This is a genomic window from Pseudomonas sp. Z5-35 (genome assembly GCF_051131945.1).
In the GTDB taxonomy this organism is placed as follows: domain Bacteria; phylum Pseudomonadota; class Gammaproteobacteria; order Pseudomonadales; family Pseudomonadaceae; genus Aquipseudomonas; species Aquipseudomonas marvdashtae.
The window spans coordinates 4,765,389-4,996,074 of record NZ_CP071640.1 but is presented as its reverse complement, the minus strand read 5'-3'; the positions used below and the strand labels follow the sequence as shown (position 1 = coordinate 4,996,074).

General features: G+C 61.2%; 198 protein-coding genes, 2 tRNA genes, 1 pseudogene and 1 riboswitch (2 of these 202 only partly in view). Of the genes and pseudogenes, 99 read left to right on the top strand and 102 right to left on the bottom strand.

All coding sequences use genetic code 11. The annotated features are described in order from the left end of the window. A protein-coding gene (gene hldE / locus J3P95_RS22905) for a bifunctional D-glycero-beta-D-manno-heptose-7-phosphate kinase/D-glycero-beta-D-manno-heptose 1-phosphate adenylyltransferase HldE (protein ID WP_434558939.1) crosses the window boundary here: on the top strand, window positions 1–795 show its 3' portion. 627 nt of this gene lie to the left of the window's left edge; only the last 795 of its 1,422 coding nucleotides appear in the window; the start codon falls outside the window, past its left edge; the stop codon is at window positions 793–795. 210 nt (window positions 796–1,005) lie between these two features. Continuing rightward, a complete protein-coding gene (locus J3P95_RS22900) occupies window positions 1,006–1,812 on the top strand; it encodes a hypothetical protein (RefSeq protein WP_434558937.1) in 807 nt (268 codons plus the stop codon). 1 nt (window position 1,813) lies between these two features. On the opposite strand, the gene J3P95_RS22895 is transcribed toward J3P95_RS22900, so the two are convergent. The 4 genes from J3P95_RS22895 to J3P95_RS22880 all read right to left on the bottom strand — a co-directional run bounded on the left by J3P95_RS22895 (window position 1,814) and on the right by J3P95_RS22880 (window position 5,241). After that, window positions 1,814–2,779 carry a metal ABC transporter ATPase gene (locus J3P95_RS22895; protein WP_434558935.1) on the bottom strand — a complete coding sequence of 322 codons (966 nt, stop codon included), beginning with the start codon at window positions 2,777–2,779 and terminating at the stop codon, window positions 1,814–1,816. Window positions 2,780–2,813: 34 nt separating this feature from the next. Further along, the gene (locus J3P95_RS22890; protein WP_434579561.1) at window positions 2,814–3,626 is read right to left on the bottom strand and encodes an aldo/keto reductase; all 813 of its coding nucleotides are present in this window, start codon (window positions 3,624–3,626) and stop codon (window positions 2,814–2,816) included. Beyond that, entirely contained in the window at window positions 3,623–4,798 is a 1,176-nt protein-coding gene (locus J3P95_RS22885; protein WP_434579562.1) for an NAD(P)/FAD-dependent oxidoreductase, read from the bottom strand. The genes J3P95_RS22890 and J3P95_RS22885 overlap by 4 nt, the downstream gene beginning before the upstream one ends. A 110-nt stretch (window positions 4,799–4,908) precedes the next feature. Beyond that, the gene (locus J3P95_RS22880; protein ID WP_186611848.1) at window positions 4,909–5,241 is read right to left on the bottom strand and encodes a DMT family transporter; all 333 of its coding nucleotides are present in this window, start codon (window positions 5,239–5,241) and stop codon (window positions 4,909–4,911) included. Between the two features lie 101 nt (window positions 5,242–5,342). On the opposite strand from J3P95_RS22880, the gene J3P95_RS22875 reads away from it, so the two are divergent. Both J3P95_RS22875 and waaA read left to right on the top strand, forming a co-directional pair. After that, the gene (locus J3P95_RS22875; RefSeq protein ID WP_434579563.1) at window positions 5,343–6,233 is read left to right on the top strand and encodes a LysR family transcriptional regulator; all 891 of its coding nucleotides are present in this window, start codon (window positions 5,343–5,345) and stop codon (window positions 6,231–6,233) included. A gap of 22 nt (window positions 6,234–6,255) precedes the next feature. Further along, complete coding sequence (gene waaA, locus J3P95_RS22870; protein WP_434579564.1) at window positions 6,256–7,530, top strand: lipid IV(A) 3-deoxy-D-manno-octulosonic acid transferase; 1,275 nt, start codon at window positions 6,256–6,258, stop codon at window positions 7,528–7,530. Between the two features lie 155 nt (window positions 7,531–7,685). On the opposite strand, the gene J3P95_RS22865 is transcribed toward waaA, so the two are convergent. Next, window positions 7,686–9,125, bottom strand: coding sequence for a TolC family outer membrane protein (locus J3P95_RS22865; protein WP_434579565.1), 1,440 nt, complete (start codon window positions 9,123–9,125; stop codon window positions 7,686–7,688). 172 nt (window positions 9,126–9,297) lie between these two features. Then, a riboswitch (TPP riboswitch) is annotated at window positions 9,298–9,403 on the top strand. 174 nt (window positions 9,404–9,577) lie between these two features. Here J3P95_RS22865 and thiC point away from each other — a divergent pair. After that, the gene (gene thiC / locus J3P95_RS22860) at window positions 9,578–11,467 is read left to right on the top strand and encodes a phosphomethylpyrimidine synthase ThiC (protein ID WP_434579566.1); all 1,890 of its coding nucleotides are present in this window, start codon (window positions 9,578–9,580) and stop codon (window positions 11,465–11,467) included. Here thiC and J3P95_RS22855 read toward each other — a convergent pair. Then, complete coding sequence (locus J3P95_RS22855) at window positions 11,430–11,735, bottom strand: hypothetical protein (protein WP_434579567.1); 306 nt, start codon at window positions 11,733–11,735, stop codon at window positions 11,430–11,432. The genes thiC and J3P95_RS22855 overlap by 38 nt on opposite strands. Window positions 11,736–11,759: 24 nt before the next feature. Here J3P95_RS22855 and cytX point away from each other — a divergent pair, with 24 nt between their 5' ends. Beyond that, complete coding sequence (cytX, locus tag J3P95_RS22850) at window positions 11,760–13,040, top strand: putative hydroxymethylpyrimidine transporter CytX (RefSeq protein WP_434579568.1); 1,281 nt, start codon at window positions 11,760–11,762, stop codon at window positions 13,038–13,040. Here the strand turns inward: cytX and J3P95_RS22845 are convergent. Further along, window positions 13,009–13,755 carry a DUF3298 domain-containing protein gene (locus J3P95_RS22845; RefSeq protein ID WP_434558919.1) on the bottom strand — a complete coding sequence of 249 codons (747 nt, stop codon included), beginning with the start codon at window positions 13,753–13,755 and terminating at the stop codon, window positions 13,009–13,011. The two genes, cytX and J3P95_RS22845, sit on opposite strands and share 32 nt — an antisense overlap. Window positions 13,756–13,970: 215 nt before the next feature. Between J3P95_RS22845 and J3P95_RS22840 the strand changes: the two genes are divergently transcribed. The 10 genes from J3P95_RS22840 to J3P95_RS22795 all read left to right on the top strand — a co-directional run bounded on the left by J3P95_RS22840 (window position 13,971) and on the right by J3P95_RS22795 (window position 24,783). After that, complete coding sequence (locus tag J3P95_RS22840; RefSeq protein ID WP_434558917.1) at window positions 13,971–14,588, top strand: NUDIX domain-containing protein; 618 nt, start codon at window positions 13,971–13,973, stop codon at window positions 14,586–14,588. Next, on the top strand, window positions 14,579–15,031 hold the full coding sequence (locus J3P95_RS22835) for a DUF1249 domain-containing protein (protein ID WP_003186471.1): 453 nt from the start codon (window positions 14,579–14,581) through the stop codon (window positions 15,029–15,031). Before J3P95_RS22840 ends, J3P95_RS22835 begins: the two co-directional genes overlap by 10 nt. A 99-nt stretch (window positions 15,032–15,130) precedes the next feature. Beyond that, on the top strand, window positions 15,131–15,946 hold the full coding sequence (cpdA, locus tag J3P95_RS22830; protein ID WP_434579569.1) for a 3',5'-cyclic-AMP phosphodiesterase: 816 nt from the start codon (window positions 15,131–15,133) through the stop codon (window positions 15,944–15,946). 759 nt (window positions 15,947–16,705) lie between these two features. Then, the gene (locus J3P95_RS22825) at window positions 16,706–17,038 is read left to right on the top strand and encodes a DUF6124 family protein (RefSeq protein ID WP_434558913.1); all 333 of its coding nucleotides are present in this window, start codon (window positions 16,706–16,708) and stop codon (window positions 17,036–17,038) included. 528 nt (window positions 17,039–17,566) lie between these two features. After that, the gene (locus tag J3P95_RS22820; RefSeq protein ID WP_434579570.1) at window positions 17,567–18,175 is read left to right on the top strand and encodes a YqiA/YcfP family alpha/beta fold hydrolase; all 609 of its coding nucleotides are present in this window, start codon (window positions 17,567–17,569) and stop codon (window positions 18,173–18,175) included. Window positions 18,176–18,216: 41 nt separating this feature from the next. Further along, window positions 18,217–20,121 carry a DNA topoisomerase IV subunit B gene (parE, locus tag J3P95_RS22815; RefSeq protein WP_434579571.1) on the top strand — a complete coding sequence of 635 codons (1,905 nt, stop codon included), beginning with the start codon at window positions 18,217–18,219 and terminating at the stop codon, window positions 20,119–20,121. Then, on the top strand, window positions 20,121–21,107 hold the full coding sequence (locus tag J3P95_RS22810) for an esterase-like activity of phytase family protein (RefSeq protein WP_434558907.1): 987 nt from the start codon (window positions 20,121–20,123) through the stop codon (window positions 21,105–21,107). Before parE ends, J3P95_RS22810 begins: the two co-directional genes overlap by 1 nt. Then, the gene (locus J3P95_RS22805) at window positions 21,104–21,625 is read left to right on the top strand and encodes a retropepsin-like aspartic protease family protein (RefSeq protein WP_186645264.1); all 522 of its coding nucleotides are present in this window, start codon (window positions 21,104–21,106) and stop codon (window positions 21,623–21,625) included. Before J3P95_RS22810 ends, J3P95_RS22805 begins: the two co-directional genes overlap by 4 nt. A 10-nt stretch (window positions 21,626–21,635) precedes the next feature. Continuing rightward, entirely contained in the window at window positions 21,636–23,900 is a 2,265-nt protein-coding gene (gene parC / locus J3P95_RS22800) for a DNA topoisomerase IV subunit A (protein ID WP_434558905.1), read from the top strand. Between the two features lie 178 nt (window positions 23,901–24,078). Beyond that, a complete protein-coding gene (locus J3P95_RS22795; protein WP_434558903.1) occupies window positions 24,079–24,783 on the top strand; it encodes a PqiC family protein in 705 nt (234 codons plus the stop codon). Window positions 24,784–24,895: 112 nt separating this feature from the next. Here the strand turns inward: J3P95_RS22795 and J3P95_RS22790 are convergent, their stop codons facing one another. Further along, on the bottom strand, window positions 24,896–26,413 hold the full coding sequence (locus J3P95_RS22790) for an AhpA/YtjB family protein (protein ID WP_434579572.1): 1,518 nt from the start codon (window positions 26,411–26,413) through the stop codon (window positions 24,896–24,898). A gap of 133 nt (window positions 26,414–26,546) precedes the next feature. On the opposite strand from J3P95_RS22790, the gene serB reads away from it, so the two are divergent. Further along, the gene (gene serB / locus J3P95_RS22785; RefSeq protein ID WP_186638451.1) at window positions 26,547–27,761 is read left to right on the top strand and encodes a phosphoserine phosphatase SerB; all 1,215 of its coding nucleotides are present in this window, start codon (window positions 26,547–26,549) and stop codon (window positions 27,759–27,761) included. A gap of 75 nt (window positions 27,762–27,836) precedes the next feature. Here the strand turns inward: serB and J3P95_RS22780 are convergent, their stop codons facing one another. The 4 genes from J3P95_RS22780 to J3P95_RS22765 all read right to left on the bottom strand — a co-directional run bounded on the left by J3P95_RS22780 (window position 27,837) and on the right by J3P95_RS22765 (window position 33,004). Beyond that, window positions 27,837–29,600 carry a molecular chaperone gene (locus J3P95_RS22780; protein ID WP_434626160.1) on the bottom strand — a complete coding sequence of 588 codons (1,764 nt, stop codon included), beginning with the start codon at window positions 29,598–29,600 and terminating at the stop codon, window positions 27,837–27,839. Window positions 29,601–29,727: 127 nt separating this feature from the next. Continuing rightward, window positions 29,728–30,588: an archaetidylserine decarboxylase gene (gene asd / locus J3P95_RS22775; protein WP_434579574.1), complete on the bottom strand. Its 861-nt coding sequence runs from the start codon at window positions 30,586–30,588 to the stop codon at window positions 29,728–29,730. A 19-nt stretch (window positions 30,589–30,607) separates the two neighbouring features. Continuing rightward, window positions 30,608–31,423, bottom strand: coding sequence for a rhodanese-like domain-containing protein (locus J3P95_RS22770; protein WP_434558895.1), 816 nt, complete (start codon window positions 31,421–31,423; stop codon window positions 30,608–30,610). A gap of 42 nt (window positions 31,424–31,465) precedes the next feature. Next, entirely contained in the window at window positions 31,466–33,004 is a 1,539-nt protein-coding gene (locus J3P95_RS22765; protein WP_434579575.1) for an HDOD domain-containing protein, read from the bottom strand. A 167-nt stretch (window positions 33,005–33,171) separates the two neighbouring features. Between J3P95_RS22765 and motA the strand changes: the two genes are divergently transcribed. Then, the gene (gene motA, locus J3P95_RS22760) at window positions 33,172–34,023 is read left to right on the top strand and encodes a flagellar motor stator protein MotA (protein WP_434558891.1); all 852 of its coding nucleotides are present in this window, start codon (window positions 33,172–33,174) and stop codon (window positions 34,021–34,023) included. 3 nt (window positions 34,024–34,026) lie between these two features. Further along, window positions 34,027–35,073, top strand: coding sequence for a flagellar motor protein MotB (motB, locus tag J3P95_RS22755; RefSeq protein ID WP_434579576.1), 1,047 nt, complete (start codon window positions 34,027–34,029; stop codon window positions 35,071–35,073). A gap of 219 nt (window positions 35,074–35,292) precedes the next feature. On the opposite strand, the gene rsgA is transcribed toward motB, so the two are convergent. After that, a complete protein-coding gene (rsgA, locus tag J3P95_RS22750; protein WP_434558887.1) occupies window positions 35,293–36,324 on the bottom strand; it encodes a small ribosomal subunit biogenesis GTPase RsgA in 1,032 nt (343 codons plus the stop codon). A 109-nt stretch (window positions 36,325–36,433) separates the two neighbouring features. Here rsgA and orn point away from each other — a divergent pair, with 109 nt between their 5' ends. Together orn and J3P95_RS22740 are read left to right on the top strand one after the other, a co-directional pair. After that, window positions 36,434–36,976, top strand: a complete 543-nt coding sequence (gene orn / locus J3P95_RS22745; RefSeq protein WP_434579577.1) for an oligoribonuclease — start codon at window positions 36,434–36,436, stop codon at window positions 36,974–36,976. A gap of 119 nt (window positions 36,977–37,095) precedes the next feature. Further along, a complete protein-coding gene (locus J3P95_RS22740) occupies window positions 37,096–37,710 on the top strand; it encodes a TRIC cation channel family protein (RefSeq protein WP_186615643.1) in 615 nt (204 codons plus the stop codon). On the opposite strand, the gene queG is transcribed toward J3P95_RS22740, so the two are convergent. Further along, window positions 37,692–38,771, bottom strand: a complete 1,080-nt coding sequence (queG, locus tag J3P95_RS22735; RefSeq protein ID WP_434579578.1) for a tRNA epoxyqueuosine(34) reductase QueG — start codon at window positions 38,769–38,771, stop codon at window positions 37,692–37,694. The two genes, J3P95_RS22740 and queG, sit on opposite strands and share 19 nt — an antisense overlap. A 63-nt stretch (window positions 38,772–38,834) precedes the next feature. Between queG and J3P95_RS22730 the strand changes: the two genes are divergently transcribed. From J3P95_RS22730 to J3P95_RS22675, 12 genes are all read left to right on the top strand, one after another. Further along, window positions 38,835–40,334, top strand: a complete 1,500-nt coding sequence (locus J3P95_RS22730) for an NAD(P)H-hydrate dehydratase (protein ID WP_434579579.1) — start codon at window positions 38,835–38,837, stop codon at window positions 40,332–40,334. Further along, a complete protein-coding gene (gene tsaE / locus J3P95_RS22725; RefSeq protein ID WP_434579580.1) occupies window positions 40,322–40,789 on the top strand; it encodes a tRNA (adenosine(37)-N6)-threonylcarbamoyltransferase complex ATPase subunit type 1 TsaE in 468 nt (155 codons plus the stop codon). The genes J3P95_RS22730 and tsaE overlap by 13 nt, the downstream gene beginning before the upstream one ends. A 3-nt stretch (window positions 40,790–40,792) precedes the next feature. Next, a complete protein-coding gene (locus J3P95_RS22720) occupies window positions 40,793–42,223 on the top strand; it encodes an N-acetylmuramoyl-L-alanine amidase (RefSeq protein WP_434558879.1) in 1,431 nt (476 codons plus the stop codon). After that, on the top strand, window positions 42,220–44,133 hold the full coding sequence (gene mutL, locus J3P95_RS22715; protein ID WP_434558877.1) for a DNA mismatch repair endonuclease MutL: 1,914 nt from the start codon (window positions 42,220–42,222) through the stop codon (window positions 44,131–44,133). The genes J3P95_RS22720 and mutL overlap by 4 nt, the downstream gene beginning before the upstream one ends. Next, window positions 44,133–45,104, top strand: coding sequence for a tRNA (adenosine(37)-N6)-dimethylallyltransferase MiaA (miaA, locus tag J3P95_RS22710; protein WP_434579581.1), 972 nt, complete (start codon window positions 44,133–44,135; stop codon window positions 45,102–45,104). Before mutL ends, miaA begins: the two co-directional genes overlap by 1 nt. Window positions 45,105–45,195: 91 nt before the next feature. After that, complete coding sequence (hfq, locus tag J3P95_RS22705) at window positions 45,196–45,456, top strand: RNA chaperone Hfq (RefSeq protein ID WP_003186419.1); 261 nt, start codon at window positions 45,196–45,198, stop codon at window positions 45,454–45,456. A 12-nt stretch (window positions 45,457–45,468) separates the two neighbouring features. Continuing rightward, a complete protein-coding gene (hflX, locus tag J3P95_RS22700) occupies window positions 45,469–46,770 on the top strand; it encodes a ribosome rescue GTPase HflX (RefSeq protein WP_434558873.1) in 1,302 nt (433 codons plus the stop codon). An 85-nt stretch (window positions 46,771–46,855) separates the two neighbouring features. Next, a complete protein-coding gene (hflK, locus tag J3P95_RS22695) occupies window positions 46,856–48,028 on the top strand; it encodes an FtsH protease activity modulator HflK (protein WP_186615632.1) in 1,173 nt (390 codons plus the stop codon). Then, window positions 48,028–48,897 carry a protease modulator HflC gene (gene hflC, locus J3P95_RS22690; protein WP_018610083.1) on the top strand — a complete coding sequence of 290 codons (870 nt, stop codon included), beginning with the start codon at window positions 48,028–48,030 and terminating at the stop codon, window positions 48,895–48,897. The genes hflK and hflC overlap by 1 nt, the downstream gene beginning before the upstream one ends. A gap of 320 nt (window positions 48,898–49,217) precedes the next feature. Then, window positions 49,218–50,405 carry an ATP phosphoribosyltransferase regulatory subunit gene (locus J3P95_RS22685; protein ID WP_434579582.1) on the top strand — a complete coding sequence of 396 codons (1,188 nt, stop codon included), beginning with the start codon at window positions 49,218–49,220 and terminating at the stop codon, window positions 50,403–50,405. A 55-nt stretch (window positions 50,406–50,460) separates the two neighbouring features. Next, window positions 50,461–51,753 (top strand): adenylosuccinate synthase, encoded by a 1,293-nt coding sequence (locus J3P95_RS22680; RefSeq protein WP_039592540.1) that lies wholly within the window; start codon window positions 50,461–50,463, stop codon window positions 51,751–51,753. A gap of 150 nt (window positions 51,754–51,903) precedes the next feature. Continuing rightward, window positions 51,904–53,838 carry a methyl-accepting chemotaxis protein gene (locus J3P95_RS22675; protein ID WP_434579583.1) on the top strand — a complete coding sequence of 645 codons (1,935 nt, stop codon included), beginning with the start codon at window positions 51,904–51,906 and terminating at the stop codon, window positions 53,836–53,838. An 82-nt stretch (window positions 53,839–53,920) separates the two neighbouring features. On the opposite strand, the gene J3P95_RS22670 is transcribed toward J3P95_RS22675, so the two are convergent. The 4 genes from J3P95_RS22670 to J3P95_RS22655 all read right to left on the bottom strand — a co-directional run bounded on the left by J3P95_RS22670 (window position 53,921) and on the right by J3P95_RS22655 (window position 57,037). Further along, window positions 53,921–55,474: an ABC transporter permease gene (locus J3P95_RS22670; RefSeq protein ID WP_434579584.1), complete on the bottom strand. Its 1,554-nt coding sequence runs from the start codon at window positions 55,472–55,474 to the stop codon at window positions 53,921–53,923. Next, entirely contained in the window at window positions 55,474–56,484 is a 1,011-nt protein-coding gene (locus J3P95_RS22665; RefSeq protein ID WP_434579585.1) for an extracellular solute-binding protein, read from the bottom strand. The genes J3P95_RS22670 and J3P95_RS22665 overlap by 1 nt, the downstream gene beginning before the upstream one ends. A 202-nt stretch (window positions 56,485–56,686) precedes the next feature. Then, a tRNA-Leu gene (locus J3P95_RS22660) sits at window positions 56,687–56,773 on the bottom strand. Window positions 56,774–56,950: 177 nt separating this feature from the next. Beyond that, window positions 56,951–57,037: transfer RNA gene (locus J3P95_RS22655), tRNA-Leu, on the bottom strand. Window positions 57,038–57,262: 225 nt separating this feature from the next. Here J3P95_RS22655 and rnr point away from each other — a divergent pair. The 13 genes from rnr to J3P95_RS22590 all read left to right on the top strand — a co-directional run bounded on the left by rnr (window position 57,263) and on the right by J3P95_RS22590 (window position 75,657). Further along, complete coding sequence (gene rnr / locus J3P95_RS22650) at window positions 57,263–59,881, top strand: ribonuclease R (protein ID WP_434579586.1); 2,619 nt, start codon at window positions 57,263–57,265, stop codon at window positions 59,879–59,881. Then, window positions 59,878–60,642, top strand: coding sequence for a 23S rRNA (guanosine(2251)-2'-O)-methyltransferase RlmB (rlmB, locus tag J3P95_RS22645; RefSeq protein ID WP_434579587.1), 765 nt, complete (start codon window positions 59,878–59,880; stop codon window positions 60,640–60,642). Before rnr ends, rlmB begins: the two co-directional genes overlap by 4 nt. A gap of 226 nt (window positions 60,643–60,868) precedes the next feature. Further along, window positions 60,869–61,297, top strand: a complete 429-nt coding sequence (gene rpsF / locus J3P95_RS22640) for a 30S ribosomal protein S6 (RefSeq protein ID WP_025211554.1) — start codon at window positions 60,869–60,871, stop codon at window positions 61,295–61,297. Window positions 61,298–61,325: 28 nt separating this feature from the next. Continuing rightward, a complete protein-coding gene (gene rpsR / locus J3P95_RS22635; protein ID WP_002551829.1) occupies window positions 61,326–61,556 on the top strand; it encodes a 30S ribosomal protein S18 in 231 nt (76 codons plus the stop codon). A gap of 36 nt (window positions 61,557–61,592) precedes the next feature. Next, window positions 61,593–62,486: a hypothetical protein gene (locus tag J3P95_RS22630; RefSeq protein ID WP_186610740.1), complete on the top strand. Its 894-nt coding sequence runs from the start codon at window positions 61,593–61,595 to the stop codon at window positions 62,484–62,486. An 18-nt stretch (window positions 62,487–62,504) separates the two neighbouring features. Beyond that, a complete protein-coding gene (gene rplI, locus J3P95_RS22625; RefSeq protein ID WP_003186385.1) occupies window positions 62,505–62,951 on the top strand; it encodes a 50S ribosomal protein L9 in 447 nt (148 codons plus the stop codon). Window positions 62,952–63,068: 117 nt separating this feature from the next. Further along, a complete protein-coding gene (gene dnaB / locus J3P95_RS22620; RefSeq protein ID WP_014336312.1) occupies window positions 63,069–64,466 on the top strand; it encodes a replicative DNA helicase in 1,398 nt (465 codons plus the stop codon). Between the two features lie 115 nt (window positions 64,467–64,581). Continuing rightward, window positions 64,582–66,882, top strand: coding sequence for a YgiQ family radical SAM protein (locus tag J3P95_RS22615; protein ID WP_434558861.1), 2,301 nt, complete (start codon window positions 64,582–64,584; stop codon window positions 66,880–66,882). 346 nt (window positions 66,883–67,228) lie between these two features. Next, the gene (locus J3P95_RS22610) at window positions 67,229–68,146 is read left to right on the top strand and encodes an NAD synthetase (RefSeq protein ID WP_434558859.1); all 918 of its coding nucleotides are present in this window, start codon (window positions 67,229–67,231) and stop codon (window positions 68,144–68,146) included. Then, window positions 68,143–68,601, top strand: a complete 459-nt coding sequence (locus tag J3P95_RS22605) for a hypothetical protein (protein ID WP_434579588.1) — start codon at window positions 68,143–68,145, stop codon at window positions 68,599–68,601. The genes J3P95_RS22610 and J3P95_RS22605 overlap by 4 nt, the downstream gene beginning before the upstream one ends. Before the next feature lie 175 nt (window positions 68,602–68,776). Beyond that, on the top strand, window positions 68,777–72,070 hold the full coding sequence (locus J3P95_RS22600) for a DUF2126 domain-containing protein (protein WP_434579589.1): 3,294 nt from the start codon (window positions 68,777–68,779) through the stop codon (window positions 72,068–72,070). A 207-nt stretch (window positions 72,071–72,277) separates the two neighbouring features. Next, window positions 72,278–74,764 carry a circularly permuted type 2 ATP-grasp protein gene (locus tag J3P95_RS22595; protein ID WP_434558853.1) on the top strand — a complete coding sequence of 829 codons (2,487 nt, stop codon included), beginning with the start codon at window positions 72,278–72,280 and terminating at the stop codon, window positions 74,762–74,764. Beyond that, window positions 74,764–75,657 (top strand): transglutaminase family protein, encoded by an 894-nt coding sequence (locus tag J3P95_RS22590; protein WP_434558851.1) that lies wholly within the window; start codon window positions 74,764–74,766, stop codon window positions 75,655–75,657. Before J3P95_RS22595 ends, J3P95_RS22590 begins: the two co-directional genes overlap by 1 nt. Before the next feature lie 186 nt (window positions 75,658–75,843). On the opposite strand, the gene J3P95_RS22585 is transcribed toward J3P95_RS22590, so the two are convergent. Together J3P95_RS22585 and J3P95_RS22580 are read right to left on the bottom strand one after the other, a co-directional pair. Then, the gene (locus tag J3P95_RS22585; RefSeq protein WP_186610748.1) at window positions 75,844–76,035 is read right to left on the bottom strand and encodes a hypothetical protein; all 192 of its coding nucleotides are present in this window, start codon (window positions 76,033–76,035) and stop codon (window positions 75,844–75,846) included. Between the two features lie 68 nt (window positions 76,036–76,103). Then, window positions 76,104–76,325 carry an LOG family protein gene (locus J3P95_RS22580; RefSeq protein WP_434626714.1) on the bottom strand — a complete coding sequence of 74 codons (222 nt, stop codon included), beginning with the start codon at window positions 76,323–76,325 and terminating at the stop codon, window positions 76,104–76,106. Window positions 76,326–76,619: 294 nt separating this feature from the next. Here J3P95_RS22580 and azu point away from each other — a divergent pair, with 294 nt between their 5' ends. After that, window positions 76,620–77,066, top strand: coding sequence for an azurin (gene azu / locus J3P95_RS22575; protein WP_434558849.1), 447 nt, complete (start codon window positions 76,620–76,622; stop codon window positions 77,064–77,066). 82 nt (window positions 77,067–77,148) lie between these two features. Here the strand turns inward: azu and nadE are convergent, their stop codons facing one another. From nadE to J3P95_RS22560, 3 genes are all read right to left on the bottom strand, one after another. Then, entirely contained in the window at window positions 77,149–77,976 is an 828-nt protein-coding gene (nadE, locus tag J3P95_RS22570) for an ammonia-dependent NAD(+) synthetase (protein ID WP_434579590.1), read from the bottom strand. A gap of 25 nt (window positions 77,977–78,001) precedes the next feature. Beyond that, complete coding sequence (pncB, locus tag J3P95_RS22565) at window positions 78,002–79,207, bottom strand: nicotinate phosphoribosyltransferase (protein ID WP_434558845.1); 1,206 nt, start codon at window positions 79,205–79,207, stop codon at window positions 78,002–78,004. Between the two features lie 246 nt (window positions 79,208–79,453). Next, window positions 79,454–80,362: a LysR family transcriptional regulator gene (locus tag J3P95_RS22560; RefSeq protein WP_434558843.1), complete on the bottom strand. Its 909-nt coding sequence runs from the start codon at window positions 80,360–80,362 to the stop codon at window positions 79,454–79,456. 177 nt (window positions 80,363–80,539) lie between these two features. On the opposite strand from J3P95_RS22560, the gene amaB reads away from it, so the two are divergent. The 8 genes from amaB (at window position 80,540) to J3P95_RS22520 (ending at window position 90,362) form a co-directional block, all read left to right on the top strand. Further along, entirely contained in the window at window positions 80,540–82,030 is a 1,491-nt protein-coding gene (gene amaB, locus J3P95_RS22555) for an L-piperidine-6-carboxylate dehydrogenase (RefSeq protein ID WP_434579591.1), read from the top strand. A 92-nt stretch (window positions 82,031–82,122) separates the two neighbouring features. Beyond that, on the top strand, window positions 82,123–83,406 hold the full coding sequence (gene amaA / locus J3P95_RS22550; protein ID WP_434579592.1) for an L-pipecolate oxidase: 1,284 nt from the start codon (window positions 82,123–82,125) through the stop codon (window positions 83,404–83,406). A 370-nt stretch (window positions 83,407–83,776) separates the two neighbouring features. Next, complete coding sequence (locus tag J3P95_RS22545) at window positions 83,777–84,913, top strand: ABC transporter substrate-binding protein (RefSeq protein ID WP_434579593.1); 1,137 nt, start codon at window positions 83,777–83,779, stop codon at window positions 84,911–84,913. A gap of 160 nt (window positions 84,914–85,073) precedes the next feature. Next, window positions 85,074–85,988, top strand: a complete 915-nt coding sequence (locus tag J3P95_RS22540; protein WP_434558835.1) for an ABC transporter permease subunit — start codon at window positions 85,074–85,076, stop codon at window positions 85,986–85,988. A gap of 2 nt (window positions 85,989–85,990) precedes the next feature. Beyond that, on the top strand, window positions 85,991–87,271 hold the full coding sequence (gene livM, locus J3P95_RS22535) for a high-affinity branched-chain amino acid ABC transporter permease LivM (protein WP_186610757.1): 1,281 nt from the start codon (window positions 85,991–85,993) through the stop codon (window positions 87,269–87,271). Continuing rightward, window positions 87,268–88,140 (top strand): ABC transporter ATP-binding protein, encoded by an 873-nt coding sequence (locus J3P95_RS22530; protein WP_186610758.1) that lies wholly within the window; start codon window positions 87,268–87,270, stop codon window positions 88,138–88,140. Before livM ends, J3P95_RS22530 begins: the two co-directional genes overlap by 4 nt. Continuing rightward, a complete protein-coding gene (locus tag J3P95_RS22525; protein ID WP_186638545.1) occupies window positions 88,137–88,853 on the top strand; it encodes an ABC transporter ATP-binding protein in 717 nt (238 codons plus the stop codon). The genes J3P95_RS22530 and J3P95_RS22525 overlap by 4 nt, the downstream gene beginning before the upstream one ends. A gap of 744 nt (window positions 88,854–89,597) precedes the next feature. Next, window positions 89,598–90,362 carry an SDR family oxidoreductase gene (locus J3P95_RS22520; protein ID WP_434558831.1) on the top strand — a complete coding sequence of 255 codons (765 nt, stop codon included), beginning with the start codon at window positions 89,598–89,600 and terminating at the stop codon, window positions 90,360–90,362. A 139-nt stretch (window positions 90,363–90,501) separates the two neighbouring features. On the opposite strand, the gene J3P95_RS22515 is transcribed toward J3P95_RS22520, so the two are convergent. The 9 genes and pseudogenes from J3P95_RS22515 to J3P95_RS22475 form a co-directional block, all read right to left on the bottom strand. After that, window positions 90,502–91,635 carry an AGE family epimerase/isomerase gene (locus J3P95_RS22515; protein WP_434579594.1) on the bottom strand — a complete coding sequence of 378 codons (1,134 nt, stop codon included), beginning with the start codon at window positions 91,633–91,635 and terminating at the stop codon, window positions 90,502–90,504. A 134-nt stretch (window positions 91,636–91,769) separates the two neighbouring features. Continuing rightward, window positions 91,770–92,342, bottom strand: coding sequence for a HupE/UreJ family protein (locus J3P95_RS22510; RefSeq protein ID WP_434579595.1), 573 nt, complete (start codon window positions 92,340–92,342; stop codon window positions 91,770–91,772). 32 nt (window positions 92,343–92,374) lie between these two features. Then, window positions 92,375–92,989, bottom strand: a complete 615-nt coding sequence (ureG, locus tag J3P95_RS22505; RefSeq protein WP_186638549.1) for an urease accessory protein UreG — start codon at window positions 92,987–92,989, stop codon at window positions 92,375–92,377. A gap of 9 nt (window positions 92,990–92,998) precedes the next feature. After that, window positions 92,999–93,703: an urease accessory protein UreF gene (locus J3P95_RS22500; protein WP_434579596.1), complete on the bottom strand. Its 705-nt coding sequence runs from the start codon at window positions 93,701–93,703 to the stop codon at window positions 92,999–93,001. Beyond that, the gene (gene ureE, locus J3P95_RS22495) at window positions 93,700–94,200 is read right to left on the bottom strand and encodes an urease accessory protein UreE (protein ID WP_434558824.1); all 501 of its coding nucleotides are present in this window, start codon (window positions 94,198–94,200) and stop codon (window positions 93,700–93,702) included. The genes J3P95_RS22500 and ureE overlap by 4 nt, the downstream gene beginning before the upstream one ends. Window positions 94,201–94,461: 261 nt before the next feature. Beyond that, window positions 94,462–94,545, bottom strand: a pseudogene (locus J3P95_RS22490) (TetR family transcriptional regulator); the annotation flags it as partial. Between the two features lie 27 nt (window positions 94,546–94,572). Continuing rightward, window positions 94,573–94,956, bottom strand: coding sequence for a DUF6124 family protein (locus tag J3P95_RS22485; protein ID WP_434579597.1), 384 nt, complete (start codon window positions 94,954–94,956; stop codon window positions 94,573–94,575). 473 nt (window positions 94,957–95,429) lie between these two features. After that, window positions 95,430–96,062 carry a TetR family transcriptional regulator gene (locus tag J3P95_RS22480; RefSeq protein ID WP_186610767.1) on the bottom strand — a complete coding sequence of 211 codons (633 nt, stop codon included), beginning with the start codon at window positions 96,060–96,062 and terminating at the stop codon, window positions 95,430–95,432. A gap of 156 nt (window positions 96,063–96,218) precedes the next feature. Beyond that, the gene (locus J3P95_RS22475) at window positions 96,219–96,635 is read right to left on the bottom strand and encodes a hypothetical protein (RefSeq protein WP_434579598.1); all 417 of its coding nucleotides are present in this window, start codon (window positions 96,633–96,635) and stop codon (window positions 96,219–96,221) included. 388 nt (window positions 96,636–97,023) lie between these two features. Here J3P95_RS22475 and J3P95_RS22470 point away from each other — a divergent pair, with 388 nt between their 5' ends. Then, window positions 97,024–99,099, top strand: coding sequence for an AsmA family protein (locus J3P95_RS22470; RefSeq protein ID WP_434579599.1), 2,076 nt, complete (start codon window positions 97,024–97,026; stop codon window positions 99,097–99,099). Window positions 99,100–99,102: 3 nt separating this feature from the next. On the opposite strand, the gene J3P95_RS22465 is transcribed toward J3P95_RS22470, so the two are convergent. Both J3P95_RS22465 and J3P95_RS22460 read right to left on the bottom strand, forming a co-directional pair. Further along, the gene (locus tag J3P95_RS22465; RefSeq protein WP_186610770.1) at window positions 99,103–99,633 is read right to left on the bottom strand and encodes a ferritin-like domain-containing protein; all 531 of its coding nucleotides are present in this window, start codon (window positions 99,631–99,633) and stop codon (window positions 99,103–99,105) included. Between the two features lie 56 nt (window positions 99,634–99,689). Further along, window positions 99,690–100,631 (bottom strand): LysR substrate-binding domain-containing protein, encoded by a 942-nt coding sequence (locus J3P95_RS22460; protein WP_434558821.1) that lies wholly within the window; start codon window positions 100,629–100,631, stop codon window positions 99,690–99,692. Window positions 100,632–100,759: 128 nt separating this feature from the next. On the opposite strand from J3P95_RS22460, the gene J3P95_RS22455 reads away from it, so the two are divergent. The 4 genes from J3P95_RS22455 (at window position 100,760) to J3P95_RS22440 (ending at window position 103,978) form a co-directional block, all read left to right on the top strand. Then, on the top strand, window positions 100,760–101,398 hold the full coding sequence (locus tag J3P95_RS22455; protein ID WP_434579600.1) for an FMN-dependent NADH-azoreductase: 639 nt from the start codon (window positions 100,760–100,762) through the stop codon (window positions 101,396–101,398). A 112-nt stretch (window positions 101,399–101,510) separates the two neighbouring features. Continuing rightward, window positions 101,511–102,401 (top strand): alpha/beta fold hydrolase, encoded by an 891-nt coding sequence (locus tag J3P95_RS22450; protein ID WP_434579601.1) that lies wholly within the window; start codon window positions 101,511–101,513, stop codon window positions 102,399–102,401. Window positions 102,402–102,529: 128 nt separating this feature from the next. Further along, a complete protein-coding gene (locus J3P95_RS22445) occupies window positions 102,530–102,826 on the top strand; it encodes a PsiF family protein (RefSeq protein ID WP_434558818.1) in 297 nt (98 codons plus the stop codon). A 138-nt stretch (window positions 102,827–102,964) separates the two neighbouring features. Then, complete coding sequence (locus tag J3P95_RS22440) at window positions 102,965–103,978, top strand: AI-2E family transporter (RefSeq protein WP_186610775.1); 1,014 nt, start codon at window positions 102,965–102,967, stop codon at window positions 103,976–103,978. A gap of 104 nt (window positions 103,979–104,082) precedes the next feature. On the opposite strand, the gene J3P95_RS22435 is transcribed toward J3P95_RS22440, so the two are convergent. After that, the gene (locus J3P95_RS22435; protein ID WP_434558817.1) at window positions 104,083–105,348 is read right to left on the bottom strand and encodes an Hsp70 family protein; all 1,266 of its coding nucleotides are present in this window, start codon (window positions 105,346–105,348) and stop codon (window positions 104,083–104,085) included. Window positions 105,349–105,640: 292 nt separating this feature from the next. On the opposite strand from J3P95_RS22435, the gene J3P95_RS22430 reads away from it, so the two are divergent. The 3 genes from J3P95_RS22430 to J3P95_RS22420 all read left to right on the top strand — a co-directional run bounded on the left by J3P95_RS22430 (window position 105,641) and on the right by J3P95_RS22420 (window position 112,259). Further along, entirely contained in the window at window positions 105,641–106,582 is a 942-nt protein-coding gene (locus tag J3P95_RS22430; RefSeq protein WP_434558816.1) for a DnaJ C-terminal domain-containing protein, read from the top strand. Between the two features lie 221 nt (window positions 106,583–106,803). Next, the gene (locus J3P95_RS22425; protein WP_434558815.1) at window positions 106,804–107,103 is read left to right on the top strand and encodes a chaperone modulator CbpM; all 300 of its coding nucleotides are present in this window, start codon (window positions 106,804–106,806) and stop codon (window positions 107,101–107,103) included. A 122-nt stretch (window positions 107,104–107,225) separates the two neighbouring features. Beyond that, window positions 107,226–112,259, top strand: coding sequence for an NEL-type E3 ubiquitin ligase domain-containing protein (locus J3P95_RS22420; RefSeq protein ID WP_434579602.1), 5,034 nt, complete (start codon window positions 107,226–107,228; stop codon window positions 112,257–112,259). 195 nt (window positions 112,260–112,454) lie between these two features. On the opposite strand, the gene ureC is transcribed toward J3P95_RS22420, so the two are convergent. The 11 genes from ureC to urtA form a co-directional block, all read right to left on the bottom strand. Continuing rightward, window positions 112,455–114,155, bottom strand: coding sequence for an urease subunit alpha (ureC, locus tag J3P95_RS22415; RefSeq protein ID WP_434579603.1), 1,701 nt, complete (start codon window positions 114,153–114,155; stop codon window positions 112,455–112,457). Window positions 114,156–114,281: 126 nt separating this feature from the next. Then, window positions 114,282–114,587, bottom strand: a complete 306-nt coding sequence (locus J3P95_RS22410) for an urease subunit beta (RefSeq protein WP_434579605.1) — start codon at window positions 114,585–114,587, stop codon at window positions 114,282–114,284. Then, complete coding sequence (locus tag J3P95_RS22405) at window positions 114,584–115,117, bottom strand: GNAT family N-acetyltransferase (RefSeq protein ID WP_434558811.1); 534 nt, start codon at window positions 115,115–115,117, stop codon at window positions 114,584–114,586. Before J3P95_RS22405 ends, J3P95_RS22410 begins: the two co-directional genes overlap by 4 nt. 5 nt (window positions 115,118–115,122) lie before the next feature. Next, window positions 115,123–115,656, bottom strand: coding sequence for a GNAT family N-acetyltransferase (locus J3P95_RS22400; protein ID WP_434558810.1), 534 nt, complete (start codon window positions 115,654–115,656; stop codon window positions 115,123–115,125). 9 nt (window positions 115,657–115,665) lie between these two features. Beyond that, complete coding sequence (locus tag J3P95_RS22395; protein ID WP_434558809.1) at window positions 115,666–115,968, bottom strand: urease subunit gamma; 303 nt, start codon at window positions 115,966–115,968, stop codon at window positions 115,666–115,668. A 64-nt stretch (window positions 115,969–116,032) separates the two neighbouring features. Next, window positions 116,033–116,875: an urease accessory protein UreD gene (locus J3P95_RS22390; protein WP_434579608.1), complete on the bottom strand. Its 843-nt coding sequence runs from the start codon at window positions 116,873–116,875 to the stop codon at window positions 116,033–116,035. 30 nt (window positions 116,876–116,905) lie between these two features. After that, a complete protein-coding gene (gene urtE / locus J3P95_RS22385) occupies window positions 116,906–117,604 on the bottom strand; it encodes an urea ABC transporter ATP-binding subunit UrtE (RefSeq protein ID WP_434579610.1) in 699 nt (232 codons plus the stop codon). Window positions 117,605–117,719: 115 nt separating this feature from the next. After that, window positions 117,720–118,580 (bottom strand): urea ABC transporter ATP-binding protein UrtD, encoded by an 861-nt coding sequence (gene urtD / locus J3P95_RS22380; RefSeq protein WP_434581147.1) that lies wholly within the window; start codon window positions 118,578–118,580, stop codon window positions 117,720–117,722. Further along, the gene (urtC, locus tag J3P95_RS22375) at window positions 118,580–119,656 is read right to left on the bottom strand and encodes an urea ABC transporter permease subunit UrtC (RefSeq protein WP_434579612.1); all 1,077 of its coding nucleotides are present in this window, start codon (window positions 119,654–119,656) and stop codon (window positions 118,580–118,582) included. Before urtC ends, urtD begins: the two co-directional genes overlap by 1 nt. Further along, window positions 119,656–121,158, bottom strand: coding sequence for an urea ABC transporter permease subunit UrtB (gene urtB, locus J3P95_RS22370; RefSeq protein WP_434579614.1), 1,503 nt, complete (start codon window positions 121,156–121,158; stop codon window positions 119,656–119,658). Before urtB ends, urtC begins: the two co-directional genes overlap by 1 nt. A 69-nt stretch (window positions 121,159–121,227) precedes the next feature. Then, complete coding sequence (gene urtA / locus J3P95_RS22365; protein WP_434579616.1) at window positions 121,228–122,493, bottom strand: urea ABC transporter substrate-binding protein; 1,266 nt, start codon at window positions 122,491–122,493, stop codon at window positions 121,228–121,230. Window positions 122,494–122,766: 273 nt separating this feature from the next. Between urtA and J3P95_RS22360 the strand changes: the two genes are divergently transcribed. Further along, on the top strand, window positions 122,767–124,302 hold the full coding sequence (locus J3P95_RS22360; protein WP_434579617.1) for a class I SAM-dependent methyltransferase: 1,536 nt from the start codon (window positions 122,767–122,769) through the stop codon (window positions 124,300–124,302). On the opposite strand, the gene J3P95_RS22355 is transcribed toward J3P95_RS22360, so the two are convergent. From J3P95_RS22355 to cbiE, 12 genes are all read right to left on the bottom strand, one after another. Then, window positions 124,277–125,287 (bottom strand): FecCD family ABC transporter permease, encoded by a 1,011-nt coding sequence (locus J3P95_RS22355; protein WP_434558802.1) that lies wholly within the window; start codon window positions 125,285–125,287, stop codon window positions 124,277–124,279. The two genes, J3P95_RS22360 and J3P95_RS22355, sit on opposite strands and share 26 nt — an antisense overlap. Then, window positions 125,284–126,231, bottom strand: a complete 948-nt coding sequence (locus J3P95_RS22350) for an ABC transporter substrate-binding protein (protein ID WP_434579619.1) — start codon at window positions 126,229–126,231, stop codon at window positions 125,284–125,286. Before J3P95_RS22350 ends, J3P95_RS22355 begins: the two co-directional genes overlap by 4 nt. After that, window positions 126,228–127,016 carry an ABC transporter ATP-binding protein gene (locus J3P95_RS22345; RefSeq protein WP_434579621.1) on the bottom strand — a complete coding sequence of 263 codons (789 nt, stop codon included), beginning with the start codon at window positions 127,014–127,016 and terminating at the stop codon, window positions 126,228–126,230. The genes J3P95_RS22350 and J3P95_RS22345 overlap by 4 nt, the downstream gene beginning before the upstream one ends. Before the next feature lie 101 nt (window positions 127,017–127,117). Next, the gene (locus tag J3P95_RS22340) at window positions 127,118–128,497 is read right to left on the bottom strand and encodes a PepSY-associated TM helix domain-containing protein (protein WP_434579623.1); all 1,380 of its coding nucleotides are present in this window, start codon (window positions 128,495–128,497) and stop codon (window positions 127,118–127,120) included. Between the two features lie 185 nt (window positions 128,498–128,682). After that, window positions 128,683–129,105: a DUF2946 domain-containing protein gene (locus J3P95_RS22335; RefSeq protein ID WP_434579624.1), complete on the bottom strand. Its 423-nt coding sequence runs from the start codon at window positions 129,103–129,105 to the stop codon at window positions 128,683–128,685. A gap of 12 nt (window positions 129,106–129,117) precedes the next feature. Further along, on the bottom strand, window positions 129,118–129,597 hold the full coding sequence (locus J3P95_RS22330) for a copper chaperone PCu(A)C (protein WP_434579625.1): 480 nt from the start codon (window positions 129,595–129,597) through the stop codon (window positions 129,118–129,120). Window positions 129,598–129,643: 46 nt separating this feature from the next. Continuing rightward, the gene (locus J3P95_RS22325) at window positions 129,644–130,042 is read right to left on the bottom strand and encodes a DUF2946 domain-containing protein (protein WP_434579626.1); all 399 of its coding nucleotides are present in this window, start codon (window positions 130,040–130,042) and stop codon (window positions 129,644–129,646) included. A gap of 169 nt (window positions 130,043–130,211) precedes the next feature. Beyond that, window positions 130,212–130,502 carry an addiction module antidote protein gene (locus J3P95_RS22320; RefSeq protein ID WP_024617344.1) on the bottom strand — a complete coding sequence of 97 codons (291 nt, stop codon included), beginning with the start codon at window positions 130,500–130,502 and terminating at the stop codon, window positions 130,212–130,214. A 3-nt stretch (window positions 130,503–130,505) separates the two neighbouring features. Continuing rightward, window positions 130,506–130,808: a type II toxin-antitoxin system RelE/ParE family toxin gene (locus tag J3P95_RS22315; protein ID WP_434558795.1), complete on the bottom strand. Its 303-nt coding sequence runs from the start codon at window positions 130,806–130,808 to the stop codon at window positions 130,506–130,508. 192 nt (window positions 130,809–131,000) lie between these two features. Continuing rightward, on the bottom strand, window positions 131,001–131,729 hold the full coding sequence (locus tag J3P95_RS22310) for a cobalt-precorrin-6A reductase (RefSeq protein WP_434581149.1): 729 nt from the start codon (window positions 131,727–131,729) through the stop codon (window positions 131,001–131,003). An 11-nt stretch (window positions 131,730–131,740) separates the two neighbouring features. Next, the gene (locus tag J3P95_RS22305; RefSeq protein ID WP_434579628.1) at window positions 131,741–132,838 is read right to left on the bottom strand and encodes a cobalt-precorrin-5B (C(1))-methyltransferase; all 1,098 of its coding nucleotides are present in this window, start codon (window positions 132,836–132,838) and stop codon (window positions 131,741–131,743) included. Further along, window positions 132,831–134,042, bottom strand: coding sequence for a precorrin-6y C5,15-methyltransferase (decarboxylating) subunit CbiE (cbiE, locus tag J3P95_RS22300; RefSeq protein WP_434579630.1), 1,212 nt, complete (start codon window positions 134,040–134,042; stop codon window positions 132,831–132,833). The genes J3P95_RS22305 and cbiE overlap by 8 nt, the downstream gene beginning before the upstream one ends. Window positions 134,043–134,252: 210 nt before the next feature. On the opposite strand from cbiE, the gene cobG reads away from it, so the two are divergent. The 5 genes from cobG to J3P95_RS22275 all read left to right on the top strand — a co-directional run bounded on the left by cobG (window position 134,253) and on the right by J3P95_RS22275 (window position 146,089). Beyond that, window positions 134,253–135,572, top strand: a complete 1,320-nt coding sequence (gene cobG, locus J3P95_RS22295) for a precorrin-3B synthase (RefSeq protein WP_434579632.1) — start codon at window positions 134,253–134,255, stop codon at window positions 135,570–135,572. Then, a complete protein-coding gene (locus J3P95_RS22290) occupies window positions 135,565–136,191 on the top strand; it encodes a precorrin-8X methylmutase (protein WP_434579633.1) in 627 nt (208 codons plus the stop codon). The genes cobG and J3P95_RS22290 overlap by 8 nt, the downstream gene beginning before the upstream one ends. Then, the gene (locus tag J3P95_RS22285) at window positions 136,191–136,922 is read left to right on the top strand and encodes a precorrin-2 C(20)-methyltransferase (protein ID WP_434563937.1); all 732 of its coding nucleotides are present in this window, start codon (window positions 136,191–136,193) and stop codon (window positions 136,920–136,922) included. The genes J3P95_RS22290 and J3P95_RS22285 overlap by 1 nt, the downstream gene beginning before the upstream one ends. Then, entirely contained in the window at window positions 136,919–138,616 is a 1,698-nt protein-coding gene (gene cobJ, locus J3P95_RS22280; RefSeq protein WP_434558790.1) for a precorrin-3B C(17)-methyltransferase, read from the top strand. The genes J3P95_RS22285 and cobJ overlap by 4 nt, the downstream gene beginning before the upstream one ends. 420 nt (window positions 138,617–139,036) lie before the next feature. Next, window positions 139,037–146,089 carry a TcdA/TcdB pore-forming domain-containing protein gene (locus J3P95_RS22275; protein WP_434626143.1) on the top strand — a complete coding sequence of 2,351 codons (7,053 nt, stop codon included), beginning with the start codon at window positions 139,037–139,039 and terminating at the stop codon, window positions 146,087–146,089. Between the two features lie 74 nt (window positions 146,090–146,163). On the opposite strand, the gene J3P95_RS22270 is transcribed toward J3P95_RS22275, so the two are convergent. Next, a complete protein-coding gene (locus tag J3P95_RS22270) occupies window positions 146,164–146,811 on the bottom strand; it encodes a hypothetical protein (protein ID WP_434558788.1) in 648 nt (215 codons plus the stop codon). A 212-nt stretch (window positions 146,812–147,023) separates the two neighbouring features. Between J3P95_RS22270 and J3P95_RS22265 the strand changes: the two genes are divergently transcribed. Next, entirely contained in the window at window positions 147,024–147,848 is an 825-nt protein-coding gene (locus tag J3P95_RS22265) for a hypothetical protein (protein ID WP_434579637.1), read from the top strand. Window positions 147,849–147,855: 7 nt separating this feature from the next. On the opposite strand, the gene J3P95_RS22260 is transcribed toward J3P95_RS22265, so the two are convergent. The 8 genes from J3P95_RS22260 to prmA all read right to left on the bottom strand — a co-directional run bounded on the left by J3P95_RS22260 (window position 147,856) and on the right by prmA (window position 158,186). Next, window positions 147,856–148,452: a MarC family protein gene (locus J3P95_RS22260; protein ID WP_434558786.1), complete on the bottom strand. Its 597-nt coding sequence runs from the start codon at window positions 148,450–148,452 to the stop codon at window positions 147,856–147,858. A 62-nt stretch (window positions 148,453–148,514) separates the two neighbouring features. Continuing rightward, entirely contained in the window at window positions 148,515–151,289 is a 2,775-nt protein-coding gene (locus tag J3P95_RS22255; protein WP_434579639.1) for a response regulator, read from the bottom strand. Window positions 151,290–151,387: 98 nt separating this feature from the next. Continuing rightward, window positions 151,388–152,683 (bottom strand): phosphoribosylamine--glycine ligase, encoded by a 1,296-nt coding sequence (purD, locus tag J3P95_RS22250; RefSeq protein WP_434579640.1) that lies wholly within the window; start codon window positions 152,681–152,683, stop codon window positions 151,388–151,390. A gap of 169 nt (window positions 152,684–152,852) precedes the next feature. Then, window positions 152,853–154,460, bottom strand: coding sequence for a bifunctional phosphoribosylaminoimidazolecarboxamide formyltransferase/IMP cyclohydrolase (gene purH / locus J3P95_RS22245; protein WP_434579642.1), 1,608 nt, complete (start codon window positions 154,458–154,460; stop codon window positions 152,853–152,855). 83 nt (window positions 154,461–154,543) lie between these two features. Then, window positions 154,544–154,864: a DNA-binding transcriptional regulator Fis gene (gene fis, locus J3P95_RS22240; protein WP_186610807.1), complete on the bottom strand. Its 321-nt coding sequence runs from the start codon at window positions 154,862–154,864 to the stop codon at window positions 154,544–154,546. Beyond that, a complete protein-coding gene (gene dusB, locus J3P95_RS22235; RefSeq protein ID WP_434558782.1) occupies window positions 154,861–155,868 on the bottom strand; it encodes a tRNA dihydrouridine synthase DusB in 1,008 nt (335 codons plus the stop codon). The genes fis and dusB overlap by 4 nt, the downstream gene beginning before the upstream one ends. A gap of 185 nt (window positions 155,869–156,053) precedes the next feature. Then, window positions 156,054–157,277 carry a DUF3426 domain-containing protein gene (locus tag J3P95_RS22230; RefSeq protein ID WP_434558781.1) on the bottom strand — a complete coding sequence of 408 codons (1,224 nt, stop codon included), beginning with the start codon at window positions 157,275–157,277 and terminating at the stop codon, window positions 156,054–156,056. 30 nt (window positions 157,278–157,307) lie between these two features. Continuing rightward, the gene (gene prmA / locus J3P95_RS22225; RefSeq protein ID WP_434558780.1) at window positions 157,308–158,186 is read right to left on the bottom strand and encodes a 50S ribosomal protein L11 methyltransferase; all 879 of its coding nucleotides are present in this window, start codon (window positions 158,184–158,186) and stop codon (window positions 157,308–157,310) included. Window positions 158,187–158,379: 193 nt separating this feature from the next. Here prmA and J3P95_RS22220 point away from each other — a divergent pair, with 193 nt between their 5' ends. After that, window positions 158,380–162,366 (top strand): type III effector 1, encoded by a 3,987-nt coding sequence (locus tag J3P95_RS22220; protein WP_434626140.1) that lies wholly within the window; start codon window positions 158,380–158,382, stop codon window positions 162,364–162,366. A gap of 83 nt (window positions 162,367–162,449) precedes the next feature. Here the strand turns inward: J3P95_RS22220 and accC are convergent, their stop codons facing one another. The 5 genes from accC to J3P95_RS22195 all read right to left on the bottom strand — a co-directional run bounded on the left by accC (window position 162,450) and on the right by J3P95_RS22195 (window position 168,619). Beyond that, entirely contained in the window at window positions 162,450–163,805 is a 1,356-nt protein-coding gene (accC, locus tag J3P95_RS22215) for an acetyl-CoA carboxylase biotin carboxylase subunit (protein WP_434558778.1), read from the bottom strand. A gap of 17 nt (window positions 163,806–163,822) precedes the next feature. Continuing rightward, window positions 163,823–164,284 carry an acetyl-CoA carboxylase biotin carboxyl carrier protein gene (gene accB, locus J3P95_RS22210; RefSeq protein WP_434558777.1) on the bottom strand — a complete coding sequence of 154 codons (462 nt, stop codon included), beginning with the start codon at window positions 164,282–164,284 and terminating at the stop codon, window positions 163,823–163,825. Window positions 164,285–164,332: 48 nt separating this feature from the next. Further along, window positions 164,333–164,785 (bottom strand): type II 3-dehydroquinate dehydratase, encoded by a 453-nt coding sequence (gene aroQ, locus J3P95_RS22205; protein WP_018605716.1) that lies wholly within the window; start codon window positions 164,783–164,785, stop codon window positions 164,333–164,335. A gap of 164 nt (window positions 164,786–164,949) precedes the next feature. Beyond that, entirely contained in the window at window positions 164,950–165,993 is a 1,044-nt protein-coding gene (locus J3P95_RS22200; RefSeq protein WP_434626711.1) for a methyl-accepting chemotaxis protein, read from the bottom strand. Window positions 165,994–166,948: 955 nt separating this feature from the next. Then, on the bottom strand, window positions 166,949–168,619 hold the full coding sequence (locus tag J3P95_RS22195) for a diguanylate cyclase (protein ID WP_434579650.1): 1,671 nt from the start codon (window positions 168,617–168,619) through the stop codon (window positions 166,949–166,951). Window positions 168,620–169,037: 418 nt separating this feature from the next. Here J3P95_RS22195 and J3P95_RS22190 point away from each other — a divergent pair, with 418 nt between their 5' ends. The 5 genes from J3P95_RS22190 (at window position 169,038) to J3P95_RS22170 (ending at window position 174,341) form a co-directional block, all read left to right on the top strand. Continuing rightward, window positions 169,038–170,105: a DUF2333 family protein gene (locus J3P95_RS22190; protein ID WP_434558775.1), complete on the top strand. Its 1,068-nt coding sequence runs from the start codon at window positions 169,038–169,040 to the stop codon at window positions 170,103–170,105. A 3-nt stretch (window positions 170,106–170,108) separates the two neighbouring features. Beyond that, entirely contained in the window at window positions 170,109–170,666 is a 558-nt protein-coding gene (locus J3P95_RS22185) for an NUDIX hydrolase (protein WP_434579652.1), read from the top strand. 171 nt (window positions 170,667–170,837) lie between these two features. Further along, window positions 170,838–171,209: a translation initiation factor Sui1 gene (locus J3P95_RS22180; protein ID WP_434579654.1), complete on the top strand. Its 372-nt coding sequence runs from the start codon at window positions 170,838–170,840 to the stop codon at window positions 171,207–171,209. A 209-nt stretch (window positions 171,210–171,418) separates the two neighbouring features. Next, window positions 171,419–173,332 carry an arginine decarboxylase gene (gene speA, locus J3P95_RS22175; protein WP_434558772.1) on the top strand — a complete coding sequence of 638 codons (1,914 nt, stop codon included), beginning with the start codon at window positions 171,419–171,421 and terminating at the stop codon, window positions 173,330–173,332. A 58-nt stretch (window positions 173,333–173,390) separates the two neighbouring features. Next, window positions 173,391–174,341 carry a S66 peptidase family protein gene (locus tag J3P95_RS22170; RefSeq protein WP_434579656.1) on the top strand — a complete coding sequence of 317 codons (951 nt, stop codon included), beginning with the start codon at window positions 173,391–173,393 and terminating at the stop codon, window positions 174,339–174,341. 91 nt (window positions 174,342–174,432) lie between these two features. Here J3P95_RS22170 and J3P95_RS22165 read toward each other — a convergent pair whose 3' ends face one another. The 5 genes from J3P95_RS22165 to leuS all read right to left on the bottom strand — a co-directional run bounded on the left by J3P95_RS22165 (window position 174,433) and on the right by leuS (window position 180,648). After that, window positions 174,433–175,755, bottom strand: coding sequence for a lytic murein transglycosylase (locus J3P95_RS22165; protein ID WP_434558770.1), 1,323 nt, complete (start codon window positions 175,753–175,755; stop codon window positions 174,433–174,435). A 72-nt stretch (window positions 175,756–175,827) separates the two neighbouring features. Next, window positions 175,828–175,992 (bottom strand): alternative ribosome rescue factor ArfA, encoded by a 165-nt coding sequence (arfA, locus tag J3P95_RS22160; RefSeq protein WP_047229500.1) that lies wholly within the window; start codon window positions 175,990–175,992, stop codon window positions 175,828–175,830. A gap of 265 nt (window positions 175,993–176,257) precedes the next feature. Beyond that, entirely contained in the window at window positions 176,258–177,295 is a 1,038-nt protein-coding gene (gene holA, locus J3P95_RS22155; RefSeq protein ID WP_434558769.1) for a DNA polymerase III subunit delta, read from the bottom strand. A 51-nt stretch (window positions 177,296–177,346) separates the two neighbouring features. Further along, the gene (lptE, locus tag J3P95_RS22150) at window positions 177,347–177,952 is read right to left on the bottom strand and encodes an LPS assembly lipoprotein LptE (protein ID WP_434558768.1); all 606 of its coding nucleotides are present in this window, start codon (window positions 177,950–177,952) and stop codon (window positions 177,347–177,349) included. An 89-nt stretch (window positions 177,953–178,041) separates the two neighbouring features. Further along, window positions 178,042–180,648, bottom strand: a complete 2,607-nt coding sequence (gene leuS, locus J3P95_RS22145) for a leucine--tRNA ligase (RefSeq protein ID WP_434579658.1) — start codon at window positions 180,646–180,648, stop codon at window positions 178,042–178,044. Window positions 180,649–180,941: 293 nt separating this feature from the next. On the opposite strand from leuS, the gene J3P95_RS22140 reads away from it, so the two are divergent. Further along, complete coding sequence (locus tag J3P95_RS22140) at window positions 180,942–181,262, top strand: hypothetical protein (protein WP_434579659.1); 321 nt, start codon at window positions 180,942–180,944, stop codon at window positions 181,260–181,262. Window positions 181,263–181,364: 102 nt separating this feature from the next. Next, entirely contained in the window at window positions 181,365–182,126 is a 762-nt protein-coding gene (locus tag J3P95_RS22135; protein WP_434558765.1) for a YdcF family protein, read from the top strand. A gap of 69 nt (window positions 182,127–182,195) precedes the next feature. Here the strand turns inward: J3P95_RS22135 and lnt are convergent, their stop codons facing one another. The 5 genes from lnt to miaB form a co-directional block, all read right to left on the bottom strand. Next, window positions 182,196–183,719, bottom strand: coding sequence for an apolipoprotein N-acyltransferase (lnt, locus tag J3P95_RS22130; RefSeq protein WP_434579661.1), 1,524 nt, complete (start codon window positions 183,717–183,719; stop codon window positions 182,196–182,198). Window positions 183,720–183,746: 27 nt separating this feature from the next. Further along, window positions 183,747–184,586 (bottom strand): HlyC/CorC family transporter, encoded by an 840-nt coding sequence (locus J3P95_RS22125; RefSeq protein WP_186610826.1) that lies wholly within the window; start codon window positions 184,584–184,586, stop codon window positions 183,747–183,749. Window positions 184,587–184,626: 40 nt separating this feature from the next. Further along, the gene (gene ybeY, locus J3P95_RS22120; protein WP_434558763.1) at window positions 184,627–185,085 is read right to left on the bottom strand and encodes an rRNA maturation RNase YbeY; all 459 of its coding nucleotides are present in this window, start codon (window positions 185,083–185,085) and stop codon (window positions 184,627–184,629) included. Beyond that, window positions 185,078–186,088, bottom strand: coding sequence for a PhoH family protein (locus tag J3P95_RS22115; RefSeq protein WP_434558762.1), 1,011 nt, complete (start codon window positions 186,086–186,088; stop codon window positions 185,078–185,080). Before J3P95_RS22115 ends, ybeY begins: the two co-directional genes overlap by 8 nt. A gap of 124 nt (window positions 186,089–186,212) precedes the next feature. Continuing rightward, window positions 186,213–187,541 carry a tRNA (N6-isopentenyl adenosine(37)-C2)-methylthiotransferase MiaB gene (miaB, locus tag J3P95_RS22110; protein WP_434558761.1) on the bottom strand — a complete coding sequence of 443 codons (1,329 nt, stop codon included), beginning with the start codon at window positions 187,539–187,541 and terminating at the stop codon, window positions 186,213–186,215. A gap of 132 nt (window positions 187,542–187,673) precedes the next feature. On the opposite strand from miaB, the gene J3P95_RS22105 reads away from it, so the two are divergent. Then, a complete protein-coding gene (locus J3P95_RS22105; protein WP_003185742.1) occupies window positions 187,674–188,003 on the top strand; it encodes a DUF1820 family protein in 330 nt (109 codons plus the stop codon). A 39-nt stretch (window positions 188,004–188,042) separates the two neighbouring features. On the opposite strand, the gene J3P95_RS22100 is transcribed toward J3P95_RS22105, so the two are convergent. From J3P95_RS22100 to J3P95_RS22085, 4 genes are all read right to left on the bottom strand, one after another. Continuing rightward, a complete protein-coding gene (locus J3P95_RS22100) occupies window positions 188,043–188,597 on the bottom strand; it encodes a tetratricopeptide repeat protein (RefSeq protein ID WP_434558760.1) in 555 nt (184 codons plus the stop codon). Window positions 188,598–188,814: 217 nt separating this feature from the next. Then, complete coding sequence (gene hemL, locus J3P95_RS22095) at window positions 188,815–190,098, bottom strand: glutamate-1-semialdehyde 2,1-aminomutase (RefSeq protein ID WP_186638667.1); 1,284 nt, start codon at window positions 190,096–190,098, stop codon at window positions 188,815–188,817. 26 nt (window positions 190,099–190,124) lie between these two features. Next, entirely contained in the window at window positions 190,125–190,751 is a 627-nt protein-coding gene (gene thiE, locus J3P95_RS22090; protein ID WP_434558759.1) for a thiamine phosphate synthase, read from the bottom strand. Between the two features lie 15 nt (window positions 190,752–190,766). After that, window positions 190,767–191,564: a hydroxymethylpyrimidine/phosphomethylpyrimidine kinase gene (locus J3P95_RS22085; RefSeq protein ID WP_434558758.1), complete on the bottom strand. Its 798-nt coding sequence runs from the start codon at window positions 191,562–191,564 to the stop codon at window positions 190,767–190,769. Between the two features lie 324 nt (window positions 191,565–191,888). On the opposite strand from J3P95_RS22085, the gene J3P95_RS22080 reads away from it, so the two are divergent. The 4 genes from J3P95_RS22080 to J3P95_RS22065 all read left to right on the top strand — a co-directional run bounded on the left by J3P95_RS22080 (window position 191,889) and on the right by J3P95_RS22065 (window position 198,286). Beyond that, window positions 191,889–194,273: a 7TM diverse intracellular signaling domain-containing protein gene (locus J3P95_RS22080; protein ID WP_434558757.1), complete on the top strand. Its 2,385-nt coding sequence runs from the start codon at window positions 191,889–191,891 to the stop codon at window positions 194,271–194,273. 75 nt (window positions 194,274–194,348) lie between these two features. Further along, on the top strand, window positions 194,349–195,998 hold the full coding sequence (locus J3P95_RS22075) for an acyl-CoA dehydrogenase family protein (protein WP_434558756.1): 1,650 nt from the start codon (window positions 194,349–194,351) through the stop codon (window positions 195,996–195,998). Between the two features lie 72 nt (window positions 195,999–196,070). Further along, window positions 196,071–197,570: an AMP nucleosidase gene (gene amn / locus J3P95_RS22070; protein ID WP_434558755.1), complete on the top strand. Its 1,500-nt coding sequence runs from the start codon at window positions 196,071–196,073 to the stop codon at window positions 197,568–197,570. A gap of 149 nt (window positions 197,571–197,719) precedes the next feature. Continuing rightward, entirely contained in the window at window positions 197,720–198,286 is a 567-nt protein-coding gene (locus J3P95_RS22065) for a pseudouridine synthase (RefSeq protein WP_186638756.1), read from the top strand. Here J3P95_RS22065 and J3P95_RS22060 read toward each other — a convergent pair. From J3P95_RS22060 to J3P95_RS22050, 3 genes are all read right to left on the bottom strand, one after another. Next, entirely contained in the window at window positions 198,281–198,490 is a 210-nt protein-coding gene (locus J3P95_RS22060; protein ID WP_039594082.1) for a DUF2788 domain-containing protein, read from the bottom strand. The two genes, J3P95_RS22065 and J3P95_RS22060, sit on opposite strands and share 6 nt — an antisense overlap. A gap of 119 nt (window positions 198,491–198,609) precedes the next feature. Next, window positions 198,610–199,089 (bottom strand): Lrp/AsnC family transcriptional regulator, encoded by a 480-nt coding sequence (locus J3P95_RS22055; RefSeq protein ID WP_135847313.1) that lies wholly within the window; start codon window positions 199,087–199,089, stop codon window positions 198,610–198,612. Between the two features lie 337 nt (window positions 199,090–199,426). Then, window positions 199,427–200,209 carry a hypothetical protein gene (locus J3P95_RS22050; RefSeq protein WP_434581153.1) on the bottom strand — a complete coding sequence of 261 codons (783 nt, stop codon included), beginning with the start codon at window positions 200,207–200,209 and terminating at the stop codon, window positions 199,427–199,429. Window positions 200,210–200,493: 284 nt separating this feature from the next. Between J3P95_RS22050 and J3P95_RS22045 the strand changes: the two genes are divergently transcribed. Continuing rightward, a complete protein-coding gene (locus tag J3P95_RS22045) occupies window positions 200,494–201,492 on the top strand; it encodes a DUF6515 family protein (protein ID WP_434579666.1) in 999 nt (332 codons plus the stop codon). Window positions 201,493–201,552: 60 nt separating this feature from the next. On the opposite strand, the gene J3P95_RS22040 is transcribed toward J3P95_RS22045, so the two are convergent. Beyond that, entirely contained in the window at window positions 201,553–202,446 is an 894-nt protein-coding gene (locus J3P95_RS22040; protein ID WP_434579668.1) for a cation diffusion facilitator family transporter, read from the bottom strand. Between the two features lie 26 nt (window positions 202,447–202,472). Then, window positions 202,473–202,892, bottom strand: a complete 420-nt coding sequence (locus tag J3P95_RS22035; protein WP_434558752.1) for a polyribonucleotide nucleotidyltransferase — start codon at window positions 202,890–202,892, stop codon at window positions 202,473–202,475. A 95-nt stretch (window positions 202,893–202,987) separates the two neighbouring features. On the opposite strand from J3P95_RS22035, the gene hrpB reads away from it, so the two are divergent. The 3 genes from hrpB to J3P95_RS22020 all read left to right on the top strand — a co-directional run bounded on the left by hrpB (window position 202,988) and on the right by J3P95_RS22020 (window position 207,941). Next, window positions 202,988–205,504 (top strand): ATP-dependent helicase HrpB, encoded by a 2,517-nt coding sequence (hrpB, locus tag J3P95_RS22030; RefSeq protein WP_434579670.1) that lies wholly within the window; start codon window positions 202,988–202,990, stop codon window positions 205,502–205,504. Window positions 205,505–205,594: 90 nt separating this feature from the next. After that, the gene (locus J3P95_RS22025; protein WP_434579671.1) at window positions 205,595–206,605 is read left to right on the top strand and encodes a LacI family DNA-binding transcriptional regulator; all 1,011 of its coding nucleotides are present in this window, start codon (window positions 205,595–205,597) and stop codon (window positions 206,603–206,605) included. Window positions 206,606–206,780: 175 nt separating this feature from the next. Beyond that, window positions 206,781–207,941 carry an L-talarate/galactarate dehydratase gene (locus J3P95_RS22020; RefSeq protein WP_434558749.1) on the top strand — a complete coding sequence of 387 codons (1,161 nt, stop codon included), beginning with the start codon at window positions 206,781–206,783 and terminating at the stop codon, window positions 207,939–207,941. A gap of 101 nt (window positions 207,942–208,042) precedes the next feature. On the opposite strand, the gene J3P95_RS22015 is transcribed toward J3P95_RS22020, so the two are convergent. Both J3P95_RS22015 and J3P95_RS22010 read right to left on the bottom strand, forming a co-directional pair. Beyond that, a complete protein-coding gene (locus J3P95_RS22015) occupies window positions 208,043–209,122 on the bottom strand; it encodes an endonuclease/exonuclease/phosphatase family protein (protein ID WP_434579673.1) in 1,080 nt (359 codons plus the stop codon). After that, on the bottom strand, window positions 209,119–209,778 hold the full coding sequence (locus J3P95_RS22010) for a YciC family protein (RefSeq protein ID WP_434579675.1): 660 nt from the start codon (window positions 209,776–209,778) through the stop codon (window positions 209,119–209,121). Before J3P95_RS22010 ends, J3P95_RS22015 begins: the two co-directional genes overlap by 4 nt. A gap of 177 nt (window positions 209,779–209,955) precedes the next feature. Between J3P95_RS22010 and J3P95_RS22005 the strand changes: the two genes are divergently transcribed. The 5 genes from J3P95_RS22005 to J3P95_RS21985 all read left to right on the top strand — a co-directional run bounded on the left by J3P95_RS22005 (window position 209,956) and on the right by J3P95_RS21985 (window position 214,389). Further along, complete coding sequence (locus J3P95_RS22005) at window positions 209,956–210,711, top strand: DUF2076 domain-containing protein (protein ID WP_434579677.1); 756 nt, start codon at window positions 209,956–209,958, stop codon at window positions 210,709–210,711. Between the two features lie 128 nt (window positions 210,712–210,839). Then, on the top strand, window positions 210,840–211,319 hold the full coding sequence (locus J3P95_RS22000) for an NYN domain-containing protein (RefSeq protein WP_030140338.1): 480 nt from the start codon (window positions 210,840–210,842) through the stop codon (window positions 211,317–211,319). 21 nt (window positions 211,320–211,340) lie between these two features. Then, window positions 211,341–211,952 (top strand): 3'-5' exonuclease, encoded by a 612-nt coding sequence (locus tag J3P95_RS21995; RefSeq protein WP_434579678.1) that lies wholly within the window; start codon window positions 211,341–211,343, stop codon window positions 211,950–211,952. A 138-nt stretch (window positions 211,953–212,090) separates the two neighbouring features. Further along, complete coding sequence (gene yedA, locus J3P95_RS21990; RefSeq protein ID WP_434558744.1) at window positions 212,091–212,993, top strand: drug/metabolite exporter YedA; 903 nt, start codon at window positions 212,091–212,093, stop codon at window positions 212,991–212,993. Between the two features lie 58 nt (window positions 212,994–213,051). Beyond that, entirely contained in the window at window positions 213,052–214,389 is a 1,338-nt protein-coding gene (locus tag J3P95_RS21985) for a DEAD/DEAH box helicase (RefSeq protein ID WP_434558743.1), read from the top strand. A gap of 147 nt (window positions 214,390–214,536) precedes the next feature. Here the strand turns inward: J3P95_RS21985 and J3P95_RS21980 are convergent, their stop codons facing one another. Both J3P95_RS21980 and J3P95_RS21975 read right to left on the bottom strand, forming a co-directional pair. Continuing rightward, window positions 214,537–215,784, bottom strand: coding sequence for a TIGR03862 family flavoprotein (locus J3P95_RS21980; protein WP_434558742.1), 1,248 nt, complete (start codon window positions 215,782–215,784; stop codon window positions 214,537–214,539). A gap of 186 nt (window positions 215,785–215,970) precedes the next feature. Further along, window positions 215,971–216,891: a histone deacetylase family protein gene (locus tag J3P95_RS21975; RefSeq protein WP_434558741.1), complete on the bottom strand. Its 921-nt coding sequence runs from the start codon at window positions 216,889–216,891 to the stop codon at window positions 215,971–215,973. Window positions 216,892–216,964: 73 nt separating this feature from the next. Here J3P95_RS21975 and J3P95_RS21970 point away from each other — a divergent pair, with 73 nt between their 5' ends. The 3 genes from J3P95_RS21970 (at window position 216,965) to J3P95_RS21960 (ending at window position 219,096) form a co-directional block, all read left to right on the top strand. Further along, window positions 216,965–217,534 carry a GNAT family N-acetyltransferase gene (locus J3P95_RS21970; RefSeq protein WP_434579679.1) on the top strand — a complete coding sequence of 190 codons (570 nt, stop codon included), beginning with the start codon at window positions 216,965–216,967 and terminating at the stop codon, window positions 217,532–217,534. Window positions 217,535–217,639: 105 nt separating this feature from the next. Further along, window positions 217,640–218,509, top strand: coding sequence for an acyl-CoA thioesterase II (gene tesB / locus J3P95_RS21965; protein ID WP_024780306.1), 870 nt, complete (start codon window positions 217,640–217,642; stop codon window positions 218,507–218,509). Then, window positions 218,506–219,096 carry an HAD family hydrolase gene (locus tag J3P95_RS21960; RefSeq protein WP_434558739.1) on the top strand — a complete coding sequence of 197 codons (591 nt, stop codon included), beginning with the start codon at window positions 218,506–218,508 and terminating at the stop codon, window positions 219,094–219,096. Before tesB ends, J3P95_RS21960 begins: the two co-directional genes overlap by 4 nt. A 36-nt stretch (window positions 219,097–219,132) precedes the next feature. Here J3P95_RS21960 and J3P95_RS21955 read toward each other — a convergent pair whose 3' ends face one another. Next, a complete protein-coding gene (locus J3P95_RS21955; RefSeq protein ID WP_434579682.1) occupies window positions 219,133–220,077 on the bottom strand; it encodes an alpha/beta hydrolase in 945 nt (314 codons plus the stop codon). Beyond that, on the bottom strand, window positions 220,077–220,964 hold the full coding sequence (gene ypfJ / locus J3P95_RS21950) for a KPN_02809 family neutral zinc metallopeptidase (RefSeq protein ID WP_434558737.1): 888 nt from the start codon (window positions 220,962–220,964) through the stop codon (window positions 220,077–220,079). The genes J3P95_RS21955 and ypfJ overlap by 1 nt, the downstream gene beginning before the upstream one ends. Before the next feature lie 250 nt (window positions 220,965–221,214). On the opposite strand from ypfJ, the gene J3P95_RS21945 reads away from it, so the two are divergent. Continuing rightward, window positions 221,215–222,093, top strand: a complete 879-nt coding sequence (locus J3P95_RS21945; RefSeq protein ID WP_434558736.1) for a DMT family transporter — start codon at window positions 221,215–221,217, stop codon at window positions 222,091–222,093. Window positions 222,094–222,168: 75 nt separating this feature from the next. On the opposite strand, the gene J3P95_RS21940 is transcribed toward J3P95_RS21945, so the two are convergent. Next, window positions 222,169–223,506, bottom strand: coding sequence for an MFS transporter (locus J3P95_RS21940; protein ID WP_434558735.1), 1,338 nt, complete (start codon window positions 223,504–223,506; stop codon window positions 222,169–222,171). 269 nt (window positions 223,507–223,775) lie between these two features. Here J3P95_RS21940 and quiC point away from each other — a divergent pair, with 269 nt between their 5' ends. Together quiC and J3P95_RS21930 are read left to right on the top strand one after the other, a co-directional pair. Continuing rightward, window positions 223,776–225,674, top strand: coding sequence for a 3-dehydroshikimate dehydratase QuiC (quiC, locus tag J3P95_RS21935; protein WP_434579685.1), 1,899 nt, complete (start codon window positions 223,776–223,778; stop codon window positions 225,672–225,674). 102 nt (window positions 225,675–225,776) lie between these two features. Further along, entirely contained in the window at window positions 225,777–226,454 is a 678-nt protein-coding gene (locus tag J3P95_RS21930) for a TetR/AcrR family transcriptional regulator (RefSeq protein ID WP_434558733.1), read from the top strand. 34 nt (window positions 226,455–226,488) lie between these two features. Here the strand turns inward: J3P95_RS21930 and J3P95_RS21925 are convergent, their stop codons facing one another. The 4 genes from J3P95_RS21925 to J3P95_RS21910 form a co-directional block, all read right to left on the bottom strand. After that, window positions 226,489–227,340, bottom strand: a complete 852-nt coding sequence (locus tag J3P95_RS21925; RefSeq protein ID WP_434558732.1) for a shikimate dehydrogenase — start codon at window positions 227,338–227,340, stop codon at window positions 226,489–226,491. 5 nt (window positions 227,341–227,345) lie between these two features. Further along, window positions 227,346–227,786 (bottom strand): type II 3-dehydroquinate dehydratase, encoded by a 441-nt coding sequence (aroQ, locus tag J3P95_RS21920; RefSeq protein ID WP_434579687.1) that lies wholly within the window; start codon window positions 227,784–227,786, stop codon window positions 227,346–227,348. A 198-nt stretch (window positions 227,787–227,984) separates the two neighbouring features. Further along, window positions 227,985–229,064, bottom strand: coding sequence for a tRNA (uridine(54)-C5)-methyltransferase TrmA (gene trmA / locus J3P95_RS21915; protein ID WP_434558730.1), 1,080 nt, complete (start codon window positions 229,062–229,064; stop codon window positions 227,985–227,987). Continuing rightward, window positions 229,061–230,356, bottom strand: a complete 1,296-nt coding sequence (locus J3P95_RS21910; protein ID WP_434558729.1) for an NCS2 family permease — start codon at window positions 230,354–230,356, stop codon at window positions 229,061–229,063. Before J3P95_RS21910 ends, trmA begins: the two co-directional genes overlap by 4 nt. A 205-nt stretch (window positions 230,357–230,561) precedes the next feature. Between J3P95_RS21910 and J3P95_RS21905 the strand changes: the two genes are divergently transcribed. Further along, window positions 230,562–230,686 carry the 5' portion of a DUF4879 domain-containing protein gene (locus J3P95_RS21905; protein ID WP_434558728.1) on the top strand. 334 nt of this gene lie beyond the right edge of the window, so only the first 125 of its 459 coding nucleotides appear in the window; the start codon lies at window positions 230,562–230,564; its stop codon lies beyond the right edge, outside the window.

Here is a 230,686-nt window from a genome sequence, read left to right as displayed (position 1 = left end):
GAGCTGGTGAGTAAAGGCGCCCAGCTGATGCATGACCTGGATCTCGGAGCGCTGCTGGTCACCCGTGGCGAGCACGGCATGACCCTGCTGCGTCCTGATCATCCAGCCTTGCACCTGCCGGCCCGCGCCCGTGAAGTGTTCGACGTGACAGGTGCCGGTGATACGGTGATCTCCACCCTGGCCGCAGCGATTGCCGCCGGCGAAGAGCTGCCCCATGCGGTCGCCCTGGCCAACCTGGCGGCGGGTATTGTCGTAGGCAAGCTGGGTACGGCGGCCATCAGTGCGCCGGAGCTGCGTCGCGCCATTCAACGCGAAGAAGGCTCCGAGCGCGGTGTGCTGGGCCTGGAGCAACTGTTGCTGGCCGTCGACGATGCTCGTGCCCACAACGAAAGAATCGTCTTCACCAATGGTTGCTTCGACATTCTGCACGCCGGTCATGTGACCTACCTAGAGCAAGCCAGGGCCCAGGGCGATCGCCTGATCGTCGCGGTCAATGACGACGCGTCGGTGAGCCGCCTCAAAGGGCCAGGCCGGCCGATCAACAGCGTTGATCGACGCATGGCGGTCCTGGCCGGCCTTGGCGCGGTGGACTGGGTCATCAGTTTCAGCGAAGGCACGCCGGAAAGTCTGCTTCGCCAGGTCAAGCCTGATGTGTTGGTCAAGGGTGGCGATTATGGCGTCGACCAAGTTGTGGGCGCCGACATCGTTGCGGCCTATGGCGGCGCGGTGAAAGTGCTGGGGCTGGTGGAAAACAGCTCGACGACAGCAATCGTCGAAAAGATTCGTGGCCGGTGATGTCTTTAGCTGAGGCTTTTGGAAAGCGCGGTATGGCACGCACCTTTCCCGTCGCCTGGCCCGCTCGTGAGCATTGTTTCGTTCGTTAGGCAGTAACCCACTTGCGAGCGTCATGTTGTCGGTAGTGAACGTACAGTTGCGTTGAAGAGGTCCGGCAACCTAGCGTGTTATTGCTGGCGCGAATTATTTATCAGGGTAGGGGCGGGACGCGTGTTGAAAGTTGCGCTGGCATTTTTTGGTATCCCAAGGAATTCGGAAGTCTGTTTCCCGTCCATTGAAAAAAATGTTCTTGCACAAATCCCAGCCGGGAGCGAAGTGCAGTGTTTTTACCATTTGTACAAAATCGATGAAGTTCACAATCCGCGCTCCGGTGAACAAGGCAAACTGGATGCGGACAACTATTCGCCGTTCAGTACGATGATGGGTCGACTCGATTCTATCGAGGGTGTTCTGGAACGGTGGGACTTTGAGAGGGTCAAGGCGCTTGGTGATACATGGGGGGATCAGCATGTGTCGCTCAGAAACCTGATTTATCAACTCAACTCCCTTAACAGCGTCACGGCTATGATGGAGCCGTTTGATCCGGATTTCGTCGTGTTCGTACGCCCCGACATCTTCTTCCACACGGCGCTTCCAAGCTATGTGTTTGCTCGCCCCGAAGCTCGCAGGTTGAATGCCTATATTCCGGACTGGCAATGGTGGAACGGCCTGAATGACCGATTTTCGATCTGCGGGCGTGACGCCTACCGTGCCTATGGCTCGCGGATCGAGCGTATTTTCGATTTTTGTGAGATGACCGGCAGAAAGTTGCATTCCGAACGGTTACTCAAATTTGCGCTGCAGCAGGCGCATATCAAGGTCTTCACCCTGCCAACCACGGCATCACGCGTACGGATCAATGGCGATTTTGCGGAAGAGTCGTTCTCCTCCAAACGCGGCATGGGCAAGCGCGAGAATCGTTACTTTCGTCTGTACGCGCAGTGGCGGACCTACCTCGATAAGCGCTCTTCCATCTGACCTATTTGTGTAACGTCTCACGAACCATGCGCATCAAGCCCATGGTTTTCTTGTGCAAGTCTTTGAAGCCTTGGCGATGTGGAGCCGGAGCCTTCAGGCCTTGTTTGACAAGCCAGTCTTTCCAGCGGATGCGTTCGTCGCGTACCACCCAGCCCTCTTGGCTGGCGAAGCTCTCAGCCAAGTGCAAACCTCGGGTGCTGGCTGCTACCAGTCGATCGCGTTTAAGCGTATAGAGCTCACCGATCGGCTTTCCGTCTTCGAGCGGCATCAGGTAAAGGTCGGGACGCTTGCGGTCCAGGCGCGCCACCAGTTGATCGCCTTCCAGACGTTCATCGACATGAAACAGGCTCAGGGATTTGGCTTCCTTGGGCACGTCCAGGCGCAAGTCATAAATCAGCTGCAGCGATGCCGTGGGCAAATGCACGTAGGCCCTCGGGCGTTCGATCAATTGCAGATTGGCACAACGCACTGGGCGGGCCGAACCGGAGAGCGGAGCCAGGCGAAACGGCAAGGCTTCACGGTAATGCAGGGCGCTTGAATACGGCGCGGGCAACCAAGTGTCGTTGAAACGTCCGCCGAGCCAGCCCTCAGGGGTTTCCAGCAGGCATTCTTCGGCAATTTCGTTGATGGCGGTAAGCAGCGGCAGGTTCAATTCATGGGCCGGGACGTAACCAGAAATCAACTTGAGGACCACATCGCCGCGATCCTGGCGGCGTTGACGCACGAGCACCCAATAATCGCGATTTTGCCAATGCAGGGTCAGGCGCACCGAGACGCCGAGGTTCGCCAGCTCCAGGGAAAAGCGCTCGGCGTCGTCCACCGTGACGGGTTTGCGGCGTTGCAAGGTCTGGGCGAAGTTGAGCGGCATCCCCACGCTCTGGTACGTCAGGCCTTCAGGCGTTGCTTCGACGAAAAGGGGCAGGGTCTTGAAGTTGCTCGGGTTCTTTCTGATGAGCGTACGCGGCATGTCGGCTCCTTCCTTATGGCCGCGCGAGGCGGCTTCAGTTTTGACGCAGGACGCGGGCTACGGTCGCGACGTTATGGGCCAGGTGCAGCGGATCAATCGTGCCGACAATAGCACTGGCAACCCCTGGGTGCTCAAACAACAGTTCGAAGCTCGCACGAACCGGGTCCTCCCCGGGGCTCAGGCAGACATGACCGCTGGCTAGGGCTTTTTTCACCAGGATCGCCTTGCCGTGCTCGCTGGCGTAGTCAATGACAGCCTTTTCGCTTCGTTCGTTCAGATTGTAGGTGACCATCGCGCAGTCGCCTTGCTCCAACGCTTTCAAACCACCGTCCACGGTCTTGCCGGAGAACCCGTAGCCGCCGATCTTGCCCTCGCGCTTGAGCGCCGCCAGGGTTGGGTAGACTTCGCTGTCATCGAGGATCGCCAGGTCATTGCCGTCCGAGTGCACCAGCACGAGATCGATATACTCAGTTTCCAGGCGCTTGAGGCTGCGCTCTACCGAGAACCGCGTATGGGCAGCGCTGAAGTCATGGTGCGATTGGCCGTCGCTGAACTCTTCGCCGACCTTGCTGACGATCACCCAGTCGTGACGCTGGCCGCGCAGCAGCGGCCCAAGACGTTCTTCGCTGCGGCCATAGGCCGGCGCGGTATCGATCAGATTGATACCAAGGTCGCGCGCCAGCTTGAGCAACATGCCCGCTTCGCTGTCATCCGGGATTCGGAAGCCATTTGGGTATTTGACGCCTTGGTCGCGTCCGAGCTTGACCGTGCCCAGGCCCAGGGGCGAAACCATCGGGCCGTTATGGCCCAGCGGACGACGCAGGTCGTGCAGTGTCGGTTGGCTCATGGCAGCAATTGCTCCCACGCGGGTATGCCCATCGGGGGCTTTGGCAGCTCCGGGAGCGGGGCGGGGTGGCTGGGTTGGATGCCATCGCGTTGCAGCGCGGTAATCACCCGATCAGCGAAATCCGGGGCCAGGGCCAGCTTGGTCGGCCAGCCCACCAGCAGGCGATCCTGTTCGGCGAGAAAGGCGTTGTCGGGTCGGGTCAGGCCCGATTGCAGCGGTTCGGCGCGGTCGACCCGCAATGTTGCCCATTGCGCGGTGCTGAGGTCTATCCACGGCAGCAACTGGCCGAGTTCTTTCTGGGCCACGGCAATCTGCGCGGCGGGCTCGCGGGCGACGGCATCGCCTTCAGCGAGATCGCCACCCAAGTACCAGACCCACTGGCCATCGGCGGCCGGATGGGTGGTCACGGTGACGCGCGGCTTCGGTCCGCCGCCCAGGCAATGGGCATAAAGCGGCTTGAGGCCCGGCCCCTTGGCCAAGACCATGTGCAGCGGTCGGGTTTGCATGGCTGGCTGGTCAAGGCCAAGGGCGGCGAGCAGGTTGGCGGTGCCACCGCCAGCGCTAAGCACGATGCGTTGGGCGCGGATCTCGCGATCATCGACCTTCAGGCCGACCCACTGGCTTTCGTTGCGCAACGGCTCGATGTGCTGTCCGGCCAGCAGGCTGTCGCCGGCCAACTCCGCCAGGCGAGCGATCAGGCTGGGGACATCCACCACCAGCTCGGCCAGGCGATAGACCTTGCCCTTGAAGCGCTTGTCCTGCAGGGCTGGCGGCAGTTGCTCGCCCTTGACCTGGTCGACGCGTCCGCGCACGGCCTTGCTGGCGAAGAAACTGGTGAGGTTGCCGGCCAAGGTGCCGGGGGACCAGAGGTAATGGGCGTCGGACAACAAACGCACGCCGGACAGGTCCAGCTCACCGTCCCCCTTCAAGGCCTCGCGCCAACGCAGTGGCATGTCGGCGATGGCTTCCGAGGCGCCGGTCAGGGCTCCGTGCAGTGCGTACTTCGCGCCGCCATGGATGATACCCTGGGATTTGACGCTCTGCCCGCCGCCGAGGCTGGCGCTTTCCACCAGCACGGTTGAAAACCCCAGGCGGCGCAAGCGCGCGTTCAGCCAGAGGCCGGCGACTCCGGCGCCGACAATCAGGACGTCGGTGGAAATAACGGATGGCATGCAGCGACCTCGGAGGGAATGAAGCGGCAAGTTTCAAGCTTCAAGCTGCAAGTTACAAGCGAGAGGGTATCGCTTCTGCTTGCAGCTCAAGGCTTGGAGCTTGTACTGCTTCAGTGCCCTGCAGTCTTGGAAAACAGCTGGATCACCACCACTCCCAACACAATCAACGCCATCCCCAGAATGGCCGGCACGTCCAGTTTCTGCCCATAGATGAACAGCGCCGCGACGCTGACCATGACGATGCCCATCCCGGCCCAGACTGCGTAGGCCACGCCCACCGGTACGGTGCGTACCACCAGCGTCAGCATCCAGAACGCGATGCCGTAACCGGCGACGACCAGCAGCAAGGGCAGCGGGGTGCTCAGGCCTTTGACCGCTTTCATTGAAACGGTGGCGATCACTTCGGCGCAAATGGCGATGGCCAGGTAGTAGTAGGCGTTCATAGGCTGTCCTCTTTGACTGTTACGTGTTTCGTTGCGGCCATTCTAGAGATCGCGCAGATGCGGTAAAGTCATTACCTATCTGAGATAGAGATAGGTCGACCATGAACGTTCAATGGAATCTTGAGCAGCTGCGGTTGTTCGTCGAGGTCGCCGAGAAGCGCTCGTTTTCCGCCGTGGCTCGGGACCAGCGCAAAGCCCAGTCGGCCATCAGCAGCGCAATTGCCTTGTTGGAGGTCGACTTGGGGGTGAGCCTGTTCGAGCGCAGCAGTGGCCGCCAGCCCAGGCTTACCAATGCTGGCGAGGCGCTGCTGGAAGAGGCCAGGGAAGTTTTGCGCCAGTGTGAACGCCTGAATGGTCGTGCCCTGGCTCTGATGCGCGGACAGGAAGCGTCGCTGCGCCTGGCCCAGGACGAGGCCATGCCCTATCAGCCGGTGATCGATAGCCTGGCGGCACTCGCCAAGCAATTCCCTACGCTCGAAGTGCAACTGGCCAGCGCCGCCCAAGGCGATGTGGCGCGCAAACTGGTGGAACGTCGCGCCGATCTTGGCTTGCTGTTCTATCACGACCAGATCCCCGAGGCGCTGGAACGCCGGGTACTGGGCAGCGTCGAGATGGTCACCGTATGCGGAAGGAATCATCCACTGGCGCACCACGCTTATGTCACCTGCCGGGAAATGGCCCGGCACCGCCAGTTGTTGATGGCGACCCAGTCGAGCGTCTATCCGGGCAGTGAGCAGGCCAGCCCGCAGGTCTGGCGAGCCGACAGCTTTTATGTGCTGGCCGAATGGCTGAGGTGTGGCCTGGGCTGGGCGTGGTTGCCACAACATGTGGTGCAATACCCGGCCTACCTGGGGGAGATGGTCGAACTCAGCAGCGAATGGACCCCGCCGGCGTTGGTGGTGGAACTGGTCTGGCGCCGCGACGAACCCTTGGGACCGGCGGCCCGTTGGCTGGCGGAACGTTTTGCCGTGCAGTTGCAGGCGATCGGCTGAAAAACCGATAAACTCCGCCGCCATGAACAGAACTCTCTATAGCGCATTGTTTTATCTGGGGCTGCCACTGGTAGCGATTCGGCTCTGGCTGCGGGCGCGCAAGGCGCCGGCGTATGCCCTACGCATCGGCGAGCGCTTCGCTTGGGGCTTGCCGGCGATGAGGCCTGGCGGCATTTGGGTCCACGCGGTGTCGGTGGGCGAGAGCATTGCCGCCGCGCCGATGATCCGCGCCTTGCTGCAACGTTATCCCCAGCTGCCGATCACCGTGACGTGCATGACGCCCACCGGTTCGGAGCGGATCCAGGCGCTGTTCGCCGATGAACCGCGGCTCCAGCACTGTTACCTGCCTTATGATCTGCCTTGCGCGGCCAAGCGTTTTCTCGACCAGGTTCGCCCGAAACTGGCGGTGATCATGGAAACCGAGCTGTGGCCCAACCACATTCACCAATGCGCCAGGCGCGGCATCCCCGTGGCGTTGGCCAACGCACGGCTGTCGGAGCGATCGGCGCGCGGCTATGCACGTTTCCCCAAGCTGACCCGGCCGATGCTTGTTGAAATGAGCCTCTTCGCCGTGCAGACCGAAGCCGAGGCCGAGCGGTTTCGCCAGTTGGGCGCCCGTACGGACACCGTCGAGGTGACCGGTTCCATCAAATTCGACCTGACCATCGACCCGCAACTGCTGGAAAGCGCCAGTACCTTGCGCCAGCAATGGCAAGCGGTAGATCGCCCGGTGTGGATCGCCGCCAGCACTCACGAGGGTGAGGATGAAGTGGTGCTCGACGCTCACCGGCGGTTGCTGGCCAGTTATCCCGATGCGTTGTTGATCCTGGTGCCGCGGCACCCGGAACGGTTCGATTCGGTGGTGCAGTTGTGTGAGTGCGAAGGATTTGCCACGGTCCGGCGTTCCAGCGCCCAACCGGTCACCGCGCAAACCTCGGTGCTGCTGGGCGACACCATGGGCGAACTGCTGTTTCTCTACGCGTTGGCCGACAGCGCTTTTGTCGGCGGCAGCCTGGTGCCCAACGGCGGGCACAATCTGCTCGAACCGGCGGCGCTGGCAAAACCGGTGCTCAGTGGACCGCACCTGTTCAATTTTCTTGAAATCGCCGCGCAACTGCGTACGGCCGGGGCGTTGCAGGAAGTCGATGATGCCGAAAGCCTGGCCCTGGCGGTACAGCGTCTGTTCGAACTGCCCCGCGACGCCCAGCGCATGGCCGAGGCTGGGCTGAAAGTGATGCGCAGCAACCAGGGCGCGTTGCAGCGTTTGCTGGATGGGTTGGGGCGGTTGGTGGGTTGAGCTTTTGTGGCGAGGGAGCTTGCTCCCGCTCGGCTGCGAAGCAGCCGCAAATCGGCGCTACAGTTCTGGCTGGCAGAACGCGGTGACGGGTTCTGGGCCTGCTTCGCAGGCCAGCGGGAGCAAGCTCCCTCGCCACGGGATTCGTCGCAGGTGTGTTACTGCGCCGGCCGAGCGCGCAATTGTTGGGCGGCGGCCTGGGCCAGGTCCGGCGGCAAAAAGTCCTTGTCCGGGTTGTAGTCGGGCTTGAGGTAGCGTGACAGGGCCTGCAGGTCTTCCGGGCTCAAGGTGCCGGCGGCCTGCTTGAGACGCAGGTTATCCAGGATGTAGTCATACCGGGCGTTGTTGTAGTTGCGCACCGAGGTGTACAGCTGACGCTGGGCATCCAGCACATCGACGATGTTGCGGGTGCCGACCTGGTAGCCGATTTCCGTGGCTTCCACCGCGCTCTGGTTGGAAATGATCGACTGGCGCCGGGCCTGGACCTGCTCCACATCGGTATTCACCGCACGGTGCAGGTTACGGGTGTTCTCCACCACCTGCCGGCGCAGGCCTTCGCGCTGCTGCTCGGTCTGGGTGAGTTGCGAGTAGGACTCGCGCACCTGGGAGCTGGTCAACCCGCCGCTGTAGATCGGAATGCTCAATTGCAGGGCCAGTGTGCGCTGTTCGACGTCGCCGCTATATGACCGACCTAATGCGTTCGGGTTGCTGAAGCCCAGGGCGTCGTTGTCACCTTTTTCGTACCTCGCCACCGCATCCAGCGTCGGCGCATGCCCGGCTTTGCGTTGGCGCAAGGTGTCTTCGGCGGCCGTCACAGCATAGTTGCTGGCCAACAGGTTCAGGTTTTGCTTGGCGGCGGTGTCGACCCAGGCCTTGGCGTCATTGGGCGCCGGCGGCAGGATCGGCAGGGTGTGGACGACGCCCTGGAGCGAGTTGTACTGGCGATTGGTCAAGGTGATCAGCGCTTCGAACGCATCGTCGACCTGGCGCTGCGCCAGGATCCGGTTGGCGCGTGCCGTGTCGTAGCTGGCCTGGGATTGCAGCACATCGGTCTTGTCCGACAGCCCGACGTCGAAGCGTTCGTTGGATTGGTCGAGCTGGCGCTTGAACGCCGCTTCCTCGGCCTTGGTCGAGGCCAGGTTGTCCTGGCTGCGCAGCACATTGAAATAGCTTTCGGCGCTTTGCAGGATCAGGTTTTGTTCGGTCGCCGACAATTGCAGCGAGGCTTGTTCGTTCACCGATTTCGCGGCTTGGAACTGGAACCAGCGGTCGGCACGAAACAGCGGTTGCGAGAGGGTGGCCTGATATGAGCGGGCGCTGCGATTGGCTACCGCCGCAGGCTGGTCGATATCGGTGCGCACGTTGGCGACTTCAGCTCCGCCGGACAGATTGGGCAGCAACCCGGCGCGGGCCTGGGGCACCACTTCCTTCTGGGCGCCATACTGGGCGCGGGCAGCGGCCAGGTCGGCGTTGTTGTCCACCGCTTCCTGATACACGCTTACCAGGTCGGTTTTGGTGGTTAAAGGCGCTTCGGCGGCCCAGGCCATTGCGTTGGACGCACAAGACACGGCCAGGGCCAGTGAAAGTTTGCGCAGCATGAGGCTATCCCTAGTTCGTAAAATGAGAATTCACAATGAGAGTGCGCTATTAAGCCGCGCGGCGTAGCGAGTGTAGTTGCGCCTGGGCACGGCAACAATCCTGTATATACGCCATTCATCACGCCTTTTGCCCTGGCGATGGCGTTCTCTCGTGGTTGTGTCTAGACTGGTCACGTTCTTGTCGGGGTGCCTTGCTATGAGGCTGAGATCGAATAATTTCGGATCCCGTTGAACCTGATCAGGTTAGCGCCTGCGTAGGGAACAAGATTTCTCGTCACCCGGCGAGTCCTCTTGTGCTTCGTCCGGGATGTTGTTCGATATCGACTTTCGATCCTCGAACATGCTCGAGCAGCAAGCACAGCGTCCGCACTTTCGTGCAAGGACGCGTCCATTCGTTACAGGTTCGCTCCGACAAAAATCCACTGCCTGGATGTGTGTCTGGAGAGCCCGTGATGACGATAAAACCAAAAAACGCGACCAACCTCAGTGAATCGGCCCAGGTCGATCAGCAATCGGTCCAACCGTTTACCCGCTCGCAAAAAGTCTACGTCCAGGGCAGTCGCCCGGATATTCGCGTGCCCATGCGCGAAATCAGCCTCGACGTGACCCCGACCGACTTCGGCGGCGAAATCAACGCGCCGGTGGTGGTATACGACACCTCGGGGCCCTATACCGACCCGAACGTAATCATTGACGTACGCAAGGGCTTGGCCGATGTGCGTTCGTCGTGGATCGAAGCCCGTGGCGACACCGAGCGCCTGGCCGGCCTGAGCTCCAACTTCGGCCAGGAACGCCTGGCCGACCCCGAACTGACCAAACTGCGCTTCGCCCACGTGAACAACCCGCGTCGCGCCAAGCCAGGTGCCAACGTCAGCCAGATGCACTATGCGCGCAAAGGCATCATCACCGCCGAGATGGAATACGTCGCCATCCGCGAAAACATGAAGCTGGAAGTGGCCCGTGCCGCCGGCCTGCTGGACCAGCAACACGCCGGCCACAGCTTCGGCGCCAGCGTGCCGAAAGTCATCACCCCGGAATTCGTGCGCGATGAAATCGCCCGTGGCCGCGCGATCATCCCGGCCAACATCAACCACACTGAATTGGAACCGATGATCATCGGCCGTAACTTCCTGGTGAAGATCAACGGCAACATCGGCAACAGCGCGCTGGGTTCGTCCATCGAAGAAGAAGTGGCGAAGCTGACCTGGGGCATCCGCTGGGGTTCGGACACGGTCATGGACCTGTCCACCGGCAAGCACATCCATGAAACCCGCGAGTGGATCATCCGCAACTCGCCCGTGCCGATCGGCACCGTGCCGATCTACCAAGCCCTGGAAAAAGTCGGCGGGGCCGCCGAAGACCTGACCTGGGAGCTGTTTCGCGACACGCTCATCGAACAGGCCGAGCAGGGCGTCGACTACTTCACCATCCACGCCGGCGTGCTGTTGCGCTATGTGCCGCTGACCGCCAAACGGGTGACCGGTATCGTGTCCCGTGGCGGCTCGATCATGGCCAAGTGGTGCCTGGCGCATCACAAGGAAAACTTCCTCTACACCCACTTCGAAGACATCTGCGAAATCATGAAGGCCTACGACGTCAGCTTCTCGCTGGGCGATGGCCTGCGTCCGGGCTCGATTGCCGACGCCAACGACGCAGCGCAATTCGGCGAGCTGGAAACCCTCGGCGAGCTGACCAAGATCGCCTGGAAGCACGACGTGCAATGCATGATCGAAGGCCCCGGCCACGTGCCGATGCAGTTGATCAAGGAGAACATGGACAAGCAGCTCGAGTGCTGCGACGAGGCGCCGTTCTACACCCTCGGCCCGCTGACCACCGACATCGCGCCGGGCTACGACCACATCACCTCCGGTATCGGCGCGGCGATGATCGGCTGGTTCGGTTGCGCCATGCTTTGCTACGTCACGCCCAAGGAACACCTCGGCTTGCCGAACAAGGATGACGTCAAGACCGGGATCATCACCTACAAGATCGCCGCGCATGCTGCCGATCTCGCGAAAGGCCATCCCGGCGCGCAGATCCGCGACAACGCCTTGAGCAAGGCGCGTTTCGAGTTCCGCTGGGAAGACCAGTTCAACCTCGGCCTGGACCCGGACACCGCCCGTTCGTACCACGACGAAACCCTGCCGAAGGACTCGGCCAAGGTGGCGCATTTCTGCTCGATGTGCGGGCCGAAATTCTGCTCGATGAAAATCACCCAGGAAGTGCGCGAGTACGCGGCCAACCAGCGCATTGAAGCGGTGGATGTCGATGTCGCCCAGGGCCTGGCGGAGCAGGCTGAGCGGTTCAAGCAGGAAGGTAGTCAGCTTTATAAGAAAGTTTAAGCGGCAAGCTCCAAGCGGCAAGCTGCAAGTTAGAAGCAAAAGCGCGACCTGCTTTTTCTTGAGGCTTGCAGCTTGTAACCCTTTTTAAGCGGCAAGCTCCAAGCGGCAAGCTGCAAGTTAGAAGCAAAAGCGCGACCTGCTTTTTCTTGAGGCTTGCAGCTTGCAGCTTGTAACCCTTTTTAAGCGGCAAGCTCCAAGCGGCAAGCTGCAAGTTAGAAGCAAAAGCGCGATCTGCTTTTTCTTGAGGCTTGCAGCTTGAAGCTTGCAACCCGTTCTCACCGAGATCCTTCTCTTGAACACCTATTCCCCCGACATCGCGGTCCCCACCGACAAACGCGTCTTCGGCGCCCGCGATCTGTTTTCCCTGTGGTTCTCCCTCGGTATCGGCCTGATGGTCTTGCAGGTCGGCGCCTTGCTCGCGCCGGGCCTGGGCCTGAGTGGTTCGTTGCTGGCGATATTCCTCGGTACGCTGGTGGGCGTCCTGTTGCTGGCGGCGGTCGGGGTGATCGGCAGTGACACCGGCCTGTCGGCCATGGCCGCCCTCAAGCTGAGCCTGGGTGGCAAGGGTGCGAGCGTGCCGGCGGTGTTGAACCTGTTGCAACTGATCGGTTGGGGCTCGTTCGAAATCATTGTCATGCGCGACGCCGCCAGCCTGCTCGGCGCCCGGGCCTTCAGCGAAGGCAGCCTGGGCTCGAACCCGCTGCTGTGGACGCTGTTTTTCGGCGCCCTGGCGACCCTGCTTGCCGTCAGCGGGCCGCTGACCTTTGTGCGCAAGGTCCTGCGTAAATGGGGCATCTGGCTGCTGTTGGCCGCGTGCATCTGGCTGACTTGGAACCTGTTCGCCAAGGCTGACCTGGCGGCACTCTGGGCCCAGGCGGGCGACGGCTCGATGCCGCTGGCGGTGGGGTTCGACATCGCCATTGCGATGCCGCTGTCTTGGTTGCCGCTGATCGCCGACTACTCGCGCTTCGGCAAACGCGCCAAGAATGTCTTCGGCGGTACGGCCGTGGGCTTCTTCATCGGTAACTTCTGGCTGATGAGCCTGGGCGTCGCCTACACTCTGGCATTCGCGCCGAGCGGCGAAGTCAACGCATTGCTGCTGGCCCTGGCCGGCGCCGGACTGGGCATCCCACTGCTGCTGATTCTGTTGGACGAGTCGGAAAACGCCTTCGCCGACATCCACTCGGCGGCGGTGTCCAGCGGCATGCTGTCAGGGTTGAAGGTCGAGCACCTGGCCTTGGCGATTGGCGTCATCTGCACCTTGATCGCCTGCTTCGCGCCGTTGGCGCAGTACCAGAACTTCCTGTTGCTGATCGGCTCGGTGTTCGCGCCATTGTTCGGCGTGGTGTTGGTGGATCACTTCATCCTGCGTAAACGCAGCAGCCAAGTGGGATCAGCCGCGTTGCGCTGGCCGGCATTGTTGGCTTGGCTGGGTGGGGTGAGCACGTATCACTTGCTGGCCAATTTCTATCCGGACATTGGCGCGACCCTGCCGTCGTTGATCCTGGCAGGGTTGCTGCAACTGCTGTTGGGTCGGGCTTTCAACTACGGCCGGGAAACAGCTCGGGCTTGAGGATGCCGTTGAGGCGTGGATAGGCGATCTTCAACTCGATGTGGCCCAGGGCGTACGGCGCGATGGTGCTCACTTCGTACTTGAGGATCACCCCGCCGTAGGTCAGCGCGATGTGTGGGGTTTTCTGGAAGGACCACTGCTTGAGGAACTCGGGTTCCTGATCCAGCTTGGTGCTGATCAGCCAACTGTTGTGGGCGACCTGGGCGGCTTTCCAGAACGCTTCTTCCTGGCCCGGCAGCAGCATGTCCGACAGCGTCAGCACTTTGTGTTGCGGGCGCGAATAGTTGATGAAGCCGCGCCCCGGTGTGCCGTGCGCACCGCCGGTGTCCAGGTAGCTGGACAGTTCGATGATCACCAGGCCGTCATGTTGCTCGCGTACCTTGGCCTGCAAATAGCTGCTGTTGCGCGGTGCGGCGGTGCGCAAAAACTGTTCGCGATAGGCCGCCAGCGTCGGCGCTGCCGGAGCGTCCGGTGAGGTGCGGGTCATTTGCAGCAAGCGTTTCTCGATGATGCTGTCCAGCGCGGGCTCGGCGGGAAAGCGCAAGGTGTCGATATTGACCAGCGGGCAGTCGGCACTGGCGCAGCCAGGCTGCAGCTGCTCCGACGCATCGCGAGTGGTCTCCAGCGGTGCGCGGTAATTGGGCTGGAACAGGCTTTGGCAAGCGCCCAGGGTCAGGGCAATGGCGGCCAGCGAAGCAATCTTGAAAAGCGACATGGGCGTCCTTCGTGAAACAGGGAAAAGGCAAAAAGTTACCCGCTTCGACTGTCAGCAGGGCAATCAGTTCGCCACTAAGCTCATTAGAGTTGTTTCACCTCCTGCCGTCTATCTCGATGAATGGAAAGGGGCTGCATCAAACGGTACGGGCGCGTTAGGATGGCGCGAAGCCGAGGCTGGAACCTCGCACCGATCCACTGTAAACGAGGACTGTCATGACTGATTTTGCCAATGCCACACCGAGCGCGGTGGACATCGTCAAGCGCGAGAGCTGCTTCAAGGGTTTCTACAAACTTGACCGCGTGCACCTGCGCCACGAGTTGTTCGCCGGTGGCATGAGCCGTGAAATCAGCCGAGAACTGTTCGTTCGCCATGACGCAGTGTGCGTATTGCCCTATGACCCGCAACGCGACGAAGTGGTGCTGATCGAACAGTTTCGCGTAGGCGCCGTGGGCAAGACTGACAACCCTTGGCTGGTGGAACTGGTGGCAGGCCTGATCGACAAGGATGAGCAGCCGGAAGAAGTTGCTCATCGCGAAGCTGAGGAGGAAGCTGGGCTTGTCTTCGCTGCGCTCTGGCCGATGACCAAATATTTTCCCTCGCCGGGTGGCAGCGATGAGTTCGTGCACCTTTACCTGGGGCGTTGCGACAGCGCTGGGGCAGGCGGCCTGCATGGACTGGAGGATGAAGGCGAAGATATCCGCGTAAAGACCTGGGCTTTCGAAGACGCGCTGCAAGCAGTGCGCGACGGACGTATCTGCAACGCGGCCAGCATCATTGCCTTGCAATGGTTGGCCTTGAACCGCGATGAAGTGAGGGGGCTATGGTCCTGAACAAGCTGCGCGATCGTTATCGCGTCGATCTGGTGGGGTTGCAGGCCGCTTGCGAGGCCAACTATGCCCGCCTGATGCGCTTGTTGCCGGACATGCGCAACGACCCGGCGCCGCGCCGAATCGCCGTGACCCACGGCGACCAGATGCTCGGCGTGCTGGCCCTGGAAGTGCTGCAGACCTGTCCCTACACCACCACGTTGCAAGTGCGTCAGGAACACAGCCTGCCCTGGTTGCCAGTGCCGCAACTGGAAGTGCAGGTCTATCACGATGCGCGCATGGCCGAAGTCGTCAGCGCCGAACATGCACGACGCTTTCGTGGCATCTATCCTTATCCCAATGCGTCAATGCACCAGCCGGACGAAAAAGCCCAGTTGAACCTGTTCCTGGGTGAGTGGCTGAGTCATTGCCTGGCGCTGGGCCACGAGTTCGAAGTCGTTCGGTAGTTGTGAACCGGTTCCGGTTCGCGGATTTCCCCTTTCGATCATCCCCCAGCATAATTGCCGCTTCATGCAACGGCGTGATTGCGCCTGGGAGAGAGCGATTTGCCGAGCGTATCCAGCTTGACCACTGCCGATGCGGCGCTGCTGGTCCAACTGTCCGACAGCCATTTGTTCGCCGAGGCTAATGCCTCGTTGCTGGGCATGAATACCCGCGACAGCCTGCGCGAGGTCGTCGACCTGGTGCTCAGGCAGCAGCCGGACATCGACTTGATGCTTGCCACTGGTGATTTGTCCCAGGACGGTACGCTGGAGTCCTACGCGGCGTTTCGGCAGCTGACTGCGCGAATCGATGCGCCGGCGCGGTGGATTCCGGGCAACCATGATGAGCCACGGGTGATGCTTGAGGCGGCGGTCAAGAGCACGTTGCTCGATCCGGTGGTGGACATTGGCAATTGGCGGGTGACGATGCTCGATTCGGCCGTGCCAGGTTCGGTGCCGGGGTTTTTGGCCGAGGAGCAGTTGATTCTGTTGGCCAATGCGCTGAGCGAGGCGCCGGAGCGGCATCATCTGGTGTGCCTGCATCATCATCCTGTTTCGATTGGCTGTGCTTGGATGGAGCCGATCGGGTTGCGTAATCCTGAGGCGTTGTTTGCGGTGTTGGATCGGTTTCCGCAGGTGCGGGCGGTGTTGTGGGGGCATGTGCATCAGGAGATCGACCGGGTGCGCGAGGGGGTTCGGTTGTTGGCTTCGCCTTCGACGTGTATTCAGTTTGAGCCGGGGAGTGAGGATTTCGCGGTGGGCTCGCAGGCGCCGGGGTATCGGTGGTTGCGGTTGTTGCCGGATGGGCGGTTGGAGACGGGGGTTGAGCGGGTGGTTGGGTTTGCGTTTACTCCGGACTATGGGTCTAACGGGTACTGAGTTTTTGTGTACATATTCATTGCTGCGGTAACGGCTGCTTAGGGTTCCGCCCTTACGGGTACATATCCATTGCTGCGGTAGCGGCCGCTTATGGTTCCGCTTTTACAGCGGGTCACTTTCGAAAGGCACGAAAGTAACCAAAGTGCCTTTGCCCCACCACTCGGTGCCTCGCTTAGGCTCGGCATGCCCTCACTCCGGCATTGCTCCGTGGGCCCGCCGCGAAGGGCCATCCATGGCCCAGCGCGGCTATCCCGGCATCCATGCCGGGATGCCCACTGCGCAATGCCTGCGTTCGGCCATCGTGGTTAACGGGGCGCCGAGATCAACGTCCACCGCGAGGCGGCCTTAGGGCCGACCTGGTTTTTGGGGGAGTGTTCCTTCATTGAGGTTGTTTGCGATGGCTGACAGCCGAACAAGCTTTGTGGGAATGGTCGGACACACTTTCTGATTCAGGTAGATTTTTCCGACGAGTTCTGGCGGTTGCCGGGTGGGAAGGGTTGTCGCTAGTCTTTTCCTGTCGCTGCAAATTCAGCGGCCGGGCCTGGAAACCCGATAAGTGAGGGTGCAACAGCGCGTCACATGAGATACTGCATCGCTTTTTTGCGTGTGCAGTTCTGCGTTATGGCGGCTGTGCGCGGGAGACTTTCGAGTCTGCCGGGTTTTGCTCCTTCACTCCGGTTTTTCCAGCCCGCGCATAGCTGCCACCCTCTCGCCTGGAAACGGGAGATGGCGGTTCCACTACGTTAGAGGAGCTGCATCATGTTCAAAGCCACACCCAATCCCCCTGAAACCGATCCCCAAGAACTCGATGAAGCCGCCAAACGCGCCATCGACCACTATCTTGACCCCAAACCTCAAGCCAAAAAGAAACAGCCCACAGGCCAACTGTTCACTGTAGTGGACGGCGTCGACACCGAAAGCCTGCTGGCCAACCTCAGCGAAACCCTGGCTTCAGCCGATGCGATGGTCAGCGACCTAGCCTTCGACCTGAAAGGCTCGCGACGCCATGTTGCCCTTGGCATTCAGCAACTGATCGAGCTGGGCGCTTTGTTGGCGAATCGGATGCTGGACGACGTCAATATAAAACCCTGACCACACCGCACACCGCGCACAGTAGCGAGAACGCTCGCTCTCACAGGAGAAACGCAATCCCACTAAAACCAGGTCGGCTATAAGGCCGCCTCGCGGTGGACGTTGATCTCGGCGCCCCATTAACCACGCTGGCCGAACGCAGGTATTGCGCAGTGGGCATCCCGGCATGGATGCCGGGATAGCCGCGCTGGACCATGGATGGTCCTTCGCGGCGGGCCCACGGAGCAATGCCGGAGTGAGGGCACACCGAGCCTAGGCGAGGTGCCGAGTGGTGGGGCAAAGGCACTTTGGTTACTTTCGTGCCTTTCGAAAGTGACTCGCCGTAAGGGCGAAACCATAAGCCGCCGTTACCGCAGCAATGGATATGTACCCGGTCCGTAAGAGATACGCCGGCCCTGAGGGCGCCCAGCGGGGATAAATCCCCTCGCCACAGGGTTTCGTGTTTATCCCAATGCCAGTCATATCATCCCCAAACCACGTCAAACTCCCTGTAAACTCCGGCCTTTGCCCAACACCCAGGAGTCGGCAATGTCGGGTTCGATCCTTTATATCCACGGCTTCAACAGCGCCCCAGCGTCAACCAAGGCCAGCCAGTTGACGCAAGTGATGGCACGTCTGGGCCTAAGCGACCAACTGCAGGTGCCCGCCTTGCACCACCACCCCCGCCAGGCCATCGGTCAGCTGGAGCAGGCGATTACAGAACTGGGGCGCCCGCTGCTGGTCGGCAGCTCGCTCGGCGGCTACTATGCGACTCACTTGGCCGAACGCCACGGCCTCAAGGCCCTGTTGGTCAATCCTGCCGTGAGCCCGCATCGGATGTTCGACGGCTACCTGGGCAAGCAGAAGAATTTATACACCGACGAAACCTGGGAATTGACCCACGACCACGTGACGGCCCTGGCCGAGCTGGAAGTGCCGGCGCCCCGGGATCCGCAGCGGTTTCAGGTATGGTTGCAAACCGGTGACGAAACGCTGGATTATCGCCACGCCCAGCAGTATTACCGCGCCTGTGCCTTGCGCATCCAGGCCGGCGGCGATCACAGTTTCCAAGGCTTTGCCCGGCAGTTGCCGGCACTGTTGAGTTTTGCCGGTATTGGCGCCGATTTGTACCAGGCGATCGACTTCACGTCGCTGTGAGCCATCGCCCCTTTTTCATTGAACACTGACGACGAGACCCCATGGCCACTCCCAGCGCTAGCTCTTATAACGCAGACGCCATCGAAGTCCTCTCGGGCCTCGACCCGGTGCGCAAGCGCCCCGGCATGTACACCGACACCAGTCGGCCGAACCACCTCGCCCAGGAAGTCATCGACAACAGCGTCGACGAAGCCTTGGCCGGGCATGCGAAGTCGGTGCAGGTCTTCCTGCATGCCGATCACTCCCTGGAAGTCAGCGACGACGGTCGCGGCATGCCGGTGGACATTCACCCTGAAGAAGGCGTGTCGGGCGTCGAGCTGATCCTCACCAAGCTCCACGCCGGCGGCAAGTTTTCCAACAAGAACTACCAGTTCTCCGGCGGTTTGCACGGGGTGGGTATTTCCGTGGTCAACGCCTTGTCGACCCAGGTGCGGGTGCGGGTCAAGCGTGACGGCAATGAATACCAGATGACGTTCGCCGACGGCTACAAGGCCACCGAGCTGGAAGTGGTAGGCACTGTCGGTAAGCGCAACACCGGGACCAGCGTGTATTTCGCTCCGGACCCGAAGTATTTCGATTCACCGAAGTTTTCTGTCAGCCGCCTCAAGCATGTGCTCAAGGCCAAGGCGGTATTGTGCCCGGGGCTGCTGGTCAGTTTCGAGGACAAGGCCACCGGCGAGAAAGTCGAATGGCATTACGAAGACGGCCTGCGCTCCTACTTGGTGGACGCGGTCAGCGGTTTCGAGCGCCTGCCCGACGAGCCGTTCTGCGGCAGTCTGGCCGGTAACAAGGAGGCGGTGGACTGGGCGCTGTTGTGGCTGCCTGAAGGCGGCGAAAGCGTTCAGGAAAGCTACGTCAACCTGATCCCTACGGCTCAGGGCGGTACTCATGTCAACGGGCTGCGCCAAGGCCTGCTCGACGCCATGCGCGAATTCTGCGAGTTCCGCAACCTGCTGCCCCGCGGTGTGAAGCTGGCGCCGGAAGACGTCTGGGAACGCATCGCCTTTGTCCTGTCGATGAAGATGCAGGAACCGCAATTTTCCGGCCAGACCAAGGAACGCCTGTCGTCCCGCGAGGCGGCGGCGTTTGTCTCCGGCGTGGTCAAGGATGCGTTCAGCCTGTGGCTCAACGCCAACCCTGAGACCGGCCTGGCCCTGGCGGAGCTGGCGATCAACAACGCCGGCCGTCGTCTCAAGGCCAGCAAGAAGGTCGAGCGCAAGCGCATCACCCAAGGGCCGGCATTGCCGGGCAAGCTCGCCGATTGCGCCGGGCAGGACCCGATGCGTTCCGAGCTGTTCCTGGTGGAAGGTGACTCCGCCGGCGGTTCGGCCAAGCAGGCGCGGGACAAGGAGTTCCAGGCGATTCTGCCGCTGCGGGGCAAGATCCTCAACACCTGGGAAGTGGACGGCAGCGAAGTGCTGGCCAGCCAGGAAGTGCATAACATCGCGGTGGCCATCGGTGTCGATCCGGGCGCCGCAGACATGAGCCAGTTGCGCTACGGCAAGATCTGTATCCTCGCCGACGCCGACTCCGACGGCCTGCACATCGCCACTTTGCTGTGTGCGTTGTTCGTCCAGCACTTCCGTCCGCTGGTGGACGCCGGTCATGTCTATGTGGCGATGCCTCCGCTGTATCGCATCGACCTGGGCAAGGAAATCTACTACGCCTTGGACGAAGCCGAGCGCGACGGCATCCTCGATCGCCTGGTGGCCGAGAAGAAACGTGGCAAACCGCAGGTCACCCGATTCAAGGGCCTGGGCGAGATGAACCCGCCGCAGCTGCGTGAAACCACCATGGACCCGAACACCCGCCGTCTGGTGCAGTTGACCTTGGATGATTTCGAGGCGACCTCGGAAATGATGGATATGTTGCTGGCGAAGAAACGCGCCGGCGATCGCAAATCCTGGCTCGAATCCAAAGGGGACCTGGCCGAGGTCCTGGCCTGATGCGCAACGGGTTCGCCCTGGCGCTTTTGCTGTGGACGGGGGTGGTAGTTGCAGGGCCCGTGCCGGAATTGAAGCTGCTGTCCGAGCACGCCGTCGATGGCCTGCGCGGCGGCAACCTGTCCGGGCTTGCGCTGTGCGGCAGCGAGATGTGGACCGTGTCCGATCGCGACGATGACCAAATCTACCGCCTCAAACCCGACGATGCGTCGGTTTGGCAGGCTGAAGCGGTGGCTATCGAAGTGCCGCAGGTGCCGGACAGCGGTTTGCCCTTGGGCTTGAGCTCGCGGACGTGGGCGGCGTCGTTTCTGCGCGGTGGCGAGCTGGATTTCGAAGGCATCAGCTGCGACAACGCTGGCAATCGCTACGTGGTCAGCGAGTCCCATGCCGCCGTGCTGCTCGTTCCGCCAACCGGGGCGGCGTCCTGGCTGAAAATCGCCCCGACCTTGATCCGTCAGGCCCGGGGCAGCGGTATGCTATTGCATTTCAACGCGCTGTTAGAAGGCCTGGCCGTGAGCCCCGCCGGCGACCAGCTATGGCTGGCGGCCGAACGCGAGCGTCGGGGGCTGTTATTGATCAAGCGTCAGCAGACAGTATGGGATTGCGATGGCAATTGTGTGTTGCTGAGCGAAGCGGGAAAGCAAATGCAGCCCGAGCAGTTTTCCAAGCCGAAGGCGGTGTCGCGGGATTTCGCCGATCTGTCATTGTTCGACGGCAAGCTGTTTACCCTGGAGCGAAACGCCTATCAGGTCTGCCGGCGTGACCCGCAGACCGCCAAGGTCGAGCGCTGCTGGTCATTCGCCGCCGAGGCGCTGAAGGGTGAGCGTCTTTATCCACAGCCCTTCGGCCTGGCCGAAGCGCTGGTAGTGGACGCAGGTGGCGTGTGGATCGGCCTGGATAACAATAATGGCAAGCGCGCCGACGGCGAAACGCGGCCGATCGTCTGGCGTTTTGCCGCGCCGACGGGTGGCTGGAGCGCCACGCCATGAGCCAGCAACCGCCGGGCAAGCGCGCCGGCCGGGTGCTGATGATCGTGGCTTGGTGCGCGGCGCTGTTTCTGGCGACGCGGTTTTTCGCCCAGTGGGAGCAGCGCGAGCACAATCCCAACACCGAGGTGTATTCGCAAAAGGGCGAAGGATTTATCGAGGTGAAGCTGGTCGGCAATAAACAGGGGCATTTTGTCGCCAGCGGCCAGATCAACGGCCAGCCGGTGGATTTCATGCTCGACACCGGGGCCACCGATGTGGCGGTCCCGCAGGAACTGGCCGAGCGGCTGAAGCTGGAAAAAGGTTTTGGCGTGACATTGAGCACCGCCAACGGATTGAGCGAAGGTTATCGCACCCGCATCGACCGGCTGCAATTGGGTGACATCGTCTTGCGCGATGTCCGCGCCCTGGTGGCGCCAGGCCTGGGTGGCACGCAGGTGCTACTGGGCATGAGCGCCCTGAACAAACTTGAATTTACCCAGCGCGACGGCACCATGCTGTTGCGCCAGACAACGAACTGATGAGGCCCGCATGAGCGACATTCTTGCAGACAGCTTAGACGGCGTAGAACGCCGGTCGCTGGCTGACTTCACCGAAAATGCCTACCTCAATTACTCCATGTACGTGATCATGGACCGCGCCTTGCCGCACATCGGCGACGGTCTCAAGCCGGTTCAGCGACGGATCATCTACGCCATGAGCGAGTTGGGGCTGGACGCTGACTCCAAGCACAAGAAGTCGGCGCGGACCGTCGGTGACGTGCTCGGTAAATTCCACCCCCACGGCGATTCGGCTTGCTACGAAGCCATGGTGCTGATGGCCCAGCCGTTCAGCTATCGCTACACGTTGGTGGACGGGCAGGGTAACTGGGGTGCGCCGGACGATCCCAAGTCCTTCGCGGCCATGCGTTATACCGAGGCGCGGCTGTCGCGCTATTCCGAGGTGCTGCTCAGCGAACTGGGCCAGGGCACCGCGGATTGGGGGCCGAACTTCGACGGAACCCTCGACGAACCCTTGGTTTTGCCGGCACGTTTGCCGAACATCCTTCTCAATGGCACGACTGGCATCGCCGTGGGCATGGCCACCGATGTGCCGCCGCACAACCTGCGGGAGGTGGCCACGGCCTGCGTGCGCCTGTTGGACGAGCCAAAAGCCACCGTGGAGCAGCTCTGCGAGCATATCCAAGGCCCGGACTACCCGACCGAAGCGGAAATCATCACTCCCCGCGCCGATCTGCTGAAAATCTACGAGACCGGCCGTGGTTCGGTGCGCATGCGTGCTGTTTATCACATCGAAGACGGCGACATCATTGTCACGTCGCTGCCCCATCAGGTTTCCGGGGCCAAGGTGATGGAGCAGATTGCCGCGATGATGCAGGCGAAGCCATCGAAGGCGCCGCAAGTTGCTGACCTGCGTGACGAGTCCGACCACGAGAACCCGTGTCGCCTGGTGATTATTCCGGTCAATAGCCGGGTCGACCACGACGCGCTGATGCAGCACCTGTTCGCCAGCACTGACCTGGAGTCCAGCTACCGGGTCAACATCAACATCATCGGCCTGGACGGCAAGCCACAGCTGAAAAACCTGCGGGCATTGCTGGTGGAATGGCTGGAATTCCGGGTCAAGACCGTGCGCCGGCGCTTGCAATTTCGCCTGGACAAAGTCGAGCGCCGCTTGCACCTGTTGGATGGTTTGCTGATTGCCTACCTCAACCTGGATGAAGTGATCCACATTATCCGTACCGAGGAGCACCCCAAGGCCAGCCTGATCGAGCGTTTCGCCCTGAGCGAAATCCAGGCCGACTACATTCTCGATACCCGACTGCGGCAGTTGGCGCGCCTGGAAGAAATGAAGCTGCGGGCCGAGCAGGATGAATTGCTCAAGGAACAGGCCAAGCTGCAAGCCCTGCTGGGCAGCGAAGCCAAGCTCAAGAAACTGGTACGCACCGAACTGCTCAAGGACGCCGAAACCTACGGTGACGACCGCCGCTCGCCTATCGTCGAGCGCGCCGAAGCCAAGGCACTGACCGAACATGATCTGTTGCCGAACGAGAAAGTGACGGTTGTGCTGTCGGAAAAAGGTTGGGTGCGCTCCGCCAAGGGGCACGATATTGACGCTGCCGGGCTTTCCTACAAGGCTGGAGATGGTTTCAAGGCCTTGGCGCCTGGGCGCTCAAACCAGTTTGCGGTGTTCATCGATTCAACCGGGCGCAGTTATTCGGTGCCGGCCCATACCTTGCCTTCGGCTCGCGGCCAGGGCGAACCGCTTACCGGACGATTAACTCCACCGCCGGGTGCAACTTTTGAATGCGTGCTGATGCCTGATGATGACGGGCTATACGTTATCGCGTCGGACGCCGGTTACGGGTTCGTCGTCAAGGGTGAGGACCTGCAAGCCAAGAACAAGGCGGGCAAGGCGCTGTTGAGCCTGCCGAACAACGCCAAGGTCATTGCGCCGCGTCTGGTCTGCGACCGCGAGAACAATTGGCTGGCCTCGGTGACGACCGAGGGGCGGTTGCTGGTGTTCAAGATCAGCGACCTGCCACAGCTGGGGAAAGGCAAAGGCAACAAGATTATCGGTATTTCCGGCGAACGGGTGGCGAGTCGCGAGGAATATGTCACGGATATTGCAGTGATTCCCGAGGGTGCCACGCTTGTGCTTCAGGCAGGAAAGCGGACGCTATCTTTGAAGGCGGACGATCTTGAGCATTACAAGGGTGAACGCGGTCGGCGGGGCAACAAGCTTCCGAGGGGTTTTCAGCGGGTGGATGCGCTGCTCGTCGAAAACCTCAATTAAGCGTACTAGAGGGCTCGGTCTGCGATTAAAACCCGCAGATCGGTACTTTGGCGCTGGAGTCGGGACGCATATTCACGGATGATAGGCCCTTTCAAGCGCCGGCGTGGCCGAGCGTTCTTCATAATGACCGAGTATTTTTCACTGTGGTAAGCCTTGTGGCCGCCACCTGGACGAGACGATGACTGCTCTGCGCCTTCCTATTTTTTGGCTCGCCGGCCTGCTTGGCCTGGCGGGCTGCAGCATCAATCAACCGGTGTCGCTGTACCAACTGGACAGCGGTACTCCGGCCATGCCTGCGCAAAGCGCGGGCATGGCCGTATTGCTCGGCCCGGTGCTGATTGCCGATTACCTTCAGCGTGAAACCCTGTTGCAACGCCAGCCAGACGGCAGCCTGCAGGCCGCCACGGACGGACGCTGGGCTGGCAGCTTGTCTTCCGACATCGATCAGTTGTTGCTGCGCCAGATTGCGGGCCATTTGGACAGTCAGCGCGTAGTGCTGGCCCCCGCCACCCAGGGATTCTCCCCAGATGTTCAGGTCCTGCTGTCGATTACCCGGCTGGACTCAGGCGAATCCCAGCCCGCGGTCCTCGATGCCCAGTGGCGACTGATCGACCGTCGCGGCAAGGTTCGCGAAAACCGCATTGTTCATCTGCAAGAACCGCACGTGGGCTCCACTGCTGCGCAGGTCCAGGCACAAGGCGTGCTCTTGCAGCGCCTGGCCGAGCAGTTGTCCGTGTCGCTCAAGCCGCTGGCCAACCAGCCGCCTATCGCAGAGGTCCCACGCAAGGCTGCTCCCGCCCCAGCAAAACCGGTAGAAAAGGAAAAGGACAAGATTCCCATGGCCTTGCCGATTCGTACGGACATGGAAGTGTTCAGGTTCTGATAGCCGGACCGGATACAGCACAAAGCCCGCATTGATGCGGGCTTTGTCGTTTATATAAAAAGCCTGCGGACGATCACTCGTTCGCGGGCTTCGTTATTTCAGATGCCGAGGCTCAGGCCTGGCGCTCATGCATTCGCGCCAGTTGCCGCTCCAGCATCGATGGATAAGGCTCCATCAATCGCTCTACACAGCAAGCGCCTTCGGGGCTGGCGATGGGGCGGATACGCGCGCGTTGACGGATCAGGGCGTCGTCGTTGATCTTGCGCTCCACCAGCAGCAGGTTGCGGCTGTGTTGGGAGAGGGCCAGTGCGTCCTGGGCTGTTTCGGTCAACAGCAAGTCGATCTGGCTCAGGCCGAACAGGCTGTCGCCGAGGGTCAGGCCTAGTTGCAACTGCAGGGTGATGCCACTGTCGGCAACCTCGATCTGCAACTGATGACCCAATGCCCGCAACAATTCACCGCAGCAGATGGCATTGGTCAGGTAGTCGTCGCCGCTGTCCTCGGTGTGGAACAGCATCAGTGTGCTGCCGTCGTTCAGGGTGTGCAGTTCGCCCTGATAAAGCGATGCCGCCTGGTCGAGGCAGTCGCGATAACGTTCGAGCAGTTCCTTCAGGCGGGCCTGGGGCAGGCGTCGCAATTGATCCTGGGCGCCCAGTTGAACGGCTAGTACGGCGCTGTGCTGTGGCAGGTTCGAGGCGACAGGGCGGGCGATCGGTTGAGGCGCGCCGGCGACCGTTTCGTCTCGCAAGTCGGCGAAGGCATCGTCGTCTTCATCGTCTTCAACCGTACGCACCACATGACGCGGCACAGGGCGGGAAGCAGGCATCGGCGCACTTTCGTCAAAGCCAGGGTCGCGCAGGTTGCGCACTTCAAATCCCGGCTCGGCATCGTCCTCATCGATGTAGTCGACGTCTTCGGGCTCCGGCACGGGCTCAGGCTCCGGCGCGAAACTGGCGTGGAGTTGCCGGGCCAGGTCGCCAATTTCGTCCTGGCGCTGGGTGGCGGGTGTGTGTTCATCGATGTCCCGCAGCCAGACGCGCAATTGCAGAAGCGGCGTAGAGATATGCCGTCCCAGGCGCAGGCTCAAGGCCAGTGCCAGTGCCAACAATATCGCGCTGAGAATGCCCATGCTCTGCAGGCTGATGGTCATCGGCTGCTGGAACTGATCCATGTCCAGGCTGATGCGCAGTTGCCCGGCGGTCACGTCCTGGAACGTGATCTTGCTCTGGTACATGCCACCGGTTTCACCCAGCAAGCCCGGCTTGGGACGCTGGCCGGCCTCCGCCAGGATGCGGTTGTCCACGCTATAGATGGCAGCGTGGGCGACCAGTTTGTTCTTGGTCAGGTTGTTGAGCAGCACGTTGAGGCTGAGGATGTCGTTGGACACCAGCAACTCGGTGGCGGACGTGGCGGTCTGGGTGGTCAGGCTTTCGCCCAGGGCATCCGCCTGCTCGTGCATGGCCTGCTTGAACTGCAAACCCATCACGCAGGCATAGATGACCAGGGCCAGGGCGACCAGGATCACGTTATGGCTGGCAATGCGTAATGCAATCGGCACGCGGCGATGGCGCAGTGCACGGAAGATCAGCAGAAAAAAATTGTCGGTTTTGACTGGCGTGGGCCGGTTCACTGAGCTCGGCTCTTTGTCCGTGAAATTGACGCGCAGTATAGCGATAGCCCCATGACCGGCAAAGCACTGGCGGTGCCCGATGGTCACTGAATGTGGGTAGAATGCGGTTTTTTTCCACCTGCGGGGGTGCGCCTTGCGCGAAATCGTCCTGATAAACATCACTGGCAGCGACCGTCCGGGTCTTACTGCGGCCATTACCGGCGTTCTGGCCCAGGGTGGTGTGAACATTCTCGACATTGGTCAGGCAGTGATCCACGACACGCTGTCGTTCGGCATCCTGGTTGAAATCCCGGACACCGAGCAGGGCAAGTCGGTGCTCAAGGACATCCTGTTTACCGCCTACAAGCTTGACCAGCAGGTGCGTTTCACCCCGGTATCGGAAGCCGATTACCAAAACTGGGTAGCCGGGCAGGGCAAAAAACGGCACATCGTGACGCTGTTGACTCGCAAAGTCACCGCCGAGCAATTGCAGCGCGTCAGTTCGATCACGGCGAAATATGGCCTGAACATCGACCACATCGACCGGCTGTCCGGGCGCATGCCGCTCGATACCCCGGCCGACCAAGGCAAGGGCTGCATCGAGTTTTCCGTGCGCGGCGAACCTGCCGATCCCCAGGCGTTGCGTGCTGAATTCCTCAGCGTGGCCCAGGAGCTGAACGTCGACATCGCGTTCCAGGAAGATTCGCTGTTTCGCCGTAACCGCCGCCTGGCGGTGTTCGACATGGACTCGACGCTGATCGAAGCCGAAGTGATCGACGAGTTGGCCAAGGCTGCCGGCGTCGGCGACAAGGTGTCGGCCATCACTGAGCGGGCCATGGCCGGCGAGCTGGATTTCCGGGCCAGCTTCAAGGAGCGCCTGGCGCTGCTGCAAGGCCTGGATGTGAGCGTGCTGGATTCCATCGGCGCTTCCCTGCGCCTGACCGAGGGAGCCGAAACCCTGTTCGCCGAACTCAAGCGCCTGGGCTACAAGACCGCGATTCTGTCGGGCGGCTTCACGTATTTCGCCAAGCAGTTGCAGGCCAAGCTCGGTATCGACTACGTGTTCGCCAACGAGCTGGAAGTGGTGGACGGCAAGGTGACCGGCGTGGCGGTCGAGCCGATCGTCGATGCCCAGCGCAAGGCGGATCTGCTGCGGGAACTGGCCGCCAAGGAAGGCCTGCGCCTGGAGCAGACCATCGCCGTAGGTGACGGAGCCAACGATCTGCCGATGCTGGCCATCGCCGGCCTCGGCGTGGCGTTCCGGGCCAAGCCGCTGGTCAAGCAGTCGGCCAGGCAGGCGATTTCAACCTTGGGGTTGGATGGGGTGTTGTATCTGCTGGGCTTCAGGGATCGTGACGGGCAGGTTTGAACCCTGCATCATTTTCCAGGGCATACGCTCTTGTGGCGAGGGAGCAAGCTCCCTCGCCGCGGGATCAGTCGTTTTCTAGAGTGACTTCCACAGCGAATCAAAATCGCCTTCCTTGTCACTGCCATCCCCACCAGTGCCTGAGTCTTCAGGGTGATAAGCAAACTGATTGAAGCTGTGAGTGCTGGTCACGCGCCGGTCCAGCGAGGCCCGCCTTTCCTGTCCGTTGGCATTGATCAATACCTGTTGGCCCTCTTGGAAGGGTAGGCGCGGAGCGATCATGGTGGGCGGCAGGTCGATCGCGCTGATTTCCGGCAGTAGCAATCCCCGCAGGTAATGTCCCTGGTCGCTCTGTTCGCGGAGCAGTTGCAGGCCGCAAGGCTGGGCGTGGGGCGCGACCAGCTCGATGCCCATCTGCATGGCGCCATTGCGTACCTGGCGGATCCAGCGCACCACGGCGATGCTCCAGGTCTGGTCGTTGGCGTCACGAATGCCGATCATCTCCCCGGCCTGCAATTGTTCCGGCACCTCTTTCGGCCAGCCAAGGCAGTAACCGCCCGGGCTGTGGTTGATGATTGGCAGGTCATAAGTTGGAAAGTGATGCTGATTGTCGGAGCTGGTACTGTCGTCATCGGCCGGATTGACCGGGTACTCGATTTCTTCGTAGGGCAGCAGCTCGCTGTCACCGGCTGGTGCGGCGTCGAAGGCCTGGCTCCAAGTGTCGTTTTTCCTGGTCGTCGAGGGCTCGAACCGGGCCTTGCGTGTCGCTGGATTCTTTAGGATTTCGCTGAAGGAGCGCTCCCCTCCAAGGTAGTAGTGCAGCGCGCTCATGCCCACGCACAACGTCAGTGTTCCGTTGCCCTCGGTGCGCTGGAAGCCGCGCTCGGCGGCCTCGCCCCAGGCGGCTTGCAGGTGGTGCAGGGTGTCGGCACTCATGCCGGCGGGCACTGGCAGCGATGATTCGACAGGCTGCGCCAGATGGGCGGTGATCGCGCGTACCAACGGTTCAAGTTCGAAACCCAGCAGGCCAGGTTGCTGCTCGGCGCGAAATTTGGAGCGATACCGCGGTCCGACATCCAGTTGCGGTGCGACGGCGAAAAGGCTGGTGGCGGCGCTGGCGAGCGGGTCCAGCTTGACCCACTGGCTCCACGATTCCAAGACCTCGGCCAGTCGCGCGATCTGGCTCTGGCGCAACTGATTGCTGCGCGAGGCGCCTAGCAGCAGGGCGACGACGTAGGTCTGCTCGGCGCTCAACTGATGAACCTGGCTGGCCAGCTCATCGCTGACGCTCAGGTGCTGCAGCTTGTGCTGGCAGGCGATCCGGTACAGCTGGTGCAAATCAAGCCAAAGCCCCTCGGGTACCGGGCTGTACAGCTGGCTGGCGCGCAACAGGTTGCCGTCGAGGGCATGTAGCGCCCGTTGCACTGCGGTGCCGAGCAGGCGCGCCCGATCCTTGCTGAACTTGGGTGAGAGGCGTACGACTATTTGCTTGTAACCCATCGCCAGATGGGTTTGCAGGGCCTGGCACAGGTTGACGATCTTGCGCGAGCGGTCGTCCAGCACAATGGCCTGCTGCAGGAAGTGTCGCTCCAGGTGCTTGCAAACGTAATAAACCTCGGGCCGCAGCAGTTCGAGCAGTTGCAGGCGATTGTCGCTGGGGGTGAGCAGCTGGTTCAGCTCGCCGAGCGCCTGATACAACAGGCGGGCGGTTTCGCCGATGTTGGCCTTGGGCAGGTTGGCAATCCAACGCTTGAGGTCGCGAGGCGTGGCATCGCAAAAGGACAGGCGCGACTGGGTCGGTGTCGAAACACGCAGTAGCTGGAGAGGGCTGGTCTCATTCATGCCGTGGGCAGGCTCCGGCGGGAAATGAAGGGGATGTTTCCAACTCTAGCAGTTATGGGCGAAAAGGCGCGTCCGATGTCGGGTGCCAAGTGGGAGCGACAGGCCTCGCCCCCACCTGGCCGATGAATCAGGCTTTGGGCAGCGCCAAGCCTTGGCCCATCTGCACCGGCGAGCCGGCTACCAGGTCTTCGGTCCACTTCACTTGATCCGGCCCGAACAGCACGATAGCGGTCGAACCCAGTTTGAAGCGGCCCAGCTCGGCGCCTTTTTCCAGATGAATCGGCGCACGGGCGGCTTCGTCGTAACGGAAGGTCTTGAGTTCGCGCTTGGGCGGTGTCACCAGGCCGGCCCAGACCGTCTCGATGGACGCCACGATCATTGCACCCACCAGCACCACGGCCATCGGGCCGCGTTCGGTGTCGAAAATGCAGGCGACGCGCTCGTTACGGGCAAACAGTTCCGGAACGTGTTCGGCAGTGGTCTGGTTGACCGAGAAGATTCGGCCGGGGATGTAGACCATTTCCCGCAAAGTGCCGGCCAGCGGCATGTGCACGCGGTGATAATCCTTGGGCGACAGGTAGATGGTAGCGAAATCGCCGCCCATGAACGGCGCCGCGTTGGCCGCCTCACCGCCCAGCAGCTCCAGCACACTGAAGCTGTGGCCCTTGGCCTGGAACACCCGGCCATGCTCGATCGGGCCGAGCTGGCTAACGGCGCCATCGGCAGGGCTGAGAATCGCGCCGGGGGTTTCGTCCAGAGGGCGCGCGCCCTCTTTCAGAGCGCGAGTAAAGAAGGCATTGAAGTGCTCGTAAGCCGTCAGGTCTTCCACCAGCGCCTGGGACATGTCCACCTGGTAGCGCTTGGCGAACCAGGCCGTGAAGGCATTCTTGAACCAGTGCACTCGGCACTCGGCGATGCAGCCGGCCAGCCGTGACAGTAAATGGTGCGGCAGCAGGTACTGGGAGAGGATGAACAAGCGGTTTTTCATTAAGTGTCCTTAAAAATCTTCAAAGCTCGATAGGGGTGTCAGGGCGGTTGCCCCATTCGCCCCAGGAACCGGCATAGCCTTTGACTCGCGGATAACCGAGCGCCTTGGCCACCAGATAGGTGAAGCCAGAGCGGTGGTGAGTCTGGCAGTGGGTGATGACTTCTTTGTCAGGCGTAATGCCCAGTTGTTCGAGTATTTGTGGCATGTCCTTGCGGATACGCAGGTTGCGCGCCGGGTCCATGCCTGCGGTCCATTCAAAGTTGACTGCTCCAGGGATGTGTCCGCCCCTGGCCGCAACGACTTTTTCGCCGGAATATTCGAGCGGGCCGCGTGCATCCCAGATTGCCAGGTCGCTGGCGCCCAGGCGGCTTTGCAAATATTCGCGGGTAGCGGTGGGGGCTTCGTGCAGGGTCAGGCTTACCGAGCCCGCGACTGTCGCCGGGACTTCAGCGGAGACTGGCAGGCCCTCGTCCAGCCAGGACAGCACACCGCCATCGAGGTAGTGGTAGTTCGAGTGGCCGATCACGTCCAGCAGCCAGATAAAACGTCCGGCCCAGCCGCCGCCTTCGTCGTCGTACACCACGTAGACCGCACCGGGGGTGTGTCCAAGTTCACCGAACAGCGCCTCAAGGTCCGCTTTGGCCGGCAACAGGCCTGGCGCCGGGGGTTGGCCAAGCTGGGTGCGCTTGGGGTCGACGAAATACGCGCCAGGAATATGCCCGGTGCTGTAGCGGGCGGCGCTGGTCAGGTCCACCAGAATCAGGTTCGGAGTGTCGAGGCGCGGGAGCAGTTCGCTCGGCTCGATGACCAAAGGCAAGCCAGAGAAGTCAGGCATGTGAGGCCTCCTGGGGCGCAAAGGGAAAGGATTGTAGCAAGTTCAGCGACCACGGTTGGTAAAGGTATGCAGCGCCCTTTCGATGCATTGCGAGGTTTTGCCGAAGGCCTGTACGGTCACGTCCGAGAACGGCCCGCCACCCTGGTCCACCGCGACCAGCATGATCACCCGGCCGTTGCAGGTCAGTGAGCGCAACAGCAAGTGCTCGCCCTTGAACAGGCTGCGCAGGCCCGGCGGCAGCAAAGCCCAATACTGGGCATTGTTCTCCGGGTTCAGGCGAACCTGGGCCTGCTGGGCCAGCAGTCGCTGCAGGACCTTGCTCTGGCTGATGGAGAAACTCATCGCCGCCGCCTCTTTGGGCAGGCCGGCGGTCTGATGCACGCGCACACTGGTCTGGCTGCGGTCGGCCATCAAGATCATTACCCGGCGCATTCCGCACGCCACCAGAGCGTTGCGGGCCGAGGTCGTCAGATGCATGGCATTGCTGAAGGGGCTGGGTTCCACCAACAGCGCGGCGCATTGCTTGCGCCATTGGGTCAGGTCTTCGGCGCTGGGCGGCGCGGCCGGGAGCAAGCCCGGGTGGACGCGGCGGCTGCCCAAGGGCCAGATCAACGCCACGGCCGGATGCCAGAGGTCTGGCAGGGTGTTTTGGCGGGCGCTGGTGACAGCTTGTTGATGAAGCTGCTGCTGGAGCTCGTCCATTGGCATTTGCAGATACAGGCTTGTGAGGTACTGCCAACGAGCGCTAGACGGGCTGTCCCAAGCCTGTTGCGCCGCCAGCGCCAGGCCGTTGGCCAGCAACACGGTATTGGCGGGCTGGTTAAGCCAGCGCCGCAGGGTTGGGTCGTCGTCGAGCCGATTCTGCTGGCGTAGCGGGTGATCGCTGTCGCGCGCAATGCGCAGCACTTTTATTAGTTCGCGGCGCTCGTTGAGCAGCAGGCGATAGCCCTGCATCACCCACGCCGGCAGGCGCCACCGTTCTACCAGCGCCAGGCAGATTTGCAACAGGCCGACGCCGAACAGCTCGCGCTCGACCTGATCGGCCGGTTGGCCTTTATGGATCACCCGCAACTCCCACTCACCCAGCAGCCGCGGGTGAGTCAGCGCCAATGGCCAGAGCGGCGAGAGAAACAACAGGCTGCCCCAATGAATGTCCTGCCACAGCCGAGCCAGGCGGTTGGCAAAAAAACCGTTGGCCTGCTGCGTGGCGTGCTGGCTGATCAATTGCAGTTGGCGCAGGGCTACAGGAATCTGATGCTCCGGCAACGAGGGCAGGCGGGCAAGCAACTCTTCGGTGCGCTTGAGACCCAGGCGGTTGATCGCCACTTCGAGATTTTCCGCCGGTTCCGCCAGGGTGCCGTGGGTGTGATGGTTAGCCTCGCGGATGACACTCAGGGCCAGCGCGGGGCTGCCCTGCATCAATTCGGCGATGTCGCGTAGCGAGCGGCGGCTGTCGGCAATAGCCTTGCAGACCAGGTCATGACTGGCCTGGGGCACCGGCAAGTGGACGCCTTCGAGCAGCTTTACCCAGCCTTCGAGCGTGGCGGGTCGCGGAGTTGGAACCTTCGTTTCGTTAGCCATGACTAGACGCGATCTTCACATGAGGTATCAACGCCCGGAACGGGGCAAAATTGGCTTTTCGCCAGAACTGGCTATAGTCTGGCGCAGTTTCGCCGATAAGTAGAAGAAGAGATTTTTCAGCTTCCGAATGTGACCTTGAACCCGACTTAAATAAGTACTTTCTACCTATGGCTAAAATTATCGGCATCATTGTCGTGTTCGCGAGCGTGCTCGGCGGATACGTGCTCTCCCATGGCAAGATCGCAGCCCTGGTCCAACCTTTCGAGGTATTGATCATTGGCGGTGCGGCCCTTGGCGCTTTCCTGCAGGCCAACCCTGGCTATATGACCATGCACGTGCTCAAGAAATCCTTGAGCATGTTCGGCTCGCGTTTCAGCCACACCTTCTACCTGGAAGTGCTGGGGCTGGTTTACGAGATCCTCAACAAAAGCCGCCGTGAAGGCATGATGGCGATTGAAGGCGATATCGAAGATGCCGCCTCCAGCCCGATTTTCGCCAAGTACCCCACCGTTCTGAAGGATGAGCGCATGACCGCGTTCATCTGTGATTACCTGCGCATCATGTCGTCCGGCAACATGGCGCCCCATGAGCTCGAAGGCCTGTTCGACATGGAGCTGTATAGCCTCAAGGAAGATCTGGAGCATCCATCGCACGCGGTCAACGGCATCGCCGACGGCATGCCCGGTTTCGGTATCGTCGCGGCGGTATTGGGTATCGTGGTGACCATGGCGTCCCTGGGAGAGGGCGACCAGGCGTCCATCGGCCTGCACGTAGGTGCGGCGCTGGTAGGTACGTTCTTCGGTATTCTGGCCGCCTATGGCTTCTTCGGCCCGCTGGCCCATTCCCTGGCCCACGACGCCAAGGAAGAGCTCAATGTCTACGAGGCCATCAAGGCCTCGCTCGTGGCCTCCGCCTCGGGCATGCCGCCATCCCTGGCGGTGGAGTTCGGTCGCAAGGTCCTGTACCCGGCGCATCGTCCAAGCTTCGCCGAGCTGGAACAAGCGGTTCGCGGTCGCTAAGCAATGGAAAATAATCAGCCGATCATCGTTAAGCGCATCAAACGCATTGCCGGCGGACACCATGGTGGTGCCTGGAAAATCGCCTTTGCCGACTTCGCGACGGCGATGATGGCGTTCTTCCTGGTGCTGTGGCTGCTGTCCACCGCGACCCCGGAACAGAAGATCGCCATCGCCGGGTACTTCAAGGATCCGGTCGGTTTTTCCGAGAGCGGCACGCCGTACATCATCGATCTGGGCGGCTCGCCCGTCCTCGCGCCGGAAAATACGCTCAACCCCGAGGTCAAGTCGCAGCCTCAGCCCGACAAGGCGACTGTCGACGCCAATGAGGCCGAAGGCATGGCCGAGCAGGTCGAGCGGGAGCGCCTGGAGTTGCTGCTGCAAGAATTGCAGAACAAGGTCGAAGAGAACCCGGAACTGCAGAAATTCAAGGACCAAATCCTCTTCGAGATTACCCCGAACGGCCTGCGCATCCAGATCATGGACGCCGATAACCGGCCGATGTTCGACTCGGGCAGCGCGCGGCTGAAACCGTATTTCGAAGACATCCTGCTGGCCATGGCCGACACCATCAAAGCGGTGCCGAACAAGATCAGTATCAGCGGTCACACCGATGCCAAGCCTTTTGTCGGCAAAGGCGACTTTGGTAACTGGGAGCTGTCGGCCAACCGGGCCAACGCAGCGCGGCGCGCCCTGGTGGCGGGCAGCTACCCGGACGAGCAAGTGGCGCGGGTCGTCGGTTACGCGTCCTCGGCGCTGTTCGATCGCAAGGAACCGTTCAACCCGGTCAACCGGCGTATTGATATCGTGGTGTTGACCAAGAAGGCGCAGAAAGCCATCGAAGGTTCGCAGACCGACGATCCGGCGCCAGACCCAGCTCAAAGCGAAGGCGCGCCGGGTGAAGTGCCCACTGCACCCGTGACGCCTGGCGCAGCGGCTGATCCGAACGCGCTGCCAGCGGACCAGCAGCCGGTGCAGGCCCATGAGTTGCGCGAGCGCCTGAACCTGTTCGACGACGCCGCGCCGAAACCGGCGGAACCGCCAGCGCAGTGACCCAATAAAAAAGCCGACATCATTGTCGGCTTTTTGTTGGGCTACCTTTCACTCGAGGCTTGCTTGCTTTTGTGGCGAGGGAGCTTGCTCCCGCTCGGCTGCGCAGCAGTCGCAAGGCCGGACAACTCGGTCTGGCTGGAGACTGTGGGGCCTGCTTCGCAGTCCAGCGGGAGCAAGCTCCCTCGCCACAAGAGTGATCGGCTTGATATTGCGTGCCGTTCAGTAACTGCTTTCCGGCAGGCTGGCGATGATCGAGCGGTAGCTGTTCATCCGCTGCTGATGCACGCGACCTTCTTCCAACGCCTTGAGCAGGGCGCAACCGGGCTCGCGGTCGTGCTTGCAATCACGGAAGCGGCAGGTGCCGATCAGCTCGTTGAACTCGATGAACCCGGCCTCGACATCGCTCCGGCTGACATGCCCCAGGCCGAATTCACGGATACCCGGCGAGTCGATCAACTCACCGCCACCGGGGAAGTGGAACAGCCGCGCGGTGGTGGTGGTGTGGGTGCCTTGGCCGGACAGCTCGGACAACGGCCCGACGCGGGTCTCGACGTCCGGCAGCAAGCTGTTGACCAGCGAAGACTTGCCGACGCCGGACTGGCCGACGAACACGCTGATGCGCCCATCCAGTTGCTGCTGAAGTTGCTCCATGCCATTGCCGTGATGAGCCGAGACTTCCAGCACCGGGTAACCCAGGTCCCGATAGACCGACAGCAGCGCATTGAGCGCCGGGGCATTGTGTTCGTCGATCAGGTCGAACTTGTTGAGCAACAGCAACGGACGGATGCCGGCGTGCTCGGCTGCCACCAGGTAGCGGTCGATCAGGTTGGCATGAGGCTCGGGCAGCGGGGCGAACACGATGACGATCATGTCGACGTTGGCGGCCACCGGCTTGAGTTGGCCTCGGCTGTCCGGACGGCACAGCTCGGTGTGGCGCGGCAATTGCGCGACGATTACGCCGATGCCCTGGTTGCCGGCGCGCCAGACGACCTGGTCGCCGGTCACCAGCGCCGGCAGGTTGGCGCGCAAGTGGCAACGGAAAACCTGGCCGGCCAATTCGCCTTCCTTGGCCTCGACCTCGACCTGCACACCGAAGTGCGCGATCACCAGCCCGGTCTGTTCCGGGCCCAGGTCGCCGCCTTCCAAGGCTTCGACAGCGCTGGATTCGCGTTTGGCGGCGCGGGCGGCGCGCTCACCCTGGATCTTTTCGATGCGCCAGTTCTGGCGACGATTGAGTTGGCGTTTGGCCATGGGTGTTCCGTATGAAGAAATGCAGCGAATAGGGTAAAACGGCGGCGAGTTTAGCACGCCCCGGGGGCTGCCTAGGCTAAACTGCGCAGCTACGCCGAGGAGCTTTCCCATGCAAAACCCGCAAAACCTCATCTGGATCGACCTGGAAATGACCGGTCTGAACCCGGACACCGACGTCATCATCGAAATGGCCACCATCGTCACCGACAGCGATCTCAACACCTTGGCCGAAGGCCCGGTAATCGCTATCCATCACAGCGATGAGATCCTGGCCGGCATGGACGAGTGGAACACCCGCCAGCACGGTGGTTCGGGCCTGACCCAGCGGGTGCGCGACAGCAAGATCAGCATGGCCGAGGCGGAAGCCCAGACCATCGCCTTCCTCGAGCAATGGGTGCCGAGGGGCAAATCGCCGATCTGCGGCAACAGCATCTGTCAGGACCGGCGCTTCCTGTATACCCACATGAAATCGTTGGAAAACTATTTCCACTATCGCAACCTGGACGTCTCGACCCTCAAGGAGCTGGCCGCCCGCTGGGCCCCCGAGGTCCGCGACAGCTTCCAGAAAGGCAGCACGCACCTGGCCCTGGATGACATTCGCGAGTCCATTGCCGAGTTGCAGCATTACCGCAAGCATTTCATCAAGTTCTGATCAGGTACGCAGTGCGCTCTTGTGGTGAGGGGATTTATCTGTGTTGGACAGGTAGGCGCTGCCCTCTTTTGGTGCCAGCCCAAACTGGCTAGACTGCGCGCCTTCCTGCAAGGACCGCCATCATGCTGCTGATGCTGTATCTGATCGCCATAACCGCCGAAGCCATGACCGGCGCGCTGTCTGCCGGGCGACGGGGCATGGACTGGTTCGGCGTGGTGTTGATCGCCTGCATCACGGCGCTGGGTGGCGGCTCTGTGCGGGACGTGCTGCTAGGGCACTACCCGCTGACCTGGGTCAAGCATCCGGAATATCTGGTGCTGACCACCGCGGCCGCCATGCTGACGGTATTCCTGGCGCGCTGGATGCGTCACTTGCGCTCACTGTTCCTGGTGCTCGACGCCGTGGGCCTGGTGGCGTTCACCTTGATTGGCTGCATGACCGCGCTGGAGATGGGGCACGGCATGTTGGTGGCGTCGGTCAGCGGCGTAATAACAGGAGTGTTCGGCGGCATCCTCCGGGACATTTTCTGCAACGATATCCCGCTGATCTTCCGCCGTGAGCTTTATGCCAGCGTCTCGTTTGCCGCCGCGTGGTGCTATTTGTTATGCGTCTTCCTGCAACTGCCCAGCGAACAGTCGATCCTCATCACGCTGTTTGGCGGTTTCCTGCTGCGGCTCCTGGCAATCCGCTTCCACTGGGAAATGCCCAAGTTCGTCTATAACGACGAAGTCTGACGCTCGGCGTGCTGGCGCAACGCCCATTCCACATGTTCCTGCACCAAGGCTGACGGATAGCCCCGTCGCGCCTTCAACGCTTCCATTACCGGTATCGTCGTAGGCGCGTTCCCGAGCCCCACCGCCAGGTTGCGCAGCCAGCGTTCGTAACCGGCGCGGCGCAGTGGCGAACCCTCGGTGCTGCTGAGGAACTTGTCCTCGTCCCACATGAACAACTCGGCCAGTTCGGCATTGTCCAGGTTGTGACGGGGCTTGAAGTCGCCTTCATCCGACGGCCGGGCGAAGCGGTTCCACGGGCAGACGATCTGGCAGTCGTCACAGCCGAACACCCGATTGCCGATCAACGGCCGCAGGTCCTCCGGGATGGCATTTTTCAGCTCGATAGTGAGGTAGGAAATACACCGCCGTGCATCCAGTATGTAAGGACCGATGAATGCGTTGGTAGGACAGATATCCAGGCAGGCGGTACATTTTCCGCAATGTTCGCTGGCGTGGGGCGGGTCCACTGGCAGCGGGAGATCGACGAACAGTTCGCTCAGGAAGAAATAGCTGCCGGCTTTGCGGTTCAGCACCAGGGTGTTTTTGCCGATCCAACCCAGCCCGGCCTGTTCGGCGATGGCTTTTTCCAGCACCGGCGCGCTATCGACGAACGCGCGATAGCCAAAGGGGCCAATGGCCGCCTGGATTTTTTCTGCCAGTTGCTGCACGCGTTTACGGATCAATTTGTGGTAATCGCGGCCCAACGCATAACGCGAGACGTAGGCTTTTTCCGGTTGGGCAAGCCGTTGCGCCATTTGCGTGTCGCCTGGCAGGTAATCCATGCGCAGGGACACCACGCGCAAGGTGCCGGGCACCAATTCTTCTGGATGCGAGCGCTTGCTGCCGTGGGCGCCCATGTAGTCCATTTCGCCATGGTAACCGGCCTCGAGCCAGCGTTGCAGGTGCTGTTCATGCTCGGCGAGGTCCAGGCCGCTGATGCCGACCTGCTGGAAACCCAGCTCGCGGCCCCAGTCCTTGATGGATTGGGCGAGAGTGGCAAGATCGGTGGGAATGGCAGGCATGAGGCGAGAGAAACCGGAGCTGAGATGCGTATAATTCTGCCAGACATCGGAGCCCGAAGACGCATGCCGCAGACTAAAGATGATTTTCCCGACGCGCTGTACAGTGCCGCGCAGGTCCGGGCCCTCGACGGACAACTGATCGCGGCGGGTACCAGCGGCTTCGAATTGATGCAGCGCGCCGCCCGTGCCACCTGGCGAGCCATTGTCCGGCGTTGGCCCGAGGCCAGCGAGCTGACCGTGCTGGCCGGCCATGGCAACAACGCCGGCGATGGCTATCTGGTCGCGACCCTGGCCCGGCGCGCCGGCTGGTCGGTCCGAGTGCTGGCGGTGGGCGAGCCCCGGCGTTTGCTTGGTGATGCCGCCAATGCCCACGCCGAAGCCGTGGCGGTTGGTGTGCCAGTAGAGCCCTGGACGGACGAATGCGAGTTGCGGGGTGTATTGCTCGACGCACTGCTCGGCACGGGGCTGAGTGGCGATGTGCGCGAGCCTTATATGCGGGCCATCGATACCATCAATGTCAGTGGCCTGCCGGTCGCTGCTGTGGATATCCCCTCGGGATTGTGTGCCGATACCGGTCGAGTGCTGGGCACTGCAGTGACCGCTGACCTGACCGTGACTTTCATCGGCCTGAAGCTCGGCCTGTTCACGGGTGATGCAGCGGACCGGGTCGGCGAGTTGTTTTTCAATGACTTGCACGCGAACCCGGACATCGTTGAATCGGCGCCGGTCGATGCTCGATTGCTCCTGCCGCGCAATCTGCCACGTCTGACGCCTCGCGCGCCCACCTCCCACAAAGGCAAGTTCGGTCATGTGTTGTTGATCGGCGGCGACCGGGGCTTCGGCGGCGCGATCCAGATGAGCGCCGAAAGCGCCCTGCGCTGCGGCGCGGGCATGATTTCCATGGCGACGCGCAGCGAGCATGTGACCTGCGTCCTGGCGCGTTTGCCGGAAGTCATGGTGCAAGGCACCCATTCGGCGAACCAGCTGATGGGCTTACTCAAGCAGGCCAGCGTGCTGGTGGTCGGGCCGGGCCTGGGCCAGGCCGCTTGGGGGCGCAGCCTGCTCTCGGCGGCGGCCAATGCGCCGTTGCCGCAGGTTTGGGATGCCGATGCGCTGAACCTGTTGAGCAGTGGCGCGGTCAGCCTGCCCGGGCATTGCGTCATCACCCCACACCCGGGCGAGGCGGCGCGATTGCTGGGGATCTCCACCGTCCAGGTGCAGGCCGATCGTCCGGCCGCCGCCCATGCGTTGAGCAAAAAATATACAGCCACCGTGATCCTCAAGGGCGCCGGCAGCCTGATTGCCAGCCCGGACGGTCGCCTGGCCGTTTGCCGCCAGGGTCATCCGGCCATGGCCACGGCTGGCCTGGGAGATGTATTGGCCGGCGTGGTCGGCGCCTTGCTGGCCCAGGGCCTGGAAGGCTTCGACGCGGCCTGCCTGGCGGTCTGGTTGCACGCCAACGCCGGTGCGCAAGCCGGTCAACTGGGGCGGGGATTGGTGGCGACCGACCTGATTCCGGTCATTCGTCAGTTATTGGAGGAGCATTCACCGTGTCTGAAGTAACCCTGTACGTGGCGGACGAACAAGCCATGACACAATTGGGCGCCCGCATCGCGCAGATCACCGCCGGCCACGGTCTGATTTTTCTTGAAGGCGACCTCGGGGCGGGGAAAACCACCTTGTCCCGTGGCATCATCCGCGGTCTCGGCCACGTCGGGTCAGTCAAGAGCCCGACGTTTACCTTGGTCGAGCCCTACGAAATCGGTGACATCCGCGCCTTCCATTTCGACCTGTATCGGCTGGTGGACCCCGAAGAATTGGAGTTCCTCGGCATCCGTGATTATTTCGAAGACGACGCCTTGTGCCTGATCGAATGGCCCCACAAGGGTGCAGGCTTTTTGCCAAAGCCTGACCTGACCATTACCATTGGCGCGCAGAATGGCGGGCGTTCGGTGAAACTGTCTCCGCAGGGCTCGCGTGGCGAGTCGTGGTGTGCCGCTTTGGCATTGGAAAACTAATTGATGATGGGGTTTGGTATGCGCTTTCGCGCGGTGGTTGCTGTCGTAGGACTGTTGCTTACGGCACTGGCCGTCGATGCTGTGGCTGAGACAAAGGTCAACAGCGTTCGCCTTTGGCGGGCGCCGGACAATACAAGGTTGGTGTTCGACCTGACAGGCCCGGTGCAACACAGCGTATTCACCCTGACCGCGCCGGATCGCCTGGTGATCGACATCAATGGGGCGTCCCTCGGCGCGCCGTTGAACGTGCCCACCGCCAATACGCCGATTACCGCGATGCGCTCGGCCCAGCGTACGCCGACCGACCTGCGGGTGGTCATCGACCTGAAACAGGCCGTGACGCCCAAGAGTTTCACCCTCGCGCCTAACGCCCAGTACGGCAACCGGTTGGTGGTGGATCTGTTCGATAACCCGGCGGACGCCGCGCCAGCACCACCGCCACCGACGAAAGTCGCCACGGTGCCTGCCGTTCCGGTGACGCCGACCGAGCCTGCGCTCAAGCTCCCGCCAGCGCCTGCTGGCAAGCGCGACATCATTGTCGTGATCGACGCCGGCCACGGTGGCGAGGACCCGGGCGCCTCGGGTTCGCGTGGGCAGCGTGAAAAAGACGTGGTGCTCTCGATCGCCCGCGAATTGCAGCGCCAGATCAATGGCATGAAAGGTTTTCGCGCCGAACTGACCCGCACCGGCGACTATTTCATCCCCTTGCGCGGCCGCACGGAAATCGCCCGCAAGAAAGGCGCCGACCTGTTTGTCTCGATCCACGCCGACGCCGCGCCTTCGAAAGCCGCATTCGGGGCCTCGGTGTTTGCCCTGTCCGACCGCGGCGCAACTTCTGAGACTGCTCGCTGGCTGGCCGACAGCGAAAACCGCTCCGACCTGATTGGCGGTGCGGGCAATGTCAGCCTCGACGACAAGGACCGGATGCTCGCGGGTGTGTTGCTCGACTTGTCGATGACCGCCTCGTTGACCTCCAGCCTGAACGTCGGCCAGAAGGTCCTGAGCAATATCGGGCGCGTCACGCCGCTGCACAAGCAGCGCGTCGAACAGGCTGGGTTCATGGTGCTCAAGTCGCCGGACATCCCGTCGATCCTGGTGGAGACCGGGTTCATCTCCAACGCCAACGAAGCCTCCAAACTGTCGTCTGCGAGCCATCAGCAGGCCCTGGCCCGATCCATCAGCAGCGGCGTGCGGCAGTTCTTCCAGCAGAATCCGCCGCCGGGCACCTACATCGCCTGGCTGCGCGACTCCGGCAAGATCGCCCAAGGCCCGCGGGATCACCGGGTCAATCCTGGCGAAACCCTGGCCATGATTGCCGTGCGTTACCAGGTGTCGCCCGCCACCTTGCGCAGCGCCAACAATCTCAAGAGTGACGAGCTCAAGATCGGCCAGACCCTGACCATTCCGGGCAATGAAGTGGCGGCCAAGCAATGAGTGACGAAGTGATCGGCAGCACCGCCCGCATCGAACTGCTCAGTCCTAGGCTGGCGAACCAGATTGCCGCCGGCGAGGTGGTCGAACGCCCGGCCTCGGTCATCAAGGAGCTGCTGGAAAACAGCCTCGACTCCGGGGCCAAGCGCATCGATGTCGATGTCGAGCAGGGCGGCGTCAAGTTGCTGCGGGTACGCGATGACGGTGGCGGCATTCCTTGCGACGATTTGCCGCTGGCCCTGGCCCGCCACGCCACCAGCAAGATTCGCGACCTCGAAGACCTGGAACGGGTCATGAGCCTGGGGTTTCGTGGCGAGGCCCTGGCCTCCATCAGCTCCGTGTCGCGCCTGACCCTCACCTCTCGCACCCGCGACGCCGAGCAGGCCTGGCAGGTCGAGACCGAAGGCCGCGACATGGCCTCTCGCGTCCAGCCCGCCGCCCATCCGGTGGGCACGTCGGTGGAAGTGCGCGACCTGTTCTTCAATACCCCGGCCCGGCGCAAGTTTCTCAAGGCCGAGAAGACTGAATTCGACCACCTGCAGGAAGTCATCAAGCGCCTGGCCCTGGCGCGTTTTGACGTGGCGTTCCACCTGCGCCACAACGGCAAGACCATCCTCAGCCTGCACGAGGCTCACGATGACGCGGCCCGCGCCCGACGTGTCGGCGCGGTGTGCGGTGCGGGTTTCCTGGAACAGGCATTGCCTATCGAGGTGGAGCGCAATGGCCTGCACCTGTGGGGCTGGGTCGGGTTGCCGACGTTCTCCCGCAGCCAGGCGGACTTGCAGTATTTCTACGTGAATGGCCGTGCGGTGCGCGACAAACTGGTGGCCCACGCGGTGCGCCAGGCGTATCGCGATGTGTTGTTCAACGGACGGCATCCGACTTTTGTATTGTTTTTCGAGGTCGACCCTTCGGTGGTGGACGTCAACGTCCATCCGACCAAGCACGAAGTGCGTTTCCGTGATGGACGCATGGTCCACGATTTCCTCTACGGCACCTTGCACCGGGCGCTGGGCGACGTGCGTCCGGAAGATCAACTCGCGGCGCCTGCGGCAGTGGCGGGCATGGTCCGGCCAACGGGGCTGGATGCTGGCGAATTCGGGCCTCAGGGCGAGATGCGCCTGGCCGCTAATGCGCTGCTGGAGCAACCCCAGCCACAGCCGAGCTACAACACGGCCGGCAACGGTGCCGGCAGCGGCTATCAGTATCAGTACACCCCGCGCCCGCAATCGAACGTGCCGGCAGCCGAGGCACAGGCGGCCTATCGCGAGTTCTTCAAGCCCTTGCCGGAAGCCGGCGCTGCGGCGCTGCCCGACGGCCAGGGCGACATCCCGCCACTGGGCTATGCCCTCGCGCAGCTCAAAGGCATTTACATCCTTTCGGAAAATGCCCAAGGCCTGGTCCTGGTAGACATGCACGCCGCCCATGAGCGGATCATGTACGAGCGGCTGAAAATCGCCATGGCCAGCGAAGGCCTGAGCGGGCAACCGCTGTTGGTGCCCGAATCCCTGGCGGTCAGCCAGCGCGAAGCCGATTGCGCCGAAGAGCATGTGGCCTGGTTCCAGCGCCTGGGCTTCGAGTTGCAGCGGCTGGGGCCGGAAACCCTGGCGATCCGGCAGATCCCGGCCTTGTTGAAGCAGGCCGAGGCCAATCGGCTGGTCAGCGACGTGCTGGCGGACCTGATGGAGTACGGCACCAGTGATCGGATCCAGGCGCACCTGAACGAATTGCTCGGCACCATGGCCTGCCACGGCGCGATCCGCGCCAACCGGCGCTTGGCCCTGCCGGAAATGAACGGCCTGCTGCGGGACATGGAAAACACCGAACGCAGCGGCCAATGCAACCATGGCCGGCCGACCTGGACCCAGCTGGGCCTGGATGACCTGGATAAACTGTTCTTGCGCGGTCGTTGATGAACCAGCTCCCTCCCGCGATTTTCTTGATGGGGCCGACGGCCGCTGGCAAGACCGACCTGGCCATTGAACTGACCAAAGTCCTGCCCTGCGAGTTGATCAGCGTCGATTCGGCGTTGGTCTACCGCGGCATGGATATCGGCACCGCCAAGCCGTCAAAAGAACTGCTGGCCGAATTTCCCCATCGCCTGATCGACATCCTGGACCCGGTCGAAGCCTACTCGGCGGCCGATTTCCGTCGCGATGCGTTCCAGGCCATGGCCGACATCACCGCGCGGGGCAAGATCCCGCTGCTGGTGGGCGGCACCATGCTGTATTACAAGGCCCTGGTCGAGGGGCTGGCGGACATGCCGGCGGCCGACCCGCAAGTGCGCGCGCAGATCGAAGAAGAAGCCGCGCGCCTTGGCTGGCAAGCCCTCCATGAGCAATTGGCGGTCATCGACCCGGAATCGGCGGCGCGTATTCACCCCAATGACCCGCAGCGGCTGAGCCGGGCCCTGGAGGTTTATCGGGTCAGCGGCCAGAGCATGACGGCTCTCAGGCAGCGACAATCTACGCAAAGTACTGAAGCAGCCGCTTCGGGACTGCAACAATTGCCCTATACTGTCGCAAATCTGGCCATCGCTCCGGCGGACCGGCAAGTGCTGCATCGGCGAATTGAACAAAGATTCACATTGATGCTGGAACAGGGATTCATAGACGAGGTCGTAGCCCTGCGTGAGCGAAGTGACCTGCATGCCGGGTTGCCGTCTATACGTGCGGTAGGTTATCGACAAGTCTGGGACTACCTGGACGGCAAGCTGACGTCAGCCGAGATGCGCGAGCGCGGAATTATCGCCACGCGCCAATTGGCAAAGCGTCAGTTCACCTGGCTGCGCAGCTGGACTGACTTGCATTGGCTCGACAGCCTTGATTGCGACAATCTGCCACGCGCCTTGAAATACCTTGGGACCATCTCCATATTGAGCTGAGTCCTTGCAATTGCCGTCTATCCTTGGGGGTGTGACGGCCCAAGCCATCTGATTCCGATTTTTATAATTGATCCTTAAAGGAGTGCGGCACATGTCAAAAGGGCATTCGCTACAAGACCCTTACTTGAACACTTTACGTAAAGAAAAAGTTGGGGTGTCCATCTATCTGGTCAACGGGATCAAACTGCAAGGCACGATCGAGTCTTTCGACCAGTTCGTCATCCTGCTGAAGAACACCGTCAGCCAAATGGTCTACAAACACGCTATCTCGACAGTAGTACCGGTTCGCCCGATTCGTCTGCCTAGTGCAACCGAATCCGAAGGCGGTGACGCTGAACCGGGTAACGCTTGATAGGAGCCTCCTTTGTTCTTTGAGCGCCACGGTGGTGGTGAGCGGACTATTCTCGTTCACTTGGAAGGACAGGACCCTGAGGCGCGCGAAGATCCGCAGGAGTTTCAGGAATTGGCAATTTCGGCCGGAGCCGAGACCGTCGCGTTTGTCAACGTGCCGCGTCATCGGCCAACCGCCAAGTTCCTGGTCGGCAGTGGCAAGGTCGAGGAGTTGCGCGACCTGGTCAAGGCCGAGCACATCGATCTGGTGATTTTCAATCACATCCTTACGCCCAGTCAGGAGCGCAACCTCGAACGTGTCTTCGAGTGCCGCGTAATCGACCGCACAGGGCTGATTCTCGACATCTTCGCCCAACGCGCACGTACCCATGAAGGCAAGCTCCAGGTCGAACTGGCCCAGCTTGAACACATGAGTACGCGGCTGGTCCGCGGCTGGACTCACCTTGAGCGCCAGAAAGGCGGGATCGGCCTCCGTGGTCCGGGTGAAACCCAGCTGGAAACCGACCGGCGCCTGTTGCGGGTTCGCCTGCGCCAGATCAAGGGGCGGTTGGAAAAAGTCCGCAGCCAGCGCGAGCAGTCGCGTCGTGGTCGCAAGCGGGCGGACATCCCGACGGTTTCACTGGTGGGTTATACCAACGCCGGCAAATCGACCTTGTTCAACAACGTCACTCAATCCGACGTCTACGCCGCCGACCAGTTGTTTGCCACGCTCGACCCGACCTTGCGCCGGCTCGACCTGGCTGACCTCGGGCCGATCGTGCTGGCCGACACCGTGGGCTTCATCCGTCACCTGCCGCATAAACTCGTCGAGGCTTTCCGGGCTACGCTCGAAGAGTCGAGCAACTCCGACCTGCTGCTGCACGTGATCGATGCCGCCGAGCCGGACCGGATGCTGCAGATCGAGCAGGTAATGATCGTGCTGGGCGAGATCGGGGCCCAGGACTTGCCGATCCTCGAGGTATACAACAAACTCGATTTGCTCGAGGGCGTGGAGCCGCAGATCCAGCGTGATGCCGACGGCAAGCCGCAACGGGTCTGGCTGTCAGCTCGTGATGGCAGTGGCCTGGACCTGCTCAAGCAGGCCGTGGCGGAGCTGCTGGGCGATGACTTGTTCGTCGGCACCCTGAAGCTGCCGCAGCGTTTTGCCCGGCTGCGTGCCCAGTTCTTCGAGTTGGGCGCGGTGCAGAAAGAAGAACATGATGAAGATGGCGTCTGCCTGCTGGCCGTTCGCCTGCCTCGGGCGGAACTGAACCGGTTGGTCAGTCGTGAAGGGCTGCAACCGATGGAATTCATCGAGCAACACACTTTGCAATAAAAGCCTGAGAAAGCTGTGTCAGGCATTCTGTAGCATTGGCCGGCGCGCCGTGGGCGCGTCTTTGCTTTATCAGATGGAGAGCGCTATGGCTTGGAATGAGCCGGGTGGCAACTCGAATAACCAGGATCCCTGGGGCGGCAAGCGTCGTAACAACGGCGACCGCAAGGGACCACCGGATCTCGACGAGGCCTTCCGCAAGCTGCAGGAAAGCCTGAACGGTTTGTTCGGTGGTGGTAAGAAACGCGGTGACGATGGCGGCAGCCGTCCGGGCAAGAGTGGAGGTTTCGGCCTGCTCGGCATCGGTCTTGTCGTGCTCGCGGCTGTCTGGCTGTACAGCGCGGTCTATGTCGTGGACGAGCAGGAGCAGGCCGTGGTGCTGCGCTTTGGCAAGTACTACGAAACCGTAGGCCCGGGCCTGAACATCTACTTCCCACCGATCGATCAGAAGTACATGGAGAACGTCACGCGTGAGCGTGCCTACACCAAGCAGGGCCAGATGCTGACCGAAGACGAGAACATCGTCGAGGTGCCGCTGACCGTGCAGTACAAGATCACCAACCTGCAGGACTTCGTGCTGAACGTCGACCAGCCGGAGATCAGCCTGCAGCACGCGACCGAAAGTGCCTTGCGCCACGTGGTGGGTTCCACTGCCATGGACCAGGTGCTGACTGAAGGTCGTGAACTGATGGCCAGCGAAATCAAGGAACGCCTGCAGCGCTTCCTCGACACCTATCGCACCGGTATCACCGTTACCCAGGTCAACGTGCAGAGCGCAGCGGCACCGCGTGAAGTCCAGGAAGCCTTCGACGACGTGATCCGTGCCCGTGAAGACGAGCAGCGTTCGCGCAACCAGGCTGAAACCTATGCCAATGGCGTCGTGCCGGAAGCCCGTGGTCAGGCCCAGCGCATCATCGAGGATGCCAACGGTTATCGCGACGAAGTGGTCTCCCGCGCCAAGGGTGAGGCTGATCGCTTCACCAAACTGGTAGCCGAATATCGCAAGGCCCCTGAAGTGACCCGCCAGCGTCTGTACCTGGACACCATGCAGGAAGTCTTCAGCAACACCAGCAAGGTCCTCGTGACCGGCAACAAGAACGGCCAGAGCAATCTGCTGTACTTGCCGTTGGACAAGATGGTCGAGAGCGGTCGCAACACCAGCACGCCGCCGACCAGCGCGGCAGCCGCCAGCAATGAAGCCAATGCACGCGCGGCGGCGGATCTGCAGCAACAGCAAGCACGTACCAGGGAGAGTCGCTGATGAGCAATAAATCGCTGATCGCCCTTATTGTCGGTGTCGTCGTGGCGATCGCTGCCTGGAACTGCTTCTACATCGTGGCTCAGACCGAGCGGGCGGTGTTGCTGCAATTCGGTCGCGTGGTCCAGGCTGATGTTCAGCCGGGGCTGCATGTGAAAGTGCCTTACGTCAACAAGGTGCGCAAGTTCGACGCTCGCCTGATGACGTTGGATGCACCGACGCAGCGTTTCCTGACGTTGGAAAAGAAAGCGGTGATGGTCGACGCCTACGCCAAGTGGCGCGTGAAGGATGCCGAGCGTTTCTACACCGCGACCTCCGGCCTCAAGCAGATCGCCGACGAGCGTCTGTCACGTCGTCTGGAATCGGGCCTGCGGGACCAGTTCGGTAAGCGCACCCTGCACGAAGTGGTGTCCGGTGAGCGTGATGCGCTCATGGCTGACATCACCCGTTCGCTGAACGCGATGGCGGAAAAAGAGCTGGGTATCGAAGTCGTCGATGTCCGGGTCAAGGCCATCGACCTGCCGAAGGAAGTGAACCGCAGCGTGTTCGAGCGCATGAGCACCGAGCGTGAGCGTGAAGCTCGCGAGCACCGCGCCAAGGGTAACGAGCTGGCGGAAGGCATCCGTGCCGACGCCGATCGCCAACGCCGCGTGCTACTGGCAGAAGCCTATCGTGAATCGGAAGAGGTCCGTGGTGATGGTGATGCCCAGGCCGCTTCGATCTACTCCAAGGCTTATGGTCAGGATCAGGAGTTCTACGCGTTCTACCGTAGCCTGCGTGCCTACCGTGAAAGCTTCGCGAACAAATCCGACGTCTTGGTCCTCGACCCAAGCAGTGACTTCTTCCACTACCTGGAAAAGTCCAAGCCTTGATGCGACGTTGACCTGAAGCACTCCGCCCGGCGGCTAAAACGTCGGGCGGGGTGATCCTTTCGGAAAACGTGTGTATGATGCGGCAGCCGGGAAATTCCCGGCTTTTTTGCGTCTGCACGTTTGATTGCGGTTATAGGTGCAGGCGTCGGGTTGAACGACTCGACAGGTTTTTCGAGGAAAGTGCTTGGCGAGGCCGATCCAGGGCCATTCGTCACGTCGCCCTTGCGCGTGGTTTGCGGATCTTCGCATGGCGCCGGCATTTTCTGCTTCACTCAAGGCCAGCCTGAGGCTGGCCGCCCGGACCATAGGGGAATGGCGTAATGGCAACGGTAGACCGCTGGCTGCTGCCAGATGGCATCGAAGAAGTACTGCCGCCGGAAGCTGCGCGTATTGAAGTTGCGCGTCGGCAGGTGTTGGATCTGTTCCAGAGCTGGGGTTACGAATTCGTCGTTACCCCGCATATCGAGTACCTGGAATCCCTGCTGACCGGCGCGGGCCAGGACCTGGACCTGCGCACCTTCAAGGTTATCGATCCTCAATCGGGCAGGCAGATGGGCTTTCGTGCCGACATCACGCCGCAAGTGGCGCGCATCGACGCCCACACCCTGCGCCGCGAAGGCCCCAGCCGGCTGTGCTACGCCGGCAGTGTCCTGCATGCCCAGCCGCGTGCCTTGTCGTCTTCGCGCAGTCCTATCCAGCTGGGCGCCGAGCTGTATGGCGACGCCAGCCCGAGCAGTGACGTAGAAGTCATCAGCCTGATGTTGGCTATGCTGCAACTGGCTGACGTGCCGGATGTCCACATGGACCTCGGGCATGTCGGCATCTATCGTGGCCTGGCCCGTGCGGCCGGTTTGTCCGGCGAAGTGGAGCAGCAGTTGTTCGACGCGCTGCAGCGCAAGGCCATCGACGAAGTTGTCAGCCTGACCGAAGGCCTGCCGACCGAGTTGTCCGGCATGTTGCGTGCGTTGGTGGATCTGTGCGGCGGCCGTGAAGTGTTGGCTGCGGCCCGTGAACGCTTGGCCCGTGCTCCGGCGCCGGTGTTGGCGGCACTGGACGATTTGCTGGCGATTGCCGATCGTTTGTCGGTGCGCTTCCCCGAGTTGCCGCTGTATTTCGACCTGGGCGAGTTGCGCGGTTATCACTACCACACCGGCGTGGTGTTCGCCGTGTTCGTGCCGGGTGTTGGCCAGTCCATCGCCCAGGGCGGTCGCTACGACGACATCGGTGCTGACTTTGGTCGCGCCCGTCCGGCGACCGGTTTTTCTACCGATTTGAAAACCCTGGTGACCCTGGGGCGTGCTGAAATCGAGCTACCGTCTGGCGGTATCTGGATGCCTGACAGTACGGATGCGGCACTCTGGCAGACGGTCTGCCAGTTGCGCAGTGAGGGGCAGCGTGTTGTCCAGGCCTTGCCTGGGCAACCTTTGGCCGCCGCCCGTGAAGCGGACTGCGACCGGCAATTGATTCAGCAGAACGGGCTTTGGCAAGTATTGCCGCTGGCTTCTTGAGTTTTCCTGCCGGCCATCAGCCGGCACCAAGTTTGCGCGAATGAGGACAAGTGTTATGGGTAAGAATGTCGTAGTCCTGGGCACCCAGTGGGGTGATGAGGGCAAAGGCAAGATCGTTGATCTGCTGACCGAACATGCTGCCGCCGTAGTGCGCTACCAAGGTGGCCACAACGCTGGTCACACGTTGGTGATCGACGGTGAGAAAACCGTCCTGCACCTGATCCCGTCGGGCGTATTGCGCGAAGGTGTGCAGTGCCTGATCGGCAACGGCGTGGTGGTTGCGCCCGACGCCCTGCTGCGGGAAATCATCAAGCTGGAAGAGAAGGGCGTGCCGGTGCGCGAGCGCCTGCGTATCAGCCCGTCCTGCCCGCTGATCCTGTCCTATCACGTTGCGCTGGACCAGGCCCGTGAAAAGGCGCGTGGCGAGCTGAAGATCGGCACCACCGGTCGCGGCATCGGCCCGGCCTACGAAGACAAGGTCGCCCGTCGCGGCCTGCGCATCGGTGATCTGTTCCACCGCGAGCGTTTCGCCGCCAAGCTGGGCGAGTTGCTGGACTACCACAACTTTGTCCTGGTCAACTATTACAAAGAGCCGGCCATCGACTTCCAGAAGACCCTGGACGAGTGCATGGAGTACGCCGAGCTGCTCAAGCCGATGATGCTCGACGTCACCGCCGAGCTGCACGAGTTGCGCCGCGCCGGCAAGGACATCATGTTCGAAGGCGCCCAGGGCTCGTTGCTGGACATCGACCACGGCACCTACCCGTACGTCACCAGCTCCAACACCACCGCGGGCGGCATCGCCACCGGTTCGGGTTTTGGCCCGATGTACCTGGACTACATCCTGGGCATCACCAAGGCCTACACCACGCGCGTCGGCTCGGGTCCGTTCCCGACTGAGCTGTTCGACGATGTCGGTGCCTTCCTGGCCAAGCGCGGCCATGAGTTCGGCGCTACCACCGGTCGCGCCCGTCGTTGCGGCTGGTTCGATGCCGTCATCCTGCGTCGCGCCATCGACGTCAACAGCATCTCGGGCCTGTGCCTGACCAAGCTGGACGTACTGGACGGGCTGGAAACCATCAATATCTGCGTGGGCTACAAGAACCAGGACGGCGCTGTCATCGACGCACCGACCGACGCCGACAGCTACATCGGCCTCGAGCCGGTGTATGAGCAGATGCCAGGCTGGACCGAATCGACCGTAGGCGCCAAGACCTTGGAAGAGCTGCCTGTAGCGGCTCGCAACTACATCAAGCGTGTCGAAGAGTTGGTCGGTGCGCCGATCGACATTATTTCGACGGGGCCGGACCGTAACGAAACCATCGTTCTGCGTCATCCATTCGGCTGATAAGCCGTTGATGTAAAACACAAAGGACCCTCGTTAGGGTCCTTTGTCGTTTCTGCCGTCCGCGCGGCACGACACTTGCTATGCAACTCCATTACCGGCACATCTATACGAGTGCTATCAAATTAATGGCGTTAGTAGAGGGATTCTCCTGTGTCGGCCGTTCTCTCACTGTTACAAAGCCGTCTGCTGCGGCCCGTGTTCGTTACTCTCGGTATCGCCCTTTTGGTGCAAGTGCTGGTCGCCGTTGCGCTGACCCGAAGCACGGTCACCGCGCTGGAGGCCGATCTAAACGCTCGGCTGGGGGGCGACAGTCAAAAATTGTCTGGTGAACTGGAGCAGGCCGGGCGTGAAGTCACCTCAAGCCTGGACAGCTTGTCGGCCAGCACCCGGCAACGCCTTACCGCCGGTTTGTCCACGCGATTGAAAGACGAGCAGGCGCAATTGCGCACGACGCTGGAGAAAAGCCTCAAGGAGTCCGCCAATGATATGGCGCAGCTTCTTGCTTCGGTCGCTCCCCGCGCCATGTGGGACAGCGACGTGCCGACCCTGTCTGAATTCGCCCGCCGGGCGCAGCGCAATCCCAACGTGCTGTTTGTCATTTATGACGACGCCGCCGGTGAACACCTTACGCGCTACCTGAACCGCGAGAACCCGATCAACAAGGCCTTGCTGGAAAAGGGCAAGGGCGAGCGAGCGCTGGACAAAGTGCTGGATGCGGCGAAGAACGATCCGTCCGTGTATTACCTCGAAGCTTCGATCAACCCCAACGGCGTGGAAATCGGCAAGGTATTGATGGGTGTGTCGACGGCCTCCGTCGAGACCGATCTGAAGGCCCTCGACCAACGCTTTGCTGCGTTGATTGCCAGCAGCGACCAACTGGTGGGCGACAGCCTCAAGGGAGCCGCTGCCGACAGCGCCGCCGCCATGCGCGGCCGCCTGGGTTCGGCGCAGGCTACCGCTACGCAAATGCAGACCAACACCGCCGCTACCGTGCAAGAGGCCGCAGGAACCTTGCGCTGGCGTATCGGCCTGGGCCTGGCGCTGGTGGGCTTTGGCGTGCTGGTGTTGCTGGCTGTGGTCCTGGGGCGCCGGGTGGTCAATCGCTTGAAGTTATTGATTGCTGCGATGAACGACCTGGCGGCGGGTGAGGGCGACCTGACCAAGCGTGTGCAGATCAACAGCAAGGACGAAATCGGCGACATGGCTTCGGCGGTCAATCGCTTCGTCGACAAGTTGCAACCGATCGTCCGCGAAGCCGGGGACGTGGCCCAGCGCACTGGCCAGGAAATTGGCGCGATGACCTTGCGCAACTCCGGTGCCGACAAGGCCGCGGGGATGCAGCGTGATGAAGTGGCCGAGAGCCTGCGGGCGCTGTCGCAAATGGCCGACGAAGCGCAGTCGGAAAGCCATGCAATGCAGGCGGCCTTGCAGCAGGTGGTGGAGATTCGCAAGGCTACCGACGAAAACACCCGTACCTCGGCCAAGGTGGGTGGTTTGATCGAGGCGTTGGCCGGGCAGGTCGACACCGGGGCGAAAGTCATTGAGCGGCTGGCCCAGCAGAGCGAGCAGATCGAAGTGGTGCTGACCGTGATTCATGGTATCGCCGAGCAAACCAACCTACTGGCCTTGAACGCCGCCATCGAGGCGGCGCGGGCCGGGGAAACCGGACGTGGGTTCGCGGTGGTGGCGGATGAGGTGCGGGCGCTGGCGAGCAAGACCCAGAGTTCGACCGGCGACATCCAGGCCCATATCGTGGCCTTGCAACAGGGTGCGCGTGAAGCAGTGGCTGCGATTGGCCAGGCCGGGCGCCAGGCCAGCGAGGGTTTGTTGGTGCTGCGTGACAGCGCGCGGTTGCAGCAGTCGGTGCAGGCCTCCGTCGAGCAGGTCCATGCGGCCATCGGCCTGGCGACCCAGGCAGCGGCGCATCAAGCCCAAGGCGCGCAAGCGGTGCGCAGCCGAGTGGAAACCATTCATGTCCAGGCCGAAAAAGCCGCCCAGGCCGTGGTCGAGACCACTGCCAGCGGCAAGGTGCTGGACAGCTTGGCGGCGCAGTTGAAAGCGAGCCTGGGGCAGTTCAGAGCTTGATCGAAAAGCCTGCCCTGGCCTTTCGCAGGCAAGCTCGCCCACAGGGTTGTCTTGTGGCGCGAGCTTGCTTGCGATGGCCGTTTCAGCGGCTCAGATACATCCGCGTCGTCAGCAGATAAACCGGCAGCCCCGACACCAGGATCAATAGCGCCGCATAAGGCGCAGCTGCTGCGAACTCAACATTTGAGGTATGTGCCCATACGGCTGTTGCCAAGGTGTTGAGCCCGGTGGGGCTGAGCAGCAGCGTGGCGGTCAACTCTTTCATCGCATCCAGGAACACCAGCGCGAACGCCGCACCCAGCGCCGGGAAGATGATCGGCAGGGTCACGCGACAGAACGCGCTGAACGACGAAGCTCCCAATGTTCGCGCGGCCTCTTCCAGCTGCGGCGCAGCCTTGTTCAGCGCGGTACGCACCGGCGCTTGGGCCAGCGGCAGGAACAGCAGCGCATAGGCAATCAGCAGCAGACCTGAAGTCTGGTACAGCGCCGGTACATAATGCAGGGCGAAATACACCAGGCTCAGGGCGATCACCAGCCCTGGCAGGGCGTGCAGCAAGTAGGGCAGGCGTTCGGCCCATAGCGCCAGGCGACCCTTATGACGTACCACGAGCAGGCCGACCGGCACCGCCAGTATCAGGCAGAGCGCAGCGCCGCCAAGTGAAAGCGCCAGCGATGACAGCAGCGCCTCGCCGATTTCGGCCACCGGAAATGCGGCGGAAGTACCCACCGCCAGCCAGTACGCCAACATCCCCAGCGGAATACCGCTGCCAATGACCGTCAATGCCAGGCAATACAACTGACCGGGTACTGCCCAGGCGCCGAGTCGCACTTGCTCGGGCTGTCGCGCCGCGCCCTGTCCGGTGCGCACATGACGGCCCCTACCGCGCACTCGCAACTCCAGCCACAGCAGGACCAGGCACAGCGCCAACAACACGGCCGACAGCATGGCGGCATTGGCGTTACTGAATTCCAGCTCGAATTGCTGATAAATCGCTGTGGTAAAGGTCTGCAGGCCGATGATCGACAGCGCGCCGAACTCCACCAGCATGTGCAGGGCAATCAGCAATGAGCCAGCCAGCAGCGAAGGCCAGAGCAGCGGCAAGGTGACGCGAAAGAACACGCCCCAGCGATTCTGCCCCAAGGTGCGCGCGGACTCTTCGAGGGAGGGGTCGAGGTTGCGCAGGGTTGCTGCCACGGGAAGAAAGATCAGCGGGTATTTGGACAGGGTCATCACCAGGATCGCCCCGCCCAGTCCCTCGAATTGGGCGCTGAGGGAGACCCAGGTGAAGCTGCTGACAAACGCTGGCACCGCGAACGGCAGGCACAGAATGACGCCCCAGGCCCGGCGGCCCGGCAGGTTGCTGCGCTCCAGCAGCCAGGCCAGGGACAGGCCGATGACGCCGCAGGCCAGCGTGACGCCGATCATCAGCGCCAGGGTATTGCGCAGCAGGCCGAACACGTACGGTCGCCATAGCAGATGCAGCGCCTCGGTCCAGCCGGCTTGCCAGGCTTTTGCGGTGACGTACAGCAGCGGCAGAGCACTCAGCAGCACCAGCAGCAAGACGGGAAGCAGCAACCCAATCGACGGGCGCTTGCGTCGTGGAACGTAATTGCCGGCAGTCAGCGAAGGCGTCATCAGTTCAGGCCGACTTCACGTTCCAGCTCCAGTGCCTCTTCGGCGTTGCCAAGGTCGGCCGGGGTGACTTTCGGTGGTTCGAGCTCATTGAAAGGCTTGAGGCCGCGATCCGACGTCATGCCCTTGTGCAGCGGGTATTCGGCGGACGTCTGGGTGATCACGCGCTGGCCTTCTTCACTGGCCATGTAGGCGAGCAATTGTTGGGCTTCCTTGGGGTGTTTGCTGGATTTGAGCGCAGCTGCGCTGGAGACGGTGACCAGGCCGCCGGCGTCGCCGCCAGTGAAATAGTGCAGTCTGGAGTCGAGCTGGCCTTTTTCCCGCTGCAGGGCGAACCAGTAGTAATTGTTCACTAGCACGGTTGCCACTTCGCCGTTCTCCACGGCCTTGAGGACAACCATGTTGTTGCTGTAGACCTTGCCGAACGCGCGCAGCCCGGTGAGCCATTCTTCGGCTGCTTCCTTGCCATGCAATTTGATAATGGCGACGGCTTGTTCCTGGAACGCACCGCTGGTCGGTACGAAGCCGACCTTGCCCTGCCATTGCGGCTGGGCGAAATCGAGGACGGTTTTCGGCAGGTCTTTTTCGTCGATCAGCTTGGGGTTGTAGGCGACCACGCGCACGCGGGCGGTCACGCCCATCCAGGCGCCATCGCGGGCCACATAGTCCTTGGGCAGTACGTTGAGGGTCGCGTCGTCGATCTTCGCCAACAAGCCTTGCTCGCCGAGTTTGTTCAGCGGCGGCGATTCTTCGGTGTAGATCACATCGGCTGGGGAGCGCTCACCTTCTTCGACCACTTGGCTGGCGAGCTGGTTGCTGCTGCCCTTGCGCACGTTGACGTGGATACCGGTCTTGGCTTCGAAGGCCTTGGCCAGTTCGTCGCCGACTTCTTTGTGCTGGCCGTTGTAGAGGGTCAGCTCCACTTTGTTGGCGGCTTCGGTGAGGGGCGTGGCGAGGGTCAGGCTGAGCAGGGTGAAGGCCAGGGTGCGGCGCAGGGTGGTTCGAAACATCATTCGCGGGGTTCCTCACTGTCGTGTAGCAAAAACTTGTAACAATGATAAACGATATTGTTTCTCATGTGCGTCTTGACGATAAGTGGGGAGTCTGGTTTGTCTGGCAGATTGTCAGGGAGGGGGGGCGCTAAGCCCGGAAACGCAAAAACCCGCTTTCGCGGGTTTTTGAGAGGCTCAAGGCTAGAAACCTTGAAGCTTGAATTGGTGCCCAGAAGAAGACTCGAACTTCCACGACCTTGCGGTCACCAGCACCTGAAGCTGGCGTGTCTACCAATTTCACCATCTGGGCAGCATCTTCAGCGTTGCCGCTGTTGATGTGGCGCACTATACGGAGCGCGTTTTGATCTGTAAACCCCTGTTTTTGTTTTGATAATTGCCAAAACGGAAAGCCAGTGGGGCGAAACGCAAAAACCCGCTTTCGCGGGTTTTTGAGAGGCTCAAGGCACGAAACCTCGAAGCTTTGAATTGGTGCCCAGAAGAAGACTCGAACTTCCACGACCTTGCGGTCACCAGCACCTGAAGCTGGCGTGTCTACCAATTTCACCATCTGGGCAGTATCGACAACATGTGTTGTCGTCGATGGCGCGCACTATACGGAGCGTGTTTTTAACTGTAAACCCCTGCGAGCAAAAAAACCGTTAAATTTCACGAGCGGTGCGATCCGGGGCTTTAAAGGTCGGTCAAAAGACTTTAGAAAAGGCATCTGACGCTTGAAATTTCCCGTTTCATTACGCCTATGCCAAACTAACCCGCATATAGACAAGGTGAAAACTCTCTAATGGCCGATTGGCAGTCCCTCGATCCCGAGGCCGCTCGTGAAGCGGAAAAATATGAAAACCCTATTCCTAGCCGCGAACTGATCCTGGCGCACCTCGCCGATCGGGGGTCGCCTGCTAGCCGCGAGCAACTGGTCGAAGAGTTCGGCCTGACCACCGAGGATCAGCTCGAAGCCCTGCGCCGCCGTCTGCGTGCCATGGAGCGCGATGCTCAACTGATCTATACCCGGCGTGGCACCTATGCCCCGGTCGACAAGCTCGATTTGATCCTGGGCCGCATCGCTGGCCACCGTGATGGCTTCGGCTTCCTGATTCCGGACGATGGCAGCGACGATCTGTTCATGAGTCCGGCGCAGATGCGCCTGGTGTTCGATGGTGACCGTGCACTGGCCCGCGTATCCGGCCTGGACCGTCGTGGGCGCCGCGAAGGCGTGATCGTTGAAGTGGTGTCCCGCGCCCACGAAACAGTCGTCGGCCGCTATTTCGAAGAAGGCGGTATCGGTTTTGTCATTCCGGACAACCCGAAAATCCAGCAGGAAGTCCTGGTCACTCCGGGCCGCAACGCCAACGCTCAGGTCGGTCAGTTCGTCGAAGTAAAGATTACCCACTGGCCGACCCCGCGCTTCCAGCCTCAAGGCGATATCGTGGAAGTGGTCGGTAACTACATGGCGCCGGGCATGGAGATCGACGTTGCCCTGCGCACATACGACATTCCCCACGTCTGGCCTGAGGCGGTCCTGAAAGAGGCCGCCAAGCTCAAGCCGGAAGTCGAGGAGAAAGACAAGGAGAAGCGCATCGACTTGCGCCACTTGCCGTTCGTGACGATCGATGGCGAAGACGCACGGGACTTCGACGATGCCGTCTACTGCGAAGCCAGGCCAGGCAAGTTGCGCCTGTTCTCCGGTGGCTGGAAATTGTACGTGGCGATTGCCGACGTCTCCAGCTACGTGAAGCTCGGCTCGGCGCTGGACGCCGAAGCCCAGGTGCGCGGCAACTCGGTGTACTTCCCCGAGCGCGTGGTGCCGATGCTGCCAGAGCAACTGTCCAATGGGCTGTGCTCGCTGAACCCGCAAGTCGATCGCCTGGCTATGGTTTGCGAGATGACCATCTCCAAGTCCGGCGAGATGACCGATTATTGCTTCTATGAAGCGGTGATTCACTCCCACGCCCGCCTGACCTACAACAAGGTCAGCGCGATGCTGGAAACGCCGAAGCTGGCCGAGTCGCGCAAGCTGCGTGGCGAGTACACCGATGTGGTGCCGCATCTCAAGCAGCTTTATTCGCTGTACAAGGTGTTGCTGGCGGCACGTCATGTGCGGGGGGCGATCGATTTCGAAACCCAGGAAACCCGGATCATCTTCGGCTCCGAGCGCAAGATCGCCGAAATCCGTCCGACCGTTCGCAACGATGCACACAAGCTGATCGAGGAATGCATGCTGGCGGCCAACGTGGCTACCGCTGAATTCCTGAAAAAGCACGAGATTCCTGCGCTGTACCGGGTCCATGACGGTCCGCCGCCTGAGCGCCTGGAAAAACTGCGAGCGTTCCTCGGTGAGCTGGGCCTGTCCCTGCACAAAGGCAAGGACGGCCCTTCGCCGAAGGATTACCAAGCCCTGCTGGCCAGTATCAAGGATCGCCCGGACTTCCACCTGATCCAGACCGTCATGCTGCGTTCCCTGAGCCAGGCGGTGTACAGCGCCGATAACCAAGGCCACTTCGGCCTGAATTACGAAGCCTATACCCACTTCACGTCGCCGATCCGTCGTTATCCCGACCTGCTCACGCACCGGGCGATCCGCAGCGTCATCCATTCGAAGATGGACACTCCGCACGTCAAGCGTGCCGGCGCGATGACCATTCCCAAGGCTCGCATCTATCCGTACGACGAAGCAGCCCTGGAGCAGCTCGGCGAGCAGTGCTCGATGAGTGAGCGGCGTGCCGACGAAGCGACTCGCGACGTAGTGAACTGGCTCAAGTGCGAGTACATGAAGGATCGCGTGGGTGAATCGTTCCCGGGCGTGATCACCGCCGTGACCGGTTTTGGCCTGTTCGTCGAACTGACCGATATCTACGTCGAAGGCTTGGTGCACGTCACCGCGCTGCCAGGCGACTACTACCACTTCGACCCCGTGCATCACCGCCTGGCGGGCGAGCGCACTGGCCGCAGCTTCCGTCTTGGCGACACCGTTGAAGTGCGCGTGATGCGCGTCGACCTTGACGAGCGCAAGATCGACTTCGAAATGGCCGAGAAAACCATCAGCGCGCCGATTGGTCGCAAGAAGCGCGGTGCCGAAACCGCGACGCCTGCGGCCAAGACCGCCGCCGAACCAGCACCGTCCAAGTCCGGGCGTCGCGGTCCGGCCAAGGAGAAGGCCGCCGAAGCCTATCGCCCGAGCGATGCAGCGGCGAAAAACGCCGAGCTGCGCAAAAGTCGTGAAATGAAGCAGGCGTTGCTGACCGAAGCCAAGAACGGCGGTAAAGCGTCGTCTGGGGGAAAGGCCGCAAGGTCGGCCCCGGACAAGGCGACCAGCAAACCGAGCAAGCATCGTAAAGGCCCGCCGAAAGCAGGCTCGGCCCCAGCCAAGAGTGGCGGGGCGCGTAAACCCAAGGCCAAGTCATGAGTCAGTTGGAGAAAATCTACGGCGTGCATGCCGTGGAAGCGCTGCTGCGTCACCACCCCAAGCGGGTCAAGCAGATCTGGTTGGCGGAGGGGCGTAGCGATCCGCGGGTGCAGACCCTGATTGAATTGGCCGGCGAAAATCGCGTGGCGGTCGGCCAGGCTGAGCGTCGTGAGATGGACGCCTGGGTCGAAGGCGTGCACCAGGGCGTCGTGGCTGAAGTCAGCCCGAGCCAGGTCTGGGGCGAAGCGATGCTCGACGAGCTGCTCGACCGAACCGAAGGCGCGCCCCTGTTGTTGGTGCTGGACGGTGTGACCGACCCCCACAACCTCGGTGCCTGCCTGCGTTCGGCAGATGCCGCCGGCGCGCTGGCGGTGATCGTGCCCAAGGACAAGTCGGCGACGTTGACGCCCGTGGTGCGTAAAGTCGCTTGCGGCGCGGCGGAAGTGATTCCATTGGTGGCTGTGACCAACCTGGCGCGCACCCTGGAGAAACTCCAGCAACGCGGCTTGTGGGTCGTGGGCACGGCGGGCGAGGCCGAAGTCAGCATTTATGACCAGGACCTGACGGGCCCGACCATCCTGATCATGGGGGCCGAAGGCAAGGGCATGCGTCGCCTGACTCGTGAGCATTGCGACTACCTGGTGAAGCTGCCGATGGCCGGCAGCGTCAGCAGCCTCAACGTTTCGGTCGCGACCGGTGTCTGCCTGTTCGAGGCCCAGCGCCAGCGTGGCGTCAAAACAGCCGCTTCGCGCAAGTTGTAAGCTTCAAGCGGCAAGTTCAGAGCTGATCGCGGTATCAGCTTGCCGCTTGTCGCTCGCTGCTTGCGGCTGTTCATTTGCCTTGCGCCGCCTTGAGCCCTTCTCTACAATTGCGCCCCTTGCTGTGATGGCAGGCACTTATGTGTCTAGCGTCCTCAAGTCCATAAGTGTCATTCACTCCTTGTCTGACCGTTTTTGAGCGGCAGGCTACAACCCGTAAGGAGCATTCATGCGTCATTACGAAATCATCTTTTTGGTCCACCCGGATCAAAGCGAGCAAGTCGGCGGCATGGTTGAGCGTTACACCAAGCTGATCGAAGAAGACGGCGGCAAAATCCACCGTCTGGAAGATTGGGGCCGTCGTCAACTGGCCTACGCAATCAACAATGTTCACAAGGCTCACTACGTGATGCTGAACGTTGAGTGCACTGGCAAGGCCCTGGCCGAGCTGGAAGACAACTTCCGCTACAACGATGCAGTGATCCGTAACCTGGTCATCCGTCGCGAAGAAGCCGTCACCGGCCAATCCGAGATGCTCAAGGCTGAAGAAAACCGCAGTGAGCGCCGTGAGCGTCGCGACCGTCCTGAGCACTCTGACAGCGCCGAAGGCGATGACAGCGATAGCGACAGCGACAACAGCGATAACGCTGACGAGTAATCCACGGACCTTTTAAGGAGCCAATCACATGGCACGTTTCTTCCGTCGTCGTAAATTCTGCCGCTTCACCGCTGAAGACGTGAAGGAGATCGATTACAAAGATCTCAACACTCTGAAAGCCTACGTATCCGAGACCGGCAAAATCGTTCCAAGCCGCATCACCGGTACCAAAGCTCGTTATCAGCGTCAGCTGGCCACCGCTATCAAGCGCGCCCGCTTCCTGGCCCTGCTGGCCTACACCGACAGCCACGGCCGCTGAGACCGGGCAGTCGACAAGTGGTAAGGGATTGAATGCATGCGCGCCTTAGCTGACTTCATCATGCGGGGACGTGTGCAGGCCACTCTGGTAGTGGCTGGATGTGCGGCATTGCCGTTGTTGTACTGGTTGGGTGCTGCCGCGGGTAGTCTTGTACTCCTGCGGCGCGGATTGAAGGACGCCTTGGGCGTTCTTGCTCTGGGGCTTCTGCCGGCTTTGCTCTGGTGGATGTATTCCGCTGACCCGCGCGCACTCATGGTGTTGCTGGGGTCTTCGGCGCTGGCGTTGGTATTGCGCGCCAGCGAATCCTGGAACCGCGTGCTGCTGGTCAGCATAGCGATAGGCGTGGTGTTTTCAGTGGTGCTCGGGGTGGCTTTCGCACCCCAGATCGAGATGCTGTCGCAGGCTTTGATAAAAATCCTGCCCGAGGCGCTCGGTGATCTCTACCAGAAGATGTCGGTAGAGGAGCAGGCGCGTTTCGCGTCCCTGATCGCCCCCGTCCTGACCGGCCTGATTGCGGCCTTGTTGCAGATCGTCAGTGTGCTGAGCCTGGTTATCGGGCGCTACTGGCAGGCGTTGTTGTATAACCCGGGTGGTTTTGGTCGCGAGTTTCGCGCCATCCGCTTCCCGCTTGGACTGGCGATGTTGCTGCTGGCGGGCATGCTTCTGGGGCCGAACTTCGGTCCGCAGATGGCCATGCTCACGCCGTTGTGCAGTGTACCGCTGGTGTTCGCCGCACTGGCCCTGATTCACGGGCTGGTGGCGCAAAAGCGACTGGCCAGGTTCTGGCTGGTGGGGTTGTACGTCACGTTGTTGCTGTTCATGCAGCTGATCTATCCGTTGCTGGTGGTCCTGGCCATCGTCGACAGCCTGATTGATTTTCGCGGTCGTATGGCGCCGAAAGACGCCGACAACGCGAACGGTGAAGGTTAAAAGTTAGAGGATTTTCACATGCAACTGATCCTTCTGGAAAAAATCGCCAACCTGGGCAACCTGGGCGATAAAGTAAACGTTAAGGCTGGTTACGGCCGTAACTACCTGCTGCCTTTCGGCAAAGCCACCGCTGCGACCGCTGCCAACCTGGCTGCGTTCGAAGAGCGTCGCGCTGAGCTGGAAAAAGCCGCCGCAGACCGTAAGGCATCGGCTGAAAGCCGTGCTGCCCAACTGGCCGAGCTGGAAGTGACCATCACTGCCACCGCTGGCGACGAAGGCAAGCTGTTCGGTTCGATCGGTACTCACGACATCGCTGACGCACTGACCGCCTCCGGCGTTGAAGTGGCGAAAAGCGAAGTTCGTTTGCCGAACGGCACCATCCGCAACGTAGGCGAATTCGACGTAGCCGTGCACTTGCACGCCGAAGTTGAAGCCACCGTACGCGTTGTCGTGGTAGCAGCTTAAGCAACACCTGTCGGCTGGTACCCTCGGGTGCTTGTCGGTAACATCGGGCACGATCCTGTCTACAGGTCGTGCCCTTTGTCTTTCTGCAATTCCTGATTTTCATAACCAGACGTGGCCATGAACGAAATCACCGCCCCCGAGCAATACGATCTGCAAACCGCTGCCCTGAAGGTGCCTCCGCATTCCATCGAGGCCGAACAGGCCGTGCTCGGTGGCCTGATGCTGGACAACAACGCCTGGGAACGTGTGCTCGATCAAGTCTCCGACGGCGATTTCTATCGGCATGACCACCGGCTGATTTTCCGTGCGATCGCCAAGTTGGCCGATCAGAACATGCCGATCGACGTCGTGACCCTGGCCGAGCAATTGGACAAGGAAGGCCAGACATCCCAGGTCGGCGGCCTCGGTTACCTCGGCGAACTGGCGAAAAACACGCCGTCGGTCGCCAACATCAAGGCCTACGCCCAGATCGTGCGCGAGCGGGCGACCTTGCGCCAGTTGATCGGCATCAGCACTGAGATTGCCGACAGTGCGTTCAACCCGGAAGGTCGCACCGCCGCTGAGATTCTCGACGAAGCCGAGCGGCAGATTTTCCAGATCGCCGAGGCCCGGCCAAAAACCGGTGGCCCGGTCAGCGTCAACGACCTGCTGACCAAGGCCATCGACCGCATCGACACCTTGTTCAACACTGACAACGCCATTACCGGCCTGTCCACCGGCTACACCGACCTCGACGAGAAAACCAGCGGCCTGCAGCCATCCGACCTGATCATCGTCGCCGGCCGTCCATCCATGGGTAAGACCACTTTTGCGATGAACTTGGTGGAAAACGCCGTGCTGCGCAGTGAAAAGGCTGTGTTGGTGTACTCCCTCGAGATGCCAGGCGAATCGCTGATCATGCGTATGCTCTCGTCCCTTGGGCGTATCGACCAGACCAAGGTCCGTTCCGGCCAGCTGGAAGACGACGATTGGCCGCGCCTCACCTCGGCGGTGAACCTGCTCAACGACCGCAAGCTGTTCATCGACGATACCGCAGGTATCAGTCCGTCGGAGATGCGCGCCCGAACCCGCCGCCTGGTGCGTGAGCACGGCGAGGTCGGGCTGATCATGATCGACTACCTGCAGTTGATGCAGATCCCCGGCTCTAGCGGCGACAACCGCACCAACGAGATTTCCGAGATTTCCCGTTCCCTCAAGGCCTTGGCCAAGGAATTCAACTGCCCAGTCGTTGCCCTTTCGCAGTTGAACCGTTCCCTGGAACAGCGCCCGAACAAGCGCCCGGTGAACTCCGACTTGCGGGAATCCGGAGCGATCGAGCAGGACGCCGACGTCATCATGTTCGTTTACCGTGACGAGGTGTATCACCCGGAAACGGAGCACAAGGGCATCGCCGAAATCATCATCGGCAAGCAGCGGAACGGTCCGATTGGTTTCATCCGCCTGGCGTTTATAGGCAAGTACACGCGCTTCGAGAACCTGGCGCCGGGCAGCTACAATTTTGATGACGACGAATAACCTATCCGCTTAATCCGCCTTTGTGGCGAGGGAGCAAGCTCCCTCGCCACAATTGGTCAAATTTTGTGCTATATTCCGCGCCCGCGATTTTTCATCTTCTATACCGGTCATCGACATGCAAGCAGCCAAGCCGTTATTTGACTATCCCAAGTACTGGGCCGAATGTTTCGGGCCAGCGCCATTCCTGCCGATGAGCAGGGAGGAGATGGATCAGCTTGGCTGGGATTCGTGCGACATCATCATCGTGACCGGTGATGCCTACGTCGATCACCCGTCGTTCGGCATGGCGATCATCGGCCGGCTGTTGGAAGCCCAAGGCTTTCGCGTCGGGATCATTGCCCAGCCGAACTGGCAGTCCAAAGACGACTTCATGAAGCTCGGCGAGCCCAACCTGTTCTTCGGCGTCGCGGCCGGCAACATGGACTCGATGATCAACCGCTACACCGCCGACAAGAAAATCCGCTCCGATGACGCCTACACGCCAGGTGGCCTGGCCGGCAAGCGGCCGGACCGTGCGAGCCTGGTCTATAGCCAGCGCTGCAAGGAAGCCTACAAGCACGTGCCGATCGTACTCGGCGGCATCGAAGCCTCCCTGCGCCGCATCGCCCATTACGATTACTGGCAGGACCGGGTGCGCAACTCGATCCTGATCGACGCCTGCGCCGACATCCTGCTCTACGGCAACGCCGAGCGGGCGATTGTCGAAGTCGCCCAGCGGCTGTCCTATGGCCACAAGATCGAAGACATCACCGATGTGCGCGGCACCGCGTTTATCCGCCGTGACACGCCGCAAGGCTGGTACGAAGTCGATTCCACGCGCATCGACCGTCCGGGCAAGATCGACAAGATCATCAACCCGTACGTCAACACCCAAGATACCCAAGCCTGCGCCATCGAGCAGGAGAAGGGGCAGGTCGAGGACCCGAGCGAAGCCAAGGTCGTGCAAATCCTGGCCAGCCCGAGAATGACCCGCGACAAGACCGTGATTCGCCTGCCGTCGGTGGAAAAGGTTCGTGGCGACGCGGTGCTCTACGCCCACGCCAACCGAGTCCTGCACCTGGAAACCAACCCGGGCAACGCCCGCGCCCTGGTACAGAAGCACGGCGACGTCGACGTCTGGTTCAACCCGCCGCCCATTCCGATGACCACCGAAGAAATGGACTACGTGTTCGGCATGCCTTACGCACGTATCCCCCATCCGGCATACGGCAAGGAGAAGATCCCGGCCTACGAGATGATCCGTTTCTCGGTGAACATCATGCGTGGCTGCTTTGGCGGCTGCACCTTCTGCTCGATCACCGAGCACGAAGGCCGAATCATCCAGAACCGTTCCGAAGAGTCGATCATTCGCGAGATCGAAGAGATCCGCGACAAGGTCCCGGGCTTCACCGGGGTCATTTCCGACCTCGGCGGCCCGACCGCGAACATGTATCGCATCGCCTGCAAGAGCCCAGAAATTGAATCCGCGTGCCGCAAGCCGTCCTGCGTGTTCCCTGGCATCTGCCCGAACCTGAACACCGACCACTCTTCGTTGATCCAGCTGTACCGCAGCGCACGGGCACTGCCTGGGGTGAAGAAGATCCTCATTGCCTCCGGCCTGCGTTACGACCTGGCGGTCGAATCGCCGGAATACGTCAAGGAGCTGGTGACCCACCACGTCGGCGGCTACTTGAAAATCGCGCCGGAGCATACCGAGGAAGGTCCGCTCAACCAGATGATGAAGCCGGGCATTGGCAGCTATGACAAATTCAAGCGGATGTTCGAGAAGTACTCCAAGGAAGCCGGGAAAGAGCAGTACCTGATTCCGTACTTCATCGCGGCCCACCCGGGCACCACCGACGAAGACATGATGAACTTGGCGCTGTGGCTCAAGGGCAATGGCTTCCGGGCCGACCAGGTGCAGGCGTTCTATCCGTCTCCAATGGCCACCGCCACCGCCATGTACCACTCGGGCAAGAACCCGCTGCGCAAGGTCACCTACAAGAGTGATGCGGTGACTATCGTCAAGAGCGAGGAGCAACGCCGCCTGCACAAGGCCTTCCTGCGCTATCACGACCCGAAGGGCTGGCCGATGCTGCGCGAAGCGTTGACCCGCATGGGCCGCGCCGACTTGATCGGACCGGGCAAGAACCAGCTGATTCCATTGCACCAGCCGGCCACCGACAGCTACCAGAGTGCTCGTCGCAAGAACTCGACGCCGGCCGGCAGCCACAAGGTGGCCAAGGAAACCACCAAGATCCTGACCCAGCACACCGGTTTGCCTCCGCGCGCGAGCGACGGCGGCAATCCTTGGGACAAGCGCGAACAAGCCAAGGCCGCCGCGTTTGCCCGCAACCAGCAGGCCGCCAAGGAGCGCAAGGACGCGGCGAAGGGCAAAGGACCCAAGCCCGCACGCAAGCCAGTCGTGCCGCGCTGATCGCCAGAGCTACAACGTAGAACGCCAGCCTTGAGTGCTGGCGTTTTGCTTTCTAGCGAGGGTGCTGGCCGTTTGTTATCGTGGCGACCGGCGATGTCAGTCAATTAAGTGCAATCAAACCGGACACAGCCTTTGTGGCGAGGGAGCTTGCTCCCGCTCGGCGGCGAAGCCGTCGTAGACCGGCTGGCGCGGTCTGCCTGAAAGATTGCGCCAGTTCATTTGGGACTGCTTCGCAGCCCAGCGGGAGCAAGCTCCCTCGCCACGGGTTTCAGTGTCGATCCCGATACCCTGTGGGGCCCACACAGACAATTAAAGTCTCACCCATCGATTCTCAAGGACGATTCATATGAGTACTCCTTTGCCGGGCATCGGCATGGACAACAGCATCTCCCAGATGATGGCCCGCCGCCGCATCGAAAGCCTGATCAACCTGCCGCGCCTGTTCGCTGCCATTGATGCCGATCCGGGCATTGTCGGCGCGGGTGTGGTGTACATCGACGCTGAATTCAACGTAGTGACGTTGCGTGAGTTCAAGCCAATTTGCAGCATCAAGCCCAAGCGGATCATCTTGCGCGAGGCGCAGAAATATATTGCACCGGCTCAGTTTGCTGACCAGGTAACGAACAACCCGCGTGAGTCTCGCTTGGTAGGGGAGGCCGTCAATACGACGTTATCCTGTGCTGGCGCCATTTTGGGATGGATTGTGGTGTTCAGCGGCACTATTGCAGTTCCGTTTACTGCTGGGGCTAGCTTGGTCGTCACAGCCATTGGGGTCACTGCCGCCTCCGCGAGCACGGCACAGTGCGTGGTTGGAGGCATGCGAACGTACAACGAGCTCAACGATCCATCAGCTAACGATGATATGGACAGTGAGGATTGGTATCGCTACGCGATGCCTGTGCTGGATGCTGCATCGCTGTTGGGGGCTGGAGCGTCTACGTTAACCACGCTCAAACTTCTGCAAGCCAGGAAAGTCTCGACCGGCAAAAGTTGGTATGAGCTTTCAAAAGGTTTGACCCGACAACAACGAAAGGCATTGACCAAAGAATTGTTGACGCTGAAGGACCCAAGCCTGACGAATAAATTGTTAAAGCTTCGACAACGTTCGGGGACGCTAGCAAAGCGTTTCACGGCCACTCAGATTAACCATGCAACCGTGACCCAGATTCGCGATTCTCTGGGGGCTGCTATCGGCCTGACGGGCAGTAGCTTGTCTGGAAATCTGAAGACCATCGCCGTGGGGCTGTATGAGGAAATTGAATGATGGATCGCAAGCATTCATTGAACGCGTTCCTTGCGCACTATTTCCCGACCTTCATCTGCGCTTTCTTTCTAGCCTGTTTTGCCTTGTCCGCTTCGATTTCATTGGCCTCAAGTACTTATTTTCGAGGCGATCCTGAACGGGGAAAATATTCTTTTCTGATTGCCTTGATGCTATCCCTGCTTTTGGCGTTGAGTCATTTCGTCATGATCAGAGGACGAACTTGGGGTGTTCGTAGCATTGTTGTGTTCTATCTGGTGTGCCTTTTCACTGTCCTTCCCACCTACGGCTATAACCCGCACCCCATCGCCTATATAACTGGATTGTTGTTTCCCTTGCTGGGATTGCTGTTACTCAACAGCAAGCGACACCGAGAAATGCGCGGCAAGCTCGTGGAGATCCGCCACCAACGCGAACGCATCATCAAGTCCGCCAAGACCTCGCGCCCGCGCCGCTGAGTCGATCCGCCGGCGCCTGCGCCGCATTTATGTGCGGCCTGTGCAGATCAATACAGGCATCGCGCGGTTTTAGTGCTCTACTGCCTTGAGTAGAAGTAGAAAGTGTCCGACCTGCCTGCATGGCATAAGTCTTGCGCCGCTTTCGATAACGCCCAGGCTCCGCAGGAGGCACGCCGTGTCGATCCATGTCGCTTTGCACCATGTCACGCATTACCGCTACGAGCGCGCCGTCGAGCTCGGCCCGCAGATCGTCCGCCTGCGCCCGGCCCCCCATAGCCGCACGCGGATACTTTCGTATGCGCTGAGGGTCTCGCCCGACCAGCACTTTATCAACTGGCAGCAGGATCCTCAGGGCAACTACCTGGCGCGACTGGTGTTTCCGGAAAAAACCGCTGAGCTGCGGGTCGAAGTCGATCTGGTCGCCGAAATGGCGGTGTTCAATCCGTTCGATTTTTTCCTCGAGCCCTACGCTGAAAAAATTCCGTTTACCTACGCCCCCGACGAAAAGCATGAGCTGACGCCTTATCTGGAAAAACTGCCGCTGACGCCCAGGTTCCAGGCGTATCTGGACGGCATCGACCGCACCCCGCTGCCGGCGGTGGATTTCCTGGTGGCGTTGAACCAGCGCCTGAGCGAAGACATCAGTTACCTGATCCGCATGGAGCCCGGCGTACAGACGCCGGAGCACACCTTGGAGCATGCGTCCGGCTCCTGCCGCGACTCGGCCTGGTTGCTGGTACAGCTGTTGCGTCACCTGGGGCTGGCGGCGCGTTTTGTTTCCGGTTACCTGATCCAACTGACCGCCGACGTGAAAAGCCTCGACGGCCCATCCGGTACGGAAGTGGATTTCACCGACCTGCATGCCTGGTGCGAAGTCTATTTGCCGGGGGCCGGCTGGATTGGCCTGGATGCCACGTCCGGGTTGTTCGCCGGCGAAGGACACATCCCATTGGCGTGCAGTCCCGATCCGTCCTCGGCTGCACCGATCAGTGGCCTGGTGGAGCCTTGCGAGTCCGAATTCAGCCACGAAATGTCCGTCGAGCGCATCTGGGAGGCGCCGCGGGTGACCAAGCCATACACCGAAGCGCAATGGTTCGAGATCCAGGCGCTGGGCCGACAGATCGATGCCGACCTGCTGGAGGGCGACGTGCGCCTGACCATGGGCGGTGAGCCAACCTTCGTCTCCATCGACGACCCGGACGGCGCCGAGTGGAATACCGCCGCGCTGGGACCAGACAAGCGCCGGCTCTCCGCCGAGCTGTTCCAGCGTATGCGCGCGCACTACGCGCCCCAGGGGCTGGTGCACTTCGGCCAGGGCAAGTGGTACCCCGGCGAGCAATTGCCGCGCTGGTCGCTCAATTGCTACTGGCGCCGTGACGGGGTGCCGATCTGGCGTAACGACGCGTTGATTGCCGACGAGCAGCAGGACTACGGCGCCGATGGCGAACTCGCTGGACGTTTCCTGGCGAGCGTCGCCGAACGCTTGAACATTCCCGCGCGATTCGTGTTTGCGGCCTACGAAGATAATTTTTATTACCTCTGGCGCGAAGGCACGTTGCCTTCGAACGTGACGGCCGAAGATTCTCGGCTGGAAGAACCTTTGGAGCGGGCACGGTTGCGCAAGGTCTTCAATCAAGGATTGGACAAGGTCATCGGCCAGGTCCTGCCACTGGCTCGCACCGCGAAGGGCAATCAATGGCAGAGCGGCCGATGGTACCTGCGCGACAACCATTGCAGGTTGGTACCGGGCGATTCTCCCCTGGGCTATCGCCTGCCACTGGCGTCCCAGCCGTGGGTGACGGCGGCTGAATACCCGTTCATCCATCCCACCGACCCGAATCAGGATTTGCCCGAGTTGCCCGACACTTCGCACCTGGCCGATCACGGCGAGCCGGCGCTGGAGCAGGAGCGCGCGCCGAAGATCGACGAATCGGCCGATTGGCTGACCCGCACCGCTTTGTGTGCCGAGGCCAGGGAAGGACGCCTGTATCTGTTCATGCCGCCGCTGGAGCGGGTCGAGGATTATCTGGAGTTGGTCAGCGCAATCGAGGCGACGGCCGAGGAGCTCAATTGCCCGGTCCTGTTGGAGGGCTACGAGCCGCCGAGCGATCCGCGCCTGAGCAGTTTGCGCATCACGCCGGACCCAGGCGTCATCGAGGTCAACGTACAGCCGTCGGCAACTTGGGATGAGTTGGTCGAGCGCACCGAATTTCTGTACGAGCAAGCGCGCCTGAACCGACTGACCACCGAGAAATTCCTGATCGATGGCCGGCACACAGGCACCGGTGGCGGTAACCATTTCGTCCTCGGAGGTGCGACGCCGGCTGACTCACCTTTCCTGCGCCGTCCCGACTTGCTGCGCAGCCTGATCAGCTACTGGCACAACCACCCGTCGTTGTCCTACCTGTTTTCCGGCTTGTTCATCGGCCCGACATCCCAGGCGCCCCGCGTGGACGAAGCGCGCAACGACTCGCTGTACGAACTGGAAATCGCCTTCGCGCAAATGCCCGAGCCCGGCGAAGCGTGTGCGCCCTGGCTGGTGGATCGGTTGCTGCGCAACCTGCTGATCGATGTGACGGGCAATACCCACCGCGCCGAATTCTGCATCGACAAGCTCTATTCTCCGGACGGTGCCACCGGGCGACTCGGCCTGTTGGAATTGCGCGCTTTCGAAATGCCGCCTCACGCCCGCATGAGCCTGACCCAGCAATTGCTGTTGCGGGCATTGGTCGCGCGGTTCTGGCGCGAGCCCTACGCGCCGGCCAAGCTGGCACGCTGGGGCACTGAGCTGCATGACCGCTTCTTGCTCCCGCATTTCATAGAGCAGGATTTCGCTGACGTCATCGCCGAGCTCAATGTCGCCGGTTATCCGCTGCGCGCCGAGTGGTTCGCCGCGCACTTGGAGTTCCGGTTTCCAAAGGTCGGCGATTATGCGGTCAACGGCATCGAGCTGCAGTTGCGTCAGGCGCTGGAGCCTTGGCATGTGCTGGGGGAAGAGGGGGCGGTAGGCGGCACGGTGCGCTATGTGGATTCGTCCCTGGAACGCTTGCAGATCAAGCTCAGCGGCCTGGCCCCGCAACGGTACCTGCTGACTTGCAATGGCGTGCCGGTTCCCTTGCAACCCACCGGTCGGGTGGGCGAGTTCGTCGCCGGGGTGCGTTTTCGCGCGTGGCAACCGAGCAATTGCCTGCAACCGACCATCCCGGTCCATGCGCCGCTGGTCTTCGATCTACTCGACACCTGGATGCAGCGTTCGCTGGGCGGATGCCAATATCACGTGGCGCATCCGGGCGGGCGCAACTACGACAGCCTGCCGGTGAACGCCAACGAAGCGGAGAGCCGGCGGATGGCGCGTTTCTTCCGGATCGGACACACGCCTGGGAAACTTCCGATACCCAGCCTGGCGGTGGATGACGAGTTTGCGCTCACTCTCGATCTGCGACGTTTTAAGGCCGCGTTGAAAAATTAACCAGACCGTGGCGAGGGAGCTTGCTCCCGCTCGGTTGCGCAGCGACCGTAAATTTTTGGGGCCGCTGCGCAGCCCAGCGGGAGCAAGCTCCCTCGCCACGATGATTGCAGTCTGAAAACCAGGCCGGATCAAACACAAAACACACCTATCCGGGCCTCATGCGCTTGCGCTAGTCTCACCTTTCCTTGCCGTACTGCCGAGCTTTCCATGCCTGACCTGCTTGACCGTTATCCGCTGACAACGGGTACTTATCACGAGTTGCTGGATGGCAGCGGCGCCGTGCGTGCGCACTGGCGGCGGCTGCTGGACCAGTTGCAGCGCAGCACGCCGGCCCAACTGGTCCAGCGTCAAGCACTGCTGGCCAGGCAGATCCAGGAGAACGGCGTCACCTACAACGTCTACGCGGACCCGAAGGGCGCTGATCGGCCGTGGGAGCTGGACCTGCTGCCCCACGTCATCGATGCCCAGGAATGGAAGCTACTGTCGGCCGGGATCGCCCAACGGGCACGCTTGCTCAATGCGGTGCTGGCCGACCTGTACGGGTCGCAGCGGCTGATCAGCGAGGGACTGTTGCCAGCGGAGCTGGTGTTCGGACACAACAATTTCCTCTGGCCGTGCCAGGGCATTGCCCCACCCGATGGCGATTTTCTGCACCTGTATGCCGTGGACCTGGCGCGTACGCCCGACGGTCGCTGGTGGGTCACTGCGGATCGTACCCAGGCGCCTTCAGGGGCTGGTTATGCGTTGGAAAATCGCATGATCGTCTCCCGGGCGTTTCCGGACCTGTATCGCGACCTGAAGGTAAAGCACCTGTCCGGTTTCTTCCGCACCTTGCAGGAAACCCTCGCCCGGCAGGCCCCCTGCGATGGCGAGCCACCGTTGGTGGTGCTGTTGACGCCCGGCCGGTTCAACGAAAGTTATTTCGAACATCTCTATCTGGCGCGCCAGCTTGGCTATCCACTGGTGGAAGGTGGCGACCTGACTGTTCGGGATGCCACGGTCTATCTCAAGACCCTCAGCGGGCTACGACGGGTCCACGCAATCATGCGGCGCCTCGATGACGATTTCTGCGATCCGCTGGAGCTGCGCACCGATTCTGCCCTTGGCGTGCCGGGCCTGCTGGAAGCGGTGCGCCAAGGACGGGTGTTGGTGGCCAATGCCTTGGGCAGTGGCGTGCTGGAATCGCCGGGCCTCCTGGGATTCCTGCCGAAGATCAACCAGTATCTGTTCGGCGAGGAACTGATGTTGCCGTCCATCGCCACCTGGTGGTGTGGTGAGCCGCCAGTGCTGGCCCAGGCCTTGGAAAAGCTGCCTCAGTTGCTGATCAAGCCTGCGTTTCCGTCCCAGAGCTTCGCGCCGGTGTTCGGCCGTGACCTGAGCGAGCAGCAGCGCGGCCAACTGGCGGCGCGCATGCAGGCGCGACCCTATGCCTACGTCGCTCAGGAGCTGGCGCAACTGTCCCAGGCGCCAGTCTGGCAGGCCGAAGACGGGCGGATCCAGCCCCGGGCCATCGGCATGCGCGTGTATGCCGTGTCCGGGAAAGATGATTATCGGGTCCTGCCAGGTGGCCTGACCCGCGTGGCCGCCGAGGCCGACGCCGAAGTGGTGTCGATGCAACGCGGTGGTGCCAGCAAGGACACCTGGATCCTGGGTGAACACGCATCGGGTGGCGAACAGTGGAAGGCCCAGCGGACCGTCGGCGTCCACGACCTGGTGCGACGCGATCCGTACCTGCCATCCCGAGTGGTGGAAAACCTGTTCTGGTTTGGCCGTTACTGCGAACGTTGCGACGACAGCGCGCGCCTGCTGCGGATCATGCTGGCGCGCTATGTCGATGGCGACGACCCGCAGGCCCTGCTATCGGCAGTGTCGCTGGGCGAGAGCCTGATGCTGCTGCCGGAGGAGGGCGAGCTGCCCGAGCGCCTGCTGGCGGCGCTGCTGGGGGATGACTGGTCGTTCAGCCTGCGCTCCAACTTGCAGCGCTTGCAGTGGGCTGCCTCACAGGTACGCGGCAAACTCTCCCGGGAGAACTGGCAGGCGCTGGTGGAATTGCAGCGCGAAGCCGCAGAGCTGGAGACCAGCGAACCGGACTTTGGCGAGCTGCTGGATTTTCTCAATCGATTGGTAATGTCGTTGGCCGCGTTGTCCGGTTTCGCCCTGGACGACATGACCCGTGACGAGGGCTGGCGCTTCCTGATGATCGGTCGACGCCTGGAGCGCCTGCATTTTCTTAGCAGCAGCCTGGCGGCATTCTTGCGGGGCGAGGCGGTTTTCGATCAGGCCGGGTTGGAGTGGTTGCTGGAGTTGGGTAACAGTAGCATCACGTACCGCTCGCGTTACTTAGCGGTGGCGCAGTTGATTCCAGTGCTCGATCTGTTGTTGCTGGACGAACAGAACCCCCACGCAGTGCTCTTCCAATTGAAATTGGTGGCACGCACCCTTAAACGCCTGAACGATGATTTCGGCGCACCGCGGGAAACCGCATTGCCGGAGCTGGTGACGCGCCTGTCACGCTTTGACCTGCGCTGCCTGGAGAATCCCCTGTTCGGCGAGGCCAGCCTGCGCGCCGCTCTTGATGGACTGGCCGATCTGTTGCAGGAAGTGGCCGATGTCAGCGGACAGGTTTCCGATCGCTTGGCGTTGCGCCATTTTGCTCACGTCGATGATGTCAGCCAGCGCACGGTGTCCGTCTGATGAACGCCCGTTACCAGATTCTCCACGATACCCATTATCACTACGACAGCCCGGTGTCCCTGGCCCAGCAACTTGCCCACCTGTGGCCGCGACCCTGTGACTGGCAGCGTTGCACCGAACAGCAGTTGCTGATCAGTCCGCAGCCGACCACCCGGCGCGATGAACAGGATGTGTTCGGCAATCCGCTGACCCGACTGGCCTTCGAGCGACCCCATGACGAATTGTTGGTCAATGCCCGCCTGAGCGTCGAAGTGCTGGCACGGCCCAACCTGGATTTCAGCCTGTCCCCCGCCTGGGAGTCGACCCGCAACCTGCTGACCTACAGCGGTCGGCCACTTCCGGCGCCGCTGCTGGACGCCTGCCGCTACCGTTTCGAGTCACCCTATGTGCACCTCAAGCGCAATTTCGTCGAGTTTTCCGAGAGCTGTTTTCCGCTGGGACGACCTTTGATGGTGGGCGTCCGCGCGCTGATGGAAAAGATTTTCGAAGAGTTCACCTTCGACGCAGAAGCCACCCAGGTGGCGACGCCCTTGGTGGAAGTGCTGGAGCGACGCCGGGGTGTGTGCCAGGACTTCGCCCACTTGATGCTGGCTTGCGTACGCTCCCGTGGGCTGGCGGCGCGTTACGTCAGCGGCTACCTGCTGACCCAGCCGCCACCCGGCCAGGCGCGGTTGATTGGCGCCGACGCTTCTCACGCCTGGGTTTCGGTGTTCTGCCCGGTATTGGGTTGGGTGGACTTCGACCCGACCAACAATGTGCAGCCGGCCCTGGAACACATCACCCTGGCCTGGGGCCGGGATTTTTCCGATGTGTCGCCGTTGCGCGGGGTGATCCTGGGGGGCGGTACCCACGACCCCGAAGTACGAGTGACGGTGATGCCGTTGGAGTCGTGATCCAATGTCCTGAAATCCGGGCGGTTTCGTGCCGACGTTCAGTCATGAACACAAGGAGATCGGGCTGTTCGAGCCGGGCCATTGCCGGAGAACCTGCCGGTGGGTTATCGCCTGTCGATTATCAAGGCGCTGGAGCTGTGAGGGCCGGCAGCGAGGCGGCCGGCCCTGGACACAGAACTGAGGGTCTCAGGCGTCAGGCGCCTGGTCTTTCGGTGCATCAACATCGTCTTCTGCCGTCACTTCGCCTTCGGTATCCGGGTTCAGTGCTGCGGCTTCCTCTTCAGCTGTAGCTTTCTTGCGCTGAAGCTTTTCCTCTTTCTTCTGCTCCTTGGCCAAGTCTCTCTGACGTTTGGCGAAGGAATAATTGGGTTTAGCCATGGGCGATCCTCTGGGGTCGAAGGTGAGGTTGAGCGGCGCGTATTCTGCCCTGTATCGGGGTCGAGCCGTTAGCTGGGTTTTTGCTCGGCCCATTTTGGTTGCACCGACGGTTGCCATTCGTCCAGTGCGTCGAGCAGATTGTGCGCTGATTCGCTCAGTTGCAGCATGTCACGATGGGGCGCGCGGACGAAGCCCTCGCCGACGATATGATCGAGAAAACCGGTGAGTTTGCTGCAGAAACCGTTCACTTCCAGCAGCCCCAGCGGTTTTCCATGATAACTGTCCTTTATTGCGCAAAGGAATTAAACCTCGCGGCGAGGTTTTTCATAGGTGCCACTGGCGCCGCAGGCGTAGGCGGCGAGCAAGCTGCACAGCAGGCTGTTGAGGTTCATGAGGGGGCGCTCCAAAGAGGTGATGACGCTGATCATAGGGGCGAGTCAGACTTCTGGCTGGTTGATTATGTCCATCAGGCTGATAGGCTTAAGTTGTATACAATCTTTGATTCAGGTCATAGGAACTTGTCTCAAATTCAGGCAGTCTTCCCCTTTGACGGAATTTTGTTAACCATGCCTTGGAGATTCACGATGTTTGCCAAACTTGTTGCAGTATCCCTGTTGACGCTGGCCAGCAGCCAACTGATGGCAGCGGAGTGCAAGACCACGATCGACTCGACCGACCAGATGTCCTTCAGCACCAAGGCCATCGAGATCGACAAGAGCTGCAAGACATTTACCGTGGAACTGACCCATTCGGGCAGCTTGCCGAAAAACGTCATGGGCCATAACTGGGTGCTGAGCAAAGAGGCCGACATGCAGCCGATCGCCACTGACGGCCTGGCGGCAGGCATCGACAAGGATTACCTGAAGGAAGGTGATGCTCGTATCATCGCCCACACCAAGCTTATCGGCGCCAAGGAAAAGGACTCGGTGACCTTCGATGTTTCGAAACTGGCTGGCGGCGATAAGTACGGTTTCTTCTGCTCGTTCCCAGGCCATATCTCGATGATGAAAGGCACTGTTACCCTGAAGTAACCGACCTTTCAGACACAAAAAAGCGCCCCCATGCAGGGCGCTTTTTTTTGGGCGAAACAGCCCTAAGGGAGCGGGCGTCCGGTCACGGGGCGTAAGGCATCACCCGCTTGTGCTCGGTCTTGCGATAGGTGTCGCAAATGATCCTGGCCGCCTCTTCGCGAATGGGTTGCCCATGCAGGAAGGCGTCAATCTCGCCGTAGGTCACGCCATGGGCCGCTTCGTCCGGCCTGCCCGGGGACAGGTCTTCCAGATCAGCGGTCGGGACTTTTTCCACCAGCGATTCTGGCGCGCCAAAGTCACGGGCGATGGCCCGGACCTGGTTTTTCACCAGGCCGCTCAGCGGGGCTAGGTCACAGGCGCCATCACCAAACTTGGTGAAGAAACCCATGACTGCCTCGGCCGCATGATCGGTGCCGATCACCAGGCCTTGTTCCGCGCCGGCGATGGTGTATTGCGCCACCATGCGCATCCGCGCCTTGGTATTGCCCAGCACGAAGTCCCGTGAACCCGGGGCCTTGCCTTCGAATGCCAGGACTTCTTTTGCCAAGGCTTTGACCGCGGGGCCGATGTTGACGGTATGACGCTCGTCCGGCTCGATGAAGTCGACGCAGGCTTGGGCTTCGTGCTCGTCGAACTGGGTTTCATACGGCAGGCGCACGGCGACGAACTTGTATGCCGCATTGCCGGTTTTTTCCCGAAGCTCGCGCACGGCACGTTGGGCCAGCAGGCCAGCGGTCAACGAGTCGACCCCGCCGCTGATCCCCAGCACCAGGCTCTTGAGCCCTGAGTTGACGAGGCAGTCCTGAATGAAACCCACCCGGCGAGCGATTTCGGCCTTGAGGGCGGCGTCATCGGCGAACGGTGGCTGGACCTTGAGCTGTTCAGCAATCTCACGCTGTACGGCTTGCATGAATTCACTCCTTGCTTGATGTGCCTTAATGGGCGGCAGGTACTTGGAAAACATGTCGCATGTAGGCGACGAAATTCGGATCCTTGCAGTGGGTCTTGCCGGGCTCGTCTGAAATCTTGGCCACGGGTTGCCCGTCACAGCTGATCATTTTAAGCACGATGCTCATCGGCTCCACGCCTGGAATGTCACAGGTCAGGTTGGTGCCGATACCGAAGCTCACATTAATGCGACCACGCAAGGCACGGAAAATATCCAGGCATTTGGGTAATGTCAGGCTGTCGGAGAACACCAGCGTCTTGCTCATCGGGTCGATGCCCAGCTTGTGGTAGTGCGCAATGGCTTTTTCCGCCCAGATGACAGGATCCCCTGAGTCATGGCGCAAACCGTCGAACAGCTTGGCGAAGAACAGATCGAAGTCCTTCAAGAAGGCGTCCATGGTGATGCAGTCGGTCAGCGCGATACCCAGCAGGCCGCGGTATTCGCGAACCCAGCAATCAAGCGCGGCGATCTGGCTGTCGATCAGCCGCGGGCCCAGTTGCTGGTGGGCCATGATCCACTCGTGGGCCATGGTGCCCAAGGGTTTCATATCCAGCTCCCGGGACAGGTGCACGTTACTGGTGCCGACGAACCGCCCTGGGAAATCGTGCTTGAGCACGTTCACCACTTCTTCCTGGACTCGGTAGGAAAACCTGCGTCGAGTGCCGAAATCGGCTACCTGCAGCTCGGACAATTCGTCGGCGCTGGCGTTGGCGGCCAGCCAGTCGAACTTGCGATAAAGCTGCTCCCGCGCCTGCTCCAGGACGATCTCACGGTAGCGATAGCGATTGCGCACCTCGCTGACGATGGCCAGCAACGGCACCTCGAACAGGATGACGTGCAGCCAAGGCCCGCGTAGACGGATGAACAACTCGCCGTTTTCGATGCCGGTGTGCACGTACCGCAGGTTGAAACGAAACAGCCCCAGGAACCTGAGGAAATCCGGCTTCAGGAAGCTGATGCGCTCGAGGAAACTCAGCTGGTCGGCGCTCAGGTTCAGCTCGGCCAGGCGCTCGATCTGGAAGCGGATCTCCGCCAGGTACGGACGCAGGTCCTCGCTGTTGCGGCAACGAAACTCCCACTCGACTTCGACGTTGGGGTAGTTGTGCAGCACCGCCTGCATCATCGTCAGTTTGTAGAAATCGGTGTCGAGCAGGTTCTGCACGATGCGATCGGCAAATACACTCTCGCTCATAACGGGAATCTCCAGACAGATAGCTGCGGCGGCAGCGGCGTACGGCAGTTGTGGTGGAAGGGCTAGTGGCGCATAACCGCGATGGTTATTGCCAGTATTTTTTAGCGTTTGCGGGTCTTTTGTGGCGAGGGAGCTTGCTCCCGCTCGGCTGCGAAGCAGACGCAGAATTTTTCATCTGACAGAATTTTTAGGGCCGCTGCGCAGCCCAGCGGGAGCAAGCTCCCTCGCCACGGGGGGCAACTTTCGCTATGGCGGCGCATCAGGGCTATCGATCTGCTCCAGCATCCACTCCACGAACAGTCGTACTTTGGGCACATCCGCTGCATGTTCCGGATAGGACAGGTAATAGGCACTGGCGCTGGGCATCGCATGTTGCCAAGGGATGACCAGTTTGCCGTCGGCGAGCTCTTCTTCCACCAGGAATTTTGGCAACAGGGCCACGCCGCAGCCGACCTGGGCGGCACGAATGCACATGTAGAAGGTTTCGAAGCGCGGCCCGTGGTAGCTGTGTTCGGTGTGGTAGCCCTGGCTGTCGAACCAGTCGTGCCAGGCTTGCGGACGCGAGGCGTTTTGCAGCAGCACCAGGTCGGCCAGTTGCGTCGGGTCGGTGAAGGGCCGGTCCGGCAGGCTGCCTGGCGCGCAGACCGGCACCAACTCTTCGCCGAACAGTTTCAACGATTCGGTTCCCGGTCGGGAGCCCTGGCCGAAGTAGAACGCCAGGTCGCTGCGCCCTTGCTGCAAGTCGTCGGCCTCGTGCTCGCTGCACAAGTCCAGATGAATCGACGGATGCCGCAGGCGCCAGCCCTTGAGCCGCGGAACCAGCCAGCGAGCGCCGAAGGTCGGAGGCGTGGAGACCCGCAGGACTTCGGTGTCGCCACCGTAGGAGCGCAGGTAATGGGTCGACATCTCAACCTGGGTGAGGATTTTTCGCACCTCCCCCAAATACAAGTTTCCTGCCGGTGTCAGTTGCAGGCGTCGGCGCACGCGCCGAAACAGCAGGTGCTGCAACAGTTCTTCAAGCTGCGCGACCTGTTTGCTGACGGCGCTCTGGGTCAGGTTCAGCTCTTCGGCGGCGCGGGTAAAGCTCAGGTGACGGGTCACCGCTTCGAAGCACTGTAGCGCTGTAATCGATGGCAAATAGCGTTTATTGAGCATGATCAGCCCTTATTTCTTGTTGCTCTGCTTATCCGGTAACGGCCAGCATGAATAAACGGAATGATATCTCGCTTAAAGGTCGTTTGTTGGCAAGTCTCGGGCCAGCTACAACTACAGGCCTGATCAGCCGTGATCGTCCGGCTGCCCACTTTTGTCTCTCGCTTGAGGAATTTACCCATGGTTGCTGCATTGCTTGATCGTCTGGGCGTCAACCCGGCCTTGTACCAGAACGGCACACAGCCCGTGCACTCGCCCATCGATGGCAGTCGCATCGGCGCCGTGAATTGGGAAGGCGCCGCTGAAGTCGAGCAGCAGGTCAGCCGCGCGGAGCATGCCTTTGACCTGTGGCGCAAAGTGCCGGCGCCACGGCGCGGCGAGCTGGTTCGTCAGTTTGGCGACCTGCTGCGTGAATACAAGGCCGACCTCGGCGAACTGGTGTCGTGGGAAGCCGGCAAGATCACCCAGGAAGGCCTGGGTGAAGTGCAGGAGATGATCGACATCTGCGATTTCGCTGTCGGCCTGTCCCGCCAGTTGTACGGCTTGACCATTGCGTCCGAGCGTCCTGGCCACCACATGCGTGAAACCTGGCACCCGCTGGGCGTGGTTGGAGTGATCAGCGCGTTCAACTTTCCCGTGGCGGTCTGGGCTTGGAACACCACCCTCGCGCTGGTGTGCGGTAACCCGGTGATCTGGAAACCTTCCGAGAAAACCCCGCTGACCGCCTTGGCGTGCCAGGCACTGTTCGAGCGGGTGCTGAGCAACTTTGCCGATGCCCCACCGTACCTGAGCCAGGTGATCATCGGTGGGCGTGATGCCGGCGAAGCGCTGGTCGACGACCCGCGCGTGGCGCTGATCAGCGCCACCGGCAGCACGCGCATGGGCCGCGAGGTCGCGCCGAAAGTCGCAGCGCGGTTTGCCCGCAGCATCCTCGAACTGGGCGGCAACAACGCGATGATCCTGGCTCCGAGCGCCGACCTGGATATGGCCGTGCGCGCCATCCTGTTCAGCGCCGTCGGCACTGCGGGCCAGCGTTGCACCACGCTGCGCCGGTTGATCGCCCATGAATCGGTGAAGGAAGAGATCGTTACCCGTCTCAAGGCGGCCTATTCGAAAGTGCGCATCGGTCATCCGCTGGAAGGCAATCTGGTCGGGCCGCTGATCGACAAGCAGAGCTTCGAGAACATGCAGGACGCGCTGGAGCAGGCGTTGAGCGAAGGCGGGCGAGTGTTTGGCGGCAAGCGCCAACTCGAAGACCAATTTGCGAATGCCTTTTACGTCTCGCCCGCCATCGTCGAGATGCCGGAGCAAAGCGACGTGGTGCGTCACGAAACCTTCGCGCCGATCCTCTACGTGGTCGGCTACAAGGACTTCGCCGAAGCGCTGCACCTGAACAATTCGGTGCCACAAGGCCTGTCGTCGTGCATTTTCACCACCGATGTGCGTGAAGCCGAGCAGTTCATGTCGGCCGTGGGCAGCGATTGCGGGATCGCCAATGTCAACATCGGCCCGAGCGGCGCGGAGATCGGCGGAGCGTTCGGCGGCGAGAAAGAAACCGGCGGCGGCCGTGAATCCGGCTCCGACGCGTGGCGTGCCTACATGCGCCGCCAGACCAATACCGTGAACTATTCGCTGGAGTTGCCGTTGGCGCAGGGAATTACGTTCGATTGAGCAGCGGCAAGCGGCAAGCTGCAAGCCACAAGCCAAACCAGCTTGCGGCTTGTGGCTTGTCGCTTGCAGCTGCTCCTGACCAGGAGCCGGCAATGCCGTTACGCGAAGAATGTCTGTGGGAAATACTGACGCCACAACGGCCCGACAACATCTCGCTCAAGGGCGAAGTCACGGTGGACGTGTGCGTCATCGGCGCGGGCTTTACCGGGTTGTCGGCGGCGGTGCACCTGTTGGAGCAGGGCAAGCGCGTTGCGGTGCTGGAAGCTCATCGGGCCGGACATGGTGGATCGGGGCGCAACGTGGGATTGGTGAATGCCGGGATGTGGATCCCGCCAGATGACATCGAGGCCGGGTTCGGCGAAGCCGTGGGCAGCCAGCTTAATCGCATGCTTGGGGCCGCGCCGGCCTTGGTGTTCAGCCTCATCGACAAATACAACATCGACTGCCAGCTGCGCCGCGAAGGCACGCTGCACATGGCCCATAACGCCCGGGGCGAGGCGGATTTGCGCAGTCGCGAAGCACAATGGAAGCGCCGTGGCGCCCCGGTAGAATTGCTGACCGGCCAAGCCTGCGTCGAAGCCACCGGCACTGACAAGATCGCTGCGGCATTGCTCGACCGCCGCGCCGGCACGCTCAACCCCATGGCCTATACCAGCGGGCTGGCCGATGCCGCGAAAAAACTGGGTGGCCAACTTTTCGATCATTCGCCCGTCACGCGCCTGGAGCGCCAGGGCCAGCGGTGGTCGGTGCAGACGGCCCAGGGTTCGGTGCTGGCCGAGCAAGTCGTAATTGCTTCCAATGCCTATACCGAGGGTGATTGGACCGAGTTGCGGCGCAACTTTTTCCCCGGTTATTACTATCAGGTCGCTTCTGTCCCGCTGACCGACGAGGCCGCCCGCCGCATTTTGCCGGGAGGGCAGGGCTCGTGGGACACCCGCCAGGTGTTGAGCAGCATTCGTCGGGACGAGGACGGTCGTTTGCTGCTGGGCAGCCTGGGCAACGGCAACCGCAAACCGACCTGGTTCCTCAAGGCCTGGGCCGACCGAGTGCAGCAGCATTATTTCCCGTACCTCAAGTCGGTGGAGTGGGAATGCACCTGGACCGGCTGCATCGCCTTCACGCCCGACCATCTGATGCGCCTGTTCGAGCCGGCGCCCGGCCTGGTGGCGGTCACTGGCTATAACGGTCGCGGCGTGACCACCGGCACCGTGGTCGGCAAGGCCTTTGCCGATTACCTGTGCCACGGCGATGCCAAGGCGTTGCCGATCCCCTTTGCGCCGATGCAACCTTTGGCTGGCGTTGGTCTGCGCAGCTGTCTGTATGAAACGGGATTTTCGCTGTATCACGCGGGCCAGTGCTTGCGGATCGTCATCTGATTGTTGAAAAGTGTTACGAACAGCGGCGTTTTCCAGTCCAGCGGCTAGCCTGTTATGGTGCGGGTTGTAGCAGCCGCGCACCGACAGTGTGCAGTTAGGTGACGCAGGTTGTTACACAGTGGTTGCACGCCGTTTAGTGTGGTGGTTGCAATGATGGCTCATGGAGGGTTTCACCTACGTTTAGAAAAGGTTGCACCTCGTGCGGTTTAGACGGTTGCACGCCCTGTGAAAAAGGGCCCGAAACAGTCGAAATAACAATAAAGCAGCGACTTTTTTCAGAATAAAAAACCGATGGCACGCCCCTTGCTCTTAGCTTTTCAGTGAAGTGAAGTCGCAGTGCCAACTAAAAAAAACCTTGGAGCACCACCTCATGTCCCAGACGTTTTACAAGAAAGGCTTTCTGGCCCTCGCAGTGGCAACTGCGTTGGGTGTTTCTGCGTTTGCCCAGGCCGACATCAAGATCGGCGTAGCGGGTCCCATGACAGGCGCCAACGCGGCATTTGGCGAGCAGTACATGAAGGGTGCGCAAGCGGCGGCAGACGAGATCAATGCCAAGGGCGGCGTGAACGGCGAGAAAATCGTACTGGTGGCTGGCGATGATGCGTGCGAACCGAAGCAGGCCGTGGCCGTTGCCAACCGCCTTGCTGACCAGGACAAGGTGGCCGGCGTGGTCGGTCACTTCTGCTCTTCCTCCACCATCCCGGCCTCCGAGGTCTACGATGAAGCCGGCATCATCGCCATCACGCCTGGCTCCACAAATCCCCAGGTGACCGAGCGCGGCCTGAGCGCGATGTTCCGCATGTGCGGTCGTGACGACCAGCAAGGTATCGTCGCCGGCGACTACATCGTCGATGTGCTCAAGGGCAAGAAAGTCGTGGTCCTGCATGACAAGGACACCTATGGCCAAGGCCTGGCGGATGCAACCAAGGCACAGTTGGCCAAGCGTGGCGTGACCCCTGTGCTGTACGAAGGCCTGACCCGTGGTGAAAAAGACTTCAGTGCCGTGGTGACCAAGATCCGTTCGGCCGGTGCCGACGTGGTCTACTTCGGCGGCCTGCATCCGGAAGCCGGTCCGCTGGTACGCCAGCTGCGCGAGCAGGGCCTGAAAGACGTGAAATTCATGTCCGACGACGGCATCGTGACTGACGAACTGGTCACCACCGCTGGCGGCCCGCAGTACGTCGATGGCGTGTACATGACCTTCGGCGCCGACCCGCGCCTGCTGCCAGACAGCAAGGCCGTGGTAGACGCATTCCGCGCCAAGGGCACCGAGCCTGAGGGCTACACCCTCTACGCCTACGCTTCAGTGCAGACCTTGGCTGCCGGCTTCAATGGCGCCAAGTCCAACAAGGGCGAAGAAGCGGCCAAGTGGCTCAAGGCCAACTCGGTCCAGACGGTGATGGGCAAGAAGGAATGGGACACCAAAGGCGACTTGAAAGTCTCCGACTACGTGGTCTACCAGTGGGACAAGGATGGCAAGTATCACCAGCTGGAAAAACAGAAGTAAGGGCTGAAGCGATCGATCAAATCCCTGTAGGTCCCGGCCAGGTCCGGTTTCTACAGGGAGCACTGGTCGCGCCTGGCATTGCTCCGACGTAAATCTGTATTTTCCTTAGAAGAACCGCACGCCCCAGGGTGTGCAGGTTCTCACTGCGTGAGATTGCGTTATGGATGGTATTTTCCTGCAGCAACTGATCAATGGCCTGACCCTCGGGTCGGTCTACGGTCTGATCGCCATCGGCTACACAATGGTCTATGGCATCATCGGCATGATCAACTTCGCCCACGGCGAGGTTTACATGATTTCCGCTTACCTCGCGGCAATCAGTCTGGCTCTGCTGGCTTACTTCGGTATTGAATCCTTTCCGCTAATGATTCTTGGCACCCTCGTGTTCACGGTCGTGGTCACCGGGGTATACGGCTGGGTCATCGAACGCGTCGCCTACAAACCCCTGCGCAACTCCACCCGCCTGGCACCGCTGATCAGCGCCATCGGCATCTCGCTGATCCTGCAGAACTACGCACAGATCAGCCAGGGCGCCCGCCAACAGGGTGTGCCGACGCTACTTGAAGGCGCCATGCGCGTCGACATCGGTACCGGCTTCGTGCAGCTCACCTACACCAAGATCTTCATCCTGATTGCCGCATTCGCCGGCATGGCGCTGCTGACCTACATCATCAAGTACACCAAGCTCGGCCGCATGTGCCGCGCTACCCAGCAAGACCGCAAGATGGCCTCCATCCTCGGGATCAACACCGACCGGGTGATTTCCTACGTGTTCATCATCGGTGCGGCCATGGCGGCCCTGGCCGGTGTGCTGATCACCATGAACTACGGCACGTTCGACTTCTATGCTGGCTTCATCATCGGCATCAAGGCGTTCACCGCGGCGGTACTCGGCGGCATCGGCTCCCTGCCTGGGGCAATGCTCGGCGGGATCATCCTCGGGATCTCCGAGTCGCTGTTCGCCGGTCTGATCAACTCCGACTACAAAGACGTGTTCAGTTTCTCGCTGCTGGTGCTGATTCTGATCTTCCGTCCCCAAGGCCTGCTGGGTCGCCCACTCGTGGCGAAGGTATAAGTATGTCTGCTGCCAATAAACCGCTTGATATCAAAAAGAGCGTCATCGACGCGATCCTGGCCGGCCTGATCTCGCTGATCGTGTTCGGGCCGATCGTCGGCGTGGTGCTCGACGGCTACAGCTTCAACCTGCAACCGGCCCGTGTCGGCTGGCTGGTGGCGATCGTGATGGTCGGGCGCTTTGCCTTGAGCCTGTTCCTGCAAACCCCCAAGGGACTGAAGATTCTCCAGGGTTTCGAAAGCACCGGCTCCGGCGTGCACGTGTTGCCGCCAGACTACAAGTCGCGCCTGCGCTGGATCATCCCCGCGCTGATCGTGATTGCCATCGTGTTCCCGTTTTTCGCCAACAAGTACGTGCTCACGGTGGTCATCCTCGGCCTGATCTACGTGCTGCTGGGCCTGGGCCTGAACATCGTCGTCGGCCTGGCCGGGTTGCTCGACCTGGGTTACGTGGCGTTCTATGCCATCGGTGCCTATGGCCTGGCGCTGGGCTATCAATACCTGGGGCTGGGGTTCTGGACTGTATTGCCGCTGGCAGCCATTGCGGCGGCAATGGCGGGGTGCATATTGGGATTCCCGGTGTTACGAATGCACGGTGACTACCTGGCCATCGTGACCCTGGGTTTTGGCGAGATCATCCGGCTGGTGCTGAATAACTGGCTGTCGTTCACGGGGGGGCCGAATGGCATGCCGGTGCCGTCGCCAACCTTTTTCGGCCTGGAGTTTGGTCGAAGGGCGAAGGAAGGCGGGGTGCCTTTCCATGAGTTTTTCGGTATCGACTACAACCCCAATATCAAATTTCTGTTCATCTACATCGTGCTGTTCATCACGGTGCTGCTGGTGCTCTACATCAAGCATCGCCTGACCCGCATGCCGGTCGGTCGCGCCTGGGAAGCCCTGCGTGAAGACGAAATCGCCTGCCGTTCCATGGGCCTGAACCACGTGCTGGTCAAGCTTTCGGCGTTCACCATCGGTGCGTCGACCGCGGGCCTGGCAGGTGTGTTCTTCGCCAGCTACCAAGGCTTCGTCAACCCGTCATCGTTCACCTTCTTCGAGTCGGCGTTGATCCTGGCGATCGTCGTGCTGGGCGGCATGGGCTCGACCGTGGGCGTGGTGATTGCCGCCTTCGTGCTTACCGTGGCACCGGAGCTGCTGCGCAGCTTCTCTGAATATCGAGTCCTGCTGTTTGGTGTGCTGATGGTGTTGATGATGATCTGGCGCCCGCGTGGCCTGATTCGTATCAGCCGTACCGGTGTGACGCCGCGCAAGGGGGTAGCGCCATGAGCGAAGTCGTACTCAAAGTTGAAAACCTGATGATGCAGTTCGGCGGCATCAAGGCCCTCAGCGATGTCAGCCTGCAGGTCAAGCGCAACTCGATCTTCGCCCTGATCGGCCCCAACGGTGCGGGCAAGACCACGGTCTTCAACTGCCTGACCGGTTTCTACAAGGCTTCGGGCGGCAAGATCGAGCTCAGCGTGCGCGGCGAGCAAACCGACGTCATCAAGCTGTTGGGCGAAGCGTTTCGCCCGACCGACTTCGTCTCGCCAAAGTCTTTCGCCAGCCGGCTGTACTACAAGATGTTCGGTGGCACCCATTTGGTGAATCGCGCGGGCCTGGCGCGTACGTTCCAGAACATTCGCCTGTTCAAGGAAATGTCGGTGCTGGAAAACCTGCTGGTGGCCCAGCACATGTGGGTCAACCGCAGCCTGGTGGCGGGCATCCTCAACACCAAGGGCTACCGCAAGGCGGAAAGCGATGCCCTGGATCACGCCTTCTACTGGCTGGAAGTGGTGGATCTGGTGGACTGCGCCAACCGCCTGGCCGGTGAGCTTTCCTACGGCCAGCAGCGCCGCCTGGAAATCGCCCGGGCGATGTGCACCCGTCCGCAGATCATCTGCCTCGACGAACCAGCGGCTGGCCTCAACCCTCAGGAAACCGAAGCGCTGAGCGCGATGATCCGGCTGCTGCGCGACGAGCACGATCTGACCGTGGTGCTGATCGAACACGACATGGGCATGGTAATGAGCATTTCCGACCACATCGTGGTGCTGGACCACGGCAACGTGATCGCCGAGGGCGGTCCCGAGGCGATTCGCAACGATCCGAAGGTGATCGCGGCTTACCTGGGTGCCGATGAAGAGGAATTGGTATGAGTGGGCCTATCCTTGAACTCAAGGAGCTGGACGTGTTCTACGGGCCTATCCAGGCCCTGAAGAAAGTCTCCATGCACATTGGTGAAGGCGAAACCGTGAGCCTGATCGGCTCCAATGGCGCCGGCAAGTCCACGCTGCTAATGTCCATCTTCGGCCAGCCGCGGGCGGCGGGCGGGCAGATCATTTACCAGGGCGTGGACATCACCCAGAAGTCGTCGCACTACATTGCGTCCAACGGCATCGCGCAGTCACCGGAAGGGCGCCGGGTATTCCCCGACATGACCGTCGAGGAAAACCTGCTGATGGGCACCATCCCTATCGGAGACAAATACGCCAGCGAAGACATGCAGCGCATGTTCGAGCTGTTCCCGCGTCTCAAGGAACGGCGCAACCAGCGGGCCATGACCATGTCCGGCGGCGAACAGCAAATGCTCGCGATCGCCCGGGCATTGATGAGTCGGCCCAAGTTGTTGCTGCTCGATGAGCCGAGCCTGGGGCTGGCGCCGATCGTGGTGAAACAAATCTTCGCGACCCTGCGTGAACTGGCCTCCACCGGGATGACCATCTTCCTGGTGGAACAGAATGCCAACCACGCCCTCAAGCTGTCGGACCGGGCCTATGTGATGGTCAACGGCGAAATCCGCCTGACCGGCACCGGCAAGGAACTGCTCGCCAACGAGGAGGTGCGCAACGCGTACCTGGGCGGGCATTGAGTTGATGCTGCGATGAAAAACCGGCGAGTGATCGCCGGTTTTTTTATCCCCCAGATCCAGCCTTTGGGCATCTTCGGCAATTGTGGAAAACAATCCTGAACCCTTGTGAAACCGCGACATAAAGTCACCGCAAACAGTTGTTTTGTCACAGTTTTGACTTGTCCCCGTTTGCTGTGGAGCCGGCTGTGGGTAAGGTGGGAGTAGCTGGCTGTAAGCCTTTGTCTACGTGGCTTTCAGCGGTATGATCGTTTTTTGATCAGGCGTTTTTGCGCAAGCGGGAGTGGCTATTGTCAACAGTTTTCTGCGCGGCAGAAGTGCCTCGATAGCCGGTGCGCAAGCCTGTGGATAAGTCTGTGACTAAACTCTGGAAAGACCGCGCTGAGCGCCGTCGTTGCTGGCTTGGAGCCATCGCGCTATCAAGCCTTGGCTTATAGCAGAGAAACTGCGCTGCACAACCTGACTTGCCCGGTCAAGCGAAAAAAATTTCCAAATTGCCCGCAAAGCCTTATGCACAGCGGCCTCCAGTGTTTGGACTTGCCCCCGATTATTGTGGACCTGCCTGTGGATAAGGTGCGCGCAACCCGCTGCAGCCCTTGTTTGGCAAGGCTCCGAGAGACCTGGTTGTTTTTTGAGCACCGTCGCCGCCAAAAGCACGTGTTCAAGCCTTGCCCCTGGCGGGCCAGGCCGGGCATGCTGTGGGCCGATTTCCATTCAATGGCTTTGAGCCCAAGCAAGGAGAACACCATGTCTGACACCCTGTTTATCACTGGCGCGACGTCCGGTTTCGGTGAAGCCTGTGCCCGTCGTTTTGCCGAGGCGGGTTGGAAACTGGTGCTGACCGGGCGTCGTGAAGAACGCCTTGATGCACTCTGCGCCGAGTTATCGAAGCAGACCGAAGTCCACGGGCTGGTGGTGGACGTGCGCGATCGCAAGGGCATGGAAGACGCCATCGCCAACCTGCCGCCGTCCTTCGCCAAATTGCGCGGGTTGATCAACAACGCCGGCCTGGCCCTGGGGGTCGACCCAGCGCCCAAGTGCGACCTCGATGATTGGGACACCATGGTCGACACCAACGTGAAAGGCCTGATCTACAGCACGCGCCTGTTGCTGCCGCGCCTGATCGCCCATGGACGTGGAGCCGGGATCGTAAACCTGGGCTCCATTGCCGGTAACTATCCGTACCCAGGCAGCCACGTGTACGGTGCGAGCAAGGCGTTCGTCAAACAGTTCTCCTTGAACCTGCGCTGCGACCTGCAAGGTACGGGCGTGCGGGTGAGCAATATCGAGCCGGGTTTGTGTGAAAGCGAATTTTCCCTGGTGCGTTTTGGCGGCGATCAGGAACGCTACAACGCGACCTACGCCGGCGCCGAGCCGATCCAGCCGCAGGACATCGCCGAGACTATTTACTGGGTGCTCAACGCGCCGGCGCACATCAACATCAACAGCCTTGAATTGATGCCGGTGAGCCAGACCTGGGCCGGGTTCGCCATCGAGCGCAACAAGGCCTGACCGCTGGCGTTACGTCGAGTTGAACAGATGAGCTCTTGTGGCGAGGGAGCTTGCTCCCGCTCGACTGCGAAGCAGTCGTAAGTTTTCTGGGACCGCTGCGCGGCCCAGCGGGAGCAAGCTCCCTCGCCACAGGTTAAGGTCAAGCCAGGTAGTCAGCCAGCCCGCGGTAGCAGGTCAGCAGGTGATACGGCGTGGTGGACGGCATGTCCCGGCGGCTGATGTTGCCACCGGCGTCGAGGCATTCGTTCCAGCCTTGGGGGTGCAGGAAATGCTCCTGCAACGCCTGTAACTGGCGCAACAAAGGCCCTTCGCTTCCCGGACGCAATGTAAGTGCGCGCAAATACTCGGCCTGGGCCCAGATGCGTTGGGTGGCGTCACGCGCGGGCCCCTGTGGCTCCAGGCCAAGCATGGCGCACACCGCGCCCGACTGCGGCTCCACGCCAAGTTGTTCGGTGTGGCTGAAGCTGCGCTCCAGCGCGGTTTGCAGTTTTCCATCACGCAGCAAGGGCGATGAGGCCAGCAGGAAATACCATTCAAACTGGTGGCCCGGTTCGAACCAGTTATCCACAGCCTTGAGCGGTTTTTCCATGATGACTTTCTGCCCAGGGTGCACGAAGTGCTTGGACATTCCATCGCACAGGCCCAGCAACGCCTGGCGCACGTTGGCATCGTCGCGAACCGACAGTGTCGCGAGGAGCGCTTCTGCCAGGTGCATCAGCGGGTTTTGCAGCGGGCCGGACTTGCGGCTCCCCCAGTCTCGCCCCAGGTTGGCTTCGTAAAGCCCGTCGCCGGTGGCGAAGCGTTGCGTGATCACTTCCAGCGCCACATTCAACGTGGACTCCACCAGCGGCTCGCGAACCTTGCTCCAGTAGTGAGCGCAGGCGAAGAGGATGAAGGCGTGGGTGTAGAGATCCTTGCCGGTATCCAGCGGCGCGCCCTGCGGATCGATGCTGTAGAACCAGCCGCCATGTTCGGCATCATGGAAATGCCGTTGCAGCGAGCGGAACAACGCAGCGGCCCGCTCTTGGGCATCCGGTACTTCTCCGATCAGGCTGGCGAACACATACAACTGTCGTGCACAGGCCATGGCCCGGTAACGTTGCGGCGGCAGCGGCGTGTGCTGGGAATCGAGGGATTCGTAGGGCAATGCCAACTCGGCATTCCAGCCCGGGCCTAGCCACATGGGCACGATCACGTCGTGAAAATGCCTCTGCACCGTGGTGAACAGGGCAGTCAATTCAGGCGGGTGAGCAGGGCGGGAAGCATCAGGCATTGGCGAACGTCGTCACGGCTGGGGAGCGATTGCGCGACATGGTAGCAGAGTGGTCGACTTCGTAGAGATGCGCCTGCACGACCCATATCGCGAGCAAGCCTGCCCACGATAAAGGTCGTGCAGGTGTTAGCTGATCAGCCTGCCAACAACCAAACCCCAGCCGCCGCCGACGCCGCTCCGGCCAAGCGCACCAAGGGCGCGGCCGCCCGTGGCAATACCCGCACCAGGGCGAAGCCCGCGCCATGCAGTGCCGCCGTTGCCGCGACGAAACCGATCGCATAAGTCCACGGACTCGACATGTAAGGTAGCTCCAGTCCATGGGCCACGCCGTGGAACAGCGCGAACAATGCCGTCGCTGCCACCGCCAGACTCAATGGAGGACGCACCGCCAGCGCCACCGCCAGGCCCAGGGCCAATACAGATGCCGCGATACCGCTTTCCAGCGCAGGCAGAGCCTGGCCCTCGAAGCCCAGCAGGCCGCCGAACAACATTGTGCCGACGAACGTGCACGGCAGCGCCCAGCGCGCCGCGCCTTGTTGTTGCGCGGCCCACAAGCCCACCGCCAGCATCGCCAACAGATGATCGAGCCCGCCGATGGGGTGGCCCAGCCCGGCGATCAGGCCGTTATCGCCGTGGCCCGGGTGGGCGAATGCCAGCGCGGGGCTTAGCAGCAAAGCGAGGGCGGCGAGGGTGCGTTTGAATGTCATGGAGAAAGCTTCCTTGTTGAAAGTGAAAATGTTCACGCGGCGGTCAGCAGGCCCTGGCGCTCGATAAAGGCGATGATGTCCTCCAGGCCCTGGCCGGTTTTCTGGTTGCTGAACACGAAAGGCTTGCCGTTGCGCATCCGCTGGGTGTCGCTGTTCATCAATTCCAGCGAGGCGCCCACCAGCGGCGCCAGGTCGATCTTGTTGATCACCAGCAAGTCGGATTTGCAGATGCCCGGTCCGCCCTTGCGCGGCAGCTTGTCGCCGGCCGACACGTCGATCACATAGATCGTCAGGTCCGACAGTTCCGGGCTGAAGGTCGCCGACAGGTTGTCGCCACCTGATTCAACCAGGATCAGGTCCAGCCCGGGAAAGCGCCGGTTCAACTGGTCCACCGCTTCGAGATTGATCGACGCGTCTTCGCGGATTGCCGTGTGCGGGCAGCCGCCAGTTTCCACGCCGATGATCCGCTCCGGCGCCAGGGCTTCGTTGCGCACCAGGAAGTCGGCGTCTTCGCGGGTGTAGATGTCATTAGTCACTACCGCCAGGTTGTAGCGATCGCGCAAGGCCAGGCAGAGGGCCAGGGTGAGCGCGGTTTTGCCGGATCCCACCGGGCCGCCAATGCCAACGCGCAGAGGTTGTGTGTTCATGTGTATCTCCTAGGAACGGAACAGGCGGCTGTACTGGCGCTCATGGGCCATGCACGCCAGGGAAAGGCCAAACGCGGCGCTGCCGTAATGTTCGGGGTCGATGGTCGAGGCGATCTGCTGGGCCTGCTGCAGCAACGGCAACAGTTCGCTTGTCAGGCGCTGGGCGGCTTGCTGGCCCAGCGGCAAAGTCTTCATCAGCACCGCCAATTGATTTTCCAGCCAGCTCCAGAGCCAGGCGGCGAGGGCGTCCTGCGGCTCGATGCGCCACGCTCGGGCGGCCAGGGCCCAGCCCAGAGCCAGGTGCGGTTCGCTGCGCTGTTCGAGGCTGAGCTGTTCAAGACTGAGCTGTTCAAGAAAGCCCCGTGCCGCGCTGTCGAGCTCCGGCAAGCCAACGAGCAATTGCTGCAACGAGTAGCCCATTTGCCGGCTCTCCTGATAGAGCTCGCGGGTTTCCCGACTGGCGCGGTGCTCTCCACACAGTCGTAGCAGCGCCTCCCAATCGTTGGCCGCCGCCGCGGTGCAATGGGCCAGCAGCAAGGGCGCTTCGAAGCGCGCCAGGTTCAGCAGCATTTGATCGCTGATCCAGCGGCGAGCATCGTCAGGCGTCTTGACCTGGCCATTGTCGACGGCCATTTCCAGCCCTTGTGAATAGCTGTAGCCGCCGATCGGCAGTTGTGGGCTGGCCAGACGCAGCAGCGCCCAGGCCGGATTCATGTGCGCACGCCGAACTGATGCAGGCGCGGCGCGTAGTTGAAGTCTTCATCGCCGTGCCGGGAATGGTGATGACCGCCGCCATAGGCGCCGTGTTCGGGCTGGAACGGCGCTTCGATGGCCTCGACGCTGGCGCCGAGTTGTTCAAGCATCGCCTTGAGCACGTAGTCGTCCAGCAGGCGCAGCCAGCCGTCGCCCACTTGCAGCGCCACATGGCGATTGCCCAGGTGGTAAGCCGCGCGGGTCAGTTCGAACGCACTGGCGCAGGTGACGTGCAGCAACTGTTCGGGGCGTGCGCAGACGCGCACGATGCGCTCATCTTCGGCTCGCAAGTATTCACCGTCATAAAGCGGCGGCTGACCTCGCTCCAAAAACAGACCCACATCTTCACCCTCGGCACTGAAACAGCGCAGGCGGCTTTTACTGCGGGCATCGAAGGTCAGGTGCAACTCGGCGTCCCAGTGCGATTGGGCGGCGATTCTGCGGTGGATCACCAGCATTGGAGTGCTTCCAGCAATGAACAATGCTGTGTTTAGAGCAAGGGGCTTGCCAATCGAAGAGGGCGTAGGAAATATCTGGGGATGGCGTTTCAGGATGGGCCAGGTTGCGTGCCATGTTGGTGCGTATCGCGATGGTGTGCACCATTTTGCGGCTGGTATAAAAAGACATTGTGGTAGCGAGCCTGCTCGCGATAGCGGCGCATCATTAACATCAAATGCTGACTGACCCGACGCCATCATCGCGAGCAGGCATGCTGACAGTTATTCAGTACTGCCCAACCCTTGCCAATGCTTGAGGCCAATGAAGATGAACCGTAATTGCTGGGTCATCTTCGCTTGGGGCGTCGGGTCAGCTTGCATCAAGACAAAGCGTTATCCCTTGGCGCCAGGCGCCGCCATCTCCTTGGTCTCCAGATGATCCAATGCCCGCTCGACCAACAACTGAACTCCATCGGCCATGCGGCTGATTGCCAGGGCGATGCAGCGGCGTGATTCGTCGATGTCGTCGGCCAGGTCGGCGGCGATGGTGCTGATCGACAGCAGGTCTTCGGAGGTGTTGGCGAGCAGGGTTTCGGTGTCGATGTGCGGGGAGACGATGAAGAGCTGGTCTTTGTCGGGTTCCGGCAAGGGGGCGGGCTGGGGTTTCAGGTAGTAGTCGAGGGCGCGGTTGGTGGCGTCTTCGAGGCGTTTTTCTTCGAGTTTTTCGACGCGGGATTTGTGTTCGTTTTGCGGGGGATTCGGTGAATGCTTGACCATATCTATGTACCAGAGTTTGGGTCGACATCCTTTCGCTTGCATTCGAAGAGGTGGCAACTGTGCGTAGGTGTGCAAGACCGGTCTGGTACCGCCGGCAAACCCGAAGGTCTCCCACGCACAATTGCCATAACGGACGCGAGCATAAAAAAATGCTCGGTCAATAGCCATAACCAATTGCGTACCAATCCGGACTTGCACGTCCGTGTCACCGTTTTTTGCGATGACGAATAGAGGTTAGCGGCGCTCGAAAGCGCTGCCTAGTTCATGAACAGCCCGGCATATTGAAGGAAATGTCCGAGGGTTTGACGGGGAAAAAGCACCGAAAGATCACAGCGGTCGGCAGCTCCTACAGAAATTGCCTAGCGGCTGCCGAAAGCTGCGATTTTTTGATTTGAATGTCTGATGGAGCGAGAGGGTTGGTCAACTCCGCCATCGCGAGCAGGCTCGCTCCCCCAGAGGAAGCATGCGGACAGTTATTCAGTACTGCCCAACCCACGCCAGTGCTTGAGACCAATGAAGATGAATCGCAATTGCTGGGTAATCTTCGCTTGGGGGGTGAGGTGTTCGGGCAGGGCTTCGGCGGGCGGGTCGATGATGTCCGGCAACGTCGCGAAGACGCTTTTGACGATGAGGTCGGCCATCACGTTCAGCCCCGCCAGGTCCAGGTGCTGCAGTTTCGGCATGAGCGCCAGGTCGGCGGTCAGGTCCGAGCTGATGTCCTCGCGCAGTCTTGCGATGGCTTGGCGTACCGGCTGTGAACCACCGTACTGCTCGCGGGCCAGGAACAGGAACTGTGACCGGTTGGCGTGGACCACGTCGAGAAAGATCCGCACCGACGCATCGATGATGCCGCCCATGACGAATTCATTGTGGCGCACCAGCCGGATGGTCGCGCGAAAGGTCTGGCCGACTTCACTGACGAGCGCCAGGCCCAGTTGGTCCATGTCATCGAAGTGTCGATAGAACCCGGTGGGCACGATGCCCGCCGCCTTGGCGACTTCGCGCAGGCTCAGGCTGCCAAATCCCCTGCCGCACTCCATCAAATGGCGGGCTGCGTCCATCAGGGCATTTCGGGTCTGTTGTTTCTGTTCGGCGCGGGGCAGCATCGCAAGACTGACTTCCGAGTCATGGGAGCGATGCACTCTAGCAAATCGGCTTTGCCGTCGTCGAACGGTAGAGGGGGTTCAGGCTGGAAAACGAGGGGCTTGAAAAGTCAAAAGCCCGATTCAAGGAATCGGGCTTTTTTCCGGGCCACCATGGGCTCAGCTCACTGTGCTGTTGCGTTCGATCACGCGATCACCACCGCCTTCGGCGAGGGTTTGGCCTGGGGTGCGGTCGGAGCCGTCAGCCGCCAAGGTTTGGCCTGGAGTGCGGTCGGAGCCGTCAGCTGCCAGGGTTTGACCTTGTGGAGTGCGCGAAGAACCGTCTTCGGCGAGGGTCTGGCCGGGAGTACGGTCGGAACCGTCAGCTGCAAAGGTATCATTCTGCTTGGTGCGGTCATAACCGTCCTCGACCAAGCCTTTTTCTTCCAGGCGGTCACGACCACCTTCGGCTACGGTTTGGCTATAGACAGACTGGCTATCCTTGACCTGGGGTGTGGCTTGTTCGGAGGCTGGCAGGGCGAAAGCCGTAGAGGCCAGCAGTGAAAGGGACAGGCTCATCAGTAATTGGCGTTTCATGATCGGTGCTCCTCGGAAGGGCTAAAAAGTGGGTACGAGGGCAATGCTACTCTCGATAAGTCGATATAAAAGTTCATAAACGCAATGGTAATAATCAACAGAATTGATTGTTCGACGGAAAGGCTCTAGAACGGGCCTTTTGGAGGGGCCGTTTTGCTCTAGAGTGGGTAGTTTGTACTCACTTGCGCCCCGCAATAGCGCGGTGCCGGTAACAGGTAGCTGACGACCTGGTCAGGATCCGGAGTGTTTTTTCGTGCCGTTCTTTGCGCATGGTGGTAAACCTGTCGGCCGTTTCGCCAGTCCAATCATTTATGCAGCGAGCCGGTCCAGGTTCGTGTTGCCCAGGCGTCGCGGTCCGGACGCTGGTTTGTCATCAGGAGCCTTGTGCATGACGCGCACCTCGAAAATCCTTGCTTGGGGCCTTGCCTGCCTCGTCGTTCTGCTGGCGGTGCTGGTGTTGTTCCTTGCATTGTTCGACTGGAACCGCATCAAGCCTGCGCTCAACGCCAAGGTGTCCGAGGAGTTGCATCGTCCGTTTGCAATCAATGGCAACCTGGCGGTGGTGTGGCGGCGCGAGCTAACCGAAGGCGGGTGGCGAGCGTGGATGCCCTGGCCCCATGTCGTGGCCGAAGACTTGACCCTGGGCAACCCGGACTGGTCGAAGACACCGCAAATGGCCACGCTCAAGCGCGTTGAATTGCGCATTTCGCCTTTGGCCCTGCTGGCCCAACGGGTGGAGATTCCGCGCATCGACCTGACTGAACCCAACGCCAATCTGCAGCGCCTGGCCGACGGGCGCGCCAACTGGACGTTTCAATTCGATCCAAAGGACCCACAGGCCGAGCCGTCCAATTGGGTGGTGGACATTGGCGCCATCGGTTTCGACAAGGGCCATGTCGTTCTCGATGACCAGACGCTCAAGACCCGGCTCGACCTGCTGATCGATCCGCTGGGCAAGCCGATTCCGTTCAGCGACATCGTTGGCGAGAAAACCGCGAAAAAAGTCCGGGAGCAGGGCGCTGCGGCGCAGGATTATGCCTTCGCCTTCAAGGTTGACGGGCAGTACCACGGCCAGGCGCTCAGCGGTTCCGGCAAGGTTGGCGGACTGCTGGCCTTACAGGATGCGTCGCAACCATTCCCGTTGCAGGCCCAGGCAAAGATCGCCGACACCCGCATCGAACTGGCCGGCACTCTCACTGACCCGAAGAACCTCGGCGCCCTTGACCTGCGCTTGAAGCTGGCAGGCAACAGCCTGGCCAACCTTTATCCACTGACCGGCGTCACCCTGCCGGATTCGCCGCCCTACGCCACCGACGGTCGATTGATCGCCAAGCTCCACGAGCCGGACGGCGCGCAATTTCGCTATGAGGCGTTCAACGGCAAGATCGGCGACAGCGATATCCATGGCGACCTGGCCTATGTCGCGAGTCAGCCCCGACCGAAACTCAGCGGCGCGTTGGTCTCCAATCAGCTGTTGTTCAGCGATTTGGCACCGCTGATCGGTGCTGACTCCAACACTGAACAAAAAGCCCGGGGCGGCGCCAGCAAGCAACCGTCCGACAAGGTCTTGCCGGTAGAGGAGTTCCGCACCGAACGCTGGGGCGTGATGGACGCCGACGTGGAGTTCACCGGCAAGCGCATTGTCCACAGCGAGCAGTTGCCCTTTAACGACCTCTACACGCACCTGGTGCTCAACGACGGTCAACTGAGCCTCGAGCCCCTGCGCTTTGGCGTGGCCGGCGGTCGGCTCGATGCGCAGATTCGCCTCAATGGCCACACCCAGCCGCTCGAAGGCCGGGCGAAGTTGACGGCGCGAGGCTTCAAGCTCAAGCAGCTATTTCCCGGCTTCGAGCCGATGAAAACCAGTTTCGGCGAGCTCAATGGCGACGCCGATCTCTCCGGGCGCGGTAACTCGGTCGCGGCCCTGCTGGGGACGTCCAATGGCACGCTGAAGATGCTCATCAATGATGGCGCTATCAGTCGGGAGTTGATGGAACTGGCCGGACTCAACGTCGGCAATTACGTGGTAGGGAAAGTCTTCGGCGACAAGGAAGTGAAGATCAACTGCGCGGCGGCGGACTTCGACATCAAGACCGGCCTGGCGACAACGCGGCTGTTCGTATTCGATACCGAGAACGCGATTATCTACATCGACGGCACGGCGAACATGGCCACCGAGCAGTTGGACCTGACCATCACCCCGGAGTCCAAAGGCTGGCGATTGATATCCCTGCGCTCACCGTTGTACGTGCGCGGGACCTTTGCCAAGCCCGCCGCGGGGGTCAAGGCCGTACCGCTGATGCTGCGCGGGGCGGGGATGGTGGCCTTGGGTGTAATCGCCGCGCCAGCGGCCGGGTTGCTGGCGTTGGTGGCGCCCAGCGGCGGCGAGCCGAACCAGTGCGCGCCGCTGCTGGAGCAGATGAAAGCGGGCAAGGCGCCGGTGACGGTCAAGCCAACCCGCTAGCGATTACAGGTCGGCCAGGATATCGGCCATATCATCGGCGTGCTCTTCTTCCTGAGCCAGGATGTCTTCGAAAATACGCCGCGTGGTCGGGTCTTTGTCACCGATGTACTGGATGATTTCCCGGTAGCTGTCGACGGCGATCCGTTCAGCGACCAAGTCCTCGAACACCATTTCCTTGAGGGTGTTGCCCGCCACGTATTGGGCATGGGAGTGCCGGGTCAACAGGTCGGGGTTGAACTCCGGCTCGCCGCCCAATTGCACGATGCGCTCGGCGAGTTTGTCGGCGTGTTCGTTTTCCTGGTTGGCGTGTTCGAGAAATTCACTGGCCGCCACGCTGGCCTTAAGGCCGGTGGCCATGAAGTAGTGGCGCTTGTAGCGCAGCACACACACCAGTTCGGTAGCCAATGCTTCGTTGAGCAGGCGGATGATCTCCTGGCGATCGGCGTTGTAGCCTTCGGTGACCGCGCCATTCTGGACATTTTGCCGCGCGCGTTCGCGCAGGGTCGTGACGTCGGATAAGTGCATGTCGCTCATCTCGTTCTCCTGGAGGCTGATCCGGTTAGGCGTCACGCTCTGTAGGCGCGATCGCTCTAATTCTGAGTGACCCGATCCTGGAAAAGTTTTACCGAATTTTTCAGGGCGTGCCCGGTCATGCGCGCTTCTTCTTCCACCCACTGGAAAAAAGCCCGCACCGGCGGATGGCGTTCACGGCCAGGGACGCAGAGCGCGCTGTAGCCTGCGCCGTTGACCTGGACCTGCGGGCGATAGCCCACCAACAGGCCGCTGGCGACGCTTTCGGACGCCAGTATGTTGCTCGCCAGTACCAGCCCTTGTCCGGCAATGGCCGCTTGCAAGGCGTAGTGCTCTTCATCGTATTCACGCATGCACGGTTGGCGGCTCAGCCAGGTTTCGCCTGCCTGGGCACACCACGTATCCCAGCCGTGGGCGTACAGCTTGGAGTTGTGCCAACGTACGCCGATCAGCGTCGGCGGCTGCGCGGCTGCCAGCGCTACTTGCTCGGGCGAGCCATAGACGCCGAAGCGCTCGTCGAACAGGCATAGGCCGTACAGGTTCGAATAGTTGTCCAGGGTGTAGCGCACCACCATGTCCACGCTGGCGTCCTGATGCAGGTCGATGACTTCGCAGTGGGTGTCCAGCCTTACGTTGATGCTCGGATGGCGCGCATAAAACCGGCCCAGGCGTGGCACCAGCCATAGGGCGGCAAATGCGGCCGTGGTGGAAATCGTCAGGTGGCTGGTGCTGCGTTGTGGGCGCAAGGTATCCACGCTTTGCGCGACTTCCAGCAAGGCGCCGTGAAGGCTATGGAACAAGCGTTGCCCGCCTTCGGTGAGTCGTACCTGGCGGGGCAACCGTTCGAACAACGACAAGCCCAGCCAGGTTTCCAGCGAGCGGATCTGATGGGAAACCGCCGTCGGTGTGACCGAAAGCTCCTGGGCCGCCGCCTTGAAACTGAGCAGCCGTGCGGCGGATTCAAAGGCGCGCAGGGCGTTGAGGGGCAAGGTGGCAAACATCAGTAATCTCCAATGAATGAGAAAAACTCATCCAGGTGCATTAACGCTCATTTGAATGAAAGCAGTTGTGAGCTTCAAGCTTAAAGCTACAAGCAGTTCGAATTGTAGTTGACGATGAGGTTATACAGATGAGCACAATTCTTGTGGTGCAGGGCAGTCCTCGCGGTGAGCGGTCCCATTCCCGGCGTCTGGCAGAAGCTTTCATAAGCGCCTGGCAGGGCGTCAATCCACAGTCCCAAGCGACCCGCCGCGAAGTCGGCCGAACGGTCATTGCGCCAGTCAACGAAGCCTTTATCGCGGCAGCGTTCCACCCCGAGCCGCAGGCACGGCCGCTGACCATGCGGGCCGACCTGGCCTTGAGCGACACCTTGGTGGCGGAGCTGATGGCCCACGAGCGGTTGGTGATCAGCGCGCCCATGCATAACTTCGGCGTGCCCAGTGGGATAAAGGCCTGGATCGACCAGATCGTGCGCATCGGCCTGACGTTCAATCACCGCCTGGATAACGGCGTCTCGCAATACGAACCGTTGGTGTTGGGCAAGAAGGCTTTGATCGTGACCAGTCGTGGCGATTTCGGCTTTGGTCCCGGTGGTCAACTGGAGGCCATGAACCACGCCGACACGTGGCTGCGTACCGTCCTGGGATTTATCGGCATCAGCGATGTGACGGTGGTGGCCGCCGAAGGAGAAGAGTCGGCGGAGCACAGCTTTGCCCGTTCCTATGCCGAGGCCGAGCAGCGGTTGTTGGCGCTGGCGGGGACATTCTGAGAGGCATCCAGCGCCGGGTCGTGGATTCAGCGCAGGCTGAAGTGACCCGGGTGTCATAGACTGGTCATCATCGATACCGATGCTGACCACTTTTGACCTCAAGGATGTCGCCATGTCGCAGCGCTGTGCCACTCGCTACCCGCTGGTGCTGGTTCCAGGCATGCTCGGTTTCATTCGCCTGGTGTTGTATCCGTACTGGTACGGCATCGTCGCTGCGCTGCGCCGAGGCGGGGCCGTGGTGGTTGCGGTGAAGGTTTCGCCGCTGCATTCCTCCGAGGTGCGTGGCGAGCAGCTTTTGGCGCGAATCGAGGAAATCCTGCGGAACACCGGCGCGCAGAAGGTCAACCTGATCGGCCACAGCCAGGGCGCTCTCACTGCTCGCTACGTCGCCGCCAGGCGCCCGGACCTGGTCGCGTCAGTCACCTCGGTGGCCGGCACCAACCACGGTTCCGAACTGGCGGATTACCTGCACACCCACTACCCGGCCGACAGCGCCAAAGGACGATTGCTCAGCGCCTTGTTGCGGTTGATCAACGCAATGATGAGCTTGCTGGACAGCGGTTATCGCGGGCCAAAACTGCCGGTCGACATTCAAGCCTCCCATGCCTCGCTGACAACCGCCGGGGTAGCACTGTTCAACGAGCGTTATCCACAGGGGTTACCACAAACCTGGGGTGGGCAGGGGCCGGAAGAAGTCGGTGGCGTGCGTTATTACTCCTGGTCCGGGACCTTGCAGCCGGGCAAGACCGATAAAGGGCGCAACCTGCTCGACGGGACGAACCGCAGTTGCCGGTTGTTTGCTCGCACCTTCGTGCGCGAGGCGGGGCAGTGCGACGGGATGGTCGGGCGCTATAGCTCGCACCTGGGCACGGTCATCCGCGATGACTACCCGCTGGACCATTTCGACATCGTCAATCAGTCGCTAGGGTTGGTGGGCAAGGGGGCGGAACCCATTCGCTTGTTTGTCGAGCATGCCGAACGATTGAAGTCAGCCGGCGTTTAGTCCGTCGGACGGCATTAGCAACTTCATCGCGAGCAGCGACACGAGAGTCGATCTGGAAAGGTGTAACGGGCTTTGTCTACACTGCACCTCATCGCCGTCCTCCTCGGGCGGCAACCAGGAGAAACACCATGAAGATGCTGCGCATACCCTTGTTGATGATCGGTTTGCTGCTGTGTTCCCAGGGCTTCGCCGCCACGGCCCAACAGACCAAGATGACCACCTGCAATGCCGACGCGACTGCCAAGGCCCTCAAGGGCGACGAACGCAAAGCTTTCATGAGCAACTGCCTGAAGGCCACTCCGGTCGCCGCCGAACCGAGCACGCCGCAGGAGCGCATGAAGACCTGCAACGCCACGGCCACCACCCAGGCCTTGAAGGGCGATGCTCGCAAGACCTTCATGAGTGAATGCCTGAAGAAAAAATAAAATCTGGAATTGTTCTGCGTCCATGAGGCAGAAAAACACCTGAACCCCGACCAAGGTCGGCCGATACAATGCCTAGTGCTGCCCGCCGAACGCTGGCAGACTGCCGATCCTTTCACGCTCGTTTTGTTCTGGGGCTGTATGCCAACGTTTTCTCAGCGTCATGTGTTGTTGGTGATCAGTTGGGTGATCATTTTTGGTGGGTTGTTGCTGGTGCTGCCGCTGCGCCTGTTGCCGAGCCTGTTGGCCGGGTTGCTGGTGTTCGAGCTGGTCAACATGCTCACGCCGCAGCTGCAACGATTGATCGAAGGCCGGCGCGCCCGTTGGGTGGCGGTGGCGCTGCTGGGAACGCTGGTGGTCAGTGTACTCAGCCTGATTTTCGCCGGTGCCTTCAGTTTCCTGCTGCATGAAGCGGAGAACCCTGGGGCTTCCCTGGATAAATTCATGGGCGTGGTGGACCGCGCCCGTGGGCAATTGCCGCCCTTCATCGACGCCTATCTGCCGGCCAGCGCCGCCGAGTTCCGGGTGGCGATTGGTGACTGGATGAGCAAGCACCTGAGCGACTTGCAGCTGGTGGGCAAGGACGCGGCCCACATGTTCGTAACGCTGCTGATCGGCATGGTGCTGGGCGCCATCGTCGCCTTGCAGCGCATCCCCGACCTGACCAAGCGCAAACCCCTGGCCGCCGCGCTGTTCGATCGCCTGAACCTGCTGGTCAAGGCGTTTCGCAACATCGTATTTGCGCAGATCAAGATCTCCCTGCTCAACACCTTCTTCACCGGGATTTTCCTGGCGGTGGTGCTGCCGCTGTTCGGCATCCAGCTACCGTTGACCAAGACCCTGATCGTGATGACGTTCCTGCTGGGGCTGCTGCCGGTCATCGGCAACCTGATGTCCAATACGCTGATCACCATCGTCGCCTTGTCGCTGTCGATCTGGGTGGCGATGGCCGCGCTGGGCTACCTGATCGTGATCCACAAGCTCGAATATTTCCTCAATGCCCGTATCGTCGGCGGACAGATCAGCGCCAAGTCCTGGGAATTGCTCATGGCGATGCTGGTCTTCGAAGCCGCGTTCGGCCTGCCGGGAGTGGTGGCAGGACCGATCTACTACGCGTATCTCAAGAGCGAGTTGAAGCAGGTGGGGATGGTGTAGGGGGGCAGCTGTAAGCTTTGGGCTTCAAGCTTCAAGCTTCAAGCCAGCCGCGCCGCCCGACTGCTCTTACTTGCAGCTTGCAGCTCCAAGCTCAAAGCTGCTTCTCACCCATAGCGCTTCATCGCCTCGATCGCCAAGCCACTGCCAATACTGCCGAAGATATTGCCTTCCACATGCCGCGCCTGGGGCAGCATGGCCGAGACGCTGTTGCGCAGCGCCGGGATGCCACTGGAGCCGCCGGTGAAGAACACCGTGTCGACTTGATCGACCCGCACGTTGGCATCGTTGAGCAACTGCGTGACGCTGCCGCGCACCCGCTCCAGCAAGCCGTCGATGGCTGATTCGAACAGCGCCCGGCTCAGGTCCACGCTCAGGCCCGGCTCGATGCGGTCCAGCGCGACATGGCGTTGGTCGGCGTGGGTCAACTGGATCTTGGTTTCCTCCACTTCCATCGCCAACCAGTGCCCGGCACGCTGGTCGATCAGCTTGAACAGCCGGTCGATGCCGCCGGTGTCTTCAATGTCGTAGCGCATGCTAGCCAGGGCCAGGGTGGATTTTTGCGAGTACACCGCGTTGATGGTGTGCCAGGTCGCCAGGTTCATGTGGTGGCTGGTGGGCATGTAGGCGCCGCTTTTCATCCGGCTGCCGTAGCCAAACAGCGGCATCAGGCCTTGCAGGCTGAGTTGTTTGTCGAAATCGGTCCCGCCGATGTGTACGCCACCGGTGGCGAGGATGTCGGCGTGACGGTTGTCGTGCATGCGGCGCTCGGGGGACAGGCGCACCAGGGAAAAGTCCGAGGTACCGCCGCCAATGTCGACGATCAGCACCAACTCTTCTTTCTCGATGGTCGACTCATAATCGAAGGCCGCCGCAATGGGCTCGTACTGGAAGGAGACTTCCTTGAAACCAATGGCTCGGGCGACGTCTACCAAGGTGTTTTCCGCTTCCTGGTCAGCCATTTCATCGTCGTCGACGAAAAACACCGGACGGCCCAGCACCACTTCTTCGAATTCCCGACCGGCGGTGGCTTCGGCACGTTGCTTCAACTGGCCGATGAACAACCCCAGCAGATCCTTGAAGGGCATCGCCGTGCCGAGCACGCTAGTGTCCTGCTTGATCAGCTTGGAGCCCAACAGGCTTTTGAGTGAACGCATCAGCCGGCCTTCATAGCCTTCCAGGTATTCGTGCAGCGCCAGGCGGCCGTACACCGGGCGACGCTCCTCGAAATTGAAGAAGACCACCGAGGGCAGGGTGATCTTGTCGTCCTCCAGCGCGATCAACGTTTCCATGCCGGGGCGCAGCCAGCCGACGGTGGAGTTGGACGTGCCGAAGTCGATGCCGCAGGCACGGGCCGGGGATGCGTTTTTCATGTCTTTCGGGTTCCAGTTGAAAAAACGGCCGCGCAGTGTATGTCAGTGCGAGGCGGATTCGAAGGCCGATTGTCCGCTAATTCGCAAGCACTGGCCTTGAAAGACGGCTTCACACCCCCAAACTTGCTGGCATGACTGGCAGCACAGGGCGGACGCAAGAACCGCCACCAGCTGCCGATAAACTTCTGACGTGCCGCCCGGTCCCAATCTTGAGGTCGGTCAACCCGCTGTCCGGTTATCCGGGCATGCTGTGCGTGGCGGTGCGACATCGATAACGGATGGTGATGCTTAGATGGATTTCAAAGACTATTACAAGATCCTGGGTGTCGAGCCAACGGCGGACGACAGCACGATCAAGGCTGCCTACCGCAAGCTGGCGCGCAAGTACCACCCGGATGTGAGCAAGGAAAAGGACGCCGAGACCAAGTTCAAGGACGTCTCCGAAGCCTATGAAGCGCTGAAAAGCGCCGACAAGCGCGCCGAGTACGACGACTTGCGCCGCTACGGCCAGCACGGCCAGCCGTTCCAGGGGCCGCCGGGTTGGCAGAGCCGTGGCGGTTTTGGCGGCGGCCAGGACACGGGGGACTTCTCGGACTTCTTCAGTTCGATTTTCGGTAATCGCGGGCCGGGTTTCGGCGGCGGACAGTCAGGTCGCAGCGCCGGCCGTCGAGGGCAAGACGTGGAAATGGAACTACCGATTTTCCTGGAAGAGACCCTGTCGAACGAGTCGAAGAAGGTCACTTTCCAGGTGCCTCAGTACAACGCCGCGGGCCAGCACGTCAGCAACACCAGCAAGAGCCTGAACGTGAAGATCCCGCTGGGGGTGACCGACGGCGAACGCATCCGCCTCAAGGGCCAGGGTGCGCCAGGTGTCGGTGGTGGCGCCAACGGCGATTTGTACCTGACCATTCGTTTCGCCCCGCACCCCAAGTTCGACGTCGAAGGCCTGGACCTGATCATCACCTTGCCGCTGGCTCCGTGGGAATTGGCGCTGGGCACCGAAGTGGCGGTGCCGACCCTCACCGGCAAGATCAACCTCAAGGTCCCGGCCGGCAGCCAGAACGGCCAGCGCATGCGCGCCAAGGGCCACGGCTTGCGCAACAAGGCCGGCGAGCGCGGCTACCTGTTCGTGCAGCTCAAGGCCGTGATGCCCAAGGCCAGCGACGAAGCAGTCAAGACGCTGTGGGCAGAACTGGCGAAGAAAGCCGCGTTCGATCCGCGGGAGAATTTCTAATCAGTGATGAACGGCTTGTGAACAACCCCTGTGGCGAGGGAGCTTGCTCCCGCTGGGCTGCGAAGCAGCCCCGAAACATTCGACACGGAGCGCCAGTAAAAACCGGTTGGCAGATTTTTACGACTGCTGCGCAGCCGAGCGGGAGCAAGCTCCCTCGCCACAGTCAGACTTGCCACAATCCTGGCTAGACTCGACAGTTAAAGCATTGGGAGAAGCAGATCATGAACAACCCGATCATTGAACTGAACCTGGTGGAATTCTGCGAAGCCGCCGCCCTGGCCGATGTCCATGTGATCGAAATCGTCGAGCATGGCATCCTCGAACCCCACGGCGCGGCTCCGACGGATTGGCGTTTTACCGATTACGAACTGACCCTGGCCAAGCGTGCCGCGAAGCTGCGGCAAGACCTGGACCTGGAATGGGAAGGCGTCGCCCTGGCGCTGGACCTGCTGGAAGAAGTCCAGCAACTGCGCGCCGAGAACCGTCGGCTGCGCCAGCAACTGGGTCGCTGGGTGGGCTGACAGCGCTGCCCACCGCATCGGGCCTGGACAGGCAAAAACCTGAAAAAGCGATAAATAGATACCGCACTCATCGCTGACGCAGGGAATAGGCTCGGGTTTTCCATCGTCAAGGATGACCCGATATGCCAGGCTTCACCCCCCGTCTCGCCATTCCCCAGGGCGAGTATTTCGACCTGCTCAAATCCCGTATTCCCGGTTGGTACAGCGGTGCCATCGTGCAACGCCAGCAGGAGCTGAGCGACCATGCGCTCGAGAAATTGCCTGATTGGTACGTGAAGGCCGACCACGAAACCAGAACCCGCCTCAAGAGCAATCATTCCCGCTACCGCGAAATCCTGAACCAGATCGACGATGTGTTGGGCGATATCCAGGATATCCGGGCCTTTGCCGAGCCGTTGCTCAGCCAGGCGATCAAGAAAGCATTCAAACGCACGCTGGACGTCAACCAGGTCTATTTCGTTCGCAAGTACGAGCGTAACAGCCGGGGGGATCTGCTTGGCGCATTTGTAGTGGAAAACGCTGGCAGTCATGTTGATCGCTACGAGTACCACGGTTCGTCGCTGTTGGAAGCCGCGCTGGCCAATTTCGAGCCTGACGAAGCGCTCAAGTCCGACTGTGACGATTGCAGCCTGATCACCACCGAACGTCCATTTTATGATGGCGAGGTTGTTCCCACCGCGAACGCCTTTCGCGCCGGGGCGCTGCCGATCGCACCTGAAGCGTTTGCCCAGCTGTGCCGCACATTGGACCTGGGGCGCCAGTATCAAGAACACATCAACGCCATCGTCCAACCCGCCGACAGCGAAGCTCGTAGCCGGTTGGACCGTCAACTGCGTGATCATCATAAACAGCAATTGGCGCTTTGCACCGAGGTGGCCCGGGCCAAGGGCGACATCAGTCCGGCCGCCTACCAAATGCTGCGGCAAGTGGTCGGCGACCAGTCTGCGATCAAGCTCGATGGGCGAGCGGTGACGTTCACCTCGCTGAAAGTGTTCGGTAGCACGCTGGTCGGTCCTCTGCTGATCGGTCCCGACCGCCAGAATAGTAGTCGGGTGGAGAGGGTCTTAGCCTACCTGCCGGGCGATCCCGAGCACCCGCTCAAGGAATACACCTCCAGTGGCGAATTCATGGCCGAGCTGCGGCGATGCCTGCACGGGATCGATTACCGACGCTTCTTCAGTCGATTCGTGCCGGTGCGCCAACAGGGGGAGTTCTTCAAGCAGTTCAATCACCTCTATCAACCCTCCGGGCAGGAGGATGATGAGGTCGATTACCCACTCAAGGCGAAACTGCCGGCGCTGCCGATGGACGACGTGGCCATCATGGGCTCATTGTGGGAAACGCTGCGTCTGGCGCAGATCCAGAAAATTCGGATGGACGCCCGCGCGGTGGCGATCCCGACCGGGGAAGAAGACCAGAATGCGCGGCTGGCGCGGCTGGCCAGCTACCTGAGTGCGGTCGTCGACGTGTTCAACCTGGCCGCCTTCGTGGTGCCAGGGCTTGGGCCACTGATGCTGGCGATAGGCGCGGTGCAGATGTTGAACGAGGCGTTCCAAAGCATCGAAGCGTTCGAGCGGGGCGAGACCCGGGAAATGTGGGCGCATTTTTCCAGCGTGGCCCTCAACACGGCCTTCGTTGCCACGGGCGCGGCAGTGCTGCCGCATATCCAATGGTCGAGCACGGTCAGTCAGCTGGAGCCGGTCCGGTTGGCCAACGGCGAATCACGTTTGTGGCGCCCCAGCCTGAGCCCCTACGCGAGCGATCTGCGGCCACAGGCGACCTCGGTTCCCGATGCGCAAGGCCTGCACCGGGTCGGTGGCCGCGACTTGGTGGCGCTGGACGGGCGTTATTACGAGGTGCAGGAGAATCCGGCAACCCGTCGTTTTCGCATTCGCCACCCATCCAGGCCCGATGCCTATCAACCCGAACTCACGCACAACGGCAGCGGCGCGTGGAGCCATGAACTGGAACGGCCACGGGCTTGGGACGGCGCGACGCTGATGCGTCGCTTGGGACATGGCGTCAAGGATTTCAGCGACGCCGAGCTTGAGCAAATCCGCATTGCCAGCGGCACCTCCGAGGACGCGCTGCGACAGCTGCACGCTGAAGGCCAGCCGCCGTCGGCATGGCTGGCCGACACCATCAAGCGCTTCAACATCGCCCGTCGAGTGGACCAGTTCATTGCCCACCTGCAAAGCGAAGACCCGCTGCACTTCGAACAAGCCGATCCGATGACCCAGCTGCACCTGCTCACCGGCTACGGCCCGTGGCCAGACGGATTGAAACTCAAGGTGATCGATCGTTCAGGCAAGGCCCTTTGGGAGTATCCGGGTTCGGTCAATGGGGCGGCCGTTCGAGAGGTCATCATCGCCGACACGAAAGTCCACACCTCGTCGTTTCCCAAGAACCTGATCGAGGCCGTGGACGCGACTGGCAGCGATCTGCTGGCCGATACGAGCCCGGCCATTGCCAAGACGAACATGGCGGCCCGTATCCAGCAGTTCAGAAAAAAACTCGCCGAAGTGGCGGTGCGTGAAAAGGCCCAGCTGTTCAACGATCATTACGCTAAGGACGATATTTCCAGCGACCCGCGGGTCGCGCTGATCAAATCCCGCTTTCCCTCGGTGCCGGTGGCGGCCATCGATCTGATCGTGTGCCATGCCAGCGCCGAGGAACTCCAGCAGATGGCCAAGTGGCGCCTGAGCGATGCGACCCAGACCAAACCCATTGCGCTGCGCATCGCCGAAGAGCTGCGCCATTTCCAGCGAACGGTGCGTCTGAACCGGGCCTATGAGGGCTTGTATCACGAGACCCTGGCTACGGTGGATACGCCTCGCCTGGTGCTGGCGACCCTCAAGACCCTGCCGGGTTGGAGCGACACGGTGCGTATCGAACTGCGCAGTGACAGTTCGGTAGGTGCCCTCATTGACAGCATCGGACCGCAGGCCTCGACGCAGCCCAAGATCGTGGTCAAGCGTGAAGGGCTCTACAAGTCCTACGACAATGTTGGTAACGATCTGAGTCGTTGGGGCGATGTCTACACTGCCTTGCAGCATGCCCTGCCGGATGCCGAGCGCCTGGCCATGGGGCGGCCGTCGGTCCATCAGGCCGGTCTTCTGAAGCAGGCTGTCGGTTCCGCTCCCCTGGCGCGGGAATCGCTGGCGCAAGTACTGAAAATGCCGCCGATCAAGCCGTTCTTCCAGTCGCCCATGCACCTGTCATCGGGTCGGTACGGCTACCCGATGAGCGGCTGGCGGGAACGACTGGGGCTTGGCCCTTCGCCGGAACGTCGGGTCCTGGATCTGTATCCGGATTACACGAGAAGAGAGATCCAGACCTTGTTGCGGTCATTGGGTGATGGTGCGGTAGCGGAGCTTCAACGTCGCAAGCTCGAGTTCGATACGCTGCGTCACGACCTGGACCGCTGGGTCGCTTCCAATGTCATGCGCGCCGTGGATGACGATCATATCGAGGTGGTGCCCTCCGGTGTGAAGCGCGCGGTGGCTGAGCAGATCAAGCGGTGTTGGAGGCGCCAGACGCGGGTCGTTACGACGGCGGATGGCGACCGGGTTGGATACATGCTCGATGTGAGTCGGCACAATGTCGGGGCGTTGCCTGAACTGTCGGCCGACTTCAGCCATGTAGCCTCGCTGGAAATGAGCGACATGAGACTGTCGCAACAAGCCTGCAACAGTTTCCTGACCCGCTTCCCTGCTCTTCGTTGGTTGAGCTTGTCGCGCAATAGGTTCACCGACTTGCCACAGGCGCTGGAGACGATGAAGGGCGTGAGCAGACTCTATTTGAAATCGAACCAGATCAGCCTGACACCTCGAAGTATCGAGATTCTGCGCGGGCTTACGAAAATGAAGATCCTCAACCTGGATCGCAACCCGCTGGGCCGTCTGCCGGATTTCAGCGCCATGCCCGACCTGCGGGCGCTGGGGCTCAAGGAAACCGGGATCGACACCTGGCCCGTCGGCCTGGATGAGCAGCCACTGGAAATCCTCGATTTACGCGACAATCAGCTGACCGACGTACCTGACCGTTTGATCGCGCCTCCAACGGCGGATGCCCAGGTCGTGGCACGCCTCAACAGCGTCACTTTTCTTCAGGGCAATCCGTTGAGCGCGGCGGCGGTGCAACGCCTGAATGACTACTGGACGAATCTCTGGCAGACGCATCCCGAATGGGCCGCGTTGCGCAGGCCCATGGCGTTTGGTGCTTCTGGGGAGGCTTCACTTTCCGCTGTCGAGCAATGGTCGCGCAATTTGCCCGCCGAACAGTTGGAAGCGAAGAGGGCGTTATGGCAAAGCCTGAAAGGCGAACCGCAATCCGGTGAATTTTTTGAGCTGTTGAATCGATTGGTCGAGTCCTATCAGGGCCAGGAAAACTATCCAGACCTGCAAGCTCGAGTCTGGCAGATGCTGGAGGCGATGAGTGCCTCGACGGATTTGCGCCGTGAATTATTCGACCTGGCCGGCGCGCCGGCCTGCGAGGATCGCGCTTCGTTGTCGTTCAGTTACCTGGAAATCAAGTTGATGATCCACAACGCCAGGAGCCAGACGGTTGGGGCGGATGAGAGCGCCACGCTGATCCGGCTCGCCAAGGGCCTGTTTCGTCTCGACGAAGTGGAGCGCATTGCACTGCAGGATATTCAAGGGCGCCGCGATGCGATCAATGCCAAAGCCTGGCTCCCGGCCAGGGAAAAAGCCCGTCTGATCCAGAAGATAGAGGAAGTCGAGGTCCGCCTGGCCTACCGTGTCGGCCTGAAGGAACGACTGGAACTGCCAGGGCAACCCACGGACGGACGTTTTGTCCACATGGCCCAGGTCACGAGCACCATGCTCGACGCAGCGGCGGCCAAGGTCCTGGCCTTGGACGATTCCCCTCAACAATTGCAGTCGATCGTGGGGCGCGATTTCTGGATCGACTATTTGAGGCAGCAGAATGCGGCGACCTTCCAGGCACTGGACGACACCCTGATCCACAGCCAGATCGAACTGGACGAGGCAAGAGCCGCCGGCACCCTGGAGGAATCGGACTACGTGAGCCAATCCGATGCGCTGGGCTTGCAGCATAAGGTCAAGGAAGCGGAACTGATCCAGTCGCTGACGCAAAAAGAACTGGATGCGCCGGTGGAGAGTACCGATCTGTAAGCTGGGCCGGCCCGGTCATTTCAGGAAGTAATAAAACCCTGTGGCGAGGGAGCTTGCTCCCGCTGGGCTGCGAAGCAGCCCTAAAACCAGCGCACTCAAAACAACTGACACACCGAGTCGTTGGTTATGAGGGCTGCTTCGCAGCCCAGCGGGAGCAAGCTCCCTCGCCACGATGCGATCGGCCAGTTATCCAATTCAAAACAGAAAATACCGCTGCGCCATCGGCAACACATCCGCCGGTTCACACCACAGCAACACGCCGTCGGCCTTGACCTGATAAGTCTGCGGGTCGACGTCGATGCTCGGCAGGTAGTCGTTGTGGATCAGGTCGGTTTTCTGCACGTCGCGACAACCCTTGACCACGGCGATCCGCTTCTTCAAACCCAATTGCTCCGGCAGCCCAGCCTCGGCAGCCGCCTGGCTGATGAAGGTCAGGCTGGTGGCATGCCGCGAGCCGCCAAAGCTGGCGAACATCGGTCGGTAGTGCACCGGTTGCGGCGTCGGGATCGAGGCGTTGGCGTCGCCCATCAGGCTGGCGGCAATCGCCCCGCCCTTGAGGATCAACGTCGGCTTGACGCCAAAAAACGCCGGGCGCCACAGCACCAGGTCAGCCCATTTGCCCACTTCGATGGAACCCACTTCATGGCTGATGCCATGGGTGATCGCCGGGTTGATGGTGTACTTGGCGATGTAGCGTTTGATGCGGAAATTGTCGTTGTCGACGCCATCACCGGGCAGGGCGCCGCGCTGCTTTTTCATCTTGTCGGCGGTCTGCCAGGTGCGCGTGATGACCTCGCCGACACGGCCCATGGCCTGGCTGTCGGAGCTGATCATCGAGAACGCGCCCAGATCATGGAGGATGTCTTCGGCGGCGATGGTCTCGCGGCGGATGCGGCTTTCGGCGAAGGCCACGTCCTCGGCGATGCTCGGGTCCAGGTGATGACAGACCATCAACATGTCGAGGTGCTCATCGATGGTGTTGCGGGTGAACGGCCGGGTCGGGTTGGTGGAGCTGGGCAGCACATTGGGGAAACCGCAGGCCTTGATGATGTCCGGCGCATGGCCGCCACCGGCGCCTTCGGTGTGGTAGGTGTGGATGGTGCGGCCCTTGAACGCGGCCAGGGTGGTTTCGACGAAGCCCGACTCGTTGAGGGTGTCGGTGTGGATCGCCACCTGCACGTCGTATTGATCGGCGACGCTCAGGCAGTTGTCGATGGCCGCCGGCGTGGTGCCCCAGTCTTCGTGCAACTTCAGGCCGATGGCGCCGGCCTTGACCTGCTCGATCAACGGCTCCGGCAGGCTGGCGTTGCCCTTGCCGGTGAAGCCGATGTTCATCGGGAAGGCATCGGCGGCCTGGAGCATACGCGCCAGGTGCCACGGCCCGGAGGTGCAGGTGGTGGCGTTGGTCCCGGTGGCTGGGCCCGTGCCGCCGCCAATCATGGTGGTGACGCCGCTCATCAGCGCTTCTTCGATCTGCTGCGGGCAGATGAAGTGGATGTGGGTGTCGATGCCACCCGCCGTGAGGATCATGCCTTCGCCGGCGATCACTTCGGTGCTGGCGCCGATGGCGATGGTCACATCGGGCTGGATGTCCGGGTTGCCGGCCTTGCCGATGGCGGCGATACGACCGTCCTTGAGGCCGACATCGGCCTTGACGATGCCCCAGTGGTCGATGATCAGCGCGTTGGTGATCAGCGTGTCGACGACTTCGGCGGCCAGCAGTTGGCTCTGGCCCATGCCGTCGCGAATCACCTTGCCGCCGCCGAATTTCACTTCTTCGCCGTAGGTGGTGAAGTCCTTTTCCACTTCGATCCACAACTCGGTATCGGCCAGGCGGACCTTGTCGCCGACGGTGGGACCGAACATGTCGGCGTAGGCCTGACGACTGATTTTCATTTCCTCGGTCCTCGGAACTGAGCCGCAAGCTTCAAGCTGCAAGCCTCAAGTAAAAACAAAATTGTGGGAGCGCCGCGAAGTGCTTTTTCTTGCAGCTTGCAGCTAGAAACTTGCAGCTGAAGTCATTCACAAGCTGCCCATGATTCGTCCGGCGAACCCATAAACCCGCCGCAACCCGGCCAGTTCGACAAGCTCGACTTCCCGACTCTGGCCCGGCTCGAAACGCACGGCGGTGCCGGCCGGGATGTTCAGGCGCATGCCACGGCTGGCGGCGCGGTCGAAGGCCAGGGCGTCGTTGGTTTCGAAAAAGTGATAGTGCGAGCCGACCTGGATCGGCCGATCGCCGCTGTTGGCGACGTTCAGCGTAAGGGTGCGGCGGCCGACGTTGAGCTCGATGTCGCCCGGCGCGATCTGGTACTGACCTGGGATCATTGCGGTTGCCCCAAAATTTTGTAGTAAATGGCGGTCGGGGTGTAGGTCCCGTCTGGGCTCTGGCAGTAGTCGGGCAGTTCACCGACGCGGGTGTAGCCCATGGCGCGGTAGAACGACTCGGCCTCGGAGCCGGCCTCGGTGTCGAGGTACAGCAGGCCACGTTTGTACTGGCGGGCACCGAGCTCCAAGGCGTTCATCAATTGCTGGCCCAGGCCTCGGCGACGGGCGTCGCCACGTACCAGCAGCTTTTGCACTTCGGCGCGGTTCAGGCCGTTGGGTTTCTGGCACAGGGCGAGCTGGACGCTGGCCTGCACCTGCTCGTCCTTGACCACCACCCAGAGCAGCAGATCGCCCTGGTCGAGGCTGGCCTGGACCTCGTCGAAATAGGCGCGGGCCTGGTCGGCATCGAGGTCGGCCATGAACCCCACACTGGCGCCATAGCCCACGGCGTCGAGCAGCAGATCAATCAAGCCCTGGCGGTAATGCGCGAAGCTTTCAGCGTGGACTCGTCGCAACTGGGCGGCGTTCATCGGTATCACTCCTTGTCGATGGCGGGGGGTGGCGCCCCGGGATTGAGGACCAACTGCATGAAGGTCAGGTCCAGCCAGCGACCGAACTTGGTGCCCACCTGGGGCATCTGCCCGGTGATGGCAAAACCGGCTCGCTCATGCAGGCGAATCGACGCCGCGTTGCCGCTCTCGATGGCGGCGACCATGACGTGTTTGCCGCCAGCCCTGGCGCGCTCGATCAGCGCACTCATCAGCAGCGGGCCGAGGCCATTGCCACGTTGATCGCGGCAGACGTACACCGAATGCTCCACGGTGTGGCGGAAACCGTCGAACGGCCGCCAGTCGCCGAATGAAGCATAGCCGAGCACATTGTCCTCGGCGTCGACGGCCACCAGCACCGGATAGCCCTGGGCTTGCCGGGCGCTGAACCAGGCCTGGCGATTGCCCAGGTCGACGGCCTGTTCGTTCCAGATCGCCGTGGTGTTGAGGACCGCATCGTTGTAGATGTCACGGATCGCCGGCAGGTCGGCAGTGCGGGCGTCACGAGTGTGATAAGTCATGCCGCGGCCTCAGGCGATGGGTTGGTGGACGGTGACCAGTTTGGTGCCGTCGGGAAACGTCGCCTCGACCTGGATCTCCGGGATCATTTCCGGGATGCCTTCCATGACCTGTTCGCGACTCAGCAGCTTAGTGCCGTAGTGCATCAGTTCGGCCACGGTCTGGCCGTCACGGGCACCTTCGAGCAGCGCGGCGGAGATGTAGGCCATGGCTTCCGGATAGTTGAGCTTCAGGCCACGAGCCAGGCGCCGCTCGGCGACGAGGCCGGCGGTGAAGATCAGCAGCTTGTCTTTTTCGCGTGGGGTCAGGTCCATGTGCAATCCAGTAAGGGCAGATAAAGTTTTTGCGGTAAATACATTCCACTGTGGGAAAGCAGATTCACGTGCTCCAGATTCTTGGCGGCATGGCCTCTCTTCCCAACAGCGCCGGCCTGAGCAAACGCCACAATTGAATCAACCATCCCCGCGCGAGTAACGCCTCGCTCGCCAGGCAACGTGCCACGAGCAGGCCGGGTAATTGCGTCAGGTCGCCGCGCACGGCATGGCCCAGGGATCGGCATTGCTCCAGCAGTTCGCCGTCGATCTCGCCGGTCACCAGCAACGTGGCGAACACCGGGTCGCCACCCAGCCCGATGGGTGAGTCGAGCAAGCCGTCGTCGCCGACGATGCGCTGGCGCTCGTGCCACAACAACTGGCCGTCGCGGCGGATATCCAGGCGCGATTGAAAGTGCCCGAGATCGAAGCGCTCGTGACTGGCCGGCCGGCCGAGGGCAACCATGTCCCAGTAGAACAACCGGGCGTCACCCTGCAGGTCGATGTCGGTGCTGAGTTCCGCCTGGGCCGCGCTGAACACGATGGTTTCCTGGGGCAGCCATTCCAGGGTTGCGCCGGGCGCTACGCTCAGCTTCAGTTGCTGGTACGCCGGGCCGGTGGCGCGGTACCACTTGGCCGCGCCGGGGCTGGTCAGTTGCGCCCAGGCACCGGCGCCGACGTGGGCCGAGATGTCCAGCCGATCGCCGCCGGCAATCCCGCCGGGCGGGTGCACGATGATGTGCTGGCATACCTCGGGCCCTTCGGCATACAAATGCTTTTGCACCCGCAGCGGGCCTTTGTGACGGCGCTGGACCGGGCGTGTGCAGTCGCCGAATCGGGCATAGCCCAGTTCCAGTTCGGCATGCCAGCTGGGGGTGAACAAGGCTGAGGGCGAGACAGGTAGATTCATGATTTCTGATTATTGTCGTGACGCTACAGACTAGATGGTAACCAGTCCGCGCACACCCTCGGCTGCCATATTTTCTCCGCGCCCCTGCTGCACGATCTCGCCCCGGGACATCACCAGGTATTGATCGGCCAGCTCGGCGGCGAAGTCGTAGAACTGCTCCACCAGCAAGATCGCCATGTCGCCACGGGCGGCCAGTTTCTTGATCACCACGCCGATTTCCTTGATCACTGACGGCTGGATGCCTTCGGTGGGCTCGTCGAGAATCAGCAGGCGTGGACGGCTGGCCAGGGCCCGGCCAATGGCGAGCTGCTGTTGCTGGCCACCGGACAAGTCGCCGCCACGGCGGTGCTGCATTTGCAGCAGTACCGGGAACAATTCGTAGATGAACGCCGGCACTTCCTTGGCCTCGGAGCCGGGAAAACGCGAGAGGCCCATCAGCAGGTTTTCTTCCACCGTCAGCCGGCCGAAAATTTCCCGGCCCTGAGGCACGTAGGCAATGCCTGCGTGGACCCGTTGGTGCGGCTTGAACCCAGTGATGGCCTTGCCTTCCCAATTCACCGCGCCTTCCTTGGCCGGCAACAGGCCCATCAGGCACTTGAGCAGGGTGGTCTTGCCCACGCCGTTGCGCCCCAACAGGCAGGTTACCTCGCCGACCTTGGCGTCGAACGACAGGCCCCGCAGGATGTGGCTACCGCCGTAGTACTGGTGAAGGTGTTGGACTTGTAGCATTGGAATTCCTTTTTTAAGCTTCAAGTGGTGAGCTTCAAGCTGCAAGTAAGAGCGGGACGGTGCACGGCTTTGTTTTTAGCTGCAGCTTGAAGCTTGCGGCTTGGCGCTGGCCGATTCATCGGCCCAAATACACCTCAATCACTCGCTCATCGGCCTGCACCTGTTCCAGCGACCCCTCGGCCAGCACACTGCCTTGGTGCAACACGGTGACATGGTCGGCAATCGCCCCGACAAAACCCATATCGTGCTCCACCACCATCAGCGAATGCTTGCCCGCCAGGGACTTGAACAGCTCGGCGGTAAATTCGGTCTCGGCGTCGGTCATGCCCGCCACCGGTTCGTCGAGCAGCAACAATTGCGGGTCTTGCACCAGCAGCATGCCGATCTCCAGGAACTGCTTCTGCCCGTGGGACAAGAGACCGGCGGCGCGATTGACCGAGGTGGTGAGGCCAATAGTATCGAGCACTTCGTTGATACGGTCGTGCTGCTCGCCGTTCAGTTTTGCCCGCAGGCTGGCCCACACCGATTTGTCGGTCTTGAGCGCCAGTTCCAGGTTTTCGAACACGCTCAAGGCTTCGAACACCGTCGGCTTCTGGAACTTGCGGCCGATACCGGCCTGGGCGATTTGCACTTCGCTCATGCTGGTCAGGTCCAGGGTTTCGCCGAACCAGGCCTTGCCGTGGCTGGGCCGGGTCTTGCCGGTGATCACATCCATCAGGGTGGTCTTGCCGGCGCCGTTGGGGCCGATGATGCAGCGCAATTCGCCGACGCCGATGTACAGGTTCAAATCGTTCAAGGCCTTGAAACCATCGAAGCTGACGCTGATGTCTTCCAGGGTCAGGATGGTGCCGTGGCGGGTGTTCAGGCCCACGCCGGCCGCCTGGCCAAGGCCGATGGCGTCGCGGCTGCTGCCTTCGTCCTTATTGGGTTCGATGATCGGTTCGAGCATGAAATCCGCCGTTGGAGTGATGCGCATCATTCGCCCCTTTTCTTCAGCAAGCCGATCGCGCCTTTAGGCAGATACAGCGTCACAACGATGAACAGGGCCCCGAGGAAAAACAGCCAGTACTCAGGAAACGCTACGGTGAACCAGCTCTTCATGCCGTTGACCACACCGGCGCCCAGCAGCGGCCCGATGAGAGTGCCGCGCCCGCCGAGGGCCACCCACACCGCGGCTTCGATGGAGTTGGTCGGCGACATCTCGCTGGGGTTGATGATGCCCACTTGCGGCACGTACAACGCCCCGGCCAGACCGCACAACACTGCGCTCAACACCCAGACGAACAGCTTGAAGCCACGGGGATCGTAACCGCAGAACATCAGGCGGTTTTCGGCGTCGCGCAGGGCGGTCAGTACCCGGCCGAACTTGCTGCGGGCCAGGCGCCAGCCGATGAACAGGCTCGCCACCAGCAGCAACACCGTGGCGAAAAACAACACCGCCCGGGTGCCCGGCTCGGTGATGCCAAAGCCCAGGATCGAACGGAAATTGGTGAAGCCGTTGTTGCCGCCGAACCCGGTTTCGTTGCGGAAAAACAGCAGCATCCCGGCGAACGTCAGCGCCTGGGTCATGATCGAGAAATACACGCCCTTGATCCGCGAGCGGAAGGCGAAGAAGCCGAACACCAGCGCGAGCAAACCCGGCGCCAGCACCACCAGGCACAGCGCCCAGAGGAAACTGTCGGTGCCGGCCCAGTACCAGGGCAGTTCAGTCCACGACAAGAAAGTCATGAACGCCGGCAAGCCATCGCCCGCAGCCTGGCGCATCAGGTACATGCCCATGGCGTAGCCGCCCAGGGCGAAGAACAGGCCGTGGCCCAGGGAGAGCAAACCGGCGTAGCCCCAGACCAGGTCCAGCGCCAGGGCGACGATGGCGTAGCAGAGAATCTTGCCCACCAGGGTCAAGGTGTAGGCCGAGACGTGCAGCGGATTGTCCGCCGCCAACAGCGACAGCAACGGCAGGCTCAACAGCACGGCCAGAATCACCGCACCGAGGATGAGCGTAACTTTGGGGCCGGCCTTTTGCGTGGCCGTGAGCATCAGGGGCTGGTTCATCAGTCGATTACCCGTCCTTTGAGCGCGAAGAGGCCTTGCGGACGCTTCTGGATGAACAGAATGATCAGCGCGAGGATCAGGATCTTGCCGAGCACGGCGCCGATCTGCGGTTCGAGAATCTTGTTGGCGATGCCCAGGCCGAACGCGGCGAACACACTGCCGGCAAGTTGGCCGACGCCGCCGAGCACCACCACCAGGAACGAGTCGATGATGTAGCTCTGGCCCAGGTCCGGGCCGACGTTGCCGATCTGGCTCAGGGCCACGCCGCCAAGCCCGGCGATGCCCGAGCCGAGGCCGAAGGCGAGCATGTCCACGCGCCCGGTCGGCACGCCGCAGCAGGCGGCCATGTTGCGGTTCTGGGTCACGGCGCGCACGTTGAGGCCCAGGCGTGTCTTGTTCAGCAGCAGCCAGGTCAGCACCACCACGAACAAGGCGAAGGCGATGATCACGATGCGGTTGTACGGCAGCACCAGATTCGGCAACACCTGGATCCCGCCCGACAGCCAGGCCGGGTTGGCGACTTCGACGTTCTGCGCGCCGAACACCAGGCGCACCAGTTGGATCAGCATCAGGCTGATGCCCCACGTGGCGAGCAGGGTTTCCAGCGGGCGTCCGTAGAGGTGGCGGATCACCGTGCGTTCCAGGGCCATGCCGATGGCCGCAGTGATGAAGAACGCCACCGGCAGGGCGATCAGCGGATAGAACTCGATGGCGTTCGGGGCGAAGCGCTGGAACAGCATCTGCACCACATAAGTGGAATACGCGCCGAGCATCAGCATTTCGCCGTGGGCCATGTTGATCACCCCCAGCAGGCCGAACGTAATCGCCAGGCCAAGGGCGGCGAGCAACAGGATCGAGCCCAGGGACATGCCGCTGAAGGCTTGGCCCAACAGTTCGCCGATCAGTAGTTTGCGCTTGACCTGGCCGAGGCTGGTTTCAGCCGCGGTGCGCACGGCGGCATCGGTTTCGACGCCGGGTTCGAGCAGAGTTTCCAGGCGGGTGCGGGCCAGCGGATCGCCGGTTTCCCCCAGCAGCCGGACGGCGGCCAGGCGCACGGACGGGTTGGTATCCACCAGTTGCAGGTTGGCCAGGGCCAGGCTCAGGGCGGCGTGTACGTCTTCGTCCTGCTCGCCGGCCAGTTGCCGGTCGAGGAAGGCCAGTTGCGCCGGGCGGGCGCTTTTTTGCAGTTGCTGCGCGGCGACCATGCGTACGCCGGCATCGACGGCGAGCAGCTGGTGGCTGGCGAGGGCGGTTTCGATCAGCCCACGCAAGCGGTTGTTCAGGCGCAGGGTTTTGGGTTGGCCGTCGACGGTCAACTGGCCTTGCTGCAAGGCATTGATCAACTCGACGCGTGCCGGGTCGGGCTGCGCGGCCCAGGTTTCCAGCAGCTTTGCCTGCTGGGTCGGGTTGGCGGCGACGAAGTCTTCGGCGTCGCCGGCATGTGAAGCCATCGGCAGTAACAAGGCGATGGCGAGGATCAGGCGGTAAAAGGCGGTGGGCATGTGCTAGGCCTTGCGTATTCGATCACTCCCACGCAGAGCGTGGGAACGATCAGCCGGGGTGGAGGAGGCTCAGTTGCTCTTCACCGCATAGTCAGGCTTCTTGTCGTTGCCGGAAATGAACGGGCTCCAAGGTTGCGCGCGGATCGGCCCTTCGGTCTGCCAGACCACGTTGAACTGACCGTCGGCCTGGATCTCGCCGATCATCACCGGCTTGTGCAGGTGATGGTTGGTCTTGTCCATGGTCAGGGTGTAGCCCGACGGTGCGGCAAAGGTCTGGCCGGCCAAGGCTTCGCGGACTTTATCGACATCGGTGGACTTGGCTTTTTCCACCGCTTGGGCCCACATGTGGATACCGACGTAGGTGGCTTCCATCGGGTCGTTGGTAACGGCTTTGTCCGCGCCTGGCAGGTTCTTCGCCTTGGTATAGGCTTTCCAGGCGTCGACGAATTTCTTGTTCGCCGGGTTATCCACCGACTCGAAGTAGTTCCACGCCGCCAGGTTGCCCACCAGCGGCTTGGTGTCGATGCCGCGCAGTTCCTCTTCGCCCACCGAGAACGCCACGACTGGCACATCGGTGGCCTTCAGGCCCTGGTTCGCCAGTTCTTTGTAGAACGGCACGTTGGAGTCACCGTTGACCGTGGAGATGACCGCAGTCTTGCCGCCGGCCGAGAACTTTTTGATGTTGGCGACGATGGTCTGGTAATCGCTATGGCCGAACGGGGTGTAGACCTCTTCGATGTCCTTGTCTGCCACGCCCTTGGAGTGCAGGAACGAACTCAGGATTTTGTTGGTGGTGCGCGGATAGACGTAGTCAGTGCCCAACAGGAAGTAGCGCTTGGCGCTGCCGCCTTCTTCGCTCATCAGGTATTCCACCGCCGGAATCGCCTGCTGGTTCGGCGCCGCGCCGGTGTAGAACACGTTCGGCGACATCTCTTCGCCTTCGTATTGCACCGGGTAGAACAGCAAGCCATTGAGTTCTTCGAACACCGGCAACACCGATTTGCGCGACACCGACGTCCAGCAGCCGAACACCACGGCGACCTTGTCCTGGGTCAGCAACTGGCGGCCCTTTTCAGCGAATAGCGGCCAGTTCGACGCCGGGTCCACGACCACCGCTTCAAGCTTCTTGCCATTCACTCCACCCTTGGCGTTGATCTCATCGATGGTCATCAGCGCCATGTCCTTGAGGGACGTCTCGGAGATCGCCATGGTGCCGGACAGCGAATGCAGGATGCCGACCTTGATGGTCTCGGCGGCCTGGACGGTCCAGGCCATGCCCATCGCGGCAATGCTTGCCGAGAGTGTAAAAGCCTTGATCAAGCTACGACGCTTCATGGTGCGATCTCCGTGGTCTTGGTGTTTTTCTGGATGGCAGATGCAGACGCTGAAGGCGCTTTTGCAAGGGGTGTGCCCGGTTGGGGAAAGGCTTGGAAATGCGGGGTTGGCGGGTGGACGGGAAAATGACAATGCACCATCAGTGACCGTATCGCTGGGGCTGGTGCAATGTGGCGCTCCGCATTGGGGCGTGGAAGTGGGGAATTCAACGTGAGATTTCAGGCCGCCCGACTATGCTGACTCTTCTGCCATTCTGAAGAGGGGGAAATCCGTTTGAATGACGCTGGCGCTGCAAGCTGTTTTCTTCTCGACGAGACGGCCATTTTTGACGTGCTGCCCGAAGTTAAACAGGCCGAGCATCCACAATGGATGCACGTGATGCATTTGAGAGAAGCAAGGTATTCGCTGATTCTCACCGCTGGAGAACATCTTCGAAGTAGCAGGCTGAATGTGTTCTCTGATTCAAGACTCTACATTCGTTTTTCCGCAGCGCTACCCAACATCAGTTTGGATGGACTCGCCTGTTCACTGGTTTTTCTTGACGACGGAGATCATTCGGAATTTCAACTCGGCTTGTTTCATTTTTGCGGAGGGAACACGCCGTCGGAATGGAGAACGGCAGAGTTTGATCTGGCTTGGTTGGCGGGAAAAAGTGGCCATCTCTTGGTAGCGTGTGGGCCAGGAGCGGAGAATGACCCTACGGCAGATTGGCTGGCGATCTCTGACTTGTGCGTCGCCAGGGAGGGCGAGATGAGGGCTCTTCTGGCGAAAACCCATCTTCAGATGCGCATAAAAAACGAGATGGCTCACTTCAGCAGTGTCTACCGGAACGAGTTCTATTCGAAAGTTCAGGAGCGACAAAGTGAAACCGCAATGGGCATTGCGCGCAGCGTTCGCCAATTAAATGGAATGATTCAGCCGCAAGGGCGTGATGCGCAGGCTGACATCGTCATGTTGGAACCGTTCGAAGCCGAGGCCGCCTACTCTTACGCGACGCGTCTCCTGAGAGCGAACGTCCCGCAAACGCCGCCTGATTTTCAAGCGAGGCTACGCCAGAAAGTCAGCGATCACGGTTCAATAAAAGTCTTGTCGATATGCAGTGGTGCCGCGCGGATAGAGGCGGGTTTGTCGGCGGCCGTTCCCGAAGGAGTGGAATGGTCCCTGCTGGATATCAACGAAGACCTGCTGCAAATCGCGGCGAAGCAGTTTTCATCTGCCATCAGCCTGGATTTGATCGTGGCTGATGCGAATAACCTGGTGCCTACCGGTGAACAGTGGGATGTCATTATGTGTGTTTCGGCATTGCATCATTTGGTAGAGCTGGAAAAGGTCATGCTCTTTATCTCCCGCAGTTTGAAGAACCATGGAGAATTCTGGAGTCTGGGTGAGGCCGTAGGGCGCAATGGCAATCGCTTGTGGCCGGAGGCGATAACTGCTGCTGATGCAGCGTTCTCGGCATTGCCGGCGCGCTACCGATGGAATGTCGATACACAGGTTGTCGACCCGGTCATTCCGGACAGGGACCACTCGATAGGGTGTTTTGAAGGCATTCGAAGTGAAGACATTACCGCGCTTCTTGAGCGTTGGCTGAGGCCTGTCGATGTGTACCGCACCAACTGCTTCCTCTGGCGAATGGTCAATCTTGCCTACAGTGGAAATTTCAATCTTGAAAAAGCGCAAGACCGCGCGTTAGTCATTGATCTGGTTCGAGCCGAGCTTGAGCATTTTCGACAGGGTGGCCTTGGGACTGAACTGTTCGGCGTGTACCAAAAGAAGCATCTGTTCAGCGACGGCGCATCAGACCGATAAAAAACAGTCCACCAATAGCTGCGGTAGCGACTCCAATCGGCAAGTCCTCCGGCGCGATCAGCGTGCGGGCCGCCACGTCCACCCACACCAGGAACAGGCTGCCGAGCAATACGCAGGCTGGCAGCAGCCGACGATGCTCGGCGCCCACCAGGCGTCGTGCGATGTGCGGGACCATCAGCCCGACGAAACCAATCGAGCCGCTGATGGAGACCAGTACGCCGGTCATCAAGGACGCGATCAGGAAGATCCACAACCGCACCTTCGCCGCGTTCAGCCCCAGGGTCACGGCGGTCTGCTCGCCCGCCATCAGCGCGTTCAACGGGCGGGCCATGCCCAGCAGCAACACCAGTCCCAGCACCACGCTGGCGGCCGGCACGGCCAGCAGTTCCCAGCGCGCCAGGCCCAAGCCGCCGAGCATCCAGAACATCACCGCCGAACTGGCGCGATGATCACCGAGGAACAACAGCAGGTTGGCCGCCGCCATCATCACAAACGACACCGCGACGCCGCACAGCAGCAGGCGATCACTTTCCAGGCGACCCTGGCGAGCGGCGATGGCCAACACCAGCAACATGCTCAGCAATGCACCGATGAAGGCGGCGAGGGGCAAGGTGAGCAGGCCAATGATTTCGCCGACATGCAGCACCACGATGACCGCACCCAGGGTCGCGCCGGACGTCACGCCGAGAAGATGCGGATCGGCGAGCGGATTGCGCGTGACCGCTTGCAGCACCGCACCGATCAACGCCAGCCCCGCACCCACCAGGGCGCCAAGCAGCAGGCGCGGTACGCGGATCAGCCAGACGATGTGCTCCTGCCCCGGCGTCCAATAGACGTCGCCCACGCCGAAAACCTTGTTCAACAGGACGTCCCAGACCACGCCCACCGGCACCCGCGCGGGCCCGAAACCCAGGGACACCACGCATGACACCAGCAGCATCACGCCGAGCAAGATCAACAGCGCGCCATAGCGACGAGTGTTCATTGGCGGTGCAAACCCTTCGCCAGGGTTTGCACCGCCAGCACGTTATCGATGCCCGGCGTGGCCTGTACATAGGGGATCACGATGAAGCGCCGATGCTTGATCGCATCCACCGATTGCAGTGCCGGATTATCCAAAAGGAACTGCTGCTTCTGCTCGGCGGTGGTTTCGCCATAGTCGACGATCACGATTACCTCGGGGTTGCGCTCCACCACGTTCTCCCAGTTGACCCGGGTCCAACTGGTTTCCACGTCGTCGAGGATGTTGCGCCCGCCCGCTGCGTCGATCAGCGCCTGGGGCATGCCCAGTCGTCCGGATGTCATCGCTCGATCCTCGCCGCTGTCGTAGAGGAATACCCGAGGACGTTCGGACGGCAGGTGCTGGCGGATTTCGGCCACCTGGGCCTGCATCGTCGCGATCAGCCCATCGGCGCGATCCTGCACGTCGAAGATCTTGCCGAGGTTGCGCAGGTCGTTGTAGGTGTCCTCCAGCGTGGCCGCCGGGCGCTTCATCACGAACGCGCAGGACTCGGTCAGTTCGTAAACATTGATGCCCAGCGGCTGCAGGGTTTGCGGCGTCAGGTCGCCGCCCACCCGCATGCCGTAGTCCCAACCGGCAAAGAAAAAATCGACGTCGGCATTGAGCAAGGTTTCCACCGAGGGATACTTGGCGGCCAGTTCCGGCAGGCCATCGAGGATCTTCGCCATGTCCGACGTCACCGATTTCCAGCCACTGATACCGCTGTAGCCGACCATGCGTGGCTTGAGGCCCAGGGCGAGCATCATCTGGGTCATGTTGATGTCATGGCTGACGGCGTGCCGGGGCGCCTCGTGGAACACCACTTGGCGGTTGCAACTCTGGATCGTCAACGGGTAGCGAGTGGCCTCGGCCAACGCATGGGCGCTGCCGGGCAACAGCGCAAGGAGCAGCAGGAAGCGCAAGGTCATGGTTGGGTTATCCAAGTGATTCGTGGGCAGCCGGCCAGCGGATGTTCGTCCACCAGCGCTTCAACGTCGAACACCTCACGCAGCAGTGCGGGGGTCAGGACATCCTTGGGCGTGCCGCTGGCGACGATCCGTCCGTGTTCGATCACATACAGGCGATCACAGAACGCGGCGGCCAGGTTCAGGTCGTGGATGCTGGCGAGGGTGCCGATACCCAGGCGTTTGATCAATTGCAGCAGTTGCAGTTGGTAACGTGGGTCGAGGTGATTGGTCGGTTCATCCAGAATCAACAACTGCGGTTGTTGGGCCAGTGCCCGGGCGAGGATTACCCGCTGTTTTTCTCCGCCTGACAGCGTCGAGAATGCATGATCGCCAAAGCCGTCGAGTCCCGCCGATTGCAAAGCCTGGAGCACCAGGCAGCGGTCTTCGTGTGTGTCGCCGTCGAACAGACCTTTGTGAGGCGTGCGGCCCATGGCGACCACTTCCTCGACCGTCAGGCCAAAGGCGTCGGGAAACTCTTGCAGCACCACGGCGATACGTTGGGCGCACCAGCGCGAGGACTGTTTCCAGAGGTTGTGATGCTCAAGTTTCACCTCGCCATGTTCCGGTCGACTGAAGCGATAGGCGCAGCGCAACAGGCTGGTCTTGCCGCTGCCGTTGGGACCGATCAACCCGACAAACTCCCCGGCCGCCACCTGCAACGTGGCGTCGCGCAGCTGGAACTGGTGATGGCAGTGGCCATGGCCCAAGGGCGTCCAGGCGAGATGGGAGAGGGTCAGCGAGGTCATGCATGCACTCAGGATTGGGTTTGGGACATCGGGCTGTGTTCGTCGTTGGAAAGCGGCGCGATTGTAGAGGCATCTCGCCGCTTTCCGTTAATGCACGCTCTTCAGCTTGACGATGAGGCCGTCTCAGGCTGGCGATTGAACCGCGTGACCAGGCGATCCAGCAACCACACCGCTACCAGTGAAGCTCCCACCAGCGGGAACACCAGCGCCAGAGCCAGCATGATGAACACGCCGCTCTTCCACGTCGGCAAGTCGTGCCGCAACGGCGGCACGCCGAACTTGCCTTGCGGCCGGCGCTTCCACCAGATCACCAGGCCGCTCACGGCGCTGAGCAGGATCATCAGGCAGATCAACAGCACGATGATCTGGTTCACCGGGCCGAACATCTTGCCTTCATGCAGCATCACTCCGGTTTCAGTGGCGCGGGCCACGAGGTTGTAGTGCTCCCAGCGCACATCGGCCAGGACCTTGCCGGTGTATTGGTCAACATGCAGGGTCGCGTCATTGCGCGGGTCGTCGGCGAACACGGCGATGGTGAAAACGCCGCTGGCGGTCGTTGGGAACGTGATGCTGTAGCCGGGTTCGACCCTGCGCTCGGCGGCGATGTCCTGCACCGCTTGCAGGTTGACGGTCGGGGCAGCGGGGCCTTCGTGCATGCCGCCATGGGCCATGTGTTCGGCATGGTCGCCGGACATCGGCATCGGCGTGTTTTCCATGGCCCAGGGTACGGTCTGGCGGTGGGCGTGGTTGAGGCTGCCGGCCTCCACGTCAGACTTCGGTACGTCGTTCCACATCGTTGCCGGGAAGCGGTTCCAGAGGTCGGCGTATTGCTTGCCCCAGAAGCCGGTCCAGGTCATGCCGCTGAGCAGCATCACCAGCAAGAACGCCGAGCCCCAGAACCCGATTACGACGTGCAGGTCACGCCAGAACACCCGGCCGCGAGCGTTCCAGCGCGGCCACAGCACGCCGGCCGACGATTGCCCGCGCGGCCACCACAGGTACAGCCCGGAAACCAGCAATACCACGCCCCATCCGGCGGCCATTTCCACCAGCCGATCACCGACGGTGCCGATCATCAATTCGCCGTGGATCGCCCGCGCCATGGCTTGCAGGTTGTCTTTGGCGTCCTGCTCGCCGAGGACATCGCCGTGGTACGGGTCGATGAATACGTTCAATTCCCGGCCCTTGTCGATCACCACGAATTGCGCGCTGCGTTCGGCATTGATCGGCGGCAGGTACTGTGTGACCTGGCCCTCTGGATAGGCCTGGCGAACCTGCTTGAGCAGATCGTCCGCCGCCAAGGTGTGATGGCCGGCCGGCACGTTCAGCAGATCGCCGTACATCAGGGGGTCGAGCTGTGGCTTGAACAGGTAAATGATGCCGGTCAGGGCCAGCATCACCATGAACGGTGCGACGAACAGACCGGCATAGAAATGCCAGCGCCAGGCCAGGTTATAAAAATTCGGTTTCGGTTGGCTCATTGCAAAAGCGCTCCGCAGGGCAAATTGGGTTGTCATGTTGTGCGGTTGCAGGGCAACCGATAGCAGGTGAGCCTTCAGTGGACACAGGGTCAGGTGTCAGGTCTTGCCTGCGTTGTCAGAAAACTCATCTCCGGGCTCAGGGCAATCGTGGGCTGTCCTTTGCGACCGGGTGAGTAGATGCGGGCTTACGCTTCGAGGGGCGGTGCGCGGGTGCGGGCGCCCGGAAAGAACGCCGGTCGGGCATGGCCCAGGCGCGGGGAAGGGCTGGTGTAGCTGTGGGTAGGCGGCGAGTCGAAGACGGCGAACGTATGGCCGCCAGGCAGCGCAGGGCAGTTGAACAGCAGGCTGCAATAACCGCATTTTTCCCACAACGCATGGTGATCGCTCTGGGGTGGGCAATGCTCGGCTGCCGGCACTTCGTGCGCTGTCATATCCATGCCCATGTCCATCGACATGATCATGGACATGCGTTGACCCATCGGCATCGACTGGGAAATCAGCGGACCGATAAAAATCATCAGCATGGCGAACAGGCTGATCCAGCTGCCGCGGGTCAGGCTCGTCGGCTGACGGCGGTGCGTGGACAGGCTGGCGCGAGGAGATTGCATGGGCGGCTACGTCTACTGGGCGTGCATGTGCGTCTTGGCGCCGTCAGGGGCTTTTTTCTGCACCTTGACGTCGACCGTGATATCCCCGGCTTTTTCGAAATGCAGGGTCATGGGGAAACGTTTGCCGTCGCTAAGCAGGCTGCGGTCCTTCAGCTCCAGGAGCATCACGTGATAGGCCATTGGCGCAAAGGTGACGGTTGCACCGGGGGCGATATCGACGGCGGGCACCTTCTGCATTTTCATCAGGTCGTTTTGCATCACATGCTCGTGGAGTTCGGCCTTGCCGGCGATGGGCGAGTCGACGCTGAGCAGTTTGTCCGCGGTCCTGCCGCTGTTGTGAATCACGAAATATGCGGCCACGGTCGGCGCGTTGGGCGGCAATTCCTGGGACCACGGGTGGGCGATCTCAAGCTCGCCGGCCTTGTACTGGTGAGCGTGGGCGAAGCCGACGGGAAGCAGCAAGGCAGCCAGCAGGATAAGTCTGTTCAACATGGCAATTCTCCGGAACGATTCAGGGCGCAATTTTATGCGGGAAGAATCAGGCCAGAGGCGAGGCGCGGGGATTTAGGCTGGGCCATTGTTGGCGCGGGGTGGGGCTGTCCAGTTTCGAGCGGATTGCGCTGCGATGGGCCGGCTGTGCATCCAGATACAACAGTGGCGCATCCCCGGTGAGCGCCATCAGCGGCGCCGGACCCGAGCAGCACCAGCAATGCTGCATTGTCGAATGATTGTCTTTCTGTGGCGTGTCCTGTTCGAACGTGCCCAGGGACACCGCCAGCATCTTCGTGCCGCTGGATGAGCAGAAACTGCCCCATAGCAGTTGCTCGGCTGGCGAATTGGCCTTCGCCGCCCCACTGCTGGAAAGCGGCATGGCAAGCATGTTGAACAGCACTGCGAAGCAGGCGATCCAGGCAAATGCAAGCCGTTGTCGGGACATGGGGCAATCCGCTCGGTTGGGCGATCAGGTGGCGGTATTTAGCCTGATCGGGGTTGAGAAGTAAAAAAGCCACGTGCGGTGTAGGGTCGCAGGGTTGGTGTTAACAGTAGCAATGGATTTTCGGGTTGGTTAACTGACATACGATCATTCCGAGGGAAGCTATCGCTTGTCAAATGGCCGTCGCATGTAACCTCAGGCCCAAAGCTTTCATGACCTTCATGATGGTCGTGAACTCTGGATTGCCTGTACTTCCCAGTGCTTTATAAAGACTCTCTCGGCCCAAGCCTGCATCACGGGCAATCTGCGTCATGCCTTTTGCCCTGGCAATATCGTTAAGGGCTGCTCGAACCAATACGCCGTCACCCGCGTCTTCTTCGAAACAGGCATCCAAATAAGCAGCCATTTCCTCAGGTGTTTTGAGGTAGGTCGCTGCGTCGAAACGTGTGAATTCCTCGGTCATGATTCACTCCTCTTGACCCATGGTTAGCGCCATTTGTTTAGCGCGCGTGATATCCCGTTTCTGGGTTGATTTGTCGCCTCCGACAAGCAGTAAATAAAATACGGAGCCTCGACGGGAGAAATACACTCTGTAGCCCGGACCTGAGTGAATACGCATCTCATACACTGTGTTGCCGACCGGCTCGCAATCCCCAAAATTTCCATGCTCTGCAGATCGAAGCCTGGCAATGATGCGAGCTTTCCCAGCAATGTCCTTCAACCCGTTAAGCCAGCTTGAAAATACTCGGGACTGTTCAAATTCGATCATTTGGATCGTATTCCTTGGGATACATATTGGCAAGCAGCACTTTCCTCGGCACGAGACGGGTCGCTCATGCTTAATGACTGCCAGGTGCTGCCGTGGGTATTAAGGAACGGAACTATAGAATTGAACGTCTTGGACGAAACAGCCGGCTCTGTCTTGAAAATTTGTCGGAAATGTCGCGCGAATGTGCTGAATTCAGAACCCGTTTGGTACGGATAAAGCGTCCAGCACTTCATTGACCATTCCAAACTCCCGATCCACCCCCGGCAACACCGGCCGCTTCAACAGCACCACCGGCACCCTTCGCTCCCGCGCCACCTCCAGCTTCGGTTCAGTAGCCGTGCTGCCGCTGTTCTTGCTGACCAGCACATCGATCCGCCGTCGTTCGAACAGTTCTCGCTCGCCCTCGATGTGAAACGGCCCACGGGCCCCAATCACTTCGCAACGTTCATTGCCGGGGTAAACGTCCAGGGCGCGCAGGGTCCAGAATTGCCCCGGCGGGATTTCATGCAGATGTTGCAGCGGCTCGCGTCCAAGGGTGAACAGGGGACGGTGGAAGGGTTGCAGGGCCTGGATCAGTTCGGCCCAGTCAGCCACTTCGCGCCAGTCATCGCCGGCCCGGGGTTGCCAGGCCGGGCGGCGCAGGGCCCAGCAGGGGATGGCGCAGATGCGGGCCGCGTGGGCGGCGTTGTGGCTGATCTGGGCGGCGTAGGGGTGGGTGGCGTCCAGCAGCAACTCGATGCCCTCGGCGCGGATGAATTGGGCCAGCCCTTCAGCGCCGCCGTAGCCGCCGACGCGCACCTGGCAGGTCAGGTCGGTGGGGATGCGACCGATGCCTGCCAGGCTGTAGATATGCTGTGGCCCGAGCGTGCGAGCGATGGCCAGGGCTTCGGTGACACCGCCGAGCAGCAGGATGCGTTTGATTTCAAGGCTCTTCATGACAAGACACCGGCATGGCCGACAATCCCGCCCTGGCGGTCAATGGCGAAGACCTCGACCTGAACCTGGGCCGGCACCACACTACGCGCGAAGGCCAGCGCGTGCTCGCACACCGCATCGCCGAGGGCAATGTCGGCGGCGCTGGCCATCGCCAGGGCTTGCTGGCTGGTGTTGGCTTGCCGGATGCCTTGCTGCAACGCTTCATCGGCACCGATGGCCGCCGCCCATTCGGCCAGTTGCGGCAGGTCGATGCTTGAATGGCGGCTGTGCAGATCCATGTGGCCGGCGGCGAGTTTGCTGATCTTGCCAAAGCCGCCGCAGAGGCTGAGCTTCTCCACCGGCACCTTGCGCACATGCTTGAGCACCGCGCCGACGAAATCGCCCATTTCAATCAGGGCGATTTCCGGCAGGTTGTAGACCCGGCGCATGGTGTCTTCGCTGGCGTTGCCGGTGCAGGCGGCGATGTGCAGGTAGCCGTTGGTTTTCGCCACGTCGATGCCTTGGTGGATCGAGGCAATGTAGGCCGCGCAGGAAAACGGCCGGACGATGCCGCTGGTGCCGAGGATCGACAGGCCGCCGAGGATGCCCAGGCGCGGATTCATGGTTTTCAGCGCCAGGGCTTCGCCGCCCTCGACATTGACCGTGACTTCGAAACCACCCGCATAACCGCGCTCTTCGGCCAAGCGGCCCAAATGATCGCGGATCATCTGGCGTGGCACCGGGTTGATCGCCGGCTCACCGACGCCCAGCACCAACCCTGGTCGCGTCACTGTGCCGACACCGCGACCGGCGACGAAATGCACACCGGGCTCGACGATCAAACGTACCTGGGAAAAAAGCAGGGCACCGTGGGTCACGTCCGGGTCATCGCCGGCGTCCTTGATCGTTCCAGCCTCGGCGCCTCGTTCGGTCAGCCGGCAGAACTCCAGGCGCATCTGCACCTGCTTGCCCTTGGGCAACACGATTTCCACCGCGTCGGCTTCGGTGCCGCAAAGCAGCAGTCGCGCGGCTGCCAGGCTGGTCGCCGTGGCGCAGCTGCCGGTAGTCAGGCCACTTCGCAAGGGCGCGGGTTGTTCGGCGGTTTCGTCACGCATCGAGAGGTTTCGTCAGGTCCAGCAAGGTAATCGGCAAGGCTTGGCGCCAGGTGTCGAACTCGCCCAATGGCTGGGCCTGGGCGATGTGGATGCGAGTCAGCTCACCGCCGTGGCGTTCGCGCCAATTCATGAGCGTCATCTCGCTTTGCAGCGTTACCGCGTTGGCTACCAACCGCCCGCCGGGCTTGAGCTGGGCCCAGCAGGTGTCAAGCACGCCTTCTCGTGTGACGCCGCCGCCAATGAACACCGCGTCCGGCCGCTCCAGACTCTCCAGCACCTGCGGGGCGCTGCCGCGAACCAGTTGCAGTCCGGGCACGCCGAGGGTGTCGCGGTTGCGTTCGATCAAGCCTTGCCGGCCTTCATCGGCTTCGATGGCCACGGCCCGGCAGCTGGGGTGGCTGCGCATCCATTCGATGCCGATGGAGCCGCTGCCGGCACCAACATCCCAGAGCAGCTCGCCGGGTGTCGGGGCGAGGCGGGCGAGGGTGATGGCGCGCACGTCACGCTTGGTCAACTGACCGTCATGCTCAAACGCGGTGTCCGGCAAACCGGCCAGGCGTGACAAGCGCAAGGTCGAAGGCTCGGCCCGGACCTCAATGGCGATCAGGTTCAGGTCGGCGACGGTGTCATCGGACCATTGCGTCGCAGTGCTTTCGATCCGCCGTTCTGCCGCGCCGCCTAAATGTTCCAGCACCGTCATGGCGCTCGGACCAAACCCTCGCTCGTGCAACAACGTCGCCACGGCGGCAGGGCTGTGGCGGTCGTTGCTCAGCAGCAGCAGCCTGACCCCTGTGGATAAATGCCCGTTGAGCGCTGCCAGCGGACGCGCCACTAGCGACAGCGTGACCACGTCCTGCAATGGCCAGCCCATGCGCGCCGCCGCCAGCGAGCAGGAGGATGGCGCGGGAATGACCAGCATTTGAGCGCAAGGCACGTGTTTCGCCAGGCTGGCGCCCACGCCGTAGAACATCGGATCGCCGCTGGCCAGCACGCACACCGGTTCGCCCTGGAGAGCGAGCAGCGGTTCCAGGGAGAACGGGCTGGGCCACAACTCCCGTGCGCCACGGATACACAGTGGCAACAACTCCAACTGGCGGGCGCTGCCCAGAATCCGCGATGCCCGCAGCAAGGCATGGCGGGCTGTCCGGCCCAGGCCCTTGAAGCCGTCTTCACCGATGCCCACTACGGTCAGCCAGGGGGTCATCTCTGTTCCTCGAATAAATGGGGTTGATCGACTGGCGTATCGCCGCCGCGAACTGTGCCGCCATCATACCGCGCCCCGGCGGATCAGGCGTGAACCATCCCTGTGTGTCCATCACCAGCATTGCGACCAGCAAGCTTTTCATGAGTCGCGGCAAAGCAGGCATAATGGCGCTCCTCGCCACTGTGGCGTTTCTTATTTGCCGGTCTTCCTTTGAACAAACGTCCATCCTCCCTCGTCGTACGCCCCTCCGGTTGCCCGGGGTTGCTGCGTGTCGTCCAGGCGCTGGACGGGGGAATCTGTCGGATCAAGCTCGATGGCGGTTCCCTCCAGGCGGATCAGGCCGAAGTCGTGGCATCGATGGCCGAGCGGTTCGCCGGGGGCGTGATCGAGGCGACCAATCGCGCCAACCTGCAAATCCGTGGGATCGGTCCCGAGCACAACGCGTTGATCGAGCCACTGCTGGCCGCCGGGCTTGGCCCGCGCAAACCGGCCGGTGATGACGTGCGCAACCTGATGCTCAGCCCTTCGGCCGGGATCGACCGGCAAATGCTGTTCGACACCCGTCCGTTGGCCGAGCAGATCCTCGTCACCCTGCAAACCCATGAACGTTTCCATGAACTGTCGGCCAAGTTCGCCGTGCAACTGGATGGCGGAGAAGCACTGGCGATGCTCGAACATCACCACGACCTGTGGCTCTCGGCCCTTGTCCGTGACGGCGAGCCCTGGCTGGCCTTCGGTTTGGCCGGCACCCCGCTGGATAAGCCGGCGGGCAAGGTGCCCCTGGCCCAGGGACATGCCTTGGTGGTGACGGTGCTGCAGCTGTTCCTCGACCGGGCCCGCCCGGACCAGACGCGCATGCGCCATTTGCTGGCTGAGGTCCCTGAGGATGAATTCGTGGCCCGATTGGCCTCTCGCGTGCCTCTGCAGCCTTGCCTGGATTGGCAGCGGGATGTGTCCATCGATGGACTGCACCTCGGCGTCCATCCCCAGCACGACGACCGCGTCTATATCGGCGCGGCGGCTCCCCTGGGGCGGCTCGATGCGGTCATGCTGCGGGGAACGGCGCAACTGGCGCGGGAGAAGGGCGACGGCAGCCTTCACTTCACCCCTTGGCAAAGCCTGCTGCTGCCCAACGTGTGCCGTGAGGACGCCGAGGAAGTGCTGGAACGGCTAGAGGCGTTGGGCCTGTTGGTTTCGCTCGACCAACCCCTGGCGCAGCTCATCGCCTGTACCGGCTCCAGTGGCTGCGCCAAGGCCTTGGCCGAGACCAAGGCCGACGCTCGTCAACTGGCTGAACTGCTGCAACGTCAGGGCCGAACCGTGAAGGTTCATCTGTCGGGCTGCCCGCGTTCCTGCGCGGCGGCCCATGTCGCGCCCGCCACCTTGCTGGCGGTCGCCCCCGGTCATTACGACCTGTATTTTCGCGATGCCACGCTGCCGGGTTTTGGCGCGTTGCAAGCACACAATCTGACAATCGAAGCGCTCGGCCACTGGCTCGACGCTCACCCCCGGAGCCCCCTTGATGCTTGATTACATCCGCGACGGTCAGGAGATCTATCGCAACTCCTTCGCGATCATTCGTGCCGAGGCCAACCTGGCGCGCATTCCGGCCGACCTGGAAAAACTCGCGGTGCGGGTGATCCACGCCTGCGGCATGGTCGAGGCCATCGATGGCTTGCAGTTTTCCGAGGGCGCGGGCACGGCCGGGCGCGAGGCGCTGGCTGCTGGCGCGCCGATTCTGTGTGACGCGCGGATGGTCAGCGAAGGCGTAACTCGCGCGCGCTTGCCGGCCAATAACCCAGTGATCTGCACCCTGCGCGATGACAGCGTCCCGGAGCTTGCCCGCGAGTTGGGCAACACTCGCTCAGCCGCCGCCCTGGAGCTATGGCGCCCCCATCTAGAAGGCAGCGTCGTGGTCATCGGCAACGCGCCGACCGCGCTGTTCTACCTGTTGGAAATGCTCGATGCCGGCGCGCCGAAACCGGCGCTGATCCTCGGTTTTCCGGTGGGCTTCGTCGGTGCCGCCGAGTCCAAGGCGATGCTGGCGGCCGACAGCCGTGGCGTGCCGTTCGTGATCATGCAAGGACGGCTCGGCGGCAGTGCCATGGCCGCCGCCGCCGTCAACGCCCTCGCCACGGAGGTTGAATGATGCAGCAGCCTGGACGTCTGATCGGCCTTGGCGTGGGGCCAGGTGATCCGGAACTGATTACCGTCAAGGCCTTGCGCCTGCTGCGTGAATCGCCCGTGGTGGCGTACTTTGTCGCCAAGGGCAAGAAGGGCAACGCCTTCGGCATCATCGAGGCTCATTTGCAGGATGCGCAGACGTTGCTGCCGCTGGTCTACCCGGTCACCACCGAAGCGTTGCCGGCGCCGCTGTCCTACGAACAGGTGATTGCCGATTTCTACGACACCGCCGCCGAGCAGTTGGCGGTGCACCTGGATGCCGGTCGCGACGTGGCGGTGATCTGCGAGGGCGATCCGTTTTTCTACGGCTCCTACATGTACTTGCACGATCGGTTAGCCGAGCGTTATGACGCCGAGGTCATTCCAGGCGTGTGTTCGATGCTGGGTGGCGCCTCGGTGCTGGGTGCGCCGCTGGTGTACCGCAACCAGAGCCTGTCGGTGCTCTCCGGTGTCTTGCCACACAACGATCTCAAGCGTCGCCTGGCCGACGCCGATGCGGCGGTGATCATGAAGCTGGGACGCAATTTCCCCAAGGTTCGCCAAGTGCTCCAGGAACTGGGCCTGGACGGGCGGGCGCTGTACGTCGAGCGCGCGACCATGGCCAACCAGAAAATCGTCCCGCTGGATGAAGTAGAGCCGATGTCCTCGCCGTATTTCTCGCTGATCATCGTCCCTGGCGAGCGGTGGCAGGGATGACTTCAAAAGCTCCGGCAATTGTCATCCTCGGCCAGGGCAGCCTGGCGACGGCCCGGCGAATCCAGCAGCGTTATCCCGACGCCTTGATCCACGGCCTGGCGGGTCGAGTCGAGGGCGATCGGCAATACCTTGAGTTTGGTGCGACGTTGCGCGAACTCTACCAACAGGACACGCCGATCATCGCCCTGTGCGCGGCAGGCATCGTCATTCGTACCCTGGCGCCGCTGCTGCTGGAGAAAGGCGCCGAACCGCCGGTTCTGGCGGTGGCCGAGGATGGCAGCGCCGTGGTACCGCTGTTGGGCGGCCTGGGCGGGGTGAATGGCATGGCCCGGGACATTGCGGCAATGCTGCAAGTCGCGCCGGCGATCACCACCAGCGGCGAATTGCGTTTCGGTACCTGCCTGCTCAACCCGCCAGGCGGCTACCGCCTCGGTGACCTGGAGCAGGGCAAGCGCTTCGTTTCCGACCTGTTGGCCGGTGAGCCGGTGCGGATCGAAGGCGCGGCGCCGTGGCTGGATCAGGCACAGTTGCCGCAAGATGCACAGGCGCGGTTGGCGATCCGTATCGACAGTGCTGCGGGAGTGCCTGCGCTGAACGAGTTGCGCATCTATCCGCGCAACGTCTTGATTGCGGTGGAGGCTGGCGCGATGGTGGTATCGACCTCCATTGAGCAAGCGCTGGCTCAGGCCGGACTCGCGATGCAATCAGTGGCGTGCGTGTTGGCGGCGGACAGCGACATGGCGCGCTCCGAGTTGCAGCACGCCGCTTCGGCCTTGGGCGTGCCGCTGCGTTTCGTTGCGGCCAATGGCAGCGCGGTGCAGTGGTTAAGCGACGCCACGGGTCAACCGGCATACGTGCAGGTCTTGGGCAACATTGCCATCGCCGTGGCCGAGCAGCCCGTCGATCCGCAACGGATCGGTCGCCCTCGCGGACGACTGGCGGTGATCGGGCTTGGTCCTGGTGCGGCCGAGCTGATGGTGCCGGCCGTGCGCGCCGAGCTGGATCGCGCTACGGACGTGCTGGGCTATGAAACCTACGTGCGCATGGCCGGGCCTTTGCGTGCCGACCAGGTGCAACACTGCACCGATAATCGTGAAGAGATGCAGCGCGCCCGGCATGCCTTCGAACTGGCGGCCCAAGGGCGGTCGGTGGTGGTGGTGTCCTCAGGCGATCCAGGCGTATTCGCCATGGCGGCGGCGGTGCTCGAAGCGTTGCATGAATCCAGTGATCCGCATTGGCACACTGTCGACCTGCAAATCCTGCCAGGCGTCTCGGCCTCCCTGGCCACCGCCGCCCAGGCCGGCGCGCCGCTGGGGCATGACTTCTGCGTGATGTCGCTGTCGGACAACCTCAAGCCCTGGTCGATCATCGAGAAGCGCCTGGACCTGGCGGCCGAAGCCGACCTGGCCCTGGCGTTCTACAACCCGATCTCGCGCGCCCGCCCATGGCAGTTGGGACGGGCGCTCGAGCTCGTTGCGCAGCATCGTGCGCCGGATACTCCGGTGGTGTTGGGACGCGACATTGGCCGGCCGGGCCAGACCTTGCGCGTCACGACATTGGGGCAGTTGACGCCGGACCAGGTGGACATGCGCACCATGGTTCTCGTGGGCTCTTCCACCACGTGCGTGTTTCCCCGTGCCGAAGGTGGAGAGTGGGTGTATACCCCGCGTTGGTACGGCAACAAACCTGCCTGATGAAACTTGGCGGTCCGTTCGGGCCGCTATCATTAAAAGTTGCTCCGCTATTTTATTGTCGTGGTGTTTGACGATTCTGTTTTTTGATTCGTCCAGCGCGATAGTTTGCTGCAAGAAACAGGTCGTTGTATTTGTGTTTTATGCAGGCGGGGCTCATGTGTGGTTTGTGGTTTTATTTGAAATAATTATTGGGCGCGGTGTAGGTTGAATATGACTTTGTCGGTGGGTTATGTTGCTCGCCGTCTCAAGGGGGGCGACTGCTTGATCGGATAATGTCGGTTTGATTTATCCTGCGAGTCGATGTAAAACGCCTCATTTTAAGTAGTCATTGAATGCATGAAGGCCCGTGCAGGGCGTTGAGTGCCTGCACGATAAAAGCCTGTGGGTTATGTGGTTTAACAATAAATGGAATTATTGTTCATGAGTGATTTTGAAAAGGTGTCGGTGAGTCAATATGTCGCATTCGGTGAGGTGTTAAAGCGCGGGGAACTGGAGGGGCTGTTATCTTCGTATAAAGATTCCGAGCACTACCCCGCAGCGCTCCAATATTACGCCAACTGTATCGAGACTCAGGACACGCCCCTGATGCTGGCGCCTTTGGCGTTGCTGAAGCAAACGTTAGAGTCGATTCAAGGGCAAGCCAGACGTCGCCGGACGCCAGATTCAACGTCGAACCCCGCCAGCACCGGAGGGAAGTTGGCGGGTATTTATGACAAGCTGGAAACTTACGAAGCGAGTCTGTCCCACAGTCTCGAACTATTGAAGCAACCTGCTACGGAAGTTCCGAAAAAATTGCATTTCATCTGGCTTGGGGGAGGTGTGGGCGACCTTCAACTGAACTATCTTCGCCTCTGGAAAAAAACAATGCCTGACTTCTCCGTGAATGTCTGGCATGACCCGGACGGGTTGTTGATAGTCGAAACCAATCGGATCATTGTCGAGGCGGCAAAGGCGGACGTATGGTCCCGCGCAGGGGATGAAGTTATTTCGCATGCAGAACTGGCCAAGCGTTATGAGCCGCGGATAGCGGCGTTGAAACGCCAAATGTTTTTGCACGTCAGTCGAGCGGTTGAGCAGGGTAAAAGCGCCGATGAGGCGCGCATTGACTTATTGGTTCGCGGCTATGGTCGCGACGAAGTTGCTCTGCGTGCACTGAAGGAAGCGAACGCCCAGATCATGCGCAGCCTTGATAATGAGGGTATGCAATTGCGCAGTGTTCATGACCTGCCGACTTTCTCGGGACTGGAGGACTTTTATCGTCGTGAAATGTCCTTGCGCGGTAACCTCGCGTCAGCCTCGGACATCTTGCGGCTGTTGGTCATGTACGGCGAGGGGGGTATCTACAATGACGTGGATTTCTTGCCGCCGCTTGCCGACGAGTTGGCGGGTCTTGACGTCAACCGAATGACCCCCGCCGGACGGCTAGGTGTGCTGCAGTTGCTGCTGAACAACAATCCCGACTGGATGCCGGCCCGCCAGGCGCCGGAGCCGGGATCAGGCGAGGATTACACCCGTGCAATCCCTGCGAAGCATCGTGGTGCGTTAGAGCAATTTGCGAAAAAATCCCCATCGTTGAAGCAGGTGTTTGTGCCATTCGCGCATGGTAGTGCTCCGGTCGACAGTTTGAGATTGGCGATGATCGGTGAGGGCGAGTCCAATGCGTTGATTGTCAGCCATGCCGGGTCGGCTGCACTCCAGGCCATCATCAAGCGCTTCGAGACCCACTACCAGGCTTTGCTCGCGGTTGAGCGTCAAGCCGGGAAAGAGGGTATCGAGTTCCATGATCGTGATCCCTTCTTTGCCCTTACGGAGCAGGTGCTCAAGGACGAGTTCCATATCGTTGGTCCCCCTGCGCCGCAATTGTGCAGGGGCATTGCCGATTATTTCAGTGACGGCGTCGACCCACTGGCTGACGGCACGATATACCTGACGGGGCCAGATGCTGTTCGAGCCGGTCTGTTGGAGTATGAAAGCAGGCTTTTCACGCCAGACGGGGCTAAAGCGGCGCGTCGCTCCGTTCGGTTAATGAAGGGTTTCAACAACGCTACCGAGGAAGAGAGAGTTCATTCATGGAAAGCTAAACCTATAGAAGACTGGGTCACGGACGAAAAACAACGCTGGACCCGGAATGAAATGCAAGCTCGCTATGCGGGAGATATTGCCCAACTATTCAAACACCACAGTATCGAATTCGAAAAAGGTTGGCCGTTGATCGAGGATCGCCATGTGCTGTCCACCGACCTGTTGCAGCATCTGGCGGATGAGCTGGGCGAGCCCTTCATGCAGGCGATGAACCAGAACCATGACGGTGTGCGTACTTTCGAAAACGTTGTGCCCCTGGGATTTGATGAACGCCAATCGATTCTTGCACAAAGCACCGACGCGTTTGCGCCCGTACCGTTGAGCGATCCAAAGACGCAACCCTTGTCTATTTCGACGCTTTTGAACCAACTCGCCGAAGGTCATCTTGATCTCCTTCATTTGAGTCCTTTGCAACGTCTGCAGATTGGCGCGTTGATCGGTGTAAAGACGTTGGATAATCGCAGCTTCGAGGCGGTTCGCCCGCAGTTGGACAATGTGATCAATGATTTCAAGAAACCAGGAACCGTCAACAATTACGCGACGATCGAGCAAGCGCTGTTCACGCATCGAGCGCCGGCATTCCTGGCGGGGCTGGCGAGCGTGGCGGACGTTCTTCCCTGGCATGACGAAACGGCGTTGAGCCTGAAGAAAATTGCCCTTGAGCAACCGCTGACGTTACGTCAATGGGGCCAGCAAGCTGCCCGTATCCGGCAGGCGGCGATTCATGAACATCGGGTCCAGGTCGTCACCCGGCTGCACAAGGTTGTGTCAGCGACGGATCCCGACAAGTTCAGATCTGTACCGCAGGATCTACTCCTCCAGGGACCGGGTGATCGGGTGGCCGGGCGGTGTTATCCGCTGTCCCTGGCCATGGCGGCAGCCTTTTCGAAGGGGCTGGACGCGGTTAAAACCTTGTGCAATCGATTCGAATTGGCGGTCGCGAAGCATGACGCCAGTGATTCCGCTGTGTTTCTGCACAGCTTGGAATCACTGCGTGACCTGCCGATTGATGACGTAGGTAGTGCGCTGGCGCGCTCCGACCTGGATGGGGTCGTGCGCATCCTGCAGGAAAAATCGTTCGGTACGCTGATGCTCAACTCTGATAATCACGCCATGTTGATTGCCAAGACCGCTGGAGGCGAGGGCGGTGCTTTTCACTTCTATGATCCGAATTTTGGTGTGTTCGAGTTCCAGGACGCGACCCGTTTCAGCGCGGCGCTTAAGGCGTTTTTTATCGAGCAAGGGATGGCCCGCCAGTATGCGGCCTATGGCGATGCGGCTCGTCCGGCCTTCGACTTGATCGAGCTGGACGGCGTGCGAGTGGCACGGGAGGTAATGCCCAATGCTGTGAGGGTTTCGGACCTGTTGCAACCTGACGCATTGCCAGGACAGTCGCACCGCTCAGTCAGACAGCGCGTCGCCAGTGCCCGAGGACAATCACTTCAGAGCAACCCGCAGCTGGGCAGCTGCCTGCTGGCGTTGGATGGCCATTGGTGGGCGCAACAGATCGCTGAAGCGACCACTCACCTTCAACAAGAAAATCATCTGACGTCCAACCATGTGCCGTTGTTCTACACCCTGGAAACCACGTCGGGCGAAACATACCGGATGACGATGATCGATCCGGCCAACCACGATGAACCGGTGCAGATCCACGCGGACGATCAACGCCTCCCAAGGATAAAAAAATACCTCACGGAACGTTTTTCGACCTTGGCCAACCATCCCGCCGTTTTGAGCGATCACTTCGAAGCAGGTAGCGTTCATACCCTGAACGCTGGTTTCGCGATACAAGCGCTGATGAACGCACTGAGGGGCAGGGAAGGCGCAGGCCGCTCGCCCTCCCTGGCGGTGCGATTGCATGCCTATGTCAACTATGTGCAATTAGTGCACGGCAACGTGGCCGATGCTGCGCAGTTGGTGGGACTGGTCCGCAAAGCGCTGACTGAAGAGAAACTGATTGCCGATACCGTCGCGCCAATGGTCAGGACCTCTGTGGGTTCCACCGTGGACGAAGCGACGGGTGGACTGCTGCAATTGGCAAATGTCGGATTCGACATCTATCAATTGTCGACCGCACAAACCGAAGTTGAGCGAGCCCAGTTCGGCACTCAACTGGCTTTCGACTCCGCCGGCCTGGCGTTATCGGGGGCGGCTTTGGGGGCCTCTATGGCCGGCGCTGCGACGGCAGGGGCGGTGCTCGGTGGCGCTTCCGTGATGCTGGGGGGGCTAGCGGTGGGAGCGGCGGCACTGGCCCAGGGGTTCGCAACTATTGCTGCAGAAGCCAAGCAAGTCGGGCTGTTTTTCGACGAAGTAGCGAAGGCTCACCTGAACGCTTATCAATTTGACAGGGAGCATGGCGCCTGGAAGCCCCGCCCATCGCTGATCATCAAGACCGTGGATCTGGCTGGTGGCGGTTTGGAGCTGGACAGCCCCAAGCTATTTCCGCTGCGCGATCATTTCGGCGTGCCGACATTTGACCCGGAATACGATCGGGCGATCAATCTCCGCCGCGAGCTGAACCTACCAGCCCACGTCAGCTTCTCGCCTCCTTCCGGGCAAGCCATCGTGTTGCCATGCACGCCGCCAACCTGCTACCGCTACGAATACAAGGCACTGCCAGGTGCCACCACCCGTTATGACACCGGTTTCGACACCGCACGGCGCCTGGAGAAATGGCTGCCGGAAGGCAAATGGCTGTTTCTGTTCTCCTTCTATTCGTTTCCGAGCGAATACATCCTCTATCGTCTTTTCGACCCGGACTATCGCCCAACGATCATCGATGTGTTGCTCGACGATACCGATCGCTCGCTGGTCGTGCCTGAGCTGCCTGAAATCTGGCATGGGAAAATCACTTATCAGATCCAAGGGGGTGGCAAGCGTTGCGCATTGCTGCTCAATTCCGGCGTGAGCCTGATTTTCCATACGGCGCAAACGTTGAATTCAAGTTGGGTACTGGACGCCCCTTGGGCGGAGGAAAGCGATGTTCGGTTTAGGTCGGCTGGGAAATTGTCCGTTGGCGATGCTCAGGTGGGTTTCACTGGAGCGGGCCGTCACGAAGTTTTGCTTCGGACCGGCACCCAGCAGGTGTTCCAGATAGATCTGGAGCAGCGCCGGCTCAATGTTGTCGAGTTGGTGATGCCAACGGGAATGGCTCAGCAGGGGTTGCAGGAGCATTTCCAGGCATTGAATCAACAGCACCGATTGGTGGTGCTCCACACACCGGTACAAAATTATCAGATTCCATTCGAGGACCCACATAATCCGCGGTACGTCTCGGCCTGGTACGACGTGAAGGCGGACCGTTTTCTCTACATTCGTGACGAAATCAGTGGTGAGCCGCCGACGGTCCTAGGGGCGGTGGCAGACGGATATGTCTGGTTCTATCACCCGGCCGACGTAAGGATCTGGCAGGTCGACGCCATTACCGGACTGCTGAGCCGACACTATTGGCTGTGGGGTTCACTGAGCGCCGACGCTGTCATCAAGAGCGTCGAGGCGGACGAGCAGGGCGTCATCCATGTCGTGCAGCAGATTACTCGCCTGGATGGGAGTCGCGATGTGTTGAATTATGTGATTTACGATGAGCAACTCTTGCTGACATCAATCACCAGAGACCTCGACACAGGTTTGGAAACGCTCCTTGGCGCCAGCGAACACTTGAAGTTCTGGCCCCAGTTGCTTGGCGATGGTTACGTCTATTCGCCCTCTTTTGGTAATGAACACTCCTACGATACGGTTACTTGGCAACCGGCTCCTTTCGTTTCGATCTGTTGGAAATCGGAGGAAGCGTACCGGGATATGGCGTGGGTACGTCGTAGCGACAACTTGATCATCCGTCCCGTGCCGACACGCAATCATCACCGTGGTTGGCCTGACTCGATCAAGCATATGACTGAGTTGACGCTTTTGGCGCAGGTAGAAGGAAGCGATGCGTTCTTGATTTATGACCGACGCTATAAGACTGTCTGTCGCAGACAACGAACCGTGGTGAACGACAAAGGGCAATGGTCCAACCGCTGGATGCAGACGGGGAACATAAAGGAAGTCTTCGCTACCGATCACGGATATGTGGCCACGACTTTTGATGGTGTGTTCTTCAACCTGACCACCCAGGGAAACCTGGCACTGGGAGGCGTGAACGAAGATTGGTTCAAGAAGCATGAGCAGACGCATTGGTGGCCTGCATTGAAACCACTGGCACGCAAGCATGCCACTGAACGTTTTGCGCTTGTTGGCTTGACCAACCCCAGCGGTAAACCGAGGTTGTTTGCCTGGTATGTCGACAACAAGCTGTTGCTCGCAGACCCTGGACAGGCAACGGAAATCCGCCTGCTGAACGTAACGCCGGATGGCCAAGCCGCCTGGTTATTCAATGTTGTGAGTGGCGAGGTCTGTCGCCAGGCCTTTATCGGTCCGGACAAGATCGAGACCGCGTTCGGGCGCGGTTCGCGATTGCTCCAGGCTGACGTATTACCCTTGGCGGAACGTGAATGGGCGCCCTGGCAGTTTCTCGAATTGGAGGCCGATGGGCCGGGGCTGCGTGGCATCACCTATGAAGGCCTGGTGGTCAGGCTGCGAGATCATGAGCCGGCATTGATCATCGGCGCCACCCATGAATGGGTTATCGCCCAAGGCGATCGCGAGCAGGAGGCGCTTGAGCGACTGGCGAGCGCCCCCTCCCGCAGCGCCCTGCTGACGGTGGAGGAGCCTGGTAGCCTTAAATGGTTCGTTGCCGAGACCGGGCGGGTCATCCGGGTGCCCAAGACTGCACTTCCGCCAGCATTCGAGGTGTTGGGAACCCAACGGCAGACCAATGTAATGCTCCGCGAAAACCAGAATGGGAGACTGCTGACGCTCCCGCAGGAGGGACATGCTGGACCGCTCAGCTATGTCCAGCGTGAGGGCGAGGTGATGGTTGTCGAAAGCCACGAAACGAAGCTGGATAATCTCCAGGCGCTGCTACCGGACAACGTCACTGTCCTGGTCCTGCGCATGGGCCCAGGTGCGGTGACCTACCGGTTATCGAAATCGCTCTGGCGGCGGATCGAGTCGGTCATCCTGGACTGCCGGCGGTCGTGGGGCGACGCGGCGACAGCACCTGGCAGGCTGATTTGGGAACTGGATGAGCCTGACCAATTGTTGTTGAGCCACGTCGATGAGCATCTGGTGATCATCGATCCGGACAGCGGACGGAGTGTGATCTGTCGTGAAGTGTTTGCGACCGATGTCGACTTTCGTGGGGAGGTCTTGCTCGACTTCGGCGGGAACCGACAATATTCCGTTTCGACGCTCATGGCACGGTTAGGCGCTTTGCCTGACATCCAGAGCGGTGCCACGCTGAAAGCGTTGATGGAGTTGTCGACCGCTGGAGAGACCCACGTGAGTTGATTGCTCGGCGCGTCGAATAAAAATAAGAGGGTTGCAAATGCTGTCCATCTGCAACCCTTTTATGCATGCGTTAGTCAGCGATGCTTTCGCAAGGCAAAGCGCCTCATGAGAGACCCATTCGCTTTCTGTTTTATATACTCGCTGATCCTCGCCATTTCTTTTCGATCAAGCCTCATGTATGCCTTGTGTTGGATGATCCTGGCGGAGTGTTCTTCCAAATTCCAGAACAAAAAACGGCTGCTTCTATTACGAACCCTTAGTTCAAGCTTGTAGAAGGCGATATGGAGGTTGCCCTCCGAGTCGTAGCGCGCCGGGACAACTTGAAAGGACTCACCTTGCCGACTTTCCTTATCGAACGAAAGCATGGCCGGATTATCGGATTTCATCGCCTGCAACGTATCGATCATCGCATTCGCCTGTCGGAAATCCTTCATGGCATCGGCGCTTTCTACCAAGAAGTCCGCGACCGAATTCGTAACGATATGGCGGGTACTTGTAAAGGTAGAGTCTTTATATAGCGACCAGCCCATGTATCTCAACGTGTGGATATACGAGTCAAACCAGCTTTTTTGAGCCGTGTAGCGGTCATGTTCGAGGTCGGCGGATAAGGTGGCGAGATGATTGGTGTCGGCAATGTAATCGTGGTCTTGTAGTGAAAGCGTCTCGATGTAGGAAATTAGATTGGGGCCTGTTACCAAACCGGTTAATGCTTGATTGTTCATGAAATGGATTCCGTCGTTGTGAGGGGTTTATATGAATCCAGTAACGGTGCAAGTCTTCAAGTGCGTGGAGTTATTGATTGGCAACTAAATGTTTTAGTGGGGGGGAATGAGTTGACATATGCTGTAGCTGGTTTGGTTTGTTAAGTTTGGGGCGATGATTTAGATTGTTGTTTGTCCGCAGGAGCGGTCGTTTGTTTAACTAAGGAATTATTATGGGCATTTTTGAAAGTGAAATAAGTGGCGCGCGAAGTGTTGAGTTGATCGCTGCGCGTATCGACAGGCGCAAGGCACAGGGTTCGGTCAGTCGGCGTATGCGCAGGTCTGTCGTGCAGTCGGTGCAAGACAACCCCAACAAGGAACTGGATGCGGTCATGTTGGGCGATGCACTTGTCGGTTACGGCAATAACATGTCGCTCAATAACATGGCGATCATGGAGAACGTGATGACCATGGCGATCATGGAGGCCAACTACTTAGTGCCTGGCGGCAAAAATACCCATGAGTGGTACATGGAATTCATCAAGTGTTTGCAAGAACTCGGATGTTTTGTGTTAGATGATGGTTACACTCGTTATTCCGAGAGTTCCTTGCAGGTGGATATGGATCTGGTGGTCAAGGATATCGTAAAAGGGATTATCGATGGCGTGAAGGCGAGCTTTCCGGCGGCGACAGTGCTGGGTAGCGTGGTCGATACCACGATTGTTGGCTTGGCGCAGGACAAGGAAACCCTCGATCTGTTCGGTACCCAGGCGAAGTCGGCCGATGGCGCACGCTTATCCGTCATTCCCTGTGAGCAACTGTCCAACGGTATCCTGATCGCATCGTCCAGTTCGATAAAACAGACCGGTTCTTCGAATAACGGTGGCGTTCTTTTTGTGAACTGGCGCTCTTCGGCGCGAGAAGTTTTCCGCGGCAAGTCGTTCGTGACCTTTAACCCGGCGCGCTATGAAGACTTCAGGCAGGAAATCGAAGAATACCTGGGCGAACATCGCCGGGAAGTGTTGAGCAAGCGCTTCAGCCGTCGCAAGCGCGCCTGAGTCACAGTCACTGCATCAGGTAGCCTCTCACGCCGGTAAAAATAATCTGAGCCGCCAGGGCACAAACAAACAGCCCCATCAACCGGCTGACAATCTGCAAGCCCTGGTCACCCAGGATCCGCTCTATGCGGCTGGACAGGTAGAGCACCACGCCGACGGTGAAGCTGGCCAGGGCGATGCTGATGATGGCCATGAGTTTGTCGTCCCAGTGCGGCTGGCTCACGCCCATCACCAGCAGGGCGCCGATGGTGCCGGGGCCAACGGTCAAGGGAATGGTCAGCGGGACGATCGTTACGTCCTGCTGCACATTGTCGGTCTGCACGGCGGACTTGCCTTGGGCCATGCCCAGCGCCGAAATGAACAACACGCTGCCGGCGCCAATGCGGAACGCATCCACGGTGATACCGAACACGCTGAAAATCACCCTGCCAAACAAGTACAGCAATACGCTCGAGACCAGCGTCGCGGTCGCAACCTTCCAGGCCAGGCGACGTTGTTCCTTGCGCGAGTAGCCTCGAGTCAAGCCGATAAAACACGACAGTACGAAGAAGGGGCTGTAGAGCACCAACATTTTCAGGTAAACGCTGAACAGCACATGGAGCATGGTCGAGGCTCAGGACGAAGGAAGACGACGGGAGTCTATCAGGCGTTTTGACGCCTGTCGGCTCAGGACGTTTGCGCCGTATGGTTTTGCTGGTCGCGCTGCGCTACCCAATGTTCGATCAGTTCGCGCAGCTGCGAAAGCTCCACCGGCTTGGCCATGTGTCCGTCCATCCCGGCTTGGCGGGCGCGCTCCTTGTGTTCGGCCAGGATGTGAGCGGTGAGCGCTACCACAGGGGTACGTGTCCGCTGGTTTCCCATTTCCCAGGCCCGCAGTTGCTGGGTGGCGGAAAAACCGTCGAGGATCGGCATCTCGCAATCCATCAGGACCAGGTCGTAGCGGTGCTCCTTCATGGCCTTGAGCGCTTCTTCGCCATTGCTGGCAGTGTCGGGTTGCAGGTTGAGCTTGCCGAGCATGCCGCGGATGACTTTGGTGGAAATACTGTTGTCTTCGGCCACCAGGATGCGGAAGTCGCTGGGTACCTTTACCGTAACGGGAGGGCCGGCGTTGACCGGGACGTTCGGCGCCTGGCCTTTGTTGCGCTGGTTCAGTTCGTCCGCCAGGGTGGTCTTGAGTGTATAGCCGGCCACCGGTTTGGCGAGGATGCGCTTGACCCCGCTGTTGCGCGCCACGACCTTGCTCGGGGCGTTACTGATGCCGGTCAGCATGATCAGCAGGATGTCGTGGTTCAGGCTCGGGTCTTCCTTGATCTTGGCGGCCAGTTGCATGCCAGTCATGCCGGGCATGTTCTGGTCCAGCAACACCACGTCGAAATAATCGCGCAGGTGAGCCTTGGTGCGCAGCAGCGCCAGGGCTTCCTTGCCCGAGGGGACCGCGCTGACATTGAGGCCCCAGGCGCTGCATTGCTGGACCAGCACCTTGCGGCAGGTATCGTTGTCATCGACGACCAACACACGTGCCCCTTGCAGCGGGCCGTCGAGATCGGACGTCGGGTGCTCGAGGCGATCCGGGTCCAGCGGCAAGGTCAGCCATAAGGTACTGCCCTGGCTACTGCCGCTCTTGATGCCGAATTCGCCATGCATCAGCATGATCAACTGGCGCGCGATGACCAGGCCCAGGTTGCCACCCAGCCGCGTGGCCGAGAGGACATTCTTGCTGTGCAGTTCGGCGTGCATCAGCATGTCGCGCTCTTCGGCGTCCATGGGCGATCCGCTGTCCTGCACCGCGATGCGCAGGCGCGGCTTATCGCTGCGCTCGTCGAGGGCGACGACAATCAAGACCTCGCCTTCATCGGTTTTCTTCAAGGCATTTTCCAGCAGGCTCAGCAGCGCTTGGCGCAGCCGTGTCGGATCGCCGCTGATCACCCGCGGTACCTGGGGCTGGATGAAACTGATCAGCTCGACATTTTGCTGTTCGGCTTTGGCGCGGAAGATACTCAGGCAGTCCTCGATCAGTGCGTTGAGGTCGAACTGCACATCGTCCAGTTCGATCTGTCCCGACTCGAGACGGGAAATATCGAGGATTTCGTTGATCAGGGTGAGCAGTTCATTGCCGGCGCTATGGATCGTCTGTACATAATCGCGTTGCTTGACCGATAGCGGCGTGCCTAGCAGCAGTTCCGTCATGCCCAGCACGCCGTTCATCGGAGTGCGGATCTCGTGGCTGATCTTGGCCAGGAATTCAGCCTTGGCGTTGATCTCGGCGTTACTTGCCGCCAGGTCGCGACTGATGCTGAAGCGACTCTCGTTTATCGATCGCTGTCGCTCGCCTAACGCGACGCTCATCAGCAGGCCGCTGATGCAGATGATCACCAGCAGCGTGACGATCAGTCCCTGGGGGGCGACTTCCGTCAATCCTTGCAGGGCCGGGAGAATGATCAACGTACCCAGGTTGAACACCACCATGGCGGCGACGAACAGCCGTGCCGGGCGATAGCCCTTCTGCCAATGCCAGGCACTGACGAACAGCATGCTCAGACCGGCCAAGGCCACCAGTGCATAGGTCATGATATTGAGCGGCAGCGTGGCGACGAACAGCAGCAACAGGCTGCACAGCATGATGAAGACAATTTCGCCCAACAACAGCCGGTTCAGCGGATGCGATCCCAGCGGCGCGAAGTAGCGATAGGCGAACATCAAGCCGCAGGGTGCTGTCAGCAGCAGGGCCAAATACGCGCCTGGCGTCTGGATCGCCGGCCAGTTTGGCAGCCAGGCGCCGGCCAGGTTCAGCAGCAGGACCAGGCTGAGCATCAGCAGTCCTTCACAGGCCGCCAACCACAGGCAACTACGTGACCGGGTGTAGGCGTAGCGGGTGAGGTTGTGCAGGATCAGCATGGCGATGCAGCCGAACAGCAGCCCATAGATCAATGTCTGGTTCTGGTCGGCTGCCGCCATGACGGCCGGTTGCAGGGTGACGTAGGGGCGCAGTTCGTAACGGGATGACAGCCTCAGGTAGACGTCGAGGGGTTTTTCGCTGCGAGGCAGTGCCAGCATGAAATCGCTGCTGGGCACGGGTTGTTCGGAGCTTGGCAGCGCATTGCCGTTGATCTGTTGATCAACCAGGGCATCGCCGTCCAGCACGTAGAGATTCAGGCGCGACAGGTCAGGCGCAAAAATGCGCAGTATCTGCTCATGCTTGTCGGGAGCCAGTCGGAAACGCAGCCACAGGGCTCCACCCGGCTCGGCTGCCTTGAGGTGGTCCAGGTCAATGGGGCTGAATTGATTGGTATAGCGGGCTGAGCGGATGTCGCTCAGTTTCAGGTCGCCCTGTTCGTCGAGCAATACCGCCCAGCCACTGCCGGGCGCGGCCAGGGCCGGGAGCACGCAGAGCAGCGTCAGCAGGGTAACGGTCAAGCCTATGGCAATCCTGAGCCAGCGCACGGCGAAATCCCTTCGTAGTTGATGCCAGATGATAACTATGCGCGGCGCCTGGGCAGCCAGGCAAGGGCCATGGACCCTGGCCTGGCTGAATGGCCAGGTTATTTCAGGTTTTCACCACGCTCGCGGGCAATTGCACGGTAGCCAATGTCCTTGCGGTAGAAACAGCCTTCCCAATCAATCTGCGCGGCAAGCTTGTAGGCTTGCTGCTGAGCGACGTCGACACTGGCACCCATTGCCGTGGCGCACAATACGCGACCACCGGCGGTAACCACTTGGTCGTCCTTCAATGCCGTGCCAGCGTGGAACACCTTGCCTTCCAACTGGGCCGCACCTTCCAGGCCCTTGATAACGCTGCCCTTGGCGTAGTCGCCGGGGTAACCACCGGCTGCCAGTACAACGCCAACACTCGGACGTGGGTCCCACTGGGCTTCGACTTTGTCCAGCGCCTGGGCCAGGGCGGCTTCCACCAGCAACACCAGGCTCGATTGCAGGCGCAGCATGACCGGCTGGGTCTCAGGATCGCCGAAACGGCAGTTGAATTCGATGACTTTTGGGTTACCAGCCTTGTCGATCATCAGCCCTGCATAGAGGAAACCGGTGTAGACATTGCCTTCCTCGGCCATGCCGCGCACGGTTGGCCAGATCACCAGGTCCATCACGCGCTGGTGCACGTCGGCGGTGACCACCGGAGCGGGAGAGTAGGCGCCCATGCCGCCGGTGTTCGGACCGCTGTCGCCGTCGCCGACACGTTTGTGGTCCTGGCTGGTGGCCATCGGCAAGACGTTCTTGCCGTCGACCATGACAATGAAACTGGCTTCCTCGCCGTCGAGGAATTCTTCGATCACGACGCGTGAACCGGCGTCACCGAAGGCATTGCCGGCGAGCATGTCGCGCACCGCGTCTTCGGCCTCGGCCAGTGTCATGGCAACGATCACGCCTTTGCCGGCGGCCAGGCCATCGGCCTTGATCACGATGGGTGCGCCTTTTTCACGCAGGTACGCCAGCGCCGGTTCGATTTCGGTGAAGTTCTGGTAGTCGGCGGTCGGGATCTTGTGACGCGCCAGGAAGTCCTTGGTGAATGCTTTCGAGCCTTCCAACTGTGCAGCACCGGCGGTCGGGCCGAAGCAGTCCAGGCCACGGGAGCGGAACAGGTCGACCACGCCGGCCACCAGCGGCACTTCCGGGCCGACGATGGTCAGCGAGACGTTCTTCTCAGCGAAGTCGGCCAGTTGTTCCAAGGCCAGTACGTCGATGGCAACGTTTTCGCACTTGGCTTCGATGGCGGTGCCGGCATTGCCTGGCGCCACGAAAACCTTCTGCACGCGGGGATCCTGGGCCACTTTCCAGGCCAAGGCGTGTTCACGGCCACCGCTGCCAATGATCAAAATGTTCAAAGAAAGACTCCTTCGGAGAAGCTGCAAGCTACAAGCTGCAAGTCAGAGCGGGTATGCGCGATTCTAACTTGCAGCTTATGGCTTTGAATGAGTGAGTTTGCAAAGGCAAGCAGAGCGCCACAGGCCTGCTCTTAACTTGCCGCTTGCAGCTTGAAGCTTACCGCTGGCCTCAGTGCCTAAAGTGGCGCATGCCGGTGAATACCATGGCGATGCCAGCCTCGTCGGCTGCAGCAATCACTTCTGCATCACGCATCGAACCGCCCGGCTGGATCACTGCGGTAATGCCGACCTTGGCCGCATTGTCGATACCGTCGCGGAACGGGAAGAACGCATCGGAGGCCATGACCGCGCCTTGTACCTGCAAGCCGGCGTGTTCAGCCTTGATCGCGGCGATGCGGGCGGAGTTCACGCGGCTCATCTGGCCGGCGCCGACGCCGATGGTCTGGCGGTTCTTGGCGTAGACGATGGCGTTGGACTTGACGTATTTGGCGACTTTCCAGGCGAAGATCAGGTCGTTGATTTCCTGCTCGCTCGGGGCACGCTGGGTCACGACCTTGAGGTCTTCGCTGCCGATCATGCCGATGTCACGGCTCTGGACTAGCAGGCCGCCATTGACGCGCTTGTAGTCCCAGGCCGGCGCACGATCGGCCGACCATTGGCCGCAGGCCAGCAGGCGCACGTTGGCCTTGGCAGCAACAATGGCGCGGGCCTCTTCGCTGACCGAAGGGGCGATGATCACTTCGACGAACTGGCGCTCGACGATGGCCTTGGCGGTCTCTGCGTCCAGCTCACGGTTGAAGGCGATGATGCCGCCGAACGCCGACTCGGTGTCAGTGGCGTAGGCCAGTTCGTAGGCCTGGCGGATGCCACCTTCAGCGTCCGGGCTCACCGCCACGCCGCACGGGTTGGCGTGCTTGACGATCACGCAGGCCGGCTTGACGAAGCTCTTCACGCATTCCAGCGCGGCGTCGGTGTCGGCCACGTTGTTGAACGACAGCTCCTTGCCTTGCAATTGGGTAGCGGTGGCGATGCCGACCTCGGCAGGCTTGGCTTCCACGTAGAACGCCGCGCTCTGGTGCGGGTTCTCGCCGTAGCGCATTTCCTGGGCCTTGATGAATTGGGTGTTGAAGGTTCGCGGAAATTCGCTGCGGCCTTCGGTGCTCAGCGTTTCGGCGGCCTGGTTCACGGTGCCCATGTAGTTGGCGATCATGCCGTCGTAGGCGGCGGTGTGTTCGAAGGCCTTGAGCATCAGGTCGAAACGCTTGGCGTAGGTCAGGCCGCCGGCCTTGAGGCTCTCCAGCACACTGGCGTAGTCGCTGGCGTTGACCACGATGGCCACGTCCTTGTGATTCTTGGCGGCCGAGCGGACCATGGTCGGGCCACCGATGTCGATGTTCTCGATGGCGGTCGGCAGGTCGCAGCCGGGCTTGTTGATGGTGGCTTCGAACGGGTAGAGGTTGACCGCTACCAGGTCGATCGGCTTGATGCCGTGCTCATTCATGATGGCGTCATCGATGCCGCGACGACCGAGGATCCCGCCATGGATTTTCGGGTGCAGGGTCTTGACGCGACCGTCCATCATTTCCGCGAAGCCGGTGTAGTCCGCGACTTCCACTGCGGCGACACCGTTGTCCTGCAGCAACTTGAAGGTCCCGCCGGTAGAGAGGATCTCTACGCCCAACTGTTGCAGCTCGCGGGCGAATTCAAGGATCCCGGTCTTGTCGGAGACGCTGATCAAGGCGCGGCGGATCGGCAGGCGGGTGGTCTGGTCGGTCATTTCAAGTTCCATCAAAAGCAAGGGAAGTCAGCAAAAAAGGCGACCGTTTTTTACGCGGGCGCCTTTCTGGTTTGATTGAATGCTTACAGCAGATCGTACTGCTTGAGTTTCTTGCGCAGGGTGCCGCGGTTCAGGCCCAGCAGCTCACTGGCCTTGGTCTGGTTGCCCTTGACGTAGTTCATCACGCTTTCGAGCAGCGGCGCCTCGACTTCGGAAAGCACCAGGTTGTACACATCCGTGACGGCAGCGCCCTCAAGGTGGGCGAAATAATTGTGCAGCGCCTTCTCGACGCTCCCGCGAAGGGTCTGGCCTTCTTCGCTGGGCGTGTTGAGGTGCTGTTTCAAATTCACGTTGTCGCTCACGGGTGCTATTCCACTCACTAAAGTCTCGGTCATCATCGTCATGCGGCCACCCCTTCGTCCCCTGTCAGGCTCTTGTAACGTCCGGCGAAAAACGCCTGAACGTCGGCGCATTGTGCTTGCGTACCATCCAAACGATTGAAACGGGCGCGAAACTCCCTGGCGCCCGGCAGGGTTGCGAGATACCAGCCCACATGCTTGCGAGCGATGCGTACGCCCATGACTTCGCCATAGAAGACATGCAGCGCGGCCAGATGCTCTAGCAGAATACGTTCCACCTCGGACAACATCGGCGCAGCGAGTTTTTCGCCGGTGCGCAGGTAGTGTTCGATCTCACGGAAAATCCACGGCCGCCCCTGGGCGGCCCGACCAATCAACAGGCCATCGGCACCGGTCGCGTCCAGCACGTACCGGGCCTTTTCTGGCGAGTCGACATCGCCATTGGCAAAGACCGGAATGGACACCGCCTGCTTGATCGCGGCAATGGTGTCGTACTCGGCTTCGCCGGTGTACAGGTCAGCACGGGTGCGGCCATGGACCGCCAACGCTGTGATACCGGCCTGTTCGGCGATCTTCGCCACCGTCAGGCCGTTCTTGTTCTCCCGGTCCCACCCGGTGCGGATCTTCAGGGTCACCGGCACATCGACTGCGGCGACAACCGCCTGCAGGATCTCGGTGACCAGCGCTTCATCCTTCAACAGCGCCGAGCCAGCAGCCTTGTTGCAAACCTTCTTCGCCGGGCAGCCCATGTTGATGTCGATGATCTGCGCCCCCAGTTCGACGTTAGCCCGGGCTGCCTCCGCCAGCATCTGTGCGTCGCCACCGGCAATCTGTACCGAGCGGGGTTCGGGATCGCCTTCGTGGATCATGCGCAGCCGCGACTTGCGGGTGTTCCACAAGCTCATGTCGCTGGTCACCATTTCCGAGACCACAAGGCCCGCACCCAATCGTTTGCACAACTGACGAAAGGGCTGATCGGTGACGCCCGCCATGGGGGCGAGAACCAGACCGTTCTGCAATGTATATGGGCCGATGCGTACCGCCGACATAGGACTTCCCTGAAGTGGGGCCGGATCATGAGACTTCGAAAAAGGGTTGGCATGATACCCGCTCTCGATGACTGGATAAAGGTCGAATTGGATAAAATCTGAACAGCTATTTTGTTATCGCCAGCGGTTTGGTCTGGGTCAGGTGAGTCAGAAAGCTGTCGTCAATCGGCCGGCCCTGGCGGGCTTCATTCGGGCGAATGAAAGCTCAGGCTGTAGTTCACCGCTTTGGGGCCTGGGTCCAGGATATCCAACGCAATATGGATCGGCGTCTGCGGTGGCATTTCCCCCCGGCCTTCGAGGTCGCCGCCCAGGTACTCGCCTGGCTTGAAGCGACGGCTGGCGATCAGCTGACCGTTGAGGTCGGCAAAACGCAGCTCCAGCAGGGGGAAGGGCTGGGAGAAGGGCGCGCGGTTGTAGATGATCGCGTCCACCACCAGGGCGCCGCTGAATTCCGGATGGCTGCGCACCACCAAGTTGCTGCTTTTGATCTTGGCGATGTCGACTTTGGACGGTACGTCGCAGCCGATGGTCGGGCAGATTTGCAGGAACCAGGGGCGGTATTGATCCTGGCGAGCCAGTTCTTCGAAATGGTACGCAATGTACTGACCGCCCAAAGCTGCAGCGGCAAGCAGTATCAACAGGCCCCAGAGCAGGCGACGGCCCCAGGGCGTGCGGCGCTTGCGCCAGTCCAGTTGCAGCGGGTCGTCGTCCAGGTCGTGGAGGGCTTCGGCGCGTATTCCCGGTTCCTGGCGTTCCCGTGACTTGCGCAGCGGCACCGGTTGCTCGGGTTCGTCGTCGAGATCGTCAGTGGCGGATAGGCGCTCGAGGTGCTCGTGGGGTTCGTCGTCCTGCGTGAGGCTCAGCGGGGCGACAGGTTCGTCGTCCGGTTCCAGCGGCTCGAGCGCCAGCGACAAGGAGGGTTCGGTCCGCGGCGGTCGCGCGGGTTCATGGGGCTCGAACGGCTCGAGGGGCGGCTGGATGGCGGCTCCGGCGCGTTCGGCGGGGGACTCGCTGTAGAGGCTGTTGGACCAGGGCTCCTGCTCGTTCGAAAGGTTTTCGCGCTGGGCGCTCAGGTTGTCTTCACGGCGCCGGCCCAAGGTGTCTGGCGCCCGCTTGTCACGCCGTTCCAGGCGAGCCAGTTCCTTGTCCAGGTCATCGAGATCCAGCTCGGCGGCCGTCCATTGTTTCTGGCTGATGGCGCGCGGGGCTTCGACGGCAGGCTTGACGGGCGAAGCCGGCGGCGCGGCGATGTCCTTGCCAGTGCGTTGCTCCAGCAATTGCCGGGCGGCATTGAACACTTGCAGGCACGAGCCGCAACGAACCACTCCGCGTGCCACGCTCAATTGACCATGGCTGACGCGGAAACTGGTGTGGCAATGCGGGCATTGAGTGACGAAGCTGTCGGTCATGCGGCAATCCGGTCGATACAGGCGGCCATTCTAGCGCCGACGTCCGGTGATGCGCACCCAGCCATCGCGATTGGCGATCGGGTCCAGGTCAAAATCCGCGGCATAAGCGGCGGCGACTTCATCGCCTTGTTCGGCCAGGATCCCCGACAATGCCAGGCGCCCGCCCGGCTTGACCAGGCTCGACAGTTGCGGCGCCAGGGATACCAGCGGACCGGCGAGGATATTGGCCACCAGCACGTCGGCCTGGACTTGCGGCAAATCCTGCGGCAAATACAGAGGGAACAGTTCTTCTGCGATGTGGTTGCGCCCGGCATTGTCGCGGGACGCTTCAAGGGCCTGGACATCGATGTCGGTGCCGACCGCCTCCTTGGCGCCCAACAGCAGCGCGGCAATGGCCAGGATCCCTGAGCCGCAGCCGAAATCGAGCACATTGCAGCCCTTGAGATCCTGGCCGTCGAGCCATTCCAGGCACAGCGCGGTAGTCGGATGGGTGCCGGTGCCGAACGCCAGGCCCGGGTCCAGCAGCAAGTTCACCGCGTCCGGTTCCGGCGCGGCATGCCAGCTCGGCACGATCCACAGGCGCTGGCCAAAGCGCATCGGCTGGAAGTTGTCCATCCAGCTGCGTTCCCAGTCCTGGTCTTCGATCACTTCACTGTGATGTTCTGGCAATGGACTGCCCGTCAGCAGCTCCAGGTGAGCGAGCACGCTCTGAGCTTCAGCACCGCCCTCGAACAGCGCCAACAGGTGGGTGTGGGACCACAGCGGCGTGGTGTTGAGCTCTGGCTCGAAAATGGGCTGGTCTTCGGCGTCCATGAAGGTTACCGATACCGCGCCTACTTCAAGAAAGGCGTCTTCGTAGGTTTCGGCTTGTTCCGGGCTGATGGCCAGACGTACTTGCAGCCAAGGCATGGCGGGCACCTTTGAAAAATATCCACGGGGGGCAGCGTGAGGCTGCAAAGGCGCGCAGTGTACGCCAGGTCGCTATCAAAGTGGATAAGCGCGTCCCGGGCGGTCCGGGTGGGTGTTTCGATATATATATGTATGACATCAGCGGGTCACAAGGCGGATAAGGTGCCGGTCCACACAACAGGGAAGAATGTGTATGGACGACGCTACTGAGAGGCAAGCAAGTTTGGACGACGCGGTGCCGGTAATTTCCTCGTCGGCGGACACTGCAACGGCAATTCTGGAAAAGCTAACGCGTTGGCACGGGATTATCGATGCGCGGATGCAAACCCAGATGACGTTTTTGGCATTGCTGGAAGAGTATCTGTTGGTCGAGCTGCGCACGCATTACTACCAAGGCAACATCGACCCACACTTCGTCGGCACGCTGCTGGACGCAGTGCTGCGGCAAATAATCGACCAAGCGCCCGCGGTTTTCGACGAGCAGCAGGATGCTCCTTATCGCTGGTCCGAAGGGGCTGACCTGGGATTTTCGGCAGAGCGCCGGGATATCATTTCACAGGCACTTGAAGGGACGGTCTCGGGCTTTATCCGTCACTACAAGGATTATCTGCGGCGTCATTGGAAGATGGCCGAAGAGGATGCCTCGCTGGATGAGTTCGTCAGGCAAAGGCTTGATGAACATATGGCATCAATCGATGAGGTTTTTCATCCTGACAAGGTTGTTGGCCTAGACGTTGACGAGCTACGGGAAAAAATTCAAACGCTTCAGGATGCCTGGCACGAAGCGACTCAACTCCAGAGGTTGGCGACCCCGCAGGAGCGCGAGGCCATTGATGCGGTTGCGCGATTGCACTTGCCGGAATGGCTGCGGGTATTGAGCGAATTTGACCGTAAGACGTTATTGACTTTTCAGGAGCAGACGGCGCAAACGCAGGCGCGCCTGGATGAGCTGCTTGATGGGCTCGGCTCGTTGCGCGCCTTCGCAAAGCACCTCGCCAAAGACTATGTCAGGCATGAACTGGACATGGACGTTGAGCCAGAACGAGTCCAGGTACAGTTACAGTGGCGAACCGTGGTGGGGCAACCTGTGCGGACCTACAGCCTGAGCGAGTTGCTCGCGGCGGGCCCCATGAGGCCGGACGCGATATCGGTGCTCCTGGTCGAGAACGGGGATATGTTACGCAACCAGCCCCTATCGCCCACGTTCATCGCGCAGTTGTTAGCAAATGTTGATGCGCCTGCCGGGTATTTACCGGCACTGACCAGCCGCTACGACAAAGCGGATCTGAAAGACGCTATGTTCGATCGGTTTTTAGCAAGACTGCAACACAGTGCTTTTATCGCACGTTGCGCAGGCCAGCTGACGGACGTCGGGCACGACCGGCTCATGGCTCAGTGGGAGCGCGAGGCTGCGGCGCGAGCCAAAGCCGGGCTGCATGTCGCCGGGCTGGTACTTCCCAATGGATTGAAATGTACCGACCTGCTTCTTTTTTACCGCGAAGACCCGCGCGGTGAGCCTGACGATTTATTGCTCTATGCCCCCGGCAAACCTGATGGCCAGGAATGGATCGAGTTGATCTCGTTGCGGGCGCTCAGTGCCGAGATCGGTGGGTGGACCGCAAGTGACGCGGGCTGTTTTTATCTGTTGCAGCAACTTGCTCCTGGCGATCGGGCGCAAGCCCGACAGTACCTTTCTCGCATCACGGCAACGTCAGTTACATGGGACTTGAACAAGGACTTGAGAGGTACGGTTGCAGGTTTCGAGGAATGTATCCGGATCGCTGTCTCGATGGGGCTGACGAATGAACTGGCGGAGGTGGAGCTGAACGAATCGCCGCGCTGGTACTCCGCCCTGCCAGTCGATTCTCGACGACACATAAGCGGTTTGAACCAGGAGGTGCTGATTCATCAGCAGATGTTCAACGATCTGTTGGCGGAATATGAAGTTTTTGTGGACTTCGCCAAGCGGACCGTCATGCAAGCGATCGCTCCCTACTTGCGCAGCAAAGGCGTTCAAGAACCGGTGGATCCTGCCACGGTGCTTATTGACTACCGTTCGGGGTGGACGGGGGGCAAGCATGTAGCCAGCCTGCTGGATCTGGTCATCCATGGTTATGACGACAACTGGGGCATTGACGATCCCCAAAAAGGCGTACTCTCTTCGGTTGGGCAGGATCTGACGCAGTTACGAAGTGCTGACTTGGCGCTTTATATTCGGCGCGCTCACCTGGGGGAGCACTATGCGAAGTATATTCGCGGCAAGTTCCTGAACCCCGATGCCCCGCAGTATTTGAAGCGTCGCGATGCTTATCGTTACTTACAACTTGCCAGGATTGACCGTGATCTGCGTGTTGCCTATGGCCAGTCGATCTTGAGCAGTGATGAGTTCCGATGGCTGACCCGCCAAGTCACCTTGACCCGCCAAGTCACCTTGCTCGGCCAGTGGGACGATGGCGCGCCTCCCATGTCTTCGACTTCTGCTGTGGCGCAGGAAGGCATGATCAAATTTACTGTCGGCGGGCATGTCGTCCTGGGCGTCTACGTCTTTATCTATTTCGATCCGAAGGCCAGCTATTGGTTGTACACGCCTGATTCTCCAGACGGCATTGCGTTTCGCAGATACCTGGATTTTTCCGGGAGTATCGCGGCGCAACTGCATGATTACGTCATGGCGCGAGTGGGGCAGGCCGCGCGTGCTGCTGTCAGGCGCACGTTGGAGTCGCTGGCCATTGCAACGACTCGTGTCGATACGTTGCGTGAGTTCAATCGTGTATCGAATATTGCTGCGCAGTTCGATGCCTATATCGAGCGCTCTGTCAGTGACGTACAAGACATAACCACCAGCCGCGTTGAAATGATCAAGAACCAGGTCGTCAAGGGGCTGCTCATGGCGGCGCTTCCCGTCTGCATGATTTACCCTCCCTTCATTTTATTTTTGGATGTGACTTTCATTGTTATCGGTTCCAGGCAAGCAATCGAAGCCCATCGGCAGAATGATCTGGACGCAGCGCTCGGCCGCTGGCTGGAGGTGTCCTGGGGAACATTGTTTGCCATGTTCGGGCCGCCAAGCGTGTATGCGCCACTGATATGGGCATTCAGAAAGGCAAGAGGGGTATTGAGATCGATATCCGCTCAAGGCTTGGGACGCCTGGCATCGGCCGCAGTCAACGAGACTGGGCCTGTCACGCAGCCCATACGCTTCAAGCCAAGGCAAGCGGCCAGCCAGGTGCCAAAGGACCTGCAGGAGGTGACCGAAGAGGGAGTTTTTCAAGGCACCTATTGTCGCCCGCCCAGCGCATCGCACCCCCAAAGCACTTATTACATACGCAGTAACGGTAAGTACTACCAAGTACGGAGGGATCCTTACTTCGACGGCTTGTGCCTGGTGGATGCCAGTCGTCCCGGTGCGTTGTACAAGTTGCCCATCCGCAGGCTGGCGAATGGAAAGTGGGCGCATAATGCCGTTGGTTTGAAGGGCGGCAATGACGGTGTTCGCAATCTGGGTCGTGTGGGGGATCTAAGGGAGGCGTTTCCCGGACACGTCTTCCCTGACGTAACAAGGGGGGCGATGCAGGGCGAGGCAGTGGTGGCGAGGTTCAGCGAGGCGATCACGGATCACTATCTGTTCTCCCTGAACGCGCAGACGTGTGTGGTCGCTTCCATGTACAACCCAATCACCAAGATAGGAGCGGTCATTCATTTTGATCACAACATCCGCAAGCTTATCGAACGCGGTACCAAGGCGGTCATGTCGCGCCTGGGAGGACCAGCGAAGGATGTTCGGGTGACCCTGGTCGGTGGGGACTGGCTCACGGGCGCGGACATTGGTGAACCGGTCAGGCAGGTGATGAGACGTCAAGGTCTCCAACCGACCTGGGATTACTGGTCGTATTCTTCCTGCTTCGGTAATACCTATGGCGTGTCACTGGACTTGCGCAGTGGGCTGACGACGGTATTCAAGACATCACAGGGCCAGGTCGAACGCTTTTACGTTCCGGTACTGGCGAGGGCGAAAAAGGGCTCTGACCCTGTGTCGATGCGTGCACGCACATTCATGACGCGCTATCGCAGCGAGCCGCTGGTAGCCAATGCCAATGGTGCCGTTCGCACGCGCGAAGGCAGGCCGGCGACGGCAGCGCAACTCGCGTTGAATGAGTTCACCATGGTTGTGCTGGGCTGATTCGATTCTGGCATCCCGAGAAAGACGCGCAAAAAAAGACCCCGGGCCAAATGGACCGGGGTCTTTTTACATCCCTTGGCGCATCAGTGCTGGTTGCCCAGCTTGTGCTCCAGGTAGTGGATGTTGACGCCACCCTTGCAGAAGCCTTCGTCACGTACGAGGTCGCGGTGCAGCGGGATGTTGGTCTTGATCCCGTCGACCACGATTTCGTCCAGCGCATTGCGCATGCGCGCCAAGGCTTCGTCACGGGTCGCCCCGTAGGTGATCAGCTTGCCGATCAACGAATCGTAGTTCGGCGGAACCGCATAACCGCTGTACAGGTGCGAATCGACGCGAACGCCATTGCCGCCTGGGGCGTGGAAGTGCTTGACCGTGCCCGGGCTTGGCATGAAGGTTTTCGGGTCTTCGGCGTTGATTCGGCATTCCAGCGAATGACCACGAATCACTACGTCATCCTGGGTGAACGACAGCTTGTTGCCAGCAGCGATGCTGAGCATCTCCTTGACGATGTCGATACCGGTGACCATCTCCGAGACCGGGTGCTCCACCTGGACGCGGGTGTTCATTTCGATGAAGTAGAAACGGCCATTCTCGTACAGGAACTCGAAAGTGCCGGCGCCACGGTAGCCGATGTCGATGCACGCCTTGACGCAGCGTGCCAGGACTTCTTCGCGCGCTTTCTCGTCGATGCCCGGAGCCGGCGCTTCTTCGAGGACCTTCTGGTGACGACGTTGCAGCGAGCAATCGCGGTCGCCCAGATGGATCGCCTGGCCTTGGCCGTCGGACAGTACCTGGACTTCGACGTGACGCGGGTTGGTCAGGAACTTTTCCAGGTAGACCATCGGGTTGCCGAACGCCGCGCCCGCTTCGGAGCGGGTCAGTTTCGCCGAGGAAATCAGGTCTTCTTCCTTGTGTACCACGCGCATGCCGCGACCACCGCCGCCGCCAGCGGCCTTGATGATCACCGGATAACCCACTTCGCGACCGATGCGCAAAGCGGTTTCCTCGTCTTCAGGCAGCGGGCCATCGGAACCCGGAACGGTCGGTACGCCGGCGGCGATCATGGCGTGCTTGGCCGAAACCTTGTCGCCCATCAGGCGAATGGTGTCGGCTTTCGGCCCAATGAAGGCAAAACCGGAGTTTTCCACCTGCTCGGCGAAGTCGGCGTTTTCCGCCAGGAAACCGTAGCCTGGGTGAATGGCGGTGGCGCCGGTCACTTCGGCGGCGGCGATGATCGCCGGGATGTGCAGGTACGAGTGCGCAGCCGACGCTGGACCGATGCAGACGGATTCATCCGCCAGGCCCAGGTGCATCAGTTCTTTGTCGGCCTTGGAGTAAACGGCGACGGTCTTGATGCCCATCTCTTTGCAGGCACGCAGAATCCGCAGGGCGATCTCACCGCGGTTAGCGATCAGGACTTTTTCCAACTTCGCAGTCATCAAAGGCTCCCCGCGGTTCAAACGATGGTGAACAGCGGTTGGTCGTACTCAACCGGCTGGCCGTCTTCGACGAGGATGGACTCGATCACACCGCTGGTTTCAGCTTCGATGTGGTTCATCATCTTCATGGCTTCGACGATGCACAGGGTGTCGCCTTTCTTCACGGTCTGGCCAACTTCAACGAAGGATGGCGAGGATGGCGAAGACTTGCGATAGAACGTGCCCACCATCGGCGAGCGCGCAACGGTGCCGTTGAGCGCTGGCGCTGCCGGTGCGGCGGGTGCGGCGGCAACTGGCGCTGCTGCTGGAGCAGGGGCGGCGACCGGAGCTTGCATCGGGGCCGGTGCATAGAACTGCTGGGCCGGGGTCTTGCTGTGGCGGCTGATGCGTACGGACTCTTCGCCTTCCTTGATCTCGAGCTCGTCGATGCCGGACTCTTCCAGCAACTCGATCAGTTTCTTAACTTTACGGATATCCATGAATCATCAACTCCCAAGGGTCGGTCAGGGGCGTTTAACGCTTGTTGTTCAAGCTGTTGCCTGTTTTTCAAGCTGCTCTAGGGCGGCCTCCAGGGCCAGTCGGTACCCGCTGGCGCCAAGGCCGCAGATCACGCCTACTGCTACATCGGAGAAGTAGGAGTGATGGCGGAAAGGTTCGCGTTTGTGCACATTGGACAAATGCACTTCGATGAATGGGATGCTCACTGCCAGCAGCGCGTCACGTAATGCGACGCTTGTGTGTGTAAAAGCTGCTGGATTGATCAAAATGAAATCCACGCCTTCGCCACGCGCGGCGTGGATGCGGTCGATCAATTCGTATTCGGCGTTGCTTTGCAGATACAGCAAATGATGGCCGGCATTGCGGGCCCGCTGTTCCAGGTCCTGGTTGATCTGGGCCAGTGTCACGGCGCCGTAGACGCCCGGTTCACGGGTGCCAAGCAGGTTCAGGTTGGGTCCATGCAGGACCAAAAGGGTCGCCATCTGCTGTTCCTTGTTATCTGTGAGCAGGTGTCAGAACCCGGCGACTATGCCGCAAAGCCTTTATGACTGTCCAGTTCTCAGCAATAGCCAGCACGATGAGCGATGTTTGCGCGAAATATATGACCATGTCCTTTGATCCGGTCACTTGTAATGAATGTGCAGGGTCAGACCCGGAATGCCTGCACCGCAGTGTGTAGCCGCCCACCGAGCAGCAGCAGGTTGTCGCCCTGTTCCCGCCCTTGGCCGATGCGCAGCAGGTTATCCCCGCCGAGCTCATGTATGCGCTCGCTATGATCACGGATCTCGCTGACGGCGCCGCTTTGCTGGGCAGTGACGTCGGCGATGCGCCCGGCCGTATCGGCGATGGTCTGGATGGCGCCGACGATTTCATCCAGTGCACCGTCGGCTGCCTGCGCCTGGCTGGCGGTGGCTTCGGCGTGTTCGACCTGGGCACGCATGCCATCCACCGATTGACGCGCGGCCAGCTGCAGGCGTGCAATCAGTGCCTGGATTTCGGCGGTTGCGCCCGCCGTGCGTTGGGCCAGGGAACGGACTTCCTCGGCCACCACCGCAAAGCCTCGACCCATTTCTCCGGCGCGGGCGGCTTCGATGGCCGCGTTGAGGGCCAGCAGGTTGGTCTGGTCGGCAATCGAGCGGATGACGGTCAGTACGCCGCCAATGGTCGCCGACTCCTCGGCCAGTTGTTCGATCATTTGCGCGTTGCCTTGCACTTCTCCGACCAGTGCGTGAAGGCCGGCGAGGCTCAGGCCAATGACTTTCTGGCCATGTTCCACCGCGTCTCCGGCACTGCGGCTGGCCGCTGCGGCCTGGCTGGCATCGCCGGCCACCTGCTGGATGGTCGCCTCGAGTTCGCTGAGGGAATCGCGGATCAATGCCGTGTCGCCGGCCTGGTATTGGGCGCCGCTGTGCAGCTCGCCGCTCAACTCCGCCAGGGTCCGGCTGCTATCCGCCACTTGCTCGGCGTTCAGGCGAATGGTGCCCACCAGATCCACCAGATACGCGCGCAGGCGATTGAGGGACGCTTCGATATCGCGCAGCTCGCGGTTATTCGCGCCGACGTGGATATCATTGCTGAAGTCGCCTTCGGCCCATGTCGACAGGGCTGGCGCCAGACGGGTCAGGGTGCGGGCCAGGTGTCGTTGCAGGGTATCGATCAGCAGGGCGATCAAGAGGATCAACCCGATCATCACGCCCTGGATACTCCGTACTTCGCCCTGGATCTGTCCATGCTGGGCGCGCACCGCCGGCTCCATGGCGTCAATTGCCTTTTGCACATCAGCGGTCTTCAGGAGGGTGGCATTGCCCAGCTCGGTACGTTTCTGGATCAGCTCGCGGGTGCGCGCCAGTTCCGCTGGATAGCGGCCAAGCAGGCTGTTGAGTTCACGCTTGAGCGCGATGCCGGCATCTTCGGCGACGGTTTTCTCCTGGGTTTGCAAGCCCATCAACGCGGCGAAGTCATCGCTGCCGGATTCGTTGCTGGCGGCGACGCCGAGCAGCTCCAGATTATCGAGCTGTTGGGCCTGGACACGGATACTGGCCAGTTCGCGTTCGACGTCGGCGGCCAGTTCGCTACGGCCGCTGCTGACGAGTTTGCCCCGTGTGAGCGACAGGCGGCCCAAATGCTGCGATGCAGCGAACAACGGCGGCAGATAAGTCGGTGCGCCGTTGGCGTACTGGGCGAGCTGATCGAGGTTGGCGCTCAGCTCACGTTCGGCCTGCAGCAGCAACGCCTGGGGATCCCCGGCCAGTTTGCCGGCGGCCAGCAAGTCGGTCCTGCTGAAGCCATCGAGGTTCGACAGGCTCGGGCGCAACGTCTTGGCCAGTTCCGGCGGGAATTGATCCAGTTCTTTTTGCAGGATTTCCAAGGCCTGGGTAGCTGCGCTGAGGCGCAAGGCGTCGCCACTGGCCAGATAGTCCTCTATATTGCGCGCCACCTCGCCTTGGAACTGTCGTGACAGGCCCAGGTAGCGCTCCATCAGCAGATAAGGACGCTCCAGGGCGATTTGCGACCACCAAAGCGTGGCGCCGAGGCCAAGGCACACGGCAACTAAAAGAAGGGTATTGAGATTGGTCAGCAGCTTCAGGCGCATCAAGGGTCTACCGGGGGCAGAATCGTAAGTGCCTGAAGTTATTGCGTTTACGTTACACGTTTATGACTGAATCGGTTGATTCCGATGAAAAAGTGGCACTTTGCTTTGATTGCCGCGCGCTTTGTACCCTGTTGCGCCCAGCGTGCTTGGCACGGTACAGCGCTTCGTCCGCCTGGCTTGCCATCATCAGGCTGTCGGATTCGTCGCTCATTTCGACCAGGCCGGCGCTGAAGGTGCACCACAGGTCTTGAGGTTGGGCCGGGTAATGGATCTCGGCAAAACGCTGACGGATTTCATCCAGCACCTTGTAGGCGGCGTCGATGTCGGTGTCGGGCATGACGATCGCGAACTCTTCACCGCCGTACCGTCCGATGTAGTCCGTCTTGCGCAGTCGTTGCTTGAGAAACAGTGCCAGGCTCTTGATCACCCTGTCACCCATGGGATGGCCATGGCTGTCGTTGACCCGTTTGAAATGGTCAATGTCCAGCATCGCAAAGCTCAGTGGCTTGCCTTCCCGGCGAGCGCGGAAACTGCAGTCTTCGAGCAATTGCAGGATGTGGGTATGGTTGTAGAGGCCGGTGAGGCTGTCGCGCACCATTCGCGCCTTGAGATTGCGGGCCCGGGCAGCGCGGTTGCGCACGGTGGTGATCAGGTGCCGGGGCTTGATCGGTTTGGTCAGGAAGTCGTCGCCGCCTTCGCTCATGGCGTCGAGCTGTTTGTCCAGGTCGTCTTCGGCGGACAAGTAAATGATCGGCACGCTGACATAGCGGTCGTTGTGGCGGATCACCTTGGCCAATTCCGTGCCGGTGCAGGCGGGCATGTACATGTCGAGGATGATCAGGTCGGGCTGGAAATCCGCCAGTTCGGCCATGGCCTGGATCGGCTCGATCAAGGTCCGGGTGACGATCCCGGCGCTGTTGAGCAGGCGCTCGGTGTGCAGGGCCTGGGCCCGGGAGTCATCGATGATCAGCACTTTATAAGGGTCGTACTGGGCGACACAGGTCAGCACTTCAATCTTCTCCAGCAGGCTCGAGGCTTCGAGCGTGCCGGTGAGAAATTCCTGGCCACCGGCGCGCACTGCCGCCAAGCGAGTTGGCGTATCCGTTTCGAGCAAGCTGAAAAATAACAGCGGAATGGCTTGGTCGAGTCCTTCCTGGGCTTGGGCTGCGAGCTTCAGGCCCACACCAGGGCCGCTGAAATCCACATCCATGACAATGGCCGCAGGCAGGCGCTCGACCATCGACGCCTTGAACGCTGCGACGCTGTCCAGCGCCTGGGCGCTGAGGCCGAAGAACTCCAACTGCCTGGCCAGTCGCTCGGCGCGGTCATGGTCTTGCAGCGCCACATAGACAGGCTTGCGCAGCGGCGGCAGGAACGTTTGCTCAAGCTGGTCGCCATGGCGCAGGCCGGTGCGGGACAGGCGTTGCATCAAGCGATTGATTTCAGTGATCAACTGGCTGCTCAGGCGGCCACGATTGGCATCCACCGCTTGCAGCGACTGGCTGATCTCTTGGGCAAGCTGGTAATGCTCAGGTTGTTCAAAGCGCTCGGCAAAGCGCAGCAGGCGCAGATTGGCTTCGCTGAGCTCAGAGAGGTCGGTGCTCGACCACTCGCTGCGTTGCAGGCGCTGCCATATCTCAAGGATCTGGCGAGCCTGGTGAATTACCCGCTGGGCAAAGTGGTGCTTGAGGCGCTCACGGCTGGGGTCTTCTGACTCGGTCATATCCTGACTACTAGTTAGGGGGCATGCTGAGGTCGACTGGTGGCTCTATGCTAGCACCTCTTTTCCCTTACATGAGTGTCGTACGTCAATAATCTGCCAAGAGGGGTCATTCAGTTTCTGACCGAACAGTCTGGAATGCGCCGTTCGGGGTAGAGGAAAGCCCCGGGAAACAAGGGCTGCAGTGCTTCTTCGTAGAGTATTTGCGCGGTACTCCGTAGCGCGAACGAATATGGGTTCAGGTCTCCATCTATGCTGCTCGCCTTGGATTCATGGCTTGCACGGTTAAGGGAATCCCTTACAAGGCTTTCGGCTTCGCGACAGTAAATCTCCGATAAGCCCAACGACGGATGCCGGCCGAGGCACGTTGATGTAAGGTTGTGGTCGAACCGTGAACTCAAGTGATTGAAGGGACATCGCCATGCTGGACTGGAAGAACCGCGCGGGCAGCGCGCCTGAACGCGCCGCCGAACCGAAATCGGACACCCGCAGTTACCTGGGCGGGGTGTTTTTCAGCCGGGCACTGGCCACGCTCATCGGTCTTTATCTGCTGGTGACCATTGCGGTTGGCTGGTATTGGAGCCAGGAACCAGCGTTGTTTCCCGTGCAGCAGAACGCCCAGGCGGCGGCCGAAAAGGACGGTCGGCAAATGGTGGTCGGCTACACCACCGTTGAAACCCTCAAGACCGTGGCCGGAACGTTGTTGACCAAGCAGGGCGGTTACATTTCCAATGATCGCTTCCCGCCGGGCCTGTGGATGGACAACATGCCCAGCTGGGAATACGGCGTGCTGGTACAGGTACGCGATCTTAGCCGCGCGTTGCGTAAGGACTTCGCCCGTTCCCAGTCGCAATCTGCCGAGGACGCCGATCTCGCCAAGGCTGAGCCGCGGTTCAATTTCGACAACCGTAGTTGGGTGCTGCCCTCCAGCGAGTCGGAATACCAGGAAGGCATCAATTCGTTGAGCCGCTATCAGGCGCGCCTGTCCGATCCGGCGCAAAAAAGCGCGCTGTTCTACGCTCGCGCCGACAACCTCAACAACTGGCTGGGTGATGTCGGCACGCGCCTGGGGTCGTTGTCCCAGCGCCTGTCGGCCAGTGTCGGCCGGGTCAAGCTCAACACTTCGTTGAAAACCGAAGTACCGGCGCCGGGGCAGGTGCCGCAGGTGGATGAGGAAGTGGTGGAAACGCCTTGGCTGCAAATCGATAACGTGTTTTATGAAGCCCGCGGCCAGGCTTGGGCGTTGTCGCATCTGTTGCGTGCCATCGAGGTGGACTTCGCCGATGTGCTGGCGAAGAAGAACGCCACGGTCAGCGTGCGGCAGATCATTCGCGAACTGGAAGCCTCGCAGGAACCGGTCTGGAGCCCGATGATCCTCAACGGCAGCGGCTTCGGTGTATTGGCGAACCACTCGCTGGTCATGGCCAACTATATTTCCCGCGCCAATGCGGCAGTGATCGACTTGCGGCAGTTACTGAACCAGGGCTGATCAATGGACGAAAGTGCCCGTGAGGTTGCTCACCGAGTGGCCTCGGATGCCGAGCAGATTGCTTGGGTCGACGAACACGACAACCTGCTTGGCAGCCTGGTGCGCTCGCAACTGCGCGAGCGCGGCCTGATCGGGCGCGGCACCTACATCATGCTGTTCAACTCGGCCGGCGAGTTGTGCGTTCATCGAAGAACCTTGAGCAAGGCGATCTACCCGGGTTTCTGGGACGTTGCGGCGGGGGGCATGGTGCAGGCGCACGAGACCTACGCCGAGTCGGCGGCCCGCGAGCTGGCCGAAGAATTGGGAGTGAGTGGCGTCGAGCTGATTGCCCATGACCATTTTTATTTCGAGGACACCGGCAGTCGCCTGTGGTGTTCGGCGTTCTCGGCGGTTTGGGACGGTCCGCTGATCCTGCAACCGGAGGAAGTGCTGGAAGCGCGTTTCCTGCCGGTCGAGCAGGTCCTGGATGAAATCCGCTGCAAGCCTTATTGCCCGGACTCTCTGGCGGCGCTCGGGCGCTATTTGAAAGCCCGCGAACAGGGTGTCGCAAAGAAGCTGTAAATTGGCGTCGATTGGCCCTTAGCAAGTCGGCTTTTTGTCGTTACACTGCGCGACTTTTCAAGCTTGGCCGACATCGCTCGGTCCAGTTGCGCTGCCCCTGCCTGAGTGGGGCTTCGCGGTCGGGGCACTTTCGCTCCTCGACCAGTCATTGTCCTCCGAAGAGGATTGCCGGTGGCCAAAAAAGCCGCATCCTTCGCCGCCCTGGGTGGCCTGGTATTTTCTACCGACGCCGGTCGTCATTGCCCTGATTGCCGCCAGCCGGTGGATGCCTGCATCTGCAAACAGACCGCCATTCCCGACGGAGACGGTATCGCTCGCGTGCGCCGCGAAAGCAAAGGCCGCGGTGGCAAGACGGTGACCACGATCACCGGCGTGCCGCTGGCCGAAGACGCGCTCAAGGAGCTGGCGACAACGTTGAAAAAACGCTGTGGCACCGGTGGCGCGTTGAAGGACGGCATCATCGAAATCCAGGGCGATCACGTCGAGCTGCTGCTGGCGGAACTCACCAAACACGGTTTCAAGGCAAAAAAATCTGGCGGCTAGCAGCTTCTGTGAAAGCCACCTCGGCTTGATCCGAACCCCGGGTTCGGGATCGTCCGCAGGGTTTTCACAGAACCTGTTCGGAACGGGTTTTAAACTCAGCGCTGTGGGCAGGGTCTACCTTGCTTACAGGCAAATCGTCATTTCCATTCTCTAGACTGCGCCAGCCTCCGACCGGATGGTGCATTTTGACTTCTTTATAGGGGACTTCGATGTCCGTACGACGCACACGCAAAGACGATGGCAGCCAATGGACAGTTGCGGACAGCCGCAGCGTTTACGGGATCCGCCATTGGGGGGCCGGGTATTTCGCGATCAATGAAGCCGGTCGCGTCGAAGTCCGTCCGAACGGCCCCGACAGCTCGCCCATCGATTTGTACGAGCAAGTCGACCAGTTGCGCCAGAGTGGCCTTTCGCTACCCCTGCTGGTGCGCTTCCCGGACATCCTGCAAGACCGTGTGCGCCAGCTCACCGGCGCGTTCGACAGCAACATCGCACGCCTGGAGTACCAGAGCCAGTACACCGCGCTTTATCCGATCAAGGTTAACCAGCAGGAGGCGGTGATCGAAAACATCATCGCCACCCAGAACGTCTCCATCGGCCTGGAAGCCGGTTCCAAGCCTGAGCTGCTGGCGGTGCTGGCCCTGGCGCCAAAGGGTGGGACGATTGTCTGCAACGGTTACAAGGATCGCGAATTCATTCGCCTGGCGCTGATGGGCCAGAAGCTTGGTCACAACGTCTTTATCGTGATCGAGAAAGAATCCGAAGTCGGCTTGGTGATCGAAGAAGCCGCGTCGCTCAAGGTCAAGCCTCAGGTAGGTCTGCGGGTGCGCCTGTCGTCCCTGGCGTCGAGCAAGTGGGCCGACACCGGTGGCGAGAAGTCCAAGTTCGGTCTGTCGGCCGCGCAGCTGTTGTCCGTGGTCGAGCGCTTCCGTGACGCCGGCCTGGATCAGGGCATCCGTCTGTTGCACTTCCACATGGGTTCGCAGATCGCCAACCTGGCGGACTACCAGCATGGCTTCAAGGAAGCGATCCGTTACTACGGCGAACTGCGCAACCTCGGCCTGCCGGTGGATCACATCGACGTCGGCGGTGGCCTGGGCGTGGACTACGACGGTACGCACTCGCGCAACGCCAGCTCGATCAACTACGACATGGACGATTACGCCGGCGTCGTGGTGGGCATGCTCAAGGAATTCTGCGACGCCCAAAGCCTGCCGCATCCGCACATTTTTTCCGAAAGCGGCCGTTCACTGACGGCTCACCACGCGATGCTGGTGGTACAGGTGACCGACGTCGAGAAACACCACGACGATGTGCCGGTGATCGAGAACAAGGAAAGCCTGCCGGAAACCGTGCAATGGTTGGTGGACCTGCTGGGCCCAACCGACATCGAGATGGTCACCGAGACTTACTGGCGCGCCACCCACTACATGAGCGACGTGGCCGCCCAATACGCCGACGGCAAGCTGACCCTGGCGGAAAAAGCCCTGGCCGAGCAATGCTATTTCGCCGTCTGCCGTCGCCTGCACAACTCGCTGAAGGCCCGCCAGCGCTCGCACCGCCAGGTGCTGGACGAACTCAACGACAAGTTGGCCGACAAGTACATCTGCAACTTCTCGGTGTTCCAGAGCCTGCCGGACACCTGGGCGATCGGCCAGGTATTGCCGATCCTGCCGCTGCATCGCCTCGACGAAGAGCCCCTGCGCCGCGCCGTGCTGCAAGACCTGACCTGCGATTCCGACGGCAAGATCAAGCAATACGTTGACGAGCAGAGCATCGAGACCAGCCTGCCGGTCCACTCGCTCAATCCAGGCGAAGATTACCTGCTGGGCATCTTCCTGGTGGGGGCCTACCAGGAAATCCTCGGCGACATGCACAACCTGTTCGGTGACACCGACTCGGTGAACATCTACCAGAACGCCGACGGCAGTGTGTACCACGCCGGTATCGAGACCCATGACACCATCGAAGACATGCTGCGCTACGTGCACCTGTCGCCGGAGGAATTGATGACGCATTACCGTGACAAGTGCGCCAGCGCTCGCATCACCGCGGCCGAGCGCACCCAGTACCTGGATGCGCTACGCCTTGGGCTGACGCGCTCTTCCTACCTGTCTTCCTGATCGGGCCAGGCCCTTCACGACGGTGTGTACGCATGACTTTATGCAGGGAGATTCAGGGATGACCGTTCGACCCAAGCACACCCTTTATCCGCATCAGCCGGTACCGGCGCTCCCGGCCGAAGGGCTGATCGGGGTGATTGCGCCTGCCGGTCCGGCGCCGCTGGACAGCGACAAAGCCGTGCAATGGATGCGCGCCCACGGCCATGAGCTGCGGATATTTCCGGGTGTCCATGAAAAGGACAGATACCTGGCCGGCAGTGACGAGGTGCGGCTCAACGATCTGCACGCAGCGTTCGCCGACCCGCAGGTGAAGGCCATTATTTGTCTGCGCGGGGGCTACGGCACGCCGCGACTGTTGGATCGCATCGATTACGAGCTGTTGCGGCGTAACGCCAAGCCCTTTGTCGGCTACAGCGACATCACCGCGCTGCACCTGGCGATCAGCCGTCATGCTGGGTTCGTGACCTTCCATGGGCCATTGCTCAATGCCGACCTGCTGGGCGGCAAGGCACCGTCGACGTTCACTTCGTTCTTCAGCCTGTTGCATGGGCAATTGGGGGCAGGCGACGTACTGAGCCATCCGGCGGCTTATCCATTGACGACTGTCGAGCCAGGCATCGCTCACGGGCGGCTGCTCGGAGGCAATCTGTCGATGATAGCCGCGACCATGGGCACGCCTTACGAGATCGATGCCGAAGGCGTGATCCTGCTGGTGGAGGACGTCAACGAGCCGCTCTATCGCATCGACCGCTTGCTGACCCAGCTGCGGCTGGCGGGCACCCTGGCGAAGTTGCGGGGCGTGCTGCTGGGAGATGTCGCGGGTGTGGACGTCGAGGATTTGAACCGCTTGTTCAAGCAGACCTTTTCGCCATTGCGCATTCCGGTGTTGTCCGGTTGGCGCAGCGGGCATTGTGATCCCAATCTGACGTTGCCCATGGGCGCGCTGGTGGAACTGGATGCGGGGCAGAAGAAGCTGACGTTGGAGCAGGATGTGGTACTCGGCGGCTAGGCCAGTGTTACCTATCCATCAATCATCGAGAACTGCTCGCCAACCTCGAAAGAGTAGCGAGCAGTTTAGCGGTAGGACGCATCAGGCCGATTCAGCGGTTACGTAGCGCGTCCAGCAGCTTATGCGTCGGATATCCATCCGCCGGCCAGCCAAACGACTGTTGGGCGCTGCGGATCGCCTTGCGGGTGTTGGCGCCAATGATGCCGTCGGGATTGCCTGCGTCGTAGTTGTGCTTGCCGAGCAGGGTCTGCAGCTCGATGCGTTCGCTGCGGCTCAGGGGCAGGTCCTCTTTTGGCCACTGTCCGTAGACCAGCCCTGCACCGGTGAAGCGCTGAGACAACAGCCCAACCGCCAGGGCATAGGAGGATGAGTTGTTGTACTTGAGGATGGCGCGGAAGTTATCGAAGATCAAGAACGCCGGGCCGCGATGGCCGGCCGGCAGGAGCAGGGACGCCGATAGCGGCTTGTTCTCGGGGGCTATCGGTAAGCTGCCATATTCCGAGACGCCCAGCCGTATCCATTCGGAGACTGGCTTGCGGATCGTGCCATCGGCCAGGGTATAGTCGAAGCCCTCCGCGAGATCGACCTCGAACCCCCATGGCTGGCCGCGCTGCCAACCGGAGCTCTGCAGGTAATGTGCGGTCGAGGCCAGGGCATCGGTGGCGCTGCCCCAGATGTCACGGCGACCGTCGCCGTCAAAATCAACCGCATGGGTGTTGTAGGTGGTGGGAATGAACTGGGTCTGGCCCATGGCGCCGGCCCAGGAACCGAGCATTTTTTCTGGCGAGATGTCGCCCTGTTGCAGGATCTGCAGCGCGGCGATCAGTTGCGCATGGGCAAAGCCGGGACGCCGTCCTTCGTAGGCCAGGGTCGCCAAGGAGTTGATCACCGATTTGTTGCCCTGGAACTGGCCGAAGTTGCTTTCCATGCCCCACACCGCAACCAGCGCCTCGCGATCGACACCATAACGTTGTTCGATGCTTTGCAGGATCTGCGCTTGCTGCTGGATCAGGGCCTGGCCTTTGCGTATGCGCAAGGGTGACAGTGCACCGTCGAGGTATTCCCACACCGGTCGGGTGAATTCAGGTTGGCTGCGATCAGCCTTGATCACGCTCATGTCCGGACTGACGCCGATAAATGCACGGTCGAACAAATCGGCACGGATCCCGGCGGCCAGGGCTTCCTTGCGAAACCCGGCCTGCCATTCGGCAAAGGTCTGGGTGGGCGCTATGACCAGGTTTTCTCCGGAGGGGACGACAGGCGGCACGATAGCCGGCGCCGTCATGACAGGAGCGGTCTGGAGCGGTTGGGCGTCGGCGGCGGTGGGTTTCTCTGCGCAGGCAACAAGCAGGGCGACGCTTGTGACGGCGATCAGTTGGCGCAATGGCCAACGACGGGGAAGACAAAAGGGCATGCACGGGTCCAGAAATTCAGTTCAGGTGCTGACCTTAACATGCGAAAGGGGCGTAGGGCTTGTCCGGGTGTTTCAAGCTGCCACAAAGCAAGAAGCCTCCCAGTTGTCAGACTGGAAGGCTTCGCGGCGGTAGCTACCTTTGCCCTTGGCAGGTCGTTCCTGGCGGCTGCGGAACAGGGGCTGGGCGATGATGGATTTGGCCTTGTTGGGGCCATGCTTGGATGGCTTTTTGCTCATATGGGATCTCTCGTGGGGTGGTTTTGCGGGGCAAATCATGGGACAGAGTTGGGGCTTTGTCCAGTCCCTGCATTGCGTAGGAAATTTCAAGGATGGCCGACGGCGTTGTGGCTGGAGAGCTGTTGTGGCGAGGGAGCTTGCTCCCGCTGGGCTGCGCAGCAGCCCCAAGAGAGCTGAATGCATTTTGTCTGACACACCAAGTCAAATGATTTTAGGACTGCTGCGCAGTCCAGCGGGAGCAAGCTCCCTCGCCACAGGTGCTGTGTTATTCAGCGGGTAAAGGGAGTCGCTGGCCCGCCATCAACAGCGACAACCGGCTCAGGCTCATCCACGGCGAGCCAGCGGCCTGGCCCTTGATCTGCGCATCGATGCGCTGGGCTTCCAGCAAGAGTTGCGCCCAGCGTGGCGCCGAGTAACGTTGCAGGGCCTTGCTCATCAGCGGCTTGCGCTTGTCCCAGACGGGCGGGCGGGCCTGGCTGAAAGCTTTGTCCAGCGGCACGCCCTGGCTGTATTGCAGCGACAGGTTGGCCAGCAGCCGCAGTTCCCGAGCCAGGGCCCAGAGGATCACGGGAGGCTCGACGCCTTCGCCTTGCAGGCCTTCGAGCATGCGCAGGGCATGGGCTGCTTCGCCGTTGAGGATCGCATCGGTCAGCCCGAAGACATCGAAGCGGGCGCTGTCGGCCACGGCCGCCTGGACCGTTTCCACGGTGATCTGCCCACCTTCGGCCATCAGCTTGAGTTTTTCGATTTCCTGGGCGGCGGCCAGCAGGTTGCCTTCGACCCGGGCGGCTATCAGCTCCACCGCGTCCTGGCTGGCCGACAGGCCGGCCTGGGACAGGCGCTGGCGGATCCAGCTCGGCAACTGGCTGACATCAACTGGCCAGATCTGCACGAACTGGGTCTGCTGGCCTTCGACCAGGGCCTTGCCCCATTTGGTTTTCTGCGCGCTGCCATCGAGTTTCGGCAGGCTGATGAGTAGCACCGTGTCTTCGGCCGGTCGCGAGCAGTATTCGATCAGCGCAGCGGCGCCCTTGTCACCCGGCTTGCCGGAGGGCAAGCGCAGTTCCAGCAGGCGTTTCTCGGCGAACAGCGACATGCTGGCCCCAGCCTGCAGCAGCGTACCCCAGTCGAAACTGGCGTCGGCGGCGAACACCTGGCGTTCGTCGAAACCTTGCTGGCGGGCGGCGGAGCGGATGGCGTCGGCGGCTTCCTGGCACAGCAGCGGGTCATCGCCGCTGATGATGTAGACGGGCGCCAGTGCACCTTGCAGGTGTTTACCGAGTTGGGCGGGAGCCAGTTTCATAAGGGACAGTTCATAGGCAATGCAAGCGGGCGCCGAAGCGCCCCGCAAGGCTTATTCAGCCGGGATTTGCATCGGCGACTGCTGCGGGGTTTCCGCTTCAGCCTTGCGTGCCGCTTCGAGTGCTTCGGCTTCGGCCTTGGCCTTGGCATCGGCGGTCTGTTGCAGTTGCTCCAACTGGGCCGGGCTCAGCTGTTGCAGGCGTAGCATCATGCGCTGTACCAGGTCACGGCGCATTTCCTCGCGCACTTCACTGGACTCCTGCTCGGAACCGGTGATGTTGTTACCGTCATGCAGGTAGATCTTCTGCACTTGCAGCTTGTCGTCCAGCAACACCAGATTGTTTTGGCCGCGGATTTCGTAGCTCAGCACATTGTTCAGTTCGTATTCGGCCGAACGACCGGCGCCGGCATAGCTCAGGCTGCGCTGGCTTTGCTGTTCACGGGTCAATACCAGCTTGTAGGGTGCACCGCTGTAGATCTTCACACCGCTGTTTTCCAGCGTATCGCGCAGCGCTTTCACGGTTTCGCCATAGGCGTCACGCGCGCTCAGGTCCAGCTCGGTGATCGCCAGTTCGGTGGTGCCGGTGCCACGCAGCTGGAAGCCGCAGGCGCTCAATAGGACCGCCAGGCCCATAACCAGCAAATTACGTTTGTTCATCTTGTTGCTCCCCTTGAAACCCATGGGCCGAGCGTGCGGCCCTGCAGGTCATATTCGGCGTCCGACCTGTGGCCGGACGCCCGATCCAATTAGCTTGCGACGATATTGACCAGTTTGCCGGGCACCACGATCACCTTGCGGATCGTCAGGCCATCGACAAAGCGCAGCACGTTCTCGTTGGCCCGTGCGGCGGCTTCGACTTCTTCGCGAGTGGCGGCGGCCGGCATTTCAATCTGGCCGCGCAGTTTGCCATTGACCTGGATGACCAGGGTCAGGCTGTCCTGCACCAGCGCGGTTTCGTCCACCACCGGCCAGCTGGCGTCAATCACCGGGTCGGCGTGACCCAGTTGACTCCACAGCTCGTGGCTGATGTGCGGAGTGATCGGCGCCAGCAGCAGCGTCACGGCTTCCAGGCCTTCGTGAACCAGCGCGCGATCCTGTTCGGTGCCCTGCGCAGCTTTTTCCAACACATTCATCAGCGTCATCACCTGGGCGATGGCGGTGTTGAATTTGTGATTCTGGCCAACGTCATGGCTCGCCTGCTTGATCGCCAAGTGAATCGAGCGACGAATGGCTTTTTGCTCGTCGTTCAGGCTGGCGACGTTCAGTTTCCCCGGCAGGCCTTGGGTGACGTGGGCTTGGGCCAGGCGCCAGACGCGCTTGAGGAAGCGGTGCGAGCCCTCGACGCCCGAATCGGACCATTCCGCGCTCATGTCGGGTGGCGAGGCGAACATCATGAACAGGCGGCAGGTGTCCGCGCCGAACTGGTCGATCATCGATTGTGGGTCGACGCCGTTGTTCTTCGACTTGGCCATTTTCTCGGTGCCGCCGATTTCCACTGGCAGGCCGTCGGCGATCAGCTTGGCGCTGATGACCTTGGCCTTGCTGTCGCGTTCGAGTTCGACGTCGCTTGGGTTGAACCAGGTGTAGGCCCCGTTGGCTTCGCGACGATAGTAAGTCTCGGCAATCACCATGCCTTGGGTCAGCAGGTTCTTGAACGGCTCGTTGGAGCTCACCAGACCTTCGTCACGCATCAGCTTGTGGAAGAAGCGCGCATAGAGCAGGTGGAGGATGGCGTGTTCGATGCCGCCGATGTACTGGTCCACCGGCAACCAGTGGTCAGCTGCGGATTTTTCCACCAGGCCGCCTTCATAGTGCGGCGAGGCGTAGCGGGCGTAATACCACGAGGACTCGACGAAGGTGTCCATGGTGTCGGTTTCACGCTTGGCCGGTGCACCGCATTTCGGGCAACTGCATTCGTAGAATTCAGGCATGCGGGCGAGGGGCGAACCAGCGCCGTCGGGTACGACGTCTTCCGGCAGGACCACGGGCAGTTGATCTTCCGGTACTGGTACGTCACCGCAGGTGTCGCAATGCACGATCGGGATCGGACAGCCCCAGTAGCGCTGGCGGCTGATGCCCCAGTCGCGCAGGCGGAACTGGGTACGCGATGCACCAAGGTTCTTCTTGATCAGGGCGACTTCGATGGCATCGAACGCACCGGCGAAATCCAGTCCGTTGAACTCGCCGGAGTTGATCAGTTCGCCGTGTTCGCCATAGGCGTCCTGCCAAGGAGCCGAGGTCTGGTCGCCAGCGCTGGTGCGCACGACCGCTTTGACCGGCAGGTTGTACTTGTGGGCGAATTCGAAATCGCGCTCGTCGTGCGCTGGCACGGCCATCACGGCGCCGTCGCCGTAGTGCATCAGCACATAGTTGGCGACCCACACCGGCAGTTTTTCGCCAGTCAGAGGGTGCTCGACGAACAACGAAGTCGGCAGGCCTTTCTTTTCCTGGGTAGCGACGTCGGCTTCGGCGACGCTGCCGCCCTTGCATTCGGCGATGAAAGCTTGCAGCTCGGGATTGTTCTGTGCGGCGAGGGCGGCCAGCGGATGCTCGGCAGCCACGGCCACGTAGGTGGCGCCCATCAGGGTGTCCGGACGGGTGGTGAAGACTTTCAGGGTGCCGGCTTCGCCGATGGACGCGACGTCGTACGGGAACTGCACTTCCATGCCCCGGGACTTGCCGATCCAGTTGCGTTGCATGGTCTTGACCTGCTCAGGCCAGCCGGTCAGTTCGTCGAGGCTCTCCAGGAGTTCGTCCGCGTAGGCGGTGATCTTGAAGTAGTACATCGGGATCTCGCGCTTTTCGATCAGCGCGCCGGAACGCCAGCCGCGACCGTCGATCACTTGCTCGTTGGCCAGTACGGTCTGGTCCACCGGGTCCCAGTTCACGGTACCGTTCTTGCGGTAGATCACGCCTTTTTCGAACAGGCGGGTGAACAGCCACTGTTCCCAGCGGTAGTAGTCGGGCTTGCAGGTGGTCACTTCGCGGGACCAGTCCACCGCCAGGCCCAGGCTGCGCAGCTGGGTCTTCATGTAGGCGATGTTTTCGTAGGTCCACTTGGCGGGGGCCACGTTGTTCTTCATCGCGGCGTTTTCCGCCGGCATGCCGAAGGCGTCCCAACCCATGGGTTGCAGGACGTTCTTGCCCTGCATGCGCTGGTAGCGGGAGATTACGTCGCCGATGGTGTAGTTGCGCACGTGCCCCATGTGCAGCTTGCCACTGGGGTAAGGGAACATCGACAGGCAGTAGTAAGTTTCCTTGCCTGGCTGTTCGCTGACTTCAAAGGACTTTTGCTCGTCCCAGAACGACTGGGCGGCGGCTTCGATTTCACGGGGCTGGTAGTGTTCGTGCATGGCTACTTTTGTACTGAATGGGGTGGCCCAATCCTCTTCGTGGCCATGCTGGACGCAGACGACGCCGAATGCGGCGTTTTCGATGCCCAGGCAAGCTGGAAGTAGGAGTTACAGGAAGCGCCGTAGCATACATGACGGCGCTCCGCCGAGGGAAACCCTGATTGCGTGCCGGGTATGCGGGACCACTGGCGAGGACCTGTGTTCAGGGCCGTTGGTCGCGGCGCCCTGCCGGTTCGCCCAGCGAAGCTAAGCTTCTCAATGGGGAGTGAGTCTTATCTTCAATGAGGTGAGGGATGGTTGAATCACAACGAAAAGTCGCTACACCTGAGTTGTACGGAAAACTGATCGACCGTCTCGGGGTGGCCCTGGACGCTGCAAGAACCGCCGGTCGTTTGCGTGATGAACGCCCGGCAGAGCTGGAGCTGCGCGGCTTGAGCCCCGCAGAGTTCGAACTGGTCAAGGCTTACCTTGAGCAGGTCGGGCACCAGGCCTGCGCAAGCGGAGCCCAGGTAAACAAGCGTCTCGATGCGCCCCGTTCGGCCAAGGTAGTCTGGCTCAAGGATCGGACGCCCGACAAGGATGCAGTAAAAGTCCGGTCACTGCAGTTCAAGTAACGCCTGATTTACGCGTGTCGCTTTTTTTGATTCGAGATCTTTGGAATCTGTTGTCGCTTTGCGTCAACCCACCTAGGCTTCGGGCATCTATGGAGATGCCCGATGCCGTTTCGCTATTTCATCAAACAACTCTTGTTGCCGCCCGGCATCCTTTTATTACTGCTGGCGCTCGCCTGGTGGTGGCGCGACTCCCGGCCGCGCCTGGCCCGTGTGTGTCTTGCTGTGGGGCTGGGTGGCTTCTGGTTGATGAGCCTGCCAGTTGCGGTGCAATGGAGCGCCAAGGCGTTGGAACGTGAACCACCATTAATACGTAGCGAATGGGCGACCTTGGCCCAGCGCGCCGACGCCATCGTAGTGCTGGGCTCGGGCCGCGAGCGCGGCGATCTGGCTTGGGGCGCCGACCAGCCCACCGGCATCGGGCTGGAGCGCCAGCGTTATGCGGCGCGGTTGGCCAAGGCTTCAGGCTTGCCGGTGCTGACCACCGGCGGCCTGCATTACGGTACCCCGCCCAGCGAAGCGAAGCTGATGGCCGACTCGATGCGCGAGGATTTTGGCGTGACCGTGCGCTGGCAGGAGGAACGCAGCCGCACGACTTGGGAAAATGCGCAGATGAGTGCCGAGATTCTCCTGCCAGCGGGTATCAAGCGTGTCGTGGTGGTGACCCAGGCGTGGCACATGCCGCGGGCAGTCTGGAGTTTCGAGCGTGCGGGATTTGAAGTGGTGCCGGCGCCTGTCGGTTTCCTGGGGCAGGACAATGCCCGTCCGCTGGGCGGCTGGATGCCGGAATTCAAGTCGATCTGGCAGTCTGGCCAGTTGATGAACGAGGCGGTGGGGCAGGTGGGGTATCGGTTGTTCTACCGCTGAGCTCCCTGTGGCGAGGGAGCTTGTTGTGGCGAGGGGATCTATCCCCTCGCCACAAGGGTATCGAAAACCTTAAACGGTCTTGGCCATCCGTCCAGCGATCAGTGCCCAACCCAGCAGCAGCACACTCAGGATGATCAACGGCCACGACCGCCATTGCAGATACGGCGTCAGGTCGTGCATCGGCACCACTTCGCCGTAGAGGATGCCGCGTTCGAATTGCGGGATGCTGACGGTAATCTGGCCGAAAGGGTTGATCAGGCCGGTCACGCCGTTGTTGGTGGCGCGGATCATCCAGCGGCCGGCTTCCAAGGCGCGCATCTGGGCCATTTGCAAATGCTGCAACGGGCCGATCGAGGTGCCGAACCAGGTGTCGTTGCTGATGGTCAGCAACAGGTCGCTGCGCGCTGCGAGGCTGGCGGCGAACTCTGGATAGACCACTTCATAGCAGATGAAGGGCGCGATCTGGTAACCCTTGGCTTGTAACAATGGCTGATCGGCCGGCCCGCGAGCGAAATCCGACATGGGCAAATCAAAAAACGCGATGAGCCCGCGCAGCAGGTCCTGCAACGGCACGTATTCGCCGAACGGTACGAGCTTTTGCTTGAGGTAGGTGCCGTCACCTTCGCCGGTCACGGTGATGCCGTTGAAGTAGCGCTTCTCATGGCGGACCAACTGGCGAATCGGCACGCCGGTGATCAGCGCCGAATTCCGTTCGGCGGCGAAGTTGCCCATCATGTCCAGGTAGCCCTGGGCGGAATCCTTGAGCACTGGCACCGCGGTTTCCGGCCAGATCAGCAGGTCGACGCGCTTGGACGCAAAACTCATGTCGCGGTACAGCGCCAGTTGAGCGTTGAGCTGCTCGGGGTCCCACTTCATGCTTTGTTCGATGTTGCCCTGGATCGCCGCGACGCTCAGCGGCTCGCCCGATGGGCTGGTCCAGGCGTGGCCCTTGAGTGCCATGCCAACAATCCATGGGCCGACCAGCAGTGCGACGCCTGCCGCGATAAAGCCTTTGCGGCCGCTACGAACCAAGCCGGGCGCGTTGTACAGCAGCGCGGCGGTCAAGGCCAGGGTGAAGGAAATCAGCCACATCCCGCCCAGCGGCGCGAGGCCGGCAAGGGGGCCGTCGAGTTGGCTGTAGCCGGAGTAGAGCCAGGGGAAACCGGTCAAAAACCAGCCACGAAACGCTTCCTGGCCCAGCCACAGCGCGGCGAAGGCCAGGGCATCGGCCAGCGGCGCCTCGTTGCGCCGCAACCAGCGCGCCCAGAGCCAGGCCGGCAGCGCGAAGAACCAGGCGATAGCGGCGATGAACAGCAGCATCAACAGCCCGGCGAGCAGCACCGAGGCGCCACCGAAGTTATGGATGCTGACGTAGATCCAGCTGGTGCCGGCGCCAAACAAGCCAAAACCGAAGCACCAGCCACGGCCCAGGGCCTGGCGCGGCGAGAGTTCCCTCAAGCCGGCATAGAACAACCCGACCGCCAGCAATGCCAGCGGCCAGATGTCGAAGGGCGCCAAAGCCAGGGTGGTGATCGCGCCGGCCGCCACGGCCAGCAGGTTACCGGGCCAGCCGGGGCGGGTTATCCAACGCATGTGTGTCCTTAGCGGGGCTCGCGGGGTTTAACGGGCAATGGGTGACAGGCGCAGCAGATGAATCCGACGACTGTCGGCATTCAGGATGCGAAAGCGCCAAGAACCGATCTCGGTGGTTTCGTTGCGCTTGGGCAGGTGCCCGAAAGCACTCATCACCAGGCCGCCGACGGTATCGAACTCATCGTCGGAAAATTCGCTGTCGAAGAACTCGTTGAAGTTCTCTATGGGCGTCAGGGCCTTGATCAGGAAATCACCGCTGGGCAGCGGCTTGATATAGCTGTCTTCCTCGACATCGTGTTCGTCCTCGATGTCGCCGACGATCTGCTCGAGCACGTCTTCAATGGTCACCAATCCGGCCACGCCGCCGTATTCGTCGATGACGATGGCCATGTGGTTGTGATTGGCGCGGAATTCGCGCAGCAGTACGTTCAGTCGCTTGGACTCGGGCACGAAGGTGGCCGGGCGCAGCAAGTCCTTGATGTTGAAGCTGTCGCCGTTCTCTTGAAGGATCAAGGGCAGCAGGTCCTTGGCCAGCAGGACGCCCATGACATCGTCATGGCTCTCGCCGACGACCGGGTAGCGCGAGTGAGCGGAATCGACCACGGCGGGCAGGAACTCGCGGGGTGTCTGGGTCGCCTTGATGCTGACCATCTGCGAGCGGGGGACCATGATGTCCCGCACTTGCAGGTCAGCGACCTGGATGGCGCCTTCGACGATGGCCAGCGCTTCGCTGTCCAACAGTTTGTTCTGGTGTGCGTCGCGCAGCAGCTCCAGCAGCTCCTGGCGGTTTTTCGGCTCATGGGCAAAAGCCTGGGTGAGCTTGCCCAGCCATGACTTCTGCCCGTTGGTCGATCGATCTTCGCTCATAGCGATTACTCTGAATCCTTTGTCGTTACAGGTTGATGTATCAGTGCTCGTCGCCGGCATAAGGGTCGGGATGACCCAGCTCGGCAAGCAACGTTCGTTCCAGTGCTTCCATTTCCTCGGCTTCGTCATCTTCCATATGGTCGTAACCGAGCAAATGCAAGCAGCCGTGGATCACCAGGTGAGCCCAGTGGGCTTCGGAGGTCTTGCCTTGTTCGGCGGCTTCACGCTCCACCACCGGGACGCAGATCACCAGATCGCCCAGCAATGGGATATCGAGCAACTCGTCGGGCACGTCTGCAGGGAACGACAGCACGTTGGTGGCATAGTCCTTCTGACGCCAGGTGTGGTTCAGCTCGCGGCCTTCAGGTTCATCCACCAAGCGGATCGTCAGTTCCGAGTCGGCGCTGCGCTGGCGCAGGGCCAGTTCGCACCATTGGCGGAACTGGGCTTCGCTGGGGGAAGGTTGCTTGCTGGCTGGTTGCAAGTCGAGTTCAAGCATCGTGGCGCTTGCCCTTGTCGGCGGGCATGGCCTCGTCCTCGCGGTTCTCGAAGCGCTCGTAGGCTTCGACGATGCGCTGCACCAACGGGTGACGCACGACGTCCTTGGGCAGGAAATGCGTGAAGCTGATGCCCGGGACGTCCTTGAGCACCTGGATCACGTGGTTCAAGCCGGACTTGGTGCCGCGCGGCAGGTCGACCTGGGTGATGTCCCCGGTGATGACGGCGGTGGAGCCGAAGCCGATTCGGGTCAGGAACATTTTCATCTGTTCGACGGTGGTGTTCTGGCTTTCGTCGAGGATGATGAAGCTGTTGTTCAGCGTGCGACCGCGCATGTAGGCCAGTGGCGCAACCTCGATGACCTGGCGTTCGATCAGCTTGGCGACGTATTCGAAACCGAGCATTTCATACAGCGCGTCATAGAGAGGGCGCAGGTAAGGGTCGATTTTCTGGCTCAGGTCGCCAGGCAGGAAGCCAAGTTTTTCGCCCGCTTCGACCGCCGGGCGCACCAGCAGGATACGTCGCACCTGTTCACGCTCAAGCGCATCGACTGCGCAGGCCACGGCCAGGTAGGTCTTGCCGGTACCGGCCGGGCCGATGCCGAAGTTGATGTCGTTGCCCAGGATTTCCTTCACGTAGCGCTGCTGATTCATGCCTCGGGGGCGAATCATGCCTTTTTTCGTGCGCAGGGCCACCGCAGGTTCCGCGGGGGCGTGGTTGTCGAGTTCTTCGACAGCCGATTCCTGCAGGAACAGATGGACCATGTCCGGCGACAGCTCGCTCCCCTTGGTTTCCCGGTAGAGACGACGTAGGAGGTTTTCCGCGGAGGAGGTGTGTTTGGGTTCGCCGATCAGTTCGAACTGGTTTCCGCGGTTGCGGATCTCGATGGCCAGGCGCTGTTCGATCAAGCGCAGATGCTCGTCGAATTGCCCGCACAGATTGGCGAAGCGGCGAGCCTCAAAGGGCTCGAGAATGAAACGATGTGGTTCGATGGGTGCGTTCAAGGTCGTTTTTAGCCGCCCAGGGGCAATTAAGATGAAATCAAGGATAGCGCCAGTAGGCTGGGTGCGAAAGCTCTTAAACGGCGCAATCCGATAACAGGGGCTGACAATTGATCGTGGACTCAGATTATTGGACCAGCGAGCCGCGCAGGGAGTGCGGTTGTGCAGCGTCAATGTGCACGTCGGTGAACTGGCCTATCAGCGCCGGGGTATCGCAGCGGAAGTTGACGATCCGGTTGTTCTCGGTCCGGCCCTGCAGTTCGCCCGGGTCTTTTTTCGAGTAGTCGGTGACCAGGATCCGCTGGATCGACCCGACCATTTGTCGGCTGATTTCAAAGCCCTGCTGATTCAATCGATGCTGCAAGGCGTTGAGCCGTTCTTTCTTGACCTCCTCCGGCGTCTCGTCCACCAGGTCGGCCGCCGGAGTGCCGGGGCGCTGGCTATACACAAAGGAGTAGGAGAAGTCGAAGCCGACGTCTTCGATCAGCTTCATGGTCTGCTGGAAATCTTTCTCGGTTTCGCCCGGGAAGCCAACGATAAAGTCCGAGCTGATGCAGATGCCCGGCACAGCAGCCCGCAGCTTGCGCAGCTTGGATTTGTATTCGAGCGCCGTGTGGTTGCGCTTCATCGCCGCCAGGATCCGATCGGAGCCCGATTGCACCGGCAGGTGCAGGTGCTTGACCAGCTCAGGTACGTCGGCGTGGGCCTGGATCAGGCTGTCGGAGAACTCCAGCGGATGCGACGTGGTGTAGCGGATGCGGTCAATACCGTCCACCGCTGCCACGACCCGGATCAGTTCGGCGAGGTCCGCCAGGCGCCCATCGTGGGTCAGGCCGCGATAACCATTGACGTTCTGCCCCAGCAGCGTCACTTCGCGCACGCCGTTTTCGGCCAGGTGAATGATCTCGGCAATCACGTCGTCAAACGGCCGGCTGACTTCTTCGCCCCGCGTGTAGGGCACGACGCAGAAGGTGCAATATTTACTGCAGCCTTCCATCACCGATACATAGGCACTCGGGCCGTCGATGCGCGGTTCGGGCAGGTGGTCGAATTTTTCGATTTCCGGGAACGAAACGTCCACCTGCGGCAATTTGGTCGCGCGCGCGGCGTCGATCATCTCAGGCAGGCGATGCAGGGTCTGCGGGCCGAAAACCACGTCTACATAGGGTGCGCGATCACGAATGGCGGCGCCTTCCTGGCTGGCCACGCAACCGCCCACGGCAATGACCATTTCCGGGTTGGCCAGCTTCAGTTCGCGCCAGCGGCCCAGTTGAGAATACACCCGGTCCTGGGCGCGTTCGCGGATCGAGCAGGTGTTGAGCAGGATCACGTCCGCGTCTTCGGCGCGAGCGGTGACTTCCAAGGCCTGGTGTTCACCCAGCAGGTCAACCATGCGCGAGCTGTCGTACTCGTTCATCTGGCAACCGTGGGTTTCGATGTAAAGCTTCTTGGCCATGGAGGGGTCATCACCTGATTCAAAGAACCGCGCATTATAGGCAACAAGTCCCCGGGTTCCTACCGCTGTGCGAGCAATGGCTATGGTATAGTTCGCGCCCTCATTTTTACCCGCCGATGTGTTTCGCCAGCCATGACCAAACGTGAAGCTCCAATCTACAAGGTGATTTTCCTCAACCAGGGCCAGGTGTTCGAAATGTACGCCAAGCAGATCTATCAAAGTGATCTGTGGGGCTTCCTGGAAGTCGAGGAATTCGTCTTTGGCGAGCGCACGCAAGTGGTCGTCGATCCGAGCGAAGAGAAGCTCAAGGCGCAGTTCGAAGGCGTGGTGCGCAGTTTTGTGCCGATGCATTCGATCGTGCGCATCGACGAAGTCGAGCGCCTGGGCACACCGAAAATCAGCGAAGCCCGTGGCGCGGTCGGCAATGTGATGCCGTTTCCGATGCCGATGCCTGAGAAGTAAACCTGTCGCTGAATCCCCTCGCCACAGGTCTGTGATGGATCAGGGCAATGGCGAGAAGGGCGTGCGCCCGTCGGCGTTTTGCAGTTCCATCAAATATTTGCGAAAGATCTGCCCCAGTACCTGGGTCGCCACCTCCAGCTCGTCACGGGGCATTTGCTCGGCAACTTCGTCGGCGGTGTCCAAGGCTTCTTCGGCGCCGTTGACCGCCGCCATCTTCAAGACGATGTAAGCTTGGACGTTGTTGGCCGGCACGCCTTCACCATGAAAGAACATGCCGCCGAGCTTGTATTGCGCCTGGGCATGACCTTGCAGGGAGGCTTTTTCGAAGTAGCTGAGGGCCAGCTTGAGATCGCGCGGCGCGGCCTTGCCATCGTAGTAGAACTCACCCAACTCGTATTGCGCTTGTGCGTCACCGTCGTCGGCCGCTTTTCGACAGGCGTCGAGTGCCGGTGCGAGATCTTGTGGCTGGGTGTTGAGCGTGCAACGGCCCATTGCCGGGATCAACAACGAGTTACCGCCTGCCTGTGCGTGAGCGAGCAGGGGCTGAAGGACCAACAGGCAGCCCAAGGCAAGGGTGCGGCCGGTGCGGTTCATGAGAATCGACTTACCTCTGAGGGGCGCGTGGACCCACCGGGGGATCCAATAAGCGCGCATTATGAAATAAGCAGGGCCATCCTTACAAAGTCTTTACTCGTTTTTCTGCTGCGAGGGAACGGCGGCGGCCGCTTCTCGGGTAAATACGTAGGAAAAAGCGCTAGAGCTATCGGCAATCACTGACGCTGCTGTCAGCCAGCGTCAGTTATCCACAGGTTCACTTCAGCGCAGCAAAGGCCCGTTCGGCCGCATCAAGGGTGATCTTCAACTCCGCTTCACCATGGGCGATGGAGGTGAAGCCGGCTTCGAAGGCACTTGGCGCCAGATAGACGCCGCCGTCGAGCATCAAGTGGAAGAAGCGCTTGAATCGATCGGCGTCGCTGGCCATCACGTCGTCGAAGGTCACGATGTCATCGGCACCACTGAAATACAGGCCGAACATGCCACCGGCTTGGGTGGTCACGAACGGAATACCCGCCGCATCGGCGCGCACTTGCAGCCCATCGAGCAGGCGAGTGGTGAAGTCGGTGAGCTCGGCGTGGAAGCCTGGGCGGCTGATCAGGCGCAAGGTGGTCAGGCCCGCGGCCATGGCCAGCGGATTGCCCGACAGCGTGCCGGCCTGGTACACCGGCCCCAGCGGGGCGATGCATTCCATGATTGCGCGCTTGCCGCCGAAGCAGCCCACCGGCATGCCGCCGCCGATGATCTTGCCAAAAGTGCTCAAGTCCGGCGTGACGCCGTAATGGGCTTGGGCGCCGCCGAGGGCAACGCGGAAACCGGTCATCACTTCGTCGAAAATCAACACCACGCCGTGTTGGTCGCACAGGCTGCGCAGGCCTTCGAGGAAACCTGGCGCCGGCGGTACGCAGTTCATGTTGCCGGCCACCGGTTCGACGATGATGCAAGCCACTTCCTGGCCGACCTCGCCGAGCATTTTCTCGACTTCTTCCAGGTCATTGAACGGCAGCGTCAACGTGTGCTTGGCGAATGCCGCCGGCACGCCCGCAGAGCTCGGCACGCCTTGGGTCAGCGCGCCGGAACCGGCCTTCACCAGCAAGCTGTCGGAATGGCCGTGGTAGCAGCCTTCGAATTTGATGATGCTGTCGCGGCCGGTATAGCCGCGCGCCAGGCGGATCGCACTCATGGTCGCCTCGGTGCCGGAGCTGACCATGCGCACCATCTCCATCGACGGCACGATAGAACAGACCAGGTCGGCCATCTCGGTTTCCATCGCGGTCGGGGCGCCGTAGGACAGCCCGTGTTGCAGCTGCTTGCGCACCGCGTCGAGCACGTCCGGATGACTGTGGCCGAGAATCATCGGACCCCACGAGCCCACGTAGTCCACGTAGCGCTTGTCGTCTTCGTCGGTGACGTACGCGCCTTCGGCGTGCTTGAAGAACAGCGGGGTGCCGCCGACGCTCTTGAATGCACGAACCGGAGAATTCACGCCGCCGGGGATGTGTTTTTGAGCATTGGCAAACAAGGTTTCGGAACGGGACATGGTAGTACTCTCGAAATCGGAAATGACTATTTGGTTTGCAGCAGGGCGTTGAAGGCGCGGGCGCGGCGTGTCACTTCAGCTGTGCTGTCGGCGCCGAACAGGCCGTGGACCACCGCGAGCAGATCGACCCCGTGAGCCACCAGCGGGGCGGCATTTTCCAGGGTGATGCCGCCGATGGCACACAGCGGTATATGCAGTTTGATGCGCGCCTGTTCGAGCAGTTCAAGGTTTGCCGCAGGCGCCCCGGGCTTGGTGTTGGAATTGAAGAAACGCCCGAACGCAACGTAGCTGGCGCCTTCGCGGACGGCCTGTTCAGCGAGCTCCAGGCTGGCGTGGCAGGTGGAGCCGACAATCGCCTTGTGCCCGAGTAACGCCCGCACCGGCGCCAATGGGCCATCGGTCTGGCCCAGGTGTACGCCGACGCCCAGGCGCGCGGCCAGTTCGGCGTCGTCGTTGATGATCAGTTGGGTCTTGTAGCGCTCGCACAAGTTGCGCAGCGCTTCGGCCTCTCGCAGACGCCGGGCTTCGTCGCTGCTTTTGTCGCGGTATTGCAGCAGCGTCACGCCGCCTTCCAGCGCTGCTTCTACATAGGCGAGGAATTTCCCGGCCAGCAACTGGCTGTCCGTCACGGCATAAAGGCCACGTAGTTTCATTCCACAGCTCCTGTGCTATGAGCAGAAATCCAGCGGCAGGCGACGCGGTACGAACTGGCCTTTGCCCAGTTGTTCGGCATCGCGCAGGGTGCGCCAGGTGTAGTCCAGCGCGGTCTTTACCGCGCTGGCGAGCTGTTCACCCTGAGCCAGCCGGCCGGCCAGGGCGCTGGCCAGGGTGCAGCCGGAACCGTGATAACTGCCAGGCAAGCGCTGGCAGGTGAAGGTCTCGCGGCGTCCGTCGCGGCTGTACAGGCGATTGTGGACTTCATGCTCGTCGCCGTGACCGCCAGTGATCAGCAGGTGCTTGACGAAGGGCAACAGTTTTTCGGCGCACTCATCGGCGCTGCCTTCGGGCAGCTCGGCGAGGATGCGCGCTTCCGGCAGGTTGGGCGTGGCAATGATCGCCAAGGGCAGCAGGCGCTCGCGCATGGCGTAGCCGACTTCATCCTTGCCCAGCCGTCCGCCACCGCCGGCGCGCAGCACCGGGTCGCAGACCATCGGCAAATGCGGGTGCGCCTGGAGCAGCTCGACCACGGTGTCGACCATTTCCAGTGAGCCGAGCATCCCCAGCTTGACCGCCGCGACGGGCGAATCGTTGAGCACGGCATTGGCTTGCGCCAGCACCCACTCACGATCGAGCACGCGGAAATCGGTCACGTTGACGGTGTCTTGCACGGTCAACGCGGTAACGGCCGGGGCGGCATGACATCCCTGGGCAAGCAGGGCTTCGATATCTGCCTGCAAGCCGGCGCCACCACTGGGATCGTGGCCGGAGAGACAGAGGACAACGGGGCGAGAGCTGTAGATATTCATGGTGCGCGAGCTTATCACCAAACCTCTTTTATCGGTGATCAAGCTCAGCGGGTTTTATGCTGGACTGCTTGTGTTGGTGCTTGTCCCTCCGCCACGTTCGACCGCCAGTCGCCGACCTGACCAGAGCAACAGCTCTATCTCAATGCTTTTACTCTGAAACGCCCGTTATAGAGCCTTCTGTGGGAAAGATTTCCATGGTGCAAATTGGCCATCAACGGCTATGCTAGGTATGGATCCAACCAATAACAGGTAATGCCGGTTTTACGTCTACTCAGGGAATGGGGGGCTTCCTGACTCAACCGGACAGGCCACGCTGGGGCTTAAATGCGCTATTTGCTGATGTTGCTGCTGTGCTTGCCCCCCTTGGCAAGTGCCCTCGAATTTGATGAGTTTACCCAAAGCCTGCCTCTGGGCCACGCCCTGCAGGTGTTTGAAGACTCCAGCGGCACGGCCTCCATCGAGGACGTCCTGGCCCAGGCTGCGGCGAGTCGTTTCAAATCCCATGACAAAGCCACGCTGAACGCAGGCTACTCACGGTCGGCGTTCTGGCTGAAAGTCGACTTGCATTATCGCCCTGGCAATCCGGCTGCCCAGCGAACCTGGCTGCTGGAGCTGGCGTATCCACCGCTGGATCACGTCGACCTGTACCTGCCCAATGACGCCGGAGCGTATCGCCTGGTTCGCCAGACGGGCGACGCGCTACCGTTCGCCAGCCGTGAGGTTCGCCAGAACAATTACTTGTTCAGCCTGGATTTTCAGCCTGATCAACGCCGGACCGTCTACCTGCGCCTGCAAAGCGAGGGTTCGATCCAGGCGCCGTTGACGCTGTGGTCGAGCACCGCTTATCTGGAACAACAGCCGGTGCGCTTGTACGTGCTGGGGATCATTTATGGCGTGCTGCTGGGAATGCTGGTCTACAACCTGTTCATTTACCTGAGCGTGCGCGACACCAGCTACCTTTATTACATCTTCTACATCGCCTCGTTCGGTCTGTATCAGCTCTCGGTCAACGGCGCGGCGGTCGAGTATTTCTGGCCGGACAACCCGTGGTGGGCCAACGCCGCGACACCGTTTTTCATTGGCTGCGCGGGCTTGTTTGGCAGCCAGTTCGCCCGCAGCTTCCTGCAAACCGCCGAACACAGCCGCTGGCTCGATCGATTGTTGCTGGTGCTGATTGCCTATAGCGCGGTGGTGGTCGGCTTGTCGCTGATGGCCAGCTATGCGTTGGCGCTGCGCCTGGCGACGGCGCTGGCGCTGGTGTTTACCGTCGTGATCTTCACCGCCGGGCTGTTTGCCTGGTGGCGAGGCCTGCGGGTGGCGCGTTATTTCATCATCGCCTGGTCGGCGTTTCTGCTGGGTGGCATCGTCAATACGATGATGGTGTTGGGTTATCTGCCGAACATTTTCCTGACCATGTACGCCAGCCAGATCGGCTCCGCCATCGAAGTGGCGCTGTTGTCCCTGGCGTTGGCGGACCGCATCAACGCGATGCGCGAGCAGCAGGCCCAGACGCTGTTCGACGCCAGTCAGAAGCTCGAAGTGCTCAATCAGCAACTGGCCCACGGCAACAAGCTCAAGGATGAATTCCTTGCCACGTTGACTCACGAGCTTCGCACGCCAATGAACGGTGTAATCGGCTCCCTGGAGCTGATGGAGACCGTGGAGATGAACGAGGAATTGACCCAATACCAGCAGACCGCCGCCGGTTCGGCGCGGGACATGATGCGCATGGTCAACGGCATCCTCACCCTCACCGAGTTGCAGGCCGGCAAGCTCAAGGTCTATCCGGCACCGTTCAGCCTGCGTGGGGTGATCGACGCCTTGCAGGTCCAGTTTGGTGCCAACGCAGCGGCCAAGGGCCTGGACTTCAGGGTGGACGTGAGCCCCGGCCTGGCGGATCGCCTCCTGGGCGACAGCGGCAAACTGGCCCAATGCCTGGAATGCCTGTTGGACAATGCCATCAAGTTCACCCGCGCAGGCGGCGTCGCGCTGCGAGTCACTGGCCGGCCGTCGGAGCTCGATCGGCTGGTGCTGTCTTTCGCCGTGATCGACACCGGCATCGGTTTTACCGACCTTGGCGAGGCAACTCTGTACCAGCGCTTCTTCCAGCTCGACGGCTCGATGACCCGCGAGTACGGCGGCCTCGGTGTGGGCCTGGCGATCTGTCGGCAATTGGTCGAGTTGCTCGGCGGACGTCTGGCCCACACCTCGGAACCGGGCCGCGGCAGTCGTTTCCAGCTGGACGTGGAATTCGACATGGCGCTGCCGGCGGCCGTCCCGACGCCTTTCTCATTCAATGGGCGCCGGGATTCTCGCCGGCCCCAGGATTGCACGGTATTGCTGGCGGACGACAACAACATTGATCAGTTGGTCATGCGCGGCATGTTGCTCAAGCTGGGCTATCGGGTGCGCACGGCTGACAGCGGTCGCGCAGCCTTGGACCTGCTACAGGGCGACAGCTATGACGCGGTGCTCCTCGATTGCCAACGGTCACCGCTGGACGGCGTGTCGCTCTGCTGCCAAGTCCGTGCGCTGTCCGGTTGCGAGGACTTGCCCGTGCTGGTGGTCAGCCCGAATATTGACCAGGAACGTTGCCCTTCGGGTGCCTTGATCGATTACTTGAGCAAACCGGTAAAGTTCGAGGTGCTCCAAGCCATCTTGCAACGGCGAGTGCTTGGTCCGAGACAAGGTGAAAGCGCCGATATTTAGGCGGATATGCCACTTTGATCGGTCAGGGGGCGGTGCTTAACTGAACCCCTGTTGGCCGACCGAAAGAGCCCCGTCATGAACCTGCATCAGTTCGCCGAAACCCACGACGTCACCAACCAGCCTCCCTCCCTGGACGGCGCCAACCTGTACCGCATCGATCTGCCGCTGCAAGAGTGGTCGCAGCGTTTCGGCGCCGGTTGGGCGCAGGCGCGGATCGATGCCTATGGTGCCTTGGCCGGCGGACCGTTGATGGAAGCGGGTTTCCAGGCCAACCAGAACAAACCGGTCTTTTCCAGTCACGACCGTTACGGCCATCGCATCGATCTGGTGGAGTTTCATCCCGCCTACCATCAGCTGATGCGCACCGCCGTCGAGCATGGCCTGCCCAGCTTGCCCTGGGCCCATCCGCAACCCGGCGCCCATGTCGCCCGTGCGTCGATGACCTATCTGCACAGCCAGGCCGAAGCCGGCACCGGCTGCCCGTTGACCATGACTTTCGCCAGTGTGCCCGCGCTGCGCCTGCAGCCGGATCTGGCCGAGCGTTGGCTGCCGAAAGTGCTCGCCACCGAATACGACCCGCGTAACGTCGGCATGGCCCATAAAGTCGGGGTCACGCTCGGCATGGCGATGACCGAAAAGCAGGGCGGCACCGACGTCAGGGCCAACACCACCAAGGCCTATCCGGTGGGTGCCAGCGGCCCGGGCCAGGCCTACGAGCTGGTGGGCCACAAATGGTTCTGTTCGGCGCCGATGTGCGATGCCTTCCTGACCCTGGCCCAGACCGACAAGGGCTTGACCTGTTTCCTGTTGCCGCGCCATCGCCCCGACGACACGCGCAATCAGTTCTACATCCAGCGCTTGAAAAACAAACTGGGTAACTGTTCCAACGCCTCCAGCGAAGTGGAGTTGCGCGGTGCCCTGGCCTGGATGGTCGGTGAAGAAGGCCGAGGCGTGCCGACCATCATCGAAATGGTCGCCATGACCCGCTTCGATTGCATGGTCGGCTCCAGCGCCCTGATGCGCCAGGCATTGACCCAGGCCAGTCATCATTGCGCGCACCGCAAGGTCGGTGGCAAGTTGTTGAGCGAACAGCCGCTGATGCAAAACGTGCTCGCCGACCTGGCGCTGGAAAGCGAAGCGGCGTTGGCCTTGAGCCTGCGCATGGGCCGGGCGTTGGACCATCTGAACGATGAGCACGAGGCCAAGTTCGCCCGGCTGGTGACGGCGGTGGGCAAGTACTGGATCTGCAAGCGCGCCCCCGCGATGATCAACGAAGCCGCCGAATGCATGGGCGGTGCCGGCTACGTTGAAGACAGCATCCTGCCGCGCCTTTACCGCGAAGCGCCGGTCAACTCGACGTGGGAAGGTTCTGGCAACGTGCAGTGCCTGGACGTGCTACGGGCCCTGTCCAAGGAACCGGGCGTGCTCGAAGTGCTGTTCAGCGAGTTGGGCGACGGCCACGGCGACAAGCGTCTGGCCGGGCATATCGACCAACTGCACGCGGCCTTCAAGGACACCGACGACATCCAATACCGCGCCCGGCAATTGACCGAAGACATCGCCGTCGGCCTGCAAGCCCGGCTGCTGCTCGAAGCGGGCAACAGTGACGTCAGCGATGCGTTCATCGCCAGTCGCCTTGGTTGTGGTGGCAGGGTCTACGGTGCACTGCCGCGTGGCTTGAATGTCGAGGCCATCGTCGCCCGGTCAACGCCGCAAGCGTTTTAGGCGCCACCGTGACGCTGTTAAGTGATAGCGCCCAATACGCCACTGTTCCCGTCGGACCACGATGCAGGCAAGATGAAGGCCTGCAAGTCAGAACACAGGAAGCTGATCGTGACCGAAGCGTTTATTGTCGTTCAAACCGCCGAGCAAGCCGTGGACCGGCTGGCGGCCCTGCACGAGCGTGCGACCACCGCGCTGAACCAGGCGCTCAAGCGCTACCTCAAGGACCGCATCGAGCCGGACGTCGAACAGCGGGCGTTGTTTCGCTACCCGGCCCTGCGCCTGACCTACCACTGCCATGGCGAAGTCCCGCAGACCACGCGCGCCTACGCCAAGGTTCAGTTGCCCGGCACCTACAGCGTCACCGTCACGCACCCGGCCGCGTTTCGCAAATATCTGCTGGAACAGCTGGTTCCGCTGATGCATGACTTTACCGTCACTGTCGAGGTGGGCGTCAGCGAGCAGAACATTCCTTATCCGTACGTGGTGGAGCAGGGCGATGAGCTGGCCGGTTCGGGCGTGACCGCCGCCGTGCTGGCGCGGGTTTTTCCCAGCACCGACTTGTCGGCCGCCACCGATGGCATCGCCGATGGCTTGTACGACTGGGAGAACACCGACCCGTTGCCCTTGGCCCTGTTCGACGCCGCGCGGGTGGATTTTTCCTTGCGCCGACTGGTGCATTACACCGGCAGCGACTGGCGCCATGTGCAGCCGTGGATCCTGCTGACCAACTATCACCGCTATGTGGACCAGTTCATCGTCCATGGCCTGGAGCAGTTGCGCAGCGACCCGCGTTTCGTGCGTATGGTCCTGCCGGGCAACGTCATCATTGACAAGAACATGGACCACGGCGAAGCGTCTGCCATCGCCGCTGGCGTGGTCTGGCACCGCTACCAGATGCCGGCGTATCACTTGCTGGCCAGCGACGGCCACGGCGTGACCCTGGTGAATATCGGCGTCGGCCCGTCCAACGCCAAGAACATCACCGACCACCTGGCCGTGCTGCGCCCGCATTGCTGGTTGATGATCGGCCACTGCGGCGGGCTGCGGCAGTCCCAGACCATCGGCGACTACGTGCTGGCCCACGCCTACATGCGTCGCGATGGCATTCTCGACCGCGTGGTGCCGCCGAATATTCCGATTCCGGCCTTGGCCGAAGTGCAAATGGCCTTGCAACAAGCGGCGGCCAACGTCACCGGGGAAAAGGGCGACGAACTGAAGAAACGCCTGCGCACCGGCACCGTGCTGACCTACGACGACCGCAACTGGGAACTGCGCTGGGCCCAGGAACGTCCGTTGATCAATTTGTCCCGCGCCGTGGCGGTGGACATGGAAAGCGGCACCATCGCTGCCCAGGGTTACCGTCTGCGGGTGCCTTATGGCACGTTGCTTTGCGTCTCGGACAAACCTTTGCACAGCGAGATCAAGCTGCCCGGTTCGGCCAACGCGTTCTATGAGCGAGCGGTCAACCAGCACCTCAAGATCGGGATCGCGGCGCTGGATCTATTGCGCAACGAACTCAACTCGTTGCACTCGCGCAAACTGCGCAGCTTCGACGAGCCGCCGTTCCGCTGATGCTGTTCTCAATGGTGGTTATTTAACGGTCGGGCCACTAGCATGGTCGGCCCTGACCGTTAGATGATGTCGTTGCCGCCATGCCCCGTCCTCCACGCCCTGCCTCCCATCGTCCTGGCGCGAAGCTTCCAGCCGCAGCGCCGCGCCGTGTGGCCAAGGCCCCGCCGGCCGAGCCGAAGCTGATCCTGTTCAACAAACCCTTCGATGTCCTGACGCAGTTCAGCGACGGCGAAGGGCGGGCGACCCTCAAGGATTTTATCGACGTGCCCGGCATCTATCCGGCCGGGCGCCTGGATCGCGACAGCGAAGGCCTGTTGCTACTGACCAACGATGGACAATTGCAGGCGCGTATTGCCGACCCCAAGCATAAGTTGGCCAAGACCTATTGGGTGCAAGTGGAGGGCGAACCCAGCGCCGAACAGTTGCAGCGCCTGCGCGACGGCGTGGAGTTGAACGACGGCATGACGTTGCCGGCGCAGGCCCGCCAACTGGACGAGCCGCAATTGTGGCCGCGCAACCCGCCGGTGCGCTTTCGCAAAAGCGTGCCGACGAGTTGGCTGGAGCTGGTCATCCGTGAGGGACGCAACCGCCAGGTGCGGCGCATGACCGCGGCGGTCGGCTTGCCGACGTTGCGCCTGGTGCGGGTCAGGATCGGCGACTGGACGATCGAAGGGCTTGATCAGGGCCAGTGGAAGGAAGTGCCGGCGCGCTTATAACGTGCCGGATTCGATCAGGCCGATCACCACGCTCTTGATGATGAAGGCTGCCACGCCAAGGCCCAGTACAAAAAACAGAATGAACGAGCCAAAACGCCCTGCCTTGGATTTCTTCGCCAGGTCCCAAACGATAAAACCCATGAAAATGATCAGGATGCTGACCAGGCCGGTCATCATCCACTCTTCGAAAACAGCAGGATCCATCGGGGCACTCCGGCGTGGGCGGGATTGAAAAGGCGGGCCGAGTATACGGCATGGGGCCGGGGTGCAGGACTGGCCTGCGGCGGTGTGTCGCAGCTGTTCATCGCTCGCCACAAAAGCGGTCAGCTTCGCAGATGCGTCAACGGCAGTTCGGTGCTGTTGAGCACCTGGTTCAGCACAAAACTCGAACGCACGCTGGTGACGCCATCGATCCGCGTCAGGTGCCCCAGCAACAGTTTCTGGTAATGGTCCATGTCCGGCACGACTACCTTGAGCTGGTAGTCCGCGTCCATGCCGGTCACCAAGCTGCATTCCAATACTTGCGGTAGATTACGTATCGCGGCTTCGAAGTTTTCGAAACGCTCGGGGGTGTGGCGGTCCATGCCGATCAGTACGTAGGCGGTCAGGCTCAGCCCGAGCATCTTGCGATCGAGCAGGGCGACCTGGCGGGAGATGTAGCCGTCGTCCTCCAATTGCTTGACCCGCCGCGAGCAGGGGGAGGGCGACAAGCCGATGCGTTCGGCCAGTTCCTGGTTGGAGATGCGCGCGTCGCGCTGCAATTCCGCCAGAATGCTCAGGTCGTAACGGTCGAGTTTGCTCATTGAGCGGGCCTTTATCTGGTTAATTGCGGAAGATTATCCATCCAGGGGTAAAAATTGCGCAAGTAGTGTTTATTCAAGCAATCTTCGCAATCATCCGTCGGCGCCCCAGGCCTATGCTTACCACCAAGATCACTGCTCGGACAAACAGTCCAGTGCAGCCCGCCCAATCCGGCCGGCTGCGGTCGCAGTACCCACCGGTACTGGTAGACCCCCGAGCTGCACACTGTCCAGAAGACGGCGTGAGGTGAGCCGACGTCATAAGCGTCGCGCACGGACTAGATTCTCAAGGGGAGGCCGACGGGCCTCCCTTTTTTATAGGCGCAGGAATTTGCTTCGGCTAGGGCACGTCATATCCGCAAGAACGCAGGCGTTGGCGGTTCAGGCGTTTGTCTGGATAGTCGGCGCGCCAGTTCAGCTTTTGGTCAAAGCGGGATTTGACGTGGGCGCAGGCGGCCTTGATTCTTGTGTCGGCCTCGGCCAGCGCAATGTCGGACAGCCGATTGATTTTCAGGCTTTGGAAAAAGGGTAGAAGAAAGGCTTCATCCAGATCATAGCCCTTGGTCCCCTCGGGCAAGCGTTGGCCGGCCCTGACCGAGAACGGTTGTTTCAGGCCACTCTGGTTTTCCCAGCACCAGTATTGGATGTCCTCTTCCCATTCCCCCGTCGGGCTGTGCCACATGTCGTAGAAGCGCAGGCATTGCATGCCTTGCCGGGTGACCCAGTCGATCTGATCGGGGCGCGGCTCGTTCTGGCTGATGTCCATCAGGTCCAGTTTGTTTTGCAGGAACTGCTCGGGAGAATAGAGCGTCCCTTCGTCCTTGCCGTCAAGCAGGCTTTCAACGGTTATCCAGCGCGATGAGGCCAGCACTACCAGGTCGCCAGAGCGAAAGCTGCCAGAGGCGCTCGCTGACTGAATGTCGCGCACCTTGTCGTAGTTGAAGCCGCTTTGGATGGTGCCGCACGGGGGGCGCCTCAACGGCCCGGGCAAGTCGTATGAGAAGCGCGGGCTGAGGGTCACTCGTTGTTCTCCCACTTCACACAACATGCGGCTTAGCCGCCGATCATCTTCATAGACCAACGGTACGGGTGCGCAACCCCACAGGGCTATGGACAGTAGCATCAGGGCCACAAGACGGATCCTCGTGGCGAGGCACCGCATGAGGGGCCCCTGACCCCATCTGGATGGAATTGTCATGCCTTCACTCCCTTGATTGGCTCATTGCGACAGAGGCCGGCAGTCGTTACGGGTGAATGTAAGTTCCTGTCGTCCGGCGAATCGATAGCCATGTTAGAGGAAAACCTTCAGTAGCCTGCGAATAAACCCCGTGGCTGATAACCTGTCGCAGAACCGGCCTGGGCTTTTCCAGTCTCATCATCAGGCCCCGAACCGTTGTGAGGAATTTCATGAAGTCGCGCATCTGGCGTTTGGCAGGTGTTGGTCTGTTGTGGGCAAGTGTCAGTGCGCAGGGAGTGGCCGACGATCAGCAAAACCGTGGTGGGCCGGAAGGCGGTCGCGGGCAGGACGGGCGCGGCGGCAACGGCCAGGGTTACTCGGGCCAGCCGCGTCCGCAGAGCAATGAGATCATTCGGGGCGACAACAGCCGTCAGTTCGAGGTCAAGCCGCAGAACCCAGGCGGGCAGCACTACGATCGGCCACCCCAGGATCCTAACGCCCACGGTCGCCCGCCGCAGCAGCAACCCGGCAATAACCTGCCGATCCAGGGCCGGCCCGATAACGTGACCCAGACTCGCGAGCCGCAACCGGGCTACTACCGCGATATTCCCCGTCGCAACGATGGCTACCCGAACCCACGCCCCGGCCATGACGGCCGTCCCGACCAGCAATGGCCCGGTCGGCCGGGCGGGCATGGCAACGGCTGGGGGCCTGGGCCGCAGTATCGCCCGGGTTATGTAATCGACCGATTCCCGGATCGCAACTACCGCGTGCCTTATCGCGGCCACGATTATTTCTACTCCGGCGGTTATTGGTATCGTCCGCAAGGACCGCGTTATGTCGTGGTGCAGCCGCCACGGGGCATTCGCACCCGCTACCTGCCCGATTATGCCCGCGAGGTCTGGATCGGCAGCTCGCTGTTCTTCCTCGCGGCCGGCGCCTATTACATCTACGAAGCCAATACCCAGGATTACGTCGTGGTCGAGGCACCGGTCGCCAACCCGCAGCCGCAACCCCAGGGCAACAGCTTTGATGTGGTGGCTTATCCGGCCAACGGCCAGTCTCCCGAGCAGGTCAACCAGGACGGTTATGATTGCTATCGCTGGGCGGTGCAGCAAAGCGGTTTCGATCCGCGCAACTACACCTACCCGCCGGCGCCTGAAGTGGTACAGACCTATCGGCAAGCGCAAGGGAGCTGCTTGAGCAGTCGTGGGTATCGGGTTCAATAGCAGCTTCAAGCTTCAAGCTTCAAGCTTCAAGCTTCAAGCTGATGCGGTTCTGCTTGCCGCTTATAGCTTGTCGCTTGTAGCTGTCCTTACTGGATCCGAGTGCACCAGCACTTCGGCCTTCGGATAGGCGCGATGGATCGCATCGGCGGCTTGGTCGCTGATGCCATGGGCGACTGACAAGGTCAGTTCCCCCGGCAACTCCAGATGTAACTGCACAAACCAATGGTTGCCGGAGATTCGTGTGCGCAGGTCATGCGCACCGACCACGCCGGGTACCGCGCAGGCCAGCTCCAGCATGTGCTGGCTGACGTCCGGCGGCAGTTCTTCATCCATCAGCACGGCGAAGCTCTCCCGGGCGATCTGCACGGCGCTCCACAAAATGTAGGCGGCGATGCCCAGGCCGAACCAGGCATCAAGCTGATACCAGCCGAAGCCGGCCAGGACCAGCGCAACCAGGATGCTGCCGTTGAGCAGCAGGTCCGAGCGGTAATGCAGGGAGTCGGCGCGTACGGCGTTGGAGCCCGTGGCGCGCACGACCCGATGCTGCAAGGCCAGCAGCGCCAGGGTCAGGGCCAGGGAAAATACGATCACACCGACACTGACCCAAGGCGCCTCCACCGGGACGGGGTTCTGGAGCCGATCGAAGGCCTGCAAGGCGATCAACACCGCACTGCCGCCAATGAACAGCGCCTGGGCCATGCCGGCCAAGGACTCAGCCTTGCCATGGCCGTAGCGATGGTCATCGTCGGCGGGGCGTAGCGCGTAATGCACCGCCAGCAGATTGAGCAGCGAGGTGACGCCGTCCAGCGCCGAATCGGTCAGGCCGGCGAGCATGCTCACCGAACCGCTCAGCCACCAGGCCAGCGCCTTGGCGACGATCAGGATGAACGCCACGGCCACCGACGCCCGGGTGGCCAGGCGTAGCAGGCGAGCGTGTTCGGTGCTGGTGGTCATGGCGCGGTCTTCCTTGGTTGCGCCTCTTATGCGGCGGGCTTGAGACCGAGCGCAGCCAGTTGCTGGGCGTTGCCCTTGTGCTGGATCAGGCGCGGATCGTCCAGTGGGAAACTGCGGCCCAGTTCGCTTTCCAGGATCGCTTGCAGCTTGTGATTGTTGACCGTGCCGTCGGGGTTGATGGCTGGCTTGAGTTTCTCGGGCTCGATCTGGACGCTTCGGCCCGGTTCGAAGTAGATCGCACCAGTGGCGAAGTCCACGGCAAAAGCGATCAGCCCGGGGACGATGTAGAACAGCAGGCCGACGGCGTCGAGCGCAGCGATGGCCGGGTCGATCTTGCCGTCGATCTGACCGCGACGGTCCGGGTAGAAGATCGAGCCACAGGCGCTGATCTGGGTCAGCAGGCTGGCGACCAGGACGCCGCCGATCACGCGAAAGGGAATACGCATAGCAATCTCCTGAGCAGGTAAGGGCGTTGCTGGTTGGAGTCCAGACCACGCTAAACAGTTCGCCGTTATACTCGGCCCTCTGTTTTGGAGCCAGCATGATTTCTTTGCCGATCGATGAAGTTTTACCCGCCCTGCGCCAAGCCCTGGCGTCGCGTCACGAAGCCGTGCTCGAAGCGCCCCCCGGTGCCGGTAAAACCACCCGTGTTCCCTTGGCCCTGTTGAACGAGTCCTGGCTGGCCGGGCAAACCATCCTGATGCTCGAACCCCGGCGTTTGGCGGCACGGGCGGCGGCCGAGCGATTGGCCAGTGAATTGGGGGAAAAAGTCGGCGAAACGGTTGGCTACCGGATCCGGCTCGACAGCAAAGTCGGGCCCCACACGCGCATTGAAGTGGTCACCGAAGGCATCCTCACTCGCCGCTTGCAGGACGACCCGGCGTTGGAAGGCGTGGGGTTGCTGATTTTCGACGAGTATCACGAACGCAGCCTTGATGCCGACCTCGCCCTGGCCTTGAGCCTCAACGGCCGCGAGTTGTTTCGTGAAGACCAGCCGCTGAAGATTCTGCTGATGTCCGCCACTTTGGAAGGCGAGCGCCTGGCGGGTTTGCTGGACGATGCGCCGATCCTGCGCAGCGAAGGCCGCATGTTCCCCGTGACGGTGCGCTGGGGCCGGGCCTTCCAGTCCGGCGAGTTCATCGAGCCACGGCTGGTGCAAACGGTGCTCGAAGCTCTGCACGACGAAACTGGCAGCGTACTGGTGTTCCTGCCCGGACAGGCGGAGATTCGCCGGGTCCATCAACAACTGGCCGAGGCGCTGGGCGGGGGCGGCAATGTGTTGCTGTGCCCGTTGCATGGTGAGCTGGACCTCGCCGCCCAGCGTGCCGCCATCGATCCGGCACCGCCCGGCCAACGCAAAGTCGTCCTTGCCACTAACATCGCCGAGACCAGCCTGACCATTAACGGCGTGCGGGTGGTGGTGGATGCCGGGCTCGCCCGCGTACCGCGTTTCGATCCGGGTAGCGGCATGACTCGCCTCGACACCCAGCGCATCTCCCGCGCCAGCGCCACCCAGCGCGCCGGTCGAGCCGGGCGACTGGAGCCGGGTGTGTGTTATCGGTTGTGGTCAGAAGACCAGCATGAGCAATTGGCTGCTTACGGCAGCGCGGAAATTCTGTCGGCCGACCTGGCCGGGTTGGCCCTGCAACTGGGCCGCTGGGGCGTGACGCCGCGGCAATTGGTCTGGCTCGATATACCGCCCGCCGCCGCGTATGCCCAGGCTCAGGACCTGCTGCAACGGCTGGGCGCGCTGGAGGGCGAACAGCTGACCCGTCACGGCCAGGCGATGGCTGAGTTGCCAGCCCACCCGCGAATCGCCCATTTGCTGTTGCGCGGCCAGGCGCTGGGGCTGGCCGACATGGCCTGCAACGTCGCAGCCTTGTTGGGCGAGCGCGACATTCTCAGGGGCGCTGGCGCGGACTTGCACAGTCGCCTGGCGTTGTTGTCCGGCGAGGAGCGAGCGGCACGCGGTGCCCAGGGCGGTGTGCAACGGGCCCGGCAGTTGGCCCGGCAATATCGCGGTTACCTGCGGGGCAAGGCTGAAGAAGCCGTGGCCGATCCCGATCATCCGCGCTGGCTCGGCGCCTTGCTGGCGTTGGCCTATCCGGACCGCGTCGCGCAGCAGCGACGGCCCGGCGGGGCGGAATATCGGCTGGCGAACGGCCGGGCGGCGCTGTTTGCCGAGGCTGATAGCCTGATGAAACAAGCGTGGCTGGTGGTTGCCGACCTTGGCAGTCGCCAAGGCCAGCGAGAAGAACGGATCTATCTGGCGGCGGACTTCGATCCGGCGCTGTTCGACTCGGTGCTCGCCGAACAGGTGCGCACGGTGGATCAACTGGATTGGGACGAGCGCGAAGGCGTGCTGCGGGCCGAGCGCCAGCGCAAGGTCGGCGAACTGGTACTCAGCCGCGAGCCGCTGACGGGGCTGGATGAATCGGCGCGTAGCCATGCCTTGGTCAACCTGGTCCGGCGCAAGGGGCTGGAGCTGCTGCCATGGACGCCGGAGCTGCGCCAATGGCAGGCGCGGGTGGCGCTGCTGCGCCGTCTTGACATGGCGGTCAAGGGCGAGAGCGAATGGCCGGATGTCAGCGACGCCGCGTTGCTGGACAGTCTCGAACAGTGGTTGATGCCGTATCTGGGACGGGTCTCGCGCCTCAGTCATTTTGCCAACCTGGATCTGTCGAGCATCATCCGCAACCTGTTGCCTTGGCCTTTGCCGCAACGCTTGGACGAACTGGCGCCGCACCATTTGAGCGTGCCCTCGGGGTCGTCGATTCGCCTGGATTACAGCGAGCATCCGCCGGTCCTCGCGGTACGCTTGCAGGAGCTGTTTGGCCTGGCCGACACCCCGCGTATCGCCGGTGGGCGGCAGGTGGTCAAGCTGCATCTGTTATCGCCCGCTCGGCGTCCGGTGCAGGTGACGCAGGACCTGGCGAACTTCTGGCGCAGCACTTACGCCGAGGTGAAGAAGGATCTGAAGGGGCGTTATCCCAAGCATTACTGGCCGGACGACCCGCTGGTGGCCGAGGCGACGGCGCGGGCCAAGCCGCGCAGATAAAAACAGCGCGGGCCTGCGTACGGCGGCGGATGTTAGATTTACGCGTTCGGAAATTGCCCCAATGCGCCCTTCATTGCTTCGGATAAGTTCATGGCAAAAAAACCAGCAGCGCCCAGCTTGACCTTGATCGACGTGGCCAGGATCGCGGGCGTTTCGCCAATGACTGTCTCCCGGGCATTGCATCGCCCTGAACTGGTGAGCGAGAACACCCGGGAAAAGGTCCGCGAGGCGGTGCGCCAATCGGGTTATGTGCCGAATATGCTGGCCGGTGGCTTGGCCAGTAGCAAAAGCCGTCTGGTGGCTATTTTTCTGCCAACCATCGCCAACTCCATTTTTGCAGACACCGTGCAATCACTGATGGACCGCCTGGCCCAGGCGGGCTACCAAACCCTGGTGGGGCTTACCGGCTACAGCCCGGAGCAGGAAGAAAAGTTACTGGAGGCCGTTCTCGGGCGGCGCCCGGATGGCATCGTGTTGACCGGTACGCTGCACACCGAAGCAAGCCGTCTGCGACTCGCCCAGGCAGGTATCCCGGTGGTTGAAGCCTGGGACCTGAGTGAGGATCCCTTGGATATGCTGGTTGGCTTCTCCCACGAAAAGGTCGGGGAGGCGACCGCGCGCCACCTGGTGAAGAAGGGCTACCAGCGCTTTTCCGTGGTGAGCATCAGCGACCCCCGTGGCCTGCGGCGTTGCAACAGCCTTATCGCCGAACTCAAGCGCCAGGGCATCGGGCAGGTGCCGATGGAAGTCCTGGCGCCGCCTGCCACGCTTGAGGTTGGACGGGAAGGATTGCGGCGGTTATTGGGCTCGTCGAACCGCCCCGACATCGTCGTGTGCAGCTCGGACACGGTGGCCCAAGGCGTCCTGGCCGAAGCCGCGAGCCAGCGCTTGAACGTGCCCGGCGACCTTGCCGTCATGGGGTTCGGGGACTTGAGCAGCGCGGCGCAGGTCTATCCCGCGTTGTCGACCGTCAGCGTCGACGGTAAGAACATCGGCTTGAAAGCGGCTGAGGCGCTGCTTGAGCGATTCGATAATCCTTCGACCCAGAAACCTGTGCGCATTGATACAGGTTTCACCCTGATCGACCGCGCCAGTACCTGAGTGGGAACACGTTTGCAGGCTGGATTTGCGGTTGAATGATTGCGCAATCACTGTAGTATTTGCAAAAGGGCTCGCGTTCCATGAACGAAAGCCCTTTTTTAAACGCAGCAATGATTGCGCAATCATCGATTCTAAAACGGTGAACATCGATTCGAAGAGACCAAGGAGTAGTCGCATGCTCGTAGCAGAAAACACCCGTAGATCCTCCGACGACGACCGTATTGCCTGGGTTCGTGTGGCGTCGGTGATTCTGCCGCTGGCCAATCCGATCAGTGACGCCAAGGTGCTTACCGGGCGGCAGAAACCGATGACAGAAATTGCCATTCTGTTCGCGGAGATCGAAACCATCGATGGGCATCGCGGCCTCGGCTTCAGTTATTCGAAACGTGCCGGTGGGCCTGGGCAGTTCGCCCACGCCCAGGAAATAGCACCGGCGCTGATTGGTGAAAATCCGAGCGATATTGCCAAGCTGTGGACCAAATTGTGCTGGGCCGGTGCCTCGGTGGGGCGTAGCGGTATGTCGACACAGGCCATCGGCGCGTTCGATGTGGCGTTATGGGATTTGAAAGCCAAGCGGGCGAATCTGTCCCTGGCCCGTTTGCTCGGTGCTCAACGTGACTCGGTGCGGTGCTACAACACCTCGGGCGGTTTCCTGCACACCCCACTCGATCAACTGATGAAGAACACCGACTTGTCTCGTGAAAAGGGCATCGGCGGCATCAAGCTGAAAGTCGGGCAACCGGATTGCGCCATTGATATTCAACGGGTGAGCACCGTGCGCAAGCACCTTGGGGACAACTTCCCGCTGATGGTCGACGCCAACCAGCAGTGGGATCGGCCGACCGCCCAGCGCATGTGCCGGCAATTCGAAGGGTACAACCTGATCTGGATCGAAGAGCCGCTCGATTGCTATGACGCCGAAGGCCACGCTGCATTGGCGCAACAATTCGATACGCCGATCGCGACCGGTGAAATGCTGACCAGCGTTGCGGAGCACGCCGAATTCATCAAGCTGCGCGGTGCCGACTTCCTGATGCCTGACGCGCCACGCGTGGGCGGTATCACGCCTTACCTGAAGGTGGCGGCGATGGCTGAGCAAGCCGGTTTGATGCTGGCGCCGCATTTTGCCATGGAGTTGCACGTCCACCTGGCGGCGGCTTACCCGACCGAACCCTGGGTGGAGCATTTCGAATGGCTTGAACCACTGTTCAACGAGCGCCTCGAAACCCGCGAAGGGCGGATGCTCGTGCCCACTCGGCCAGGTCTTGGACTGACGCTCAGCGAGCAGGTCAAGCCGTGGACGGTGCAGGAGGCGACGGTCGGGACACGTCCCTGATAGCCGTGTTGTATACGAACCCGCTAACGAGGCCATCGTATGGCCTCTTCGAGGACTGACGACCACCCGCGGCAGCGTCGTCGGTAGCGCTGTAGCGCCTCTCAGGGCGTCGCCGGCAACAGAAGCCGCGCGATCACCGGCAGATGATCGGAAATGCGCAACGTGTCGTCCTGCCGTACCTGCGCTTCGACCCGTTTGAGGCGCGGGCTGTAGAACAGGTAGTCGACGGTCCGGTCGGGGCCGTTGAGGCCGGGGTCGTTCGGGTAGTGGGTCAGCCAGTGTGCGCGGTCGATGCCGCTGGCTTCGTTGTTGGTGGGGATCATCGGGTATTTGTCCCACAACTGATGCAGCTCGCTGTCGGCGGAGTAGGGCGAGCGCTGTTCGGTGGGCAGGCGTCGGTATTGGCCCAAGGGCAACAGATTGAAATCGCCACCGATTAGCCACGGGGTACCGGCGGACTCAAGCTTGTCGAGGACCTTGGACACGGCGCCGACCTGAGCCTGGGCGGTGTCATCCGGCTGTGCGGCGCGTTCCAGATGCGTATTGAGCACCGCCAGTTGGCCACCGCCGTTCACGGGCAGGTAACTCACCAGCAAGGCATTTTTCGGCTGGAACTGACGCGTGATGAAGTTCGCCTCGGCCACTGGCAATTGCACCCGCTCGGCGTGGTCGATGCGGTAGCGGCTCAGTGTCGCCAATTGCCGGCCAACGCTGCCGAAGATGTACGGGTTGGGGATAAAGTCGGCTTTCCAGTCGAAGGCGCTGGCGGCGCAGGGATACAGGTCGGCCAAGCGTTCCTGCAACAGCTTGAGCTGGTCCTGGTAATCGCTGGCCTTGGCGCCGTTGTCGAGCTCTTGGAGCAACACCACGTCCGGTTGCTCGTCGCGAATGACCCGCGCCACTTCGTCGAGGCTGAAGGCCATGTCTTCCAGGGTCGGGCTTTCATCGTCGCCCTGGGCCAGGTCGTGCCAGAACACGTAGCGCTTGCCGGCCAGGAACTGGACGTTCCAGGTCATCACCTTCAACGCCTGCCCAGGCACCAGCGGCGCGGCATTCGCGGCGCAACTGACCGGCAGCGCCTCCCGGGCCTGGGGGCGCCAGGTCAGGCCATAGATGGCGAAGATCCCGATGCCGACGAACAGCAACAGGCCCAGCACGGTGTATCGCAGCAGACGGGTCATGGCGCGGGCTTTTCTGCAATCAACATGAACATTCGGAACAGCACCACCGTGGTGAACAGTTGCAGGAAACTGTGGATGCTGTCGACCAGTAAACTGATCAATGGATTCTGGGGCTCAGGGTACACCGAGACGCTGGCGCCCTTGAGCAGCCACAGCGGAATCATCACGGCCAGGATGCACAACAGGATTCGCCAGAAATGGCCCCGACTCAGACGCGCGCTTTCCTTCATCGCGGCCAGCGGCGCCATGCCTCTTAACACCAAGAGGTATTCACCGAAGGCGAGGACGACCATCAGCCATAGCCCCGGCAGGAAATACAGGGAAATGCCGATCAGGATCAGCAGCGTGTTGAGGGCCGTCAGCAAGGCGAAGCGTGGCCACTGGAGCAGAGCGGCCGCCAGCAGGTCACGGGCGCGGGGGGCTTCGCCACGACTGCGGGCGTCGAGAAACAGAATCAACGCGACGGTGTACAGCGGGTACACAAGGAGACCGACGATCACGCTGTAGCCGGAAAAACCTTCGGCCCCGAAAGCGCTGTCCACCCCTTGTTGCAGCACTGCTTCCAGTATCACCAGCGGCAGGCAAAGCTGGGCGATCCGGCCCAGATGGCGCTTGAAAAAATACAAGGAGTCACGCAGTACTTCTAACGGATTCATGAGTCGGTATCGCACTTCAGAAAAAGCGGTTCGACACTTTACCCATCAGGTGGCTGCATAAACAAACGTAAACATCAGGTAAAGACCGTTGAAAGGTTCCTGTTGAACCCCATTACTGACGAGGACCGGTGTTTAGGACCGGCTCGGTTTTCTATCCGGCAATCTGATGAGGTCGCCATGAACAGCGAAGAACAAACCCTGATCGATGGACTGTTTTCACGGCTGCAACAGGCCGAAAAGGATTCAGCCCCGCGTGACGCCCAGGCTGAGGCGCGGATCAAGGAGCACTTGGCCAACCAGCCTGCGGCGGGCTATTTCATGGCCCAGGCGATCCTGGTGCAGGAGGCCGCGATCAAGCGCCTCGATGAGCAGAACAAGCAGCTCGCCCAGCAGGTCGAGCAACTGCAGGTTGAGTTGCAGCAGGCCCGTAACCAGACTTCTGCACCCAGCGGCGGTGGTGGTTTTCTCTCAAGTATTTTCGGCGGCAGCAGCCGCGATTCGCGTCCGGCCACTGCGCCGGCCTCCAGCGGTAGTGGCTGGCGCGAACCGGCGCGACCTGCTTTCAATTCGCCGGCCCAGCAAGGCTTCGGCGCGGCGCCGGGCAGCTATGGCGCGCCGCAACAGCAAGCCCCGGCGGCGGGCAGCTTTCTCGGCGGTGCCTTGAAAACCGCGGCGGGCGTGGCCGGTGGCGTGATGCTGGCCCAGGGCATCAGCAGTCTGTTCCACAGCAACCAACCCCAGGAAATCGTCGAAGTCCTCAAGGAAGAACCGGTCCTGCCGGCCAGCGACACCGCTGGGAGCACCGACAACGGTTGGGGCGACGACCAGCGCGTGGCCGACAGCGATGCCTACGGCAACGCCCCGGGCGGTTTCAGCGACGCGGACTACAGCGACGATTCGTCATCGTTCGGCGACGACGACTCCTTCGTCTGACGCGCCATTCGTCCGGGGCGCCCTGGCGCCTCGGGCCGATTATTCGCGGAACGTTCCTTGAGGCTGGCATACTGGGCAACTTTTCGGGCCGGGTGGCCTGCGCGCGTGTGCATTCATGAGGAAACGCGGTGAAAAAAATCGCAGTGTTCGCCGATGTCCAGAACCTCTACTACACCGTGCGCCAAGCCTACGGCTGTCATTTCAATTACGCGGCGTTGTGGGCTGATGTCAGCAAGCAGGGGCAGATTGTCGAAGCCTATGCCTATGCGATCGATCGCGGCGACAGCAAGCAGCAGCAGTTCCAGCAGATCCTGCGCAACCTGGGTTTCACCGTGAAACTCAAGCCCTATATCCAGCGCAGCGACGGCTCGGCCAAGGGCGACTGGGACGTGGGTATCACCCTCGACATCATGGACGCCGCCGACCACGTCGATGAAGTGGTGCTGGCCTCTGGCGATGGCGATTTCGACATGCTGCTTGAGCGCATCATCAGCAAGCACGGCGTGCAAGCGGTGGCCTACGGCGTGCCAGGGTTGACCGCCAACTCGCTGATCCGCGCCGCCAGTCGCTACGTGCCCATCGAAGGCGCGTTGCTACTCAAGAACTGATTTTCAAGGAGCCCCACAGGTTTGGAACGCATCGCAGTCATCGACTTTGAAACCACCGGCATCACCCCGAGCAGCAGTTGCCGGGCCACCGAAATCGCCGTGGTGATTCTCGAACGAGGCCGGATCGTTGACCGTTATCAGAGCCTGATGAACGCCGGCGTCCGCGTCCCGGCCTTCATCGAGCAACTGACCGGGATCAGCAATGCCATGCTGCGCAGCGCCCCCCCGGCGGAAAAGGTGATGAACGAGGTCAACGAATTCGTCGGCACCACGCCGTTGCTGGCCCATAACGCCGCGTTCGACCAGAAGTTCTGGGACTTCGAACTGGGACGGATCAAACGCACCCGTCTGCAAAACTTCGCCTGTTCATTGTTGCTGGCCAGGCGCTTGATGCCGGCGGCACCCAACCACAAGCTCGGCACACTCAACACGTTCGCCGGCTTGCCCCACACCGGCCAGGCTCACCGGGCCATGGCCGACGCCGAAATGGCCGCCAACCTCACCGCGCACCTGGCTTCGCAACTGCGGCAAAAGCATGGGCTGCAGGAGCTGTCCCATGACCTGCTGTGCAGTTTGCAGAAGGTGCCGGCGGCGAAGATCAACGAGCATCTGAAGCGCCATCGCGGTTTCTAGACACACCCCGCAACCCCTTAATCAATATCTCCGTGTTTTGAAAAGTGTATGGCTCGGATAAACAGGTTTTGTAGCTTATTTTCTGCCTGTCGCCTTTCTAGAATGAACGGCTCTCATCGTCCTGACTTCGAGTTGAACATGCCTGTCCCACGTCGTTTTCCGTTGCCGTTGATCGCTGCCTTCTTCGCCTTGTACGTCATCTGGGGTTCGACCTACCTGGTGATTCGCATCGGCGTCGAGCATTGGCCGCCCTTGCTGCTGGCCGGGATTCGTTTCGTGATCGCCGGGTCGCTGATGTACGGCTTCCTGCGTTGGCGTGGGGCGCCGGCACCGACCTGGGTGCAATGGAAAGCCGGGGCACTCATTGGCGTGCTGCTACTGACGTTCGGCAACGGTGCGGTGAGTGTCGCCGAGCACATGGGCGTGGCGTCTGGGGTGGCGGCGTTGGCCGTGGCGACGGTGCCTTTGTTTACCTTGCTCTGCGGCTATTTCTGGGGCGCACGTAATACCCGTCTGGAATGGGCAGGGATTGTGTTGGGATTGATCGGCATCGCCATGCTCAACCTGGGTTCCAACTTGCAATCGAGCCCGTTGGGGGCGGCTTTGCTGGTCTTCGCGGCGGCTTCCTGGGCCTTTGGCTCGGTATTGAGCAGACACTTGCCGTTACCGGCCGGGGCGATGGCCAGTGCCGTGGAAATGCTGGTCGCCGGCGTGGTGTTGTTGATCGGCAGCTTCGCCAGCGGCGAACATCTGGAGAGCATGCCGCCGCTGGAAGGCTGGCTCGCGCTGCTCTATCTGATCGGTTTCGGCTCGATCATCGCCTTCAATGCCTACATGTACCTGCTCAAGCATGTGCGTCCGGCGGCGGCGACCAGCTATGCCTACGTCAATCCAGCAGTGGCGGTGTTGTTGGGGATCGTCTTTGCCGGAGAAACCATCGGCATCGAGGAGGCGATGGCGATGCTGGTGATCATCAGCGCCGTGGTGTTGATCGGCTTGCCGCAGTGGCGCAAGCCCAAGCCTGCACCGGCCGAATCCTGATTTAGGGTAAACTGCCGCGCATTGCACACCTTGCGCTGATTTTTCCTACGGTATCTCCATGACTTTCGCCACTCTTGGCCTGATCGAACCCCTGCTGCGCGCCCTCGAGACGCTCGGCTACCAGACGCCGACGCCGGTCCAGGCCGAAGCCATGCCGGCGGTGCTCGCCGGTCGCGACCTGATGGCCGCGGCCCAGACCGGCACCGGCAAGACCGCCGGTTTCGCCGTGCCGCTGTTGCAGTTGCTGACCACCGAAGGGCCGAAGGTGACCGCCAATTCGGTACGGGCGCTGATCCTCGTGCCGACCCGCGAGCTGGCCGAGCAGGTTCATGAAAGCGTGCGCCAGTACGCGCAGAATCTCCCTTTGAGCACCTACGCCGTGTACGGTGGCGTCAGCATCAACCCGCAGATGATGAAGTTGCGCAAAGGCGTCGATTTGTTAGTCGCCACGCCGGGCCGCCTGCTCGATCTGTTCCGCCAGAACGCGCTGACGTTCAACCAGCTCCAGACGCTGGTGCTGGACGAAGCGGACCGCATGCTCGACCTGGGTTTCTCCGAAGAGCTGGCGAATATCTACAAGGCCCTGCCGAAGAAGCGCCAGACGCTGCTGTTCTCGGCCACGTTCTCCGATGCGATCCGCCTGCTGGCCGGGCAGATGCTCAACGACCCGTTGAGCATCGAAGTGAGCCCGCGCAACGTGGCCGCGAACACCGTCAAGCAGTGGGTGGTGACGGTCGACAAGAAACGCAAGCCGGAACTGTTTGTCCACCTGATGCGAAAGCACAAGTGGAAGCAAGTGCTGGTATTCGCCAAGACCCGCAACGGCGTCGATGCGTTGGTGGAAAAACTCCAGGGGCTGGGCGTCAACGCCGATGGCATCCATGGCGACAAACCCCAGGCCACCCGCCAACGCGCGCTGGACCGCTTCAAGGCAAGCGAAGTGCAGATACTCGTGGCGACCGACGTTGCCGCTCGCGGGCTGGATATCGAGGATTTGCCGCTGGTGGTGAATTTCGATTTGCCGATCGTTGCCGAAGACTACATCCACCGCATCGGCCGCACGGGCCGGGCGGGCGCCACAGGGCAGGCGATTTCCCTGGTTTGCGCCGATGAAGTGAATCTGCTGTCGGCCATCGAAACCCTGACTCGTCAGACTTTGCCGCGGCAGATGGAGCAGGACTTCGAGCCTGAACACCGCGTGCCGGACACCGATGCCAGCGGCCAGGTCGTCAAGAAGCCGAAAAAGCCGAAGAAGCCGAAAACCCAAGGCAGCGGCGGCAAGCGCAACCTGGGCAAGTGGGTGGACAGCGGCGACTCGGGACCGGTCGAACCTTCGGTGAAACCTGTGCGAAAAGTGCCGGTGTTCAATACTGGGCCACGCAAGAGGAAGCCTTGAGAGCAGCTTCAAGTTGTAAGCTGCAAGCTGCAAGTTGGACGCATGCAGCCTAAGGCTTGCAGCTTGCAGCTTGCAGCTTGCAGCTTGCAGCTTGCAGCTTGCAGCTTGCAGCTTGCAGCTTGTAGCTTGTAGCTTGCAGCTTGTGACTTACAACTTGCCGCTGTTTCGCAGAAACCCCACCATCCCCAACCCCGCCGCCCGGCCACTGGCAAAGCACGCTGTGAGCAAATAACCCCCGGTCGGCGCTTCCCAATCGAGCATTTCCCCCGCGCAGAAAACCCCAGGAAGTTGCTTGAGCATCAGGCCCTCATCCAAGGCTTCGAAGGTCACGCCTCCGGCGCTGCTGATGGCTTCGTCCAGCGGGCGGGTTTTCACCAGGGTAACGGGCAAGGCCTTGATCGCCTGGGCCAGCCGCGCCATGTCGGCGAAACAATCGGCAGACGTGAGTTCTCGCAACAACGCCGCTTTGACCCCGTCGATCCCCAGTTGGCTGTGCAGGTGCTTGGCCATCGAGCGTGAGCCGCGCGGCTTGCCCAGTGCTTGAAGAATTTTGCCCACAGGCCTGCCCGGCAGCAGATCCAGATGAATAATGGCGTGTCCATGCTGGTTGATGGCCTCCCGAATCCGCGCAGACAGCGCATAGATCAGGCTGCCTTCCAGGCCGGTGGCGGTGATGACGCATTCGCCGAGGCGCGGCACGTCGTCGTTGAGTCCGATGGCGATATTCTTGAGCGGCGCGCCGGCGTATTTGCCAATCAGCAGATCGCTCCAGGCCGGCACGTCGAATCCGCAGTTGCTCGGCTGCAAGGCCGCCAAGGCGATACCGCGCTGTTCCAGCTCCAGCATCCAGGCACCGTCGGATCCCAGGCGTGACCAGCTGCCGCCGCCCAATGCCAGCAACGTCGCGTTGGGCCGCAACGACTTTTCACCGTCTGGACTGGCGATACGCAGGCTGCCGTCGGTATTCCAACCGAGCCAGCGATGGCGCGTGTGGATCACCACGCCGGCATCGCGCAAGCGTTTGAGCCAGGCGCGCAAGAGCGGCGCGGCTTTCATGTCCGTAGGAAATACCCGCCCGGAGCTGCCGACAAAGGTCTCGATGCCCAGGCCGTGAATCCACTGACATAACGCTTGCGCGTCGAACGCCCGTAGCAGTGGGGCGACATTCGACGCGCGCTCGCCGTAGCGGGACAGGAACGCCGGGAACGCTTCCGAGTGGGTAATGTTCATTCCGCCGACACCGGCCAGCAAAAACTTCCTACCCACAGATGGCATGCCGTCATAAAGGTCGACCTGGATGCCGGCCTGGCTCAACACCTCGGCCGCCATCAGGCCGGCGGGGCCACCGCCGATGATGGCGACGTTTGGAGAAGAGGCTGGGGCAGTCGAGGTCATGATTTGAACTTTGGGGCTGGAAGAGGCGCAGCATTCTAGCAGCACCGGTTCTTCTGGGAGCGGCGGAGCTCAGATTGATCAAAAAACAACCAGTGCGGCGCGGACTAGAGGCAACATAGGCTGTAAGCCGTTTCGCTCAGGTTATCCACAGGCCGTTCCACAGCCATTGTGGGTAAAGCGCAGATTTCAGTGACAACCTGATGACGCCCAGACCTTTTGTGCGCTGTGGTGCAGGATCCCGTGGCGCCGGGCCAGGGCTTTGCGGTCCTTGCTGTAGCCGCCGCCGATCACGCCGACCACCGGGATGTCCCGCCCCAGGCAATGACGCATCACGCTTTCATCCCGGGCCGCGAGGCCTTCGTCGGTCAACTTCAGGTAACCGAGGGCATCGTCCTTGTGAACGTCGACCCCGGCGTCATATAGCACCAGGTCCGGCTGATAGAGCGGCAGCAGGTAGTTGAGGGCGTCATCGACGACGCTCAGGTACGCGTCGTCGCCCATGCCCATCGGCAGGGGAATGTCCCAGTCGCTGTGCGCCTTGCGTGCCGGAAAATTCTTTTCGCAGTGCAAGGAAACTGTCACGGCGTCCGGGGTGTCATGGAGTATTCGGGCGGTACCGTCGCCCTGATGCACATCGCAATCGAAAATCAGCACCCGCGAGACCCGGCCACTGGCCAGGAAGTAGCGGCTGATCACCGCCAGGTCGTTGAAAATGCAAAAGCCCGCCGGGTGGTCGTAGTGGGCGTGATGTGTACCGCCGGCCAGGTGACAGGCCAGCCCATGCTCAAGCGCTTGTTCGGCGGCGAGCAGTGAACCGCCGACGGCGCGCACCGTTCGCCGGGCCAAGGCTTCGCTCCAGGGCAGGCCAAGGCGCCGTTGGTCTTCGCGGGACAACTCGCCGCCCATATAGCGTTCGATATAACCGCGATCGTGGGCCAGGGCGAGAATCTCTGGCGGGCACAGCGCCGGACGCAACAGGTCCGCGTCCCGGGTCAGGCCGCTGTCCACCAAGTGGTCGCGCAGCAGGCGAAACTTGTCCATGGGGAAACGGTGCTCCGGGGGAAATTCGGGGCTGTAGTCTTCGTGGTAGATCAGCGGCAGCGGCATGGTGTTTTCAGTGGCGATTGAGTGACGGATCCTACCAGCGATGTAAACTCTGGGGCATGGAAAGGGAGTGAAAATGGAGCCGATACTGGAACTGGAAAGCGCACGGCTGATACTGCGACAGTGGAGCGATGATGATCTGCCGGCATTTGCAGCGATGTCTGCCGATCCCCAGGTGATGCGTTATTTTCCGGCACCGCTGAGCCGCCTGGAAAGCGCCGCGTTGATCGGCCGGGTGCGCGGGCATTTCGCCGAGCACGGTTTTGGTTTGTGGGCCCTGGAACGCAAGGACACCGGGGACTTCATTGGCTTCACCGGGTTGGGCGTGGTCGGGTTCGACGCACATTTCACCCCCGCGGTCGAGATCGGCTGGCGCCTGGCCCGGGAGCATTGGGGCTTGGGGTACGCCAGCGAAGCCGCCTGGACGGCGTTGCGCTGTGGGTTCGACCGCCTGGGCCTGGATGAAGTCGTGGCGTTTACCGCTGTGGATAACTTGCCATCGCAGAAAGTCATGCAAGCCATCGGTATGCTGCATGACCCGGCCGATGACTTCGAACATCCAAAGCTCGCGGTCGGCCATCCATTGCGTCACCATGTGCTCTACCGAATCAACCGCGAGCAGTGGCTGCAGACCCTGCACGGTTAGCCGACACGGACGTCTACAATGCCCGCCACAATGGCCCGGGCCAATCATCGATCCGCCGTCGCAGCCCAGTCTGCGCGGTTTTGTGCTGTTGTGAGGAAAGTCTGAATGAGCCACGTGTTGGAAGATCTGGTCGACCTGCTGACCCTGGAACCGATCGAGGAGAACCTGTTTCGCGGTCGCAGCCAGGACTTGGGGTTCCGCCAGTTGTTCGGCGGCCAGGTGTTGGGCCAGTCGTTGTCGGCGGCCAGCCAGACCGTGGAAGAGGCGCGCCATGTGCACTCGATGCACGGTTACTTCCTGCGCCCGGGCGATGCGGCGTTGCCGGTGGTCTATCAAGTCGATCGCGTGCGTGACGGCGGCAGCTTCAGCACCCGTCGGGTCACGGCGATCCAGAAGGGCAACCCGATCTTTACCTGCAGCGCGTCGTTCCAGTACGACGAGCAAGGTTTTGAACATCAAAGCACCATGCCGCAAGTCGTCGGGCCGGAGAATTTGCCCTCGGAGCTTGAGCTGACCCAGCAGCGGGCGCACCTGTTGCCCGAGCACATGCGTGAAAAACTGCTGTGCCCCAAGCCGATCGAGGTGCGCCCGGTCACGGAAAAAGATCCTTACAACCCGCAGCCGGCCGATCCGGTCAAATACGTGTGGTTCCGTGCCGACGGCGCCCTGGCGGATTCGCCAGCCCTGCATAAATACCTGCTGGCCTACGCGTCGGATTTCGGACTGTTGACCACCTCGATGCTGCCACACGGCAAATCGGTCTGGCAGAAAGACATGCAGGTCGCCAGCCTCGATCACGCGTTGTGGTTCCATGCCGACCTGCGCGCCGATGACTGGCTGCTCTACGCCATGGACAGTCCATGGGCCGGCAATTCCCGTGGGTTCTCTCGGGGCAGCGTGTTCAATCGCGCCGGGCAATTGGTGGCTTCGGTGACCCAGGAAGGCTTGATCCGCCATCGCAAGGATTGGGCATGAGCCTGGCCGATGTGCGGCACTGGGTGTTCGACATGGACGGCACGCTGACCATCGCCGTGCATGATTTCGCCGCGATCCGCGTGGCCCTGGCGATCCCGCCCGAAGACGACATCCTCACGCATCTGGCCGCATTGCCAGCAGAGGAAGCGGCGGCCAAGCATGCCTGGTTGCTGGAGCATGAGCGGGACTTGGCGTTGGGGTCCAAGCCAGCGCCAGGGGCGGTCGAGTTGGTGCGCGAGTTGGCCGGGCGTGGTTATCGCCTGGGCATCCTGACCCGCAACGCCCGCGAACTGGCTCATGTAACCCTCGAGGCCATCGGCCTGGCGGACTGTTTTGCCGTGGAGGACGTGCTGGGCCGCGACGAAGCGCCGCCCAAGCCTCATCCCGGCGGCCTGTTGAAACTGGCCGAAGCCTGGAGCGTGGCGCCGGAGACGATGGTCATGGTCGGCGACTATCGTTTCGATCTGGACTGCGGCCGTGCGGCGGGGGCGCGGACGGTGCTGGTAAACCTGCCAGACAACCCGTGGCCCGAACTGACGGACTGGCATGCGCGCGATTGTGGGGAACTGCGACGGATGCTCGCTTGAAGGGCGGATCTTTCTCGCCGGCAGACTCGCGTGGGTTCACTGACCAAACAATGCCTTCAGCCCTTCGGGTGAATTGAACATTCCATTGCCATCGTGCCCGACGCCGGGCACCTCGACGAGCCGCTGGTTCAATCCTTGCGGATGACGCCGGCTCAGGTAATCGAAAAAGAACTGCCCACGCAGCAGTCGATACGCGCCCTGGGTTTGAGCTTCACAGCCTTTGTCCAGCGCCGGGTGTTCCGGGTCGATGTCCTGTTGCCCCAGCAGATAGACAATGTCGCGCTTGATGTAACGCTCTTCAAGCTGGACCGCCGTCTGGCCGGTGGCATAGGCCGGCAGGTTTTCAAGGCCATATTTCCAACGGTTGAAAGTTGGGCAACTGGCAGGGTCGAACGCCATCGGGCGCTGCGCATCGAGGTAGGCGTAGGACGATGGGTTGGCGACGACAAAGCGTGGCGCAATACGCGATGGACCATGGGCGAGCAGGGCATAACGCTGCACCACTTGGGCGCCGCCGGAATGACCGGCGATGACGATTTCCTTCACTTCGGGGAACTGTTGTCGGTCGCTGACCCGGGCGACGATGTCGTCCAGCACCTGGAATGAGCTGACCGGGTCTGGCCCCGTGGATTGACCGCCCGCCATCCACTCATTGCCCTGCCAGCGCAGGATGTCGGCAGGCAACTGATGGCGCGCCACATCGTGTCCGTTGAGAAACTGCGGGGCGATGATCAAGGTCGTCGCCGATTGACCGGCCTGCGCGGCGGCTTTTTCAGCGCTGTGCAGGTAAGTGTCGGCATTGCGCAGCCGGCCATGGACGATGATCAGCACCCGTTGGATCGAAGAAGGCGGTGGGCTCACGGCCACGGCCATCGCGCCCGCCTTGAATTGCAGCCGTCCCTGGGCGATGGCGTTTACACCGTGTTCGTCTGCCTGTGCCATGCAGCACAGCATCAACCCGAGCAATGCCGCCCACCTCATTACAAGGTTTTCGCCGCGAAGGTGTCGCATTGGCTCACTTGGCCTTGGGCGAAACCAATCTTGAACCAGCGAACCCGTTGCGCCGAAGTGCCGTGAGTGAAGGAGTCCGGCACTACGCGGCCCTGGCCTTGCTGCTGCAGCCGATCGTCGCCGATCGCGTTGGCGGCGTTCAGGGCCTCTTCGATGTCCCCTGGCTCAAGCCAGTTCAGGCGTTTTTGCGCGTGGTTGGCCCAGACGCCGGCCAGGCAGTCGGCCTGCAATTCCTGGCGCACCAGCAAGCCACCGTCGCCTTCCATTTGCCGGCCTTGTTGGCGGGCTTCCTGGATTTTTGCCGACACACCGAGCAGCGTCTGCACGTGGTGCCCTATTTCGTGGGCGATGACGTAGGCCTGGGCGAAATCGCCGGCGGCGGAGAAACGCTGGGACATTTCCTTGAAGAAACTCATGTCCAGGTAGACCTGCCGGTCTGCCGGGCAATAGAAAGGGCCGGTCGCCGAGGACGCTTGGCCGCACGCCGAATTGACCCGACCACTGAACAACACCAGCTTCGGTTGCTGGTACTGGCGCCCCGCTTGCTGGAACACTTGGCCCCAGGTGTCTTCGGTATCGCCGAGGATGGAACGGACGAATTCGGCCTGTTCATCGTTGGCCGGTGGCGCCTGGCGCGTTTGCGACGAGGCAGGGGCCGAGCCCTGGTCCATCTGTCCGGCGAGTTGCCCGAGGATTTGCATGGGGTCCTGGCCGGTGACCCAACCGATGCCGACAATCAGGATGATCGCCGTCAGGCTCAATCCCTTGCCACCGCCAAAGCGCATCCCGCCGCCGCCCCCACCGTCACCACGGGCGTCCACCACGTTGTCACTGCGGCGACCTTTTTTCCATAACATGTGGGAAATCCTCTGAATGAGCGTGCGAAGAGATGACCGCTATGGCGCAGTCTAGTCTTTAGGGGCGCAAGGTGCGCGCCGTGCCTGAGCTGTCAGGCAACCGACGCGGACTTTGGTTCAGCACTGAGCCGAACCCTGCCTGGCTGCGGATTTTTCATTACACTTCGGATCCAGAACTATCGGAACCCTCGCTGGCCCAATAACTGCACCGCGCATCACGACCTTTACATCAAGCAACGCAGGTTTCCCTATGACCATCAGCACTCCGCTCTCCGGCGTCAATCAGGCTTTCAAGGGCATCGTGCTTATTCTGGTCGCAACGTTCCTGTTCTCCAGTCATGACGCATTGTCCAAATACCTCTCGGGCTTCTATCCGATCGTCATGGTGGTCTGGGCACGTTATGTCGTGCACACCTTGTTGATGGCAGGGATTTTCCTGCCGCGCTCGGGGCTGCGCGTGCTGCGTACCAAGCGCCCTTTGTGGCAGTTGGCGCGGGCGTTGTGCCTGTTGGGGACCAGTTTGTTCTTCACCACCGCGCTGATGTTCATCCCTCTCGCGGAGGCGACGGCGGTCAACTTCCTCGCGCCAGTGCTGGTCACCGCCCTATCGGTGCCGTTGCTCGGCGAGCATGTGACGCGTGGCCAATGGATCGCGGTGATCTTCGGTTTTATCGGCGTGTTGATCATCGTCCACCCGGGCGGCGATCTGTTTACGCCGGCGGTGCTGTTGCCGTTCTGCTCGGCGCTGTTTTTCTGCTTCTACCAGTTGCTGACGCGCAAGCTCAGCGAGATCGACAGCCCGACCACCAGCAATTTTTTCGCCGGCCTGTGCAATACGTTGGTGATGAGCGCGTTGGTGCCGTTCTTCTGGCAAGTGCCGAGCCTGACGCACGGGGTGATGATGCTGGCGCTGGGCGCTTGCGGGATGACTGCGCACCTGATGCTGACCCAGGCGTTCCGCTTTGCCGCCCCGGCGTTGCTGGCGCCGTTCGGGTATTGCCAGATCATCTTCGCCGGTTTGCTGGGCTGGTTGTTTTTTAGCCATACGCCGACGCTGACCACGATTGTGGGCATTGTGCTGATCTGTCTGAGTGGATTGGCCGCGGCGTGGCAGCAGCGGCGCAAATAGTTAGGCAGAGCCCCTGTGGAGCGGGAGCAAGCTCCCTCGCCACAGGTAAGTCGCTGTCCGCCAGCGCATGGACAGTCAGTTTTCCAGGATTGGAACCTTGCGCGGCGCCATGAAGTACATCCAGATCAATGCAATGAAGTACATCGCCGGGATCAGGGTGAACAGCACGGTGTAATTATTGTTGGTGATCGTCAGGATGTGCCCCACCAACTGGGTCATGAACATCCCGCCGATGGCCGCGCACATGCCGCCGAAGCCGAACACCGTACTCATCATGTGCTTGGGCGTGTAATCCATCACCAGGCTCCAGATGTTCGCGGTCCAGGCCTGGTGCGCGCCGATCGCCAGGGAAATGGCAAACACCGCTACCCACAGGCTGCTGGAGCCGGCGGCCATGATCACGCCGACGATGCAGCAGGCAAACAGCAGCATGGAGAGCAGCCGTGCCTTGATCGGATTGACCCCGCGGCCAATCAGGAACGAAGACAAAATCCCGCCGCCGACACTGCCGAAGTCGGCGGTGAGGTAGATGATGATCAGCGGAATGCCCATCTGGGTCACGTTGATGCCCAGGTTGTATTGCTGGTTCAAGAATGGCGGTAGCCAGTACAGGTAGAACCAGAACACCGGCGCGGTAATCGAGTAGGCCAGGGCGAACGCCCAGGTGCCGCGCATGCGCAGGATCCGGGAGAACGGCACGCGGGCCTGGTCCGGTTCGTCCTGGGCCTGGATGTAGTCCAGTTCTGACTGTTTGACGCTCGGGTGATCTTCCGGGTTGAAGTATTTCAGACCCCAGAACAGCAACCAGATCCCGCCTAGCGCGGCCATGCACAGGAACGCGGCCTGCCAGCCCCACACGTGCAGGACCAGTGGCAACAGCATCGGCGTGAACATTGCGCCGACGTTGGTTCCGGCGTTGAAAATACCGGTGGCCACGGCGCGTTCGCCCGCCGGGAACCACAGCCGGGTGGTCTTCACGCAGGCCGGGTAGTTGGCGGCTTCGGTCAGGCCGAGGATGAAGCGGCAGACCATGAAGCCCACCGCCGAAGTAGCCAGGCCATGGGCGCCGGTCGCCAGGCTCCAGAGCAGCACGGCGCAGAAGAACACGCGCTTGACGCCAACCCGATCGATCAGCCGACCCTGCAACACGAAGCCGATGGCATAGCCGACCTGGAACCAGAAATTGATGTTGGCGTAATCCATCGCCGTCCAACTCATTTCCTTGGCAAGAATGGGCTGCATGACGCCCAGTGCGGCGCGGTCGATGTAATTCAGGGTGGTGGCAAAAAACACCAGGGCGAGCATGCCCCAACGGGTCTTGCCCACCGCCATGGCGCCACGGATCTTGTCGCCGACGCTTTCGGTGGAGGCACCCAGGCCGGGGGCCAGGCGGGAACTTTGGGAAGGAATCATAGGTGCACCCGTTCTTGAAATTCTTATGGTGTGGTCTGGGTTTGCCATTGGGACGGCAGTTCAGGCCGGCGTCAACGTGGGGCCGATGGTGCGCAGTGGCTAAAAAATCGTCAATTCGTTAATCGGGCATTGTGTTCGATAATCGCCCAAAAAACTAACTGGATGGTACATATTGAATTGCTCAAAGAAACCGGCAGCCCAATAATCGGCTGACTCTTTTAAAAAGCGGCGCACTTTTGTAGCCGACGCCTGTCCCGGGAGCCGAATTCATGCAGCGTTCCATTGCCACCGTTTCGTTGAGCGGTACCCTGCCGGAAAAACTCGAAGCCATTGCCGCCGCCGGTTTCGACGGGGTGGAGATCTTCGAGAACGACCTTCTCTATTACGACGGCAGCCCTCGGGAAATCAGGCAAATGTGCGCCGACTTGGGCATTGCCATCACCTTGTTCCAGCCGTTTCGCGATTTTGAAGGCTGCCGTCGTGAACGCCTGGCGCGCAACCTGGAGCGGGCCGAGCGCAAATTCGACCTGATGCAGGAGCTGGGCACCGATCTCGTGCTGGTGTGCAGCAATGCCGCCGCCGACAGCGTTGGCGATGAGCAAATCCTGATCGATGACCTGCGGCTCCTGGCCGAACGGGCCGGCGCGCGGGGCTTGCGCATTGGTTATGAGGCATTGGCCTGGGGACGGCACGTGAATACGTATCAACAGGTCTGGAACATCGTGCGCCAGGCCGATCATCCCAGCCTCGGCGTATTGCTCGACAGCTTTCACACTTTGTCCCTCAAAGGCGACCCGAGCGCCATTGCCGAGATCCCTGGCGAGAAAATTTTCTTCGTGCAGATGGCCGACGCGCCCATCCTGGCGATGGATGTCTTGGAATGGAGTCGGCATTTCCGCTGTTTCCCGGGGCAGGGCGAGTTCGACCTGCCGGGCTTCCTGGCACCGATCATCAAGAGTGGCTACACCGGGCCGCTGTCGTTGGAAATCTTCAACGACGGATTTCGCGCCGCGCCGCCAAGGGCCAACGCGGCCGACGGTTTACGGTCGCTGTTGTACCTGGAGGAAAAAACCCGTCAGCGGCTGGCCGAAGAAGTGCCTGCTCACAACAGCGACATCCTGTTCACGACGCCGCCAGCCAGTGAATACAAGGGCGTCGAATTTCTCGAATTCGCTGTGGACGACAACCTCGGCGCCAAACTCTCCCATTGGCTGGAGCAGTTGGGGTTCGTCAAGGCGGGACAACATCGGTCCAAGAATGTCAGCCTGTTGCGCCAGGGCGATATCAACCTGATCCTCAACAGCGAGCCTTATTCCTTCGCCCACAACTTTTTCGAAGCCCACGGCCCGTCGCTGTGCGCGACGGCGGTGCGGGTTCAGGACAGCGCTTGTGCCTTGGAGCGGGCTGTCGCCTACAAGGGCCAGCCCTATCGTGGCCTGGTGGGGCCCAATGAGCTGGAACTCGCGGCGGTGCGTGCGCCGGACGGCAGCCTGATTTACCTGGTGGACCAGGACGCCGATGTCTATGGCACCGATTTCAACCTGCAACCGGGTGCGGTGATCGGCGCCGGGCTCAAGCGCATCGATCACATGGCGATGGCGCTGCCGGCCGACAGCCTCGACAGTTGGGTGCTGTTCTACAAGAGCCTGCTGGATTTCGAGGCTGACGATGAAGTGGTGCTGCCCGATCCCTACGGCCTGGTCAAAAGCCGTGCGTTGCGCAGCCGCTGCAGTTCGATCCGTTTGCCGTTGAACATTTCCGAGAACCGTAACACCGCGATCTCACATGCACTGTCGAGTTATCGCGGTTCCGGTGTGCATCACATCGCCTTCGATTGCGATGACATTTTCGCCCAGGTCAGCCGCGCCAAGGAGGCGGGCGTGCCGTTGCTGGACATTCCGTTGAACTACTACGACGACTTGGCGGCGCGTTTCGATTTCGACGACGAGTTTCTCAGCGAACTGGCGTATTTCAACGTGTTGTACGACCGTGACGCTCAGGGTGGCGAGTTTTTTCATGTCTACACCGAACCGTTCGAAGGGCGATTTTTCTTCGAGATCATCCAGCGCAAGAATGGCTATGCCGGTTACGGCGCGGCCAATGTCGCGGTGCGGCTGGCAGCGATGGCCAAGTCCCGTAGCGGTGGGGTGCGGCACGCCAAGTTGTAGTGAAATCGTAAACGCGGCGGCAATGCGCGACGCCGTGGCTTCCTTCACTGCGCGGTGCGGCCCATAATCGCCAACCTGTGCAGTGATGGCCGTGAGCCCGCAATGACTATGAATCCAGAGCTTTCCGCAGTCGCCGAAGAACCTGTCGCCGCGCCGCGCAGGAGTCGCAAGAACAACCCGGAGAAAACCCGCGAGAACATTCTTCAGGAAGCCATCGTCGAGTTCGTCCAGCAGGGGCTCGCCGGCGCGCGGGTCGACGCCATCGCCGAGCGCATCCACACCTCCAAGCGCATGATCTATTACTACTTCGGCAGCAAGGAGCAGTTGTACGTCGAGGTGCTGGAAAAACTCTACGGCGATATCCGTACCACCGAGAGCCGCCTGCACCTGGCGGAGCTGGCGCCGATCGATGCGATCCGCCGGCTGGTGGAGTTCACCTTCGACCACCACGACCGCAACGTGGATTTCGTGCGCATCGTCTGCATCGAAAACATCCACAACGCCGAATACGTCAAGCAGTCCGGAACGATCAAGGCGATGACCAACACCATCCTCGATTCCCTGGGCGTGATCCTGCGGCGCGGCGCCGAAGAGGGCGTGTTCCGTGCGGGCCTCGAGCCGCTGGATGTACATTTGCTGATCAGTTCGTTCTGCTTTTACCGCGTGTCCAACCGCCAGACATTCGGTGAGATCTTTCAGATTGATCTGTCGGACGAAGTCGTCAAGCAGCGCCATCGGCAGATGGTTTGCGAGTCGGTGTTGCGGTATCTGCAAGCCTGAACCTCGTGGAGGCGAGCAGGCCCCCACGGGTTTTTCAGTGATTCATGCTCTGGAAGTGCGCCAGCATCCGCTGGGCATCCGGTGCCACGCCGCTGAACAGCTCGAACGCCTTGACTGCCTGGAACACCGCCATGGTGCCGCCATCCAGCGTGCGGCAACCCAAGGCCCGGGCGTTGCGCAGTAGTTCGGTTTCCAATGGGAAGTAAACGATTTCCGCCACCCATAATTCGCTTCGCAACAGCTCGACCGGCACTGGCATGCCAGGCAGTTTCGCCATGCCCATCGGCGTGGTATTCACCAACCCATCGGTCTCGATCATGGCACTGGCCAGATCCTGGCCGGCCCGGGCACGACCGGCGCCGAACTGTTGATTCAGATTGTTCGCCAGTGCCTCGGCACGGCTGGCCTCGACGTCAAAAATGCTCAGTGTCCCCACGCCTTCTGCCAACAGCGCGTGGGCGACTGCCGCACCTGCACCGCCGGCCCCCATCTGGACGACGTGGCGGCGCGAGACGTCGCCCAGGCCACGACGAAAGCCCTCGGCAAATCCCAGGCAATCGGTGTTGTGGCCGATGCGTTTGCCGTCTTTGAGCACCACGGTATTCACCGCGCCGATTCCGCGGGCTTCGGGCGACAGCTCGTCCAGCAATGGGATGACCGCCTGTTTGCACGGGAAGGTGATGTTCAGCCCGGTAAAACTCATGCGTTCGGCGGCTATCAACAAGTCGGGCAGGGCGCCGCTCTCGAGCTTCAGCGCATCGAGATCGATCAATCGATACAGGTAACGCATGCCTTGGGCATCGCCTTCGTGCTCATGCAGCGCCGGCGTGCGAGACGCCTGGATACCCGCGCCGATCAGGCCGGCCAGCACAGTGAGATTCGACATGCGCATCAACCCTTCAACCGCTGACTGAAATGTTCCAGGGCCAGGCGATAGCCGTGGCTGCCGAACCCGCACATCACGCCGATGGCCACCGATGAAACGAACGAGTGGTGACGGAACGTTTCACGGGCGTGGACGTTGGACAGGTGGACTTCGATTACCAGGACTTCACTGGCCACCAAGGCGTCGCGGATGGCAACCGATGTATGTGTCCAGGCCGCCGGGTTGATGATGATCCCGGTACACCGACCTCGGGCGCCGTGAATCCAGTCGATCAGCTCGCCTTCCTGGTTGGTCTGGCGAAATTCCACGGCCAGGCCGAACTCCTCGGCGGCGCGGCCGCATAACGCGGAAATATCAGCCAGGGTTTCATGGCCATAGGTCGCCGGCTCGCGGCTGCCGAGCAGGTTCAGGTTCGGGCCGTTGAGCACCAGAACGATCGGAGGCATCGCAAAATACTCCACATTTTTATTGTTGGTGTCGGCCGTGTTCCAGCCTGTGGAGACAAATTGTACTAGATGGTTAATTTGGTCAAATAAAGCAGCCGACATCGGCCAATAAGTGTTCGATGATCGAACACGGCTTTTTCAGGGGCGGGCAGTTGTGGCGAGGGAGCAAGCTCTCTCGCCACAGGGGTGTGACTCTGCTCAGCGCCGAGTCAACAACACCCCGGATTCCATGTGATGGGTCCAGGGGAACTGATCGAACAACGCGCAACGCGTGATGCGGTGCGTATCGTTCAACTGCGCGATATTCGCGGCGAGGGTTTCCGGATTGCAGGAAATGTACAGGATGTTGTCGAAGCGCCGGGTCAGCTCGCAGGTGTCCGGGTCCATGCCGGCGCGCGGCGGGTCGACGAAGACGCTGCCGAATTCGTAGCTTTTCAGATCGATGCCGTGCAGGCGACGGAACGGACGGACTTCGTTCAAGGCTTCGGTCAATTCTTCGGCGGACAGGCGCACCAGCGTGACGTTATCCACAGCGTTTTCGCTGAGGTTGCTCAGCGCGGCGTTCACCGAGGTCTTGCTGATTTCAGTGGCGAGCACTTTGCGCACGCGGGTGGCCAGGGGCAGGGTGAAGTTGCCGTTGCCGCAGTACAACTCCAGCAAATCGTCGCTGCGATCACCCAAGCTTTCATAAGCCCAGTTGAGCATCTTCTGGTTCACCGTGCCGTTGGGCTGGGTGAAGGCGCCTTCGGGTTGGCGATAGCTGAAGGTGCGGCCGCCGACGTCGAGTTTCTCCACTACGTAATCCTGGCCGATCACTTCCCGTTTGCCTTTGGAACGACCAATGATGCTGACGCCCAGGTCGGCCGCCAGTTTCGATGCCGCGGCGTGCCAGTGCTCGTCCAGCGGGCGGTGATAACACAGGGTGATCATCGCATCGCCGGCCAGAGTGGTCAGGAACTCCACCTGGAACAGCTTATGGCTCAGGGGCGCACTGGCCTGCCAGGCGGCCTTGAGTTGCGGCATCAATTGGTTGATGCGCAGGCTGGCGATAGGAAACTCCTCAATGAGGACCGGCGTGCGCTTGTCGTCCTGGGAGAACATCGCGTAATGGCGTTCGCCGGCTTCGCGCCACAGGCGGAACTCGGCCCGTAGGCGGAAATTCTTCAACGGCGAATCGAACACCACAGGCTCGGGTGCATCGAACGGAGCCAGCAGGTCGCGCAAACGAGCGACCTTGTCCTGCAACTGGGCGGCGTAGGCCTGGGAATCAAAAGTCATGCGTTGAACCAACCCAACTTGATAACGAACAGAATCGACAGGATGACCAGGGCCGGGTTCAGCTCACGACCACGACCGGACACCAGTTTGATGGCGGTCCAGGCGATAAAGCCAAAGGCGATGCCATTGGCAATGGAGTAGGTGAACGGCATCGCCAGGGCCGTGATGACCACCGGGGCGGCAACGGTGATGTCGTCCCAGTCGATTTCCGCCAGGCCCGAGGTCATCAGCACGGCGACGAACAGCAGGGCTGGCGCGGTGGCGAAGGCCGGGACGCTGGCGGCCAGTGGCGAGAAGAACAGCGCCAGCAGGAACAGGATAGCCACCACAATGGCGGTCAAGCCGGTGCGGCCGCCGGCACTGACGCCCGCCGCCGATTCGATGTAGCTGGTGGTCGTCGAGGTGCCCAGCAGCGAACCGGCCATGGCGGCGGTGCTGTCGGCAATCAGCGCGCGGCCCATCTTCGGCATGTGGCCGTCCTTGCCCATCAGGCCGGCGCGCTTGGCGACGCCGATCAGGGTGCCGGAGTTATCGAACAGATCGACGAACAGGAACGCGAAGATCACGCTCACCAGACCGATGTCCAGGGCGCCCTTGATGTCCAGTTGCAGGAAGGTCGGGGCCAGGGACGGCGGCGCGGAAACGATGCCGCCGAACGGCGTGAAGCCCATCAGGATCGAGACGACGGTGACCGCCAGAATGCCGATCAGCACCGCTCCGCGCACTTTCAGTGCTTCCAGGGCGACGATCAGGACAAAACCCAGGGTCGCGAGGATCGGTGCCGGTTGCTTTAGATCGCCAAGGCCGACCAGGGTCGCCGGGTTCTTCACCACGATGCCGGCGTTGTTCAGGGCGATCAGCGCCAGGAACAGGCCGATACCGGCGGCGATGGCCGAGCGCAGCGGCAGCGGGATGCTGTTGATGATCCATTCGCGAATGCGAAAGATCGACAGCAGGAAAAACAGCACGGCAGAGATGAACACCGCACCCAGCGCCACTTGCCAGGTATGGCCCATGTGCAGGACCACGGTGTAGGTGAAGAAGGCGTTCAAGCCCATGCCCGGCGCAAGGGCGATCGGGTAGTTGGCGATCAGGCCCATGGTCGCGGAGCCAATGGCCGCCGCCAGGCAGGTGGCGACGAACACTGCGCCCTTGTCCATACCGGTTTCACCGAGGATGCTCGGGTTGACGAACAGAATGTAGGCCATGGCCAGGAAGGTCGTGACGCCCGCCAGGATCTCGGTCCGCACGTTGGTGTTGTGTGCCTTGAGTTGAAACAGCCTTTCCAGCATGTCTGCTCCCCGTGGCGCGCCGGGCGCCGTGAATGTATCGACCTCAACAGCAAAGCACAGACCGCCATTGGCGCCCGGGATTTTCTGCTGGGTCGGAAAAAGCCGCGCATCATAGCAGCGCGGCGATGTGGCTGCGATCCTCGATGTGACGAGATGTGCCGAGGCAATTATTGGGCCATACTGCGCGCGATTCCGGGAGGTCGGTATGTATCGCATGAAGAAAATCGCTTGGGCATGGACATGGGGCTGGGCCTTGGGCTTGGGGCTGCCCGTGGCGGCCGCACACGCCGCATCGGCGCCGCCGCTGAGCGAGGTCAAGGTGCTCAAGGT

Bases quoted from the DNA above. Each gene is read 5' to 3' on its own strand.
- J3P95_RS22685 (WP_434579582.1), top strand. From the start codon at position 49,218: ATGGCAACGGTAGACCGCTGGCTGCTGCCAGATGGCATCGAAGAAGTA.
- J3P95_RS22190 (WP_434558775.1), top strand. From the start codon at position 169,038: ATGCTGGACTGGAAGAACCGCGCGGGCAGCGCGCCTGAACGCGCCGCC.
- J3P95_RS22765 (WP_434579575.1), bottom strand. From the start codon at position 33,004: ATGGCTAACGAAACGAAGGTTCCAACTCCGCGACCCGCCACGCTCGAA.
- holA (WP_434558769.1), bottom strand. From the start codon at position 177,295: ATGAAACTGGCTCCCGCCCAACTCGGTAAACACCTGCAAGGTGCACTG.
- J3P95_RS22340 (WP_434579623.1), bottom strand. From the start codon at position 128,497: ATGAGCCAACCGAAACCGAATTTTTATAACCTGGCCTGGCGCTGGCAT.
- J3P95_RS22795 (WP_434558903.1), top strand. From the start codon at position 24,079: ATGACTGCTCTGCGCCTTCCTATTTTTTGGCTCGCCGGCCTGCTTGGC.
- J3P95_RS22010 (WP_434579675.1), bottom strand. From the start codon at position 209,778: ATGAATCCGTTAGAAGTACTGCGTGACTCCTTGTATTTTTTCAAGCGC.
- J3P95_RS21955 (WP_434579682.1), bottom strand. From the start codon at position 220,077: ATGAGGTGGGCGGCATTGCTCGGGTTGATGCTGTGCTGCATGGCACAG.
- J3P95_RS22445 (WP_434558818.1), top strand. From the start codon at position 102,530: ATGAAGATGCTGCGCATACCCTTGTTGATGATCGGTTTGCTGCTGTGT.
- J3P95_RS22540 (WP_434558835.1), top strand. From the start codon at position 85,074: ATGGATGGTATTTTCCTGCAGCAACTGATCAATGGCCTGACCCTCGGG.
- orn (WP_434579577.1), top strand. From the start codon at position 36,434: ATGCAAAACCCGCAAAACCTCATCTGGATCGACCTGGAAATGACCGGT.
- J3P95_RS22545 (WP_434579593.1), top strand. From the start codon at position 83,777: ATGTCCCAGACGTTTTACAAGAAAGGCTTTCTGGCCCTCGCAGTGGCA.
- J3P95_RS22780 (WP_434626160.1), bottom strand. From the start codon at position 29,600: ATGAATGAGACCAGCCCTCTCCAGCTACTGCGTGTTTCGACACCGACC.
- J3P95_RS21910 (WP_434558729.1), bottom strand. From the start codon at position 230,356: ATGCTGGAAAGGCTGTTTCAACTCAAGGCACACAACACCAACGTGCGG.
- ureG (WP_186638549.1), bottom strand. From the start codon at position 92,989: ATGAACACACAACCTCTGCGCGTTGGCATTGGCGGCCCGGTGGGATCC.
- J3P95_RS22525 (WP_186638545.1), top strand. From the start codon at position 88,137: ATGAGTGGGCCTATCCTTGAACTCAAGGAGCTGGACGTGTTCTACGGG.
- motA (WP_434558891.1), top strand. From the start codon at position 33,172: ATGGCTAAAATTATCGGCATCATTGTCGTGTTCGCGAGCGTGCTCGGC.
- trmA (WP_434558730.1), bottom strand. From the start codon at position 229,064: ATGACTTTTGATTCCCAGGCCTACGCCGCCCAGTTGCAGGACAAGGTC.
- J3P95_RS22075 (WP_434558756.1), top strand. From the start codon at position 194,349: ATGAACCTGCATCAGTTCGCCGAAACCCACGACGTCACCAACCAGCCT.
- J3P95_RS22350 (WP_434579619.1), bottom strand. From the start codon at position 126,231: ATGACCTTGCGCTTCCTGCTGCTCCTTGCGCTGTTGCCCGGCAGCGCC.
- accC (WP_434558778.1), bottom strand. From the start codon at position 163,805: ATGACTGCGAAGTTGGAAAAAGTCCTGATCGCTAACCGCGGTGAGATC.
- J3P95_RS22470 (WP_434579599.1), top strand. From the start codon at position 97,024: ATGACGCGCACCTCGAAAATCCTTGCTTGGGGCCTTGCCTGCCTCGTC.
- J3P95_RS22085 (WP_434558758.1), bottom strand. From the start codon at position 191,564: ATGAATATCTACAGCTCTCGCCCCGTTGTCCTCTGTCTCTCCGGCCAC.
- J3P95_RS22590 (WP_434558851.1), top strand. From the start codon at position 74,764: ATGAACGCCCGTTACCAGATTCTCCACGATACCCATTATCACTACGAC.
- J3P95_RS22020 (WP_434558749.1), top strand. From the start codon at position 206,781: ATGCTCGTAGCAGAAAACACCCGTAGATCCTCCGACGACGACCGTATT.
- azu (WP_434558849.1), top strand. From the start codon at position 76,620: ATGTTTGCCAAACTTGTTGCAGTATCCCTGTTGACGCTGGCCAGCAGC.
- ybeY (WP_434558763.1), bottom strand. From the start codon at position 185,085: ATGCTTGAACTCGACTTGCAACCAGCCAGCAAGCAACCTTCCCCCAGC.
- J3P95_RS22330 (WP_434579625.1), bottom strand. From the start codon at position 129,597: ATGTTGAACAGACTTATCCTGCTGGCTGCCTTGCTGCTTCCCGTCGGC.
- J3P95_RS21985 (WP_434558743.1), top strand. From the start codon at position 213,052: ATGACTTTCGCCACTCTTGGCCTGATCGAACCCCTGCTGCGCGCCCTC.
- arfA (WP_047229500.1), bottom strand. From the start codon at position 175,992: ATGAGCAAAAAGCCATCCAAGCATGGCCCCAACAAGGCCAAATCCATC.
- rpsF (WP_025211554.1), top strand. From the start codon at position 60,869: ATGCGTCATTACGAAATCATCTTTTTGGTCCACCCGGATCAAAGCGAG.
- J3P95_RS22840 (WP_434558917.1), top strand. From the start codon at position 13,971: ATGACTGATTTTGCCAATGCCACACCGAGCGCGGTGGACATCGTCAAG.
- rlmB (WP_434579587.1), top strand. From the start codon at position 59,878: ATGAGTCAGTTGGAGAAAATCTACGGCGTGCATGCCGTGGAAGCGCTG.
- J3P95_RS22845 (WP_434558919.1), bottom strand. From the start codon at position 13,755: ATGTCGCTTTTCAAGATTGCTTCGCTGGCCGCCATTGCCCTGACCCTG.
- rplI (WP_003186385.1), top strand. From the start codon at position 62,505: ATGCAACTGATCCTTCTGGAAAAAATCGCCAACCTGGGCAACCTGGGC.
- J3P95_RS22410 (WP_434579605.1), bottom strand. From the start codon at position 114,587: ATGATCCCAGGTCAGTACCAGATCGCGCCGGGCGACATCGAGCTCAAC.
- ypfJ (WP_434558737.1), bottom strand. From the start codon at position 220,964: ATGTTATGGAAAAAAGGTCGCCGCAGTGACAACGTGGTGGACGCCCGT.
- J3P95_RS22885 (WP_434579562.1), bottom strand. From the start codon at position 4,798: ATGCCATCCGTTATTTCCACCGACGTCCTGATTGTCGGCGCCGGAGTC.
- J3P95_RS22100 (WP_434558760.1), bottom strand. From the start codon at position 188,597: ATGAACCGCACCGGCCGCACCCTTGCCTTGGGCTGCCTGTTGGTCCTT.
- J3P95_RS21945 (WP_434558736.1), top strand. From the start codon at position 221,215: ATGACCATCAGCACTCCGCTCTCCGGCGTCAATCAGGCTTTCAAGGGC.
- J3P95_RS22610 (WP_434558859.1), top strand. From the start codon at position 67,229: ATGAGTACTCCTTTGCCGGGCATCGGCATGGACAACAGCATCTCCCAG.
- J3P95_RS22345 (WP_434579621.1), bottom strand. From the start codon at position 127,016: ATGACCTCGCTGACCCTCTCCCATCTCGCCTGGACGCCCTTGGGCCAT.
- J3P95_RS22630 (WP_186610740.1), top strand. From the start codon at position 61,593: ATGCGCGCCTTAGCTGACTTCATCATGCGGGGACGTGTGCAGGCCACT.
- J3P95_RS22105 (WP_003185742.1), top strand. From the start codon at position 187,674: ATGACCAAACGTGAAGCTCCAATCTACAAGGTGATTTTCCTCAACCAG.
- queG (WP_434579578.1), bottom strand. From the start codon at position 38,771: ATGCCTGCCATTCCCACCGATCTTGCCACTCTCGCCCAATCCATCAAG.
- J3P95_RS22260 (WP_434558786.1), bottom strand. From the start codon at position 148,452: ATGCTCCATGTGCTGTTCAGCGTTTACCTGAAAATGTTGGTGCTCTAC.
- aroQ (WP_434579687.1), bottom strand. From the start codon at position 227,786: ATGCCTCCGATCGTTCTGGTGCTCAACGGCCCGAACCTGAACCTGCTC.
- J3P95_RS22400 (WP_434558810.1), bottom strand. From the start codon at position 115,656: ATGACTTATCACACTCGTGACGCCCGCACTGCCGACCTGCCGGCGATC.
- J3P95_RS22230 (WP_434558781.1), bottom strand. From the start codon at position 157,277: ATGACCGACAGCTTCGTCACTCAATGCCCGCATTGCCACACCAGTTTC.
- J3P95_RS22810 (WP_434558907.1), top strand. From the start codon at position 20,121: ATGCGCAACGGGTTCGCCCTGGCGCTTTTGCTGTGGACGGGGGTGGTA.
- J3P95_RS22510 (WP_434579595.1), bottom strand. From the start codon at position 92,342: ATGACATTCAAACGCACCCTCGCCGCCCTCGCTTTGCTGCTAAGCCCC.
- J3P95_RS22315 (WP_434558795.1), bottom strand. From the start codon at position 130,808: ATGATCGAATTTGAACAGTCCCGAGTATTTTCAAGCTGGCTTAACGGG.
- J3P95_RS22825 (WP_434558913.1), top strand. From the start codon at position 16,706: ATGTTCAAAGCCACACCCAATCCCCCTGAAACCGATCCCCAAGAACTC.
- J3P95_RS22425 (WP_434558815.1), top strand. From the start codon at position 106,804: ATGAACAACCCGATCATTGAACTGAACCTGGTGGAATTCTGCGAAGCC.
- yedA (WP_434558744.1), top strand. From the start codon at position 212,091: ATGCCTGTCCCACGTCGTTTTCCGTTGCCGTTGATCGCTGCCTTCTTC.
- J3P95_RS22220 (WP_434626140.1), top strand. From the start codon at position 158,380: ATGGACGACGCTACTGAGAGGCAAGCAAGTTTGGACGACGCGGTGCCG.
- J3P95_RS22615 (WP_434558861.1), top strand. From the start codon at position 64,582: ATGCAAGCAGCCAAGCCGTTATTTGACTATCCCAAGTACTGGGCCGAA.
- J3P95_RS22875 (WP_434579563.1), top strand. From the start codon at position 5,343: ATGAACGTTCAATGGAATCTTGAGCAGCTGCGGTTGTTCGTCGAGGTC.
- J3P95_RS22275 (WP_434626143.1), top strand. From the start codon at position 139,037: ATGAGTGATTTTGAAAAGGTGTCGGTGAGTCAATATGTCGCATTCGGT.
- ureE (WP_434558824.1), bottom strand. From the start codon at position 94,200: ATGCTGGTGATCCACCGCAGAATCGCCGCCCAATCGCACTGGGACGCC.
- lptE (WP_434558768.1), bottom strand. From the start codon at position 177,952: ATGAACAAACGTAATTTGCTGGTTATGGGCCTGGCGGTCCTATTGAGC.
- J3P95_RS22720 (WP_434558879.1), top strand. From the start codon at position 40,793: ATGATGGGGTTTGGTATGCGCTTTCGCGCGGTGGTTGCTGTCGTAGGA.
- J3P95_RS22880 (WP_186611848.1), bottom strand. From the start codon at position 5,241: ATGAACGCCTACTACTACCTGGCCATCGCCATTTGCGCCGAAGTGATC.
- J3P95_RS22680 (WP_039592540.1), top strand. From the start codon at position 50,461: ATGGGTAAGAATGTCGTAGTCCTGGGCACCCAGTGGGGTGATGAGGGC.
- J3P95_RS22455 (WP_434579600.1), top strand. From the start codon at position 100,760: ATGAGCACAATTCTTGTGGTGCAGGGCAGTCCTCGCGGTGAGCGGTCC.
- J3P95_RS22290 (WP_434579633.1), top strand. From the start codon at position 135,565: ATGCTTGATTACATCCGCGACGGTCAGGAGATCTATCGCAACTCCTTC.
- J3P95_RS22140 (WP_434579659.1), top strand. From the start codon at position 180,942: ATGGTTGAATCACAACGAAAAGTCGCTACACCTGAGTTGTACGGAAAA.
- amaA (WP_434579592.1), top strand. From the start codon at position 82,123: ATGCCGTTACGCGAAGAATGTCTGTGGGAAATACTGACGCCACAACGG.
- J3P95_RS22165 (WP_434558770.1), bottom strand. From the start codon at position 175,755: ATGCCCTTTTGTCTTCCCCGTCGTTGGCCATTGCGCCAACTGATCGCC.
- J3P95_RS21975 (WP_434558741.1), bottom strand. From the start codon at position 216,891: ATGCCGCTGCCGCTGATCTACCACGAAGACTACAGCCCCGAATTTCCC.
- urtD (WP_434581147.1), bottom strand. From the start codon at position 118,580: ATGCGCATCACTCCAACGGCGGATTTCATGCTCGAACCGATCATCGAA.
- J3P95_RS22405 (WP_434558811.1), bottom strand. From the start codon at position 115,117: ATGAACGCCGCCCAGTTGCGACGAGTCCACGCTGAAAGCTTCGCGCAT.
- urtA (WP_434579616.1), bottom strand. From the start codon at position 122,493: ATGAAGCGTCGTAGCTTGATCAAGGCTTTTACACTCTCGGCAAGCATT.
- J3P95_RS22320 (WP_024617344.1), bottom strand. From the start codon at position 130,502: ATGACCGAGGAATTCACACGTTTCGACGCAGCGACCTACCTCAAAACA.
- J3P95_RS22195 (WP_434579650.1), bottom strand. From the start codon at position 168,619: ATGACCGAGTCAGAAGACCCCAGCCGTGAGCGCCTCAAGCACCACTTT.
- J3P95_RS22045 (WP_434579666.1), top strand. From the start codon at position 200,494: ATGAAGTCGCGCATCTGGCGTTTGGCAGGTGTTGGTCTGTTGTGGGCA.
- J3P95_RS21930 (WP_434558733.1), top strand. From the start codon at position 225,777: ATGACTATGAATCCAGAGCTTTCCGCAGTCGCCGAAGAACCTGTCGCC.
- J3P95_RS22420 (WP_434579602.1), top strand. From the start codon at position 107,226: ATGCCAGGCTTCACCCCCCGTCTCGCCATTCCCCAGGGCGAGTATTTC.
- cobJ (WP_434558790.1), top strand. From the start codon at position 136,919: ATGACTTCAAAAGCTCCGGCAATTGTCATCCTCGGCCAGGGCAGCCTG.
- J3P95_RS22325 (WP_434579626.1), bottom strand. From the start codon at position 130,042: ATGTCCCGACAACGGCTTGCATTTGCCTGGATCGCCTGCTTCGCAGTG.
- livM (WP_186610757.1), top strand. From the start codon at position 85,991: ATGTCTGCTGCCAATAAACCGCTTGATATCAAAAAGAGCGTCATCGAC.
- J3P95_RS22895 (WP_434558935.1), bottom strand. From the start codon at position 2,779: ATGCCGCGTACGCTCATCAGAAAGAACCCGAGCAACTTCAAGACCCTG.
- lnt (WP_434579661.1), bottom strand. From the start codon at position 183,719: ATGCGTTGGATAACCCGCCCCGGCTGGCCCGGTAACCTGCTGGCCGTG.
- J3P95_RS22450 (WP_434579601.1), top strand. From the start codon at position 101,511: ATGTCGCAGCGCTGTGCCACTCGCTACCCGCTGGTGCTGGTTCCAGGC.
- purH (WP_434579642.1), bottom strand. From the start codon at position 154,460: ATGACCGACCAGACCACCCGCCTGCCGATCCGCCGCGCCTTGATCAGC.
- J3P95_RS22460 (WP_434558821.1), bottom strand. From the start codon at position 100,631: ATGTTTGCCACCTTGCCCCTCAACGCCCTGCGCGCCTTTGAATCCGCC.
- J3P95_RS22435 (WP_434558817.1), bottom strand. From the start codon at position 105,348: ATGAAAAACGCATCCCCGGCCCGTGCCTGCGGCATCGACTTCGGCACG.
- J3P95_RS22595 (WP_434558853.1), top strand. From the start codon at position 72,278: ATGCCTGACCTGCTTGACCGTTATCCGCTGACAACGGGTACTTATCAC.
- accB (WP_434558777.1), bottom strand. From the start codon at position 164,284: ATGGATATCCGTAAAGTTAAGAAACTGATCGAGTTGCTGGAAGAGTCC.
- J3P95_RS21980 (WP_434558742.1), bottom strand. From the start codon at position 215,784: ATGACCTCGACTGCCCCAGCCTCTTCTCCAAACGTCGCCATCATCGGC.
- fis (WP_186610807.1), bottom strand. From the start codon at position 154,864: ATGACGATGATGACCGAGACTTTAGTGAGTGGAATAGCACCCGTGAGC.
- J3P95_RS22035 (WP_434558752.1), bottom strand. From the start codon at position 202,892: ATGCGTATTCCCTTTCGCGTGATCGGCGGCGTCCTGGTCGCCAGCCTG.
- J3P95_RS22040 (WP_434579668.1), bottom strand. From the start codon at position 202,446: ATGACCACCAGCACCGAACACGCTCGCCTGCTACGCCTGGCCACCCGG.
- J3P95_RS21970 (WP_434579679.1), top strand. From the start codon at position 216,965: ATGGAGCCGATACTGGAACTGGAAAGCGCACGGCTGATACTGCGACAG.
- miaB (WP_434558761.1), bottom strand. From the start codon at position 187,541: ATGGCCAAGAAGCTTTACATCGAAACCCACGGTTGCCAGATGAACGAG.
- miaA (WP_434579581.1), top strand. From the start codon at position 44,133: ATGAACCAGCTCCCTCCCGCGATTTTCTTGATGGGGCCGACGGCCGCT.
- J3P95_RS22265 (WP_434579637.1), top strand. From the start codon at position 147,024: ATGGGCATTTTTGAAAGTGAAATAAGTGGCGCGCGAAGTGTTGAGTTG.
- waaA (WP_434579564.1), top strand. From the start codon at position 6,256: ATGAACAGAACTCTCTATAGCGCATTGTTTTATCTGGGGCTGCCACTG.
- J3P95_RS22480 (WP_186610767.1), bottom strand. From the start codon at position 96,062: ATGCTGCCCCGCGCCGAACAGAAACAACAGACCCGAAATGCCCTGATG.
- quiC (WP_434579685.1), top strand. From the start codon at position 223,776: ATGCAGCGTTCCATTGCCACCGTTTCGTTGAGCGGTACCCTGCCGGAA.
- J3P95_RS22730 (WP_434579579.1), top strand. From the start codon at position 38,835: ATGCCGCAGACTAAAGATGATTTTCCCGACGCGCTGTACAGTGCCGCG.
- J3P95_RS21960 (WP_434558739.1), top strand. From the start codon at position 218,506: ATGAGCCTGGCCGATGTGCGGCACTGGGTGTTCGACATGGACGGCACG.
- motB (WP_434579576.1), top strand. From the start codon at position 34,027: ATGGAAAATAATCAGCCGATCATCGTTAAGCGCATCAAACGCATTGCC.
- ureC (WP_434579603.1), bottom strand. From the start codon at position 114,155: ATGAAAATCAGTCGTCAGGCCTACGCCGACATGTTCGGTCCCACCGTC.
- aroQ (WP_018605716.1), bottom strand. From the start codon at position 164,785: ATGGCGACCCTTTTGGTCCTGCATGGACCCAACCTGAACCTGCTTGGC.
- J3P95_RS22015 (WP_434579673.1), bottom strand. From the start codon at position 209,122: ATGACCCGTCTGCTGCGATACACCGTGCTGGGCCTGTTGCTGTTCGTC.
- J3P95_RS22805 (WP_186645264.1), top strand. From the start codon at position 21,104: ATGAGCCAGCAACCGCCGGGCAAGCGCGCCGGCCGGGTGCTGATGATC.
- hrpB (WP_434579670.1), top strand. From the start codon at position 202,988: ATGATTTCTTTGCCGATCGATGAAGTTTTACCCGCCCTGCGCCAAGCC.
- tesB (WP_024780306.1), top strand. From the start codon at position 217,640: ATGAGCCACGTGTTGGAAGATCTGGTCGACCTGCTGACCCTGGAACCG.
- hemL (WP_186638667.1), bottom strand. From the start codon at position 190,098: ATGTCCCGTTCCGAAACCTTGTTTGCCAATGCTCAAAAACACATCCCC.
- cbiE (WP_434579630.1), bottom strand. From the start codon at position 134,042: ATGACCCCCTGGCTGACCGTAGTGGGCATCGGTGAAGACGGCTTCAAG.
- rsgA (WP_434558887.1), bottom strand. From the start codon at position 36,324: ATGGCCAAACGCCAACTCAATCGTCGCCAGAACTGGCGCATCGAAAAG.
- J3P95_RS21925 (WP_434558732.1), bottom strand. From the start codon at position 227,340: ATGTCGAATCTCACTGTGCTGGCCGGCCTGATCGGCGCGGGTATCCAG.
- J3P95_RS22665 (WP_434579585.1), bottom strand. From the start codon at position 56,484: ATGATGTTTCGAACCACCCTGCGCCGCACCCTGGCCTTCACCCTGCTC.
- J3P95_RS22500 (WP_434579596.1), bottom strand. From the start codon at position 93,703: ATGAATCCGGCCTGGGCGCTGCTGCGTCTGGCCAGCCCACAACTGCCG.
- hflK (WP_186615632.1), top strand. From the start codon at position 46,856: ATGGCTTGGAATGAGCCGGGTGGCAACTCGAATAACCAGGATCCCTGG.
- J3P95_RS22485 (WP_434579597.1), bottom strand. From the start codon at position 94,956: ATGGTCAAGCATTCACCGAATCCCCCGCAAAACGAACACAAATCCCGC.
- J3P95_RS22080 (WP_434558757.1), top strand. From the start codon at position 191,889: ATGCGCTATTTGCTGATGTTGCTGCTGTGCTTGCCCCCCTTGGCAAGT.
- J3P95_RS22770 (WP_434558895.1), bottom strand. From the start codon at position 31,423: ATGCCTGACTTCTCTGGCTTGCCTTTGGTCATCGAGCCGAGCGAACTG.
- J3P95_RS22560 (WP_434558843.1), bottom strand. From the start codon at position 80,362: ATGCTCAATAAACGCTATTTGCCATCGATTACAGCGCTACAGTGCTTC.
- leuS (WP_434579658.1), bottom strand. From the start codon at position 180,648: ATGCACGAACACTACCAGCCCCGTGAAATCGAAGCCGCCGCCCAGTCG.
- thiC (WP_434579566.1), top strand. From the start codon at position 9,578: ATGACGATAAAACCAAAAAACGCGACCAACCTCAGTGAATCGGCCCAG.
- hflC (WP_018610083.1), top strand. From the start codon at position 48,028: ATGAGCAATAAATCGCTGATCGCCCTTATTGTCGGTGTCGTCGTGGCG.
- J3P95_RS22395 (WP_434558809.1), bottom strand. From the start codon at position 115,968: ATGGACCTGACCCCACGCGAAAAAGACAAGCTGCTGATCTTCACCGCC.
- amn (WP_434558755.1), top strand. From the start codon at position 196,071: ATGAAGGCCTGCAAGTCAGAACACAGGAAGCTGATCGTGACCGAAGCG.
- J3P95_RS22270 (WP_434558788.1), bottom strand. From the start codon at position 146,811: ATGAACAATCAAGCATTAACCGGTTTGGTAACAGGCCCCAATCTAATT.
- parC (WP_434558905.1), top strand. From the start codon at position 21,636: ATGAGCGACATTCTTGCAGACAGCTTAGACGGCGTAGAACGCCGGTCG.
- J3P95_RS22835 (WP_003186471.1), top strand. From the start codon at position 14,579: ATGGTCCTGAACAAGCTGCGCGATCGTTATCGCGTCGATCTGGTGGGG.
- urtC (WP_434579612.1), bottom strand. From the start codon at position 119,656: ATGAACCAGCCCCTGATGCTCACGGCCACGCAAAAGGCCGGCCCCAAA.
- J3P95_RS22605 (WP_434579588.1), top strand. From the start codon at position 68,143: ATGATGGATCGCAAGCATTCATTGAACGCGTTCCTTGCGCACTATTTC.
- J3P95_RS22465 (WP_186610770.1), bottom strand. From the start codon at position 99,633: ATGAGCGACATGCACTTATCCGACGTCACGACCCTGCGCGAACGCGCG.
- dusB (WP_434558782.1), bottom strand. From the start codon at position 155,868: ATGTCGGCGGTACGCATCGGCCCATATACATTGCAGAACGGTCTGGTT.
- J3P95_RS22025 (WP_434579671.1), top strand. From the start codon at position 205,595: ATGGCAAAAAAACCAGCAGCGCCCAGCTTGACCTTGATCGACGTGGCC.
- J3P95_RS22005 (WP_434579677.1), top strand. From the start codon at position 209,956: ATGAACAGCGAAGAACAAACCCTGATCGATGGACTGTTTTCACGGCTG.
- amaB (WP_434579591.1), top strand. From the start codon at position 80,540: ATGGTTGCTGCATTGCTTGATCGTCTGGGCGTCAACCCGGCCTTGTAC.
- J3P95_RS22865 (WP_434579565.1), bottom strand. From the start codon at position 9,125: ATGCTGCGCAAACTTTCACTGGCCCTGGCCGTGTCTTGTGCGTCCAAC.
- parE (WP_434579571.1), top strand. From the start codon at position 18,217: ATGGCCACTCCCAGCGCTAGCTCTTATAACGCAGACGCCATCGAAGTC.
- J3P95_RS22440 (WP_186610775.1), top strand. From the start codon at position 102,965: ATGCCAACGTTTTCTCAGCGTCATGTGTTGTTGGTGATCAGTTGGGTG.
- J3P95_RS22475 (WP_434579598.1), bottom strand. From the start codon at position 96,635: ATGAAACGCCAATTACTGATGAGCCTGTCCCTTTCACTGCTGGCCTCT.
- urtB (WP_434579614.1), bottom strand. From the start codon at position 121,158: ATGCCCACCGCCTTTTACCGCCTGATCCTCGCCATCGCCTTGTTACTG.
- urtE (WP_434579610.1), bottom strand. From the start codon at position 117,604: ATGCTACAAGTCCAACACCTTCACCAGTACTACGGCGGTAGCCACATC.
- J3P95_RS22185 (WP_434579652.1), top strand. From the start codon at position 170,109: ATGGACGAAAGTGCCCGTGAGGTTGCTCACCGAGTGGCCTCGGATGCC.
- J3P95_RS22285 (WP_434563937.1), top strand. From the start codon at position 136,191: ATGCAGCAGCCTGGACGTCTGATCGGCCTTGGCGTGGGGCCAGGTGAT.
- J3P95_RS22520 (WP_434558831.1), top strand. From the start codon at position 89,598: ATGTCTGACACCCTGTTTATCACTGGCGCGACGTCCGGTTTCGGTGAA.
- J3P95_RS22670 (WP_434579584.1), bottom strand. From the start codon at position 55,474: ATGACGCCTTCGCTGACTGCCGGCAATTACGTTCCACGACGCAAGCGC.
- J3P95_RS22305 (WP_434579628.1), bottom strand. From the start codon at position 132,838: ATGCGTGACGAAACCGCCGAACAACCCGCGCCCTTGCGAAGTGGCCTG.
- thiE (WP_434558759.1), bottom strand. From the start codon at position 190,751: ATGAAACTACGTGGCCTTTATGCCGTGACGGACAGCCAGTTGCTGGCC.
- J3P95_RS22050 (WP_434581153.1), bottom strand. From the start codon at position 200,209: ATGCTACTGTCCATAGCCCTGTGGGGTTGCGCACCCGTACCGTTGGTC.
- J3P95_RS22355 (WP_434558802.1), bottom strand. From the start codon at position 125,287: ATGAACACTCGTCGCTATGGCGCGCTGTTGATCTTGCTCGGCGTGATG.
- J3P95_RS21940 (WP_434558735.1), bottom strand. From the start codon at position 223,506: ATGATTCCTTCCCAAAGTTCCCGCCTGGCCCCCGGCCTGGGTGCCTCC.
- J3P95_RS22055 (WP_135847313.1), bottom strand. From the start codon at position 199,089: ATGAGCAAACTCGACCGTTACGACCTGAGCATTCTGGCGGAATTGCAG.
- rpsR (WP_002551829.1), top strand. From the start codon at position 61,326: ATGGCACGTTTCTTCCGTCGTCGTAAATTCTGCCGCTTCACCGCTGAA.
- prmA (WP_434558780.1), bottom strand. From the start codon at position 158,186: ATGCCTTGGCTGCAAGTACGTCTGGCCATCAGCCCGGAACAAGCCGAA.
- J3P95_RS22170 (WP_434579656.1), top strand. From the start codon at position 173,391: ATGACCGTTCGACCCAAGCACACCCTTTATCCGCATCAGCCGGTACCG.
- J3P95_RS22530 (WP_186610758.1), top strand. From the start codon at position 87,268: ATGAGCGAAGTCGTACTCAAAGTTGAAAACCTGATGATGCAGTTCGGC.
- J3P95_RS22585 (WP_186610748.1), bottom strand. From the start codon at position 76,035: ATGGCTAAACCCAATTATTCCTTCGCCAAACGTCAGAGAGACTTGGCC.
- nadE (WP_434579590.1), bottom strand. From the start codon at position 77,976: ATGCAAGCCGTACAGCGTGAGATTGCTGAACAGCTCAAGGTCCAGCCA.
- J3P95_RS22335 (WP_434579624.1), bottom strand. From the start codon at position 129,105: ATGCAATCTCCTCGCGCCAGCCTGTCCACGCACCGCCGTCAGCCGACG.
- J3P95_RS22125 (WP_186610826.1), bottom strand. From the start codon at position 184,586: ATGAGCGAAGATCGATCGACCAACGGGCAGAAGTCATGGCTGGGCAAG.
- pncB (WP_434558845.1), bottom strand. From the start codon at position 79,207: ATGAGCGAGAGTGTATTTGCCGATCGCATCGTGCAGAACCTGCTCGAC.
- hfq (WP_003186419.1), top strand. From the start codon at position 45,196: ATGTCAAAAGGGCATTCGCTACAAGACCCTTACTTGAACACTTTACGT.
- asd (WP_434579574.1), bottom strand. From the start codon at position 30,588: ATGAAAAACCGCTTGTTCATCCTCTCCCAGTACCTGCTGCCGCACCAT.
- J3P95_RS22200 (WP_434626711.1), bottom strand. From the start codon at position 165,993: ATGATCGGGTTGATCCTCTTGATCGCCCTGCTGATCGATACCCTGCAA.
- dnaB (WP_014336312.1), top strand. From the start codon at position 63,069: ATGAACGAAATCACCGCCCCCGAGCAATACGATCTGCAAACCGCTGCC.
- J3P95_RS22430 (WP_434558816.1), top strand. From the start codon at position 105,641: ATGGATTTCAAAGACTATTACAAGATCCTGGGTGTCGAGCCAACGGCG.
- speA (WP_434558772.1), top strand. From the start codon at position 171,419: ATGTCCGTACGACGCACACGCAAAGACGATGGCAGCCAATGGACAGTT.
- mutL (WP_434558877.1), top strand. From the start codon at position 42,220: ATGAGTGACGAAGTGATCGGCAGCACCGCCCGCATCGAACTGCTCAGT.
- rnr (WP_434579586.1), top strand. From the start codon at position 57,263: ATGGCCGATTGGCAGTCCCTCGATCCCGAGGCCGCTCGTGAAGCGGAA.
- J3P95_RS22060 (WP_039594082.1), bottom strand. From the start codon at position 198,490: ATGGATCCTGCTGTTTTCGAAGAGTGGATGATGACCGGCCTGGTCAGC.
- J3P95_RS22390 (WP_434579608.1), bottom strand. From the start codon at position 116,875: ATGAATCTACCTGTCTCGCCCTCAGCCTTGTTCACCCCCAGCTGGCAT.
- J3P95_RS22820 (WP_434579570.1), top strand. From the start codon at position 17,567: ATGTCGGGTTCGATCCTTTATATCCACGGCTTCAACAGCGCCCCAGCG.
- J3P95_RS22890 (WP_434579561.1), bottom strand. From the start codon at position 3,626: ATGAGCCAACCGACACTGCACGACCTGCGTCGTCCGCTGGGCCATAAC.
- J3P95_RS22135 (WP_434558765.1), top strand. From the start codon at position 181,365: ATGCCGTTTCGCTATTTCATCAAACAACTCTTGTTGCCGCCCGGCATC.
- J3P95_RS22515 (WP_434579594.1), bottom strand. From the start codon at position 91,635: ATGCCTGATGCTTCCCGCCCTGCTCACCCGCCTGAATTGACTGCCCTG.